At 40.5% G+C, this 230,686-nt stretch carries 206 protein-coding genes and 1 pseudogene (2 of these 207 only partly in view); 67 read left to right on the top strand and 140 right to left on the bottom strand.

The window, feature by feature from the left end:
- On the bottom strand, window positions 1-1,466 hold the 5' portion of the coding sequence (locus tag AAC000_RS01480) for a tryptophan halogenase family protein (RefSeq protein WP_339719455.1). Its footprint begins 85 nt before the window's first position; 1,466 of the gene's 1,551 nt are visible here — the first part of the coding sequence; it begins with the start codon at window positions 1,464-1,466; the stop codon falls past the left edge of the window.
- A 100-nt stretch (window positions 1,467-1,566) separates the two neighbouring features.
- Window positions 1,567-4,227 (bottom strand): TonB-dependent receptor, encoded by a 2,661-nt coding sequence (locus AAC000_RS01475; protein WP_339719454.1) that lies wholly within the window; start codon window positions 4,225-4,227, stop codon window positions 1,567-1,569.
- A gap of 533 nt (window positions 4,228-4,760) precedes the next feature.
- Here AAC000_RS01475 and AAC000_RS01470 point away from each other — a divergent pair.
- On the top strand, window positions 4,761-5,807 hold the full coding sequence (locus AAC000_RS01470; RefSeq protein ID WP_339719452.1) for a LacI family DNA-binding transcriptional regulator: 1,047 nt from the start codon (window positions 4,761-4,763) through the stop codon (window positions 5,805-5,807).
- Between the two features lie 49 nt (window positions 5,808-5,856).
- On the opposite strand, the gene AAC000_RS01465 is transcribed toward AAC000_RS01470, so the two are convergent.
- Window positions 5,857-6,684 carry a helix-turn-helix transcriptional regulator gene (locus tag AAC000_RS01465; protein WP_339719450.1) on the bottom strand — a complete coding sequence of 276 codons (828 nt, stop codon included), beginning with the start codon at window positions 6,682-6,684 and terminating at the stop codon, window positions 5,857-5,859.
- Between the two features lie 127 nt (window positions 6,685-6,811).
- On the opposite strand from AAC000_RS01465, the gene AAC000_RS01460 reads away from it, so the two are divergent.
- On the top strand, window positions 6,812-9,910 hold the full coding sequence (locus tag AAC000_RS01460; RefSeq protein WP_339719449.1) for a beta-galactosidase: 3,099 nt from the start codon (window positions 6,812-6,814) through the stop codon (window positions 9,908-9,910).
- A 145-nt stretch (window positions 9,911-10,055) separates the two neighbouring features.
- On the opposite strand, the gene AAC000_RS01455 is transcribed toward AAC000_RS01460, so the two are convergent.
- Complete coding sequence (locus AAC000_RS01455; RefSeq protein ID WP_339719448.1) at window positions 10,056-10,412, bottom strand: FHA domain-containing protein; 357 nt, start codon at window positions 10,410-10,412, stop codon at window positions 10,056-10,058.
- A gap of 317 nt (window positions 10,413-10,729) precedes the next feature.
- Between AAC000_RS01455 and AAC000_RS01450 the strand changes: the two genes are divergently transcribed.
- Genes AAC000_RS01450 through AAC000_RS01435 form a run of 4 tightly spaced genes read left to right on the top strand, consistent with a single transcriptional unit; the run spans window position 10,730 to window position 16,353 of the window.
- Window positions 10,730-12,979 (top strand): cyclic nucleotide-binding domain-containing protein, encoded by a 2,250-nt coding sequence (locus AAC000_RS01450; RefSeq protein ID WP_339719446.1) that lies wholly within the window; start codon window positions 10,730-10,732, stop codon window positions 12,977-12,979.
- Between the two features lies 1 nt (window position 12,980).
- The gene (locus tag AAC000_RS01445) at window positions 12,981-13,898 is read left to right on the top strand and encodes an efflux RND transporter periplasmic adaptor subunit (RefSeq protein ID WP_339719445.1); all 918 of its coding nucleotides are present in this window, start codon (window positions 12,981-12,983) and stop codon (window positions 13,896-13,898) included.
- A gap of 17 nt (window positions 13,899-13,915) precedes the next feature.
- Entirely contained in the window at window positions 13,916-15,064 is a 1,149-nt protein-coding gene (gene devC / locus AAC000_RS01440) for an ABC transporter permease DevC (RefSeq protein ID WP_339719443.1), read from the top strand.
- The gene (locus AAC000_RS01435) at window positions 15,064-16,353 is read left to right on the top strand and encodes an ATP-binding cassette domain-containing protein (RefSeq protein WP_339719441.1); all 1,290 of its coding nucleotides are present in this window, start codon (window positions 15,064-15,066) and stop codon (window positions 16,351-16,353) included. The genes devC and AAC000_RS01435 overlap by 1 nt, the downstream gene beginning before the upstream one ends.
- 397 nt (window positions 16,354-16,750) lie before the next feature.
- Here AAC000_RS01435 and AAC000_RS01430 read toward each other — a convergent pair whose 3' ends face one another.
- Together AAC000_RS01430 and AAC000_RS01425 are read right to left on the bottom strand one after the other, a co-directional pair.
- Window positions 16,751-19,945, bottom strand: a complete 3,195-nt coding sequence (locus AAC000_RS01430; RefSeq protein WP_339719440.1) for an efflux RND transporter permease subunit — start codon at window positions 19,943-19,945, stop codon at window positions 16,751-16,753.
- A 10-nt stretch (window positions 19,946-19,955) separates the two neighbouring features.
- Entirely contained in the window at window positions 19,956-21,104 is a 1,149-nt protein-coding gene (locus AAC000_RS01425; protein ID WP_339719437.1) for an efflux RND transporter periplasmic adaptor subunit, read from the bottom strand.
- Window positions 21,105-21,309: 205 nt separating this feature from the next.
- Here AAC000_RS01425 and AAC000_RS01420 point away from each other — a divergent pair, with 205 nt between their 5' ends.
- On the top strand, window positions 21,310-22,170 hold the full coding sequence (locus AAC000_RS01420; RefSeq protein ID WP_339719816.1) for a hypothetical protein: 861 nt from the start codon (window positions 21,310-21,312) through the stop codon (window positions 22,168-22,170).
- A gap of 238 nt (window positions 22,171-22,408) precedes the next feature.
- On the opposite strand, the gene AAC000_RS01415 is transcribed toward AAC000_RS01420, so the two are convergent.
- Both AAC000_RS01415 and AAC000_RS01410 read right to left on the bottom strand, forming a co-directional pair.
- Window positions 22,409-24,556, bottom strand: a complete 2,148-nt coding sequence (locus tag AAC000_RS01415; protein ID WP_339719435.1) for a methyl-accepting chemotaxis protein — start codon at window positions 24,554-24,556, stop codon at window positions 22,409-22,411.
- Window positions 24,557-24,824: 268 nt separating this feature from the next.
- A complete protein-coding gene (locus tag AAC000_RS01410) occupies window positions 24,825-26,042 on the bottom strand; it encodes an Nramp family divalent metal transporter (protein ID WP_339719814.1) in 1,218 nt (405 codons plus the stop codon).
- A gap of 213 nt (window positions 26,043-26,255) precedes the next feature.
- On the opposite strand from AAC000_RS01410, the gene AAC000_RS01405 reads away from it, so the two are divergent.
- Together AAC000_RS01405 and AAC000_RS01400 are read left to right on the top strand one after the other, a co-directional pair.
- Window positions 26,256-26,549 carry a putative quinol monooxygenase gene (locus AAC000_RS01405; protein ID WP_339719433.1) on the top strand — a complete coding sequence of 98 codons (294 nt, stop codon included), beginning with the start codon at window positions 26,256-26,258 and terminating at the stop codon, window positions 26,547-26,549.
- A 178-nt stretch (window positions 26,550-26,727) separates the two neighbouring features.
- Window positions 26,728-27,474, top strand: coding sequence for a ferredoxin--NADP reductase (locus tag AAC000_RS01400; protein ID WP_339719431.1), 747 nt, complete (start codon window positions 26,728-26,730; stop codon window positions 27,472-27,474).
- A gap of 81 nt (window positions 27,475-27,555) precedes the next feature.
- Here AAC000_RS01400 and putA read toward each other — a convergent pair whose 3' ends face one another.
- The 3 genes from putA to AAC000_RS01385 form a co-directional block, all read right to left on the bottom strand.
- Window positions 27,556-31,341, bottom strand: coding sequence for a bifunctional proline dehydrogenase/L-glutamate gamma-semialdehyde dehydrogenase PutA (putA, locus tag AAC000_RS01395; protein WP_339719429.1), 3,786 nt, complete (start codon window positions 31,339-31,341; stop codon window positions 27,556-27,558).
- Between the two features lie 315 nt (window positions 31,342-31,656).
- Window positions 31,657-33,048 (bottom strand): siroheme synthase CysG, encoded by a 1,392-nt coding sequence (gene cysG / locus AAC000_RS01390; protein ID WP_339719428.1) that lies wholly within the window; start codon window positions 33,046-33,048, stop codon window positions 31,657-31,659.
- A gap of 171 nt (window positions 33,049-33,219) precedes the next feature.
- A complete protein-coding gene (locus AAC000_RS01385; protein WP_339719426.1) occupies window positions 33,220-34,962 on the bottom strand; it encodes a DEAD/DEAH box helicase in 1,743 nt (580 codons plus the stop codon).
- A 342-nt stretch (window positions 34,963-35,304) separates the two neighbouring features.
- On the opposite strand from AAC000_RS01385, the gene AAC000_RS01380 reads away from it, so the two are divergent.
- On the top strand, window positions 35,305-36,612 hold the full coding sequence (locus AAC000_RS01380; RefSeq protein WP_339719812.1) for a TMEM143 family protein: 1,308 nt from the start codon (window positions 35,305-35,307) through the stop codon (window positions 36,610-36,612).
- 95 nt (window positions 36,613-36,707) lie between these two features.
- Window positions 36,708-39,476, top strand: a complete 2,769-nt coding sequence (prsT, locus tag AAC000_RS01375) for an XrtA/PEP-CTERM system TPR-repeat protein PrsT (protein ID WP_339719424.1) — start codon at window positions 36,708-36,710, stop codon at window positions 39,474-39,476.
- Between the two features lie 216 nt (window positions 39,477-39,692).
- Here the strand turns inward: prsT and AAC000_RS01370 are convergent, their stop codons facing one another.
- The 10 genes from AAC000_RS01370 to AAC000_RS01325 all read right to left on the bottom strand — a co-directional run bounded on the left by AAC000_RS01370 (window position 39,693) and on the right by AAC000_RS01325 (window position 50,164).
- Window positions 39,693-40,079 (bottom strand): DUF1304 domain-containing protein, encoded by a 387-nt coding sequence (locus AAC000_RS01370; protein WP_339719422.1) that lies wholly within the window; start codon window positions 40,077-40,079, stop codon window positions 39,693-39,695.
- Window positions 40,080-40,243: 164 nt separating this feature from the next.
- The gene (hflC, locus tag AAC000_RS01365; protein WP_339719420.1) at window positions 40,244-41,128 is read right to left on the bottom strand and encodes a protease modulator HflC; all 885 of its coding nucleotides are present in this window, start codon (window positions 41,126-41,128) and stop codon (window positions 40,244-40,246) included.
- A gap of 3 nt (window positions 41,129-41,131) precedes the next feature.
- Window positions 41,132-42,289: an FtsH protease activity modulator HflK gene (gene hflK / locus AAC000_RS01360; protein ID WP_339719810.1), complete on the bottom strand. Its 1,158-nt coding sequence runs from the start codon at window positions 42,287-42,289 to the stop codon at window positions 41,132-41,134.
- An 83-nt stretch (window positions 42,290-42,372) separates the two neighbouring features.
- On the bottom strand, window positions 42,373-43,662 hold the full coding sequence (hflX, locus tag AAC000_RS01355) for a ribosome rescue GTPase HflX (RefSeq protein ID WP_339719418.1): 1,290 nt from the start codon (window positions 43,660-43,662) through the stop codon (window positions 42,373-42,375).
- Window positions 43,663-43,681: 19 nt separating this feature from the next.
- Entirely contained in the window at window positions 43,682-43,927 is a 246-nt protein-coding gene (hfq, locus tag AAC000_RS01350; RefSeq protein WP_215930929.1) for an RNA chaperone Hfq, read from the bottom strand.
- Between the two features lie 76 nt (window positions 43,928-44,003).
- Window positions 44,004-44,945 carry a tRNA (adenosine(37)-N6)-dimethylallyltransferase MiaA gene (gene miaA / locus AAC000_RS01345; protein WP_339719412.1) on the bottom strand — a complete coding sequence of 314 codons (942 nt, stop codon included), beginning with the start codon at window positions 44,943-44,945 and terminating at the stop codon, window positions 44,004-44,006.
- Window positions 44,938-46,743 (bottom strand): DNA mismatch repair endonuclease MutL, encoded by a 1,806-nt coding sequence (gene mutL / locus AAC000_RS01340; protein ID WP_339719410.1) that lies wholly within the window; start codon window positions 46,741-46,743, stop codon window positions 44,938-44,940. Before mutL ends, miaA begins: the two co-directional genes overlap by 8 nt.
- A 34-nt stretch (window positions 46,744-46,777) precedes the next feature.
- Window positions 46,778-48,112 carry an N-acetylmuramoyl-L-alanine amidase gene (locus tag AAC000_RS01335; RefSeq protein ID WP_339719408.1) on the bottom strand — a complete coding sequence of 445 codons (1,335 nt, stop codon included), beginning with the start codon at window positions 48,110-48,112 and terminating at the stop codon, window positions 46,778-46,780.
- Window positions 48,113-48,122: 10 nt separating this feature from the next.
- Window positions 48,123-48,614, bottom strand: a complete 492-nt coding sequence (tsaE, locus tag AAC000_RS01330) for a tRNA (adenosine(37)-N6)-threonylcarbamoyltransferase complex ATPase subunit type 1 TsaE (protein WP_339719405.1) — start codon at window positions 48,612-48,614, stop codon at window positions 48,123-48,125.
- The gene (locus AAC000_RS01325) at window positions 48,611-50,164 is read right to left on the bottom strand and encodes an NAD(P)H-hydrate dehydratase (protein ID WP_339719404.1); all 1,554 of its coding nucleotides are present in this window, start codon (window positions 50,162-50,164) and stop codon (window positions 48,611-48,613) included. The genes tsaE and AAC000_RS01325 overlap by 4 nt, the downstream gene beginning before the upstream one ends.
- Here AAC000_RS01325 and queG point away from each other — a divergent pair.
- The gene (gene queG, locus AAC000_RS01320) at window positions 50,158-51,303 is read left to right on the top strand and encodes a tRNA epoxyqueuosine(34) reductase QueG (protein WP_339719403.1); all 1,146 of its coding nucleotides are present in this window, start codon (window positions 50,158-50,160) and stop codon (window positions 51,301-51,303) included. The genes AAC000_RS01325 and queG overlap by 7 nt on opposite strands.
- A 72-nt stretch (window positions 51,304-51,375) precedes the next feature.
- Here the strand turns inward: queG and AAC000_RS01315 are convergent, their stop codons facing one another.
- The 5 genes from AAC000_RS01315 to AAC000_RS01295 all read right to left on the bottom strand — a co-directional run bounded on the left by AAC000_RS01315 (window position 51,376) and on the right by AAC000_RS01295 (window position 55,396).
- Entirely contained in the window at window positions 51,376-51,753 is a 378-nt protein-coding gene (locus AAC000_RS01315) for a hypothetical protein (protein WP_339719401.1), read from the bottom strand.
- A gap of 72 nt (window positions 51,754-51,825) precedes the next feature.
- Window positions 51,826-52,539, bottom strand: a complete 714-nt coding sequence (locus AAC000_RS01310) for a methyltransferase (protein ID WP_339719399.1) — start codon at window positions 52,537-52,539, stop codon at window positions 51,826-51,828.
- Window positions 52,540-52,541: 2 nt separating this feature from the next.
- On the bottom strand, window positions 52,542-53,165 hold the full coding sequence (locus tag AAC000_RS01305; protein WP_339719398.1) for an NAD(P)H-binding protein: 624 nt from the start codon (window positions 53,163-53,165) through the stop codon (window positions 52,542-52,544).
- 366 nt (window positions 53,166-53,531) lie between these two features.
- On the bottom strand, window positions 53,532-54,692 hold the full coding sequence (locus tag AAC000_RS01300) for a serine hydrolase domain-containing protein (protein WP_339719396.1): 1,161 nt from the start codon (window positions 54,690-54,692) through the stop codon (window positions 53,532-53,534).
- A 329-nt stretch (window positions 54,693-55,021) separates the two neighbouring features.
- Complete coding sequence (locus AAC000_RS01295) at window positions 55,022-55,396, bottom strand: PH domain-containing protein (RefSeq protein WP_339719395.1); 375 nt, start codon at window positions 55,394-55,396, stop codon at window positions 55,022-55,024.
- 110 nt (window positions 55,397-55,506) lie between these two features.
- Here AAC000_RS01295 and AAC000_RS01290 point away from each other — a divergent pair, with 110 nt between their 5' ends.
- The 4 genes from AAC000_RS01290 (at window position 55,507) to AAC000_RS01275 (ending at window position 60,440) form a co-directional block, all read left to right on the top strand.
- The gene (locus tag AAC000_RS01290; protein WP_339719394.1) at window positions 55,507-56,502 is read left to right on the top strand and encodes a serine/threonine dehydratase; all 996 of its coding nucleotides are present in this window, start codon (window positions 55,507-55,509) and stop codon (window positions 56,500-56,502) included.
- A gap of 74 nt (window positions 56,503-56,576) precedes the next feature.
- A complete protein-coding gene (locus AAC000_RS01285) occupies window positions 56,577-56,960 on the top strand; it encodes a hypothetical protein (RefSeq protein WP_339719392.1) in 384 nt (127 codons plus the stop codon).
- A gap of 135 nt (window positions 56,961-57,095) precedes the next feature.
- Window positions 57,096-58,475 carry a YHYH protein gene (locus AAC000_RS01280; protein ID WP_339719390.1) on the top strand — a complete coding sequence of 460 codons (1,380 nt, stop codon included), beginning with the start codon at window positions 57,096-57,098 and terminating at the stop codon, window positions 58,473-58,475.
- 315 nt (window positions 58,476-58,790) lie between these two features.
- Window positions 58,791-60,440, top strand: a complete 1,650-nt coding sequence (locus tag AAC000_RS01275; RefSeq protein WP_339719388.1) for an amidohydrolase — start codon at window positions 58,791-58,793, stop codon at window positions 60,438-60,440.
- A 222-nt stretch (window positions 60,441-60,662) separates the two neighbouring features.
- Here AAC000_RS01275 and AAC000_RS01270 read toward each other — a convergent pair whose 3' ends face one another.
- The 3 genes from AAC000_RS01270 to AAC000_RS01260 all read right to left on the bottom strand — a co-directional run bounded on the left by AAC000_RS01270 (window position 60,663) and on the right by AAC000_RS01260 (window position 62,697).
- A complete protein-coding gene (locus tag AAC000_RS01270; RefSeq protein WP_339719386.1) occupies window positions 60,663-61,115 on the bottom strand; it encodes a hypothetical protein in 453 nt (150 codons plus the stop codon).
- A 227-nt stretch (window positions 61,116-61,342) separates the two neighbouring features.
- On the bottom strand, window positions 61,343-61,819 hold the full coding sequence (locus AAC000_RS01265; protein WP_339719384.1) for a GNAT family N-acetyltransferase: 477 nt from the start codon (window positions 61,817-61,819) through the stop codon (window positions 61,343-61,345).
- A gap of 17 nt (window positions 61,820-61,836) precedes the next feature.
- Entirely contained in the window at window positions 61,837-62,697 is an 861-nt protein-coding gene (locus AAC000_RS01260; RefSeq protein WP_339719382.1) for an MBL fold metallo-hydrolase, read from the bottom strand.
- A gap of 97 nt (window positions 62,698-62,794) precedes the next feature.
- Here AAC000_RS01260 and AAC000_RS01255 point away from each other — a divergent pair, with 97 nt between their 5' ends.
- Window positions 62,795-64,522, top strand: a complete 1,728-nt coding sequence (locus AAC000_RS01255; RefSeq protein ID WP_339719380.1) for a Na+/H+ antiporter NhaC family protein — start codon at window positions 62,795-62,797, stop codon at window positions 64,520-64,522.
- A gap of 354 nt (window positions 64,523-64,876) precedes the next feature.
- Here the strand turns inward: AAC000_RS01255 and AAC000_RS01250 are convergent, their stop codons facing one another.
- The 11 genes from AAC000_RS01250 to AAC000_RS01200 all read right to left on the bottom strand — a co-directional run bounded on the left by AAC000_RS01250 (window position 64,877) and on the right by AAC000_RS01200 (window position 74,730).
- Window positions 64,877-65,086: a DUF1653 domain-containing protein gene (locus AAC000_RS01250; RefSeq protein ID WP_339719378.1), complete on the bottom strand. Its 210-nt coding sequence runs from the start codon at window positions 65,084-65,086 to the stop codon at window positions 64,877-64,879.
- An 11-nt stretch (window positions 65,087-65,097) separates the two neighbouring features.
- The gene (locus AAC000_RS01245; RefSeq protein ID WP_339719376.1) at window positions 65,098-66,288 is read right to left on the bottom strand and encodes an MFS transporter; all 1,191 of its coding nucleotides are present in this window, start codon (window positions 66,286-66,288) and stop codon (window positions 65,098-65,100) included.
- 75 nt (window positions 66,289-66,363) lie between these two features.
- On the bottom strand, window positions 66,364-67,425 hold the full coding sequence (gene dinB / locus AAC000_RS01240; protein ID WP_339719374.1) for a DNA polymerase IV: 1,062 nt from the start codon (window positions 67,423-67,425) through the stop codon (window positions 66,364-66,366).
- 122 nt (window positions 67,426-67,547) lie between these two features.
- A complete protein-coding gene (gene nqrM, locus AAC000_RS01235) occupies window positions 67,548-67,781 on the bottom strand; it encodes a (Na+)-NQR maturation NqrM (RefSeq protein ID WP_339719372.1) in 234 nt (77 codons plus the stop codon).
- A 39-nt stretch (window positions 67,782-67,820) separates the two neighbouring features.
- Window positions 67,821-68,834: an FAD:protein FMN transferase gene (locus AAC000_RS01230; protein ID WP_339719370.1), complete on the bottom strand. Its 1,014-nt coding sequence runs from the start codon at window positions 68,832-68,834 to the stop codon at window positions 67,821-67,823.
- 76 nt (window positions 68,835-68,910) lie between these two features.
- On the bottom strand, window positions 68,911-70,143 hold the full coding sequence (gene nqrF / locus AAC000_RS01225) for an NADH:ubiquinone reductase (Na(+)-transporting) subunit F (protein ID WP_339719368.1): 1,233 nt from the start codon (window positions 70,141-70,143) through the stop codon (window positions 68,911-68,913).
- A 21-nt stretch (window positions 70,144-70,164) separates the two neighbouring features.
- Entirely contained in the window at window positions 70,165-70,773 is a 609-nt protein-coding gene (nqrE, locus tag AAC000_RS01220; protein WP_339719366.1) for an NADH:ubiquinone reductase (Na(+)-transporting) subunit E, read from the bottom strand.
- Window positions 70,774-70,776: 3 nt separating this feature from the next.
- Window positions 70,777-71,409: an NADH:ubiquinone reductase (Na(+)-transporting) subunit D gene (locus tag AAC000_RS01215; protein ID WP_339719364.1), complete on the bottom strand. Its 633-nt coding sequence runs from the start codon at window positions 71,407-71,409 to the stop codon at window positions 70,777-70,779.
- Between the two features lie 12 nt (window positions 71,410-71,421).
- Window positions 71,422-72,180, bottom strand: a complete 759-nt coding sequence (locus tag AAC000_RS01210) for a Na(+)-translocating NADH-quinone reductase subunit C (RefSeq protein ID WP_339719362.1) — start codon at window positions 72,178-72,180, stop codon at window positions 71,422-71,424.
- A complete protein-coding gene (locus tag AAC000_RS01205) occupies window positions 72,170-73,387 on the bottom strand; it encodes an NADH:ubiquinone reductase (Na(+)-transporting) subunit B (protein WP_339719361.1) in 1,218 nt (405 codons plus the stop codon). Before AAC000_RS01205 ends, AAC000_RS01210 begins: the two co-directional genes overlap by 11 nt.
- 2 nt (window positions 73,388-73,389) lie before the next feature.
- The gene (locus tag AAC000_RS01200) at window positions 73,390-74,730 is read right to left on the bottom strand and encodes a Na(+)-translocating NADH-quinone reductase subunit A (RefSeq protein ID WP_339719360.1); all 1,341 of its coding nucleotides are present in this window, start codon (window positions 74,728-74,730) and stop codon (window positions 73,390-73,392) included.
- A gap of 495 nt (window positions 74,731-75,225) precedes the next feature.
- Here AAC000_RS01200 and AAC000_RS01195 point away from each other — a divergent pair, with 495 nt between their 5' ends.
- The gene (locus tag AAC000_RS01195; RefSeq protein WP_339719358.1) at window positions 75,226-75,975 is read left to right on the top strand and encodes a hypothetical protein; all 750 of its coding nucleotides are present in this window, start codon (window positions 75,226-75,228) and stop codon (window positions 75,973-75,975) included.
- Between the two features lie 95 nt (window positions 75,976-76,070).
- Here AAC000_RS01195 and fabV read toward each other — a convergent pair whose 3' ends face one another.
- The 6 genes from fabV to AAC000_RS01165 form a co-directional block, all read right to left on the bottom strand.
- Window positions 76,071-77,249, bottom strand: a complete 1,179-nt coding sequence (fabV, locus tag AAC000_RS01190) for an enoyl-ACP reductase FabV (protein ID WP_339719357.1) — start codon at window positions 77,247-77,249, stop codon at window positions 76,071-76,073.
- A 180-nt stretch (window positions 77,250-77,429) separates the two neighbouring features.
- Window positions 77,430-78,530, bottom strand: coding sequence for a TRAP transporter substrate-binding protein DctP (gene dctP / locus AAC000_RS01185; RefSeq protein WP_339719355.1), 1,101 nt, complete (start codon window positions 78,528-78,530; stop codon window positions 77,430-77,432).
- Window positions 78,531-78,540: 10 nt separating this feature from the next.
- Window positions 78,541-79,902: a TRAP transporter large permease subunit gene (locus tag AAC000_RS01180; protein WP_339719353.1), complete on the bottom strand. Its 1,362-nt coding sequence runs from the start codon at window positions 79,900-79,902 to the stop codon at window positions 78,541-78,543.
- Window positions 79,902-80,441: a TRAP transporter small permease subunit gene (locus AAC000_RS01175; RefSeq protein WP_339719351.1), complete on the bottom strand. Its 540-nt coding sequence runs from the start codon at window positions 80,439-80,441 to the stop codon at window positions 79,902-79,904. The genes AAC000_RS01180 and AAC000_RS01175 overlap by 1 nt, the downstream gene beginning before the upstream one ends.
- Window positions 80,442-80,503: 62 nt before the next feature.
- Entirely contained in the window at window positions 80,504-80,818 is a 315-nt protein-coding gene (bolA, locus tag AAC000_RS01170; protein ID WP_339719349.1) for a transcriptional regulator BolA, read from the bottom strand.
- 123 nt (window positions 80,819-80,941) lie between these two features.
- Window positions 80,942-81,562 (bottom strand): alpha-ketoglutarate-dependent dioxygenase AlkB, encoded by a 621-nt coding sequence (locus tag AAC000_RS01165; protein ID WP_339719348.1) that lies wholly within the window; start codon window positions 81,560-81,562, stop codon window positions 80,942-80,944.
- Window positions 81,563-81,584: 22 nt separating this feature from the next.
- Between AAC000_RS01165 and AAC000_RS01160 the strand changes: the two genes are divergently transcribed.
- The 3 genes from AAC000_RS01160 (at window position 81,585) to AAC000_RS01150 (ending at window position 85,860) form a co-directional block, all read left to right on the top strand.
- A complete protein-coding gene (locus AAC000_RS01160) occupies window positions 81,585-82,742 on the top strand; it encodes a methyltransferase (protein ID WP_339719346.1) in 1,158 nt (385 codons plus the stop codon).
- Between the two features lie 17 nt (window positions 82,743-82,759).
- Window positions 82,760-83,359, top strand: a complete 600-nt coding sequence (locus AAC000_RS01155; protein ID WP_339719345.1) for a peptidylprolyl isomerase — start codon at window positions 82,760-82,762, stop codon at window positions 83,357-83,359.
- Between the two features lie 296 nt (window positions 83,360-83,655).
- Window positions 83,656-85,860 carry a TonB-dependent receptor gene (locus tag AAC000_RS01150; protein WP_339719343.1) on the top strand — a complete coding sequence of 735 codons (2,205 nt, stop codon included), beginning with the start codon at window positions 83,656-83,658 and terminating at the stop codon, window positions 85,858-85,860.
- 80 nt (window positions 85,861-85,940) lie between these two features.
- Here the strand turns inward: AAC000_RS01150 and AAC000_RS01145 are convergent, their stop codons facing one another.
- From AAC000_RS01145 to efp, 8 genes are all read right to left on the bottom strand, one after another.
- Window positions 85,941-86,753 (bottom strand): DUF1080 domain-containing protein, encoded by an 813-nt coding sequence (locus tag AAC000_RS01145; RefSeq protein ID WP_339719341.1) that lies wholly within the window; start codon window positions 86,751-86,753, stop codon window positions 85,941-85,943.
- Window positions 86,753-88,456: a GMC family oxidoreductase gene (locus AAC000_RS01140; protein WP_339719340.1), complete on the bottom strand. Its 1,704-nt coding sequence runs from the start codon at window positions 88,454-88,456 to the stop codon at window positions 86,753-86,755. The genes AAC000_RS01145 and AAC000_RS01140 overlap by 1 nt, the downstream gene beginning before the upstream one ends.
- Window positions 88,457-88,503: 47 nt before the next feature.
- Window positions 88,504-89,139: a gluconate 2-dehydrogenase subunit 3 family protein gene (locus tag AAC000_RS01135; protein ID WP_339719339.1), complete on the bottom strand. Its 636-nt coding sequence runs from the start codon at window positions 89,137-89,139 to the stop codon at window positions 88,504-88,506.
- 84 nt (window positions 89,140-89,223) lie between these two features.
- The gene (locus AAC000_RS01130; protein ID WP_339719338.1) at window positions 89,224-89,757 is read right to left on the bottom strand and encodes a GNAT family N-acetyltransferase; all 534 of its coding nucleotides are present in this window, start codon (window positions 89,755-89,757) and stop codon (window positions 89,224-89,226) included.
- On the bottom strand, window positions 89,754-90,398 hold the full coding sequence (locus AAC000_RS01125; RefSeq protein ID WP_339719337.1) for a hypothetical protein: 645 nt from the start codon (window positions 90,396-90,398) through the stop codon (window positions 89,754-89,756). The genes AAC000_RS01130 and AAC000_RS01125 overlap by 4 nt, the downstream gene beginning before the upstream one ends.
- Window positions 90,388-90,828: a hypothetical protein gene (locus tag AAC000_RS01120; protein WP_339719335.1), complete on the bottom strand. Its 441-nt coding sequence runs from the start codon at window positions 90,826-90,828 to the stop codon at window positions 90,388-90,390. Before AAC000_RS01120 ends, AAC000_RS01125 begins: the two co-directional genes overlap by 11 nt.
- A gap of 585 nt (window positions 90,829-91,413) precedes the next feature.
- Window positions 91,414-92,388 carry an elongation factor P--(R)-beta-lysine ligase gene (gene epmA / locus AAC000_RS01115; RefSeq protein ID WP_339719333.1) on the bottom strand — a complete coding sequence of 325 codons (975 nt, stop codon included), beginning with the start codon at window positions 92,386-92,388 and terminating at the stop codon, window positions 91,414-91,416.
- Between the two features lie 86 nt (window positions 92,389-92,474).
- On the bottom strand, window positions 92,475-93,044 hold the full coding sequence (gene efp, locus AAC000_RS01110) for an elongation factor P (RefSeq protein WP_339719331.1): 570 nt from the start codon (window positions 93,042-93,044) through the stop codon (window positions 92,475-92,477).
- A 34-nt stretch (window positions 93,045-93,078) separates the two neighbouring features.
- On the opposite strand from efp, the gene epmB reads away from it, so the two are divergent.
- Window positions 93,079-94,104 carry an EF-P beta-lysylation protein EpmB gene (gene epmB, locus AAC000_RS01105; protein WP_339719329.1) on the top strand — a complete coding sequence of 342 codons (1,026 nt, stop codon included), beginning with the start codon at window positions 93,079-93,081 and terminating at the stop codon, window positions 94,102-94,104.
- Window positions 94,105-94,133: 29 nt separating this feature from the next.
- Here the strand turns inward: epmB and AAC000_RS01100 are convergent, their stop codons facing one another.
- Complete coding sequence (locus AAC000_RS01100) at window positions 94,134-94,319, bottom strand: hypothetical protein (protein ID WP_339719327.1); 186 nt, start codon at window positions 94,317-94,319, stop codon at window positions 94,134-94,136.
- A gap of 92 nt (window positions 94,320-94,411) precedes the next feature.
- On the opposite strand from AAC000_RS01100, the gene AAC000_RS01095 reads away from it, so the two are divergent.
- Complete coding sequence (locus tag AAC000_RS01095; RefSeq protein WP_339719325.1) at window positions 94,412-94,720, top strand: hypothetical protein; 309 nt, start codon at window positions 94,412-94,414, stop codon at window positions 94,718-94,720.
- A gap of 18 nt (window positions 94,721-94,738) precedes the next feature.
- Here AAC000_RS01095 and AAC000_RS01090 read toward each other — a convergent pair whose 3' ends face one another.
- The 6 genes from AAC000_RS01090 to nudF all read right to left on the bottom strand — a co-directional run bounded on the left by AAC000_RS01090 (window position 94,739) and on the right by nudF (window position 100,467).
- Window positions 94,739-96,025, bottom strand: a complete 1,287-nt coding sequence (locus AAC000_RS01090) for a hypothetical protein (protein WP_339719323.1) — start codon at window positions 96,023-96,025, stop codon at window positions 94,739-94,741.
- Window positions 96,026-96,075: 50 nt separating this feature from the next.
- Window positions 96,076-97,965, bottom strand: a complete 1,890-nt coding sequence (parE, locus tag AAC000_RS01085; RefSeq protein WP_339719321.1) for a DNA topoisomerase IV subunit B — start codon at window positions 97,963-97,965, stop codon at window positions 96,076-96,078.
- A gap of 84 nt (window positions 97,966-98,049) precedes the next feature.
- Window positions 98,050-98,628, bottom strand: coding sequence for a YqiA/YcfP family alpha/beta fold hydrolase (locus AAC000_RS01080; protein WP_339719319.1), 579 nt, complete (start codon window positions 98,626-98,628; stop codon window positions 98,050-98,052).
- 8 nt (window positions 98,629-98,636) lie between these two features.
- The gene (locus AAC000_RS01075; RefSeq protein WP_339719317.1) at window positions 98,637-99,383 is read right to left on the bottom strand and encodes a metallophosphoesterase; all 747 of its coding nucleotides are present in this window, start codon (window positions 99,381-99,383) and stop codon (window positions 98,637-98,639) included.
- Window positions 99,384-99,395: 12 nt separating this feature from the next.
- Window positions 99,396-99,839, bottom strand: coding sequence for a DUF1249 domain-containing protein (locus AAC000_RS01070; RefSeq protein ID WP_339719315.1), 444 nt, complete (start codon window positions 99,837-99,839; stop codon window positions 99,396-99,398).
- Entirely contained in the window at window positions 99,832-100,467 is a 636-nt protein-coding gene (nudF, locus tag AAC000_RS01065; protein WP_339719313.1) for an ADP-ribose diphosphatase, read from the bottom strand. Before nudF ends, AAC000_RS01070 begins: the two co-directional genes overlap by 8 nt.
- Window positions 100,468-100,730: 263 nt before the next feature.
- On the opposite strand from nudF, the gene tolC reads away from it, so the two are divergent.
- Both tolC and AAC000_RS01055 read left to right on the top strand, forming a co-directional pair.
- Window positions 100,731-102,086, top strand: a complete 1,356-nt coding sequence (tolC, locus tag AAC000_RS01060; RefSeq protein ID WP_339719310.1) for an outer membrane channel protein TolC — start codon at window positions 100,731-100,733, stop codon at window positions 102,084-102,086.
- 177 nt (window positions 102,087-102,263) lie between these two features.
- A complete protein-coding gene (locus AAC000_RS01055; protein ID WP_339719307.1) occupies window positions 102,264-103,085 on the top strand; it encodes an ion transporter in 822 nt (273 codons plus the stop codon).
- A 6-nt stretch (window positions 103,086-103,091) separates the two neighbouring features.
- On the opposite strand, the gene AAC000_RS01050 is transcribed toward AAC000_RS01055, so the two are convergent.
- The 4 genes from AAC000_RS01050 to AAC000_RS01035 are packed head-to-tail and all read right to left on the bottom strand — an operon-like array spanning window position 103,092 to window position 108,119.
- Entirely contained in the window at window positions 103,092-105,245 is a 2,154-nt protein-coding gene (locus AAC000_RS01050; protein ID WP_339719305.1) for a bifunctional diguanylate cyclase/phosphodiesterase, read from the bottom strand.
- 8 nt (window positions 105,246-105,253) lie between these two features.
- Window positions 105,254-105,745, bottom strand: coding sequence for a Rab family GTPase (locus AAC000_RS01045; RefSeq protein WP_339719304.1), 492 nt, complete (start codon window positions 105,743-105,745; stop codon window positions 105,254-105,256).
- A 47-nt stretch (window positions 105,746-105,792) separates the two neighbouring features.
- Window positions 105,793-107,556: an OmpA family protein gene (locus AAC000_RS01040; RefSeq protein WP_339719303.1), complete on the bottom strand. Its 1,764-nt coding sequence runs from the start codon at window positions 107,554-107,556 to the stop codon at window positions 105,793-105,795.
- A gap of 8 nt (window positions 107,557-107,564) precedes the next feature.
- The gene (locus tag AAC000_RS01035) at window positions 107,565-108,119 is read right to left on the bottom strand and encodes a hypothetical protein (protein ID WP_339719301.1); all 555 of its coding nucleotides are present in this window, start codon (window positions 108,117-108,119) and stop codon (window positions 107,565-107,567) included.
- Between the two features lie 236 nt (window positions 108,120-108,355).
- On the opposite strand from AAC000_RS01035, the gene hemH reads away from it, so the two are divergent.
- The 5 genes from hemH (at window position 108,356) to AAC000_RS01010 (ending at window position 114,046) form a co-directional block, all read left to right on the top strand.
- Window positions 108,356-109,438, top strand: a complete 1,083-nt coding sequence (gene hemH, locus AAC000_RS01030; protein ID WP_339719299.1) for a ferrochelatase — start codon at window positions 108,356-108,358, stop codon at window positions 109,436-109,438.
- 191 nt (window positions 109,439-109,629) lie between these two features.
- Window positions 109,630-110,904, top strand: coding sequence for a DUF819 family protein (locus AAC000_RS01025; RefSeq protein WP_339719297.1), 1,275 nt, complete (start codon window positions 109,630-109,632; stop codon window positions 110,902-110,904).
- 11 nt (window positions 110,905-110,915) lie between these two features.
- Window positions 110,916-111,338, top strand: a complete 423-nt coding sequence (locus AAC000_RS01020; protein WP_339719294.1) for a DUF4112 domain-containing protein — start codon at window positions 110,916-110,918, stop codon at window positions 111,336-111,338.
- A gap of 147 nt (window positions 111,339-111,485) precedes the next feature.
- Entirely contained in the window at window positions 111,486-113,378 is a 1,893-nt protein-coding gene (locus AAC000_RS01015) for an extracellular solute-binding protein (protein WP_339719291.1), read from the top strand.
- A gap of 59 nt (window positions 113,379-113,437) precedes the next feature.
- Entirely contained in the window at window positions 113,438-114,046 is a 609-nt protein-coding gene (locus tag AAC000_RS01010) for a glutathione S-transferase family protein (RefSeq protein ID WP_339719288.1), read from the top strand.
- Window positions 114,047-114,161: 115 nt separating this feature from the next.
- Here AAC000_RS01010 and AAC000_RS01005 read toward each other — a convergent pair whose 3' ends face one another.
- The gene (locus AAC000_RS01005; RefSeq protein WP_339719285.1) at window positions 114,162-115,055 is read right to left on the bottom strand and encodes a carbon-nitrogen hydrolase; all 894 of its coding nucleotides are present in this window, start codon (window positions 115,053-115,055) and stop codon (window positions 114,162-114,164) included.
- On the bottom strand, window positions 115,048-116,103 hold the full coding sequence (locus AAC000_RS01000; RefSeq protein ID WP_339719283.1) for an agmatine deiminase family protein: 1,056 nt from the start codon (window positions 116,101-116,103) through the stop codon (window positions 115,048-115,050). The genes AAC000_RS01005 and AAC000_RS01000 overlap by 8 nt, the downstream gene beginning before the upstream one ends.
- 456 nt (window positions 116,104-116,559) lie before the next feature.
- Between AAC000_RS01000 and AAC000_RS00995 the strand changes: the two genes are divergently transcribed.
- Window positions 116,560-116,874, top strand: coding sequence for a hypothetical protein (locus tag AAC000_RS00995; protein WP_339719282.1), 315 nt, complete (start codon window positions 116,560-116,562; stop codon window positions 116,872-116,874).
- Window positions 116,875-116,948: 74 nt separating this feature from the next.
- Here the strand turns inward: AAC000_RS00995 and AAC000_RS00990 are convergent, their stop codons facing one another.
- The 3 genes from AAC000_RS00990 to AAC000_RS00980 form a co-directional block, all read right to left on the bottom strand.
- Window positions 116,949-117,377, bottom strand: coding sequence for a hypothetical protein (locus AAC000_RS00990; protein ID WP_339719281.1), 429 nt, complete (start codon window positions 117,375-117,377; stop codon window positions 116,949-116,951).
- A complete protein-coding gene (locus AAC000_RS00985) occupies window positions 117,370-120,546 on the bottom strand; it encodes a reprolysin-like metallopeptidase (RefSeq protein WP_339719280.1) in 3,177 nt (1,058 codons plus the stop codon). The genes AAC000_RS00990 and AAC000_RS00985 overlap by 8 nt, the downstream gene beginning before the upstream one ends.
- A gap of 294 nt (window positions 120,547-120,840) precedes the next feature.
- Window positions 120,841-121,473 (bottom strand): TetR/AcrR family transcriptional regulator, encoded by a 633-nt coding sequence (locus AAC000_RS00980; protein ID WP_339719279.1) that lies wholly within the window; start codon window positions 121,471-121,473, stop codon window positions 120,841-120,843.
- 129 nt (window positions 121,474-121,602) lie between these two features.
- On the opposite strand from AAC000_RS00980, the gene AAC000_RS00975 reads away from it, so the two are divergent.
- The 3 genes from AAC000_RS00975 (at window position 121,603) to AAC000_RS00965 (ending at window position 126,867) form a co-directional block, all read left to right on the top strand.
- Entirely contained in the window at window positions 121,603-122,769 is a 1,167-nt protein-coding gene (locus AAC000_RS00975; RefSeq protein ID WP_339719278.1) for an efflux RND transporter periplasmic adaptor subunit, read from the top strand.
- Entirely contained in the window at window positions 122,769-125,894 is a 3,126-nt protein-coding gene (locus AAC000_RS00970) for an efflux RND transporter permease subunit (protein ID WP_339719276.1), read from the top strand. The genes AAC000_RS00975 and AAC000_RS00970 overlap by 1 nt, the downstream gene beginning before the upstream one ends.
- 280 nt (window positions 125,895-126,174) lie before the next feature.
- Window positions 126,175-126,867, top strand: a complete 693-nt coding sequence (locus AAC000_RS00965; RefSeq protein WP_339719275.1) for a DUF2982 domain-containing protein — start codon at window positions 126,175-126,177, stop codon at window positions 126,865-126,867.
- Window positions 126,868-126,880: 13 nt separating this feature from the next.
- On the opposite strand, the gene AAC000_RS00960 is transcribed toward AAC000_RS00965, so the two are convergent.
- Window positions 126,881-129,880, bottom strand: coding sequence for a 7TM diverse intracellular signaling domain-containing protein (locus AAC000_RS00960; RefSeq protein ID WP_339719274.1), 3,000 nt, complete (start codon window positions 129,878-129,880; stop codon window positions 126,881-126,883).
- Window positions 129,881-130,519: 639 nt separating this feature from the next.
- Here AAC000_RS00960 and parC point away from each other — a divergent pair.
- The gene (gene parC, locus AAC000_RS00955) at window positions 130,520-132,844 is read left to right on the top strand and encodes a DNA topoisomerase IV subunit A (RefSeq protein ID WP_339719273.1); all 2,325 of its coding nucleotides are present in this window, start codon (window positions 130,520-130,522) and stop codon (window positions 132,842-132,844) included.
- 104 nt (window positions 132,845-132,948) lie between these two features.
- Window positions 132,949-134,220: pseudogene (locus AAC000_RS00950) on the top strand (ectonucleotide pyrophosphatase/phosphodiesterase).
- A 131-nt stretch (window positions 134,221-134,351) separates the two neighbouring features.
- On the opposite strand, the gene ftsX reads toward AAC000_RS00950, so the two are convergent.
- Genes ftsX through ftsY form a run of 3 tightly spaced genes read right to left on the bottom strand, consistent with a single transcriptional unit; the run spans window position 134,352 to window position 137,484 of the window.
- Complete coding sequence (ftsX, locus tag AAC000_RS00945; protein WP_339719271.1) at window positions 134,352-135,332, bottom strand: permease-like cell division protein FtsX; 981 nt, start codon at window positions 135,330-135,332, stop codon at window positions 134,352-134,354.
- Window positions 135,333-135,380: 48 nt separating this feature from the next.
- Window positions 135,381-136,076, bottom strand: coding sequence for a cell division ATP-binding protein FtsE (ftsE, locus tag AAC000_RS00940; protein WP_339719270.1), 696 nt, complete (start codon window positions 136,074-136,076; stop codon window positions 135,381-135,383).
- A 7-nt stretch (window positions 136,077-136,083) separates the two neighbouring features.
- Window positions 136,084-137,484, bottom strand: a complete 1,401-nt coding sequence (gene ftsY, locus AAC000_RS00935) for a signal recognition particle-docking protein FtsY (RefSeq protein ID WP_339719268.1) — start codon at window positions 137,482-137,484, stop codon at window positions 136,084-136,086.
- Between the two features lie 71 nt (window positions 137,485-137,555).
- Between ftsY and rsmD the strand changes: the two genes are divergently transcribed.
- Entirely contained in the window at window positions 137,556-138,170 is a 615-nt protein-coding gene (rsmD, locus tag AAC000_RS00930; protein ID WP_339719266.1) for a 16S rRNA (guanine(966)-N(2))-methyltransferase RsmD, read from the top strand.
- A 2-nt stretch (window positions 138,171-138,172) separates the two neighbouring features.
- Here rsmD and AAC000_RS00925 read toward each other — a convergent pair whose 3' ends face one another.
- Window positions 138,173-138,757, bottom strand: coding sequence for a YjaG family protein (locus tag AAC000_RS00925; RefSeq protein ID WP_339719809.1), 585 nt, complete (start codon window positions 138,755-138,757; stop codon window positions 138,173-138,175).
- Window positions 138,758-138,868: 111 nt separating this feature from the next.
- Window positions 138,869-139,459, bottom strand: coding sequence for a YhgN family NAAT transporter (locus AAC000_RS00920; RefSeq protein ID WP_339719265.1), 591 nt, complete (start codon window positions 139,457-139,459; stop codon window positions 138,869-138,871).
- A 230-nt stretch (window positions 139,460-139,689) separates the two neighbouring features.
- On the opposite strand from AAC000_RS00920, the gene AAC000_RS00915 reads away from it, so the two are divergent.
- Window positions 139,690-139,872 (top strand): helix-turn-helix domain-containing protein, encoded by a 183-nt coding sequence (locus tag AAC000_RS00915; protein ID WP_339719263.1) that lies wholly within the window; start codon window positions 139,690-139,692, stop codon window positions 139,870-139,872.
- Window positions 139,873-139,931: 59 nt separating this feature from the next.
- On the opposite strand, the gene pepB is transcribed toward AAC000_RS00915, so the two are convergent.
- Window positions 139,932-141,215: an aminopeptidase PepB gene (gene pepB / locus AAC000_RS00910; protein ID WP_339719261.1), complete on the bottom strand. Its 1,284-nt coding sequence runs from the start codon at window positions 141,213-141,215 to the stop codon at window positions 139,932-139,934.
- Window positions 141,216-141,288: 73 nt separating this feature from the next.
- Between pepB and sfsA the strand changes: the two genes are divergently transcribed.
- The 7 genes from sfsA (at window position 141,289) to panC (ending at window position 147,358) form a co-directional block, all read left to right on the top strand.
- Window positions 141,289-141,993: a DNA/RNA nuclease SfsA gene (sfsA, locus tag AAC000_RS00905; protein ID WP_339719259.1), complete on the top strand. Its 705-nt coding sequence runs from the start codon at window positions 141,289-141,291 to the stop codon at window positions 141,991-141,993.
- Between the two features lie 166 nt (window positions 141,994-142,159).
- A complete protein-coding gene (gene dksA, locus AAC000_RS00900; protein WP_339719255.1) occupies window positions 142,160-142,609 on the top strand; it encodes an RNA polymerase-binding protein DksA in 450 nt (149 codons plus the stop codon).
- A gap of 67 nt (window positions 142,610-142,676) precedes the next feature.
- On the top strand, window positions 142,677-143,618 hold the full coding sequence (gene gluQRS / locus AAC000_RS00895) for a tRNA glutamyl-Q(34) synthetase GluQRS (RefSeq protein WP_339719250.1): 942 nt from the start codon (window positions 142,677-142,679) through the stop codon (window positions 143,616-143,618).
- 156 nt (window positions 143,619-143,774) lie between these two features.
- Entirely contained in the window at window positions 143,775-145,070 is a 1,296-nt protein-coding gene (pcnB, locus tag AAC000_RS00890) for a polynucleotide adenylyltransferase PcnB (protein WP_339719807.1), read from the top strand.
- Window positions 145,067-145,552: a 2-amino-4-hydroxy-6-hydroxymethyldihydropteridine diphosphokinase gene (gene folK, locus AAC000_RS00885; RefSeq protein ID WP_339719248.1), complete on the top strand. Its 486-nt coding sequence runs from the start codon at window positions 145,067-145,069 to the stop codon at window positions 145,550-145,552. Before pcnB ends, folK begins: the two co-directional genes overlap by 4 nt.
- Before the next feature lie 110 nt (window positions 145,553-145,662).
- Window positions 145,663-146,457, top strand: coding sequence for a 3-methyl-2-oxobutanoate hydroxymethyltransferase (panB, locus tag AAC000_RS00880; RefSeq protein WP_339719246.1), 795 nt, complete (start codon window positions 145,663-145,665; stop codon window positions 146,455-146,457).
- Window positions 146,458-146,509: 52 nt separating this feature from the next.
- Window positions 146,510-147,358 (top strand): pantoate--beta-alanine ligase, encoded by an 849-nt coding sequence (gene panC / locus AAC000_RS00875; RefSeq protein ID WP_339719244.1) that lies wholly within the window; start codon window positions 146,510-146,512, stop codon window positions 147,356-147,358.
- A gap of 42 nt (window positions 147,359-147,400) precedes the next feature.
- On the opposite strand, the gene panP is transcribed toward panC, so the two are convergent.
- The gene (panP, locus tag AAC000_RS00870; RefSeq protein ID WP_339719241.1) at window positions 147,401-149,020 is read right to left on the bottom strand and encodes a pyridoxal-dependent aspartate 1-decarboxylase PanP; all 1,620 of its coding nucleotides are present in this window, start codon (window positions 149,018-149,020) and stop codon (window positions 147,401-147,403) included.
- A 167-nt stretch (window positions 149,021-149,187) separates the two neighbouring features.
- On the opposite strand from panP, the gene AAC000_RS00865 reads away from it, so the two are divergent.
- Window positions 149,188-149,901 carry an EAL domain-containing protein gene (locus tag AAC000_RS00865; protein WP_339719237.1) on the top strand — a complete coding sequence of 238 codons (714 nt, stop codon included), beginning with the start codon at window positions 149,188-149,190 and terminating at the stop codon, window positions 149,899-149,901.
- Between the two features lie 20 nt (window positions 149,902-149,921).
- Here AAC000_RS00865 and AAC000_RS00860 read toward each other — a convergent pair whose 3' ends face one another.
- From AAC000_RS00860 to pdsO, 7 genes are all read right to left on the bottom strand, one after another.
- Window positions 149,922-150,578 carry an SAM-dependent methyltransferase gene (locus AAC000_RS00860; protein ID WP_339719234.1) on the bottom strand — a complete coding sequence of 219 codons (657 nt, stop codon included), beginning with the start codon at window positions 150,576-150,578 and terminating at the stop codon, window positions 149,922-149,924.
- A gap of 4 nt (window positions 150,579-150,582) precedes the next feature.
- Entirely contained in the window at window positions 150,583-151,353 is a 771-nt protein-coding gene (locus tag AAC000_RS00855; RefSeq protein ID WP_339719231.1) for an ABC transporter permease, read from the bottom strand.
- Window positions 151,346-152,311 (bottom strand): ABC transporter ATP-binding protein, encoded by a 966-nt coding sequence (locus AAC000_RS00850; protein WP_339719229.1) that lies wholly within the window; start codon window positions 152,309-152,311, stop codon window positions 151,346-151,348. The genes AAC000_RS00855 and AAC000_RS00850 overlap by 8 nt, the downstream gene beginning before the upstream one ends.
- A gap of 403 nt (window positions 152,312-152,714) precedes the next feature.
- Window positions 152,715-153,137 (bottom strand): hypothetical protein, encoded by a 423-nt coding sequence (locus AAC000_RS00845; protein ID WP_339719226.1) that lies wholly within the window; start codon window positions 153,135-153,137, stop codon window positions 152,715-152,717.
- 166 nt (window positions 153,138-153,303) lie between these two features.
- Entirely contained in the window at window positions 153,304-153,933 is a 630-nt protein-coding gene (locus AAC000_RS00840) for a class GN sortase (RefSeq protein WP_339719223.1), read from the bottom strand.
- The gene (locus AAC000_RS00835) at window positions 153,879-156,068 is read right to left on the bottom strand and encodes a marine proteobacterial sortase target protein (protein WP_339719221.1); all 2,190 of its coding nucleotides are present in this window, start codon (window positions 156,066-156,068) and stop codon (window positions 153,879-153,881) included. Before AAC000_RS00835 ends, AAC000_RS00840 begins: the two co-directional genes overlap by 55 nt.
- A 35-nt stretch (window positions 156,069-156,103) precedes the next feature.
- Window positions 156,104-156,817 carry a sortase-associated OmpA-like protein PdsO gene (pdsO, locus tag AAC000_RS00830; RefSeq protein ID WP_339719219.1) on the bottom strand — a complete coding sequence of 238 codons (714 nt, stop codon included), beginning with the start codon at window positions 156,815-156,817 and terminating at the stop codon, window positions 156,104-156,106.
- A gap of 201 nt (window positions 156,818-157,018) precedes the next feature.
- Between pdsO and pdsR the strand changes: the two genes are divergently transcribed.
- On the top strand, window positions 157,019-157,711 hold the full coding sequence (gene pdsR / locus AAC000_RS00825; RefSeq protein ID WP_339719214.1) for a proteobacterial dedicated sortase system response regulator: 693 nt from the start codon (window positions 157,019-157,021) through the stop codon (window positions 157,709-157,711).
- A gap of 40 nt (window positions 157,712-157,751) precedes the next feature.
- Complete coding sequence (gene pdsS / locus AAC000_RS00820) at window positions 157,752-159,941, top strand: proteobacterial dedicated sortase system histidine kinase (protein WP_339719211.1); 2,190 nt, start codon at window positions 157,752-157,754, stop codon at window positions 159,939-159,941.
- A 19-nt stretch (window positions 159,942-159,960) separates the two neighbouring features.
- Here the strand turns inward: pdsS and AAC000_RS00815 are convergent, their stop codons facing one another.
- Together AAC000_RS00815 and yjjX are read right to left on the bottom strand one after the other, a co-directional pair.
- The gene (locus AAC000_RS00815) at window positions 159,961-160,173 is read right to left on the bottom strand and encodes a hypothetical protein (RefSeq protein ID WP_339719208.1); all 213 of its coding nucleotides are present in this window, start codon (window positions 160,171-160,173) and stop codon (window positions 159,961-159,963) included.
- A gap of 78 nt (window positions 160,174-160,251) precedes the next feature.
- Entirely contained in the window at window positions 160,252-160,794 is a 543-nt protein-coding gene (gene yjjX, locus AAC000_RS00810; protein ID WP_339719805.1) for an inosine/xanthosine triphosphatase, read from the bottom strand.
- Window positions 160,795-160,955: 161 nt separating this feature from the next.
- Here yjjX and AAC000_RS00805 point away from each other — a divergent pair, with 161 nt between their 5' ends.
- Window positions 160,956-161,129, top strand: a complete 174-nt coding sequence (locus AAC000_RS00805; protein ID WP_339719206.1) for a hypothetical protein — start codon at window positions 160,956-160,958, stop codon at window positions 161,127-161,129.
- Window positions 161,130-161,144: 15 nt separating this feature from the next.
- Complete coding sequence (locus AAC000_RS00800; protein ID WP_339719204.1) at window positions 161,145-161,900, top strand: MBL fold metallo-hydrolase; 756 nt, start codon at window positions 161,145-161,147, stop codon at window positions 161,898-161,900.
- 79 nt (window positions 161,901-161,979) lie between these two features.
- Here AAC000_RS00800 and AAC000_RS00795 read toward each other — a convergent pair whose 3' ends face one another.
- Genes AAC000_RS00795 through AAC000_RS00780 form a run of 4 tightly spaced genes read right to left on the bottom strand, consistent with a single transcriptional unit; the run spans window position 161,980 to window position 166,762 of the window.
- The gene (locus tag AAC000_RS00795; RefSeq protein WP_339719202.1) at window positions 161,980-163,713 is read right to left on the bottom strand and encodes a GMC family oxidoreductase; all 1,734 of its coding nucleotides are present in this window, start codon (window positions 163,711-163,713) and stop codon (window positions 161,980-161,982) included.
- 54 nt (window positions 163,714-163,767) lie between these two features.
- Entirely contained in the window at window positions 163,768-164,406 is a 639-nt protein-coding gene (locus tag AAC000_RS00790; RefSeq protein ID WP_339719200.1) for a gluconate 2-dehydrogenase subunit 3 family protein, read from the bottom strand.
- A gap of 57 nt (window positions 164,407-164,463) precedes the next feature.
- Window positions 164,464-165,696, bottom strand: a complete 1,233-nt coding sequence (locus tag AAC000_RS00785; RefSeq protein WP_339719198.1) for an MFS transporter — start codon at window positions 165,694-165,696, stop codon at window positions 164,464-164,466.
- Window positions 165,697-165,706: 10 nt separating this feature from the next.
- Window positions 165,707-166,762 carry a sugar phosphate isomerase/epimerase gene (locus AAC000_RS00780; protein WP_339719196.1) on the bottom strand — a complete coding sequence of 352 codons (1,056 nt, stop codon included), beginning with the start codon at window positions 166,760-166,762 and terminating at the stop codon, window positions 165,707-165,709.
- A gap of 696 nt (window positions 166,763-167,458) precedes the next feature.
- Here AAC000_RS00780 and AAC000_RS00775 point away from each other — a divergent pair.
- Window positions 167,459-168,445 carry an endonuclease/exonuclease/phosphatase family protein gene (locus tag AAC000_RS00775; protein WP_339719194.1) on the top strand — a complete coding sequence of 329 codons (987 nt, stop codon included), beginning with the start codon at window positions 167,459-167,461 and terminating at the stop codon, window positions 168,443-168,445.
- Between the two features lie 32 nt (window positions 168,446-168,477).
- On the opposite strand, the gene AAC000_RS00770 is transcribed toward AAC000_RS00775, so the two are convergent.
- Window positions 168,478-170,076 carry a diguanylate cyclase gene (locus AAC000_RS00770; RefSeq protein WP_339719192.1) on the bottom strand — a complete coding sequence of 533 codons (1,599 nt, stop codon included), beginning with the start codon at window positions 170,074-170,076 and terminating at the stop codon, window positions 168,478-168,480.
- Between the two features lie 445 nt (window positions 170,077-170,521).
- On the opposite strand from AAC000_RS00770, the gene AAC000_RS00765 reads away from it, so the two are divergent.
- Together AAC000_RS00765 and AAC000_RS00760 are read left to right on the top strand one after the other, a co-directional pair.
- Window positions 170,522-171,367 (top strand): transglutaminase family protein, encoded by an 846-nt coding sequence (locus AAC000_RS00765; protein WP_339719190.1) that lies wholly within the window; start codon window positions 170,522-170,524, stop codon window positions 171,365-171,367.
- A gap of 280 nt (window positions 171,368-171,647) precedes the next feature.
- A complete protein-coding gene (locus AAC000_RS00760) occupies window positions 171,648-172,823 on the top strand; it encodes a Gfo/Idh/MocA family oxidoreductase (protein ID WP_339719188.1) in 1,176 nt (391 codons plus the stop codon).
- 134 nt (window positions 172,824-172,957) lie between these two features.
- Here AAC000_RS00760 and AAC000_RS00755 read toward each other — a convergent pair whose 3' ends face one another.
- From AAC000_RS00755 to AAC000_RS00735, 5 genes are all read right to left on the bottom strand, one after another.
- Window positions 172,958-176,461: a HEAT repeat domain-containing protein gene (locus AAC000_RS00755; protein ID WP_339719186.1), complete on the bottom strand. Its 3,504-nt coding sequence runs from the start codon at window positions 176,459-176,461 to the stop codon at window positions 172,958-172,960.
- A gap of 123 nt (window positions 176,462-176,584) precedes the next feature.
- Window positions 176,585-177,388 (bottom strand): AraC family transcriptional regulator, encoded by an 804-nt coding sequence (locus AAC000_RS00750; RefSeq protein WP_339719184.1) that lies wholly within the window; start codon window positions 177,386-177,388, stop codon window positions 176,585-176,587.
- 816 nt (window positions 177,389-178,204) lie between these two features.
- On the bottom strand, window positions 178,205-180,037 hold the full coding sequence (gene glmS / locus AAC000_RS00745; protein WP_339719182.1) for a glutamine--fructose-6-phosphate transaminase (isomerizing): 1,833 nt from the start codon (window positions 180,035-180,037) through the stop codon (window positions 178,205-178,207).
- Window position 180,038: 1 nt separating this feature from the next.
- Entirely contained in the window at window positions 180,039-180,818 is a 780-nt protein-coding gene (locus AAC000_RS00740) for a DeoR/GlpR family DNA-binding transcription regulator (protein WP_339719180.1), read from the bottom strand.
- A 139-nt stretch (window positions 180,819-180,957) separates the two neighbouring features.
- Window positions 180,958-181,887, bottom strand: coding sequence for a polysaccharide lyase family 7 protein (locus AAC000_RS00735; RefSeq protein WP_339719178.1), 930 nt, complete (start codon window positions 181,885-181,887; stop codon window positions 180,958-180,960).
- A 932-nt stretch (window positions 181,888-182,819) separates the two neighbouring features.
- Here AAC000_RS00735 and AAC000_RS00730 point away from each other — a divergent pair.
- Complete coding sequence (locus tag AAC000_RS00730) at window positions 182,820-186,464, top strand: VCBS domain-containing protein (protein ID WP_339719176.1); 3,645 nt, start codon at window positions 182,820-182,822, stop codon at window positions 186,462-186,464.
- Between the two features lie 406 nt (window positions 186,465-186,870).
- Here AAC000_RS00730 and glmU read toward each other — a convergent pair whose 3' ends face one another.
- Window positions 186,871-188,229 carry a bifunctional UDP-N-acetylglucosamine diphosphorylase/glucosamine-1-phosphate N-acetyltransferase GlmU gene (glmU, locus tag AAC000_RS00725; protein ID WP_339719174.1) on the bottom strand — a complete coding sequence of 453 codons (1,359 nt, stop codon included), beginning with the start codon at window positions 188,227-188,229 and terminating at the stop codon, window positions 186,871-186,873.
- 333 nt (window positions 188,230-188,562) lie between these two features.
- On the opposite strand from glmU, the gene AAC000_RS00720 reads away from it, so the two are divergent.
- Complete coding sequence (locus AAC000_RS00720; RefSeq protein WP_339719172.1) at window positions 188,563-189,987, top strand: sensor domain-containing diguanylate cyclase; 1,425 nt, start codon at window positions 188,563-188,565, stop codon at window positions 189,985-189,987.
- Between the two features lie 15 nt (window positions 189,988-190,002).
- Here AAC000_RS00720 and AAC000_RS00715 read toward each other — a convergent pair whose 3' ends face one another.
- On the bottom strand, window positions 190,003-190,473 hold the full coding sequence (locus AAC000_RS00715; RefSeq protein WP_339719171.1) for a methylated-DNA--[protein]-cysteine S-methyltransferase: 471 nt from the start codon (window positions 190,471-190,473) through the stop codon (window positions 190,003-190,005).
- A complete protein-coding gene (locus AAC000_RS00710; RefSeq protein ID WP_339719169.1) occupies window positions 190,470-191,813 on the bottom strand; it encodes an AlkA N-terminal domain-containing protein in 1,344 nt (447 codons plus the stop codon). The genes AAC000_RS00715 and AAC000_RS00710 overlap by 4 nt, the downstream gene beginning before the upstream one ends.
- 345 nt (window positions 191,814-192,158) lie before the next feature.
- Here AAC000_RS00710 and AAC000_RS00705 point away from each other — a divergent pair, with 345 nt between their 5' ends.
- The gene (locus AAC000_RS00705) at window positions 192,159-193,313 is read left to right on the top strand and encodes a serine hydrolase domain-containing protein (RefSeq protein ID WP_339719168.1); all 1,155 of its coding nucleotides are present in this window, start codon (window positions 192,159-192,161) and stop codon (window positions 193,311-193,313) included.
- Here the strand turns inward: AAC000_RS00705 and speA are convergent.
- On the bottom strand, window positions 193,310-195,229 hold the full coding sequence (gene speA, locus AAC000_RS00700) for a biosynthetic arginine decarboxylase (RefSeq protein ID WP_339719166.1): 1,920 nt from the start codon (window positions 195,227-195,229) through the stop codon (window positions 193,310-193,312). The genes AAC000_RS00705 and speA overlap by 4 nt on opposite strands.
- A 70-nt stretch (window positions 195,230-195,299) precedes the next feature.
- The gene (locus AAC000_RS00695; RefSeq protein ID WP_339719164.1) at window positions 195,300-196,640 is read right to left on the bottom strand and encodes a magnesium transporter; all 1,341 of its coding nucleotides are present in this window, start codon (window positions 196,638-196,640) and stop codon (window positions 195,300-195,302) included.
- A gap of 182 nt (window positions 196,641-196,822) precedes the next feature.
- Here AAC000_RS00695 and AAC000_RS00690 point away from each other — a divergent pair, with 182 nt between their 5' ends.
- On the top strand, window positions 196,823-198,385 hold the full coding sequence (locus tag AAC000_RS00690; RefSeq protein ID WP_339719162.1) for a GNAT family N-acetyltransferase: 1,563 nt from the start codon (window positions 196,823-196,825) through the stop codon (window positions 198,383-198,385).
- 124 nt (window positions 198,386-198,509) lie between these two features.
- Here AAC000_RS00690 and AAC000_RS00685 read toward each other — a convergent pair whose 3' ends face one another.
- From AAC000_RS00685 to AAC000_RS00655, 7 genes are all read right to left on the bottom strand, one after another.
- The gene (locus tag AAC000_RS00685) at window positions 198,510-198,725 is read right to left on the bottom strand and encodes a helix-turn-helix transcriptional regulator (protein ID WP_339719160.1); all 216 of its coding nucleotides are present in this window, start codon (window positions 198,723-198,725) and stop codon (window positions 198,510-198,512) included.
- 1 nt (window position 198,726) lies between these two features.
- Entirely contained in the window at window positions 198,727-199,197 is a 471-nt protein-coding gene (locus AAC000_RS00680; RefSeq protein WP_339719158.1) for a hypothetical protein, read from the bottom strand.
- 110 nt (window positions 199,198-199,307) lie between these two features.
- Window positions 199,308-199,745 (bottom strand): nucleoside deaminase, encoded by a 438-nt coding sequence (locus AAC000_RS00675; RefSeq protein WP_339719156.1) that lies wholly within the window; start codon window positions 199,743-199,745, stop codon window positions 199,308-199,310.
- 21 nt (window positions 199,746-199,766) lie between these two features.
- Window positions 199,767-200,948 carry an extracellular solute-binding protein gene (locus tag AAC000_RS00670; protein ID WP_339719153.1) on the bottom strand — a complete coding sequence of 394 codons (1,182 nt, stop codon included), beginning with the start codon at window positions 200,946-200,948 and terminating at the stop codon, window positions 199,767-199,769.
- A 290-nt stretch (window positions 200,949-201,238) separates the two neighbouring features.
- Window positions 201,239-202,516, bottom strand: coding sequence for a GGDEF domain-containing protein (locus tag AAC000_RS00665; protein ID WP_339719152.1), 1,278 nt, complete (start codon window positions 202,514-202,516; stop codon window positions 201,239-201,241).
- A 97-nt stretch (window positions 202,517-202,613) separates the two neighbouring features.
- Window positions 202,614-202,949, bottom strand: coding sequence for a PBPRA1643 family SWIM/SEC-C metal-binding motif protein (locus AAC000_RS00660; RefSeq protein ID WP_339719151.1), 336 nt, complete (start codon window positions 202,947-202,949; stop codon window positions 202,614-202,616).
- Window positions 202,950-203,267: 318 nt separating this feature from the next.
- Complete coding sequence (locus AAC000_RS00655) at window positions 203,268-204,113, bottom strand: transporter substrate-binding domain-containing protein (RefSeq protein ID WP_339719150.1); 846 nt, start codon at window positions 204,111-204,113, stop codon at window positions 203,268-203,270.
- Window positions 204,114-204,581: 468 nt separating this feature from the next.
- Between AAC000_RS00655 and AAC000_RS00650 the strand changes: the two genes are divergently transcribed.
- The 4 genes from AAC000_RS00650 (at window position 204,582) to AAC000_RS00635 (ending at window position 208,205) form a co-directional block, all read left to right on the top strand.
- The gene (locus tag AAC000_RS00650) at window positions 204,582-204,944 is read left to right on the top strand and encodes a GntR family transcriptional regulator (protein ID WP_339719149.1); all 363 of its coding nucleotides are present in this window, start codon (window positions 204,582-204,584) and stop codon (window positions 204,942-204,944) included.
- A complete protein-coding gene (locus tag AAC000_RS00645; protein ID WP_339719147.1) occupies window positions 204,944-205,804 on the top strand; it encodes an ABC transporter ATP-binding protein in 861 nt (286 codons plus the stop codon). The genes AAC000_RS00650 and AAC000_RS00645 overlap by 1 nt, the downstream gene beginning before the upstream one ends.
- Window positions 205,801-206,709 carry a hypothetical protein gene (locus AAC000_RS00640; RefSeq protein ID WP_339719145.1) on the top strand — a complete coding sequence of 303 codons (909 nt, stop codon included), beginning with the start codon at window positions 205,801-205,803 and terminating at the stop codon, window positions 206,707-206,709. The genes AAC000_RS00645 and AAC000_RS00640 overlap by 4 nt, the downstream gene beginning before the upstream one ends.
- Before the next feature lie 236 nt (window positions 206,710-206,945).
- The gene (locus tag AAC000_RS00635; RefSeq protein ID WP_339719143.1) at window positions 206,946-208,205 is read left to right on the top strand and encodes an outer membrane protein transport protein; all 1,260 of its coding nucleotides are present in this window, start codon (window positions 206,946-206,948) and stop codon (window positions 208,203-208,205) included.
- Between the two features lie 2 nt (window positions 208,206-208,207).
- Here the strand turns inward: AAC000_RS00635 and AAC000_RS00630 are convergent, their stop codons facing one another.
- A complete protein-coding gene (locus AAC000_RS00630; RefSeq protein ID WP_339719141.1) occupies window positions 208,208-208,804 on the bottom strand; it encodes a thioredoxin family protein in 597 nt (198 codons plus the stop codon).
- 101 nt (window positions 208,805-208,905) lie between these two features.
- Between AAC000_RS00630 and AAC000_RS00625 the strand changes: the two genes are divergently transcribed.
- The gene (locus AAC000_RS00625) at window positions 208,906-209,244 is read left to right on the top strand and encodes an FKBP-type peptidyl-prolyl cis-trans isomerase (protein ID WP_339719138.1); all 339 of its coding nucleotides are present in this window, start codon (window positions 208,906-208,908) and stop codon (window positions 209,242-209,244) included.
- 23 nt (window positions 209,245-209,267) lie between these two features.
- On the opposite strand, the gene AAC000_RS00620 is transcribed toward AAC000_RS00625, so the two are convergent.
- The 6 genes from AAC000_RS00620 to AAC000_RS00595 all read right to left on the bottom strand — a co-directional run bounded on the left by AAC000_RS00620 (window position 209,268) and on the right by AAC000_RS00595 (window position 213,583).
- The gene (locus AAC000_RS00620) at window positions 209,268-209,465 is read right to left on the bottom strand and encodes a DUF4177 domain-containing protein (protein ID WP_339719136.1); all 198 of its coding nucleotides are present in this window, start codon (window positions 209,463-209,465) and stop codon (window positions 209,268-209,270) included.
- A gap of 85 nt (window positions 209,466-209,550) precedes the next feature.
- Window positions 209,551-210,204, bottom strand: coding sequence for a hypothetical protein (locus tag AAC000_RS00615; RefSeq protein WP_339719134.1), 654 nt, complete (start codon window positions 210,202-210,204; stop codon window positions 209,551-209,553).
- A gap of 167 nt (window positions 210,205-210,371) precedes the next feature.
- On the bottom strand, window positions 210,372-211,031 hold the full coding sequence (locus AAC000_RS00610) for an NAD(P)H-dependent oxidoreductase (RefSeq protein ID WP_339719132.1): 660 nt from the start codon (window positions 211,029-211,031) through the stop codon (window positions 210,372-210,374).
- A gap of 234 nt (window positions 211,032-211,265) precedes the next feature.
- Window positions 211,266-211,757, bottom strand: a complete 492-nt coding sequence (locus AAC000_RS00605) for a hypothetical protein (RefSeq protein ID WP_339719129.1) — start codon at window positions 211,755-211,757, stop codon at window positions 211,266-211,268.
- A 684-nt stretch (window positions 211,758-212,441) separates the two neighbouring features.
- Entirely contained in the window at window positions 212,442-212,675 is a 234-nt protein-coding gene (locus AAC000_RS00600; RefSeq protein WP_339719127.1) for a hypothetical protein, read from the bottom strand.
- A 122-nt stretch (window positions 212,676-212,797) separates the two neighbouring features.
- On the bottom strand, window positions 212,798-213,583 hold the full coding sequence (locus tag AAC000_RS00595) for a DUF2071 domain-containing protein (RefSeq protein WP_339719125.1): 786 nt from the start codon (window positions 213,581-213,583) through the stop codon (window positions 212,798-212,800).
- 172 nt (window positions 213,584-213,755) lie between these two features.
- Here AAC000_RS00595 and AAC000_RS00590 point away from each other — a divergent pair, with 172 nt between their 5' ends.
- Window positions 213,756-214,007: a type II toxin-antitoxin system prevent-host-death family antitoxin gene (locus tag AAC000_RS00590; RefSeq protein ID WP_339719123.1), complete on the top strand. Its 252-nt coding sequence runs from the start codon at window positions 213,756-213,758 to the stop codon at window positions 214,005-214,007.
- Entirely contained in the window at window positions 214,004-214,264 is a 261-nt protein-coding gene (locus AAC000_RS00585) for a Txe/YoeB family addiction module toxin (RefSeq protein WP_339719121.1), read from the top strand. The genes AAC000_RS00590 and AAC000_RS00585 overlap by 4 nt, the downstream gene beginning before the upstream one ends.
- 57 nt (window positions 214,265-214,321) lie before the next feature.
- Here the strand turns inward: AAC000_RS00585 and AAC000_RS00580 are convergent, their stop codons facing one another.
- From AAC000_RS00580 to AAC000_RS00520, 13 genes are all read right to left on the bottom strand, one after another.
- Window positions 214,322-214,576, bottom strand: a complete 255-nt coding sequence (locus tag AAC000_RS00580; RefSeq protein ID WP_339719119.1) for a hypothetical protein — start codon at window positions 214,574-214,576, stop codon at window positions 214,322-214,324.
- 62 nt (window positions 214,577-214,638) lie between these two features.
- Window positions 214,639-214,992 (bottom strand): hypothetical protein, encoded by a 354-nt coding sequence (locus AAC000_RS00575; protein WP_339719117.1) that lies wholly within the window; start codon window positions 214,990-214,992, stop codon window positions 214,639-214,641.
- An 82-nt stretch (window positions 214,993-215,074) separates the two neighbouring features.
- Window positions 215,075-215,323: a hypothetical protein gene (locus tag AAC000_RS00570; RefSeq protein WP_339719115.1), complete on the bottom strand. Its 249-nt coding sequence runs from the start codon at window positions 215,321-215,323 to the stop codon at window positions 215,075-215,077.
- Window positions 215,324-215,453: 130 nt separating this feature from the next.
- On the bottom strand, window positions 215,454-215,888 hold the full coding sequence (locus tag AAC000_RS00565) for a hypothetical protein (RefSeq protein WP_339719114.1): 435 nt from the start codon (window positions 215,886-215,888) through the stop codon (window positions 215,454-215,456).
- A gap of 82 nt (window positions 215,889-215,970) precedes the next feature.
- A complete protein-coding gene (locus AAC000_RS00560; protein WP_339719113.1) occupies window positions 215,971-216,258 on the bottom strand; it encodes a type II toxin-antitoxin system RelE/ParE family toxin in 288 nt (95 codons plus the stop codon).
- Complete coding sequence (locus tag AAC000_RS00555) at window positions 216,255-216,521, bottom strand: ribbon-helix-helix protein, CopG family (protein ID WP_339719112.1); 267 nt, start codon at window positions 216,519-216,521, stop codon at window positions 216,255-216,257. Before AAC000_RS00555 ends, AAC000_RS00560 begins: the two co-directional genes overlap by 4 nt.
- Window positions 216,522-216,645: 124 nt before the next feature.
- Window positions 216,646-216,942, bottom strand: coding sequence for a type II toxin-antitoxin system RelE/ParE family toxin (locus AAC000_RS00550; RefSeq protein ID WP_339719110.1), 297 nt, complete (start codon window positions 216,940-216,942; stop codon window positions 216,646-216,648).
- Complete coding sequence (locus AAC000_RS00545) at window positions 216,943-217,164, bottom strand: addiction module protein (protein WP_339719108.1); 222 nt, start codon at window positions 217,162-217,164, stop codon at window positions 216,943-216,945. It abuts the gene before it with no gap.
- Between the two features lie 158 nt (window positions 217,165-217,322).
- On the bottom strand, window positions 217,323-217,610 hold the full coding sequence (locus tag AAC000_RS00540; protein WP_215933528.1) for a type II toxin-antitoxin system MqsA family antitoxin: 288 nt from the start codon (window positions 217,608-217,610) through the stop codon (window positions 217,323-217,325).
- Between the two features lie 431 nt (window positions 217,611-218,041).
- Window positions 218,042-218,509 carry a hypothetical protein gene (locus AAC000_RS00535; RefSeq protein ID WP_339719103.1) on the bottom strand — a complete coding sequence of 156 codons (468 nt, stop codon included), beginning with the start codon at window positions 218,507-218,509 and terminating at the stop codon, window positions 218,042-218,044.
- A gap of 86 nt (window positions 218,510-218,595) precedes the next feature.
- On the bottom strand, window positions 218,596-219,021 hold the full coding sequence (locus tag AAC000_RS00530) for a hypothetical protein (RefSeq protein ID WP_215925905.1): 426 nt from the start codon (window positions 219,019-219,021) through the stop codon (window positions 218,596-218,598).
- Between the two features lie 69 nt (window positions 219,022-219,090).
- Entirely contained in the window at window positions 219,091-219,396 is a 306-nt protein-coding gene (locus tag AAC000_RS00525; RefSeq protein WP_339719099.1) for a hypothetical protein, read from the bottom strand.
- A 60-nt stretch (window positions 219,397-219,456) separates the two neighbouring features.
- The gene (locus AAC000_RS00520; protein WP_339719097.1) at window positions 219,457-219,852 is read right to left on the bottom strand and encodes a hypothetical protein; all 396 of its coding nucleotides are present in this window, start codon (window positions 219,850-219,852) and stop codon (window positions 219,457-219,459) included.
- A gap of 165 nt (window positions 219,853-220,017) precedes the next feature.
- Here AAC000_RS00520 and AAC000_RS00515 point away from each other — a divergent pair, with 165 nt between their 5' ends.
- Window positions 220,018-220,290, top strand: coding sequence for a type II toxin-antitoxin system Phd/YefM family antitoxin (locus AAC000_RS00515; RefSeq protein ID WP_339719096.1), 273 nt, complete (start codon window positions 220,018-220,020; stop codon window positions 220,288-220,290).
- Entirely contained in the window at window positions 220,271-220,540 is a 270-nt protein-coding gene (locus AAC000_RS00510) for a Txe/YoeB family addiction module toxin (protein ID WP_339719095.1), read from the top strand. The genes AAC000_RS00515 and AAC000_RS00510 overlap by 20 nt, the downstream gene beginning before the upstream one ends.
- A gap of 98 nt (window positions 220,541-220,638) precedes the next feature.
- Here AAC000_RS00510 and AAC000_RS00505 read toward each other — a convergent pair whose 3' ends face one another.
- The 9 genes from AAC000_RS00505 to AAC000_RS00465 form a co-directional block, all read right to left on the bottom strand.
- On the bottom strand, window positions 220,639-221,136 hold the full coding sequence (locus AAC000_RS00505; protein WP_339719093.1) for a hypothetical protein: 498 nt from the start codon (window positions 221,134-221,136) through the stop codon (window positions 220,639-220,641).
- An 88-nt stretch (window positions 221,137-221,224) separates the two neighbouring features.
- Window positions 221,225-221,497, bottom strand: a complete 273-nt coding sequence (locus AAC000_RS00500; RefSeq protein ID WP_339719091.1) for a hypothetical protein — start codon at window positions 221,495-221,497, stop codon at window positions 221,225-221,227.
- Window positions 221,498-221,567: 70 nt separating this feature from the next.
- Window positions 221,568-221,978, bottom strand: coding sequence for a hypothetical protein (locus tag AAC000_RS00495; protein WP_339719089.1), 411 nt, complete (start codon window positions 221,976-221,978; stop codon window positions 221,568-221,570).
- Between the two features lie 80 nt (window positions 221,979-222,058).
- Entirely contained in the window at window positions 222,059-222,631 is a 573-nt protein-coding gene (locus AAC000_RS00490; RefSeq protein WP_339719087.1) for a hypothetical protein, read from the bottom strand.
- 103 nt (window positions 222,632-222,734) lie between these two features.
- The gene (locus AAC000_RS00485; protein ID WP_339719086.1) at window positions 222,735-223,238 is read right to left on the bottom strand and encodes a hypothetical protein; all 504 of its coding nucleotides are present in this window, start codon (window positions 223,236-223,238) and stop codon (window positions 222,735-222,737) included.
- Window positions 223,239-223,307: 69 nt separating this feature from the next.
- Complete coding sequence (locus AAC000_RS00480; protein ID WP_339719084.1) at window positions 223,308-224,957, bottom strand: AAA family ATPase; 1,650 nt, start codon at window positions 224,955-224,957, stop codon at window positions 223,308-223,310.
- A 95-nt stretch (window positions 224,958-225,052) separates the two neighbouring features.
- The gene (locus AAC000_RS00475; protein WP_339719082.1) at window positions 225,053-225,472 is read right to left on the bottom strand and encodes a hypothetical protein; all 420 of its coding nucleotides are present in this window, start codon (window positions 225,470-225,472) and stop codon (window positions 225,053-225,055) included.
- Complete coding sequence (locus AAC000_RS00470) at window positions 225,453-225,575, bottom strand: hypothetical protein (RefSeq protein ID WP_339719080.1); 123 nt, start codon at window positions 225,573-225,575, stop codon at window positions 225,453-225,455. Before AAC000_RS00470 ends, AAC000_RS00475 begins: the two co-directional genes overlap by 20 nt.
- Window positions 225,568-226,020 (bottom strand): hypothetical protein, encoded by a 453-nt coding sequence (locus AAC000_RS00465; protein WP_339719078.1) that lies wholly within the window; start codon window positions 226,018-226,020, stop codon window positions 225,568-225,570. Before AAC000_RS00465 ends, AAC000_RS00470 begins: the two co-directional genes overlap by 8 nt.
- A gap of 521 nt (window positions 226,021-226,541) precedes the next feature.
- Between AAC000_RS00465 and AAC000_RS00460 the strand changes: the two genes are divergently transcribed.
- Complete coding sequence (locus AAC000_RS00460; RefSeq protein WP_339719076.1) at window positions 226,542-227,507, top strand: integron integrase; 966 nt, start codon at window positions 226,542-226,544, stop codon at window positions 227,505-227,507.
- A 9-nt stretch (window positions 227,508-227,516) separates the two neighbouring features.
- Here the strand turns inward: AAC000_RS00460 and AAC000_RS00455 are convergent, their stop codons facing one another.
- The gene (locus AAC000_RS00455) at window positions 227,517-229,109 is read right to left on the bottom strand and encodes a hypothetical protein (RefSeq protein WP_339719074.1); all 1,593 of its coding nucleotides are present in this window, start codon (window positions 229,107-229,109) and stop codon (window positions 227,517-227,519) included.
- A 155-nt stretch (window positions 229,110-229,264) separates the two neighbouring features.
- Window positions 229,265-230,686, bottom strand: the 3' portion of a protein-coding gene (locus AAC000_RS00450; protein ID WP_339719073.1) for a LamG domain-containing protein. The gene runs 1,065 nt beyond the window's last position; the window shows 1,422 of its 2,487 coding nt (coding positions 1,066-2,487); the start codon falls outside the window, past its right edge; the stop codon is at window positions 229,265-229,267.

The following is a 230,686-nucleotide window of genomic DNA, read 5'->3' as shown; positions in this document are numbered from 1 at the left end:
TTATTAAGTTTTGTTACTTCTTTAGCGGCAATCTCACTAAACGGAAAACGTTGACTTATGTTGTTGAGATCGGTCATAAACTCCATGCCGTAGAGTACATATTGATAATTTTCTAACTGGAAAACTTCATATTTACTCGAAAAGTCTGACTGAGTGGGCAGGTTGAATTGCCAATAATCTAACTTTTCTAACAGGCTTTCTGGTGCGCTATTCGGATTGACATTATCTAGCCAAAACTGACTATCGCTGCGTTTGCTTAAATAATAATGTAATTTAATAAAGTCGATGACTTTATCCCAAGCATAGCGGCTAATATCATTGAAGGTTTTTTCCGCATAACCCATGCCTTTGGTTGTCGTGGGAAGTTTGTCTGCCAGTAATTTTGCCGTCGCTTCAACAATGAGAAGTGCAGTGGCTTCTAACGGTTCTACAAATCCCGCAGCAAGACCAATGGCAACACAGTTTTTGTGCCAAAACTTTTCTCTGTAGCCAACATTCATTGGTATGCGTCTCGCTGTTAAATCAATAGATTCAGCACCGATATATTTTCTTAGAATTTCTTCTGCTCTGTCGTGAGAGGTATGATTAGAGGAGTAAACGTAACCTACGCCTCGTCTTTTGGATAATCCTATATCCCATGTCCAACCGGCTTCATGTGCAGTCGCAATAGTATATGGTGGGATTTCTTTGGACTCATCAGCATAAGGCACTTGCATGGCGACTGCTGTATCTACTAGTAACTGGTGCGCTTTGCTCACAAAGCCAATTTTTAGTGCGTCACCCATTAAGCGACTTGCAAAGCCAGAGCAATCGACAAAAAAGTCAGCTGAGATTAATTGGCCTTCTTTTGAGCGCAATTTTTCTATGCTGCCATCTGCAGATAATATCACGTCTTGAATCGTCAGTACCTGATGATGAATACCCAATTTATCTCTACCATGTGATGCTAGGAATTTTGAAAATTTTCCTGCATCTAAATGATAGGCATACTCCAAATTGCCAGCATACTCTCTGTCGGTTATGCGCTTAGGGCTTAAATTTAAATCACAAATACTTGCCTGAAAGCTAACATGATTAGCATAGGCTTGATCGCCTTTCTTTAATAACCAATAGGGTGTGAGGTCAAAACCTGGAGTGTGTGGATAGTTAAATAAATGATGATAACTGTGGTGATTTCCTGATGTAGGCGCGTGCAGCCAGTCCACAAATTTAATGGACTGTTTAAAGGTGACATCGCACTCCCGAATAAACTCAGCTTCATTGACGCCGATCATTCGCAAAGTTTGGCGCATAGTTGGCACTGTGCCTTCGCCAACTCCCACCGTAGGTATATCGGCTGACTCAATCAGTGTAATAGTAGTAGTGGTATCACTCGCGTTATTTAATTGTTTCGCAAGGATGCAAGCCGTTAACCAACCTGCTGTTCCTCCACCTACGATCGCAATATTTTTTATCGGTGAATTCATTCCACTCTCACACTTCAAATTATGTATCAATAGGTATAGATAAGACAAAAAAGTCGAGCCTAAGCTCGACTTCCTTTTCATTACACTTCTAACTTAGTCGTTAGAAATTGTATCTTACACCGGCTACGAAGCGACGACCGTTTGAATAAAGTGACACTAAACGAGCTTTATCCACATTATATTCAACAATCTCTTCATCACTTAAGTTAACTGCTTCGAAAGTAAACGAGAGGTTTTCACTGAAGTTCCAGTTTGCACTGGCATCCCATTGACCAAACTCTTCGTTATACACTTCAATACCAGAGAAGTTTATACCTTTGTACCAATCACTACGATAGTTGTACATTAGGCGTGCACCAAATGTGTCATTCTCAAAGTACGCAGTCAAGTTCAATGAATTCTCTGAGGTACCTTCAATTAGGCCTGAACCTAAGTTTGCTTCATCTCGCTCTTGGTCAGCGTTAGCATTGGTATAAGTATAGTTAATACTTGCACCGTAGCCGCCAAAATCATGTTGCAGACTAATTTCAACCCCGTCTAACAAGCCACCCATTCCATTACCTGGTTGCGTAAAATCAACATCAACAAACTGGTTTTCTCTTTCGAAAAATCTAGGTTGAGTATCAATAATGCTAGTACGCAATGTATTCAGCTGTTTTACAAAATAGGCGACAGAAAATAGTGACGCATCTGCATAGTAATATTCGTATGAAATATCAAACTGGTTCGCGATAGTTGGTCTTAATTGTGGGTTCCCTCGAGTACCAGTATTTTGTGCGGTAGTTGATAGTGCGCCCATCGATTCATTACCTGAAATATCCTGCCAGTTTTGACGAGACATAACGCGCGCTGCAGCGACACGTAGTATTTGATCGTCAGCAAGATCCATGGAAATGTTAAAGCTAGGTAAGAACTCTGAATAATCATTGTCTTGGCTGACCCATTCAATACTTGAAGGATTTAACCATTCGCCGTTAATAGTGCGAAGACCTGATGAATCGTTTGAGTATTCGTAACCTGAAGATGTTTGGTCGGTAGATACGTAACGAAGACCTAAATTTCCGCGGAATCCATCTCCAGAGAAGTCACCTTGTACATATAGGGCAATAATATCTTCTTCAACAGACCAAATTTCGCCCAAGCCTTCGTGAACTGCGTATCTAGCGTCTGGACCAAATGCTAATTCTTCCATTACTTCGCGGTTTTGGACCACTTGATTTGCAATATTTCCGCCAGCTGCAGTGTCAACGATTACACTACCTAATGCGTCTAGGCCACAATCAGCCATAGTTGGACAGTCAGCAAAAATTGTCCACATGGTGCCATTCCAGTCAGCATTTGGATCCACTTCTTGTGATGCATGCCAGCTGTATACTTCACGACCTTGTGAACGCTCAGCATCTCTGCCTTTTGCGCCTACTTTGATGGCGGTGAATGCACCTACATCGACAGGTATCTCTAAATCTAATTGTACCCATGTCTCTTTGTCTTCAGCAGGTTTAGCCCCACCCCATATCCAACCGGCCGCAAACTCTGAACCGTCAGAAGGGTCGACACCAAAATCAACAGTGGGTGTACCAGTAAGATCGTATTCGTATCCTGCTTCTACAGCACTGTATTCCCATGAAGTCTCGCGTAATGTACCGCCTTCACCTTTAGTTGTACCAATTTCGAAGTTTAAAATGTAGTCATCAGTAGAGTAGTCGATATCTAAATGGAACTGCTCTGTCTCAGTGCTTGAAACACGGTTAATCATGTTGTACGACGCTTGTCCTAACGGATCTGAGGTAGCTAGAATTGCACCGTCAACTATTTTAGTCGCATTGGCTATCGCCGTAGCTCTATTTCTTGCTGGGAAGTTAAGTAAGTTAGCGTTTTGGTTGTCTACGTCCATTTTTGATTGTAGTGCGTTAAAGGTCACTAACATTTCATCACTAGGCGCATATTGTACTGTGGCAAATAATGTTGAACGTTCGCGATCTTGAATAAAACGTGGTGCACCTAAGTTACCTGGGACGATATAGTCATCATCAGGTGATGTTTGCCAACCTAATACTTCAAAACCTTGACGCTCAAGTGAACGGTCTTGTTTGACAGCAGATACCATCACACCAAAGTTCTCGTCTTCGTTTTTCCATGAATACATAGCAGCTGCAAGAGGGTCTGTTTTCTCTGACATATCTGAATATTGCGCTTCTAATGAAATACTACCGCTGTTGGCATCCATATCTAGTGGACGTCGTGTTTGCAGTACAACCGTACCACCAATTGAACCTTCATCCATTGACGCAGTCGCAGACTTGTGAACTTCTAAACCTTTTACGATGACAGATGGCAACATGGTGTAGTTGAAACTTCGGTTTGCTTCATCAAGAATGAACCAATCAGCGCTACCTACAGTTTGACCGTTTAACAAGGTACGGTTGTATTTTGGACCCGCACCACGGATAGAGATTTTTTCACCTTCACCAAATTCACGGCTAACAGCAACACCCGTTATACGTGATAACGATTCAGCAACGTTTTTGTCTGGGAACTTACCGATGTCTTCAGATGTAATAACATCAACGACGCTATCAGCGAAACGCTTAGCATTAATGTTTTCTTTTAAAGAGCCACGAATACCGCTAATTTGAATGACTTCGGTATCATCACTTACTGGTTCTTGTGCAAAAGCTACTTTTGAAGTAGCGCCCCCAAAAGCTGTGCCCACTACGCAGGCAATTTTAATGCCCTTAGTGATCTTATTAAATTTTGTCATGTCTATGTGTTCCCTTAGTTATATTGACAACGCTGTCATTTTATTTTAAAAAAACTCTCAATATTAAAAATGATGAGCAAATCACTATCACTTAATGAAAGTGATGCGTTAAAAAATGATTGCTCTGTTATTCATCTTAAATATAAATGACAGCGTTATTGGTATTCGTTTAAGGTGGTGACAACGCTGTCATTTGTGGTCAATCTAAATGATCTTAAATCACTCTGCAACATCTTTTGCATAAGTAACACACAAAAATACGTATATTTAAACAGCAAAGTGGCGGTTGTTTGTGCAAGAAAGAGTCGACAAAGAGTAATTAAGTAACTGAAATTAAATAGTTTAGTGTTAATGTTTAGGTATGGCGTTTTTTTAACAAGATAACTTAAAAAAGATGTTGGGTATTTTAATTTTGGAAAAACTAACACAAGGTATGATGTGTTTTATCCATTACACTAGATTCACAAAAGTGGCGAATAAGCTTTTAGTTTAGGTGTAACTGACAAAATTTAAAGCTGGTGCTTGAGATAAAAATGAAAACAAAAACTACCATTAAAGAAGTGGCTGAATTAGCGGGTGTATCATTTAAAACCGTTTCTCGTGTTATCAATAATGAAGGCTCGGTGCGCTCAGAAACCCTGCAAAAAGTTAATAATGCGATTAAGGAATTAAACTACCAGCCAAATAATGCGGCGAGAAATTTAGCGGGAAGTAAATCTTATTCCTTAGGGTATGTATACGATAACCCTAATGCCTATTATGTGCTCGACATGCAAAATGGCATCTTGGCCGAATGCCGAGAGCGAGGTTACGAATTGGTGATCCATCCTTGCTCAGCAAACAATAAACATATAGTAGAAGAGTTGGCTACTATGATAAAACGTTCACAATTGGCCGGACTGATTATTTCACCACCGCTGTCGGAAATGCCTGAAGTGCTTAGTGGTTTGGATGAAATGAATATTCCATATATTCGGATTATTTCATCTAGCGAAGTGAGTGAAGAGTCCTCACCATGTGTGTATATTAATGACAGAGATGCTGCTTTTGATATCACTGAACACTTAATCGAACAAGGGCATACTAAAATTGCATTTTTGCGAGGGGACGATAATCACCGTTCGAGTCATGAGCGCAAAATTGGTTATTTAAATGCACTTAAAAAACACAACTTACCTATTATTGACGACTATCAAATTGACGGCTCTTATTCTTTTGAGTTTGGTGTGCAAGGTGCTAAACAATTATTGTCCTTAGAAGAGCCTCCAACGGGCATTTTTTCATGTAACGATGAGATAGCGGCTGGAGCCTTATTTGCAGTGCGCTTGCAAGGTCTGAATGTGCCTGATGATATGGCCATAGCTGGTTTTGAGGATAGCCCGTTTTCCCGTCAAACCTGGCCTATGTTAACTACTGCAGCTCAGCCAACTAATATAATTGCACGTAAGGCTGCAGCGTCTTTGATCCAGTATTTAGTGCATTTACGCTCACCAAAAGCTGGCGCTGATAGTATCCCTCATCTGCATTTTAGGCCGCAATTAGTTAAACGTGAATCTACCCAATCAGTCTCTTCAGACTAGTTTATTGACTATTTCTAGTAGGCGCATTTTTTTTATTAAGCTGGTGAAGCTAGTGTGGGTTGCGCCTAAAATCGCTTGGGGATACACCCACTAGTTTTTTAAAGCTCTTAGAAAAATTAAAAATATTGCTGTAACCCACATAACTTGCAATATGTTGAACCGGCCAGCGTGTATTGACGAGTAGACTCTTAGCGCGCTCTATTCGTAAATGAATGAGTTTTTGTATCGGACTTTTACCAAATTGTGTTTGGCACAAACGGTGTAAATGGGGCGGCGAATAGTGTAATTGTTTACACATTGCTTCTATAGTCCAGTCATATTGGAGTCGTTTTTCGATATCTTGAAATAAGTTTTCTAACCGAGAATTGGTTTGTTTTTGATTGTCGCCAAACAAAACTGCATTGAGATAGTAACTTAATATGGGAAAAACACCTTGGCGTAAAGCTGCGTCGGGTTCGCTGTATAAAATCTCCATTGCGTAATGAAGTGGTTCGAGTTGTTGATCGAAGATGACTTGAGCTTGTTCCAAATTGAGATGCTGCCAACGTTTTGTATTAGCGAGGTTTAGCCAAATGATATCCCATTGTTCTGCAACTATACTTACTTCAAAACTCTGCTTAGTTGGCAAAATAGCTAAGGTATTTGGAAGTAGGGGGAACTCGTTTTCTATGGTGGTTAATTTTCCTTGCCCTTTAAGGGTATAGAATAAAGTATGCTCAAGAGGAACTGTGCGTGCTACACAATAACGTCCAGTTAAGTTAGAGCATCCAGCTAAGGTCATTTCCAGAGGGGCCATTTCAGCTAATATTTTCGAATCTATAAAACGTTCATAACAATCGGGGCCAATATCTAGGATATCTTTGATATGATTTTTCATGAGTAAGAATGATAGTTTTGGATAAAAATAAGATAGTTTTAAGCATAATCTAACTGCAGTGTTTTAGCTATATTAGTGGGATACGCAATACTTAATAAATTCCATTTTATATGCCTAGGGGAAAACTATGACCTCATTAGATCAGATCATTCAGCGCCGTGATTGGGAAACACCATTAATCACCCAAATTAATGCGCTTAGCGCTCATAGCCCACTTAATGGTTTTAGGAGCATTGCAGACGCGCGGCAAAAACAAAATGCTCAAAGGCAATTACTCAATGGCGATTGGCAGTTTAAATTATTTGCTAAACCAGAAGAGGTCGATGAGGCATTTCTTGATGTGCAAACCAATGAGCAATGGCAAAATATTCCAGTGCCTTCAAACTGGCAACTTCAAGGTTTTGATAAACCTATTTATTGTAATGTGAAGTATCCTTTTACAGTCAACCCACCTTTTGTGCCAAGTGACAATCCAACTGGCTGTTATCGAACTGAATTTGAGGTCACGCAAGAGCAACTCACCCAGCGTAACCATATTATTTTTGAAGGCGTAAATTCGGCGTTTCATTTATGGTGTAACGGCCAATGGGTTGGCTATTCCCAAGACAGTCGCCTGCCCAGCGAATTTGATCTCCAGCCATTTTTAGTGGCAGGTAAAAATCGCATTGCCGTTATGGTGATACGTTGGAGTGATGGTAGTTACCTTGAAGATCAAGATATGTGGTGGTTAAGCGGTATATTTCGAGATGTAGTTTTGCTCAGCAAACCTCAAGATCACATTAGCGACGTATTTATTACACCTAACTTAGATGCTTGTTATCGGGACGCTAGTTTGGCCATTAAAACGACGCTTAAAGCCTCCAATACTCACAAGGTGTGCGTCCAAGTATTTGATGGCGAAAGCGCCATTAGTGAACCCCATATTCAAAGTACTAACAATAAAAGGGTTGATGAAAAAGGGGGGTGGCATGATGTGGTTTTCCAGAATATCTGTATTGAAAACCCTCGAAAATGGACAGCAGAAACGCCTAACTTGTATCGTTGTGTGGTTAGCCTGCTAGATGAACTAGGCAAGATAGTTGATGTTGAAGCTTATGATATTGGCTTTAGAAAGGTCGAAATCATTGATGGGCAGTTATGCCTAAACGGCAAACCCTTATTGATTCGCGGCGTTAATCGACACGAGCATCATCCAGAAAACGGCCACGTGATATCAGAATCCGACATGGTGACTGATATTAAGCTAATGAAACAGAATAATTTTAATGCGGTGCGCACCGCACACTATCCGAATCACCCGCGTTGGTATGAGTTATGTGACGAATTCGGCCTTTATGTAGTAGATGAAGCCAACATAGAAACACATGGTATGTTTCCTATGGGGCGATTAGCTGCAGATCCCCAGTGGGCAGGGGCGTTTATGTCTCGCTTTACACAAATGCTTGAGCGCGACAAAAATCACCCTTCTATTATTATTTGGTCACTAGGAAATGAATGTGGCCATGGTGCAAATCATGATGCTATGTACGCTTGGTCAAAAAGTGTTGATCCATCAAGACCGGTACAATATGAGGGGGGCGGCGCAAATACCACAGCCACTGATATTATTTGCCCTATGTATTCAAGAGTGGACTCTGACGTTGAAGACGAAGCTGTGCCTAAATATTCCATTAAAAAATGGCTGAGTTTACCTGGAGAAACCCGGCCGCTGATCTTATGTGAATATGCCCATGCTATGGGTAACAGCCTAGGTAGTTTTAATGATTATTGGCAAGCTTTTAAAGAATTCCCGCGTTTACAAGGTGGCTTCATTTGGGATTGGGTTGATCAGGGATTGTCAAAATTTGATGAAAACGGCTGTCATTATTGGGCATACGGTGGTGACTTTGGCGATACAGTAAACGACCGCCAGTTTTGTATCAATGGGCTATTATTTCCTGATCGTAGTCCTCACCCCAGTTTGTTTGAGGCTAAATATTGCCAACAACATTTGTCTTTTGTCTTAGCGCCAAAGGCAAGTAACAATACATTTAGCCTGAGTATTTTAAGTGACTATGTGTTTCGAACCACAGACAACGAAAAACTCGTTTGGCGGCTGTTACAAAATGGAATTGAGGTAGAAAAAGGCGAATTACCCATTATCCTTGCCCCCCAAAGCGTCTTGGATTTGACCATTAAACCCACGGTGAAATTTGCACAGGGCGCTGACTATCATTTAAACCTAGACATTGAGCTGATTGAAGATTGTAGTTTTGCCCAAGCAGGTCATGTCATGGCAACTGAGCAGTTCCCTTTAGCCAATAAGCACAGTTTAACGCGCCACAATTTTGGACGTTCTAAGGGACAAGCTACCCTAGTTTTAACTGAAAATGACCAAAGCTTGATTATTCAAGGGGCAGGTTTAGAGCTCATCTTTGATCGTAAAACCGGACTAGTGGGCAGGTGGTGGCAACACAACAAAGACGTCATAGCCAGTCCACTTGTTGATAATTTCTATCGCGCCGCGCTGGATAATGATATTGGAGTAAGCGAGGTGGATAACCTTGATCCAAATGCGTGGGAAGCCCGTTGGATAGCCGCAGGGCTTGGTAATTGGCAGCGTAACTGTCGCCACATTGAGACAACAACATCAGAGGTGGACATTCGTATCACTTGTGTATTCGATTATGAATATAACGGCGAGTTATGTTGTCAAACCCAATGGATTTATAACATCAATCATAGCGGTGAAGTGAAGCTTGATATTGCTGTACTGCTAAATGACACCTTACCACCTATACCTAGAGTGGGAGTGAGTTTGAGTTTAGCCAAACAAGATAACCTAGAGGTTAAATGGTTAGGTTTAGGACCATTTGAAAACTACCCAGATCGTAAATCGGCCGCCCGTTTGGGGGAGTACAGTTTGCCTATTAACGATCTACATACAGCTTATATTTTTCCGACAGATAACGGCTTGCGCAGTGATTGTAAATGGCTTGAGTTGGGAGAGTTGCGGGTTGCTGGCGAATTTTCATTTGCAGTGAGCGACTATTCTCAAAGTCAATTAACCGCAGCTAAACACACTAACGAGTTGCTAAAAGATGCTGTGGTGCATGTGCATATTGATCATCAACATATGGGAGTGGGAGGGGACGACTCTTGGAGCCCGAGTACACATAAGGCATTTCTACTAGAGAAAAAACACTACAGTTATTCATTACGTTTTGAAAACGTCCAGCAAAAATAAAGTCAGTGATGGGGGCACTATTAAAGGCAACTTCTTAGGTAAGTAAATTGCGGGCTACCAATGCAGCTGCTGTTGCTCGCAATTTATTGATAACCGCTATACTAGCACTCACCTTATCTTAGTATGTGGGAGTATAATCCAATGATTACAAAACGAGGTTTCTGGGCGGCGCTCGACTAACAATAGTAGTGGAATCGAGATCAGATTTTGTGTTGTCTTCAGGTTGGTAGACTAAAATGTAGCTGGCAATAAAAATGGCGTCTCCAGCTTGTAGCGTATAGTCGTCTTCTAACGCTTTACCATTCACTTTTGTACCATTCACTCCTAGATTTTGAATAACTCTGTTGCCATCAACTGATTTTATAATGGCGTGTTTACGAGACACTTTTGAATCAGGAATACTCACCACACAACGAGCATCACGACCTAAAAGAAAATCACTATCGTCAAGTTTAAATGAGGCTTGTAATTCATAGTTCGCGTACATGTCGAGTCGAGCCATAATTTCCTATTTCCTATTGGAACCAAAGTTAAAATTAACAAATTGGGTGGTGACATCATTAATTTACCGTTAGACGTGTAAACTAAATGTTAACCAGTATCACCATTCCTTGAATTTATGAGTGTACTATTTTGTATGGAATTCGTACAGCGGCTTGTATACACTCTGTCTAGGAAGTTAGAATAAAAAAGACCATAACTGCAAGATTTAAAGTCTATTTTTAAGAATCCTTGATCTTAATCCAACTAGGCTACTCAAATTTCGCTGTATTTTGGGGAAGCCAAAAGTTGGCCTTAAATTGATGGAATAATAGATAATTGGATACATTCTCGTCACAACAAGCCGCTGATCAAGATTATAGCTCAGCGCAAAGCATCACCTTAAGTGAGCACGAACGACACATTTTTACAGAATACGCACAATTAAAAGATATCTGTGCCGATGAATATTTGGTGACCGAAGGGGAGGGTGATACTTGCTTTTACCTTTTGGTCAGAGGGAATCTGGTAAAGGAGCAGTCTGGCAAGGCAAAGATGCTTGGAATGTACGAGCAATTGGCAGAAGGTGAGCTGATTGGTCTACTCAGTTTTTTTACCGAAGAAAAACATCTAAATTCTATTCTTGCAAGGGCAGATAGCCAAGTCGCCATAGTGACCCGAGAAATTTACAATAGTTTGTTGTCAGAGCAGCCATTACTGTGGAAAAAACTTCAAAGCATTGGCCTGCATATGATGCGAAAGCATCGATTATCTATCCACCTCGATAATTTATTTGGACCTTTTGGTGTGATGTTGCCTTTTGTGCTGGCTGATATTGAAAATGAACTCCAGTGGGTGACACTTCCCAGTGGCCAGACGTTATTTCGCCAAGGTGATGTACCAGACGGCGCCTACATTTTAGTCGCGGGTCGCTTGCAAATGACCACAAAATTGCTAGATGGCAGGGAAGTGGTCAATGAAGCTATTCTGGCAGGTGAAACCATTGGCGAAACGGCTCTGTTAACAGCGCAACCGCAAGCGCACACTGTATATGCAGTGAGGGACAGTGAATTAGTTAAACTATCGAATTACAGTTTTGAACTGATGTTACAGCGTAATACCAGAGCAATACATAATATTGCTCATATATTAGGAAAACGCCTGACCAATCTACCTATCGAAAAGGGCACGTCTAAAGCACCTGTTCGCTGTATCAGTTTATTGCCGGCCAATGCCAGTATGGAACTCAACACTTTTGCCCAACAGCTATGCTCAACTTTGTCAGTGCATGGTTCAACACGACACCTTAGTAGCAACATAGTGAATACAGAACTTGCTACTGAGGGCATTGCCCAAAGTCATGAAAACGAGGCCACTAGCTTACGATTGGTGGAGTGGCTGCACTCCCAAGAAGATAACTGCCAATTTTTAGTTTATCAGTCAGATCAGCAATGGTCCCAATGGAGTGCTAGGTGTGTTCGACAAACAGATCAAGTGATAGTCGTGGCCGAAGCCAATTCTACGGCGGATTTGTCAACTCTAGCCCCACACTTATGCGGTGAGCGGCAGCGTTGGAGTTTAGTCTTGTTACATGACTTTGATACTGACCGACCAAGAAATACTTCGGCGTGGCTGTCTTCGGTTTCACCAGACGCTATTTACCATGTGCGTAAACGACATGACGCAGATATGGCAAGGTTGGCTCGGATACTATCAGGTAATGCGATTAGTTTGGTATTGGGTGGCGGTGGCGCACGAGGGTTTGCGCATTTGGGCGTCATTAAAGCCATGGAAGAATTAAACATTCCAATTGATATGGTATGCGGTACCAGTATGGGAGCGCCCATCGCAGGGATTGTTGCTCAAGGCGCAACTGCAGATGAAGTGACTCGCCGCGCGAAAAAGGCCTACCACAAAATTATCGATTTCACTTTACCACTGGTTTCATTGATAGCGGGCAAACGCATCACCGCAACCATTAACGAACAAGCTAAAGGCTGGGACATTGAAGATTTTTGGTTACCATTTTTTTGTGTCTCGACTAATTTGACCACCGCTTTGCCGGTCATTCATCAAAGGGGAGATGCTGGATTAGCTATTCGCAGCAGTGTGTCTATACCAGGAGTGTTGCCACCGGTGCCCCATGGAGACGAACTTTTGGTTGATGGTGGCGTACTCAACAATTTACCCGTAGATATAATGCGCGAAATTAATCCTTTTGGCGTCATTATTGCCGTGGATGTGGCGCCACCCGTGGGGCCAAAAGCAAAGTCGGACTACGGAAGAGAGTTGTCGGGGTGGCATTTATTGGTGCAGCGATTATTACCTTGGCTAAAAGCTCCGTCAGTGCCGAGTCTCGGCTCTACCATTATGCAAGCAATGGTAGCTGGGTCAGCCCTCAAGCGACAGCAGATAATTGAACAACAACAAGCAGATCTGTATCTGAATATCCATGTAAGAGGCGTAGGTATGCTGCAATTTGAAGCACAGGCTAAAGCAACCAAAATTGGCTATGAAGCGAGTTTTGAAAGACTTAAAACTCACTTTAAGGCATCCGTTCAAAAGTCCGAAATTAGTCAGGGGAAATAACATGAAGGATTCATTGATAGGAGCGACTTGTGTCGCTTTTAGTTTATTCAGCCAATTGCTACTTGCAAATGATTTAACCTCAGTTGCAGCTCTCGGTAGAATTGAACCTGAAAACGGCATTATTGTTATCGGAGCACCCTCTACTCCAGAGTCAACTGCAGGTTCATTGATTGCCAAGTTACATGTGGCTGAAGGCGATAGTGTCACTGTTGGTCAGTTGCTCGCTGAAGTCGATTCGGCGGCTGTCGCAAAGGCACTTGTTGTGGAAACTGAAAAGGAATACGAGTTTGCGGTACGACAATTTGATGCTGACAAGAGTGTCGCTGACGCGGCGTGTGTTCAGGCTGATACCGCCAAAAGTGAAGCGGGTAGACGTGAAAAATTACTAAGTCAGGGATTGGCACCAGCCGAAGAAGTTGAACAGGCGCAAGGCGAAGCAAAGTCGCTCAAGGCATCTTGTCAATCGGCTCGGGTGTCGGCCACTGCTGGTGAGATGGCGATTGAAGTGGCAAAAGCTAGGTTAGCCCGTCGTCAAGCCGAATATCAGCGTAAGCTCATTTATTCACCTATAGATGGCATGGTAGTACAAGTTAATGCCTATCCTGGTGAGTTTGTGCATTTGGATGGTGTTCTAGAATTAGCCGCAGTGCAGAATATGTACGCGGTGGCGGAAATATACGAAACAGACATAAAACGTGTGAAATTAGGTCAAAAAGCAAGCATTAATAGTGACGCACTAAATGAAAAACTAACGGGAAAAGTGACCTACATTCAGCCTAAAGTACAAAAGCACGACGCTATTGGTACTGATCCTGCGGCGCGAAAAGATGCACGAATAATTGAAGTCGATGTGTTGTTAGACAATCCGCAAGCTGTGAGGCATTTAATCAACTTGCAAGTTGAAATTGTGCTTGAGTAATAAATAACATGATACCAATGCAAACTAAAGTTGCGTGGTTGCAGCTAAAACATCGGCCAGTACGGCTTACTATTGCGCTCTGTGGGATTGGCTTTGCTGTATTGTTGATACTCATGCAATTAGGATTTCGCTCTGCCTTGTTTGAAAGTGCGGTTCGCTTCCACGAAAAATTGAATTACGACATCGCTTTGTTTAGTCCCGATAGCGTGTTTATTGTGCGTCCGCAGGCTTTTTCGCAGCGCCGTCTTTATCAGGCTATGGCAATGCAAGAAGTAGAACAAGTGATGCCGATTAATATTTTCCCCGGCGTGTGGAAAAATCCTTGGAATAATGGCCGCAGAAGCATCAATGCACTGGGTTTTGACCCAGGGGATGCCATTTTTGATAACCCCGAATTTAATCAACTCCGCCCTAAACTTAAAGCCCGAGACGCGATGATTTTCGATTCTGCATCTCGTCCTGAATTCGGCCCTGTTAGTGAAGCAGTGAGCCGCGACAAGGTGCTGGTGACTGAAATCAACAATCGCGAAATCAGTATAGTTGGCTTGTATAAAATGGGGACTTCTTTTGGTTTAGATGGCAGTGTTTTTATGAGCACAGATAATTGGCACCGATTGTTTCCTGATCGCTCACGTGAAGACATACAACTGGGTTTAATCAAACTCAAAGCAGGTGCCAACGCCAACGATGTCAGAGATAAGCTTAAAGATTATCTTCCAGGTGATGTGTTAGTTTTGACCAAGCAAGATTTTGTAAAACGGGAAACCGCTTATTGGAATTCCGCCACGCCAATTGGTTATATATTTACTTTTGGAGCAATAATGGGCTTTGTTGTTGGGGCCATTATTGTCTATCAGATTTTGTTTGCAGGTGTGTCTGAGCACCTGAGTGAATATGCCACTCTGCGTGCTATGGGATATTCCAGCACATTTGTTTCTGGCATAGTTGTACAACAGGCAGTGTTATTGGGAGCGCTAGGCTACATTCCCGGTGTGGCTGTTGCTATGTGGTTGTATTCAATCGCGGCGGGCGCAACAAACTTACCTCTTTATTTAACCCAAGATCGCGCCATAACCGTGTTTATCTTAACCATGATAATGTGTGCCATTTCCGCTTTACTGAGCGTTCGAAAAGTCGCTCGCCTCGACCCTGCTGAGGTGTTTTAATGTCCTCAGATATTTCAATTAGTGTTAAAAATCTAGATTTCTCTTTTGGCAGTGGTGATCTCAAAAAACAAATATTGTTTGATATCAGTACCGAAATTAAAGCCGGTGAAATTGTCATTGTTACTGGTCCTTCTGGCTCAGGAAAAACCACGCTTTTAACTATTGTTAGTGCATTAAGAGCGGTCAAAACTGGCAGTGTGCAAATTCTTGGTAAAGAACTAAGTGGTGCAAAAAGTAGGGAATTAGAGCAGGTTCGAAAAAACATAGGTTTTATTTTTCAGCAACATAATCTAATTGGCGCGTTAACGGCACTGCAAAATGTTGTGTTAGGTATTCGTATTAGTGGCAAATTTAAAGGTCGCCAAATAGAACAAAGAGCAGTGGAATATTTACATATTGTGGGTTTAGGTGAGCGGATCCATTATTACCCTGAACAATTATCAGGGGGCCAACGACAGCGAGTGGCAATAGCCAGAGCAATGGCAGCTGAGCCAAAAATTTTGATGGCTGATGAACCCACGGCTTCGCTAGATAAACAATCGGGTCGTGACGTAGTAGATCGCATGAAGAGTATGGCCAAGGAACAAGGCTCTACTATTTTGTTGGTCACCCATGACAACCGTATTCTTGATGTAGCTGACCGCATCATCTATTTAGAAGATGGGCATATCGCCAGTTTTAACGAAGCAGTCATTGATAACAGCCAACAATTAATGAAAGTGGTGGCCGATACACCTTCAGAACGGCCGAATAATCAAATTGAAAGTGATTTTGATTTTCAATATTTTATGGTTGACCTTTCATTACAATCACAACGTATTTTGGCACTTAAAAGTAAAATTAATCCTATCGCATTTACAGGGGTACTCACTAATGCATTGGCCGATTTTACGGCACAGGCTGCCGCAAAATTCGATACTGCTGGATTTCCATTATATCTCGCTACTGACCAGGCATGGAATGCTTCACCACTAGGAGATGCCAGTGGCGAACATGTTGCTACTTATCCCAATCAAGGTGGACTGGTCAATACAGTCAGAGACTTGAATAAGTCGCTATTGATAAACAACTCTCTGTTGGACGAACAAATAGATCCAGTCATTGATAAAAGTGACGAGGCGCAAATGATAATGGCAGTACCCATAAAACGGCGAACAGGGGAAGTGTTTGCAGTGCTTCAGTGCCGACGAGTAATGAGCAAGCAGAGTTTTACAGAACGAGATTTAAAATTATTTGAGCTGTTTTGTACCAGTATTACCGGACTTTTGGAGGCCTATGCTAAGTTATGACTTCTCCGTTGTTTCTTGCATTACTCTTTGAATCTGCTGTTCTACATCAGTTTAGTGACCTGTCTTTGTCAAAATTTTAGCACCGGTTGCAGCCGCTTTTATGAATAAAGCATACCCAGTAGGGGCGCGTAATCAGGGGGCTAAGCTTTTACACTGCTTTGTAAAACAAATAACTCAGCGCCACCTTTAGGAAGAATTTCGAAACTAGCCTGAGGCCCAAGATCAATCACAGACACTTGTTCATGCTCATTATTAAATAAGGGAGTAATGGATACCCTTTACACATGAGTGTTAGACAAGTGAGGTAACTCATTTATATTCCTGAGTCTAGCAGCGCCAGTGCAGTCACCTAAACAAAACAAGCGCCAATTAGGCGCTTGTTTTAGTGTTTGAAAGTTTAGGCTTGTGAGGGTGAAGTGTCTATTGATGCTGTTTTTTTACGTTTGAATACTTTTGCAATCAGGCCAAATAACCAAACGAATTTACTTTTAAGGTCTTCTAGTATCATATACAAACAAGGTACCAATACTAATGTAACCAAAGTAGCGTAGAGCACTGCAAACCCTAGGGCCACAGCCATGGGAATAACAAACTTAGCTTGTAAACTGGTTTCAAACATTATGGGTAATACACCGGCGAATGTGGTGATCGAGGTCAGGGTGATGGCTCTAAACCGCGCACATCCCGCTTCAGTTACCGCTGCTTTAATTGCGTGACCTTGTTTACGTCTTTGGTTAACAAAGTCAGTCATTACCAGACTGTCGTTAATAACCACACCAGCGGCAGCAATCAGTCCAAAGGTCGACATCATGCTTAGGTCAATACCAAAGAAGAAGTGTCCCCAAATTGCCCCTGTTAAACTAAAGGGAATGACTGACATAATGATCAAAGGTTGCCCATAACTTTTGAGTGGGACAGCCAATAAGATATACACCATTAACAATCCAGCAATCAAAAATGTAATTTGCTGATCTTGTTGTGCTTGTTGCTCTTCAATGGTGCCGCCTAATTCAGATTTAACGCCCGGAAAGTTAGACTTAAGTTGAGGAAGCAATTTCTCTTCGACTTCACTTATGACCTCGTTAGGTTCTACTAGCTCTTCATCGATAGATCCAAATACATAAACGCTACGGTAACCTTCCTCGCGACGAATATAATTAATACCCGGCTCTTCGGTTAAAGTAACCACATCACCTAACATCACTTCTTGACCCGATGGAGTACTAATAACGGCATATTTTAATTCAGCGAAACGTTCTCGCGTTAATTTAGGATAACGCACCATCACTCTAACTTCTTCGCCATCACGAATGACTCGTTGCGCTTCTCCACCAAAGAAACTCGCACCCACTTGACTGGCAATATTCGACAAGTCTAGGCCTAAGTCGTAAGCCACGGGTAACAAGTCCATTTGAATTTCTTTACTTGCAGGATCAATAGTGGAACTGATATCAAATAAACCTTCTTGTTGCTGCAACATTGAGATAAATTCGCGACCGGCAGCATTAAGCTTATCGATATCTGCACCAAAGAGCATAAAACCAAATTCACCATTACCGTTGCCGCCACCATTGATGTCGTCATATATGGTAAATGATTTCATACCAGGGATAGTGGGAATGGCTTCTCGCCATCTTCTGGCCAATTCAAAGGCGTTAAAATGCCGTTCTTCTTCATCAACCAAAGGAACAAGCACTTGGCCTTGAGTACGCCCTGAATTAAACACCATAATATCTTTCATCATGCTGCTACCATATTCATCGATAATTTTTTGATCAACATCAAGCACCATGGTTTCGATAATTTTTAAGGCTTCAATCGTAGCCATATCGGAAACATTTTCATTCATTTCAATGGATACGCGTGGGAAATCATGGGGCACCTTGGGTGCAGGGATCATCCTTACGTAATTGGCTTGTATAAGACCTATGCTTATCATCAAAATGGCAATAAACACTGTAAAAACCAACCAGCGCCATTCAATGCAGCGAACCACAAAATTTTTGTAAGGGCCATTCACAAAACTAAAAAATTTCCTATTAAACTTTGATCGCCAACTGCTTTCTTTGACTGGTGTAAATTTCATATGTGCTAAGTGAGCCGGTAATATCAGTTTGGATTCGATGAGGCTGAAGACTAAACACAGTATTACCACTACCGAAATATTGTAGAAAAAGGCCCCTTCTGGTCCAGTGGAAAACAGTGAGGGAGCAAAAACAGCAATAGTGGTTAATACCCCAAAAGTTGCAGGTGTAGCTACGCGTTTTGCTCCCCGTACGACACTTTCAACGCCACCGCCTTTTTCTTCTATCTCAGAGTAGGCGCTTTCACCTATCACTATGGCATCGTCTACTACTATTCCCAGTACCATGATAAAGGCGAATAAAGATAAAATATTAATGGTGATACCAAAAACAGGCATCATCATCACCGCTCCTAAGAAACAGATGGGTAGCCCCACCATCACCCAAAATGCTAACCTAAATCTTAAGAAAATAGTTAACATCAGTGCCACTAGTATGGCGCCTTGAAAGAGATTTTTTAACATCATATCTAAACGGGCGTTCAAGTAGAAAGTCATGTCTACTAGTACTTTTATCTGTAAGCCTTGTGGCAACGTTTTGTTGCGGGCCTCTATATATTTCTTAACGCTTTCTGCGACTGGCACAGTGCTTTGATCTTTAGTGGCTTTGACAGAAAGAAATATCGCATTGACGCCTGAGTATTTGAAATAACGTTCGCCCTCTGTAAATCCATCTTTAATTTCAGCCACGTCTTCGAGTAATACTTTGGCACCATTGTCACCCACTTTGACAGGAATACGTCTAAATTCATCACCACTGTACAATTGGTTTTCTACTCGTATGGCGACTATGCCCGAGTCGGTACGTAATTGTCCTGCCGATATATTCGCTGAAAAGCGCCTGATGGCGGCAGTAACATCTGCAATAGTGAGATCGTATTTGCGTAAGGTGTCTGGATTAATTTCTATGGCTATTTCGTCTTCTGGGGCATCTAATTCAACCAAAGATACATTGTTAAGTTGCAGTAATTCATCTTCGATTTGTTTGGCGATAGGTTTCAGTTCGTTGATAGGTAAATCTCCTACCAAAGACATTTCGATCACATCTTGTCTAAATTCAACTTGGGTAACATTGGGTGGTTCCATATCGGCAGGGAAGGTGGCGATACTGTCGACTCTGGCTTTCACCTTGTCTAAAACTTCGGTTAATTCTTGGTCTTTGTGGATCTCTAAGGAAATTCTACCACTGCCACGAAATGCCCGGGATGTGGCCTTTTTGATTTCAGTAATATCTTTAATGGCTTCCTCAATTTTTATGAGGATACTTTCTTCAATTTCTTGAGGAGAGGCACCGCGATAGACCGCACTCACATTGATGTAGTTAATTTCAATGTTGGGAAACATTTGCCGTTGGATAGTGAAGTAGCTAAAAATGCCCATAATGATAATAAAAACCATTATCAAATTTGCAGCAACAGAATTGTTAGCAAAATAGGCAATTAAGCCGGTTTGTTTGGGTTCAGTCGTTTGTGGTTCTGTAGCTGGACTGCCTGTATTTTCAGTAGTCATGATGGTGCCCTTATAATGATTTCTGAACGACTAAGTCTTCTTTAGGCTTGGCAATTTTTACCTTCATGCCTTTCTGCGGATATTCAGGCAGAGTCATCACTAAAGTATCTTGATTTTGTAGGCCTTCGCTGATCAGGAAATAGGCGCCTTCTTCACGCAATATTTCAACCCGTTGTGGTTGCATTTGTTGTTCTTCATCTAATAACCAAATAATCCGGTTGTTGACTAATTCTTGAGGTAAGCGATATACCTGATTGAGGGTTTTTCCAGGGAAACTTATTTCAACATAGTGACCAAATTTAAGGGGCGGTAGCGAAGATTTTAAGCTATAGGGATCTTCTATTCTTACCACTAACTGGCTCATGCGAGTACTTTGGTCAATGACACCTAAGTCACGTGTCACTTTACCTTCACGTACGATAGCGTTGTATCCTTTGGTACTGATGGTGGCTATTTGTTGAGTAATGTCGCTAGGCAAAAATTCCCTGTCAAAACCTGCGATAGGGAAAGATACTTCCGCAGACTCAATATTGTATAATTCACCTACTTGAGCACCTTGATTCACATATTGTCCAACACCTAAATCACGTTTTACTATTAACGCATCGTAGGGGGCTTTGATCGCACAGTTGTCCAAATCTCGTTGTGCGATTTTTATTCTTGCTTGAGCTGATTTTACCGCTGCTTGGGCACTTAGCAGTTGGGGTTTACGCAAATATAAGTCAGAAACGGTATTGCCTTTTGCTTCTTGCTCGGCTACATCTGCTCTGGCTTGTTCTTCAATGAGGTTGGCTTTTGCGAGGCTAAGGTCGGCTTCGGCTTGTAATAGAGCAGCTTCGTAGGTATCCGCTTCTATTGTAAACAGGGTGTCGCCACGTAAAACCAAACCACCGGGAACAAAATTAGGGTGCCATGTGAGTACTTCGCCTGATACTTGAGCAGAAACCAAAGTACTCTCTAATGGTTTAACTTCACCATAGCTAGTAATTCTTACTTGGTAATCTTCAGCTATTGCTGTTTCAATTTTGACAGTAGGACGTGTATCAACAGGTTCGTTTTCTTCATCAACTTCACCTGATGCCTTAATAACCTTCATACCGCCAAAACCAATCACCAAAATTACTACAGGTAATATCCCTCTAAACCATTTCTTTTTCATGTCACTTTGCCCTAACCACAAATTCTAGTTGCTATATAGTAACTTACGATAACAATGATACATAAGTTCATTTGTAAAAATGTGTGACTTTTTCTTGCGGGTTACCTTTCTATTTTTGGAACTGCACGTTTCAAAGAGGCTAGTGCTAAAGTCGAGCGAATTGATTATAGTGATGAGCACTCAAACATCGAATAATCTATACGCTATGAAACGTTGTGCATTTTTATCCATGGACAGTCTTGAAGACTTTTTTTCTTACGACACTATGTTATTTGACCCCCTCAAAAAGGTGGGTTGGTTAGCTGAAGAAGTGTCTTGGCGAAAAAAAGACGTTGATTGGGATCTTTACGATGTGGTGGTAATCCGCACAGCGTGGGATTACCAAGACGATGTAGAAGGCTTTATGGCTTGCTTACAACGTATCGAAGCTTCGTCTGCACGGTTGCAAAATAGCTTAAAAATCGTTCAATGGAATATTAGTAAACGTTATTTAAAGGATTTACAAAACCAAGGTATCAATATTGTGCCCACGCTTTGGTTTGATTCTTTTTTACTCAATGAAGTTCAGAATGGTTTTGTGTATTTTGATTCTCCAGAATTAGTCATTAAACCTTTGGTTAGTGCTAATGCCGATCATACTTATCGATTGACGCCAGCAAAACTTGTGGAACAGGCAGAACAATTAAAAGCCATTTTTGAAAACCGTGAGTTCATGGTACAGCCTTTTTTAAACGGAATTGTTGATGAAGGTGAGTATTCACTATTTTATTTTGCTGGCCATTATAGCCATAGTATTTTGAAGCAGCCTGAATCTGGTGATTTTAGAGTGCAGGAGGAACATGGCGGGCAACTTAAGTCTATTCAACCTTGTGAAGAGATGCTAACCACTGCAAGACACTGCTTAGCCGCATTACCTGAAGATGTGTTGTATGCGCGAATCGATTTAGTACGCCATCAAAACGAATTTGCAGTGATAGAAATAGAGCTAATCGAACCATCGTTATATTTCAATATGGACCCTGAGTCCCCGCAACGCTTTGTTGATGCATTTGTAGAAATGTTATAAATGCTAAATTCATTACAACATAATTTGTAAAAATCCCTTTGGAAAATCAGTAAGGTTGACTCTTTGACATGGCGAGCTGCGAGAATATTTAAGCACAAAGCATCGCTGCTCTGAACTTAAATACTCGAGTTGATATGCAAATGACACGAGTATTCATTCGCTATTGGTTACCTATGAGCTAATTTTCTACTTCAGTTCTAAAGTAAACAACTCACAGATTTGACTACTTATGGTTGTATCAGCGACTACCTACCTGAAATTCACTCACTAGTTGTTGTAGCTTATTGGCAGTCGTATCCACCTGATTAGAGCTGCCAGCTAATTCATGTATTACGTTTGCCATTTTCTCTGTCACTATGGTGACTTCACGGGCGGTCTGACCGTTTTTAGAACTGTTCTGCTCTATCACATTAATAGTATCAAACAGGTTTTGCACTAATTGATGTAATTCGGTGTTTTCGCTGGAGCTGGCTTCGGTCAATTTTAAACTTTGGTCAACATTTTCAACCCCTGTTTCCATAAACCTTACAGCTTGTTTAGTTTCACTTTGTAAACCTTGGATCATGTTTTGAATATCAGTAGCGGCGGCCGCTGTTCTTGCTGCTAAATTCCTAACTTCATCGGCAACAACGGAAAAACCTCTGCCATGTTCTCCAGCTCGTGCAGCCTCAATTGCAGCATTAAGCGCAAGTAAATTGGTTTGATTGGTAATATCCGTTATCACAGAAATAATATTACCTATATCACTCATTTGGTCGTCAATTAAATGAACACTTTTGGCAGTATTATCGACAATATCACGAATAGCTTGGGTACCTGAGCGCACATCGTTATAACTGGCGTTTGCTTTAGCCACCACTTTTGCCATGGTCTCTTTCATGTCTTCAGCACCTGCTGCAGCGTTCAATATTTCATTTCTTTGCACACCAATTAAACCTTGCATGTGCAACATTGATTGATGAACTTGATTTGAACACACAAGTGCATCTTGGTTGTGCTCCAACATGACTTCATTTGTTAGTTTAACATTGTGTGAGGCCTGAATGACTTGGCCAACAATACCATCTAAGTTATCAATAAAGCTGTTAATCCAGCGGCTCATGTCGCCAGTTTCATCATGCTTTATCGTATTAGGATCTAAACGTTGTGTAAGGTTACCGCCACCTTCAGCAATGGTACGAATCACAGAAGTCATTTCGTTCAGTCGAAGAGAGACTTTATTGGTGCCTGAAAACGAAAATACCAAACAACTCAACCCTGCTACTGCAGCAGTAATACCATTAATAACTAGCGTATCTAAGTGAGTGAAGTGAAATAGACTTGAGTTAACGGCTATTACACTTACCAACGAAAACAGGTAAATTTTCATTAAACTGAGATTGATTGAGCGACGGCGGTATACTTCTTCTAAGTCACCTTCACACATCATGCCCCAGGTATCCAAAGAACCAGGCAAACTGAAAGTCACACCTTTACCAATTACCGGTATATGACGGTAATCGGAATATCCGGGATAAGTAACAAACAAGTTCTCGCCATTTTTAATGGTTTCTCTAACGCCTGGATGCAACTCTCCGGTAGCTGGGTCAGTAAAGCGGATTTCAAATTCTGTGTGTTTATCAATTTTGACGACACCAAAGTCTGTATTGACACCTGATTTTAAATTTTCTCCATGACTAAAAGCATTATCTTCAAAGCGAGAACGAGACAGTGCAATTCCGGGCTTAATAGTGGGATCATATTTCGAGTTAACCATAAATAAATAGTTATCTCCGGACTCGGGGAAAATGTGACCGGCTTCTCGTTGAATGATGTCCCCAATTACGTCGTTAGGGACCCGACCACAGAGCAACTGTATTGAATTATCGGCTTGCTTAATGGGGAGATAAAACATCAAGGTTACTTCATCATGAAATTTTGAAGTAGATGCACCAATTTTGAGGGTGACATCATCAACATAAGGACCATGTAAAAAACGTTCTGAATGACTAGCTTGATAGAGTGCTTTTTCCTGAAGATGCTTTTGCCCAATCCTAGACTGATAACTGGATGCGATGACGCTCCCTTCCTCATCCACTAAAAATAACTCAGAGAAGTCAGCGATCGCTTCACATTTTCGTTGCAAACATGTCTGTATATCTCCCGCAACACCATGCTCCACTATAGCGCGCACCGCACCAAGATAATCCCAATGGTTGTTAGTCCACATTGTTAATAGCTGGACTCTGGTCGTTGCGATCCCTTCAAAAGTTTGCTCAACAATTGAATAGGTATTTTTGTTTAAATAACAGGAGCGTCCAAGGGCTAACTTACCGTTGACACCAAACCAGGATAACCAAGATCGTTCTTTAGCAGACAACTGCATAGCAGTACTTTTCAATTGCACCAATGTGAAACCTCTAAAATTCACTAAAACGAATCTAATGAGCAGCAATATTCACACCATAACAAGAATATATTCAGCAGACCCTAATAACGCATTTGCATTGCTTATACAGCTGCAACTTTTAGTGAGAAAGCCCTAAGGTTTTTCTGGTCTTAGGCCAGTTGGTTTAGGTTTTTAAGGTACTTTAGTGATACAGAAAACGCTGTGTCCAGAAGCTGGTACCTAACTTCAAAAGCCTGCTTACAAATAACTTACTTGCTGATTTTTATCAAAGAAAGCCAGTTGCACTCATTATTAAACGAATGCCTAACCCAGCTGTCACAACAACCACTATGACCCCCAAAGTATTGCCTAGCCATTTATTGGTATATCGACCCAATTGGTTTTTTTGGTTCATCACCACAAGCAGAAAAATAGCGATAACGGGTAACAATAAACCATTGGCAAATTGCGCCGCTAAAATAATACTTATTGGTTTAATACCGGTTAAAGCCAAACAAGCACCACTAAGAATGACGCTAAGGGCGATTAACTTAAACACCCGTGAGGAAGTGCCACCTTTGATCCCCAATATTTCTGTCATGGCATAGGCGGTAGCTAAAGGTGCAGCAATTGAACTGCTTAAACCCGCCGCAAAAAATCCCACACCCAACATGACTTTTGAAAAAGAACCAAAAAGAGGTTCAAGTTGTTTCGCCATGTCATTGGCTCCTGAAATATTCAAACCGCTGCCAAAGATACTCGCTGCGGCCGTGGAGGCAATTAATATGGTGATTAAGCCACCTAGACCAATAGCGGTGATTGTGTCTGTTCTAGCGTGATTTAAATTGTTCACCGATGTCCATTTAGTTTTGACTGCAGAGGCATGTAAAAAAAGGTTGTAGGGTACAACCGTCGTCCCTATTAGTGCGATAACGGTTAACAGGCTGCCGTCGGGAATTGAGGGAGTAGTGAGCCCAGTAAACAATGCCCCTAGATCTGGCCCAACTGAGATAAAAGTACTTATAAATGCCAGCGCCATAAGCGCCACTAAGATAAGTAATATTCTTTCAATATGTTTGTAAGAACCACGCCATAATAACATGCCGGCTAACAAGGAAATCACCAAAACCGATGTCAGATAAAGGGTTTGACTCTCATCTGTTAGGGCTTCAATACCTAATGCCGCACCTGATAAGTTGCCCGCTTCATATGCAGCGTTACCTAAGTACAGGGCCACAATAATTAACACAAATAAAGGCCATTTCCAAATGGATTGGTTAAGCATAATTGCTAGGGTTTCTCCTAAGCCTTTTTGGGTCACTAGCCCTAGTCGCGCAGACATCTCTTGCAAAATGATAGTGGCGACAGTGGCAAATAACAGTGCCCAAAGTAGGGTGTATCCGTAATTTGCGCCCGCTAATGTGCAGGCTGTAACCGTTCCTGGGCCAATAAATGCGGCGGCAATTAATGCGCCAGGGCCGATATTTCTAATACGTTCTAGCATTGGTTTTACCTGTTTTAGTCGATTTTGATGCGCTACTTCTAACCTAGCAGTATGCCCGACATGGTGACCGCTGAAAATGTCACGGGCTTCACTCCACATGAGCAAGGTTAATGAAAAATGTGAGTTTATATGCATTTGAGCAGCTGCGTTGTGATTATGCCAGACCCTATGTTTTAATCTATTTACTTGGGTATGACAGAGAATATAAACAACATGATTATTATTACTGGTGATTTACTAATCAAAGAAGGCACTATGCCACAAGCTTTGCAAGCGGCTCAGAAACATGTGGCTCATTCGCGCACTGAGCCAGGCTGTATCAGTCACGCCGTGTATCAAGATCCTGAAAATCCGTTGCGCTTGTTTTTTTATGAACAATGGGAAGACCAAGCCTCCATTGACGCTCATTTTGCGCTAGCCAGTTCCCAAGCATTTGTGACAGAAGTGAGAGCTTTAGTGACTGCGCCTCCTAATCTGCATATTTTTAATGCGCATCAAATTAAATGATACTTAGCCTACTATTAGTCGCTGAGAAAGCCATATGCAAAGTCTCATGGGATGGAAATTAGCATAACGCCAATAACCTAAATTACTCCATAAGCTGCGAAAACGCCTTCTCACTTTTAATAAAACGCCCATATGATATTGTGGCTTACTACATAGATTTCGAATGGGGATAATGACAATGGCACAGTGGTTAGATGCAAAAGTGGTGAGCAGAACCGATTGGAATGATCATTTGTTTAGTTTACGTTTTTCCTGTGCCGATTTCCCTCTGTTTAAGGCAGGGCAGTTCACTAAGGTAGGTGTTGAAAAGGATGGCAAAGTATTATCTCGTCCTTATTCACTGGTGAGTGGCCCTGAAGATAATGAGTTAGAGATTATTGCTGTACCTGTTGCAGAAGGTTTGTTGTCTCCGAAGTTACATACTTTAGCAATTGGTGATGCGTTAAAAATCATGTCGCCTGCAACGGGATTTTTAGTGCTGGATGAAGTGCCCAAAAGCCGCGACTTATGGTTGATGGCAACGGGTACAGGAGTTGGGCCATTTCTGTCGATTTTAGCAACCAAACAAGCATGGGAAAGTTATGAAAATGTCATACTAGTGTATGGTGCCCGTTATCAGCACGACTTAGCTTACCTGCCATTAATTGAAAGTTGGATGCAACAGTATCCTGAAAAGTTTCATTTTGTGCCAATCGTTAGCCGCGAAGAATCAGATGGCGGATTGCGTGGCCGTATCCCAAACTTGCTTAAAACACTCACTATTCAAGAACAGGTTGGCTTAGATCTTCACCCTGAGCATAGCCAAGTAATGTTGTGTGGCAACCCTGCGATGATAGAAGGTGCGATGCAAACATTAGTTGAATTCGGTTTATCTAAACACCTTAGACGTTCTCCTGGACAAATATCCATGGAGCGTTATTGGTAGACGTTAACAACAAGTTTGTAATGAAGAAAAAAACGCGCAATGACCGACTCCTGTCATTGCGCGTTTTTTATTATTGTGACTTTACTCGTCTTCTTCTACCAGCGTCATAAGCGAGGTGTTACCGCCCGATGCTGTGGTATCAATACTGACGGTTTTTTCGGTTATTAATCGCTGTATCAAGTGGTCATAATATTCAGCTGTGATAACGGGAAGTATTGCTCCAGAACGTTTGGCAAGCATTTGCACCATATAGCTAGAGCGATCACTTTCACTGTCAATTACCACACCCGCTAGGGCATCTTCTGCTAATAGCGGTTGTAAGTGGTGTAACTTTGCAACCTGAAATACGTTTTCGGGTGCGCCAGTTGCTAAAAACTGTTCGCGGACTTCTGTTGCTTCTGCGTAAAACAATTCAGAAACCACTGAAATGACTACATTCCCTGTTGCCAAGGCGGTCACAACGGATAAAAGCCAATATTCGAAAGTTACATTTTTATCGGCGAAACACACCAAGATGCCTCTAGGCTCTAAATACAACACATTAGATTCACCCGTTGGTCCAGGTAACACTTTGGGTTTTTTGAGGCGTCTTTCGATACTGGTTAATTGTGAGCGAGCTGCTGCTAAGGTTAAATTTAAATCATCAGCCAGATCCTCAACTATGCCCACTTTGGCAATAGTTGCCAGTAATTGACGTACCGAAGAGATACGGGTATTTAAATCCGTTAATCGCCATTCATGTTCGTTAGCGCGGGCATTTGCCATGAACTGTGTGGCTTGTTGCTTAGCTTCACTGTTACTTTCTAACGCTTTATCTGTGTTAGGCAAGACTTCACTCACGGCTCGTGGCGTTGATTTTTCAAGCATCAAACGTGTTAAGTAATGGGGGCCACCCGCCTTTGGTCCGGTACCAGATAATCCGCGACCACCAAAGGGTTGCACACCGACTATCGCGCCAATCATATTACGGTTTACGTAGACATTACCGGCGCGCGAGAGTTTGATTAAATCCAAGGCTCTGACATCAATACGTGTATGAATACCCATAGTTAAACCAAAGCCAGTGGCATTGATTTTTTCAACCGTTTGTTCGAGTTCATCTGCCTTGAAACGCACTATGTGAACGCAGGGACCGAATACTTCACGTTTGAGTACCGAGATATCGGAAATTTGATACAGTCTTGGCGCAAAAAATGTTCCGTTATTCGCTGGCATCTTGCACTCGTACAATAAGGTGCCATTGTGTTGCATATCTTCAGCATGGGCTTGTAAATTAGCTAAGGCTTTTTGGTCAATGACTGGGCCAATATCAGTGGCTAAATACGCGGGATCACCCACACTTAACTCATGTAATGCGCCGATTAACATTTCGGTGACTGAATCGGCAATTTCTTCTTGCAAAAACAGCACACGCAGTGCCGAACAACGTTGACCTGCACTTTGAAAGCCTGAGGCTATTACGTCATCAACCACTTGTTCAGGCAGGGCAGTAGAGTCAACAATCATACAGTTTTGGCCACCCGTTTCGGCGATCAAAGGGACTTGCTCACCCCCTCGTTGTGCCAACGCGTTAGCTATAACATTACCAGTAACAGTAGAGCCGGTAAACATCACCGCCTTGATGCGCTCATCTGGCAGTAAAACCTCTCCTACATCAGGCCCTGCAGCAACCACAGATTGCACCACACCAGCGGGTAATCCTACATATTCCATCAACTGTAATGCCCGCAGCGCAATTAAACTTGTTTGTTCTGCAGGTTTGGCAATGACTGTATTACCGGTAACAATGGCAGCAGCCACTTGACCTAAAAAGATGGCTAAGGGGAAGTTCCAAGGACTAATACATAACACTACCCCCCTCGGTGCTAAGCGATCATCTTCTGCTAGCTCTTCCGCGCGGGCTGCATAATAGCGACAAAAATCGACTGCTTCACGCACTTCGTCGACGCCGTCAGATGTGACTTTTCCTGCTTCTTTTATACACAGGGCAATGAGCTCATCCATATTGCGCTCTAGGATATCAGCAGTGCGACGCAGCAAGTTTGCGCGTTCAATAATGGGGGTTTCTGACCAAGTGCTAAAGGTGTTGTGGGCAAGCGTTAATTTTTCCGCCATTTGCTGCTGGGTATCGAAACGATGAAAACCGATTATTTCATTCAAATTGGCCGGGTTTCGCACCCCATGGCAACCTTCAGGTACTTGTTCTTCGCTCAACAAATTGGTGTCTAGCCAACGGTCTAGCGCCGCTTTTAAAGGTGTGATTTGATTAATGTCAGTAACATCAAGACCTTTGGAGTTGTCTCTTTCATTACCATACAAGGCTATGGGTTTCTGGATTTGGTCGTTATATTTAAATTTTAACCTTTGGGTTTTTTCAACAGGGTCTTCGAGCAATGATTCAACAGGTCGAGTTTCGTCAACTATGGCGTTCACAAAAGAAGAATTGGCGCCGTTTTCAAGCAGGCGACGAACTAGATATGCTAATAAGTCTTCATGCTCTCCCACAGGTGCATAAATACGACATTGGATACTTTCTAAGGAAACGATCTGATCATATAGACTGTCACCCATACCGTGCAGACACTGGAACTCAAAGCCTTCTTTATCATCTCCTGCCAACTCTACTATGACAGCTGCGGTGTAGGCATTGTGGGTGGCGAATTGTGGATAGATAGTGTCACGGTAATCCAGCAAGCGGTTGGCGCAGGCATGATATGACACATCGGTAGATGACTTACGGGTAAAGACAGGAAAGTGTTCTAAACCATCTTTTTGGGCATTTTTTATTTCAGTATCCCAATAGGCGCCTTTTACTAGCCTAACCATTAACTTACGGCCCACTTTTTGAGTCAGCTCTCGCAACCAATCAATCACATACATGGCGCGTTTTTGATAAGACTGTACCGCTAAGCCAAAACCATCCCAACCGGTTAAGTCAGGATCACTAAATACTTGTTCAATAATATCCAGAGAGATGTCCAAACGCTCTGATTCTTCGGCGTCGACGGTCAAGCCGATGTTATATTCTTTGGCTAGCAGACATAACTGTTTCAATTTGGGGGGAATTTCTGCCATGACTCTTTCTCTATGGGTAAATTCATAGCGAGGGTGAATGGCTGATAACTTCACTGAAATCCCAGGACTTTTTCTAGGGCCTTTACCTTGCGCCGCTTTGCCTATGACCTTAATAGCTTGTGCGTAGGCATCAAAATATTCGTCGGCGTCTTTTTGAGTTCTGGCGCCTTCACCTAACATGTCATAAGAATACACATAGCCTTTACGTTCTTTTTCTTCGGCTCGCTGCACAGCATCTTCAATGGTTTCACCCATAACAAACTGTTGCCCCATTACCTTCATAGCAATATTCATGGCTTTACGAATAACCGGCTCGCCAACTTTTCCTAAGGTCTTCTTCAGAATGCCAAATTGATTGCGTTGATTGGCGTAATTAACTAATCCACCGGTTAATAGCAAACCCCAAGACGAAGCATTAACGAATAGGGATTCGCTGTTACCCAAATGTGAACTCCATTGGCCTTTGGACAGCTTATCGCTGATCAATTTATCTTGTGTCTTTTTGTCTGGCACCCGTAATAAGGCTTCTGCCAAACACATTAATACCACACCTTCGGCAGAGGACAGGGAGTATTCGTTGAGCAGCGCCTCAACTACGCCCGTACCTTCTTGATCGTTACGAATTTGCAAGACCATTTTACGTGCTCGCTCCCAAGCACGGCTGCGAGCACGCATATTCACTTCTGCATCTGGCAGAATATGTTCAACGGCAAGATTTTCGTCGATTCGATAAAAATCGCGAATTTTTTGACGAGTGGGTGATTCAGTGACTAGGTTACCGTCAAACAACATATGCAACTCCAAATAGGTTGGAAAATGAGACTCTAAGCGCGCTCTTTTAGTGCGCCCTTAATTTTCCGTGGAGTATATAGATTGCAGTTAGTGGCGACAACGTTTGTGAAAAAACGAATTGAGCAGTAGTGTAATTGTAAGCTAACAATATGCACTCGAAAGCTTGCCATAGAGTTAGTCAAACCAAGCTGTAACTCATCTATTACCGAATTAACGACCACTTAAAAATCTAAACGAAGGTTGGTGTTAGTGGGAGGTTGCAATGAACTATATAAGTTTGAAATTACCCTTGGGAACTTTTTGTTTGGCCGATCTTTAATGCTTTTGTTGAGCGAACCAATTTAATTTTTTATGCAAACTTACCACTGAACCCACAATAATTAATGCAGGTGGCTTGATTTCAGCCGCCTCTGCTTTTTGTTGAATATCTATTAAGGTGCCAGTAACCACTTTCTGAGCTGACGTAGTCGCCGATTCCACCATAGCGATAGGGGTTGTAGCGGCAAGTCCATGTTTAACGAGTTGCTCACAGATTATAGGTAGCCCGGTTAATCCCATATAAAACACTATAGTTTGATCTACTTGGGCTAATCCTTTCCAATTGAGATTGATGCTATTGTCTTGCAAGTGTCCTGTGGCAAATACCACTGATTTAGCATGATCTCTGTGTGTCAGGGGTATACCTGCGTAACTGGCGGCACCGCTAGCGGCAGTAATGCCGGGAACCACTTGAAAGCTAACACCATGTTCGATAAGTGTTTCGAGCTCTTCACCACCTCGACCAAAAATAAATGGATCACCACCTTTGAGTCGCACCACACGATTACCTGCTAGGGCTTCCTTTGCTAACAACTCATTAATTTGATCTTGAGGAACAGTGTGTTTGCTTTTGGCTTTGCCCACATAGATTTTTTCGGCATCTCTCCTAACTAGCTCTAACACTTCTGGAGAGACTAGGCGGTCATACACCACCACATCAGCCTTTTGCATCAGGCGTAACGCTCTAAAAGTTAATAAATCTGGGTCTCCAGGACCTGCGCCTACTAAGTACACTTCACCAGCCGTTTTACTGGCTTCTGGGGCATTTAATTTGTCCAAAAACTTTTGTTCAGCAATTTGGTCGTTACCTTGTAACACGTTTTCGGCTATGTCGCCGTCTAACACGTCTTCCCAAAAATAACGTCGTTCAGTTACTGATTTGAATCGTTTCTTCACGGATTCCCTGAATTTCTCGGAAAACTGCCCTAATAAACTGATTTTTTGCGGGATCACAGATTCGAGTTTTTGTCGCAAATATCTGAGCAAAACCGGTGCTACGCCACCGCTACTAATTGCAATAATGATAGGTGAACGGTCAATTATAGATGGGGTTATAAATTGACAAAGTGGGGTGTTGTCTACCACGTTAACTAAGATTTTTTGGGCTCGGGCGTGATCGTGAATTTGCGTGTTGAGTACGCTATTGTCTGTGGCCACAAACACCATTTGTTTATTACTTAAATCTGACTCGTTGTAAGGCCTGACAATAAGATTGATTTTTTCTTCATTGGCAAATCGTTGTACGGTATCGCACACCCAAGGTGCAACAACAGTGATATTTGCCGAGGTTTTTAACAGTAATTCCACTTTACGTGCAGCTACTTCTCCGGCGCCCACAACTAAACATGTTAAGTCAGTGGTATCTAAAAAAATTGGGAAATATTGCATGTGTTAATACTCGTAAAAATCAAGGGTTCAGTGTGCCCGTTTAACCTATAAGTGAAAACCAATTAAAATAGAATTTATATTCCAATTAGTTATTAATAGAGTGGGTGGGTTGAAGTTTTTACATAAAAAAAGGGGCTAATCAGCCCCTTAGTTATTTTCAAAAATTAGACATTAGTCACGATTAGCTGGATTACCACGTTTTTTGGGCGGTTGCTCTGACCATTCGCGCATACCTAAACTACGGCCTGCAACACGGGTTTTTTGTAAAGTGTCGTGTGTCGCTTTCGGCATATCTTTGGGTAAATCCACCGTACTGAAATTATCATAAATTTCGATAGAACCAATATTTTTACTGCTGATATTGGCTTCGTTAGCGATGGCGCCCACTATGTTGCCAGGTTTGGCTCCGTGAGTATGACCCACTTCAATACGATAACGTTGCATACCTTCGCTAGGTGGACCAGATTTGCGTTCACGTTTCACGCGTTCACCGCCACGTTCATTGCGACCGCCACGCTCTCTTGGGCCTCGGTCGTTTCTGTCAGTTCGATCGTTTCTTGGTGGTCTAGCATTCAAATCTGGACGATCACTTTCTCTGAGGATAAGTGGCTCATCACCTTGTGCTATTTTAGCTAATGCAGCCATTATCACTTCTGGTGCAGCGTCGGTTTCTTCTTGAATTGACTCAACAATAGGAATCAGTGTCTCAATAGTTGAGTCACCAATCGCTTCAATCACACTATTTTTGAAACGAGATAAACGGGTTTCGTTCAATTCTGAAATTGATGGGATAGTCATAGAATCAATTGACTGCCTAGTGGCGCGCTCAATCGAAAACAGCATGCGTTTTTCACGGTGAGAGATAAATAATATCGCATCACCTTGACGACCTGCACGACCGGTACGACCAATACGGTGAACATAAGATTCTGTATCATAAGGTACGTCAAAGTTAATAACATGACTGACGCGTTCAACATCAAGCCCACGTGCTACTACATCGGTGGCAACTAAAATATCGATTTTGCCTTTCTTCAAACGATCTACAGTACGTTCACGGGAGTTTTGCGGAATATCACCGTTAAGTGGTTCAACAGCATAACCACGTGCAGAGAGTTTTTCTGCCAACTCCATTGTGGCAGTTTTAGTTCGCACAAAGATGATTACCCCATCAAAGGATTCAACTTCCATTATGCGTGTAAGGGCTTCCATTTTATGGTGCCCTGCAACTTGCACATAACGTTGGCGAATAGTGCTTGCAGTGGTGACTTTCGATTCGATTTTGACTGACTTTGGGTCTTTCAAATATCGTTTGGTAATTTTACGAATAGGGTCAGGCATAGTGGCTGAAAACAACGCTGTTTGGCGCTCTTTTGGCGCATGGCCCAATATCCATTCTACATCGTCGATAAAGCCCATACGTAACATTTCATCGGCTTCATCAAGTACTAAGAATTTTAGTTTATCGAGTTTTAGTGTGCCTTTTTTAATATGATCAATAACACGACCAGGTGTACCTACTACGACTTGAGTTCCTCGTCTTAATTGGCGGATTTGGTTATCGTAAGATGAGCCACCATAAATTGGTAGTACATTAATCTTCTTAGAAAAACTCGCGTAAACTTGGAAGGCTTCTGCTACTTGGATTGCCAATTCTCGAGTAGGAGCCAAAACCAATAATTGGGTGTTTTTGTCGTCAGGATCAATGTTAGCTAACATAGGTAACGCAAAAGCAGCGGTTTTGCCGGTACCTGTTTGTGCGGTACCTAATAAATCATGGCCGTCAATAATAAGTGGAATACACTGTGCTTGAATAGGGGTTGGTTTTTCGTAGCCGACTTTTTCTAATGCTTGCAGCAGTTCTTCGGGTAGGTTTAAATCTCTAAATGTTATTTCAGATGTGGTGGTTGTCATCAATTTTCCCAGGGTACAGGCAGGCACAGCGTTATTTGAATCGGTAATACAATTTCTAAAATCAGTAATACAATTATTTAAGGCGAAGCCGGCACGGTTTCAAAGGTCAAATTATATTCGATTTTCGACATTTACTCCACGTAATGCTTTGTTTAATTGCATTATTTTTTGAAAATGTCATTTTGTGGTGCACAACTTTGTGGTTTATTGTCAATGGTGTTGCAAATATGTCAGCTAGTTGCATCATTTGGTTAACAAAAGGCGACTAATTCCTCCATTTGACAAAATTTAAAAATATAAGTCGTTTTAAAGTACAGAATAAAGGCAGCTATGAACCCCAGTATTAATAAAGATCGATTTATCCCTTTGCGAAAAACAGATTTAATTCAATCATGTATAGAAGATCGACAATTGAGTTGTGAACAACAAAACGAATTTAGAACTCTTTGCCACTTAATCGTGAGTACTTTGCATTTTGAATACCACCAAGTTCTTGAAGAGTTAAAAGATAGTTATGCTCCTTTTGACCCAAACGCAGACACTTTAACTGTTACTAAGTTAACGGCTGACGTTTTACAGCGTAAACAAGCCAATTTCACCGCTAGATTTACCCAAGTATTAAATGCTGCCAATTTTGAAAAAGTCACAGATCAAGATCTTCAAGAGGCGTTACAAGAAGAGTCATTGTTTAAAGTCAGATTAGCAGTTGATTTTGACGATTTTGAAGATGTGGTTTTTTATCGGCGTGGGGAATATCAGCAAACAGAAACTATCAGTAAATTTTGGGGATTACATAAGCAAAAGATAACGTTCACTAATTACGATAAGGTTGCAGTATATATAAAGTTTAAAGAGGCCAGTTATTTCAATCAACACAAAAAGGTAACAACAAAATTAGAAGCTCAACCAGGCGGTTCGCAACCCGGCGGTTCGCAACCCGATAGTTCGCAACCAGGATCCACCGTTATTAAGCTTTTTCAGAATGTACCTAAGGCCGATTTGGAAATGTTGTTTCCCAATAGTCAGGTTCGAATGCGGACCATTGATAAAGCAATAATAGGAGGCTCCGCTTTAGTAGGTGGAGCGGTAGTCTTGGTTACTAAACTGGGTGCTTCTTTAATAGTGTTAGCTGGCCTTTTGAGTTATTGGTTTGGATTAAGTCATAAAGAAGTCACTATTACTACTCAAGAATTGCTTGCTTTGGGTGTCGGAACAGGCGTATTAGGTGGTTTTATTTTCAAAGAGTGGAGTAAGTTTAAAAATCGCAAACTGCGTTTTATGAAAGCATTAGCGGATAACCTGTACTTTAAAAATCTCGATAACAACTCTGGCGTTTTTCATCATCTTATTGATTCTGCTGAAGAAGAGGAATGCAAAGAGGCCATCTTGGCGTATTATTTTCTTGTGGTTCAAGGGGCTCCCATGTCTAGCGAAGAGCTCGACAAAAAAATAGAGCAGTGGTTCGAAGATAAATTTGAATTTCAAATTGATTTTGAAATTGCCGACGCTTTGAGTAAATTGGAACGATTTGGTATTGTCACATTAAACGCTGGTCAATACACAGCCTTGCCCATGAGGGCCGCACAAGCACAACTTGATGCCCAGTGGGATGGAATATTTAACGTTGTTAATACCCCAATTCAAGCGTGAGTTGGGGTTATCAATAAAACTGCTAGCGCTAGTCGCATAACGTAAAGACACATGTCATTATATGACCATACAAAGTGATACAAGGAATAATCTACATGAAAGGTTTTAGTTCAACGCAGTTAAAATATGCATTGGCCGTTGTTGCATTAGGTGCGTTATCAAGTTGCGGTAAACAAAGCAGTGACGAATATCTAAAGGAAGCGCAACAATATATTGCTGAAAATAATCCTGCTGCAGCCATTGTTGCCCTGAAAAATGCGGTGCAATTGGAGCCGAAGTCGGCTCAAGCTAGATTTGAACTTGGTCAACTGTATATACAACAGAAACAGTTTGAAAGTGCTGAAAAAGAGCTTAACCGTGCCTTAGAATATGGTTTTGAAGCATCCCAAGTATTGCCACTATTAACTCAAGCGTATCAACGTACAGGTGCCTATTCGGCGATCAGTAAATTAGAACACTCTGAAACAGGCTTAACATCGGTCGAGCGAGCTGAAATTGGCTATTTCAAAGTGGTGTCTTTGGCTAGATTAAATAAGCTAGACGATGCGCGTATTTTGATTGAAGAATTATCTGAATTAGAAACTGATTCTGTTTTTAAGGGATTAACATCATCATATTCGTTGGTGTTAGACCAAAAGTATGACGCAGCCGCTGTTGCAGTAGCAAAGCTACGTGAACAAGCTCCCCAAAATGCGGAAGTGTTGAAGTTGTTAGCGCAACTAAAATTGTCTCTTAATGCGCCTCAAGAAGCTGCCGAGATTTATAAAGACTATGTGCAGTATTATCCTGAGGACATACAAACAACCTTTGTTTTGGCGAAGTTATTGGTCGATATAGGTGATTTAACCGCAGCTGATCCATACTTAGATGAACTACTTCTAATAAATGATCAAAATCCTTTATTGAATCAATTAAAGGCCGCGACCTATGCTAATAAAGGTGACTACGCTAACGCCCTTAAGCGAGCGGAAATTGCCATAACTGCAAATGTTGAAGCGCCGTCTATTCGTTTGATTGCCGGTTATTCAGCTTACCAACTGCAAGATTTTGAAAGTGCCAACCGACATTTAACCTATATCGCGGCCTTGTTGCCAGATAATCATCCTGGACTAAGATTACTTGCCGCTAGCCAATTGCAATTAGGGCTAACTTCAGAAGTAGGAGATGTTTTAAATAGACTGGATACACTTTCTGACGAAGACGCGGCTTTGTTTTCCAAAGCCAGTTACGAACTGTTACGTGATGGTTTTGAGAAAGAAGCCAAAGTATTTATTGATAAGTCTTCAGATATTAGTCGGACCGCAGAAGACTTAACTCGTTTAGGGTTGTTACAACTTTCACTGAACAATCTTGATGGCATAGTCAACTTAGAAGAAGCCGTCAGTAAATCCCCAGAATTGGTCAGTGCCCAAACCACGCTAGCAAAAGCCTACATTGTGACTAAGCAATATGATAAAGCCTTGGAATTGGCAAATACTTGGAAAACCAACAGCCCAGAAGATGCAAAACCCTATTTGTTGTCGGGTGATGTGTATACTAGGCAACAGAAATTTGATGAAGCAAAAGTAGAGTTCGAAAAAGCCTTAACCCTCGATAAAACCAGTCCTTCACCTAAGTTAGCTATGGTTAATTTGGCTTTAGCTCAAAAAGATACCCAGCAGGTTAACTTGTTATTAGAGCAGTTGCTGATTGAGTTTCCGAATAACATCTCCGCTTTGGCAACGCATTATTTGGTCAGTAAGCAAGCTAATAATCAGTCCTTGGGAATACAAAAAATTCAAGCCGCTTTCAACCGTGATCCAGCCAATCTTGCTATACGATTATTGTTAGCTCGGGTCCAAGTTGTTGAGTCTAATTTCCAAAACGCGATTGATCTTTTGATTGAAGTAAAAAACCAAAAAGACTTACCTAAGGCTTATTGGAAAACATTAGGCCAAAGTTATATTAAAACCAATCAACTGCGCCCAGCGACTCAGCATTATGATGCCTGGTTGAAAAAAGAACCCAATGATAAAGACGCGATGGTTGGGAAATTATTGTTACTCGACAGCCAGAATGAGTTTGAAGAAGGCTCAAAATTAACTCAAGGGTTCCTTAACAATCGTGACGATGTACAAATGCAGTTATTGAATACTCATTTCTTGATTATGCAAGGGGAGTTTGCCGCGGCCCAAAAGGCCTATGATGGATTACCTGAAAACGTCCTAGCGCTGCCTATCGCTAAAGGTTTCTTAGCGCGTTTTCAATTAAATAATAAACAACCTGAGTTAGCCTTAGAGAACGCATTAATCGCTTATAATGCACTGCCTAATGTTAAAAATCTTATGTTGCTAGTCTTTACCTACGAAACCTTGCAGCAACCCAATAAAAGTATAGATTTACTTACTCAACATGTAGAAAAGCAACCTAAGGATTTAGCCGCAAAAATGTTGTTGGCAGAAAGGCAGATAGGCGGCGACTTATCCGGCGCTATGCAAACCTATGAAGTGGCATTGCAACAAAATCCAAATAATTATATTGCGAACAATAACTTAGCCTATTTACACTTACAAAACGACGACATCCAAAAAGCCAAGGGATTTGGGGAAAAGGCAGTTGAACTCAAACCCGATAATCCAGCTGCTTTGGATACTTTAGCGCAAATTTTGGTAGCGGAAAAAAATTATACAGAAGCCTTAAAGCTATATGACCGAGCAATAACCGATGAAATGCAAAATGAGGAAATTTATCTTAATTACGTTGAAGTCTTGTTATTAGCAGAAGAATCATTTTTAGCTAAGCGTAAACTGGGCCAAAGGGAAATGAAACAAGAAAAATCTATAATGAGAATCGCTAAACTAAAAGTGGATTATGGTTTAGAGTAACCTTCGAAAAATCGTAACGTTTTGTTTTGTTTGGTTCTTGGTTACTTAATTCAATCCTAAACTGAGCGAGTCATTGACTTATTTAAAGGCTACTTATGTAGCCTTTTTTATTTACTCACAAACAATCTTTATTATCTTGAGTGCCTGTATGAGGTGCCGTTATTTTAAGGCTCTATTTCTAAAGCATGCAAGCTAGTTGCTTATATTGCCTAAACTTTAAGAGAATAGACGTGCTTCACCTGCTTGGCGTCTTTTTGATTTTATGACTAACAATAATGTAATGAATCCAGGCAATGCTTGTACATATAGAATACTGATTTTAGCCGTAAGACCACCAAAAATACCGGCAATGGTAATACATATAAGTAGAAACATCTTGAGGCTCTGATTGCCGCTTATTAGAGCCCAAAGTAGCCCAAAGCCCAAAAAACCATTATATAAACCTTGGTTCATAGCCAGAACTTCAGAAGATTTTGCTACTTCTGCTGACATTGCAAATATTTTTTGACCAATAGGATGGTTCCAAAAAAACATCTCCAATACCATTATACCCATATGTAATAGGGCGACTAAAAAGGTCATAAACCCAGCTAAAAACTTCATTAATATTACCTTGGCTACTTTGTGACAGATGAATATTTCATAGTGTGGGAAATCGACTTCAGTTGCAAGGGTTGCAATTGATACACCAGTGTTAAATGACAGACAAGATAAAAACAAAAAAGCGCCAAAAAGGCGCTTTTAAAATTTTAACTTTAATAGTGGATTTATTTATTGCCTTTTTGACCCTTCATATAACGGAAGAAGTCACTGTCTGGCTCTACTACCAAAATATCTTGCTTGCTGCTAAAGCTTTTCTTATAAGCGTCCATACTACGTAAAAAACTATAAAACTCAGGATCTTTTGTGTAAGTCTCAGCATATATTTGTGCCGCTTGAGCATCACCCTCACCTTTAAGTTTCCGTAGGTTTCGTTCTGCATCGGCTAACATAACCGTTATTTTGGCATCGATATCCGCTTTAATAAACTCGGCTTTCTCTTTACCTTCAGAACGATGTTCTCTCGCTACCGCTTCACGCTCTGTGCGCATCCGCTGGAAAATGAAATTACGAACTTCTAGCGGTAAATTGATTTGTTTAACACGTACATCAACAATTTTTATACCTAATTCATCTGAACTTGTAGACGCTTGTTCCATTGCTTCGTCCATTAGTTCTGAACGTTCCCCAGAAACAATCTGCTGAATAGTACGAGTACCAAACTCAGAACGTAGTCCATTATTCACTTTTTGTTGTAAGAGTATTTCAGCGCTGGTTTTGATACCACCGGTCGCCAGATAGTACTTAGCAAAATCTTCGATTCTCCACTTAACATATAAGTCGACGATCAAATCTTTTTTCTCAGAAGTAACAAAACGATCAGGTACTTCATCTAAGGTTTGAATTCGGGCATCTAGGCTTACGACGCGGTCAAAAAACGGTAGTTTTAAGTGTAAACCTGGTTCGAAAACTTTGGTGTCACCTGTGTCGCTATCCCTTTGAACTTTACCAAACTGGATAACTATGGCTTTGTTGCCTTCTTCTACAACAAACAAAGAACCAAATACGAGTAGGCCTAAGGCCACAATAATTAGAGCAATAAAGTTTTTCATCGCTTAGTTTCTCCCACTACGAACGCCGCTACTGCGACTGCTTCTGGAATTGGTGTCAACCGCTTGGGTGTCGTTGTCTTGATTCCTCAATCCTTCTAAAGTACTTCTAATATTGGCGGGAATAGACGGACCTGATTGATTACTCAATATTTTTTCCAAAGGTAAATACATCATGTTGCCAGTGCCTTTTGTATCAACCAAAATTTTACTGGTATTACCATAAACCTCTTCCATAGATTCAATATATATTCTGCTTCGTGTCACTTCTGGTGCAGCTTTATATTGAGGCAACAATTCTTCAAAACGTGCTATTTCACCTTGCGCTTCTAATGTCACACGTTCTTTATATGCTTGTGCTTCTTGTGCCATGCGGTTAACTTGTCCACGGGCACGTGGCTCGATTTCACGAGAATACGCTTCAGCTTCGTTGATAAAACGTTGCTCATCTTCTTGTGCTGCAATGGCATCATCGAAAGCTTCTTTTACTTCCTCTGGTGGTCTTGCATCCTTGAAGTTCATATCCACAACAGATATACCCATATCGTATGACTCAATAATGCCAGTTAATTCATCACGCACCGCTTGCCTTGCCGCTTCACGACCACTGGTTAATACGTCATCCATTTTTGAATGACCTACAACATAACGAATCGCACTATCGAAAGCCTGACTTAAACTCTCTTCAGGGCTAGTCACAGCAAAACTGTATTTATAAGGTTCGAGGATACGGTACTGCACTTCCATCTCAACTCGTACAACGTTTTCATCTTCAGTTAACATTGAACCAGAGGACGGCATAGAACGGATCGTTTGTACATCTACAGGTTTGACAGTGTCTACGAAAGTAGGCTTCCAACGTAAACCAGGGTCAACAAAGTGGCTAAATTCGCCAAAACGTAACACTACGCCTCGCTCGGCTTCACGAATAGTGTAAAAACCACTAAACACCCAACCTATGACTAATATGCCAAAAATAACAGCCATGCCAATGCCACCAAGGCTTTTACCGCCTGATGAACCGCCACTGCTGCCACCACCAAACTTGCCAAATTTATTCATCAAGTTTTTGAATACCTCGTCTAAATCAGGTGGGCCTTGATCTCGGCCGCCCTTGTTTTTCCAAGGATCATTATTGTTTCCACCGGGCTCATTCCAAGCCATCATTTCTCTCCAACTAGTTAATTCAATAAATTAGGTCTAAGACCAATACGCGTTTTTTAAAGATTTTGATCTGTTATATTTTGCTAATGTTTCACTATATAGGACTCTAAATCAACGTCGATCCGTTTTATGAGTCTGTTCCAATCGCTTTGCTCCATTCGCACATCGACTAACCAATTACCATTTTCCGCATAATCTTGTGAAGCAATACAATTCATCTCAAAAAAAACGCCTCGCAAACTACTTTTCTGCGGCGGTATCGATAAGCTATGTTGTACCATGTTTTTTGATAAACACTCAGTAATTGCGTCGAGCAATAACTCAATTCCTTCACCTTGCTGGGCAGAGATCCAAACGCGAATTGGCATACCTGATTCATCACGATCTATTTTTGCACCTACACCTTCCATGCGGTCAATTTTGTTACATACTATTAATTGTTGAATATCGTCAGCTTCTATTTCTTCCAATACTTCATCTACTTGTCCAATATTCTCTCGAAACTGCTCGTCCGAATAATCAACTACGTGTAATAACAAGTTAGCTTGTTGGGTTTCCTGTAGAGTTGCTTTAAAAGCCGCTATAAGATCATGGGGGAGATGTCTGATAAAACCAACCGTATCAGCAAGAATTGCTGAGCCCACATCTTGTAACTGAATTTTTCGGAGCGTTGGATCTAAGGTCGCAAATAGCTGATCTGCTGCATACACCGCAGATTGTGTCATGGTATTAAACAGCGTTGATTTACCGGCGTTGGTATATCCAACTAATGAAACAGTTGGGATTTCGGCTCTGACCCTAGAGCGACGCCCTTGCTCTCGTTGTTTTTGTACTTTAGCAAGACGACGTAAAATCGCTTTGATTCTTTCTCTCAATAGCCGTCTGTCAGTTTCAAGCTGACTTTCACCTGGCCCACGTAGACCAATACCACCTTTTTGTTTATCTAGGTGAGTCCAGCCGCGAATTAATCGAGTACTGATATGACGAAGTTGCGCTAACTCTACTTGTAACTTTCCTTCGTGGGTACGAGCACGCTGAGCAAAGATGTCCAAAATTAAACCTGTGCGGTCGAGGACTCTACATTTACAGAGTTGTTCTAAATTTCGCTCTTGGGAAGGGGATAAACTATGGTTAAAAATAACCACATCAGCTTGTTGTGCTCTGACTACATTGGCAATTTCTTCAGCTTTGCCACTCCCGACAAAATAACGCGCCTGTGGTGCCTGTCGAGATCCTGTGACTACGTCTACAGCGTTTACGCCAGCAGACGACACCAGTAATTGTAATTCTAATAAATCTTCTTTGCTATTTTCATCAGCAAAATCAACATGTACTAAAACAGCTTGCTCACCTGCTGCATAACGGTCAAACAAGCCAATCTCCTAAAACCATCTAGTTTTCGTCTGCTTCCGTCTGACCAGCAGTAGGCATTGGAATAGCACGTGATGGAACAACGGTCGAGATTGCATGTTTATAAACCATTTGGCTTACAGTATTTTTGAGTAAAATAACAAATTGATCGAACGACTCTACTTGTCCTTGTAATTTAATACCGTTGACAAGGTAAATGGACACAGGAATACGCTCTTTTCGCAGCGCATTGAGGAACGGGTCTTGTAATGATTGCCCTTTTGCCATGATTTATCCTTTTTATTATTATAAATTTACCTTAGAGCAGGATTATACAGTAAAACAAATAGCTGTATAGACCGCCTTAGGATTGAAGTTGACTCAGTTTAATGACTTTCGACAGATTGTTAGTCGAAAACGTGTCTAAAGGGTTAATATTTTCCCATCCTCTTAACCAAGTCAACTGTCTTTTGGCCAACTGCCTAGTTGCTGCGATAGATTTTTCACGCATTTCGTTAAAATCGAAGTCTCCGTCTAAGTATTGCCACATTTGACGATAACCCACACACCTTATAGAGGGTAGGTTTAAATGTAGATCACTTCTACACTTTAATTTTTCTACTTCCGCCTGAAACCCTTTATCTACCATGGTTTCGAATCGCTGAGCAATACGTTGATGTAACACTTTACGATCCTCTGGGGCGATACAAAACTGCTTGATATTATAAGGTATGGGGTCGGACTTAGTCGCCATCAAGTCTGTCATTGAGCGATTTGTTAGAAGATAAACTTCTAAGGCTCTTATTAAACGCTGGGGATCATTAGGGTGAATACGTTTCGCTGAGGCTGGGTCGAATTGTGCCAATTGTTGATGTAATACATCCCAACCAGACGCTTCGGCTTGGGCTTCAATGGCTCGCCTTACATCTTGATCTGACTCAGGAAGAGGTGAAAGCCCATCAATCAGGGCTTTGTAATACATCATGGTGCCGCCTACCAATAATGGGATATTTCCTCTGGCGGTGATGTCTTGCATAGCTAAAAGTGCATCTTTTCTGAATTCTGACACTGAATAGCTCTGAGCGGGATCTAAAATATCAATTAACTTGTGGGGCGCCTTTTTTAACTCTTCCGCGCTGGGTTTAGCCGTGCCTATGTCCATGCCACGGTAGATTAATGCCGAATCGACGCTGATTATTTCACAGGGTAGGTTTTCGCAAAGTTCTATCGCGAGATCTGTTTTTCCAGACGCAGTAGGCCCCATCAAAAAAAGAGCCGGCGGTAAGGGTTGGGTGCAGTCACTCATAGGCATTTAGCCACTTATCTAATTCCACGGATTTGCCTATTTGAGCAACATCTCGTTTTAGGTTAGTTGTTGAACTAGCAAATTGTTGCCACAACTCCTGAATCTGACTAGGAGTGCGTTCTTCATTTGCAGTTATGCAAGTTAGCAAGTGCTTACGTACTTGCATGCTATCTGTATCTGAACATGCCAAAATTTGTTCTAAACATTCTATCCAACGAAATTGCCTTAATCCTGCGGGCACTTTTCGCAAAATAATTCTATTGGGCGTCCAACCTATCTCGACACTATTGTCTAGAAGTGGTTGGTAAAGGTTTTTAGCTTGTGTCAGTAATTCTGTTGTAGAGGTAATTGAAATTGGCATTAACAGTGGTTGACTAACGGGCATCGCTTCTGAGTAGAGGGAAGACATCACCCTAAGGTGTAATGTGTTTAGTTCAACTACATAAAATGTTAGCTCAACCTTAACTAAGATGTGGTTATCTGAAACGTGCAGCCACTGTCCGAGTTGGCCCAAAACGGGAGCAGAATGACTCGATTGAGTCGGAGTCATGAGTTGTTGGTAGTTTTTTGACGTTTGCTTAATGACTTGAGAAGCGTTTACTAAGTGCTCAGCTTTCCTTTTATCTACCAATGTATTTGTATAGTTAGAAGCTAGACCAGCAGATCCGCGATAGCCCGACCCCCCTTCATCCACTTTTGATTCAGAAGACTGCCTTTGCAAAGGTTGAATATAATCGTGTTTGGGTTCGGCTTGGTCCAATATATTGACCTCAGCATCCACCTGTTGCTGACCTTGTTGAAAATATTGATTCAAGGAGTCCGTTAATGCTCTGTAAATAAAATCATGCACTAACCTAGCTTGATGGAATCTAACTTCGTGTTTGGCTGGATGGACATTCACATCAACCTGATTTGGCTCAAGGGTCAAATACAATACATAGGCGGGATGTAAATCGGTACCTACAAGTCCTTCAAATGCTTGGCGAACTGCGTGATTAATCAACTTATCGCGCATCATTCGCCCATTGACGTAAAAATATTGGAATTCGCTTTGGGCCTTAGCTTGTTCTGGTTGCGCTAACCAGCCTTTCAACTCAAAATCTTGGTATTGACTGTTTAACGCTATGCTTTGCTCTGAAAATTCCTTACCACATATGGCTCCAAGTCGCTTTACTTCTGATCCTTGGGCCTTCACCGCCGGGTACTTTCGCAGTAATTTACCATTATGTTTTAGGCTAAAACTCACATCAAAACGGCTTAAGGCAATACGTCTAACTACTTCATCGATATGAGCAAACTCAGTTTTTTCGGTGCGTAAAAATTTGCGCCTTGCGGGCGTATTAAAAAACAAATCGACCACATCAACGCTAGTGCCATCTGGATGTGCCACCGGATTGAGTTGCACGTGCATATCCCGCCCTTCGCAATGGGCTTGCCACCCTTGGCTTTGGTCTTTGGGTTTAGAACTTAAGATTAAACGCGCCACTGAACTAATACTGGCTAAGGCTTCACCGCGAAAACCTAAACTACAAATGGCTTCTAAATCATCTAGCTTGGCTATTTTACTTGTGGCATGGCGACTTAATGCTAAGGCAAGTTCGTCGTGCACGATACCGCTACCATTGTCTCGGATCAAAATGCGTTTATGGCCACCTTTTTCTATATCTATTTCAATTGCAGTCGCCCCTGAATCCAAGCTGTTCTCTACTAACTCTTTGACAACAGAAGCGGGACGTTCAACCACTTCTCCAGCGGCAATTTGGTTGGCTAATCTAGCGGGAAGAATTTGAATCGGCAAAAGTTGACCTTGGAATAATTGTGTATAGTGTAGATTAGGTGCTAGGGATTGTCAGAACTTGACCGATACGCACCACATCAGTATTGAGATTATTGGCTTTTTTTAATGTACTGATACGCACATTGTAACGTTGCGCAAGCAAAGATAAAGATTCACCGCTGCGCACTCTATGGGTGCGTTTTTCTTGTTTCCATTTAGCCCACAACGAGCCATCAGGAGGTGACCCTTTGAAATGTTGTTTAAGCCCGTTAAATACTGACTGTGCCAACCTCTGTCTATAATCAGACCAATTTAGATTTTTCTCTTCTTGAGGGTTAGAGATAAATCCAGTCTCGACCAAAATTGACGGAATATCTGGAGACGTTAATACCGCAAGACTAGCTGCTTGGGGGATTTTTTTATGTAATTTTGTGACTTTGCTTAAATGTTTAATCATGTCACGACTTACATCGTAACTAGTGGTTAAGGAATAATCCATAGACATATCAAGAAAGGCCTCGGCTAAATAACGTTCGTTTGCCGTATCTTGAATAATCTCAGCGGCTCCGCCTAATAACTCTGAATGTCGTTCGGTGCGTTCCATCCAACGGCCTAGTTCAGTATTGGCTCTTTTCATAGACAAAACCCACACTGACGCGCCACTAGGTTGTGGTGTGGTAAATGCATCGGCGTGAATTGATACAAACATATCCGCTTTATGCTTTCTGGCAATTTGTGGGCGTTTGTTAGGTGAAATATAATAATCACCGGTACGTGTCATTATAGGTTTCATGCCTTTTTCTTTGGCAATCAATAATTCTAAACGTTTCGCTATTCCCAAAGTTACATTTTTTTCATAACTACCCGCTCGACCAATGGAACCTGGATCCTCACCGCCGTGCCCGGCGTCAATAACAATGATGATGTCTCTATCTGTAGTGGATTTCGAATTTAAAACAATTTGTGGTGCTGCAGAATCGGGATCATTTAGATCAATTACCAACCTGTCGCCATAGGGAGCGGTAGGGGGTAAAGCAAAGATATTTTTTTCGAGTGGTTTGGACAACTCAATCACAACTCGCACAGATTGTGGGTCCTTGGCTGTGCTGTAACGTACTTTTTTGACTAACTTACTGTCATTGAGCACTTTAGAAAAATCGAAGGTTTTGGGTGTGTTTTCTATGTCGATAACTAATCGTTGCGGATTTTTTAAGGTGAAATAGGTGTAGTTAGGTGTTTTTTCTAAATCGAAAACTAAACGTGTGGTATTTGGCGAAGGCCAAATACGTAACCCTTCAATGGTATTTTTAGCAAAACTTGCCGTGCTAAAAGCCATCAGTATAAAACTGATTAACAGTAGGTTAAGTTTTTTAAAGCAACACGTTTGCATTATTATTTTTCTAGTTTAATAGTCTAAGCAAATCCGAGCCTTTTGCAGATTTGGCCTGCATCGATAACGCGCGTCCTGTTTGCGTGTATTCAATACTAATGTGTAAATCCGCAGATGCCAAGAGGCCAGCGCCTTTGTCTGGCCATTCAATCAAACAAATACAGTCTGAATCAAAATAATCTCGAATGCCCATAAATTCTAATTCTTCAGGATCAGACAAACGGTATAAGTCAAAGTGAAACACCCGCCAGTCGCCTATTTCATAGGGTTCAACTAATGTATAAGTAGGGCTCTTGACCTTACCTTTATGTCCTAAACCTTGAATAAAACCTCGGCTAAAAGTGGTTTTACCTGCACCTAGATCACCTTCAAGATAGATCACCATACCTTGATTACAGTGCTCTGCTAATTTTCCTGCTAAAGCAACAGTGGCTTCTTCATCCATTAAGTCAAAATGTGTTGAAGGTAAATCCGCAAGGGGAGAAATCATTGAAATACTCATAATCCGTTAACAATGGCTCGTAAAGGTTGCAATAAATCTGAGGCAATCATACCACGTTGACCATATTGTATGGCAACTCTGTCTCCGGCTTCTGCATGAGCGCATACACCATAAACAGCAGCTTGTTGTGAGGTTAATCCTTGGGCTAAAAATGCGCCAATTACACCGGTTAATAAATCACCCATCCCCGCCGTTGCCATACCTGGGTTTCCCCCTTTACAAACCCAGCATTGTGCCTGTTGCTGTGCTTCATCTGTTTGAATGATAGAGCCAGCCCCTTTTAAAACACAAATTGCTTGATATTTTTGCGCGAGATGTTTGCTCGCCGAATATCTATCATTTTCAATTTGAGCAATGTTGCATGCCAATAAACGACTCGCCTCTCCCGGGTGTGGTGTGAGTACAAAGGCCGGTAATTGTGCCAAAGTATCCAGGAGTTCGGCATCATCCGACATCACTGCTAACAAATTTAGAGCGTCAGCATCAAAGACCATTGGCTTGGGGTGACGTTTAAGATGAGCCATTAATCGGGAAAATTGCTGATGCGCCCAATCATCTTGTCCTAACCCTGGCCCTATTACAATATGAGTACACCAACTCAATGCTGCTTCTAGGTCTTTGTTTACAATCATGATTTCAGGACGGTCAGAGGATATAGCTAAACAGCTTGATTCATGGCAAAAAACTTTGACTAATCCTACACCACAACGCAGAGCTGATTCGGCACTGAGGCGAATTGCACCAGCCATTCCTTGGTTACCACCAATACATAACAGTTTTCCGAAAGACCCTTTATTAGCATGTACTGATCTGGATTTTAAAGGTTGTAACATCTGCCAGTCGACCATTTGTGCTTTAACATTGGCAATACTAAAAAACTCCGTAGCAACCGCCAGGTCAGCAAAGTTAAGGGAACCACAATAGTCTTTACCCACACCGCTAACCAATCCAGGTTTGATTGCAACAAAAGTAATAGTCTCATCAGCTTTTACACATATAGGCAGTGCTTGCCCTGTATTAGCATGCATCCCAGAAGGTAAATCTATGCTCAATACAGGCACCAAAGCTTGATTGATTTTTTTGATAACAGCTTGAAAGATGGGGTTAACTTCGCCATTTACACCTGTGCCCAATAATGCATCTACAATCACGTCAAATTGTGTGTAATTTTGTTCAGAAAATTCTCGTGTTAGCCCCCCTATATTTTGCCATTCTGATTGCGCTTGTTTGGCATCACCCTGAAGTACTCGGTTAGGATCTTGGCATACAACCACAACCCCCATGTCCGCCTTTAAAGCCAATTTAGCTAACACGTAACCATCACCTGCATTATTGCCATTACCGGCAACCACTAAAATACGCTGTGCCTTAGGCCATTGCTTTGTTAACCTTTTAAACGCGGCATCGCCTGCTCGTTGCATTAATTCGAACATACTACATCCAGCCATCTGTGCAGCCCGAGGTTCCAACGCTTTGACTTGTTCTGAACTCACAATTTTATGTGCTAGAATCGCAGCTGCTTGCTCGGTTAACAGGTTTGTCAATGTCATCTCCTAACACTTCTGAATTATTGTCTCTGGCTGAAAATATCAAGGCTTGGGGCAAAGCGCTAGGTTTTCAGCAAGTAGGTATTTGTGATGTTGATTTAAAACAACATGAATCTCACCTGCAATCATGGCTGGAAAAAGGCTTTGGGGGAGAAATGCACTACATGTCGGAACACGGTATGAAAAGAGCTAGGCCAGCAGAGCTATTGCCCGGAACTATGCGGGTTATCAGTGTCAGAATGGATTATCTGCCTCCTGATGCAAAATTTGCTGAGACCTTAAAAAACAAACAGCAAGCCTATATTAGTCGTTATGCCCTTGGCCGCGATTATCACAAGTTGTTGCGAGCTCGTTTAAAAAAATTAGGCGAAAAAATAAAGACAGAATGCGCCGAACTAAATTTTCGTCCTTTTGTTGATTCAGCGCCAGTGCTCGAGCACGCTATTGCTGAAAAAGCCGGAATAGGATGGACAGGTAAGCACTCACTTACAATTAACAAAGAGGCGGGATCTTGGTTCTTTTTAGGTGAGTTATTTGTCGATATTCCTTTGCCTGTAGATAAGTCTTTGGCTGAAAATTGTGGTAGTTGCACGGCTTGTCTGACAATTTGTCCTACTCAAGCAATAGTAGAACCTTATGTGGTGGACGCTAGACGTTGTATTTCTTACCTGACCATAGAGCAAAAAGGCGCTATTCCAGAACAATACCGAGCTTTAATTGGTAATAGGGTTTACGGCTGTGATGATTGCCAACTGATTTGTCCTTGGAATCGCTACGCTAATATTACCGATGAGGCAGATTTTCACCCTAGACAAAAGTTGATGAGCCAAGAACTTATTGAGTTATTCACTTGGGATGAAGCAACATTTCTGAAAAATACTGAAGGTTCACCCATTAGGCGTATTGGGTTTGAACGCTGGCAACGCAATTTAGCCGTGGGTTTAGGTAACGCTGAGTATTCAGAAAGCATTGTCAATATTTTGCAGGCCGCCTTGTCCGAGGCATCAGACTTGGTTAAAGAACATATTCACTGGGCATTACAACAGCATCAAAACAAAACCATTCAAAAACCAACCAACCCTAGTCGCTTAACTCAAAGATTAGTCCGCAGTATCGAAAAGGGGTTAGTTCGGGACGCGTAGTTCGGGACTCGTAGTTCGGGACGCGTAGTCAGGAGTGCTTAGCTCGAAAAGTTTAGGTTTATCATGGCTTAATTACACATAATCTCGCACAATTCTGCGTACATCACCATGTGAACAAGCAATTCCTATATTTGTCTCTATATGGTCAGCGGGGTAACCATATAGACCAAAGCGATTGCCTTGACTATGGCTGATTATCACAGCAAAGTTTGGATGAAAATCAATGTCTGCGCGGAAAGGATCAATAACAGGTACTTTGTATCGACCAAAATGTAACAAACCTATTTGTCTACCATTTCGAAATATAATCTGATCAAATAATGGATTTTCAATGAGCGAATACACTGCAAATTTGGGGATTTGCACTGTGACACCTTGCCAGTCCATCTGAACTATTTGCAGCTCCTCGGCCAGTGACGATATTGATTTGGGTAATTCAAATGTTTTCATCATTTCCCCCAGAGATCTGCAATTACTGATTAAGGCCTATAAAACAAAGATAGAAGAAAACGACAAAAACCGTTAAAAATTAAGATAGTAATCCTTGCAAAGTACCCTATATTCTTTGGAATACTGGCTTAATTCATTGTAAATAATAAGTTTTTCAGAGGTTTTATTAGTTTGGATTCGACTAAATTCTAATAAGAGTCGAGTGACAGCAGAGGAGGGTTGAGGTTGTACTTGAAGTTCCCTGTTACAAAACAACCCAACTGACTCCGCATAGTTTGTAAATAGCTGCGCTATTTCCATCGGCAGCACACAACAAAATTTGCCGTCGGTCGTAAGAAGCGTGTTGACTGCTCGCAAAAGTGTAGGGTGATCTAACTCAATGGTTTGTCGAGCACTTACTCGATTTCTAGTCGAAAGAGTTTTATTGGCGCTAATATTAATCGGAAAATATGGCGGGTTACTGATAATTAAGTCATAAGCCATAGTACTAGAAAAACTATGTAAATCAATATTATGGAAGGCTAGTCGTTGCTCCCAGGGGGCATTTTTAGCATTGTTTTTCGCTTGTGAAATAGCCGCTGCATCTATATCTATACCGGCAATTAAACAAGTCTGCAGTGTTTTTTGCGCTAGCATAATTGCTAATAAACCGCTTCCTGTTCCAATATCCAATACACTTTGGGCATGCTTGCTTTGAATCCAACTGCCTAACATAATGCTGTCAGTACCCACTTTCATTGCACAAGCATCATCTTCGATAGAGAATTGTTTAAACTTAAAGCCCATTTTTAGAAAACCTGCAAACGGATCATCTGTGCCGCTACGTCTATAGCGTGAACAGGTTTGTATTTTCTTAGGTTACCAAATAGCAGCGGAGCCAAAAGCGGAGACAATATACTGGCAAGTTTTTCGGCGCGTCTCATTTCTTCACGTTCACCTAATAACAAGGACGGCCTAACTGCAGCAGCGTTATCTAAGCCTGACATACCCAAAATAGCGTTCTCTAATTCTCCTTTTACCCGCAAGTAAAAATTAGTACTTTTAGCGTTAGCCCCAACTGAAGAGATCCATACAAAACTCCCAGCGCGTTGCCCTCTCGAAAGTTGAGCCGCAATATGCACATACTCAAAATCCACTTTTCGAAATGCACTTTTATTGCCCGCTTTTTTAATGGTTGTACCTAAACACACAAAAATATGATCGCAACCAAAATAGCCTTGATAATCCTGTAAGTGTTCAAAATCAACCACAATAGGCTGTACCTTAGTTGCTTCTGCGGTGAAAAAATCTTTTGAAAGTGGTTTACGCAGCAAACAGGTGATTGTTTGGTAACGAGGATCTAGGCAAAGTTGCTCCACCAATGTTTTGCCCACTAACCCAGTAGCACCTAGGACCAAAGCCGTTTTTAACATCAAATACCTGCAATTATATCTGTTGGTAAGAAACCCGTACAATTCGGCTAAATGGACTTACCCTTAAAAAAATAATGCATCATATCCTAATTATTAATGATGAGAGTAAAGATATTAAATAGTTACAAGTAACAAATGAAAACAAGTTGAACCACAGAGGACACCGGGTGCCGCGCACCGAGCTCACAGAGTGTTTTATTGAGTGCATCTAACTTGATTGCTGTCATTGTTGTCTGAGTCAGATTTAGTATGTAATTAAAGCTGATTGTTCTCTCAGTGGCATTTACAGTGGTTGAAGACAAGAATGTCGAACGGCCATTTAAAAATTCTAGGTGTCAATTAAAGGCTAATGCCATTTTTAGGTATCTATTCGCTGAAGTACCACTTGTCTATTTCATCGGCAATATTCTTAGTATCAATAGATGTATTACTACACATAACTAAGTTCATAAATTGACTCTTTGGGTAGCGACGATACATGATTCGCGCCCCTAACCAACCTCCAGAGTGAGATACCAATGGTCCATTTTCATTCTTGGAAATAAACTGTCCATTTGCGTAAAAGGTATCAGCCTCACTTTCAGGGTTAACCGGAAGAGAACTGTTTGCTTGCATAAACTCTTGTATAAATGCTGTTGGATTTTCACCTAATTTTGGTGAATAAAACTGTGCATCCCACTTTTGCATATCCTTAATGTTGGTGTGTAATCCTCCATCTCCCACAACGAACAAATTTGTCATATCATTTATATAATTACCGTCTTCATCCTTTACATACCCGTAAGCTCTATTTTTAACTAGCTCTACAGCATTATCTGCAAAAAAAGTGTTATTCATATCAAGTGGTTTAAATATATATTTATCGGTATATTCTCGAAGTGTTAATCCGCTCACTTCTTCCACTAGAATGGCTAACATTACATAGCCCATATTGCTGTAACGCCATTCAGTGTCAGGTTTTATTACTAATGGTAGCTTTTTAACGACCTCATGAAATTCTGATACGCTTAAATAATCTTCATTGCCGACTCGAAATGGATGACCTGAAACCGCTTTTAAATTAAGTGCGCCTGCTTCTGCTTGAAAATCTTCGGGGTATCCGTATGTCGAGATCAAATCGTAATCCCCCATGCCAGCTGTATGCCCAATAATGCTATTTATCGAGACCTTAACGCCATAATCAGGTAAATTAGCAACGTAGGTTGAGATGTCTTTTTTTAGGTCTATCTTACCCTGATCAGCCAATAGACGAACTGCCATTGCAACAAATTGTTTAGAAACAGATGCCATTCGATGCACATTATTATTAGACATAGCGATATTTAATTCAGCGTTCGCCAATCCGTAACCTTTTTTGATCAAAGTATTTCCATTTTCAAAAACACCAACCGAACAACCCGGTTCATTAGCCGGTATTAGTGACTTAAGTTTACTGTCTAAGGTAATAATTTTAGGTGAATCAGCAAAGACATTCATGTGTTGTATTAAAAGAGGTAGAACAAAAACTAATCGAATGAAATTTTTCATGGGAGTGGTTTTCCTTAGTTTTTCGCTGAAGATAAATTCTACATTTATAATTTGCAAGTCTATATATCCAGTGTAAACCGCTTAAAATCAAAGTGGAGGGTTCAAATTTGATGGAATGTGAATAGAGTTAAGTAGGGGCATTGAATTGAATGCCCCTACTTACAGGTTTGAATTAATTCAGCAAATAACAATTGAATATCTGCAATTGGCTCTAAACAGTCTTTTCAAATCAACAAAGCTACTAAAACTAATTTTTCACTCTGTGATTAAGATTCTTTTGGGTATGTAGCTTTTGCTAGCCACTATTCACTCCCATCTAATTACTGCTATTAAGCAAACATGTGTGTCGCTAAGGTTTTTTGAATGCCTACAACCGTGTCTTTTTTGAGCTCTTTTTCGATTGGGTTATCTTGCCCAGAGATCCAGATTTTGAGTTCTGCGTCTAAATCAAAGTGCCCAGCCGTTTCAATTTTAAATTGCGTAATGGCGCGGTAAGGAATTGAATGATAATCGACTTTACGACCGGTTAAACCTTGTTTATCAATTAAAATAAGGCGTTTGTTAGTGAATACATACATATCTCTAACAACCTTAAAAACCTGCTGAATACTTTCGGTATCACCAATTATTGGTGCTAATTCCTCTGCGACTTCGTTAATATCAATTTCAGACGCGTTGCCGAGTAATGCATCAAGTAATCCCATTTTTACTTCCTTTTACTATTTAATCAGCAGTCAGCATAATTGTTGATGCGAAAATAGCAACTACAAGCTACCATCTGGCATCTATATTAAGCAGTAATGATTATTAATTTATGTCTAATGTGATCTTTTCCGATGTGCAAGCCGCCAAAAAACGTATCAGACCCTTTATCAACAACACGCCAGTGCTTGAATCTCAGTTATTAAATCGTTGGCTAGGTCATAAGATAATGTTCAAAGCGGAGTGTTTTCAAACAACAGGCGCGTTTAAACTTCGTGGTGCCTTAAACATGATGTTAAAGGCAAAAGAAGAAGGGCGACTTGGTAATCAAGTGGTTGCTAGTAGTTCGGGTAATCACGCCCAGGCGGTGGCCTACGCAGCAAACATTTTGGGTGTCAAAGCAACAATTTATAGTGGCCAAAATATTTCTAAAGTAAAAGCCGCCGCCACACAATATTACGGTGCGACGTTAGATTTAAGTGCAACTCGAAAGGAAGCGGACGAAAAGGTCGCTGAGGCGGCGAAAAAGGTTGGTGTGTTATGGATGCCACCATTTAACCACAGAGATATCATTGCCGGACAAGGCACTGCTGCTCTGGAAGCCCTTGAGAAAACGGGGGAGGTGAATGGTGTCTTTGCTCCTGTAGGTGGGGGCGGGTTGATCTCAGGCTCATTGATTAGCACGAGATATATGTATCCCAAGGCAAGTGTAATAGGAGTTGAACCGCTAGTTGCAAATGATGCTGCAGAATCGATACGTAGCGGTGTGATCCAGTCTTTGACAACACAACCTAATACTTTGGCTGATGGCGCTGCAACTTTACAAGTGGGCGAGGAAACTTTTGCGCATTTACAAGTTTTAGATGGTTTTTATGAAGTAGCTGAAACAAAAATTGCTTACTGGACTCAGTGGTTACAACATTTACTAAAGATCCATGTTGAACCAACTTGTGCTATGACCATGGCAGCAGTAGTCGAGTGGCTTAAGTTGCAGAACAGTGAACAGAAAGTGCTAGTAATTTTGTCTGGTGGCAATATCGACCAACAAAAAATGCTTAAAATATGGCAAGATGACCATTTGCAGCAAATACCTAGTTTGTTGATTTAACGCTCAAAACCTGATTTAGTGTGAGCGTAGGGATAATATGTATTTGGCAACGTGTTTTAAAAGGAACCTATTCATTGCGGATTTTTTCAGCATGTATCATTTTGAGCGTTTTGGCGATGCAAGCGCACTCCAGTTTTGCTCAAAAAAAGCTCTTAACTCAGGCTTCTTGTACCATTGTTTATTCTTTACAGCGTTCAGCCAATGAGTATTTAAATGATGAAATTAGCCAGCTTAAAGGACAAATAGAAAAACAAAACATCCACTTTATTGATCTAAATAACTGGGGCAAAACCCCGCCTCATTTAGATCTAAGTGGTCGGCTTCGCAATCAATTACGCCAGCAATATGATCTCCCTAGTAACATAAACCAAGCCATAGTTTTAAACAAAAATGGTAAGCTAATTAGTCGTTTTACTGGCTCTGTCACTTTAGTCAATGCCATGCTTGATTGCCCTTAGACATTATAAAAATTGACTGATAACTCAATGGAATGGTTAGTCCATTTACGAACAATTTACACTGCTCGTTTAGACGTTTTTAGGTTTAAATGTTTTACTTGCGGTACTCAAATTTAAAACCTAATAGAATTCACAATGTTATCAAAATACCAGCGTTTAGGTGCACTTAACCTCAGCTATTTGCTTATCCCACTTGCACTTACACTATCTGCATGTGGTGATACAGATTCAGTTAATACACCAACAGAGATTACACCAACAAATACGACTCCTGTCGCAAATGCAGGTATAGATCAGAATGTAACTGTGAATACCACAGTTACGCTTGATGGCTCATCAAGTACTGATGCCGATGGCGACACTTTAACTTTTACATGGGTGTTGACCGACTTGCCAACCGACAGCAATGCGAGCCTGCAAAATCAAACAGACGTAGAACCAAGTTTTACCGCCGATCTTGCTGGCAATTACACTCTATCCCTTACTGTCAATGATGGGACTATCACCAGTGCAGCTGACCAAGTAACAATTGTTGCAAGTAATAATAGTATCGATATTACTAACGTTTATTTTTCTAGCTTACAAGCCTCATGCACAGAATATACAGGCAGCTATTCCTCTAATGTTACAGATGTACTGCGCAATGTGGATTTTAAAGGGGATGTTGAAATCAGCCAGTCTGGGGGAACTTGTGTGATTTCATCAAATGACATACCTAATCACGATTTTAACGACCAGGGCACGTCCTTTGCCAATGATGTGAGTGAACAGAACAATACTTATATCATTGCTTCATCGCCACAGGTTGAAGCGCAAGTTACCCCTATTAGTTTAAATCTAGCCAACGCTGTATTTCTAAATGGTGCAACAGTCGATTTGCTTGCTGCCGCCTGTTATGACGTGGGTAATGAAGCACTTGGCAACGAAAAAATAGGCTGTGGCCAAGATCAAATCGATAATCCTTGGCGTTATGATCCTATGTCTTCACTTAATACTTTTGGAACCGATAGCCACAATGCCCATGCGCAACCTGATGGCACCTATCATTATCACGGTAACCCGCTTGCAATGTTTGAGCAAGATTGTGATCTTCAAGCAGCCGCTTCACCTGTGATTGGTTTTGCGGCAGACGGTTTTCCTATATATGGCAGTTGTTTCACCGATCCTATTTCTAACTCTGTAAAAAAAGCCGAGTCAAGTTTTGTGTTGCGAAACAATGGTGGAGTGCGAGTAGACGTTAGTGGTTACACAACACCAGTAGCAGGGCAAGGCGTAGTTGCCAGTAACAATTATGATGGTCAATTTATCGGTGATTTTGAATATGTTGCGGGCAGTGGAGATTTAGATGAATGTAACGGTATGACAGTAAATGGACAATATGGTTATTACGTTACAGATAGTTACCCTTGGATATTGGCTTGTTATAAAGGTCAAGTGAATGATTCCTTCACTAAAACGGGTGCTGCATTAAAGAATCGTATGCACGGTCATGGAGATTTAGTGCATTCACATTAAAAATACGGTTCAAAAAGTTTAACAACCTCCGGCACAGTCGGAGGTTTATTTGATAAGAAGCTTAATACTCCAAACATCAACTCTCGGTTAAGTTTATCCAATATTTATTGATGACAAGTATGCTCTTTCACCATGTCCTCACCCAGTAATGCTGTTTAAACTGAATTTCCTCCGGTCCATAAAATTTTCTTATTGTATATTTTTATTGCCAATCTATTAATTTCTTGTGACTGGTATTAATTAGGTTAACCAAGCTTTTGTTGCATCAATGGAAAATCTAAGGCAAGTTAAATTAAATAACATAAGGATCTGCTCATGCAACATTTATTAGCTTTTGCACTACTTTTTTTCAGTGCCTTTATTTTGGCTGCTCCAAGCCATATCAGTAACGTCAAAGGTTATACACTGGATAATTCAGGCGAACTCATTCGTTTCTCAAATATAGTGTTTGATGGCGGAAAAGTACTTGCTATAGGCGGCGAAGAACTCAGTCAACGCTTTGCCAGCGCAACTCAAATTGATGGTCAAAACAAAGTGATGTTACCCGGTCTCATCGACGCACACGGTCATGTTATGGGACTTGGTGAAGGTTTATTACAAGTAGATTTACGAGAAAGCAAATCGGCGCTAGATGCTGCAAAAATGGTGCAGACCTATGCCAAAAACCAACAAGATTTACCTTGGATAACTGGCCGGGGTTGGAATCAGGTACTTTGGCCGGGTAAAGCGTTTCCCACTGCTAATTTGTTAGATGAATATGTTAAAAACAAACCCGTGATGTTGTCACGAGTGGATGGCCATGCAAGTTGGGTTAACACTAAAGCCCTTGAAATAGCGGGTATAACCAAAGACACACTTGATCCCCCAGGTGGAAAAATTGTGCGTGACAAACAAGGTAACCCTACTGGTATCCTGATTGATAACGCCGAAAGTCTTTTATATAAGCATTTGCCTAAAACCTCTGATGCGACCTTAACTGCACAGTTAAATGCTGCTGGCGAGCAACTGTTATCTGAAGGCATAACCAGTGTCCATGATGCTGGTATCGGTAAATTGGTATATGACTATTATAAAAAACGCGTAGCACAGCACTCAATGCCGGTGCGCATTTACCCTATGATTGCTGCAACCTCACCTGTCTTGAGGCAATTGCTTGAAACTGGCCATGTGCAAGACCAATACGATTGGTTATCCATCAGAAGTGTTAAAGCCTACGGAGATGGGGCTTTGGGCAGCCGCGGTGCGGCGTTATTAAAACCCTACTCTGACGCCCCAGATAACAGTGGTTTGTTGGTGACACGAGAAAATGACTTAAAACCACTATTCGACTTGGTTTTAGGCCAAGGATTCCAATTAAACTTTCACGCTATAGGTGACAGAGCGAACCGCTTGGCATTAGACCAATTTTCTGAAAGTTTTAAGCAAGTGGGGGGGATGTCACTGCGCAATCGTGTTGAACATGCACAAGTCATCAATGTTGACGATATTCCGCGCTTCAAAACGTTGAACATCATTCCCGCCATGCAGCCAACTCATGCTACTAGTGATATGAATATGGCTGAAGATAGGGTAGGTGCAGATAGGTTAAAAGGGGCCTATGCTTGGCAAACGTTTTTAAAACAAGGCTCGCCTGTGGCTTTTGGTTCTGACTTTCCGGTCGAGTTGTCTAACCCATTTTTTGGTTTGCACGCTGCTGTTACCAGGCAAGATCGTAACAACTCACCTGACAAAGGTTGGATACCTAGCGAAGCAGTCACAGTGAAACAAGCTTTTCGCGGTTTTACTTTGGATGCCGCCTACGCAGCTCATCAAGAGAAAATATTGGGTGGATTAACTGCAGGCAAGTGGGCAGATTTTATTTTGATAGATCAAGATATTTTCGCCATTTCACCGCAAGATATATGGAAAACCCAAGTGCTGGAAACTTGGATTGCTGGTGAAAAACGTTTTACTAAAGCACCCTAATTCGAATCAGTAATACTTTCCCATTTTAAAGTGTTATCAATTGCGTCCTAAGTCAATATTCTTAGAACAAGATTTAGATAATCACTAGGTTTTGCTTTGCTCTGTGCAACCTTTGTGTTGCACTATATTTTCTTTGGCTTTTCAGCTTAAAAGATTTTGACCACAAAGAACACTGGGCGCTGTGCTACACAGAGGGGAAAAATTAAGATGATTGGATATAAACTAAGCGGTCAGATTTAACATTTTAAATTGAATTTTGGCCTCCGCTGCATAACAGATAACCTTCATCAATAGAGCGTAGAAAAGCGTTAACATACACACCGCAAAAGCAGGGCCAAAACCTTGACTAAATGTCTCTAGTTCGATGTTTGCGGCCATTGCAATTGCTCCAATTACAACACCAATCCATCCCATTAATAAATTCAAGTTTCCAAAGTTCTTGAATACTAGTTTGGCTGCGCTTAACTCACCATAGTTTAAACCTAAACCTTTAGAGAACAATAGTGCCAAAGCATGGCTACGAGATTGTTTTGAAGTACTCGCAAAAGTGAGAAATAATGCAGGGGGAAATACAATTATGAGTGAAGGCACATTTACAAACATCATTATTTCGCCACTCATCATCATGGCCATAGCTGTTGTAAAAACAAATACAATCATTCCAAGTAAAAACATAATCAACGCTCTCTTTACTAGGGTGAATATTAGGGTGTTTGAAAGTTTAAACTGACTAAATTTGAAGAAATTTCTGTGTCAGTCAAAAGATTTTTTATATATTAACGTCTAACTTAAATAGAGTTAGTCCAAAGTGATAAGTGACTTTATTACTATTACGCGTGCCGTTTGCCCAGATAATTAGAGTTAAGACTGTATGGCCAGTATTGACTTGGCTGGTTTTAATATTAGTTTTTCGTAGGCAAAACCATATAGGCACAATTTTGCATATTGCCGGGGAAAGGTTGTTCTGGATAGTCTGTTTCAATAAAACCCAGTGATTGATAACACTGATATGCCACAATATTGTCTTTGAAAACAAATAATGAAGCACCTTTGGCTGTTTGTGTTAAATAGGCTTGCTCAAGTAAGAGTTTAATTAAAGTTTTCGCCAATCCTTGACCGCGGTATTTAGGATTGACCGCGAGCCTTCCAAGATGATGATGCTCTAATCGTCTGTAATATTGCCCAAATGCAACAAGCTGCTGTTCATCGTTTAGCAAACAAAACGAATTGAAATGCTCAGCGGTCAAACATTTAAGAAAGTTGTCGTCAGACATGGGATAGGCCATGTTTGGCCCACCCCAAGTGTAGATTGCTTGATGATTGCTAAACCAATTTTTTAGCTGTAAATAATGTTGCTCTGTAGGGGCAGTTAATGTCATTGGTCTAGCCTTTGGGATTACTGCCCATTATACAAAGTAGTGATCCACTTCTCTTCAGTAATAAAGTTCCATGCCCAGGCCTGGTATTTCTCACCTAAACCTTGTTTTACTGCTGCTTCAACATTTAGCCCTTTGGCTTTCATACTTTTTACCATGGCGGCAGTGTTTACTATCATATCTAAGGCTTTTTGATAATCGACTTTTGTAGCCAAGTTACCGTGTCCAGGGATAATTTTTGTATCTTCTTTAAGCATACCGATAAGTTTGCTGGCGTTGTTAATATAGCCGGCCACTGTGCCACCCCCGTCCAAGTCGATATACGGAAAACGACCTTCAAAGAACAGGTCTCCGGGGTGTAAAACATTGGCTTCTTCAAACCAAATAACGCTATCGCTGTCGGTATGTCCAGCTGGCATATGCATTACTTTGATGGTGTCGCCGTTAAAATGGAAGGTCACACCTTGTTGATAAGTGACTACAGGTAACTCGCCATGGGTATGGTCTTCTTTACTGGCTAATCGTTTGCGTACGTTGTCATGGGCAAAGATAGTGCTGCCCTTAATTTCTTTGAAGTAGGCATTAGAACCAGTGTGATCACCATGGTAGTGGGTGTTTACAACGTACTTCATAGGTGTTTTTGCAATTTCACCAATTGCGGTGGCTATTTTTTCGGCAAGTGGCGCAAATTGGTCGTCAATAATTAAGATCCCCTCGGCACCAGCAGACACACCTATGTTGCCACCGGCTCCCATTAACATATGTACAGACCCACTTACTGGTTGGCTGGTGATTTTCACATCGTCCATCGCCCCTTGAGCAAAGGTTGAGGTAGCTAATAAACCGCTTGTTACCACGACAAATAACATTTTTAAACGCATATTCTTGACCCTTTATTTAATAATTAGTAAAGCCTGAATCTTTAGTATATTGTCAGAATATAGACTCAGTAAATACAAGACCTTAAAGATACCCTGCATGTTTCAATTTACAAAACGTATTAGCTTTATATTCTTCGTTATCAGTTTAGTCACTGCCTTTTATATCAATTTTAAAGTCAGCCCAACTTGGGTTGAAACTCAGCTGCAATACCAAACCTATACTAATGGGGTAGGACAACTAGCTTATCGTGCTAGCGGTCAAGAGGTATTGATTAATAACCCAGTGCCTTATGGAGAGTCTCCCCTTAGACAATCAGCATTAGATACCCAAAAATCCCGCCCTCCTATAGGTGAGCAGTGGGTATATAAAAATAGTACGGATAACTTAATGCTAATCAAAGCAGATTTTCATTTTAGTTTTTGGTCATTATTACCTGCTTTTGTTGCCGTTGTATTGTGCTTAATGACCCGTGAGCCTCTAGTTGCGCTGTTTGGTGGCATAGTGATTGGCGCTGTGATGTTAGGGCGATTTGATATCACTCATGAAGTATTTATTCCAAACATGGCAACATCGAGTGCGGCGTCCATTTTAATTTTATACCTATGGTTACTTGGTGGGCTGATGGGGATGTGGGCGAAAACGGGGGCAGCTAAGGCATTCGCCAACCATATGAGTCAACACTATGTAAAAGGGCCTCGTTCAGCCAAGCTTGTGACTTGGTTTTTAGGCTTAGTGTTCTTTCAAGGTGGCACTATGAGCACAGTATTGGTGGGGACAACAGTTAAGCCCATTGCCGACAAGGCTGGAGTGAGCCACGAAGAGCTCAGCTATGTGGTAGATTCTACCGCCTCTCCTATAGCTTCGATCATTGCTTTTAATGCTTGGCCTGCCTATATACAAGCCTTTTTGTTTATACCTGGTGTAGCATTTTTAGCTACGGAGAATGACAGGATAGCGTTCTTTTTTTCCAGTATTCCTTTTAGTTTTTACGCCATTTTTGCGGTTATAGGAACCTTATTATTGAGTCTGAATATTACCACATTTAGTGGCTCACCCCTCAAGAAAGCAATCAAACGTGTTACTGAAACAGGTCAATTAGACTCACCTAACGCCTCTCCTATTAGTGCCAAAGAGTTACATCAAAGCCAAGTTCCAGAGGGGTATACCGCCCATAGGTTGGAATTTATTTTACCCTTAGTCAGCTTAATCATCATCGCTATTGGTTCCTTCTTTGCGACGGGTACACCACAAATTCATTGGGCATTTTCAGGGGCATTGTTTCTGTCGATTTTTGTCGCATTAGCTAAAGGTATGGCACTCAAACAGGTTTTAGAAGGATTTGGAAATGGTTTGAAAGGTGTGGTGGTAGCCTCGGTTATTTTGATGTTTGCATTAACCATAGGTGTGCTTAGTAAACAATTAGGAGGGGGGATCTATTTAGTTGAATCTTTAGGCGAACATATCCCTTTTTGGTGTTTACCAATAATTTTGCAACTAATGACCATGGTTATCGCTTTTTCAACAGGTACCAGTTGGGGAACCTATGCCATTGCTTTCCCCTTAGGCTTGCCTTTGGCTTGGACTATTGCTCAAACCCAAGGTTTACATAGCCCTGAACTGTTTATGATGGTGTGTTTTGCTACTATTTTGAACGGTAGTGTCTATGGTGATCAATGTTCACCTATTTCGGACACCACTATTTTGAGTTCAATGACCACGGGCTGCGATTTGATGGATCATGTGAAATCACAAATTGTGCCTGCTACTTATGCTGCGATGTTAGCGGCTGTATTGTGGACTGCCACAGTGTGGTTTTTTGTTTAGATGCAAGTTTAGGTTGTTATTAATAGGCGGCTAGGGTGCAAAAGTTAAAGGGTTTAAAAGATACCTTGCACACTTGTCCGTTTTCATCTGTTTCTGAAAATGACTAAAAGCAGTGATATAAATAGTACTTACGTCATCAGGCACTTATTTAGCTACTTCTATACCATTAATAATTGGCATTTCGATTTCTTACATGACTATTTTGCGACCATATTGATGTGCTAACTGTAATGCTGATGCGCCATTATTGGCTTTAATAAATGATGCCCCTTTGCACGAAACCTAAATTATGATTCTCTCAACATACTGTTATAAGTCTAAAAGTGGCATATAAAGCCCAATAAAAACCCCAAATTAGTCAATAAACTCAAATCTGGGTACATATTTTTCTCCTAATTTTACTTTTTCAATAAACATGTCTAATGGCCTTACCCATAAACCCCTTTCACCATAAAGGGGGCGGTAAACTACCAACTCTGATTCATCTTCAGAGTGTTTAGCCACACCAATTACCTCGTATTCGTTTCCTTTATAATGGCGATAACGGCCTGTTGTTAATGACATAATTGCGCTCCCTATATTTGCTTGAGTGGTGCAGTGGCTTTTATTTTCGAACTTCTATATTGCTGCCAAACTATCACCAACAGTTGAATGAGAATAATGACAAAGCTTGCTAGAAGTAACCCTTGCCATTCAATTAAATTTAGAAATATACCTGCACTTAAGGCTGCAGATGCTTGACAGCCAAACACTAAAAACTCGTTTAACCCTTGAACTTTAAACCTCTCACTAGGTTGATAACTTTGTGCCAGTAAAACCGTACCGCCTACAAACAGAAAGTTCCAGCCAATGCCTAATAGCACTAAGGCACCCCAATAACTCACCCATGCATTGCCATTTAAGGCGATAAGTATGGTGGCAACATAAGCGAATAAACCTAAATATATGATTTTTAAGGTACCTAATTTACTGATTAACCAACCACTAAATAAAGAAGGGAAAAACATCGCGAATATATGGCTTTGGATCACCCACTTTGTTTCCTGTAGAGAGTACGCTTGATGAACGTGCATATGCACGGGCGTGGCTGTCATAATAAAGCTCATGAGTGCATAACCTACCACTGCGGCTGATACCGCTAAAATAAAAACCGGTTGTCGCGCAATGACACGTAAATCTCGTCCGCTATTTTCATGTGCCGTGGCGGCAACATGAGTATTCTCAATACGGGTAAATAGCACACTAGATAACGCCAGTATGGCGGTCATTAAATAAAAACCACCAACAAAGGCATGTTCTGAAAATAAGTCACCAAAAGTAATGAGCTCAGGGCCGAGTATGGCGGCTACTAAGCCACCCAACAACACTGTGGATGCGGCTTTGGGCATCATTTCAGTACTCACGGATTCCATAGCTGCAAATCTAATTTGTTGGATAGCAGAGGCCATTAGCCCTAATAAAAATGCTGCCAATGTTAATCCCACAAAACTGTGATTGGCGATGCTCGCTGCTGCTAGAAGTGTTACTAGGGCCCCGAAAAAAGTAGCGGCAATAAAAATAGGTTTTCGACCGAAGTGTTGCATCAATCTGGTAATAGGAAATACCCCACAAGCGGTGCCGACAATAGTCATTGCTAAAGGTAAAGTCGACAATGAGGGATCTGGAGTAAGCTGCGCCCCTAATACACCACCCGCCAATACCAGCATAGTACCAGTGCTCATGGCGAGGGCTTGGATCAAAGTTAATAGCCAAACATTAGCAGGCATTTTGGGCACTTCAATCATTCCTTAATGTATGTTGTTGGCGGATTTAACAGACATAGTGTAACGATTTGCTGATTGTTAGTCTTCAGTAGAGGGAAATGAAAAAACTAATTGTTGACTCTCATTTGAATCCGCCAAACCCACATGTAGTCCCACTAAGCGAATTCCTCTATTAGCTTGTCGAGAAAGTCCCTCTGTTAATAACTCCAAAAAGTAGTCTTGGTTGAGCTGTTGGCATTTATGTTCAACAGTAGTTTGTTGAAAATCACTAAACTTTAACTTAATGCCCTGACTTTGAATAGGTGTCTTAGTTTTGTTAAGACGCTTTTCTAAAAGAGGAAAAAGGTTGTTGAGCATTTTGATGCAATCAGCCTCAGTATGGATGTCTTCCGCTAAGGTTCGCTCGACCCCTACCGATTTCCGTTGCCGTGAAAGACTTAAGTTACGGTCGTCTAAACCATGGCTACGATCCCATATAATTGCCCCAAACTTACCAAATCTTTTGATTAAATCTTCGAAAGGGAATTGGCGTACGTCAGCGCAGGTATATAGGCCGATGTTATTTAATTTAGATAAAGTCACTTTGCCAACACCGGGTATTTTACCTAGTGGTAATCCAATCACAAATTGGTCTAATTTATCTGGGGTAATAACACAGATCCCATTGGGTTTATTTTCGTCGCTGGCAATTTTGGCAACAAACTTACAGGGCGCTACGCCAGCAGATGCGGTGAGTTGAGTTTCTTCAAAAATTGATTTTCGGATATCTTCTGCGATTAACGTGGCGCTGCCAGAGAACAATTTACAATCAGATACATCAAGATAAGCTTCGTCTAACGACAGTGGTTCAATTTTGTGAGTATAACGGCTGAATATGTCACGTATTTGTTGAGATATTTCACTATATAAGGCCATTCTACCCGGGGCCAATACTAAGTTAGGACAGAGTTTTAAGGCGTGGGCGGTGGCCATGGCAGAACGTACACCAAAAGCTCGCGCTTGGTAGTTACAAGTAGAAATTACGCCACGTCTATCGGAACTGCCACCTATTGCTAAAGGTACATTTCGATATTCTGGATTATCGCGCATCTCAACAGCTGCATAATAACAGTCCATATCAATGTGAATGATCTTACGCAAATTTGACCTAACAAATATAACTGTATATAAAATCAGTATTTTGCAGCAATATATTGGCAATTACCACATAAAAAACGCCAGACTAGCTGGCGTTTTTTAAAGACGTAAGGTTTTGAAATTAATTAAAGGATTTGGTCCTTTTTCCATTCATTTAATTTAGCTTGCCTCGCTTGATCTTTTTCCAAGCGCATTTTTTTACGGTCGCAAGGCTCAGGGCAATCGCAGGCTTTGGCAATGCCTAGTGCACCTAGTCCTCCGCAGCTACCGGCAATAGACTTCTGTTGAAATATGTAGCCAACTGACATCGCTACTACCACCACCAAAAAAAATACAAATGCGAGAAGGAATGTACTCAAAACTTGACTCCAAAAAACTGATTATGTGACTAAAACTGGCTAATGAACTGTTATAAGCTGTTCAAATTTGGCACTAGTATACTCTGAATAGCGGTCTTTTTCCTTAGTTATCATTAAGACAGCAATATCGTATTTTTCGGCCAGTGCTAAGGCTTTTTCCTTTCCCATGACAATAAGGGCAGTGGCTAAGCCATCGGCTGTCATGGAAGAAGGGTGGATGACTGTCACAGAGACCATATTATGGGAAATGGGATAGCCAGTTATAGGGTTAATGAGGTGTGAATACCGCACGCCGTCCTGTTCGTAATAAATACGATAGTCTCCAGAAGTCGCCACGGCATTATCGCCAATGCTTATAATTTCTTGAATGGCGCGCTGTTCAGCTTCGGGTTTTTCTATGGCAATTCTCCAAGCAATGCCAGAGGCCTTTACACCTGAAACTCGCATTTCGCCACCAATTTCCACTAGGAAATTCTGGATATTATGAGTTATCAAAAGTTCTGCAACTTGGTCTACGGCATAACCTTTTGCAATGGTTGACAAGTCTAGGTATAAATTTGGAATCGCTTTGCTGGCCCAAGTAGGACCAATAGTGAGTTTATCCAAACCAATTTTCTTTTGGGTTGCCCGAATAAGTGCATCTGATGGGATTTTTTCTGGTCGACTTTGAGGACCAAATCCCCAGAGATTGACCAGTGGGCCAACGGTCACGTCTAACAAGCCTGAACTCATCTTACCTAAACGTTTGGCCTCCCTTAGTACTTCTATTGTTTGTTTTGACATCGGAAAAGGTTCAAGACTGTTCCATTGGTTAAATTGACTTAATTCTGAGTCATCTATGTAGGTCGACATTAACTGGTTTATATTAACCAAGAGTTCATCAATCTGTTGTTTTAATTGTTTTTCGTCTAATTCTTTGTTTGGCACAAACTTAACATTGTAAGTGGTGCCCATTGTTGGACCAGTGAGATGGGTTTCTTGCACCATGGCTGGGGAGCAGCTTGTCAATACTAAGGCAAGAATCACCAAGCTGACTTTAAAAAATTGTTGCATAGTATATTTGCAGCCTATAAGAAAAGGGGCATAAAGCCCCTTAAAAATTCGTTATTAGATTAACACTTAGAGGTCATTAACCGCCGAAGTCATCCAACATAATATTTTCGTCTTCTACACCTAACTCTTTAAGCATATTGATCACGGCTGCGTTCATCATAGGCGGACCACACATGTAGAACTCACAATCTTCAGGTGCTGGGTGATCTTTCAGATAATTTTCCAACAATACGTTGTGGATAAATCCTGTGTCACCTTCCCAGTTATCTTCAGGTTGTGGATCGGACAAAGCAACATGCCATTTAAAGTTATCATTTTCTTTTTGTAGCATATCGAAATCTTCAACATAGAACATTTCACGTAAAGAACGCGCGCCATACCAAAAGGTCATTTTACGCTTGGACTTTAATCGACGAAGTTGATCAAATATGTGTGAACGCATAGGGGCCATACCGGCACCACCGCCAACAAAGACCATTTCTGCATCAGTATCTTTAGCGAAGAACTCACCAAATGGACCTGAAATAGTGGCTTTGTCGCCTTTTTTCAAACTCCAAATATAAGATGACATTTTTCCTGCAGGTAAAGACAAGTTATTAGGTGGCGGCGAAGCAACACGCACGTTCAACATAATTATGCCTTCTTCTTCTGGATAATTGGCCATTGAATAAGCACGAATTGTTTCTTCATCTACTTTGGATTCGATATTAAAGAAACCAAAACGCTCCCAATCACCACGATATTCTTCAGGTACATCGAAGTCTTTGTATTTAACATGGTGAGGTGGCGCTTCAATTTGAATATAACCACCGGCACGGAAAGGGACACTTTCGCCGTTTGGAATTTTCAGCACAAGCTCTTTGATGAAAGTGGCTTTGTTATCGTTAGAAATAACTTCACAATCCCACTTTTTAATACCAAAAATTTCTTCTTCTAGCTCAATGTCCATGTCTTGTTTAATCGACACCTGACAAGATAAACGACAGCCATGTTTGGCTTCTTTTTTGCTGATATGGTCTAGTTCAGTGGGTAATATTTCACCGCCACCGGCTTTAATATCAACACGACATTGACCACATGAGCCGCCACCGCCACAAGCTGAAGAGACAAAAATTCCAGCGTTAGCTAAGGCGCCTAATAACTTGTCCCCTGGTTGTGCAGTAATTGACTCTTCTTTACCACCGTTGATGGTAATAGTGACTTCGCCTTCTGGTACTAGCTTAGATTTTGCAAACATGATGATAAACACTAACGCTAAAACAATAACGATAAACATGCCTACACCAAGATAAACTTCATTAAAATTCATATATATTCCTCAGAAGATCGCTTAAAGCGAAACGCCAGTAAATGATTGGAAACCAAGTGCCATCAGTCCAGCGATCATAAATACTGAACCTAAGCCTCGTATACCTTCTGGCATATCTGCGTATTTTAGTTTTTCCCTTACAGCGGCAAGTAGAGTGATCGCAATCGCCCAACCTAAACCACTGCCTACACCATAAACAATACTTTCACTGAAGTTATATTCACGTTGTACTGCAAAGGCTACACCACCAAAAATGGCACAGTTTACTGTGATAAGTGGCAAGAAAATCCCTAGTGCGTTGTATAACGCTGGGAAAAACTTATCCAGACTCATTTCTAATATTTGTACCAAGGCAGCAATAACACCGATAAAGGTCAAAAAGCTCAGAAAGCTTAGATCGGCTTCTGGGAAACCAGCCCAGCCTAACGCACCTGGTGCCAAAATATTCACATAAATCACTTGGTTAACAGGTACCGAGATCCCTAAAACCACAATAACCGCAACACCTAGACCCATAGCAGTTTTTACTTTTTTGGATACCGCTAAAAAAGTACACATACCTAGGAATAAAGACAAAGCCATGTTTTCGATGAAAACAGATTTAACAAAAATACTGATGTAATGTTCCATGAGTTACTCCTTCGGCTCGACTTGGGCTGGGCGAATTGTACGTATTGCCCAAATTAGGCCACCAATCAAAAAGAATGAACTGAAAGGTAAGATCAATAAACCATTACCTTGATACCAGCCACCGTTTTGAATCAAAGGTAAGATTTCAAAACCTAATAGGGTACCAAAACCAAATAACTCTTTAACTGTACCAACGATGATTAATACCAGTGAGTACCCTAAGCCGTTGCCAATACCGTCTAGGAACGACATAAAGGGTGGACTCTTCATGGCGTAAGCTTCTGCCCGCCCCATTACGATACAGTTGGTAATAATTAAGCCTACAAACACCGATAACTGTTTAGATATCTCGTAAGAATAGGCTTTTAATATTTGGTCAACTACTATTACCAAAGAAGCAATAATTGTCATTTGAATAATAATCCGCACACTCGAAGGTATTTGTTTGCGGATCAGAGAGATAAATAAATTAGAAAATGCCGTTACCGTGGTCAAGGCTAATGCCATAACCAAGGCAGTTTCTAATTTAGTGGTGATTGCTAGTGCTGAGCATACGCCCAAAACCTGCAATGCAATTGGGTTATTGTCCAGAATGGGTCCGAGCAATACCTTTTTCATTTCTTTAGTTTCAGCCATTGTGCGAACCCCTTACGATTTCCAAGTCTGATTTTTAAGGTATGGCCCATAGCCATTCTCACCTACCCAGTAAGTTAAGGTGTTTTGTACACCGTTACTGGTAAGGGTAGCCCCAGAAAGTGCATCAACCGCAAACTGGTTGTTAGCGTTATCACCTTTCTTAACCTGGATTGCTACTGCGCCATCATTAAACAGTTTTTTACCGTCCCATTTGGCTTTCCAGCTTGGATTAAGTACTTCACCACCTAACCCAGGGGTTTCTTTCTGTTGGTAATACACTAACTCACGTATGGTATTGCCATCAGCATCTATGGCCAAAAAGCCGTACATTAAATCCCACAAACCGCTGCCATGAACCGGCAACACTAAACGTGTGACTTCGCCTGCATCATTTTTGACTATGTAGACGCTGGCAATGCTAGCGCGTTGTTGAAAACCAACATTACTGCCAGTGACTTTCACTGCGTATTCAGGGTTTTTAGCTGCTTTATACATGTCGTAGCCTTCTTTAGGCTCTTCGACATATTGACCCGTTTCAAGGTCGATAAAACGTTCTTCAACATATTTGTTAAAGGTTTCAGCTATGTTATTTCCTGCTAATTCACTTAACCCAGCCGCTTCAACAATGTTTGATTGTTTATCTATGGCTGCGTTAGTTTGTTGTAAATCGCGTAAGCCAACGGCTGCGCCAGATACAATAATTGAGCAAACTAAACATACTGCAACCACAACACCTACGGTTTTACCTAGCGTTTCTTTTTTAGCCGACACGTGCGATCCTCCGTTTTATATTGCTTTGGGCGACAAAATAATCGAACAAGGGTGCCCATAAATTAGCGAATAAGATTGCCAACATCATACCTTCTGGGAAAGCTGGGTTAATTACTCGGACCATGACACACATAGCGCCAATTAATATCCCGTAAGCCCACTTACCTTGATTGGTAAATGATGCCGATACTGGGTCGGTAGCCATAAAAAACATACCAAATGCAAATCCCCCAGTCACTACATGCCAATACCAAGGCATAGCAAACATGGCATTAGTGTCACTGCCGACTAGATTCAATAAGGTACTAAATGCCGCACCACCTAACAGTACACCTAACACTATGCGCCATGACGCAATACGCATATAAATAATAAATAAACCACCCAGCATGATAGCCAAGGTAGATACTTCACCTACTGAACCTTGCAGGTTACCAAAGAAGGCATCCCACCAGTCAGCATTAAGACTCCAGTCTGTGACACTACCAGAAGCTGCTTGGCTCAACCAAGTTGCGCCCGAGTAGCCATCAGCAGCAGTCCAAATTGAATCACCTGATATTTGTGCTGGGTATGCAAAATATAAAAAAGCACGTCCAGACAAGGCAGGGTTTAAGAAGTTACGTCCGGTGCCACCAAATATCTCTTTGGCAATAACAATACCAAAAGTGATACCTAAGGCTGCTTGCCATAAAGGAATAGTGGCCGGTAAGGTAAGTGCGAACAACACAGAAGTAACAAAGAAACCTTCGTTAATTTCATGCTTACGTACCGACGCAAACAACACTTCCCAAAAACCACCCACTGCAAACACAGTTGCATAAATTGGTAAGAAGAAACATGCACCGTAAAACATCATGCCAAGCCAAGTACTGTCGGCATTCAACTCACCGCCTAACATTTCGAACAGACCTGCTTGCCAAAATGCTGTAGCGGTATCAGCCCAGCTAACACCTTCCAAAATCGCCATATGAGCTTGCTGACCAATATTAAACATGCCATAAAACATAGCTGGGAATGTTGCCATCCAAACCATGATCATGATGCGTTTTAAGTCAATGCTGTCTTTTACATGGGTAGTCGATTTTGTGACTGAACCCGGCGTGTAGAAAATGGTCGCTGCCGCTTCATATAGGGCATACCATTTTTCGTATTTTCCACCTGCTTCGAAATTAGGTTCGATTTTCTCTAAAAATGCTTTTAAACCCATAATTAACCCTCTTTCTCAATCTGCTCTAAACAATCGCGCAGAATTGGCCCATAGTTATATTTGCCGGGGCACACATAAGTACATAATGCCAAGTCTTCTTCGTCTAGCTCCAAGCATCCCAAACTCTGTGCGCCGTCAGTATCGCCAGAGATCATATCTCTTAACAATAAAGTGGGCAGAATGTCTAAAGGCATAATACGCTCGTAGTTACCAATAGGCACCATAGAGCGATCTGAACCATTAGTGGTTGTTGTCATGCCGAAAAGCTTTTTAGGACTCAAATGTCCAAGATATGCACGAGTTATTGAGTGTTGGTTCACACCAGGTTTAATCCAACCAAACAATTCTTTTTCGCGACCTTCTCGCAAAATAGTCACTTGATTATGGAATCGACCTAAATAACCGTGAACACCATGGGCGTGATTCCCCTGTAATACTGAACCAGATAACATACGCATTTCGCCTTCATTGGCTTCATTTGCGGTTAGCTCGGTAATATCAGCACCCAATAAAGTACGCACTAAACGAGGATTTTTGGCTTCGGGACCGGCTAAAGACACAACTTTGCGATTATCTAACTCGCCCGTTGTAAACAGACTCCCAATGGCTAATACGTCTTGATAGCCTACATGCCACACTTTTTTGCTTTGGCCTACAGCGTCTAAGTGATGTATGTGCGTGCCAACTAGGCCTGCAGGGTGAACACCCGCAAATTCATTCACTTCAACGCTGGCACTGCCAGTTGCAATATCAGCGTCAGGCGCTTTGTTAACAAACACTTTGCCATCAGTTAAGTGACTAATTATCTGTAGCCCGTTAACAAAATCTTTGCTACGTTCGGCAATGATGACCTGAGGATCAGCAGCCAGTGGATTTGTATCCATCACACTAACAAAAATTGAATGTGGCTTTGAATCAAGTGCTGGTGATTTGCTATATGGACGCGTTCTAAACGCTGTCCACATACCAGAATTGACCAAGTTTTCCTGAACTTTAGCGGCATCCAGTGAGGCGAGTTCGGCACTGCTGTATTTAGCAAATACTTCACTTTCATCACCTTCAAGTTGAATCACAACCGATTGCAAAACACGTTTTGCACCACGATTGATTTCAACAACTTTACCGGCAGCTGGAGCAGTGAACTTCACGCCAGGATTCTTTTTATCTTCAAAAAGAATCTGACCCTTCTTCACTTTGTCTCCTTCCTGGATATGCATCGTAGGACGCATTCCAATATATTCTTCACCCAAAATAGCCACTCTAGTAACCGAGTTTCCATCTTGAATTGTTTGTTGTGGCGCTCCCTGAATAGGAAGATCTAACCCTTTCGTGATTTTTATCATACGCAATAGCACTACTCTAATTAATACACAGCACCATTAGGCTCTTAATACAGCCTTCCATGCACTGTATGCAAGTTTCAAAAACCTAGTGGTGGTGAGTATCGTCAATCAAGACTGTTTAATAAGCTACAAGCTAATTTTGCAGCGTCCGATTTTATTTAAAAATTACTGCCCTGAGTAAAACTTATACACAATTCTACAAGACACCTACGCTTAGCCTCGGAATTTTAGCATTAACCAGTGTATTTCTTCCACGCAAATTGTTGTTTAAACACATTTATTTTGTGGTTTTTAGGGTTTTTTTTGCATAAACCCCTTTGAAAGCTAGACTAATTTTCTAAAATAAAAAAAACGTGATTTCAGGCGGTCTGTTTTTAATCAGTATTTCAACTAAGTAATTTTCAAAAAAATAGTCGCGTTTTACGAGCGTTATTGTGTGACCCAATATTTAAGTCTGTTAACCTTTGAGAATAAAATTACTCAAGGACTATTCGAATGGCTAAACTAATAATTGCTGTTAGCTTTATTTTTTCAATCGCTTTTTCATATTGGATGGGAACAAAAAGTACAACCAAAACGGACTCACCTAAGGCAAGTCAAGACGCCAAAAAAAACAACTCTTTCGAAGGCATTAATTCCCCTGTAGCTGCAATTAACCCAAGTATCCCCGTGGACAATACTATTCACAATGGTAAACCCGAGGTTAAGGCGAGTGAAAGTGTTAACCCAGCTAACCTTATTAAAAGTGAAGAGCTGCAGAAGCTAAAAGACACTTTAAGTAAAGTTAAAAAAGAACGCTCTATAGCCAATAGACGATATGACGATATACGTAGTAAATTGATAGAGGCAGGGTTAGTAGAGCCAGAGTATCTGTCTTTAGAAGAAGTCGAAAAAACATTGCCGGCTCCTTTCTCAAGCATTGTAGCTGAAGGTGGAGAATACATGGTAAATCTATTCAAAACCTTAGAAGAGGAAGACATTGACTATGACTGGGGCGCAGATATGCAAACCAAACTCAGTGACTTTATTATCACACACCAATTTAGTGATGGGATTAGCCATTTATCGGTTCGATGTAAAACGACTATGTGTGAAATCCGCGGTTTCGATACTATAGAGGGTAGCTGGAACAAAATTCAAAAAGAGTTAGTAAGTGAAGATTGGTGGCAATTCGAATCATCGAGTTCAGTGCATTCAAACGATGATAAAGGAAACGGTTTCTTTTATTTACTCCTTCAAAAATAGGTATAACCCATTATAAAACTAAAAACCGCCAAATCTTAAGTGACCCCCGAAAGTTAGACAAAACCTTCGGGGGTTTTTTAGTTTAGGGAATCTCTTTACCAGTCGGCTAAGGTATCCACTTCAGCATCGTAATCAACCCCCGCCACGTCAAAACCAAATAGTCTCAAAAACTCATGGTGATAACCGGCGTAATCGCTCAGGTCGTGAAAATTATCCTGAGTGACTTGATCCCATAACGCTTTTATTTTGGCTTGAGTGGCGTCGTTGGTTTCTTTGCCATTCATGTATAAACGACCTAATTCATCGACTTCAGGAGTAGATTGAGTCAATTTATCGGTAAATAAATCGTAAATTTGTTCAATACAACCTTGATGTGTGCCTTCTTCTTTCATCACTTTGTAGATAAGTGATATATACAATGGCATAACCGGAATCGCCGAACTCGCTTGTGTCACTAGTGCCTTTAAAGAAGATACATAGGCTTGCACTTTTTTGTCTGCTTTGGATTTAACTATTGCAGCAGCAGCTCTATCTAAATCTTCTTTGGCTTTACCTATAGTGGCTTGCCCATAAATTGGCCATGTTAATTCTTTACCTACGTAGGTGTAGGCCGTGGTTTTACAATTATCTGCCAATAAGTCTGCTTCATCTAAGGCATCTAACCATAATTCCCAGTCTTCGCCGCCCATTACCTTAATAGTTTGTTGAATTTCATCTTCGTTGGCAGGCTCAAGTTCAATTTCATGAACCAGATTTTTGTCAGTATCGTAGGTTTTAGTTTTATAAGCTTGGCCAACAGGTTTAAGGGTCGACTTATACACTTCTCCAGTTTCTGGATCCGTTCTTCTTGGCGACGCTAGGCTGTATATGACCAAATCAACTTTGCCCATATCGGCTTTTAACGTATCGATAACCTGTTGTTTTAACTCTTTTGAAAATGCGTCGCCGTTGAGGGTTTTAGCGTATAAACCCGCTGCCGATGCTTTAGCGTGAAACCCTGCTGTATTGTACCAACCCGCGGTGCCTGTTTTGCGTTCAGTAGGTGGTTTTTCAAAACATACCCCTAAGGTATTCGCACCACCTGCAAAGGCAGCTGTGATCCTAGAAGCCAGGCCGTAACCTGTAGAACTGCCAATCACTAATACATTTTTAGGAGCATTATTGAGGGCTCCCTGAGCTTTAACATAATCAATTTGTTGTTGAACACTAGCTGCGCATCCAACTGGATGAGCATTAGTACAGATAAAGCCACGAATTTTGGGCTTAACAATCATAGTTACGTCCTATTTATAAATTTCAGCGCATTGTAATGCTAGTCAACGGATAAACACATCTGAACAGCTGATAAAGATGCAATGGATTAGTCTTGTTGAGTGAGTATTGCTAAGCAAAATGTAGATATTCAGCTAGGCAACACACCCAACAAGTCAATTTTGGGTTTTCTTAACTTTGCCCTATTGGGCCTTTATAGCGCGATTTTTATAATATTCAAACTCTGAAATTTGGTGATATTTCATGACATTAGTTTGAAAGTCAGAGTAAGATTTATACACTTTTTTAAACATAGGGTCAGCGTCTGATTGTTCTTGCATCACAGTAACCGAAGCGTCTTTTAATGCCACCATAACATCAGTAGGTAGCGGACGCATATCTACGTTATGTGTCTCAATTAAAGCCTGCATAGATGCATTATTTGCCGCTGTATATTCATCCCACATATCTTGATTAACGGCGCGAGTCGCCACTTCAATGATGGCTTGTAAGTCTTTTGGCAATGCTTCGTATGCTTGCTTATTAACCATAAATTCTAAGGTGGCACTTGGCTCATGCCAACCTGAGTAATAATAATATTTCGCCGCTTTGTATAAACCAAAGGCTAAGTCGTTATAAGGACCCACCCATTCGGTAGCGTCAATAGCGCCAGATTGCAATGAAGTAAAAAGCTCGCCACCAGTAAGTGCAACGGGAATACCACCTAGCTTCTTGAGCACTTCGCCACCTAGCCCAGGAATACGCATTTTCAGACCTTTAAGGTCCTCAACACTATTAATTTCTTTTTTAAACCAGCCCGCCATTTGTACACCAGAGTTACCACCGGCAAAGGGGATCAAATTAAAGGGGGCATAGACTTCACGCCAGAGTTCCATGCCACCACCGTAATGTAGCCATGCGTTCATTTCGGTCGCGTTCATGCCAAAAGGTATGGCAGTGAATATCTGTGATGCCGGCGCTTTTCCCTTCCAATAATAGGAACCTGAGTGGCCCATCTCCGCTGCGCCGCTTGAAACTGTATCAAACACTTCAAACCCCGGCACCATTTGACCGGCACCAAACACTTTGATTTTAAGCCTACCATTAGACATTTGTTCTACATATTTGGCAAAGACTTCTGGACCCTTACCTAATCCGGGAAAGTTCTTTGGCCAAGATGTCACCAGTTTCCATTCATAATGTTGTTGTTCGATTTGGGTAGCAGGAGTATCGGATGATTGCTCACCACAGGACCAAAGGAACACACTAAACACAGTCAAAACTAACATCTGAAGTACTTTCATATATAGACTCTCAAAGCAAAGAAGGTAACCAAGTTACCAGATTTGGCCACAGGGCTAAACAAGCTAACAAGATTAATTGAATGACAATAAAAGGAGTCACCCCTCGGTAAATATCTGATGTTTTTACTTCTGGTGGCGCAACACCACGCAAATAGAACAAAGCAAAGCCAAAGGGAGGGGTTAAAAATGAAGTCTGCAAATTGACGGCTATCATTATCCCCAGCCAAATAGGGTCAATTCCCATGGCCAATAATACTGGTGCCACTAAGGGCACAACCACAAAGGTAATTTCGATAAAATCCAAAATAAAGCCAAGTAGAAATATCACCACCATAACCAATAACACGGCAGCAAAAACGCCACCGGGTAAGTTGGCAAATAACTCTTCAATTAATTCTTCACCACCAAAACCTCGAAACACCAGAGAAAAAATTGAAGCACCAATCAAAATCAAAAACACCATAGAAGTGACTTTAGTGGTGGACATCATGACGTCTTTTAACTTTTGTATATCTATCTTTTTGTTAATCAATGCCAAAACTAAAGAGCCCGAAGCCCCCACTCCTGCTGCTTCTGTTGGGGTCGCAAAACCACCCAAAATTGAACCCAGTACCGTAATAATAAGCACTAAAGGAGGAAACAGCGCGGAAAATAGTCCAATGCTAGAGATAGGCTCATTATTGATATTTTTATTCAGAGATGAATCGATTTGTTTACTGGCAAAAATTAATACATATAACAAATACATTGCGACTAACAGCATACCAGGTACTAATGCGCCCACAAATAAGTCACCAACAGATACAGACTCAGGTGAAAATATTCCCATATTTAATTGTGCTTGTTGGAACGAACTGGATAACACGTCACCCAACAAAACTAAGGCAATAGAGGGGGGGATAATTTGACCAAGTGTACCAGTAGCACAAATTGCTCCGCTTGCAAAAGACGGGGAGTAACCTTGTTTTAGCATAGTAGGGAGGGAAAGTAGCCCCATAGTGACCACAGTTGCACCCACAATTCCGGTACTTGCCGCTAGCAACATACCTACCAACACTACAGAAATAGCTAAACCGGATTTTAATCGCCCAAATACTTGACCCATGGCGATCAATAAATTCTCTGCTACTTGCGATTTTTCTAACATCACCCCCATAAATACAAATAAAGGCACCGCAATCAGCGTTTGGTTAGAAATTATTCCGAATAAACGACTGGGTACTGCTTGCAGATATGAGGTATCGAATACCCCAAAAAGCGCGCCAACACCGGCAAAAATTAATGCGGTACCGGCTAATGAATATGCAACTGGATAGCCTAATAATAATACTAAGCAGACCGCTAAAAACATCACTAGAGCGAGGTATTCCATTATTTAGCTACCTCTTTGTTTAATTGCTTTTGTTGGGAAATTTTTAGAAAGTTAGCAATGACTTCGGCTACGCCTTGCAAAACCATAGTAAATGAAAACGCGAGGATTAAACTTTTCAGCAAAAATACCCCTGGGATCCCTCCTGCTTCTTGAGAGTCTTCCAAAATTTTCCAGGCTGAGACAACGTAATCAAAGCTAATGAAAAAAATAAACAAATTCACTGGCATCAATAATACTAAACTGCCAAAAATATCTACCTTAGCTTGTTTTTCAGGGGAGAAGGTTCTGTAAAATATGTCGACTCTGACATGTTCATTGACTCGTAATGTGTGGGCTGCACCTAACAAAAAAACCATGCCATGTAGATACATTACCGACTCTTGCATGGCGACCCAGCCCATATTAAATCCGTATCTGAGTACCACTATTAGTAGGGTCAACAGCACCATAAAAAGGGTAAACCAACTGATCAATTGACATAAAAGGAGATGAATTGTATCGATTTTTTTCTGCCATTTAGCAGCGTGGTTTAACAGCATGGTTATTTCTTATTGTTATTAGAGCCGATTAAGTAAAGTTACAAGTGGAAAACCTATCAGGCTTATTGTTTCGAGCCACCCAAACAATTCGGAGATTGTGGAAATTCACCAAATAGATCTTTCCACTCCTCCTGAGTATAGGTATGTAATGCTAGCGCATGGATGTCGTTTGCTAGTTCATCCTTTAATACTGAGTTTACTGCTCTATGTCTTTTAATCAAACGTTCACCACTGAAAGCGGGTGTCACAATCACAACTTTAAAATGACTTTCAGACCCTTCAGGCACGTTGTGTTTAAAACTTTCATTAATCACCTGCAAATGTTCTGGGTTAAAGTGATTCATTAGCTTTTTTTCAATGTTATTTTGAATGTTCATATGTGTCCAAGATCAATATTCAGTGATTTCTAAGAGGTTAATTTTAGCGATTAAAACCAATAAAAAATATAAAAATTTGCTTATTGTATAGGCTAGATCATAACCCATAGGCCATGAGATATATTATTTGTTATGAATATATCTAAATGTCAGATTGATCCTAGGTGCCAATATTTTTTTGCTTTTAGCAATACCATGCTGCCAACACATTTGCGTTCTCCCTTGCATGATCAATAAACTGCCGTCTGCCAGAGGTAGTCTAGACTTACTCTTATTTTGATTGTGATAAAAATCCAAGTTACGGGTCGCGCCAAAACTTAGAGAAGCAATCACAGGTTGTCGACCTAATTCAGGCTCATTGTCGGCATGGCGGCCCATCCCATCTTGACCATGACGATAAAAGTTGGCTAAAACAGAATTAAAACGACTGTTGCAAGCTTCTTCACATTTATGTTTGAGGGCAAGTAAAATAGGATTCCAGGGCAGGGGCTGCATAGTCAAGTTAGAATACTGATAACTTGCTTGGGCGTCGCCATACCATGCTTGTAATCTAGGCACGTCAAAGGTTTTGCCGTATAGCCTAATTTGTTCTTGTCGCCAGGTTATAGACTCTTGTAATGATTGCATTATTGCCTTTGTCTGTTCTGGCGGCATAAAATTCGGATAATATTTTAGGTCAGCATCAGGCATATCCAGCTGAATTGGCGTGTTATCATATTGTGATTCAAACAGTGACTGCTGCATAACCCATTAAATTTGGACAAAAATGAACACCAGTTTAACCCTTCTAGACAGAAATTTGCAGTTAGTTAGATACCCGCAAAATTTGCAACATAAAAGTTGGCAGGCATGGGATGCTGCGGATGAATATTTAATTGATTATGTTGAACAAAATTTTTCAAATCTCGCAAATGTAGCAATCAGTATTTACAACGATGATTTTGGCGCACTTGCGTGTTGGTTTGCCGCTTCACACCCTGTATGGGTGAGTGATTCCTATGTGGCTAAACAATCTTGTTTGATTAATCTGCAGCAAAACTCTATCCCAGTAGAATCTGTGAAATTTTACGATTCGGTGACCCCCGTTGCGGTTAAGGTCGACCTTGTTTTACTGAAAGTGCCTAAAACCACGGCTTTACTTGAGCAACAGCTCATTGACCTACAAAGTAGAGTGTCATCCTCTACTATCGTTATCGCAGCAGGAAAAGCGACACTTATTCACAACTCTACTTTGGCGTTATTCGAAAAATATTTAGGTGTTACTACCACTTCATTGGCTAAGAAAAAGGCGCGCTTAATATTTTGCCAACCTTCAGGTGATAAATTCCACTGCAGTCCCTATCCAAGCATTTGGTTTACTGAAAGGCCAAGGTTTGAAATGAGTAATTTGGCCAATGTTTTTGCTCGTCAGCAATTGGATATTGGCGCCAGGTTTATGCTTGAACACTTGAGTAAATTACCCAATCTTGAAAATAGAACGGTTATAGATTTAGGCTGTGGAAATGGCGTTTTAGGCCTACATATTCTGCATCAAAAACAACAAACTAAAGTGATTTTTGTTGATGAGTCGTATATGGCGGTGGCTTCTGCAAAGCAAAATATCTTGGCAAACTTGCCTGAACAACTGAGCCAGTCAGAGTTTCTTGTGAACAATTGTTTAGATGACTTCAGCAACAAATCTAGCGCAACTGAAGTCGACTTAGTGATATGTAATCCTCCTTTTCATCAACAAAATACCATCACTGATCATATCGCTTGGCAAATGTTTAAAGACGCTAAGTCACTATTAAAAAATGGTGGACAATTGTTTGTAGTAGGAAACCGACACTTGGACTATCCAAATAAATTAAAAAGACTATTTGGTAACGCAACAACGGTTGCAACCAACCAAAAATTCAGTATTTTATCCGCTAGTAAACGTTAGACTCTAGGAATATCACCATGTTAAAAACACTTTTTGTTGCCTATTTAATTGTAGCTTCAACTTTGGCCATCGGGAAAGGCAAAGATGATGGCTCTCAAATTCAACCAGACAATTTTTACCCGCGCGTGAAAATGGTGACCAGTATGGGAGATATCATTGTTGAATTAGACCGTTCTAGAGCTCCCATCACAGTAAATAACTTCCTGAGATATGTCGATAAACGTAGTTACGAAGACACTATTTTTCACCGTATAGTGCCTGAATTTGTGGTGCAAGGTGGTGGCTACGATACCGATTTTATAGAAAAGCCTTCATTTGGAAAAATATTTAATGAGTCTGGAAATGGTTTAAAAAACAAAATGTACAACCTCACCATGGCAAGGCAGGATGATCCTCATTCCGCCACCCGTCAGTTTTTCTTCAATATGAGCAATAACGACAGTTTAGATCCCGGTAGGCATTGGGGTTATACCGTGTTTGGTTCGGTTGTTGAAGGTTATGAGGTGTTAGATAAAATGGCAGAAGTGAAAACAGATTTTGACCCAAAATATGGTTGGTCAGATGTACCAGTAGAGCAAGTTATTTTACTCAAAGTCTTAGTATTGCCACCTGTTTAATAGGCAACACCTTTTTAGCATTGTTTTAAACCAAGTCGCAGCGCAGTTTGAGTTTAGTGATTGTCACTTATACTGCGACTGGCATCATCACCTTTCAATGTTCCGCTACAGTAGATTTAAACAAAACGATTGTTTAGTCATTACTTATCTAAAGATTACATTTATTGAATTGAATATAATTTCCACATCTCGCATGGTTTATCCTGAGAACTCCTGTGAGTTTTAGCCCTTACGCAGAAATAAGACACAATAAAATTATAAAAACAGAACACACATAATAATAATGGAGAATAAAATTGAGCAATACATCTAATAACTTGGCTAGTAAGCCGTGCTTTCGGTTGGCTTTATTGGCAAGCGCCGTTTCAGTTGCGTTTTGTGGGTCACTTTATGCCCAAGAACAAACATCTGAAGATGAAGACAATGCCAGAATTGAATCTATCACTGTTACAGCAACTAAACGTTCTCAAGTTATTTATGAAGTACCTCTTTCTATCAGTGCTTTTAGTGGAGAAGCACTTGCATCACAAGGTATCAGTGATTTAACTGATGTGGGAAAATTTGTTCCAAATCTTAATGTCACTGGTTTTTCAGCTGGGCATACTTCTTCAGCCAATCCTTTTATTCGTGGAATTGGTTTACAGGATCATCTAATCACCACTGATCCTGGGGTCAGTGTTTATGTAGATGGTGTTTATTTGGGCCGCCAAGTTGGCCAAAATTGGAACCTAAATAATATAGAACGTATCGAAGTGTTACGTGGCCCACAAGGGACACTTTATGGAAGAAATTCAATCGGTGGTGCTATTAATATCATCACCAAACAACCCGATGATGAAGCGGTAACCAAAGTCGGTGTAGAAGCTGGGACTCGTGGCCGAATTAAAGGCGATGTTTTTGTAAACCGAGCCTTAAGTGATTCACTCTCGTTTAACTTTAACGCCGGTTATAACGCTCGTGATGGTTTAGGCGAGTTTATTAATGTGCCAGACGCTGAATACGATGTGGGCGAAACCAAAGAGTTATACACACGACTCTCAGTTAAGTATGCCCCAAATAGTGATTTTAGTTTGGTACTCACTGCCGATGCCAATGATGGTGAAGGTGGCTTACGCCCTTATACAACTTTAATCGATGAAGTGCCAACAGGAGCCTACTACACAGGTATGCGTTTTGGTTCACCCACTCCGTCGGGACCACTACGTAATTCTGATTTAGCCCCTGATCCCTACGACAACGCTACAGGTACTAAAGAAGTTACCACTGTCAGCAATGAAGCCAGTGGTTTATCAATTACCGCTGATTGGAGTTTAACAGACACCTTAACGACTAAAGCTGTGGTTAGCCATCGTACTTCAGAGTACAAAGCAGGGTTAGATGATGATGCAACTATCTATGCATTAGATCACTATCCAGAAAGAGGGGATGCCGATCAAACATCAATAGAGTTGCAGTTAAATGGTTATTACGATGAATTTGATTTTGTCTCTGGTATTTATTGGTTCAATGAAGAAGGTAGCAACCGTCAAGGTGAGGACTCTAGCTTTAATGGTGGAGGTAATTTATTAGAGCTTGATCAAGAAACCACTAGCCGAGCTGTGTTTGTTAATGTGGGGTATGGCGTCACTGATGACCTGCGTATCTCAGGTGGGTTGCGGTACACTAAAGATGAAAAGCAAGCTACAGCCAACGTAGGGATTGGCCCTTTTACTTCAGAAGATGATTGGGGCCAACTTAGCTATGAGTTGTCGGCAAGTTATACCTTAGAAAACGGTTTGAATTTTTACGGTACAGTACAAAGCGGTTACCAATCGGGTCAATTCCCCGCACGGCCTTATTGTCTATTTGGCGACCCTGAATGTTTTGTCGCTTCAGATAACATTACTGCTGTTAACTACGAAGTCGGCCTAAAGGGCCAAGTGACCGATAACTTTAGTATGAGTGTGGCAGTGTTTAATACTGAGTTTGAAGACTTGCCTTATCAAGTTAGCACTACTTCTGAAGGTGGGTTTGATACCAGTAACCTGGTGGTTGAACAAACCTCTAGAGGTATCGAGTGGGAAAGTACCCTCTACTTTAGTGATAATTTTAAATTGCATACTAGCTTAGGTTATATGGATGTAGATGTATCTGAGCAAGATGGGGTTAAACCAGTTGCGCCTTTGACGCCCGATCTGACGGCATCAATTAGCCCTTCATATGAGTTTGAATTAGCGGGTGGCGCTACAATTAGTACTAGAATAGATTATTCGTACCGCAGTGAGATGTATGGAGAGCCAAGTTCTGATCCCGGTAGGATGACCGAAATAGACAGCCGTGAATTGGTTAATTTTAATATTGCCTACACGCCGGCTCAAGGTGATTGGACGGTAGCCCTATACGGTAGAAATATTTTTGACGAGCGTTATGACAATGCTCGGCTAAATACCGGTGATTATATTCTGCAAGTTTTAAATAATGATGCCAGCGAATTTGGTGTGAGATTTAACACCACATTTTAGTTAGATACCCAGTTGGAACATAAATAAAAAGCGACCTTAATTGGTCGCTTTTTATATCATCTGTGTAATTTTAGTGTGAGCTAATCCAAAGATTGAATTTGAATATTTCTAAACTGAATTGGATGTGTCTCTGCTTGCAGTGAAATGTGCCCTTTAGTGATTTTTAGCGGGTTGCCTTCATCCAGCCATTTTTTCCCAAAAGGATCAGTGGGATCAGCCTGCATTTCTGAGTATTCGAATACCAATTCACCATTGATAAAGTGTTTTACGTGACCATCCCCTCTAACTTCAGCTTCAAATAGTACCCATTGGTCACCATGAAAGGTTTTAGAATTTGAATTGACACAATGTTCGGTAATCAATTTGCCATCTTTTACAATATTGGTGCTTGGTGAGCAAAAATTACCTGTTGTTCGTTCATCCACTCCGTTACCGCCTAAGAGTTGGGATTCAGCCGACATGGGAAACTCTTGATCTATGTCCATATATTCAGCCGGTGGTGAGTGCAACATAACCCCATTATTACGATAAGCCCATGCATATTTAGGCTCTTGAGTGATTTGATTGCCAACGAAACGATATTCCAAACGTATCCGGTAATTTGAGTAAGATTGATTAGTAAAAATGTGTCCAAAGGTTTTATCTTCAAAATGATCCCATTGATCATAAGAAACAGTGAATAGGCCATCTATTACCCTGAATGTATCTTTGTAATTAACCCCTGCTGGATGACCTCTAAATTTAGGCGTCCAGCCATCAAGGTTTTTGCCATTAAAAAGATTTATCCAAGGATTTTCATCTGACTTTTGAGCAAGGCTTGGTTGGTTTTGACAGGCAGATATAGTCACCACTATTAAGCAGCAAAACAGTATCCTCAACAAATGTTTATTCATTAGATTATACCTTCCTTAAACAATTTAACTGCGTGGTTAGCCGCTCTGGCTGATAAGGCCATATAGGTTAGCGACGGATTTTGACAGCCCCCCGATGGCATACATGCACCGTCGGTAATAAAAAGGTTTGGCACATCATGAGCCTGACACCACTTATTCAAAACTGACGTTTTAGGATCACGGCCCATTCTCGCGGTACCCATTTCGTGAATGCGGTTGCCAGGTAATGACAAATCCAATTCAGCATCTGGACCTGGGCTAATGTCTACTGCCCCTGCTTTTTCTAACATCGCATAAGCATCTTTTTGTGCCTCTCGCATCATGATCTTTTCATTTTCACCCATTTCGCAATCAATGTAGGCTAGCGGCAAGCCCCACTTATCAGTTTTATCTTGGGATAGAGTCACGCGATTATCTGGGTTAGGTAAAATTTCACCAAAACTATATATGCTGACCCGCCAGTTACCTGGCTTGCGATTGGCTTCTTTAAAGTCAGCGCCAATACCGGCCCTGTTTCCCGTCCAGCCATCGCGCGAGCCTCTACCCTGAAAACCAAATCCGCGTAAATAGGGTTTGTCACCTTCTGTGATATTGGCATATCTGGGAATATAAATACCACCTGGTCTACGACCATAATAGTATTTGTCTGCAAAGCCAGAAATCACGCCACTTGCACGAGCAGCGCTCACATGGTCCATCAAATTTCGCCCCACTTGATCTGAATGATTAGCTAAACCATTTGGAAATGTAGCGGACTTTGACTGTAATAAAATCATGGCGCTTGCTATCGCTGAAGCGTTCAGAAACACCATCCGAGACGTGTAAGTTGTGAGCTTTCTGCTATTTGCATCAATAACCTTTACGCCTGTTACCCGTTTGGTCTTGGCATCGTAGTCTAATGAGTGCACTATGGCATGGTGCACTATAGTGCAATTACCGGTGCGCATCGCTGCTGGCAAAGTGGCAGTGTTGGCTGAAAAATATGCGCCAAAACTACAGCCCCTGTTACAATGATTTCTTGCTTGGCAAGGTCCACGACCTAATGCCATCTGCTCTTCTGTTGGTTTAGTGAGGTGGGCTACCCGAGCTGGTATGACTTTTCTGCCAGAAAAAGCGTTTTCTAAGTTTTTCTTGAAAACTTTTTCAGCACAATTCAATTCAAATGCTGGTTGAAAAACACCATCGGGTAGTTGCGGCAATCCTTCTTGACTGCCTGAGATACCCGCAAACTTTTCAACATAATCGTACCATGGGGCTAAATCGTCGTATCTTATAGGCCAGTCAGTGCCATGGCCATCTTCTTTATTAGCCTCGAAATCTTGTGGGCCCAATCGATAAGACTGACGTCCCCAGGTTAATGAGCGACCACCAGTATGATGACCTCTTAGCCAATCATAGGGTTTATCGTTAGGGGTTTCGAATGGATGTTCACTGTCTTTTACCCAAAAATGTTTGGTGCTTTCTTTTACAGCGTATCCCACACCACGATGCTGAATAGGGTAGTGTTGTTTGATTTCGTCTTCGGAAATTTTATCGAAATTGGGTTTGTCCCAGGGATTGAGGAAATCGGTATAGTCTTTTGCGGGCTCAATTTCTTTACCTCTTTCCAGAACTAATACCTTTAGCCCTTGCTCTGCTAATTCCTTGGCGTTCCAGCCACCGCTCATGCCTGAACCAATCACAATCGCATCATAATGGGTCATACTTATAGGTCTCCTAATTATTTGTCTATTACATTATCTGATTGGCTTTAAACAGCCCAAGTTCGGCCAACTTTTTCAAAGGGAATACAGGCCTCCCAGCGACCAGGAACCAATTCGTAACGTAACTCTTGGCTCGCTCCTACTTCAGATAGATAATAAAAGCGGGCGATTAATTCTTTTACCGAACGATAGGTATACAAACGCTTGTACTCTGCTGAGAACGCTAATTCATCTAGACGACTTAGTGCCTGTAGTTGCAATTCGGTATTTAGCTTTAAAAAAGGTTTGCCGGCAATTTTATCTAGTTCTTGATTAACGTGGTTTATTGCTTCACGGTGTGTTGTTTGTGATTCTGCCGATGCCCAATCAGAATGTAATTTGTCCATTAACAGTGGAACACCCACTGCCAATGCACCCAAGGTTTGGGTATCGGGAATAATAAGATCAGCTAAACGACTGGTCAGTAAAAATTCATTTTCTGTATAAAATTCTAGATCAGCATTGCCTTGAGCGGCATTTATATCTAGATCTACAATAGTATTATTGAGGCTTTTCGCACATCCGCTGGTACTTGCGGCACCTACCGAGGCTAATATACCTAATAAAACATCACGCCTTGTTATTCCTTGTTTACTGGATCCAGATGATTTGTGCTCATATGCATCATTTGATTTGCTGCCCATATTTTCTCCATACACATTGTTAATCTTTATCTGCTAAGTAGCATCGACTCAATTGCTAAAACCAGCCATTGTGGACGTTAAGAGCTACTTGTGCAGGGGAGTTTTAATCTCATTGCTCAGTTCATATAGTCGTATTTCATCAAGGTTATCTTTTAACCGTATCAATCCCTTGTCAGTAAACCCCAATTTTTTCAGTAAGTTAATGGATTGATGATTATCTATTGACGTTATCCCGAGTACTTTTTGAATGACCTTTCGCTGATAAGCGTCAGCTAAAACTAATTTGGCTGCATCTAAAGCCAATCCTTTCTGGCGATATTGTGGTAAAAAGGCAAATCCAAGGTCTGGATGAGGGAGTTCTTCTCGTTTCAATAGCCCGCATAAACCTATAGGTGTTTTTAACGAAACAGATTCAACGAGTAATAAACCAAATCCATGTTGTTGATACATGGTTTGTGGTCCCTGTTGTATGTAATGAATGGCGTCTTGTTCATTTTTTACACCACGATCGCCTATATACTTTAAAAAATCGGGGTCGTTCAACAGTTCAACAATAAATTCTGCATCTTTTATTGTTAACTTCCTTAGTTTTAAATTTTTAGACAAAAGGGTTTTCATTGACTCGTTTCTTTTCGATATTTCAAAACTTGCAGTGAGGCTAAGAGTTGATCAATTTGTTGTTGTTGCTCTTGGTTGACCAACGCAGCCCTAATGTAACGAGAGTTGCTTCGGTCGTTTATCCAGCCATGCTCCCAAAAGTGGGTGTTTTGGATAAATTCTGAAGCGAAATTGTCGATGCCAATTTCAAAACAGCCTACAAGGCAGGTATCTAAATAGGTTTGGTAAATTGGGTAGTGGATATTGGCTGGTTCTTTATGTTGGTTGGCACATATCCATATTTTGTGGCTATCTGGATTAGCAAAAATTTTGTCCAGCTCAGCCTGTACCAAGGGAGACGCTTCCACAGCCTCTATATTGTTGGGATCAACTTCAATAAATTGATAGTCCTGTTCTCGGTTGCGTAGTTCAGGTGATATTTGTTCTATTGGTAACAGCACGCCATTCAAATGAGCTGATGTATCTTGACTCACTCCCAAACAGGTTTGTAAGTCTTCTAAACCTCTTGCTAACCATTCCCGTCGCCATCCATGGGCAATAATGGGTAAATTCGGGCAAAATATATTTGAATAACGTGAACGACTATCATGGCTAAGTAAACTGCCATATCCCACTAAATAGTGTTGTTGGCTAGCGGACATATAACTGCACTATAACTAAAGCGATTAAAACCACATAAGGGTAAGCAACAGTAGGTTTAATTGATTGTTTGATATATTCGCAAACTAAACCAATGGCGCTGGGCCTATTTTGGCTCCATGCAAGATTAAATTGCATGCCCAGTTGTGAAGTTTGCTCTTGAGTCGAATCTAAGTGGTGCTGAATAGCGTGTTCGACAACTTCAAGGCGTTGCCCGATCCTGTTTTGAAAGGTTTTCCAAATCCCGTCTTGAAGCCACAAAATAGCCACTATCAATAATGACCATATACCTGCTTGTAAAGCAAAAGCCAGAATGCAGCAGACTAAGATACTAAAAAGTTTGATAACTAAAGAACACTTTTCATAGCTGTCAAATTGGGTTTGTAGGGTTACCCATTCTGTTTGCAATATTGATATTTGTACATCAGACATAGTGTGTTCATTGACCTTTATGGTGTTAAGTTGAAAATCAGGAAATAGGTGTTTTTATACGTGAATTCTTTTACCGATTTACTGGTGACACGGTTTTTACCTAAACCTTTTGACTCTAATCATATTTTGTCTGCACTTTTGATTCATTTATTTGCTGGTTGTTTCCGATATTGGGTATGCCTAATACTAACAGTGACACTTTTGCCAACATAAAAAATCATGTAACCAATAATTGTACGTATACGCTTAGCAACTTCAATCGATTGGGCTGTGTCAGTTTTCACTAACAATACACTGAGCTCGCCATTATTATAGCGACCGACCACATCTTTTTCTCTTTGATCTGATTTAAATAGATTGGCTAGATCAACGAATACCTAGTCGCTCACATCATACCTAAAGTTCCAATAAGTCTAGTTATAACAGCACTCGCTAATATAACCGTAAAATAAATCATAATAGTGGAGGTGACATTCTCTAAAAGTACATTGTAGAAAACTAAATAAAGTCCAACCCGAGCTAAATCAGTCAAAACACTATAGCCAAAAAAAAAGTTATACCGCGCGTAATCTATAAATTTACAATCTAAGCGCGACTATTTTCAAAAGCGATTACTTGTTCAATCCTAGAGCAGTCTAAAGCAAGCATTAAAAGTCGATCAATGCCTAGTGCGACACCTGCACAGTTTGGTAGGCCAGCGTTTATGGCTGCAATAAAATTTTCATCAATGGGCATAATGTCCTGTCCATTGTTTTGGCGTTTAGTGTTATCTCCTTCAAAACGTCTGCGTTGTTCAGCCCCATCTGTCAGTTCATGAAAGCCATTAGCCAATTCTACCCCTCTAAAATACAACTCAAACCGTTCGGCCACTAAAGGGTTTGTGGGACTTATTTTTGCTAAAGCCGCTTGGCTAGCTGGAAAATCCATAACAAAACACGGCCGGTCTCTGCCAATTTGAGGCTCTACGTGTTGGCTAAATAACAGCATTAGCAAGGTGTCTTTGTTGCTTTCATTGGCTGCTAATTCCCCATAGCCATATTGATTAGCTAGGGTTTTGATTTCCGTTAGCGTCGCCGTTAAAGGGTCGCAATTAAGATGTTGTTTGAAACTGTCTTGGTAGGTGACTCGTTCTGCCGTTTCACAACCTAATACTGTTTGTATGAGTTCATCAATTTCACTCATTAATTGCAGATGGTTAAAGCCCGGTCTGTACCATTCGAGCATAGTGAATTCAGGATTATGAAAACGCCCTGTTTCTTCGTTTCTAAAAGATTTACAAATTTGATAAATCGCTCCACTCCCAGCACTTAATAATCTTTTCATGGCAAATTCAGGGGAGGTTTGTAAATATAAAGTCGCTGCCTTAGGTGCAAAAGGATGAATAAATTGAGTCGAAAAAGAATGTAAATGTTCATCTGTCACTGTGGCATGACTCAAAGCAGGAGTATCGACTTCAAGTACATCCCGTAACGCAAAAAACGCTCTGATTTTTTGTAACACTAAGGCGCGCTGTTTTAATACGTCAATAGACGCACTGGGTTGCCACTTTTCTGTTTGCATTGTTTTCTCATTATCACACAATAAAAAGCCCACTAAAGTGGGCTTTTTAGATAGAGTAAATATTTACTAACCAGATTGTAGGTTAATTATTTTTGAGCCCTAGAGACGTATTCGCCACTACGGGTATCTACTCTCACTACTTCACCTGTTTGCACAAATAAGGGCACTCTGACCACAGCACCTGAAGATAAAGTGGCGGGTTTGCCGCCTGTACCTGCGGTGTCGCCTTTAAGGCCTGGATCTGTTTCTGTTATTTCAAGCTCAACAAAATTAGCAGGTTGCACGGCAATAGGCGCACCATTCCATAAGGTAATTGTGCATGTGTCGTTTTCTACTAACCATTTAACATTTTCACCAACCGCGGCCTCATCTGCAGCAATTTGTTCAAATGTTTCATTATTCATAAAGTGCCAGAATTCACCATCGGCATATAAATAGGCAAGATCAGTATCAATTACATCCGCCCCTTCTACTGAATCCCCTGATTTAAAGGTTTTTTCTATTACTTTTCCTGAGATAAGTTTACGAATTTTCACTCGACTAAAGGCTTGGCCTTTACCAGGTTTAACAAATTCATTTTCAAGAATGTTGCAAGGTTCGCCGTCGAGCATTATCTTTAAGCCCGCTTTAAACTCATTTGTGCTGAAATTAGCCATATGTCCCCGTAATGTAACTATGCTGAGTCTGTAATTGTCACAAATAATACCTAAAAAACTGCTGGCTGTAGAGAACAACTGGCAAAAAGAACTCGCTATGTCATTTTCTGATCCTATTTCATTGCTTAATTATCTGGAATTACCCTTAGAAAACTATGTAGATGACATCAAAGCAAGACAACTTTTTCCAATGCGCGTACCTCGTCCCTTTGCTGAAAAAATGAATAAAGGTGATCCTTTTGACCCTTTGTTTAGACAAGTGTTTACGAGTCGCAATGAATTTAATACCCCAGCGGGTTTTTCAAAAGATCCCTTGCTAGAACAAAACAATCAACAGCCTGGGATTTTGCATAAATATCAAAATAGGCTGTTGCTGTTGGTGCGTGGCGGCTGTGCAGTGAATTGCCGTTATTGTTTTAGAAGGCATTTTCCTTATACTGATAACCACCTAAATAAGCAACAATGGCAACAAGCCTTAGATTATATTGCTGCTAACCCTCAAGTCGACGAAGTAATTTATTCTGGTGGCGACCCATTGATGGCCAAAGATGACTTTTTAGCATGGTTAACCAAACAAATAGAAGCCATTGGACACATCAAACGATTGCGGATCCACACACGTCTGCCAGTGGTTATCCCTGCTAGAATAACCAAAGAGTTAATAAGGTGGTTTTCCCAAACTCGGTTAAAACCTGTGATGGTCTTGCACGTTAATCATGCTAATGAGATAGACAGTGCACTGGCAGACTCAATGCAAAAACTAAGAGGGGCAGGGGTAACATTACTCAATCAAGCGGTGTTGCTCAAAGGTATAAACGACACTGTTGAGCAACAAATTGCGTTAAATGAAGCTTTGTTTGAGATTGGAGTGATGCCGTATTACTTACATGTTTTAGACAAAGTACAAGGAGCGGAACATTTTGATTTGCCTGACAGCCAAGCGAAAGCGTTAATGAGAGAGTTAATAAAACGTCAGCCGGGTTATCTGATCCCTAAACTGGTTAGAGAAATAGGTGGTCAGCCCGGCAAAACGCCACTTGATTTGCAGCTTCATCCATAGTGGTTCCCAAAATGGAAACACTATTGCCATTAAGCAAAGGTATCGATATTTGACCCAATTGCTGGATTGGCAGATGAAACTTTAGGGGCTGCAGCTGCTTCGATTAGCTCTAGTGTCGCTTGACCCTCTATTTTTTGCTGTGATTTAGCAAGTTGTAGAGACTTTATTTCAAGCGTCGAACTAACAGACGACTGACTTGCTCCTGAAATATCCATACAGTGCTCCTTATTACTTGTAGCAGAGTACAAAAACGGGCAAAATCGCCCGCATCAAATTTGTATCGACAACCTTAAGTAAAACTTTAGTTATGCAAACCATTATTCAAAGCCTCAGCGAAAACGTACAACTTATTTATCGAAAGTCCATTGATGCCGATCAAGTCATTGGTCGTTTGCAACATGACGGAAAAGGTAAATTTAGCGCGATTTTTGCCAAAGACGCAGGTTTCACCACCAGTAGTCGACTATTCAAACCTTATGTGGAAGAAATAGCGAATGAAGTGTTAGCTTTGGAAAAACAAGACCAAGTTGCCATCAAAAAGCAATTACCCAGTTTAGTAAAAAAAATTGAGTTGATTTTAAAAACGCTTGATCAATTCCAAAAAACTGCGCGCTAGTTCAAAGTTGCGCAATAATTAACGTGCCTGATGTATGGGTAGGTTAGCAATTCTTTGGTTAATACTTTGCACCATTTTAAGGTATTCAGGGCTGTCCACTTCGGTAAACTTGCGGTTAAATTCATTTTTGCTTAAGCCTTCAGGTAAGTCCTGAATGTTAGGAAAAAATAAGCCCTCGTCGGCGCTTTCGGCTAATATATTCTGCAATGAAATGGCGCTAGCAGAACTAGTGGCAGCAATTGCAAATTCTACTCCAGCAAAATCAGCGGCTAAGTCGACAAAACTATAGCCACTGCCATCGTCACTTCTATCCATCAACTCTTTAAACTCGCCAATCGCTATACTCAGACCTTGTTCTGATAATATTTTGATGGCGGCAGAAAAAATAAAATGCTGATTGAGATCTTTACGGTAAGCCAAGGTAGGCTTTGCGTTAGGCATGGCGACTTTGGCTTTTTTAGGTTGCACGTCACCCACTAAATTAGCAAACCTGTGATGCCCAGCATATATTGCCAGCGCCATGATTGCTGCTTCGTTTTCTTTGGGCGCAGTTTCATAGTTAGAGCGGTTTTTGGCCAAACGAAATACCACTGCAATATACTCTGATAAGGACTGTGGTGATAAACGTTTACCCACATCTAACAAAGACAATTGTTTCAAATAATAGGCTGTTCTGAGTCGCATTTCCTCATCATTGCTGCCACCTACACCTTGCTTCACATCATTGAGTTCTTTAAGAAATTGAGCAAGAGGAAGAACCGACAATTGTATTTGGCGTTCCGACATAGCCAGCGACTCTACTTGGCGCACAAACTGACTGGCAATATCACTGCTGGTATACCAATTTGCGAGGTAAACTAGGGTGCTCAAAGCTAAGTTGCCAGGTACTTTAACAGAGCCGAGCTTCACGTGACTGACTTTAATACCTGGGCCAGGTAACAATAAAATATCAATGTTCAGATATTGGCCAATAGGATTGTTAGGTAACAGGTAGCTTGCCAAAATGCTGGTGGAGTGTGAGGTAATGCTTACCTGAGCATTCAGTTGCCCGTGGGCGCGTTGCGCAAACCCCACTAAGCTGTTTAATTGGTCTTGGCTGATATTGATTGTCTGTTTGTGAGTTCTATTTTTTACACTGTCACTGAGTTGTTTCATCAGTTTCTTAACTGATTCTGCTTCATTGACTTGTTCACCACTATGGGTGATGACTGTAGGGTAGGACTCAATTGCGGTGACAACAAGTCCCAACACCACAATAACGAACACCAGAAATAAAATACAAATATATTTAAATAGCTTTGCCAAGTTAGCTTCCCTTTAAGCTTGGTAAGTCAATTTGTAGAAACGGCATTTTACTAAACAATCGCCATATTTCCTTTTGATTCTAGCCATTCTTTGCGGTCTGGTGCGCGCTTCTTGGCGAGTAACATATCCATCATTTCTAACATTTGTTCTGAATCGTCTACCATCAATTGCACTAGCCTACGGGTATTAGGATCCATGGTGGTTTCGCGCAATTGCAGAGGGTTCATTTCACCCAAACCTTTGAAACGTTGCACATTCACTTTGCCACGTTTTTTCTCAGCGACTATACGGTCTAAAATACCGTCTTTTTCACCTTCGTCTAAGGCGTAATAAACATCTTTACCTATATCGATTCTAAATAACGGAGGCATTGCCACATATACATGTCCGGTGTTGACTAGGGTTCTAAAATGTTTAACAAATAGGGCACACAACAAGGTGGCAATATGCAGACCATCGGAGTCAGCATCGGCCAAAATACAGATTTTGTCGTAGCGTAAGCCACTTAAATCATCAGAGTCAGGATCGATACCTAAAGCTACTGAAATATCGTGAATTTCCTGGGAAGCTAAAACCTGAGATGAGTCCACTTCCCAGCTATTTAGGATTTTGCCACGGAGCGGCATGATGGCCTGAAATTCACGGTCTCTGGCCTGTTTTGCCGAACCACCCGCTGAATCACCTTCTACCAAAAATAGTTCCGAACGGCTAGAGTCCTGAGTAGAGCAGTCTGTCAATTTACCGGGTAAAGCGGGGCCTTGAGTGACTTTTTTACGGGCCACTTTTTTACTTTGGCGCAAACGGGTTTGTGCATTGTTAATACACATTTCGGCCAATAACTCAGCCACATCGGTATGCTGATTCAGCCACAAACTAAAGGCATCTTTGACCACGCCTGATACAAAAGCTGCGGCTTGACGTGATGATAATCGTTCTTTTATTTGCCCTGCAAATTGTGGATCTTGCATTTTAGTAGACAACACATAACTACAACGATCCCAAATATCTTCAGGGGTTAGTTTCACCCCACGAGGTAAGAGATTTCTAAATTCACAAAACTCCCGCATCGACTCTAACAAGCCTTGGCGTAGCCCATTGACATGTGTGCCACCTTGCGCGGTTGGAATAAGGTTAACGTAACTTTCGGTGATCATCTCGCCACCTTCAGGTAGCCACATCACCGCCCAATCTGCTGCTTCGGTATTACCTGAAATTGAGCCTACAAATGGCGCATCCTCAGGCAAAGTGACATATTCTTTTACCGATTGATATAAATAGTCCCTAAGCCCATCTTCGAAGTACCACTCTGTGGTTTCATTGCTAATTTTATTATCAAATCGAATCCGCAAACCTGGACATAACACTGCTTTGGCACGTAAAACGTGTAACAGCTTGGAGACCGAAAATTTAGCCGAATCAAAATATTTGGGGTCAGGCCAAAAATGCACTTTGGTGCCAGTGTTGCGTTTACCACAAGTATCAACAATTTCTAATTCTTGGACTTTGTCGCCGTTTTCAAAAGCAATTTGATGCACATTACCATCACGGCGGATGTTCACTTCCACTCTTTTTGATAAGGCATTGACTACAGAAATACCCACGCCATGTAAACCACCAGAAAACTGGTAATTTTTATTTGAGAACTTACCGCCAGCATGGAGCTTGGTCATGATTAATTCTACCCCTGAAATACCTTCTTCGGGATGTATATCCACTGGCATGCCACGACCGTCATCTGTGACTTCAAGTGATTGATCTGGGTGTAACACGACTCGAATTGAGGTGGCAAACCCACCAAGGGCTTCATCCACACTGTTATCAATGACTTCCTGACTCAAGTGGTTTGGACGAGTGGTATCGGTATACATACCGGGGCGGCGTTGCACCGGCTCTAGGCCGTTTAATACTTCAATGGCGTCAGCGTTATATTGGTTTGACATAGTTCTTAATCAGCGCTCTTATTATTCTATTGTTGGTGGTGAGGGAAAACCCTTAACTGGCATACATGTTATACCAAGCTTCAATTAGTCTTGCAGTAGAAACCTAAAAATTTCTGGTAAGAATCGTTGAAAACCCTGAAAACTATGGTCCCCACCTTGTTCTATGCTGAGTTTATAATCTTGATATTTTATTTCTGCTTGGCGATAGTCTAGGGTTTCGTCTGCAGTTTGTAATAATACCCAATAGTCAGATGTTGGCTTTAAAGTCGCGGTATCTAATTGGCGAAGTTCATCAATATGTTTGTTTTCTAGCAAAAAAGCCTGTTGCGTATAGGGGTTAACATGCTCTCCCAAAAAATCACCTAACAATTCAAAAGGGCGCACCGCAGGGTTAATCAAAACCGCTTTCCCTGTATACTTCTCTATCATATATGTGGATAAAAAACCTCCCAGTGAACTACCGATAAAACGAAACTTTTTACCTTTGTGTTTAGCAATGCATAGCTCAATATTTTTTATGGCCTCTTTAGGGTAATTAGCAAGTTCTGGTATTTCTATGGTTAAATCAGGATAGTTAGTCCTTACAAACTCAAGAGTTTGTGTGGCTTTTTGTGACTGAGGTGAACTTAAAAATCCATGTAAATAAATAACAACGTATTGCACTTTAAGGCTTACTCTTTGAGACGATGAATAGATGTGCTTATTTGACCATTTTCTAACAGATTAATCACTCTATACCCAGGCTTTAAATCACTTGTAGCAAAAGATGCTTGGGTCGCAAACTGCCAACACGTAGAGGGGCAAGCTAAATACACACACTGATTTACTTGCTGTTCAATGGCAGTATGAATGTGTCCGTATACTACCCCTTTAATTGCCTGATTTTTTGCAACAACAGCGTTAAATTCTTGTCGATTGAGCCACTGATGTTTATCCATCCATCCACCACAAGAAATTGGATGATGGTGGGCTGCTAATAAGTGATACTCGTTGCTGTGTTGATTGACATAGTCCGTTAAGGAATGGAGCTTATCTTGGGACAATTGCCCAAGGGTCGCGTGAGATTGGGTGTCCAATAAATGAATATGCCAGTGGTTAGGCAAAACCAGTTGTGGATGCTGCAACCATAGATATTCTTGGTGGACATTGGTTGCTAAATGTTCTTGGTTGTCATGGTTTCCAGGAATAATAGCAATTCGGCAATCTATTTTTGCGTCTTGAAGTAAACCTGAAAAGTGCTGATAACTTTGCCTAGTGGCGTCACCACTTATATCCCCAGTCACTAATAACACATCTGGTTTATGTTGTTTAACGCTAGCCAATATCTTTTGTAAGCTGTGAAACGGGTTGATCTCCTGGTACCCGAATTTCTTAGTATCGGCAAGCAAATGACAATCAGAGATTTGTATTATTTTCATCGATAGAGGGAGTTATGCTTCAGACGAATGTAACTGGTCACTGTGAGCTAAACAAAATTGCAACCATTCAGCTAAAAACACATTAACCATTTCTTTTTCGTTTTTCTGATACATTTTAATATTTGGGTAGCGGTAGCTAGGCTGTAATGAGCCTATATTTTGGGCACTGATGACCTCAGCCATTTTTGCATCATGGTATAATCTTACTTGTACAACAGGGCGTAAAAAATCATATTCCATCTGGCTTTTTTGTGACATTTCTAAGGTGCTAGTGTAACGACTACATTCCATAATCTTGATGGTATAAAGCAAACTAGTATTTACTTCAAATTGGTACTGCAAATCTGCTGTATCGCAATCTGGAAGAAGCCTTAACAAACGCCCATAGTTAATCTCACAGACCTTGTGCATATTGGCAACCTTAGGCACATATTTACGACCTATCTCTCTAGACATCTGACCAACTATCCAAAACCAGTTGTTTATTCATGGCAAACCATTGTAATGCAATGAGGGTGGCGGCATTATCAATTTTACCTTGGTTGATCCAATTGAGCGCAACAGCAGAGGGGACTCTGTGCACCAGAATATCTTCACTTTCATAATCCAAACCATGTACACCTTTGGCATCGCTGGCATCCACTAAACCGACATAGATGTGTATACGTTCGGTTGTACCACCAGGGCTAGACAAGTAACTTAAGGCTTTGTGTAATTTTTGAATCTCGATTCCCGCTTCTTCTTGTGCTTCTCGGCAGCACACATCTTCAGGTGTTTCACCTTCATCAATAATGCCTGCTACTACTTCTATTAACCACGGCGAAGTGGATGTTGGTAATGCTCCAATTCGAACTTGTTCAATCATCACAAATTCATCCAAAACAGGATCGTATGGCAAAACGGCAATGGCATGGCCCCGCTCAAAAATCTCCCTTTCCACCACATCGCTCCAACCACCTGCAAATAATTTGTGTTTAAACGCGTACTTCACCATTTTAAAGAAACCTTGATATAAGGTTTCTTTGCTTAATATTTGTACATCGCTATCCGAAAACTGTTGGATTGGTTGTTGATTTTGTTTCAAATTGCCACCGTCACTTTATAATTTCTAGGAACTGATAGTATAAAACCTAAGATTAACATATCGAAGTTATAGATGCTGGCACGCCTAGGCTCTATTAATGTATAATATTCTGTTACACTTGAGACCTTGGTGTTACCACAAAGCATTGTTACTTAACGCTTGTTTTGCTTAGACTTTAACTATCATATAAAAAAGTATTCGACTAGACGTAGCCTTGTGGCATACAAAACTAGGGCCGGATTAGGAACCACATAGGACTACCAATGAAAAAAACATTTTTGTCGCTATTGATCAGCATGGGGATATCTTCGTCTGTATTGGCAGACGATCTTTACCAAGTTTATCAAATGGCTGTTGAGAAAGACCCAACCATCAACCGCGCTAAAGCTGACAGAGATGCTGCTTTTGAAGGTATATCTATTAGCAGAGCAAACTTATTGCCTTCAGTATCTGGCTCATTGAGCTATTCAGATAGCACATCGGAGTCATTTAATTTTGATACTGATGCTAATGGTCAACCTTTTGTTGGCATCGTTGAAAGTGATTCTAAAAATCTAGGATTAGATCTAAATTTGAGCCTGTCGATTTATGACAGACAAAATTGGGTTGCCTTATCTCGTGCAGAGAAAGTAGCACATCAGAGTGATACTAGTTATGCGTTATCTAAACAAGATTTGATCGTGAGAACAACTGATGCCTATTTAGCGATTTTACGTGCTAAAGATAGCCTGATTTTTGTTCAAGCTGAAAAACGTGCAATTGAGCGTCAATTAGAGCAAACCAAACAACGTTTTAATGTTGGGTTAACTGCTATTACAGATGTTCATGAAGCCCAGGCCAACTTCGACAATACCGTTGCTCAAGAAATAATAGCCGAAAATGTAGTTGAATTGCGTTTAGAAGAAATGCGTGAAATTACTGGCAAGTATCATGATAATTTGGCTGTTTTAAATACCGAAAATTTTAGTGCTTCTCGTCCTTCACCAGAAGGCGTAGACAGTTGGTTAAAAATAGCTGAAGAAAAAAATCTAGATCTTATGGTCAGAAATTTTTCTAAAGACATCGCCAAAGACGACATTGCTTCAGCGAAAGCTGGACATTATCCAACACTTTCATTGAGTGGTAGCTACGGGCGAGACGATACCGAAATTAATGGTAATAGCGGCTTTCCTGCCAGAGACAGTAACTCACTAAGCTTGACTTTAAGTGTGCCCATTTACTCGGGTGGTTCAGTTTCGGCTCAGACCGCACAAGCCAGATATCGTTTTGTTGCCGCGAGTGAAGATTTAGAATTAACGTATCGTTCAACCGTACGTTCAGTGCGCTCTGCATATAATGATGTCATTGCGGCTACATCTACTATTCGAGCATTGCAACAAGCCGTTGTTTCTGCCGATAGTGCCTTAAAAGCAACAGAGGCAGGTTTTGATGTAGGTACTAGGACCATAGTTGATGTACTTAATAGTACTAGAAACCTGTTTGACGCAAGACGTAATTTAGCAAGTGCACGTTATGACTTTATTAGCGCAATATTAGATCTTAAACGTGCATCAGGTAATTTAACAGAACAAGATTTGGTCGACATCAATAGAGGTCTTGAGCCTTCGAAAGTCAGCTAAACAGTCAATATATGAGGGCGGCGTTTGCTGCCCTTTTTAAATTCTCACTGTCATAATTGTGACTTTTAAAAGCAACTGAGTTAAATTTTTTATTGTTATAGATAATTGATTGACAGCCCAGCCTAATTGAATACCCTATCGCTGATTTTTATTATTTTCTGAGATCTACTTCCTAACATGCAAGCTTCGACCCTAAAAGCCAAGTTTATTCAAATTCGTGCCAACAAATTATTCGAAATTTTTGTCGTCACAGTCATCATCTTTTCAGCGCTACTGGTAGGTGCAAAAACCTATGACATGTCGGAAAATGTTTACACCATAGCAAAATTTATGGATTGGTTTATCAGTGCTTTTTTCCTGACTGAAATCAGTATTCGGTTTATGGCTGAACATCGTAAACGAGATTTCTTCAAAAGTTTCTGGAACATATTTGATACCTTGATTGTTATTATAAGTTTGATCCCCGCCGATGATACCGAGTTAGCATTGGTAGCTAGACTGGTCAGGGTATTTAGAGTACTGAGAATGATCTCAATTATTCCTGAACTTAGAATTTTATTAGTTTCTTTAATCAAAGCAATGCCACAACTTGGCTATGTGATGTTATTGATGTTTATCATCTTTTATATATACGCAGCCATAGGCAGTACCTTATTCGAAACCATTAATCCGGTTTTATGGGGTGACATCACAATTTCACTGCTTACCCTATTTAGGGTCATGACATTTGAAGATTGGACAGATGTTATGTATGAAACCATGGAAGTGTATCCGATGAGTTGGCTGTTTTATTTAACTTTTATTTTCTTCACAGCATTTGCGTTTTTAAATATGGTGATTGGTATAGTTGTCAATGTTATGGAGCAAGAAAATGCCAACGCCCGCGCTGAAGCAATTGAAGAAAGTGGGGATCCAAGCCTTAGAGAAATTTCTGAACAAATATCAAAGTTACAGGGGCAAATAATGTCCATGCAAGGCAGTAAAGAGCCTTCGAGTTAAATTAGGTTATTGTTTGTTTTGTGCGCTAAGTAATTCACAAAATTCGGCATAGGGAACAGGGCGGCTAAACAAGTAACCTTGCGCAATATCGCAGTTATGTTCTGTGAGAAAATCTTTTTGTAATATCGTTTCTACACCTTCGGCAATGACTTCTAATTTTAGATTATGGGCCATGGCGATGACTGCAAGTATGATGGCACCATCACTATCTTGGCTATTTTCGTTAATTTCATTGATAAATGACCTGTCTATTTTTAGTTGATCGATAGGTAATCTTTGTAAATAAGCAAGAGAACTATAGCCGGTGCCAAAATCATCAATTGAGACACTTATACCTAATTTACGAACTTCATCGAGCAAAAAATGGACTTTGTCGTAGTTGTCTATTAACACCCCTTCAGTGAGCTCTATTTCCAATTGCTGTGGATTTATTTTTGCGTTAGTGACACTTTGATTAATAAACTCGAACAATTGACGATCGCTGACTTGGCGCGGCGATAAATTAATCGACAGTTTAATTTCTTCACCTATGTTGGCCAATCGTTTCAATATTGCACAGGCCTCTTTTATCACCCATTTACCTATTGGAATGATCAGTCCTGTTTGTTCTGCCAGAGGAATAAACTCGTCTGGGGGGACGATATAGCCGTCGGGATGGTGCCACCTTATCAAGGCTTCGGCTTTAATAATTTTGCCATTGGCCAAGTTCAGCATGGGTTGCAGATATAGTTCAAACTCTTGATTTTCCACTGCATTGCGTAGCGAATCTTCCATTTCAATGCGTTTTCGTGATGCCTCGATAAGCTCTTTTGAATAAAAGGAGATACTACTGACGGCTTTTTTCTTGGCTGCATAGACTGCTAAATCTGCATATTTCATTAACTCTTCAGCGTTATTAGTGTCTCTAGGAAAGGCTGCTGCACCAACATTTAAGCCTATTTCACACTTTACCCCAGTGCTTAGGTAAAAAGGCAAACAACTGGTGCTAATTAACCTTTCTGCAAATTTGATAGCAAGATTTTGGTCTTCAGGGGAAATCTGAGTGTGTAAGTGATTCAGTTCTAGTATCACCGCAAACTCAGTGCCTCCAATCTTGGCAATCATGTCATCTACATGAGTGATCGCATTGAGTCGTATCGACAATTCTCTTATGACTTCATCTCCAACTACATGACCGTGAATTTCGTTGATACGTTTAAACTGCTTAATATCAAGATACAATAAATAAAACGGTCGATTTTGCTGGATTTTCCTTTCAAGATTTTGCCAAAAATACTGACGATTGGGTAAGTTGGTAAGGGCATCAAAGTGGGTTAGTTTCTCGTTACGTTTAAGTAAATATTTAACCTGGGTTACATCACTTACACTGAATAACCAATTCTGTACTCTTTGTGCATCATTTTTAATAGGTTGAATGGATAATTTAAGCCATTTGCCTTGCAAAGGTGGATTTAACCAATAAATTTCGCCACTCCATGAACTTGCGGTGGAAAAGATGCGTTCACACTCTGGGTATTGGTTTCTAAACAGTTCCAAGAGTAATTTGTCTGGAGGTAGACTAATTTTGATATTGGTATCATTAAATATTGAGCGTAACGCAGGATTACTATTTATTAAGACTAAATCAGAATCAAAGAGCGCTACACCTAAATCCGTTTGCGCTAACGCCTGACTAACGGGCTGTTTGGTCGTTAGGGTACGATTGGGTTCGCTAAGCAATTCTTCTAAACGAGAGTGAAGGTAATCGTGTTGGGCAGATATTTTGTCAGCGGTTAACAACGACTCGCGGGCAATTTGCAGGGTTTCTTGTTTTTGCCTATATTTTGCGTTGAGTTTGTTGACGATTAAATAATTTTGGTTATCAGCGACAACCGCCGATGCTTCTAAGCGAATCACTTGGGTCGTTAATTGTTCTGACCACATACCAGACTCAATACGCCCATTTTTATGGACATTCCAAAGGTTTTCCGCGTCAATTAAAAAGTCTTCCAGGTAGGCAGAGTTATGCTCAAAACTAAAGACTTTGGTATCCACTGTTTCTGGCAGTAACTCGTCTAGCCAATTCCCAGCTTTATATACCACTTCAAACTCAGAAGCTGATAGCCGCTTAAAAACAATGCAGTCTAAAAAACCTAGAGCGGAGAGAAGTGAAGTATCCAAGGGATTAATTACACAGTTAATTCGTTGGCAATATGGGTGAACATGGCATCGACTCCATCTCCCGTTTTTGCACTAGTATTAAAAAATTGACTGAAGCCTTGTTTGACTTCTTCAAGTTCAGTCTCGCTCCAATGCCAGCTGGCTGGCAAGTCTGACTTATTAACAGCTAAAATTCCGGGTATGTCAGCCACTTCCTTAACCATTTTTAGTATGTCTAATCCCTCAACCAAAGATTGTGAACGTGTGTGATCGGTCACTATTATAAAGGCCGACGCACCTCGTAAATACTTAGCTTGAAAACCACAGTAGCGATCAATGCCTTCAATATCCCATATCATTAGCTGTACTGTTTCACTGGCAGTATCAACTTGTTTTTTGTCAATCTTTACACCAATAGTAGTCAGGTATTTTTCTGAGAAAATACCTTCTACGTATTGTTTAACCAAACTAGTTTTACCGACGCCAGTCGCGCCTAGCAGGCATATCTTCTTTTGGATCATGATTGTCCCAATTGTTTTATTATTATTCCCACTTTTTGATCCTAGTCCTAACCGCCTTCAAAATATACCACGTTAAACATCACTTTCCGTGCCCCTTCTTTGGCCGTTTCTAATTCTATTACGCCCAATCCAATCGCATTTAAGCGACTGGCTGCTATGCCTAGCTCTTGCAATTTTAACTTTACATTATCTGCACGTTTTTGACTCAATATTTTATTGAAAGAAACTGTGCCAACAGTGTCACTAGCGCCCATAATAATTAAACCTAATGACAACTCCTGCTGTTGAGCCACTTCAATTAAATTATTAAACTGTTGTTTAACCTCAAATAATTTTTCTATTGCTTGCTCGGATAAATCACTTTGTCCGGCTTCAAATGCAATCGAAACCCTATCTATTTTTGCAATGTTCAAATCTAAAATAGCTCTAATTAACTCGGGATCATCGGCCGCTGTATTCGCTGTTCCTTCGATAATTATCTTGTCTAACCAAGTAGTTTGGAAATTTAAACCAATCAGTTTGGTCAATTCGCCTTGTAAAAGTAACTTATTTAAATTCGTTAATTTCCCACTAATGTTCGGAATATTATCCATCCAGTCGACTGTAACACTGGGGTAACGAGCAATAATACTCTCAGTTTTATTCTTTATTAGTGGAGGATCAAGGGATAAATAAGCTCTTTCTTTGTAAATCACTCGACTACTTTCAATCCCATGTTGCTCAAGCCACTCTTGAATTGTTAGCGAGGCGGGATCTCGCAATACCTCGAGCTGAATATCTTCTAGACCTAAAGTGTCTATGCTGGTAAGTATAATGCCCGGAACACTATCAATTAACTTCACTTGGTTCATCAATTCATGGGTGTTCCAACGTTTTACAAATAAAAATCCGCTACCGATTAGAAGCAAGAGAACAACTGTCCAAGCCATCCATGGTTTCTTATTATTGCTGTGTTCTGGTTTTAAGACAGTCATCAGACAGTCTCTTAACTGATGTTCACTATTGTTAAAAGGTACTGAATCGCCGTTAAAGTTATCTAACTCTTTGTCGTAAAGTTTATGAATTTCCTCTAGTGTTGTTTGTAGTTGGTTTGCTACGCCCTGCGGCATATTGCCGGTAATTGCTGCTACTACTGATGCCTTAGGTCCTTTTTTTAGTAATAAGGTGAAGTCGTCGGTACGTACGACATCAAGATTCTGCTCGACCTTACCGGTATTAGTGCTAAAGGAATCAGATACAAAATCGTTTATTGCCGTCAACATTGATGAGACCATGTCTGCATCTGCTTCAAGTTCTAAACCTAAGGAAACTGAATTTAACAAAAGTCCTGTTTCTCGATGGATTAAAAATACTTGCTCAACTCGAAATGCAAAAGTTTGGCTAGCGGCATATTGGGAAAAGGTGACCCCAGATTGCCATGCTTTAAAACGCCAAGTGAGGCCTTTAATGGTTAAACTGTTTTCTATTAAGGTGTTGGTTTTTTCTAATAGTTCTGTAATAAATGCCGTTACTGATTTTCTAACGAGGCTACCTATTAGAGGGTATAAATAACCTACAAACCTTTCACTATTTGCCGCAACGGATTTTTCAACGGATTTTTCTACTAGTGGTAACAGTACTTTGTTCACCGAGCCATCTTGGGCTTCTCGATCGTGTAAGGCCTCCGAAAAAACGTCCCCTACTAATTCGCGGGCATTGTCTTTTAGAGTTTGTTTGACATACAGACCATCGTCACCTAATACCAGTTTACGAATCTGGCGCATTTGGTCGGTATCAGATTGGCTGCTTGGTTGCTCGTTTAAATGTGCCATATTTCAGGCTACTCACCTTCATCTGTTTCAAGATTACTTGCCACAGTGGCCAGCAATTTCGCGAGGGTTTTGCGATCTGTCTTAGTTGAATTGAGTTCGCTCGACACTTGGGTAAGTTTTTCTAAAGCTTGGTTAAGTTGCTCAGTGAATTTCACTGTTAATGCACTAATTTCTTTATCTAAGCGATTGTGTAATTCGTCATTTTCTTGTTTATTATTGGCCTCTGCCATTTCAAGTTCTGATGAAATTTTGTCGGCGTAGGTATGCAACTCGGTAGCCTTTGCCTCTTGCCCTTGATCGGCAATTGCGAGTTTGTCTTCTAGTTGATTGAAACCATCGCGCATAGAAGCTTGAAGATTCTGGGTATTTTGTTCAATTGTTTGCTGTATTTTTTTGAAGCTATCTTCAGTGTGTTGCTCTAACGCTGTAATACGCGCTTCGATATCACTTTTGGCCGCACCAAAGACTAGATGCCTTAAACTTTCAAGTTCTGTTATTGCCACTGAATCTGCTGACGAAGTGGGTTGGTCATTGGTGTTATCGGTATTTTTTTTACTAGCCATTTTGCAAATCCTCTGCTCGAATAATACTTTCAAAAAATGAAAACGATTTATAATGCACAGGTTCGCATGATAATTAAACTGTTTTCAATAGTTTAGCTAAAAAACGTGGGAAGATTTGTTGACTCATAGACTAAAATATTGATTTTTGGCATTACTAGTCCAAAATAGCGTTGGCAGCGTAATCCATTCATACGTAGTAAATATTCATTTCGAATTAACATCACCAAGAGTTTTTCATGAAATATCAAGGTAGTCCTGCTTTTACCCATAGCCAAGATGACAAAGTGGGTGTTTTAGTCACCAATTTAGGTACACCCGAAGCGCCTAAGAAGGCCGAGTTAAAGCGATACTTAAAGGAGTTTTTATCTGACCCTAGGGTGGTGGAGATACCAAGACTGTTATGGTGGATGATTTTAAATTTGGTGATTTTGAATATTCGCCCTAAGCGGTCTGCTAAAGCATATGCAACGGTATGGACTGAACGTGGCTCACCGTTAATGTTCCATACCCAAGACCAAACCAATGCATTACAAGACAGTTTGCAGCAATTATATGGCGATAATGTAGTGGTAGACTTTGCCATGCGTTATGGCTCACCTTCAGTGGACTCAGTAATTGACAAAATGTTACGTCAGGGCGTGCGTAAATTAGTGGTATTACCGCTATATCCGCAATACTGCGCTTCAACTACTGGCTCTACATTTGATGCCGTTGCTGAGAGTTTCAGTAAAAGAAGGTGGATCCCTGAGCTGCGTTTTATTACTCACTATCATGACAATCCTGAGTATATAAAGGCGATAGCAAGTAAAATTCAAAGCCATTGGCAGCAACATGGACGAGCAGATAAGTTAGTCTTTAGCTATCACGGTATACCACAACGTTATTTATTAAATGGTGACCCTTATCATTGTGAATGCCATAAAACATCACGGTTGATTGCCGCTGAATTGGGTTTAAAGGAAGGCGAACATTTTACTAGCTTTCAGTCACGTTTTGGTCGTGAAGAATGGCTAAAACCTTATACTGACCATTCACTTAAGGCTTTTCCAGAACAAGGAGTTAAATCTGTGCAAATTGTTTGCCCAGGGTTTTCTGCGGATTGTTTGGAAACGATTGAAGAAATTGGTGAAGAGAACCGCGATTATTTTCTAGCAGCGGGCGGGGAACGATATGAATATATAGCGGCCCTAAATGCCGACACAGCACATATTAAGGCGCTTACAACGTTGCTTGAAACCCATCTACAAGGCTGGTCAATCGCCCCAGAAAATACTGAATTGCGCAGTGAGCTGGCAAAAGCTATAGGTGCCGAAAAATAGAAAAGTAAGGTATATTAGGGCAGTAGCAAATAAGACCGCTTGGTCAGTTTGTGTTAACCTAAATTTACATTGTGATGCTACTCACAGTAGCAGCAATACAAAATTAGTTGAGTAATTTATTAAATAATAATCAAAAAAGCCGCGCAGACTCTTTAACGGGTGGATAAGTCGGATGCAGAACAGGAACTTCCATGTCTACACAAAATCTTGCTGACCAAGCCTTGGTCCATACTCCATTTTTTACCAACGATGCCAGTGTTATGGGCATTTTGGCTATTTTGTTGGGTTTAGTGTTTTATACTGCCAACAGCAAAGCTCCTTTTTGGAGCAAGTTTTATATGTTTGTGCCATCAGTTTTACTTTGTTATTTCCTACCTTCGTTATTAAATACCTTTGGTTTAATTGATGGAGAGAATTCGCAACTTTATTTTGTTGCTTCCCGTTATTTATTGCCCGCATGTTTAGTACTTTTGACTATTAGTGTTGACTTAAAGTCAATTGCGAAGTTAGGCAGTAAAGCCATCATTTTATTTTTTACTGGTACCTTGGGCATTGTAATTGGCGGACCAGTTGCGCTGCTGATTGTGTCGATGTTTAATCCAGAGCTCTTAGGTGTTGATGGCCCTAACGCAGTTTGGCGAGGTATGACAACCGTCGCGGGAAGCTGGATTGGTGGTAGTGCTAATCAGGCAGCAATGAAAGAAATTTACGGAGCGGGTGACCAAATGTTTTCTGCAATGGTCACTGTGGATATTATTGTCGCGAACTTATGGATGGCTGTGTTGTTAATCATGGCGGCAAATGCAAAAACCATTGATGCCAAAACAGGTGCTGACACTTCTGCCATTGATGAACTTAAGGACAAAGTTAAGAGTTTCGAGGCTAAACATTCACGAATTCCAAGCCTTACCGATATTATGTTGATTGTTGCTGTAGGGCTGGGCGTAACCGGATTTGCGCACATGTTTGCCGATACTATTACTCCTTATTTTGTGGAAAACTTCCCAGAACTGGCTAAATTCAGTTTTCACAGCAAGTTTTTTTGGATGATTATTTTTGCCAGCACAGTTGGTATTACCTTGTCTTTTACCAAAGTACGGCAGTTAGAAGGCGCAGGTGCTTCAAAGATTGGTTCGGCTTTTTTGTATATTTTGATTGCAACAATTGGTATGAAAATGGATATCACGATGATCGCCGATGAGCCATTATTTTTTGTGATTGGTGCAATTTGGATGTTAATCCATGCGTTACTTATGTTGATAGTCGCTAAATTAATTAAAGCCCCGTTATTTTATATGGCAGTGGGTAGTCAAGCCAACGTAGGCGGAGCAGCCTCAGCACCAGTAGTGGCTTCTGCTTTTCATCCCTCATTGGCCCCAGTTGCGGTAATGTTAGCAGTATTGGGTTATACAGTGGGCACCTATATGGCTTGGTTTTGTGGGCAAATTTTACAGAGCATCAATTAAGTGAATAAATTATGAGTCAGACTCATCCAGCACCTAATGCCTTACTCAGAGCGCAGAAATTGGCGAACTTGACCGATACCCAAATACGGATACCTATTATAGGTGTTCGTGTGGGATTGGACTTTTTAGTGGGGCTTATCCCCGTTGTGGGTGATTTAATCATGGTAGGCGTATCTTTGAGTATTGTGGCTATGGCAAAAAGTATTCAGGTGCCCCGAGCTTTAAGAATTGCAATGTTACGCAATATCGGCATTGATTTTTTACTTGGTTTACTCCCCTTGGTAGGTGATTTAGTGGATATATTTTATAAATCTAACCAAAAAAATGTGCGCATTATGGAAAAGTGGTGGGTCAGCCAAAATCACCAGAAAATTCAAGCCAAAAGTCAGCAAGCCTTTGAAGAATGGGAAAAGTCTCAAGATAACTCAGAGTAGTTTTTGTTGTGTGATTCGGTTGCAGTTTACAGTATTCAATTGCCCCCTAAAACATGCCTTTCATGTCCCCTGAATATCGCTTTAATTGGCCGGTAGGCACTGAATTTTTTAGGTTGTTTTATCATTAAATGCGCTATATTGTGAGTTATGAAAATAAGCACATTTTTCGTTTATGCATTAATTTTAAGTCTAGCCCCACTGGTGCTAAAGCATTCAATTATTCATGCTAAACCAACTCCAATTTCAGTTGCTGTGTTAACGGTAAATAAACAACAAATTGCTCTTTTCGCTGAACAATTTAGCCGTTTTAATCATTTACAATCTGAGATTGTGGTCGATGTGGATTTTTACAGTGATCAGGGGCTCAAAAGTAAACTTTCAGGCTGGTTGGAAAGCGGAAAATACGACTTAATTCATTGGCAAGCTGGAAAGCGCTTAAATGATATTGTGTTACAGGAGTTATTGCTACCTATCGATTTACTGATAGATAAAACAATGCTCGAAAACAATATCAGCACCCAATTGTTAGATGCTGTCAATTTAAATGGATCCTATCAGGCATTGCCTTTTGCCTATTATCCCTGGGGATTTTATTACAGTAAAACTCTCTTTGCCCAACATGACATTTCACCTCCAAAGTCCTGGGCTGAGTTCTTAGCCATATGTAGTAAACTGAAGAAGTTAGGTATTGCTCCTCTAGTGCAAGCAAGTCAAGAAAGTTGGCCTCTGCTCGCCTGGATAGATTTTTTAGCGTTAGATAATGGTGGCATAAAGACACGCAAAGAAATGACTGAATTTGCGAGTGTAGATCGTGACAGTATTGCTAAAGTGGTTGAGCAGTTTTCAATCTTATTAGACTATGGTTATTTTTTTGCACCTGACCATAATTGGCGTTGGGAGCAAGCCGTAACATTATTGGTGCGACAACAAGCAGCAATGACCTTAATAGGGCAATTTGCTGAGAGTGAAATTAAAGCCGAGCATAATTCTCAAATCGGGTACTTTCCATTCCCCCATTCTCGAACTGACATTGCGTATCCTGAAGTGGCCCCTATTGATTTGTTTGTTGTGCCTTTAGCTTCAAAGAATCATGCCTATTTACCCGCTGTTTTAGATTTCTTAGTGCAAACAGAAACAAACAAGGCTTTGGCTACGGGTTTAGGTTTTTTAGCCGCGTCTACAAAGTTTGATGGGCAGGGATTAAGTGAGCGGGCCTTAATTGGTTTACAAAGCTTGCAAAAAAGTACGGGGCTGGTGCAGTTTTTTGATCGTGATACTGAGGCTAAATACGCTACCAATCTAGCCAATAGTATCGCTCACTCGATTTTAAATGGAGAGTCATCAGCCTTTAAAGGCGCGTTGTCAGGACAAGACTTTGTGAATTCGACTCATCAAGTATTAGACGTTGGCTTGCCAGAAAAGTTACTTAATTTTTCGTCATTTACTGGCTCTCGAGGCACTTTTTTTGCGTCAAATACCCTCAGTGCAGTGTATCAAAAATTGGGTTACAACATCTCGATCACCCGTTATCAAAATTTATCAGAATCTTTAAACTCCTATAAATACGGTGCTGATGGCGAACTTGTCAGAGCTAAGGTTTTTGCTAATCAGTCAGAGGATTTAATTCAGGTTCCAGAACCTATCGCTGAGTCAACTATTTATTTGGTATGTCGTACCAGTGAAGCCTGTAGTAGAAAATTGCAGTCCAAGGTCGAGGTTGGCACTAGCATAGATATTCTGGCTATCAGAGACTGGTGGATAAAAGAAAAAGTCACAAAGCAGAACTATGAAACGACTCCATTGATGTTGCAAGCGTTTGAGTCGGGTCAATTAAACTACATGATATTACCAGCAGTAGATGTGGCAGCTTATAACGAACAATTGCGCAATAGTGGTTACAGGGCTATTTTGAGTATCCCTTTTTATCATTTTATTCATAAGAAGCATCAAAATATGTTACAAGAGATTAATCAGGGGTTAAAAGAATTTAAGAAAACCTCTGCCTACCAAGATTTTAAAACGCGTTACTGGCTAAATTAGATAATGACCTCATTGTGATTTGATTTTGCAGCACGACTTAACCTCAAAGAAGAATACCTATGAAAATATACGATACTAAAACCGCACCCTCGCCAAGACGAGTACGCATTTTTTTGGCTGAAAAAAACATCCCAATGGAATACGTACAGGTAGATCTGCAGAAGGGAGAAAATATTTCTCCACAAATGCGCGCCAAAAATCCAGTTGGGAAAATACCTGTTCTTGAACTAGACGATGGTACATGTATTAGTGAAGGTGCGTCGATTTGTTTATATTTTGAAGAATTGTATCCAGAAATTAACTTATTGGGTAAAGACCCCTTAGAAAAAGCCACGATTGACATGTGGCACAGACAGGTTGAACTGTACTTTTTTGGTCAGGTTGGCATGTGTTTTCAACATAGCACCGGTTATTTTAAAGATCGCATGACTCCCGTTAAAGAATACGGTGAAGTTGCTGGTAAAAACGCTGCTAGTTTTCTCAATGTATTAGAAAAACGTTTGGGGAGTTCTGAATATATTGGCGCTAACCGATTCACTATTGCCGATATTACAGCTTTGTGTGCGGTGGACTTTGCTCGTGTAGTGAATATTAAAATTACTGATGAACAACCAAACCTGCAACGTTGGTATGCAGCCGTGAGCAGTCGCCCTAGTGCCAAGGCTTAAGTTTAATGTTTTGGGCTTCGCATCACACCTCATGAGATGTCACTGCACTCAGTTTGATATTGTCTACTATCGCTACATAGTAAAACGCCACTAGAAAGTGGCGTTGTGACAGGCTCTAATCTCTCCATCTCTTTGTCATGTCATAGTAGGCATCGATTCTACGGTCTCTAAAATAAGGCCAGATTCGTTTGATTTGTTCTGTGCGATTGAGGTCAATTTCGACTATCAAGTTTTCTTCTTTATCACTACTCGCTTGCGCCAATATTTCGCCCTGAGGGCCCGCAATAAAACTCTGTCCCCAAAACTGAATGCCGGGATCGCCAGCTGCGGGGGACGCTTCAAATCCAGTGCGGTTGGCGACCACTACGGGTAATGAATTAGCCACCGCATGAGAGCGTTGTATGGTCTGCCATGCATCATGCTGGCGAGTTTGTTCTGCTGATGTGTCATTTGTGTCCCAGCCAATAGCAGTGGGGTAAAACAACATTTCAGCACCTGCCATTGCCATCAACCTTGCTGCTTCTGGATACCATTGATCCCAACAGACCAAAACTCCTAGTTTGCCTACGCTGGTTTGAATTGGCTCAAAGCCCATATCGCCAGGGGTAAAATAAAACTTCTCGTAAAATCCAGGATCATCTGGGATATGCATTTTTCGATATTTACCGATCAAACCCTGCTGGCGATCAAAAACTACAGCGGTATTGTGATATAAACCAGAGCCACGTTTTTCAAATAGCGAGGTGATAAGAACAATGTCTAATTTGGCTGCAAGGGCCGCAAAATAATCTGTAGCAGCACCAGGTATGGGCTCTGCTAAGTCGAAATTATCAGTGTCTTCTTGCTGGCAAAAATACAAGGTACTATGTAACTCTTGTAACATCACCAGTTCGCAACCCTCTGTCGCTAGGGCGCTGATTTGTTCGGCACTACGCGCCCAGTTCACATCTTTGTTATTGCCGGCAACGGCTTGTTGTACTACGCCGATTTTTAAATTTCTTCTATTCATAGACACTGACTCCAGTTACGAAGGATTGCAAAATCTCTGGTTTAAGTATGCCACAAGGTATTTGCATACTTATACAATGCAAACTTCCAAATTGTTGCACTAGGGGCAGGCAATTTATCGGCACAATAGTAAAATCTGGATAAGCTTTTTGTATAACCTGCATGGCTAATTTATCTTCTGTTTGTTGATAAATAGGGCACAAAATATGTTGGTTAGAAATCAAAAAATTGGCATAAGACGCGGGAAGTCTATCACCCTGTTGATTTACTATGTGGGGTAGTGGTAATTCAAATATTTTATGAGTGGGTAAAACTTGACGACATTCGTTAACTAAGTCGCTCAACCCTTGAAAATGAGTGTCGTCCGGGCGATTAAATGCCGACTGAATAACTAGGCCATTATCTGGGGTAAAACGTACTAATGTATCAATATGCCCGTCTGTATCATCGCCCTCTAAATGCCCATTTCCTAAAATAAAACTTTGTTTAGCTCCTAAAAACTGCTGAAAATCATCTTGGTAGGAGGCTATAGTCTTAGCACCATTACGCTTAGGGTTCGTTAAGCAAAGTTCGGTAGATAACAAGGTGCCATGTTGATCAATTTCTAAGGCACCACCTTCAATGACTAAATCAACGGATTGAATACCTTGCTGGCACAGTTGACTTAAAACCTGCTGATTTATTTTGTTGTCTTTAGCAGCATCAAATTTTTGTCCCCAACCATTAAATACAAACTCTATTGGTTGTAAACCCGATGCATTTACACAACTTAAAAATCCGTAATCCCTTATCCATGTATCGTTATAATCAGCTTTGACTATTAACACTTGACTGGAATTTTCTAATTTTGATAAACAATTTTTAATTTCACCATCACGTACTAACAACACCACATTAGTATTAGCTTGGTTAAGTGATTGAATGATTTTTAGATAAACGCTTTGCACATCAATTAGCCAGGGCTGCCAATCCGTATGTTGATCAGGCCATACCAGCATTACGGCTTCTTGTTGAGCCCATTCGGGTATTAGTTGGTAGTTTTCAGTCATGCCATTATTCGTTTAAAAATTTTGGGGATTATAATACCTAGATCCCTTGCCGTCTTGTTTTGCAGCATTTAGATAATAAAAATTTAATCAGACTTGAATTAACCCTAGATAAAGAGGGAGCTATTTCCTAGTTGGGCGTGCTCTCAATGCAATTTAGTGGCTTGGAAACTGTTAACAAGGCTTAACAAACAACGATTACCAAGGTCATTTTGTGTCTTGTTGAGTCGCTTTTTAGACTGATTGTTATTAATTTCTTTGTTTTAATTCTTTTATGGAATAAGTGGTTTTGAAAAAACTACTATTTTCAATTAGTTACCTCAGTTACATAAAATTAACTCTTTGTTTTACATGAGTTTTACTACTTCTATACAATAAAAATACAGAAATCTATTTGCCGATCAGTCATAACTACCCTGCGGTTTGTGGCCGTATTTTTGAACTAATTGGAGAATACTAATGAAAAAACTAATCGCGTTATCTATGGCTTTGTGTGCACTGAATGCGAGTGCAAAATTGGGTTCACCGGATAAGGTGAAATATGCAGGGGATTTATCTTACGCTAATTTTTGCGAAGCAGTCGTTAAAGACGATGTCAAAATGCTTAAACAAAGCGTCAGAAATAAAGTAGGAGTTGTAGCGGGTAGCAACCAATCTGTTTTGAAAAAATTAACCGCAGCAAATGGCATGTCATGTAATGGGGTTGATCTTGTATCTTTCTCAGAGCAGCGCAACGCATCCAAGGTATTTAATTACCTTTCTAATGCAAAGTGAGTGGTATACAGAAAATAAAATTGCCAGTCCATAACATCGATAGTGGGTTATGGGCTGATTCTAATTAGCTCACTTTAATGATTTTTTTGACAAGCTGTAGAAACGATTTGATTGAACGTTGCTGCGTATTGGTACAATTTTTTACGTAAACTTAACTCGCTTTCTGACCTTAATTCATCACTACTATTAGCCAATAGTCGAAAACCACATTGTTGTTGGAGGCTCGATGACTCATTGTCGAGACCCGGAAACGTTGTGACTCTTCCTGCAAACGCCAACAAGGTAAAGTCTTGCTTATCAATGGCTAAATTGGCGTCGGCCTTGGGGTCGGCATAGAGTAACCAATTAAGGTCATTCGATTGGCGCATATCGTTTTCCTTTCTTTGATTCTCGAGTGTTGCTTCAGATTTTTGAGATAAAGAAGTCGTAGTAATTTGACTACAGCCAAGGGATAAACAAGTTATCGCAGCGGCAAACATTATAGAAACTATTCTATTATTCATAATTGCCCTTAGTGGGTGATTGATATAGTTTTATGGAATAACAAAGCAAAGCCAGTAGGCTGAGTAGTAACATACTTCCTCCTCCAGAACCGCCGGAATCGCCAGACACCACCGGAACCGAATTAACTTGCACATTTAGGCTAGCTTCGTCTGTTAGTGACCCGTCTGATACAACATAGACTATTGATTCGCTGCCGCTAAACCCTACTGCTGGGGTATAAGTTAATTGTTGATTCTCAATGGTAATTTGCCCTGAACCTGAATAAGTAAATGAGGTGATGCTGAGCGCATCTAGGTCCACGTCAACATCATTACTTAATACGTCAATAGTTGTAGTCTCACTATTTTGTTGAATCGACACTGTATCATCATTGGCAACAGGTGCGTCGTTGACCGCCATGACTTGCACTTCAAACGCCAGTACGTTGCTATCTGCATTGCCATCGTTAACCAGCACTAATGCGGTTAAGGTACCATTAAAGTTAGTATCTGGCGTCAGGATTTGTTGCTCAGCACTATAATTATTACCCTCTTGGATTATCAGGGTAAAGTCTTCAGGGTAGGCCGAATCAGGGTCGATGACGCTTAAATCAGTAAAATCAAATTGAGTTTGAGTGTCTTCGTTAATGATCAGGACATCCTGATTATTGGCGCTAGCTATGGGCGCGTCATTCACTGCTAGTACTTGAATTTGAAATATCAATACATTGCTGTCCAATTCGCCATCATTAACATATACGGGCACAGTTAATACACCATTAAAGTGAGCATCAGGTGTCAAGGTTTGTTGCTCGATGCTGTAGTTTTCACCGTCTTGAATTGTCAAAGTGAAGTCATCTGGATAGCTCGAATCAGGGTCAATGACGCTTAAATCGGAAAAATCAATATTCAACTGTGTGTCTTCGTTAAGGCTCAATAAGTTCTGACTATCAGAGGAAACAATAGGCGCGTCATTAACCGCCACTACTTGTACTTGCAGTGTGTACACATTGCTGTCTAACTCACCATCATTTATCACTACTGGAACGGCTAAGGTGCCGACAAACTCAGCATCAGGAGTCAAAATTTGTTGGTTAACACTATAGTTGTTGCCATCTTGGATCGTCAGAGTGAAGTCATCCGGATACACAGAATCGGGATCAGTGACATTCAAATCCGCAAGAACTATTTGCCGCTGCGAGTCTTCGCTGAGGGTAATGGTATTCTGGCTGTCGATTGTAGGGGCAACTGGGTCAACGCCAATTATAGAAAATACCCCGTCGCTAACAGTGTAAAAAACGTTGTCGCTGCATTTTAGAAGCAATTTTGCTGCTGCACTCGTAATATTAGGTGCTCTCACATTTTGCTGGCCATCATTGGGTGTCTGCAATTGCACTATGGTTTCTGTAGGGTTATTGGAATCAGCGATGAGTACAATATCCACATTGGCACAATTGATGGGGGAGGTGAGTGTATCCCCCATATTCCACGTGACGGTCTGCTCAAACAGTGCTTGCCATTCACCTGGTGTATCTATACTGAATGATTCGCTGCTGCTAGCCACAGATATGACTAGGTCTTGCTGGTTTACGCCGCCTTTATTATCTCTTGCCGTCAACCTAAAGCGCATATCTCTGTCGGTGGTGGCATAAGTTTCGCCGAGTGTTGTTTGCCCTGAAAGTACGTCACTTAGGTTAGGGAAATAACGCTGCGAATCACTGGTTGGGTTATAAGAACGAAATAGTGGATTGTTGCCGTTGTCACTATTTAGTTCACTTAGACTTGAAGTGGCCCCTTGAGTGCCCCCATTGTCATATTGTTCCCAGTTGTAAGTTAGCAAATCATTGTTTGCGTCACTAGCCGTTCCATCTAGCACAAAAGGAGTTGCTGCCGGTATGGTATAAGCATTTTGTGATAATTGAACTTGTGGAATGGCGTTATCAATTTGGGTCTCAACTCCACAGCGACTTCCAGAAAAACTGTCAACATAGCTACGAATATCTTGAATTGATTTTGAATGAAAATAAGGATCGCTGTTGTTTTGTAAACTTTGCGACCCACAAATACCAGCATAAGACATAATAGTTGAGCCGCTACCCGGTTCGTACGCCGAGTCAACAGACCGCGAACTTTGCTCACAACTGGAAGAGTTAGTTGCGTTAAAAGTGTGAGCTGCTCCCAATTGATGCCCCAATTCATGGGCGACTAAATCGATATAAAAGCGTTCACCCTGAGGGTTGTTTAAGCCAGTATAGCCTTGGGCTTTATATTGACTGTTACATACCACTCCTACGTAGGCCAACCCTCCACCATTTGTGCCGAGTACGTGACCTATATCATAGTTTTGATTGCCAATAGCGTCATCAACCACGCCCTGATTGGCCTCAATATCAGACGCCGCATCGGCATTGGTAAAGGGGTCACTAGCGGCATCAAAAAAGATAATATTTTGGTTATCAACTAATTCAAATTGTAAGGCCAGATCGACCAAAACAACCTGGTTGATGCGGTTTACCAAATTCATCAATTCCGCCACTACATTTCCGGTGGTGCCCCCTAATTTTTGGCTATATTCCCCTGTGGTGCTAATAGCCAGTGAATAGGTACGCACTGAATCGCCTGTGGTGATAACCTTCTGCGCTAATTCAGGAGCTTGGAAAGTTTGTTCCGCCAGCAAAAAATCAGCTGTGGGTGCGGCTTCTGAATTTGCGGGGGCATCTTTATACCAATAACTCGCATATTCTAACGTTTCATTTTGGTATCTTGGCGACAATAACATCCATTGATTGTTGTACCGAAAAAAGCCAAACAAGCCGAGATGGGAAATACTAAACCGGCCGATATTTTCGGGGTGATCCACTTGCTGTGCTTGGTATGTCATAAAGTCTGCGTATTGTTTACCCAGCTCTTCACTTAAAATAGGTGAGGGGCTAAGTGTAACTGAAATGTTCACTCCGTTAGGAAGAGGCACACTGATCTCAGTTGTTAAACTAACTTGTGAAAAGGTGTCAGATAACTGCGACTTATTTATTTGCATGAACCTTGCGCTGTCGGCCATAACGCGCAAGGGTTTAAGATTGTCTGATTTTGCTAGAGTGGATTTATCTTGCCATAGGGTGTCAGCGTAAATGGCAAAATGAATAAAGCTGAGTGTTAATAATATAAAAAACTGACGAATAATTATACCCATGATGACTTCACTGAACTTTGCATACATACCTCTACGACTAATCTAAAACTTATCAAGTGCCAAAGTGCAATAGCTATTATACCTATACTACTTCAAAATGCGCGTTTCAGAACAATTAGGGTATCCATTTCAATACGCAACAATGCCTTAATTTAGATCACTTTTTGAATTGGCATAATGAATAGCTAGCGTGTTGTTATTGTTTCTTTTAGGGCGGCAGTATAATTTATGCTGAGCAGACTATGTTTGATTGAGCGGCTTTTGTTTTGAAAGTAAGGAGTCGAAAATAGCCGCCTAGTCTGTTTTGGGTGTAAGTAAATGTTCAATCTGTTGAATGGCAAATTCTACCTGAGCAATTTGCTCTGAATCAGATAAAGTAAAGTTTAACCCCAAAATACTTTTAATATGAAATTCGCCTTTCAACAGACTAAAAAACGTCACCGCGTACTTATAGGCGAGTTCCTCAGTCATTGAGTGTTCAGCAAACTTCAAAAAACATTTTGCCAAATATTCCAAGTTATGTTTTGGACCCGCTTGGTAGAATAACTCCGCCACTCTAGGATTGCCGTTAACTTCGCCTATTATGACCCTATAAATGGCAATCACCTTGTGGTCATGTAGTAACTTAACTATCTGTAGACCTCGTTCTCGCAATACCTGAATTAAATCGTAATTTTCACCTGATAAATGTCTGTCATCTAGTTGGTATTCTGCACACTTGTCCTCTATTACAGCTAAGAATAATGCTTCTTTATTATTAAAATGAGAATAAACCGTTTGCTTTGAAACACCTGATTGTTTGGCCACCATCTCCATAGAGCAGCCACTAAAACCAAACTCCAAAAAAAGGTCGCTAGCTGCTTCAAGTATTTGTTTACGTTTTTCAGCGCTTTTGGGCCTACCAGCCTTATTTGTTTCTTTATTCAACAATGATAAACCTCTTTTGGCCTTATAAAAGTATTGGCAACCTGAATATTAAATACTATTATATATCAAACTAGACAGTCCAGTATTTATTTAAGTGGATTTCAATTAATCAAATCCAGCAGGAATTTTATGACAAGTACCCCTCAGTTGCCACAACAGCCAAGTTATAAAAAATACTTGGTTTGGTTGCTGCCTTTCATTGCACTGGTGGCTCTAATTTTACTCATGAAAGCTTCCGGTAGTGGCCAGACTCAGCAAGCACCAACGGAGGTTAAAAAGCATTTAGTGAATGTTATGCCTATCCAATGGCATCAACAATATGTGCAAAAATATTTGATAGCTGGCCGAGCAGAAGCGCCACAGATGGCGGCTATAGGTTTTGATTTATCGGGCTCTGTAGTGAATTTATTGGTAGATGAAGGACAACAAGTCATCCAAGGGCAAATTTTAGCTGAATTGGACACACAAAGGCTTATGGCGCAAATGACTGAGTTATCTGCCATCTTTAATCGCGCAAATTCGGATGCTAACTTGGCCAAGTTGTCCCTTAAACGCGTGATTGAACTGGTTGATAAAAATCTTGAGTCAGCGCAACGTTTAGATGAAACAACAGAGTCAGTTAATGCCGCGAATGCTTTTTCGGATGAAATTTTAGCCCGTAAACAAAGTCTGCAGGTTGAAATAAGTAAAACTAAGTTGCGGGCGCCTTTTGATGGCAGTGTTGTTAACCGATTAGTGGATAAAGGGGCTGCAGTAACTGCAGGGCAAACCATATTTACGCTTCAACAAAACGGGCAATTAGAAGTTAGGTTTGCTTTGTCAGCTGATTACGCCAATCAACTTGCCATAGACCAAGTTGTCACTGTGTTGTCTCAATCCTCTCCCTTGTTAGGTAAAATTAAATCTATTGCGCAGCAACGCAGATTAGATACACGCACAGTGGATGTCATCGTCAGTTTGACAGAGCCAAATCGGTCTATTTTGCCCGGAGATTTATTAAATTTTGCTATCAATAGTGAAGTAAATTCGACGGGGTTTTGGGTGCCACGAAAAGCCTTAGTGAGTAGTGTTAGAGGGCTGTGGAGTCTGTTTGTCGTTGAAGCTATAGATGGCGAATTGCAATTAGTGGCTAAGCTCGTTGAATTGTTACACGCAGATGACAAAAAAGCTTTTGTAAGAGGGGCTTTACAAGATGCTGAACTGGTAGTGATAGAAGGTGTTCAGCGTTTAGTGCCGGGACAAAAAGTGCTAGTGGCTGAGGGCATTACAACTAACTCAGTTGCAGGTTTATTATAATGCCACAGTCAACGCATTCAAATAATCAGTCGTTTCCTTGGTATAGCCTGTTTTTCCGCAATGGGCATTTGTTAGTGCTAAGTATTATGGTGTTAGTGGTCGCTGGTTTGTCTGCTATTAACAATATCCCACGTTTAGAAGATCCGAGAATTGATACCCGTAATGTGTTGGTGATTACGCCGTATCCAGGGGCATCATCAGAAAGAGTAGAAGCACTTGTCACCGATGTGATTGAAGATGAACTGAGGCAACTACATGAAATTAAAGAAATAAAGTCAACCTCCCGCTCTGGCACCTCTGTTGTGTCTCTTGAATTACAGGCATGGGTAGACAACAGCACTAACGAACAAATTTTTTCTAAAATTCGTGATGGGATAGGCAACGCAAAACTCAAATTTCCTCAAGGAGCAGGGGACCCTTTACTGGATGAACGCAGAGGAGCAACTGCCTTTACAATGCTGGTTGGCCTTCAACCAGCAAAAGGTTATGACACCCCTTTGTCTATTATTAGTCGAATGGCAGACCATTTATCCGACCAACTACGCAATGTACCCGGTACTGAGTTGGTGCGAGTTTATGGCGAGTTAGACGAAGAAATTCGCGTCACTATTGACCCACAGCAACTGACAAGTTCGGGTTTAAGTATCAGCCAAGCGAGTGATTTAATTGCTAGTGCCGATCCTAAGGTTCCGGCTGGCATGATGTATTCGCCAGAACAAAATATGCGTATGCAAGTTGCTCAGGAGCTTGATAGTGTTTCTGCCATAAGAGATTTACCGCTGCGAGCAAATGAACAAGCTGGCTATTTACGCTTAGGGGACATAGCCAAAGTAGAAAGAGGGGCTCGCTCACCTGTTAATGATATAGGATTGGTCGATGGGCAACAGGTCGTATTTGTTGCATCACGCATGCAAACCACCTTAAGGGTAGATACATGGACAGCCAACGCTAAGGAAATTGTTAGACAATTTAATAGTCAATATGGAGGTACAGTAGAGGCAAATATTGTGTTTGAACAGAATATTTATACACAAACGCGTTTGTCTGAATTGACTACAAATCTGCTACTCGGAAGCTTAGTGGTAATGGCCGTGGTGTTTGTTTTTATGGGCATAAAGGCATCATGGATTGTTGGTTTGTCATTGCCTCTATGCGCGGCCTTTGCCATTTTTTCATTGAGTTTTTTTGATGAGCAAATTCACCAAATGTCAATTTTTGGCATCATCATCGCTATTGGTTTGCTTATTGATAATGCGATTGTGATTACAGATGAAATTCGCAGTAAACTCGTCAACTCTGATATCAGTCGTATTGATGCATTAACGCAAAGTATCGAGCATTTATTTGTGCCTTTATTAGCGTCAACTTTGACCACTATTTTAGGCTTTATGCCCATTTTTTTACTGCCTGGCAATATTGGTGATTTTATTGGGTCAATCGCTATTAGTGTGGTGATGGCATTGATCGGCTCGCTATTTATTTCTCTGACTATTATCGCAGCGCTAGCCGCTCGGTTTTTATCTAGAAAATCAGAAGTATCATCTGCGTGGTATTCCATTGGTATTCAAGCACCCGCTATTAGTCTTGGGTACAGAAGCTTTCTTGAAAAATCCCTTAAAAGACCTTTGTTTGCGATAGTGGCTTGTATTGCGATTTCTGCTTCTGGATTTATGTTAGCAGGGCAACTGGGTAATGTGTTTTTCCCAAGCGCGGACAGAGATCAATTTGAAATTTACTTATGGATGCCAGAGGGAACCGCAATTGAGGAAACTCAAAATGTGGTTATAAGTGTGGAACAACTGATCCGCAAAAAACCACAGGTGGTGCAATTAAGTTGGTTAGTGGGTGGCTCATTTCCATCTGTGTATTACAACCAAGTCATGAATAAAGATAACTCATCGCATTATGCAAACGCGGTAGTAAAAGCAAAAAGTGTTTCCGATGCGAAAATCCTTATAGGTCAATTGCAATCTGAGTTAGACCAAGTCTACCCCGAAACTAAAGTTGTGGTGCGGGCTTTTGGTCAAGGTCCCCCAGTACCTGCACCCGTTGGGCTTAAAATATTCGGGCCAGATATCAATATTTTAAATACCTTAGGTGAGCAAGTTAGGTTGGCAATGTCGCAAACACCGGGCATATCCCATTCTATTGCCTCTGTTACTTTTGGTGAGCCCGAGTGGGTGCTTGAAGCAACACAAGACGCAAGTCAAATGGCGGGTATGTCCTTAGTCGATATTTCTCAGCAACTACAGTATGCATTAGACGGAAAAGTAGGTGGTTCGATATTAGAAGGTACCGAAGAAATACCTATCAGAATTCGAGTTGGAAAGGAATTAGGGGGGGAGTTGCCACAAATCCAAGCTTTGCCTCTGTTGAGTGAAAAACTCGCTAGTCAAGGTATATGGATGCCAGTATCCGCCTTGGGTCAATTTGTATTAAAACCTACAGTGGCAGGTATTACCCGACAAAACGGCGAGCGCGTCAATAATGTAGAGGCGTATTTATTGCCAGGCGCCACCGCTATAGATGTCAGTCAACAAGTATTAAAAACCTTAGAAGAAAGCAATTTTAGTATGCCAAAGGGGTATCGTTTCAAAATGGCTGGTGATGCGGATAAACAACAAGAGGCACTGGGTCAACTCGCTACTTATGCCCCTGTGTTGTTAATGTTGATGATCACCACACTCATTTTATCATTTCGTAGTTTGCGGTTGGCCTTAGTGATAGGGTCTGTGGCGATTTTATCCGTGGGATTAGGTATGTTCAGTCTTTGGCTTTCTGGGCTACCTATTGGTTTTAACCCTTTACTGGGGTGCGCTGGACTCATAGGTGTCGCTATTAATGGTTCAATTGTAGTGATTGCTGCAATAAATGCTAATCCACAGGCAAAAGCAGGGGATATTCAACAAATTGTTAAAGAAACAATGGGTTGTAGTCGGCATATATTATCAACAACTTTCACAACTGTGGGTGGGTTTATTCCTATGTTGTTGTTTAGTGAAGGAACGTTTTGGCCGCCTCTTGCTGTTGTTTTGGCTGGCGGAGTGGGCTTTTCGGTTATTTTATCTTTAGTGTTTACCCCTTTAGTTGTGTCTAAGTTAAATAGAGCTGCACCGAGCATTTAACTCAAGTGTCACAGGTAAATAGCAACACTTATGGTTGCTTGATATCTATACTGCGAGTTAGGATAAAACTTCACATGTAGTTTATGAGCAATGACTTTAGGTAATTGGCAAAAGTTAGAATGAAAACCGCTAAAAAAAACCTGTTAAGCTGGTGGCATACTGATTGTGTGAAGTGCAAGCGGATCAGGGCCATAGTTATTTGGGCAGTTCTCAGCTGTCTTATTTACCTTTGGTTTTTGGGATGAATAAAAGTGAATTCAACTGGTAAGTATGGTCATCTATGCAAGATCTTATTGAAATCAGGAGCCAAGCAAAACGCAATATAATTGTCAGTGCTATGCTTGGGCTAGTTGGCCTGTTTTTGGCGAGCATTAGTTTTTCCATTCTGCCGAAATCATTATTCCTAATTGGTATCTTTTTGACTTGTGGGTCACTTGTGACATTGCTAATCGCTTGGCTCAAATATAGAGAGCCACAGTTCAGCTTTCTTATATCTAGAACATCTATTCTTTACAAGCATAGGCATGGCCAATGGCAGCTTGATTGGAATAATATTCAGCGCATTGATGTACCTAAAGTCACCCAAGGATTACAGCGTATTCCCTTGGATATGGTCGCGATTAAAATTAAAGACTACTCAGTCTTTTTGAACAATGTGTCGCCACGATTAATGACTAATATTTTAATGGAGCAGCGTTCTTTACTATTCCACGAAATGCCCGCTTCGAAAGATTGTGCCAGTGGCACCTGTCATAGTGATGACATGTTAGAACATGATTATTTTAAGGATACCAAGGGGATAGAGTACAAAGGGATTCAAGCCATGTTTGCTAATCGTATGCTTAAGTTAAGGGCGCGTTTAGGATATGATCTTTATGTCTCAGGTTCCGAGTTAGATCGACCTGAGCAGGAATTTGTTGATTTGTTGCGACAATGCCACCTTCGAGTATTATCGGCTCCTATGAGTAGCTAAAGCAGTAAACTGCCTAAACAATATTCGCTTTTTTTACTGCTAATAAAAGGTTAACGGATTCACTCTTTAGTTTGCTCATCCTTAAATTGGCGAGCTCAAATTGTTTTCGTTTTAACGCACCCTCCATATCACTACACAGTGTAAGCATCGCGGGAACACCTGTATAACAACATACGCCGTGTAATTGATGCACTTTGGCCTGCATCTCGTCATAGTTTTCGACTTGATTCGCTTTTTCAATAGACGCTACCAGCTCAGGTAATTGTTGTACAAATTGCTGCAAGATATCTTTAGCTGCATCCTCATTTTGATTCGCGCGTTTAAGTGCGAGTAACCAGTCAAAACTGGGGCGTTCTTCGTTTATTGGGTCAGCTACTTGACACCAGCGTTTTATCAGGTCTATTAAATCTGACAAGTTGATGGGTTTGGGCAAGTAATCATCCATTCCGGAAGCCAGCAGTCTATCTTGCTCTTCTTTAAACGCATGAGCTGTAACAGCAATAATAGGGGTGCCTAAATTTAAATCTGTTTGCCTGATCTGTTTGGTCGCTTCTAATCCATCCATGTTTGGCATTTGTACGTCCATCAGGATCACATCAAATTCATGTTCCTTACATTGGGCAACGGCATCGGCACCACTATAAGCCAAGGTAAGCTGCAAATTGGTGTTTTTTAGCCAAGTAGTGAGTAACCGTAAGTTTATTTCCATATCATCAACAGCCAATACCCTTGCAGTGGGCAAATCGACTAAACGTTGTTGTAATTTATCAGTGGGGTTTTCTATTGGTTCATGTAATAAATCGTTGAGTTTACCTAAGGTTAATGGCAAGCGTATTTTATGAGAAAAATACTGTGCGAGGTCGCTACGATTTGACAACGATTCTATGCCAGAATATAACAATACCGAATCATCTGTATTTAGGTGTCGTGTGGCTTCTAAAATACTCGGTAAAATATTCTCTTTGTTATTTGGCACACATATAAGCACTAAATCATAATACTCTTTTAGCTCTCTTAGATAAGCCAAAGATTCCACACCAGTCACGTTTGCGCCTAGATATGTCAGCATCTTTACACCACAATGGCGAGATTGCGGGAAAGGGTCAAAATATATAATTTTCTTGTTTTGCCATTCACTGTCTGGGCTGAGGGAAAGGTTGGTGTTCAGTAAGTTACATCTGATTGTTACAGTGAAGGTACTCCCAGAGTTTGGCATGCTTTGCAAGGTTAGTTCACCTCGCATAAGTTTGACTAATTCTTGGCAAATCACTAAGCCCAAACCTGTTCCTTGATATGATCGACTCAGCGCGTCATCAACTTGAGAGAAAGCGGAAAACAGTTTTCTTTGGTCTTCGCGACTTATGCCTATACCAGAATCTTCAATTTTAAGAACTAGTTCGTATATGCCATGATTTCGTTCTTTACCGCTGGCTGAAAGACTAACAAAACCTTGATCTGTAAATTTAAGTGCATTTCCCAGTAAGTTATTCAAAACTTGCTTAATACGATAACTATCGCCAATCAGTTTTTCTGGTAAAGGCTCTAAGTTGTAAACAAACTCTAGATTTTTTAAATGAGCAGACTTGGCCATCACACTGACCATATCTTCTAGCATATCGTTAGGTGAAAATGGATGATTGTTAATTTTTAACTTACCGGCTTCAATTTTGGAAAAGTCCAAAACATCGTTCACAATACTTAATAAATTGTCTGCCGCAGCATTGATAATACTCACCTGTTCTTGTTTTTCTGGTGGCAGTGAATTTGAATGCAACTCTTGACTAAAGCCTAATATAGCGTTCAAAGGAGTGCGTATCTCATGACTCATGTTGGCTAAAAATTGTGACTTTACATTACTTGCTGCAATCGCATCTTTGCGAGCAATATCTAAACGCACATTTTGTTCTTCGACTAGTTCAATATTATTTCTGAGATCTTCAGTCGTTTGTTCTACCTCTAGTTCTAATTGATGACGGCTTTTTTCCACCAAAGCCAGTGAAAACAACACCGCCTGAATAAAAATGCCTAGCTGAAAACAATAAGCGGTGAAAAAATTTGAAGGTAAAATACTCGCCAGGCCCAACATATTAATAAGGGTCAAACCTGAAAATATACTCCAGCCAAAAATAAAGTATCGGGCGACATAAAATTGATTATTAAAGCTCTCAAAGCCTGAGTAAGTGAAGCAAGCTATGGCGACAATAATTGTCAAATAAATCAAACCGCTTTGCCAAACTGGAGGCAAGGTGTTTAATATCGATAACACTCCCAAAATAGCTAAAGCAGCTATTATTAATTTAATATAAAACAATGAGTTAGGGTGGGAATTTTTCATTTCTAGAAAAGAAATAGTAAATAATCCCGAAAGAATACCGATAAGCACATAGATCAAGTCAGTATGAGCACTTACCCATAGTGTGATTGCACTGGACAAAAGTAAATGTGAATGGCCACCCCAAACAAACTGCCAGATTAGAATAGAAAAAATATAGCCAACATATGCCAGTAAACTATTTTGCCTTAATCCTATGTACAGAATAAGGTTGTAAAGGGCCAACATAAAAAGCCCACCGTAAAACAAACCCCATATTAGATTGTCATAAAAATTAGCTTGTTGATGAAGTATTTGTGTTTGTATATCAACGGGCGCAATTAGAGTAGAACGTTGGCTCTCTATGCGCACAAATAAGTCAATTGTTTGTGCATAAGGCATATCAAGTTTCAAGGTTGGAAAACGATACTCGGGGTGAGGACGGCTAGTACCGTGACTAACTTGACTCCAAACTTCGTTATCTAGTAATACGTAAATGTCTACTTTTTCCAGTTGCGTAAATGCAACATCTATTACCCATTTTTTGTTGTCGGTAACATTACTAATGGTGGTATGTAACCACACCCCCTTGTCGGAAAATCCATAGTTGGGGTTGTCTCCAGGTTGCCAAACAAATTCATCAAGTTTTTGTTTGACTTCAAAAACGTCTAATCGCTTGTCTGTTTCTCTATATACCTTCAATTGTGATGAAAGCCTAAGCGCCTCATAGGTAGAAATTAACTGCACATTACCTTGCGCATTTACCAACATAGGCAGTGACAACAAAATTAAAAGTAAAAATCTGCAAACAAAAAGCAACATCTAATTCAGTCAGTATGGTGGTGAGTAACAACATTAAACCATCCGACTAATACTTATGGCAAACGTTAGGGCCCATTGACCTTTAATATATTGCTGATAAGTACCTTAAAAAGAGCTCAATATAGAAAGAAACAATGAAAATTGGTTATTCAAACAAACTGTTTTTAAAGCCTAACTTGCTTACCAGTGAAAGCATTTTGTGTAAAACTCTATAGGATCAGCTGCCGGTCATAAGCTATTTAATCGCCTAACTTGGTGACTCATCTCAGTCATAGAATAATTAAGTGACGAGACAGTTACGGCGCTATACACACCTAGTTATGAAAATAAATGACTTCAGTCTCGATGACATATGAAAGAACAACTGGTCTTCACTTTATTTTGATGGGGAAAGATAAACTTAGTTGATGTAATCAGCGTCATTTATAGGGTAATCTATTCATTAGAATAATGAAGTCTTAGGTATTATTCACTTGCAACCAACAATTTAAAACAAGAAGAACTGGTAAAAAGTCAAACATGAGTCAAGAAACCATTATCAATAAAGACGGCATCGAACAATTGACGATGCAAAGGTTCACTGAAGAATCTTACTTAAATTACTCTATGTACGTCATTATGGACAGAGCATTGCCACATATTGGTGATGGCTTGAAGCCAGTGCAAAGACGAATAGTGTATGCAATGTCTGAACTGGGTTTAAATAACGCAGCAAAATATAAAAAGTCAGCAAGAACTGTGGGTGATGTCCTAGGTAAATTTCATCCACATGGCGATTCAGCATGTTATGAAGCCATGGTGCTGATGGCACAGCCGTTTTCTTATCGATATCCATTAGTTGATGGGCAAGGAAACTGGGGCGCACCCGATGATCCTAAGTCTTTTGCCGCGATGCGTTATACCGAGTCGCGTTTGTCTAAGTTTAGTGAGGTGCTGCTCACGGAGTTAGGTCAAGGCACTGTTGATTGGCAGCCAAATTTTGATGGTACTTTAGACGAACCAAAAGTATTACCAGCCCGTTTACCGCATATTTTATTAAATGGCATTACTGGTATTGCAGTGGGTATGGCGACAGATATTCCTCCCCACAATGTGCGTGAAGTCGCCAATGCTTGTGCCCATTTGTTAGACAATAGTAAAGCCGAATTACATGAACTATTAGACTTTGTTCAAGGGCCTGATTACCCAACAGATGCAGAAATAATTACGCCAAAAGCTGATATAAGCAAAATTTACGAAACTGGCCGTGGTTCAATCAAGATGCGCGCAGTGTATGCTGAGGACAATGGTGACATTATTATCACAGCTTTGCCTCATCAGGCATCGGGCGGTAAAATTCTTGAACAAATTGCTGCACAAATGCAGGCTAAAAAGTTACCTATGGTGAGTGATTTGCGAGACGAGTCAGATCACGAAAACCCAACTCGTTTATTAATTACGCCGCGCTCTAATCGTGTTGACGTAGAACAACTGATGCAACATTTGTTTGCCACAACAGATTTAGAAAAAAGTTATCGAGTCAATATCAATATGATTGGCTTAGATGGCCGACCTCAAGTTAAAGACTTACGAAAGATATTAACTGAGTGGTTAAGCTTTAGAAAAGATACAGTTATACGCAGGTTGCAATTTAGATTAGATAAAGTACTTGCCAGACTGCATATTCTTGAAGCATTAATGATCGCTTTTTTGAATATTGATGAAGTGATTCGAATTATCCGTTACGAAGAAAAGCCTAAACAGCAATTGATGGAGCAGTTTAAATTAACGGATATTCAAGCAGAAGCCATTCTTGATTTAAAACTACGTCATCTTGCTAAATTGGAAGAAGTCAAAATCCAAGGAGAACAACAAGAGTTAGCCAAAGAACGAGACGCACTGCAATTATTATTGGGTTCTGATAAACGTTTAAAGACACTGATCAAAAAAGAAATATTAGAAGCCGCAGAGATATACGGTGATGATAGGCGTTCACCAATAGTTGCGAGAGGTGAATCTAAGGCTTTGTCTGAAAAAGAGTTGATTCCTTCAGAAGCTGTGACTGTTGTGCTATCTGAAAAAGGCTGGGCCAGATGTGCCAAGGGCCACGATGTAGATGTTGAAGGACTAAGTTACAAAGCCGGTGATAGTTATCAAGCCAGTGCTAAAGGGCGAAGCAATCAACAAGTTGTATTTCTCGATTCTTCGGGTAGAGCATTTTCTTGTGATGCTCATGGTTTGCCTTCCGCTCGCAGCCAAGGAGAACCATTAACTGGACGGTTTAATATTGTCAGCGGTGAAAAGGTTGAACATCTAGTGATGGGCAATGATGAACAACAGTATTTAATGGCATCGGATGCTGGTTACGGCTTTGTCGGTAAATTTAGCGATATGGTAAGTAAAAACAAAGCAGGCAAAGCCTATTTGTCATTGTCTACAGCGTCTAAGATCATTGGCCCTCAGCCAGTGTACGATCTAAAAACAGATTGGTGTTTGGCGATTTCCAATGAGGGCAGAATGTTAATGTTTCCGCTACGTGACTTACCAAGCTTAGGTAAAGGTAAAGGCAACAAATTACTGAGTATTCCTTCAGCAAAAGTCCAAACTAGAGAAGAGTTTGTCAGTGTGTTGGCTGTAGTGCCTCAAGGCGCTAACGTTAAGATTTTAGCGGGAAAACGAGGTATGACGTTAACTGCAGCGGATCTTGCTCATTATCAGGGAGAACGAGGTAGACGAGGCAATAAATTACCTAGAGGCTTGCAACGGGTTGATGGTGTTGAAGTTGAAAAATCCGGGGTAGCTCTTAACCCAACTGATGAATCAGGTTCGACTGATGTCAATGATATAGACATGCCTGTTCAGTAATATCCTCGCAGTTGAGTGGGCGCAATGATTTCGTCCACTTTTCTTCTTTGCTATACAGCTTTATATGCAGCACATTTTGGAATATCTATTGAGGATCAAAATAGATGTCGAAGGTTTATTTTAGATATTTGCTAACATTTTGTTTATTGGGGCTTATTGATAGCGCATCTGGAGCTGAAGACCCAATAGTGATTATGATTGGAGTGGATGGCTTGCGAGCAGATACCTTAGAACGTATGCATGCGCCTAATCTACAGTTATTGGCAGACGTGGGTGTAAGGGCCAATATGATCCCCGCCATGCCCACTAAAACCTTTGTGAATTTCTATTCTTTAGCTACTGGTTTACATCCAAAACATCATGGAATGATTTCTAATTATCCTTTTGACCGAGAATTAGGCCGTAAATTTAATCGTCAAACTGACGTAACAGACCCTAAGTGGTGGGGCGGTGAACCTATTTGGATCACAGCTGAAAAGCAAGGAATAAAAGCAGCCACTTATTTTTGGGTCGGTTCAGAAGTGGAGATTGATGGTGAGCGCCCCTCTTTTTGGAAACCCTATCAAAAAAATAAAGACTAAGGTGAACGTGTTGAAGAAATACTAGGGTGGCTTGCTCTTCCTGACTCAGAGCGTCCAAGTCTAATAACCTTATACTTCTCAGCAGTCGACACCGCGGCCCATGATTTTGGTGTAGATTCGCCGCAAGAACGTGAAGCCGTTGTTATGGTTGATAAACACATAGGCCATTTATTAATAGGACTCAACCGGTTAGGACTTAAAGAGCACGCAAATATAGTGGTTGTTGCGGATCATGGAATGGTCAATCTGTCTGACGAAAGGGTGATCAATCTTGATCCACTGATAGATTTATCGGCTTTTAGAGTCCCTGACTGGTCAACTAACAAAACCTCGGTACGTGCCCCATTCTTGAATTTGTATACAGAGCCTATGTTAGTGGATGCAGCATTCAAAATCTTACACAAAGCTCACCCTAAAATGCGGGTTTTACGCCGAGGCTCTTTTCCCGCTGAATACCATTTTGACCACCCTCAAAGGGAGCCGGATCTAATGTTACTCGCTGATTCAGGCTGGAGTATTTATGCTAGTAGCGACAAAAGTCAGCCACAATCGATGCTTAAATTAGGTCGTACCTTTGCGACTCATGGATATGACAATCAAGATCCTTTGATGCAGGCTACCTTTATTGCTAGCGGCCCGGCTTTTAAGAAAAAAATGACTGCTAAGCCTTTTGATAACATAGAAGTCTACGGTTTATTGGCCTGTGCCTTAAATATTAAACCTGCCAAGACCGATGGAAATATTAAGAATGTGGAATATTTAATGGAAAAAGAATGTCTGCCAGCCGTTGAATAAGTGACACTAGTGAAACAAAATTTAGATTAAGATTATTTTTTAAGAATGGCAAATACGACTATTGTAAGGGGTTGAGCTTAAGATGATTTTCGCCCCTTATTTGAAGTTTTGGCGATGTTCTTGAATTAAAGTTACTTAGGTTCTATTTCCCGTACATGTCGTCTGACCGATAGTAACGAGCCTGCCAGGCCGAGGAACACCGACAAGCCTAACATCCACAAGAAAGTAGAGAAGTCAGCACCGGTTAAATTAAAATTCTTTTGATATAATTCGCTAACCACACTAATACTGCTGCTCATCCACCATAAAAGTAAAATAACCGCGACCCAAGCCAACAAGCCCCCTAAAAATCCATACCAAAATCCAGTATACATAAAAGGCCGTTGAATAAAGGCATCAGTAGCGCCGACCAGTTTCATCACTAAAATTTCATCCTTTTTACTAAGAATGTTTAGTCTTATCGTATTGCCAATAATAAGTACAACAGCTAAAAATAACAAAAGAGCAATGACTGTGACTAAGTCTTTGACGACATCTAACAACGCATGTAGACGTTCTAGCCATTCAACATCCAGTTTACCAATATCCACTTCTCTTTCATTTTTTAACTTGTCTAACAATAATCGAGCGGCTACAGGGCTTGCATGGCGACTTGTTGGAGTAACTAAAATCACATTGGGTAAAGGGTTTTTATCTAAGTAGGCAATGGCATCACCAAAGCCTGATAATTGCTTAAATTCGTCAAGTGCTTGGTCTGCTGAAATATAATTTATTGAATCAATTTCTGGCCAAAGTTGGATACGTTTTAGCAGTTGATCTATATCACCTTGACTGGACGTGTCTTTCAAAAACAAAGAAATTTGTGAGGCTTGTTCCCAACCGGAACTCATATTCTCGGCATTTTTTACCATCACATATAGGGTACTAGGCAGGGTAATACTTAAACCTAATACACCAATTGTCATAAGTGATGCAGCCTTTGAACGCCATAACTCGCCTAAGCTACCTAGTGCTTGTCGGAAGTGACTGACAAAAAACATGATAAAACGTTGGTAAGTCGATATTTGCGAGATTTGTGCGCCTTGCACTCTACCTTGAAACAAAATACTCATTTGTTTGACCTTAGAGGTGAGGGGGCAACATTTATGTTAATCAATAACTTACACATAGAGGTCGTCACTCTGATATTCGTCGGTTAAACCATCGGTTATCATCTGGCCTTTTTTAAGTGTCAGTGTCCGATATTTCATGCGTGCGATTAATCCAAGATCATGGGTTGCGATAAACACCGACACACCTGCCTGATTAAAATCTTCAAATAATCGAATAATTTCCATTGATAACTTGGGATCCAAGTTTCCAGTTGGCTCATCAGCTAATAATAAAGGGGGTTTGTTGACCACGGCTCTGGCAATACCCACTCTTTGCTGTTCACCACCTGACAACATAATGGGTAAATTTTTGACTTTGTCACTTAGGCCAACCATTTCTAATGCCGCATGAACACGTTTAGCTGTTTCTTTATGGGAGTAACCTTCAATAATTAATGGTAACGCCACATTGTCAAATACACTTTTGTCCATTAATAACTGATGGCTTTGAAAAATCATACCTATATCACGGCGGATATAGGCAATTTGTTTTCTTTGGATGTTACTTAAGTCATGCCCATTGATAAGTACTTTACCTACTGTAGGGCGCTCCATAATCGATATCAGTTTCAGCAAGGTACTTTTTCCGGCGCCTGAGTGTCCGGTTAAAAATGCCATCTCCCCTGGTTCAATATGGAAATCGACCTTTCTTAAGGCTTGTTGTCCGCCGGGGTAGGTTTTACTGACTTGTTCAAACTTAATCATAGATGGCTTAGTTTGCTAATTCTTGCTGATTATCAGACTCGATAAATAACGCATTTACAAAATCTTGGCTATTAAATGGTCTTAGGTCATCAATGCCTTCGCCAATTCCAACATAACGAATAGGAATATTAAATTGGTCGGCAATTGCAAAAATTACCCCTCCTTTTGCAGTTCCGTCCAATTTGGTTAAGCTTATTCCGGTTAAGCCAACTGCTTCATTGAATAATTGGGTTTGGCTCACTGCATTTTGTCCGGTACCAGCATCTAGGGTAAGCATAATTTCATGAGGTGCTTCAGGCGCAATTTTCTTCATTACTCGCACTACTTTTTTAAGCTCTTCCATCAAGTGATCTTTGTTTTGCAATCGACCAGCGGTATCTGCAATCAATACATCAATGTTTTTAGCTTTGGCTGACTGAAATGCATCAAAAATAACCGATGCACTGTCTGACCCGGTTTGTTGTGCTACCACTGGAATATTGTTTCGCTCACCCCAAACTTGCAGTTGTTCAACTGCTGCAGCTCTAAAGGTATCACCTGCGGCTAACATGACTTTTTTGCCTTGCTGCTGAAATTGTTTTGCCATTTTCCCAATAGTGGTGGTTTTACCAACACCATTGACTCCCACCATTAAAATAACGAATGGGCCCGATTCGGCTTTTAGCGTTAAAGGGGACTCTACTTTCTTCAGAATGTCAGCCATTTGTTCTTTGAGTAACTGATATAAGGCATCTCCGTCCTTCAACTGTTTGCGGTCTGAACTTTCAGTTAAATGTTTGATTATTTTGACTGTGGTGTCCATTCCCACATCGGCAACTAATAACTGGGTTTCTAATTCTTCAAATAAATCATCATCAATGGATTTACCGCGAAATAAACTAACAAATCCACTACCAATACTTTCTTTAGTACGGGACAGACCGCGTTTTAATTTACTGAAGAAACCAGTTTGTTCTGCATCTTGTTGTTCGATTGATGGTTTATCTAGTGGGTCTTGTGTCGTTTCATTATTGGTTACTAAGGTGTTTTCTACTGATGGCACATTTTCGATGGCGGATTCTGTAGTAACATTTTCAGATTCAGCTTTAGTCGATTCTTTTTCCTTTTTTGAGGATTCCACAGCCATAGTTTCGTTATAAGAACGAATGTTTTCGAAACTAGCGAGATCTTCTTTTAGGGCTTTTGGTATCGGGGATGGCGCGTCTAAATCGTCCCGCGACTCAACTGTTTCTTGCTGTGTAATTTCATCTATGGGTAAAGTGCTAGTGTCGTTTTCAGAACTATTATTCTTTAATAATTCTGGTTGTGAATTTACTTGTTCATCCGTCTTTTGAAGAGGGGTGTCATTAACAACAGGAGACTCTTCAGGTTGTTTATCTTTTTTGAGCCATTTGAAAAACTTTGACATTCCGGTGAGAAATCCTAGGTAATTGGGTAAACTATTTACATCATTTCATAATAATAGCATTTCTATACCAAATGAAGCGAGGCGAAAAACAATCGTTAAACAGCCGTAAGCTAGGTAGCTCAAAACCTAGTGGTATGGTTCGAATTATCAGTGGCCGTTTTCGGGGGCGTAAATTACCTGTTCTAGATGTGCAGGGGTTACGTCCAACTACAGATAAAAATAGGGAAATGTTATTTAGCTGGTTAATGGCCTATACCTCTGGTGCAAGTTGCTTAGATGCATTTGCGGGGAGCGGCGGATTGGGATTTGAAGCTTTGTCACGCTATGGGGATAATTGCACTTTTATCGAATTAGATAAAATGGTGGCTAAGAAAGTAGCAGATAATATTCAATTATTGGGTTTATCTTCACAGCAGGCAAAAATAATTCAGGGGAATACCTTAGATGTACTCAATAGCTTGAATCAGACCTATGAGTTAATTTTTTTAGATCCACCTTTTAATCAAAATCTACTGCCTGCAACAATCGAACGTATTGTTGACAAATCTTTGCTGGCTATTGATGGTGTTATTTACATCGAATGTGAAGCATCAGGCAAAGGTTATTCAGTGCCTGAAAACTGGCAAATGATTAAAGAAAAACGCAGTGCCCAGATTTTGGCTAGAGTGTATCAACGTATCGATTAACCCTATATTTCTAACCCTATGTTGGTCATGCCTTCTGCGGTGGCCAACTGCTTTAACTGTTTACAGCTTTCCGAATTTTTAGGGCATTTTGATAACAAGATTAGCAATTCTTGCTGAGTTTCAATTTCCCATTGCATCAACGGATGTTGTTTAATTTCCATGTCAGTGATGTCTCCCTCAGAGCTTGCTTCGATAAAGGCTTCCACTCCACCTTGGGATAACTTGCTAACCACCACCGCGCCTTGAGGATCTTCCCCTTGAATCAATAAAATGCACGCAGACATAGACATGGCGACGTCAATTGCGGGAAATACACCGTAATTGTCGAAGTCGCTAGCATCTGGCACCAGCTCTTCAATTTTTTCTAATTGCGCTGTGAAGTTTATTTTAGCTTTTGGTACAGCTAACCATTCCCAAATAGCATTTAAACTGTTGCGATATTGCGCTGGGTCGGCAAATTCAGTGGCTTCACAAAAAAGCACATAATTAGGTAACATTCGTTCTAATAATGTGGCTGAAAATGCTACTGCGTGCCAACCTTCTAGTTCTCTAACTTGCTGGAATATGTTTAGTTTTTTATTCAAGATCATTCTCATTAAAATTTTTACGAGCTACGAGTGCAAAAGCTATTTGCTATAAAGAGCATAAAACTCACTTTGTGTTTTAAGGCTTTAGGGGCACTTGCCCCAGTTACTAACTTACCCTAGTGAATAATATTTTCCTATTCCATCCAGTAACATTTGGATAGAAATCATTATCAAGATCATGCCCATCAGCCTTTCGATGGCCGTTAGTCCTCTTTCACCTAATAGTCTATGAAAGGTGCTAGAAAGCATCAATATGGTTGCTGAGGCTAACCATGCGGCTCCTAGCGCCATGGACCAATCTAACATGCGGCTATGATCTTGATTGGCTAATAATATAAGAGCTGCAAGTACCGAAGGACCCGCCACCATAGGTATGGCTAGTGGTACGATAAATGGTTCTTCACCTGGGGTTAAACCTGTTACGCCACCTGGTTGCGGGAAAATCATTTTTAAACCAATCAGGAATAAAATAATCCCTCCAGCTATGCTGACGCTTTCTTGACGAACATTTAAAAAGTCTAATACCACTTGGCCGCTAAATAAAAAGGTGAACATGATTATTAGTGAGAATAATAGTTCTCTTGCTAATACTCGTCGTCTTCGTTTAGGTTCTATTGTTTTTAAAACAGACATAAACACAGGCAAATTACCCAGAGGATCCATAATCAAAAATAAGGTAATAGCAGCTGACCAAGTATCCATAGGTTTTCTCTAAAATTTCGTGGCTTTTTTCTTAGTTTATAACATCTCTGACCTATGGCCTAAAAATAGTTTTAATTTCAATAACTTGATGATTTAATAGCGCTGTGTAAAAAATTTTCAGTTAATGTGTAGTTAGTTAAATAGATGGCGATTGGTACTAGCAAAACTCAGTCTTTGCGCTTTACTAATACTTCATCAAAATGAAAAATAAAAGTTAAGAGGTATATCCAATGAGTCTGATGACAGTAGAGCAAGTAGCCGAATTTCTTGGCGTGCAGAGTGTAAGAGTAGAGAGACTGGAAAGAGAAAGTTTACTACCGGCCGCAGATAAAGATGCTGATGGAACCCCACTGTTTGAAAAAGAAGCGGTAGAGAAATATAAGATTCTGGCGGAGCGTTTAGGAGGCTTGTAACCTGACCTAAAAATTGAAAAGGCGATCCTGGCAATAAAAATCGCCCTTTCAAGATTATTTTATTCTTCTAACAACGCACGGGCTATGGTTCTAATTCCTTGCGCTGTTGCGCCAACTGGCATATGCACTGTGCCGCTAGCGTTGTAGGCTGCTGCTAAGTCAATGTGCACCCAACCTGTTCCTTGTTCGTTTACGAACCTAGATAAGAATCCTGCCGCATTGGATGCGCCGCCTCCGCCCCCACCTTTTTGAGCTTTACTATTTGCAGTATCAGCAAATGCTGATGGGCATTTATTTTGATGCCATTTTTCTAAAGGTAAACACCATGAAGGCTCAAATTCTTGAACTGAATAATCTAAAACTCTTTGTTGTAGCGCTTTGTCCAATGCGAACAATGCATTGTAATCTTCGCCCAAGGCAACACATGCTGCTCCTGTAAGTGTCGCTGCATCTATGATGAGTTGAGCGCCCGTTTCAGTGGCAGCCATTAAGCCATCAGCTAATACTAATCTGCCTTCTGCGTCAGTATTAACTACCTCCACAGTTGTGCCATTTTTGTAGGTGATGACATCACCTAATTTATAAGCGTGACCACTAATAAGGTTTTCAGCACAACACAAAAATAACTTCACTCTCTTATTGAGTCCTCGCATCATGGCCAAGCCAAGCGCGCCAGTCACAGTGGCTGCTCCGCCCATATCACACTTCATAGTCAGCATGCCTTCACTGCTTTTGATGCTATATCCGCCGCTATCAAAGGTAATGCCTTTTCCTACTAAACAGGCTGAAACCGGGGCATTATTGTCTTCGGTAGGGTTATAGTCGATTTCAATTAATACGGGAGGGCGAGTGCTGCCGCGGCCCACATGATAAATACCCATCCAGTTTTGAGCTTTAAGTTCTTCACCCACCCATCTTTTACTGCTGATGTGGTTTTCATTTATTGATGCTAGCCATTGTTCACATTTATCTGCCAGTATTACAGGTGATAACTCTTCTGGTGTGGCATTGGTGATATTACGAGTAAAGATCATCGCTTGATAGCGGTGGGATAATTCATTGGCGTTATTATCGTCACACCACTTGATATGGTGCTGTTTTGTTGTAGTGGTAAAGCTTTGGGCAAAAGCCCATTGTTGCTCAATTTGCCAGTCTCCTATCAGCTCAACTTGCACTACACCTAGGTTATCTAAACTACGGGCCGCTTTTTGGATATGACTTAAATTGTTCTCAGGCTCCACTAAGTGAATTTGCGCTGTTTGGCCATTAACAGATAATAAAGTTCCAGCTGAATAATAATCGGCTGGCGCCTGGGTGGTAATTGAAACAGATAAACGAGACATAACTACTCCATCTAAAGAAAGGTGGTTAGAATAACATGACGACATTAACCGAACATCTTTTTAAGTGGTAAGTATGCAGTTCTCTTCAACTTTAATCCAAGGCACATTAGTCAAACGTTATAAACGATTTTTAGCCGACGTACAGTTGCCTGACGGCTCAATTGTCATAGCACACTGCCCCAATACAGGTGCAATGACAGGCTGTGCAGAACCTGGCTGGAAGGTTTGGTTGTCTGAGAGTAATAATCCGAAACGAAAGTTGTTATATACCTGGGAAGTAGTGTTAACTGAACAGCAGCATTGGATTGGCATAAATACCCACAGAGCCAATGTATTAGTTAAAGAAGCGATACTTGAGAATCAGATAACCGAGTTAGTTGGATACGAAAATTTACAAGCTGAAGTTAAGTTCGGTGAAGAAAATAGCCGAATTGATTTTTTATTGACTGATCCTCAAAAAGTCGACTGTTATGTCGAAGTTAAATCGGTCACGCTCTTAGATGATGGTACGGGGTATTTTCCTGATGCAAAAACTCTGCGTGGACAAAAGCATCTGCGTGAATTAAGCCTAATTGCAAGTCAGGGAAAGCGTGCTGTACTGTTTTTTTGCGTACAACATTCAGGTATTCAATCGGTGCAAGTGGCAAGGCATATTGATCCTGACTACGCTAAGGAGCTTAAACAGGCTATGCTAAACGGTGTACAAGTTTTATGTTACGGTTGCGAAATTAGTTCAGAAAAAATCCATATAAATCAGTCTTTGCGGTTTTTTTCATAAAATAGACATTGATTTTTTCTAGAAGACCTCCATATTGCGTTGCTACAAAATTGTTTTTCACTGTAACGGAAGATGTTAAGAGCAAGACATTGCCTGTGTTACGGCTTTCTGATATACATAGCCGCCGGCACAAACAGCTCATGCCGTAGTTTAGGAGAATTGGCATATGCCAACAGCAAAAACGAATAAAACACTTGGATTATTAGCACTAGCCGGTTTGACTCCTTACGAGGAGAAAAAAACCGAAGAGTACATGAACGAAAAGCAAATGGAGCACTTTCGTTTGTTATTGAAAGCTTGGCGTGATCAACTTCGTCAAGAAGTAGACCGTACTGTGCACCATATGCAAGATGAAGCGGCTAATTTTCCGGACCCTGTCGACCGTGCAGCTCAAGAAGAAGAATTTAGTCTTGAGTTACGTACTCGCGATAGAGAACGTAAATTAATCAAAAAAATCGAAAAAACCTTAAAACGTATTGATGAGGATGATTTTGGTTTTTGCGACGCATGTGGAATTGAAATTGGTGTACGCCGCTTAGAAGCTAGGCCTACTGCCGACATGTGTATTGATTGCAAAACCATGGCAGAAATTAAAGAAAAACAACTTCAGGGTTAAATTTACCTGCTATCCCAAGTGGCGATTAATTCTTTAATTCGCTACTTGGGGTGATATCTTTGGTTTTATGACCATTGCATTTAACTATCCTCCTATGAAGAATTTTACCCCTCACTCTGGGTACGTTGGCCGATTTGCGCCTTCCCCATCTGGTCATTTACATTTTGGTTCTTTGGTCACCGCCTTAGGTAGCTTTTTAAGAGCAAAAAATAGTGGTGGGCAATGGTTACTGAGAATTGAAGATATTGACCCGCCAAGAGAAATGGTGGGTGCCAGTGATTCGATAATGCGTTGTCTTGAGAATCACCATTTATTTTGGGATGGCGAAGTGGTGTTTCAAAGTGGCAGAAGTGAATTATACAATGAAAAAATTCAGTACTTAGCTGAGCAAGGTTTTACATTTTATTGCCAGTGTACTCGAGCTCAGTTAGCACATTTAGAGCCTGGCCAAACATGTGGGTGTGCCAATCAAAATCTCAGCCCAGAAAATAAAGCGATAAGATTTAATCATCACTTTATCCATCAATATTTCTATGATGAGTTATTAGGCCATGTTGAATTTCCCAAGCAAAGTATACCTCCACAATTTACTATAAAGCGCAAAGATGCATTGTTCGCCTATCAATTGGCTGTGGTGGTTGACGATATACAACAAGGGATTACTGAAGTGGCCAGAGGGGCAGATTTAGTCGCAGCCACATTATTGCAGCTTGCCCTATATCAAGCGTTTAAAAGCCCAGCTCCAAAGTTTTTACATTTTCCTGTAGTGGTAACTGAGCCAGGTAAAAAATTGAGTAAACAAAATCATGCTTGTGAACTCGATCCGAATAAGGTCGGCACTAATTTGATAAATGCACTTAGGTTTCTTGGCTTACCTGTAACTAAAGAGTTACAACGTGAATCTGTCGCAAATATAATGAATTGGGCCATCAGCGAGTGGGATTTGAATAAAATACCCGCAAAAACAGAGTGTATTGACAATAGAATTGGGCAAGCAGACAGTATATGATTAGCGCCGAATTTTTCCGCCCTAATCGGCGAGGTATAAAAGTACCCCAGGCCCAAACAAGGAGCAAAGCATATTATTTCTCGCGTAATTGACAAAGTCAGGAGCGCTCTGCGCACTAAAACCCCAGACAAGCCCGCTACACTTGTTGCGACTGTCATTCCCCGTGCAGAGCATTCGGTCTCTCGTAATTCAATGAGTGAAAACGCACTGAAAGTACTTTATCGCCTGCACAATAGTGGTTATCAAGCTTATTTAGTGGGTGGCTGTGTCCGTGATGCATTGTTGGGAAAAGAGCCTAAAGATTTTGATGTAACAACTGACGCAACACCTGAACAAATTAAAGGGCTGTTTCGAAATTGCCGATTGATTGGGCGCAGATTTAGACTGGCGCATATTGTGTTTGGTCGAGAAATAATTGAAGTCGCTACTTTTCGCGGTCACCATGAGAACAATGATGATAGTGAGTCTAAAATTAGTAAGCAAAGTGATCATGGTCAATTATTGCGCGATAACGTCTTTGGCACGATAGAAGAAGACGCACAGCGCCGAGATTTTACTATTAACGCCATGTATTACAATATTGCTGATTATTCGATCAGTGATTTTGCTGGTGGTATGCAGGCGATTAAAGACAAAAGTATTACTCTGATAGGCGATCCTGAAACCCGCTATCGCGAAGATCCTGTGAGAATGCTAAGAGCGGTAAGATTTGCAGCTAAGCTTGATATGCATATCAGCGAAGAAAGTGCTGAACCCATAAAACGTTTAGCACCATTAATGGCGAATATTCCGCCCGCCAGATTATTTGAAGAAATACTCAAGCTACTTTTGTCTGGGCAAGGTTTAGTGACCTATAAATTGCTCCAAGAATACCACCTATTTGAACCTCTTTTTCCGCAACTAGCCCCGCTATTGTTGCAACCAGGAAGTCGTGAAAATCAATTTGTTGAGCAAGTGCTTACCAACACGGATAATCGTATTAACACCGGGCAACGAGTGACGCCTGCCTTTATTTTTGCTGCCTTTATGTGGTATCCACTAGAAGAACGTTGCCAGCAATTAATGGTGGAAGGTGGGCTGAACCATTTTGATGCTTTTAATCTTGCAATAAATGATGTGATGCATCGTCAAATTCAACGCATTATGATCCCTAAACGATTTAGTGGGCCTATTCGGGAAATTTGGCAGCTACAGAACCGTTTACCTAAACGTTATGGCCGCAGAGCTTATCAAATGCTTGAACATCCTAAATTTAGAGCTGCATACGACTTTTTGTTGCTGCGAGGCCAGATTGAAGGTGGCGACTTATTAGAGTTAGCCGAGTGGTGGACAGTTTTCCAAGAAGCAGATGAAGCTCAACGTAAAACAATGTTAGAAGCACTCCGTGAAAAATCAGGCGCTCCACCTCGACGTCCTAGACGTAATCGTAAGAAACCTAAACCCAAAGTATGAACCAAGTTTATATTGGCTTAGGCAGTAATTTGGGGCAGTCTGCAAAACAAATACAGGCCGCCTGTCATAGCTTAGCGTCGTTATCAGAAACTAAATTAATTAGATGTTCAAGTCTATATCAGAGCCTGCCAATGGGCCCACAAGATCAGCCTAACTATGTCAATGCGGTTGTTTTAATAGAAACCGAGCTTTCACCGGAAAACTTGTTGCAACAAACTCAGCAAATAGAAAGTCAGCACGGTCGTGTACGAAAATCCAATAGATGGGGACCCAGAACCTTAGATTTGGATATTCTGTTGTATGGCCAACAGCAGCTTGATAAAGAACAGCTAACCATTCCCCACATTGGAATGAAACAAAGAGAGTTTGTTCTTTACCCGCTTTTTGAAATCGCCCCAGAATTAATTTTACCCTGCGGCGAAAAATTATCCGATCTTGTGCTGACATGCCCAATAAATGGGTTACAAATAATGTCAGACTAGCTACTCATCTAGAAATTAACAAAAAATCCAGTATAGTGCGCCTACCATAGGCACTGCGCCTAAGCAGTAAATAGTATTTTTGTTGGCAACAAAAATGTGGAGTATATCTAATGAAAAAAGTAACGACTTCAACCTTGCTAAAGATGAAGCAAGAAAATACTAAAATCACTGCTTTAACTGCTTACGATGCTAGTTTCGCAAAATTGTTTGATGAACAAGGTATCGAAGTTTTATTGATTGGTGATTCACTTGGAATGGTACTGAAAGGCGATGACGATACACTGAGCGTTACGGTCGAAGAAGTAGCCTACCACACTCGTTCTGTGAAAAAAGGGGTCGAAAGAGCCTTTGTTGTAGCGGATATGCCTTTTATGTCTTATTCAACTGCTGAACAAACCTATTTGAATGCTGCCGAGCTAATGCGAGCAGGAGCAAGTATGGTGAAGTTAGAAGGGGGTAGTTGGCTATTAGATACTATTAAAGGGTTAACCGAGCGAAGTGTGCCTGTTTGTGGACATTTAGGCCTAACGCCTCAGTCAGTGCATGTTTTTGGTGGGTTTAAAGTGCAGGGGCGTGATGACTTACAAGCAGAAAATATTCTTGAACAAGCCAAACAGCTCGAACAGGCCGGCATACAGCTATTGGTACTAGAGTGTATTCCCTCTGATTTAGCCTGCAAGATATCCCAAAGCCTGAATATTCCAGTTATTGGTATCGGAGCTGGGGCGCAAACAGATGGGCAAATATTAGTGATGCACGATATGTTTGGAATAAGCGCGAACTACATGCCAAAGTTTTCCAAAAACTATTTGCAGCAAAGTAATAACATGCGCGAAGCCGTGAGTCAGTATATCCAAGAAGTGCAAGAGGGGAGTTTCCCTTCTGATGAGCACAGTTTCAATTAGCGCCCTATTAAGGTTGACGCTAGCAATTAAATATCAACAGTAAACGAATATTATGCAACTAATTAAAGACATTTCGGAATTGCGTGAAATCAGACGGACTTGGCAAAATAGTGCCAAAGTCATTGCTTTTGTCCCTACCATGGGAAATTTACATCAAGGGCATTTAAACCTTGTACGAGAAGCCAAAAAACAAGCAGATATTGTGGTGGTCTCTATCTTTGTCAATCCTCTGCAGTTTGGTCCAGATGAAGATTTAGATGCGTATCCAAGAACCCTAGAAAATGATCGGTACTTATTAGAAGAATTAGGGGTCGATGCGCTTTTTATGCCCACCACCAACGACATTTATGCCAGAGGGCTAGAGCAACAGACTTTTGTAGAAGTACCCGGACTGTCGTATATGATTTGTGGTGCTAGTCGACCAGGACATTTTCGTGGTGTGGCCACCATAGTTTGTAAGTTATTTAATATGGTGCAACCCAACTTGGCATTTTTTGGTGAAAAGGACTTTCAGCAATTACAAGTGATCAAAGCCATGGTGACTGATTTATCTATGAACCTAAAAGTATTTGGCGTGTCCACCACTCGAGAAGACGATGGTTTAGCCATGAGTTCTAGAAATCATTATTTAACGGCTAAAGAACGTAAGTTAGCGCCTACTCTCTTTGAGAAGATGAATGAACTTGTAGATGAAATTCAAGCAGGGCGTAGAGATTTTACGAAATTAACTCATGATTATAAAATGCAATTGGCTACTCTTGGATTTAATCCTGACTATTTGGAAATCCGCAACACTGAAAACTTGTTACAACCAGGCCATGAAGACCAACATTTGGTGTTATTGGCAGCGGCCTTTTTAGGAAAAACTCGATTAATTGATAACTTGCAGATTAGGTTATAAAACCTAATTGTATAGCTCGTTATTTTAGTACAACAAGCCAACTTAGTTGGCTTTTTTATGCTCCGCACAAAGCGTTTTCCAAGTATCGGAGTTGTTGGCTATGGCTAGCTGTTCGTCTAATATATTCTGTAAATCCATTTCGGTTGTTAGGGGGTTAGCTAATACCACCCTAAAAACTGTAATCGCTTGTTCAGGGTATTTTTCAGTTTGTAATCGCGTCCGCGAGACAAACGATTTTCCTGCTTCTCTTTGTTGTTTTTGCACAGTAACAGTTAATTTATCGAGCTCGATATTTAACGCCTCAGAAATTTGCGGCTGTGACTTTATTTGGGTTTGCACTTCTTGAGGATTTAACCTGTAAGTCAACAGTGACAAAGTGGGAGAGGTAACAAGTTCAAAGTCGGGATGAGATTGGATCATGCGGGCATAGGTTTTGGCTTTTTCTATACTTTGGTTAATCAGCAATTCATAACCTTGGCGGCCAAATATATGCAAAGAGGCATATACCATCATCGCCATGCCATTTCGTGAACCTTCTAAGGTAGTGGCACCTAAGTCTTTAGAACCAGCACGTAAAATGTATTGGGCATGATGACGCACTGCATTACTGTCATTCGGATCCTTAAATAACACCATACCAGCCCCCATAGGAACATACATTTGTTTATGAGCATCCAAGGTCACTGAGTCTGCTTTCTCAATGCCTTTAAGTAATTGGCTATGCTCACGTGAAAACAGTGTTGCTCCCCCCCAGGCTGCATCTACATGAAAATGGCAACCAAGTTCTTTTGCAACATCTGCTAATTCATCTAGAGGATCAATATGCCCTGTTTCTGTTGTCCCAGCGATACCTACAATACACAAAACCTTGTTACCGTCTTGTTGATATTGTTTTCCTACGGCTAACGCTTTTTCTGCTGATAAACGCTGTGAAGGACAGTCGATAGTAAGCATTTGTTGTCTACCTAAGCCTAATAAATCAACGGCTTTAGATAACGAATAATGACCACGTTTCGATGAAATAATCCCCATCTTTTTATAGCCATAATGCATCATTCCTGCTGCCATGCCTTCTTGCGCCACGCCCCTAAATTCAGAAGAGGCGGGTAACGCTTTATTTCTTGCTACCCACAACGCTGTAATATTCGCAATAGTCCCACCTGAGCAAAATGCGCCCAAGGCATGGTTCGCGCTGTGTAAATAGCTTTGGTAAAAATCAGCGGGTTGTTTATACACTAACTCGTGCATCATCCCCAAAATCTGACGTTCAAGGGGAGTGAAGGCCTTAGAGGTTTCGATTTTTACTAAATTCTGATTTAAACCCACCAATAGTTTCGCTAAAGGCAGGTGGAAGTAGGGCAGTGCAGAGGTCATATGACCGATAAAGCTGGGAGAATAAGTATTAACAGAATTTGCGACGAGTTTTTCTAAAAGGTCTTCTGCATGTTTTGATACAAACTCGGGTGATTCAGGTACTGAATATTCAGCAAAGCTCTTTTCTATTTGTTCTAAAGAATTCACCTTGGCGACAACATGCTGAGACAGAAAGTCTGATAGGTTATCCGACAGGTGTTGTTCAATCTGTGCAAGTTTAGAATCTTTGCCTTCAGGCATAGTAAATACCTTATACAAATGCTCTAAACTGACCTCAGCTCCACTCACTATTGTAACCTTATCTGAATACTTGGAAGTCGCGCACTTTACCTTAATTCAAGCTAGAGACCAATAGGCTAACCGTCCAAAATTAAAATGCTAAATTGGTATTATCTGGCAATTGTTAATATGTTGTTATATTGTCAAGAGTACCAGACATAAAGGTATACCTTTGTATGCAAGTGACTGAAGTAACGGATAGTTTTAATCTAGACAATGTTGTGCCATTTTTTCAGCCAATTATGGATTTGAATAATAACGCTGTCTGGAGTTATGAGTGTTTAGCTCGCCTTTTAACTATTGATCAAAATACCTTTTTACCCACAGAATTTTTATTTTTGGTTGAAAGGCGGCAGTCAGTAGCCCAATTGACTCAAACTGTGTTTAGTCGTAGCGCCAGTTATTTTAGAGATATCAACATGGCGTGGAATATTAATCTGAGTTTGTCAGATATGACTGACACAGATACCCTCAAATTTCTTCAATCGCAACTAGCAGATTACCCAAATCCAAAGCGGATTTCCATAGAGATAACCGCACAAAACGCCTTAGTAGACAGTGTCAGTTTTAGTCAGTTTTGCGAGATTTGTAATGCATTGGGTGTCAACATTGTGATTGATAACTTTGAGCAGCAAAGTTGCGATTTACAGACAATTTTAACTTTGCCTATATCAGCCATAAAAGTATCTGCAGCTCTCTTCGATAAGGTGAAAAGTGATGCAGCGATAGCGGTGTTTGTAAAAGGTTTGATTAGCGCTGCGGCAACCAACAATATAGTGGTAATAGCTGAGCGAATTGAGCAGAAAACGACACTCGAAATAGTCAAAGAATTAGGGATTAAATACGCCCAAGGATTCTATTTTAGCCAACCCAAGGCAAATACAAATTAGTCATTCTAAGCTTTATTGTCTTATAAATCTGCCAATAACTGCCAGCTACTTTGGCCACTTTGCCAATATTTACGCTCGAAAGGGGTAATAGCCTTATCGCTTGCAAATTCACTAAATTGATTGCTGATATTAGCAATACATAACGCGGCAGAAAATTCTTGGATATACAGCTGCCAATTGCTTCTTACTTCTAGCGTGCCACCTAAGCTCAAGATGTCTTTTAACGCTGAGCAGGCATACCAACGACGCTGTAAATGTGCCGATTTTGGGTAGGGATTTGGGTATAACAAATAATGTTTACTGAGCTTTTTCTGGTGGATAACAAGTAATCTTAAAAAATCTTTTAGATCAGCCCGTAATACTAGGTAGTTTTCTAATGTGTTGGCATAAGCTTGGTGTTTGTCGGTGCGTAAAGCAGACTTGTCTATACCTATGACCCTAGCATTGGGGTGAGCTTGTGCAATATTGACAGTACTTTCGCCCACGCCACAACAAGAGTCTAATATCAGTTCGCCTTGCCAATCTCCAAGCCAATTGATTGCTTGTTGAAAGGCTTGTTGAGTATGCTCAGATAGTGGTTTTTGACTTACACTGGCAAGTTGGCGCGACACGACTTTGTGTAAGTTTTGGTGAACACCAACTTGATTAGTACTGATTGAGCGAGACTTTTGTTGCATGATTTTAACTTCGAATACCTACGCCACGATTAATAAGCGAATAAGCCCAAGCGAGTAAAACCCCATTAAACCCAACTAAAATACTCAAAGACAGATAAAAACTGATATCTGAAACGCCAAGAAAACCATACCTAAAACCACTAACCATATAAATAATAGGATTAACTTTACTCACCCACTGCCAAAATTCAGGCAATAAACTTAATGAATAAAAAACGCCACCTAAGTAGGTCAAAGGCGTCAAAATGAAGGTAGGTACTATGCTGACGTCGTCAAAAGAGTTAGCAAGAATCCCGTTAATCAGACCTGCGGTAGAAAATAATACTGCAGTTAAAAACAAAGTGACCAGAATGATCAGTAAATTATGTATATGTATATCTACAAAAAACAGCGAGACAATAGTCACAATAATGCCAACTAACATGCCTCTGGCTACCCCGCCACCCACGTAACCGGCAATAATGATCCAATTCGATACAGGGGCCACTAATAACTCTTCAATATTGCGTTGGTATTTAGCGCTATAGAAAGAGGATGACACATTAGCGTAAGCATTGGTGATCACTGCCATCATGATTAAGCCTGGGACAATAAACTCCATATAACTGAAGCCACCCATATTACCTATTCTACTGCCGATCAAATTACCAAAAATCACAAAATACAATGACATAGTAATGGCTGGTGGTAGCAAGGTTTGGATCCAGATTCTAAGAAAACGTAGGCACTCTTTGCGCCACATAGTGATAAGGGCCACCATACTGAGACTATTCATTAGTGTCTCCTGTCACTTGTTTGGTTGTTGGGTTATCGCTTACTGAGGATCTTCCAGACTCGACCATTCTAACGAATAGCTCTTCTAATCGATTAGATTTATTGCGCATACTTAACACTTGTATCTCTTTTTCAGTTAACTGTTGAAACACTGAATTGAGACCCGCTTCCTTGGGTACATCAACTTCTAAGGTATGCTCGTCCACTAAACGACTTTCAAAGCCATCTAATGTAATCGAACTTAAATTTTTAGATAAATCCAATACAAAGGTTTCAATATTTAATGTGGCAAGTAATGCTTTCATGCTGGTATTTCTGACTATCACACCTTTATCAATAATGGCGATATTACGGCATAACATTTCAGCTTCTTCGAGATAATGAGTGGTCAAAATAATGGTCACACCTTGCTGATTTATCTCTTGTAAAAACGACCACATTGAGCGGCGTATCTCAATATCTACACCGGCAGTTGGCTCGTCGAGAATAAGCATTCTAGGCTCATGCATTAGAGCTCTTGCTATCATCAATCGTCTTTTCATACCTCCAGAAAGCTGTCTGGCGGGTGCATCACGCTTCTCCCAAAGGTCGAGTTGCTTAAGGTATTTTTCGGCTCTAGGCTTTGCTACATTTTTAGGGACGCCATAATAGCCAGCTTGATTTAGCATGATCTGAATCAGAGGCTCGAACTGATTAAAATTAAATTCTTGTGGTACAAGTCCAATGCAAGATTTTGCCTCGACTGGCTGAGTCGCTAAGGAATACTCAAATATATCTACGTCGCCTTGGGTTTTATTTACTAGGGAGCTAATAATTCCAATAGTGGTAGATTTGCCAGCACCATTGGGTCCTAGTAAAGCAAAAAAATCGCCTTGTTTTACTTCTAAATCAATCCCTTTTAAGGCTTGGGTGCCACCTTTATAGGTTTTGGTTAATCCTTTGATACTCAATGCGTTCATATTGACTGCCAGCTTATGTGTGAATAGTATTTTATGAATTTTCGATATATTTATGCTTGTCAGTTAACAGCTGTTTTTATATCGAATACTAGCGACTATAGTTTTTAAACGTTTATTTTTTAGAAGAGAAAAAGAATCACTAGGGAAGCATAATATTGTGACTACTGTTGTTAATTCAAGCCTATGTAAGAATTGTTTTGGCTTTGTTTACTTAACAGATAATCTGAAACTGCCAATGATTTCATTGTTTGCAGTGACATATAGAGCATTTGCTATGTGGATTATTTATTTTTGAATTGTGTATCTGTTGCAGAGGTGAGGCTGCAGAGGTTAGGGCATTATTTTTAGTAAATTTAACGGACAAAAGGGCAGAACGCCCTTTTGTCGCTAATTGAAGACTATCCTATTCGCAATCGCTAGGATCTTGGTCTAATTTTTTCTTACTCGCTATGCAGGCTTCTTTTAATTTTTTAGCTGCATCAGTTTTTAACTCAGCGGCTTTTTCTTTTGTAGTGTCCATAGCGTCAGACGCTTTTTCGGCAGTGGCGTCATAGGCGTCACCCGCCTTTTCTTTGGCTTCATCATAAGCCTCAATTGTGCTTTCTTTTACATCTTCAGCCATATCCGCTGCGCTATCAGCAAGGTCAGAGGCTCCTTCTTTGGTTTTTTCGTATAACTCAGCTGATTTTTCTTTGGCTTGAGTGACCATTTCTTTGGCTTCAGATTCCGCTTCTTCAGCAGATTCTTTTTGAGTATCAGTGCAAGCTATTAATCCCATACTTAATACCGCAAAAGTCATTATTAGGGTAGTTTTTGATATATTCATTGTTATTCCTTGTTGTGTTTTGAATGGTTAATTTTTCACTTAATGCACGCCTAGCGAATTCCGTTCCACTTTCTCAATTCATTGATAATTAGGGTGTTTAAATAGGTTACTCCATTTAGGTTACAAATAGTTGTTAATTATGTCTTTTATTTACGACAACTTGGCACTAAATCGCCATAGCTCGCACTATATACCTATGAGTTGGATTAGGTAACACACTATCAAAGGGGTAACAGGTGATCAGTGTTAGGCTGGATTGTTCTTCATCAAATGTGTCGTGGGTAGTGTTATCTTGTAAGTATTCTAAATCTGTATACACCGCAATTCGTAACATAGTCACTTTAAATTGTTGATGTTTGTGTTTGGTTTTTATCTCGATAATATCCCCTTTTTGTAGCCTTTTTAAACTATTAAATTGGGTGTCGCGATGGCCAACAATTACACTGTTTCCCATTTTTCCCGGCTCGGGTGTTGAACTTAGGTGAGTTGGCGCAAAGGCCAAGTTTCTGCCACTTGCTCCTGCTAACACATACCAATTTTTGTCCTTAATGATGAGTTCGGCAACAGGGTGTGTGTCTGCCCAAGGCCAAGGTTTGTGCTGCTGCGCTGATGTTAGGTTTTTATGCCAAGCGTTAGCAATCAAATATTGCGCTAACTCTGCTTTAGCAAAAATATATAACCCATCTGAAAACTGGTATAGGCCCAACATCATGCTCAATACTAGCCATTTATGCTTGGCTACTAAGAATAATAACTTTGAGATATTGCTTTTCTTTTTATAAGTAAGTGCATACATATCGTTAGTCCTATTAAAATTAAGCCAAAAATTATTTTAAGTTGTGCGAGGGTTGCTGTTTGAGGAAGGGTACCTTGTGCCTGAATCCGCTGGTTTGAAGTGCCACTAGGTACAGAATTGGCTACCTTTTGACTTTTAGATTGCACTTCAGTTGGGCGAGTGGGTGTCACATCTACAGCAACTAAACTCGTGTACTGACTAACTAGGTGGTGACTAAGGGCGGTGTCTGTAATTTGAGATTTGTATTCGTCTTGTTCGGCGCCAGAGCTATAAGCACGCATACTTGCTTGGCGCTTATCCCTAGTCAGTTGGCTAATTTTTTCTCTTGCCCACAAAACATTGAGTCCTGATTGCCTAGTTTGAGCATTAAGCACTAGGGGATTTTCCCAGGCTTTCCCTTGATATCGCGCAGATAGGTTTACCTTAGATAAAATACTAGTCCCTTTGTCCGATTCTATTTTACTGTTGGTTAACCTGTAGCTCAGCACTAAAGGTTCATCTCGATATAAGTCGCTTATAACATTGGGGTAAAACTCTAGTTGCTGATTGGATCCTAATGTTCTGGCATTTAACTGTAATTCAATGTCAGTAATGGCAGGGTGTTGTAGTTTAGTTAAAAGGCTCTGCATTTTTTCTTGCACCTGATTGACGGCACCAATATAGGTAAAAGTGCCTCTGCCCATCTTGGCTGCTTCACTCATAAAATAACTGTTAGGTGCGCTGCCTATGCCAACGGTAAACAAACGTGAATTTTCTAACCTACTATGGATTAATTGCATTAAGGATTCTTCATTACCCACACTGCCATCTGTAATAAAAATAATTTGCCGTAAAATGTTTGGTTCATTAACTTTAGGCTGAGAGAAAGCCAGCTTTAATGCACTTTGCATCTCTGTGCCACCATTTGCAGATAAGCTATTAACAAAGCGTATCGCCTCCTGCTTATTATTTGAGTGGGCTGGTTTTGGTATTTTCCATAAGTTTTGGGCGTAACTATTAAATTCGATAATATTAAAGGTATCAGTTACCTTGAGCTGATCTATGGCTAACAATAATGCTGTTTTTGCTTGTTGAATAGAATCACCTTCCATAGAGCCTGACGTATCCAGTACAAAAATCACGTCACGCAATTGTGATGCTTTAACAGGATCATTTTTGACGGGCGGAAGCAGCATTACCAAACCATATTCATCACCATTGACCAGTTGCGTAAAGTGCCCTGACTGAGGTGCAGCACCAAACTCTGGTCGCCAGTTCAGGACAAAGTCTTGATTAGCCACGGTGTCTTTTTGTATCCGAATATTCTGACTGCCGTCTGATAATTGCGTCACAGTGATAGGATGAAATTCACTCTTAATATCTTGGACCTCAAAACCCGCATGTAAATTAACTTGCAATTCAATACTGTTTTGCGGATGACTTGGCGAGAGTTTTACTGGTATTTTGGGGTCTTCACTGGTGTTGTTTGGCATGTATCTTGGTGTGATAGTCATGGGAAAGCGCAGACTATATTGTTGCTGCTCAAAGTTTAGCTTTTGCTGATATTCAATGTTTACTGTAATCATTTCGCCAGGACCGATATTGGCGATAGAATTGGAAAACATATTCGGTCGTTGTTGCGCTACTAAGCTGGCTTTTTTTCCCTGTGCTTTGGCTTGTAAATATATCTTTTTTGCTTCTGCTTTTTCTTTAATTACTCCCTCTATTTTGCGTTCACCCACTGTCATTAATAAATGGTCGACTGCAGCATTTTCGGGTAAGGGGAATACATATAGGGCATCAACCCAATCTTTACCTGCATTTTTAAAGGTTTGGGTGACTGTAGTGCGAGCGATTATGCCTGTTACTTTGATATCAACCTTGGTTTTGAGTACAGGGCTTTGTAAGTGTTGATAGCTGGTTTCATCTGCAACATTGTGCTCTTTAATAAAGTACAAAGTGCCACTGAGGGTATTTTGATTTTCACCTACAGGTTGATTGCTTAAGGTACTATTTTGTTGTGTGTTTGGTGTCCCTATTGCATTTGAAGTGGGAGCAATATTTTGTTTATTGGTAAAAGCGGGCACTGCAAACTGCAGTGCCCCTATCGCAATAACCACCAAACTAACAACGGCAAATTTAGGTAATGATGACATGGAAAATTTCCTTGTTAGTGAACAATCAGTGGCATTTACGGGTTAGCGGCTGTCATTTCTGTTTGATCATCAGATACCCTTAACATGACTCTGCGGTCAAAAAAGTCATCTTCAAAATGTTCGCCAGCACTGACGAGTGAAGATTCACCAAATGAGTTAGTGATTACTTGCTCTTCGTTAACCTCTTTATTGACGAGGTATTGTTTTACAGATAATGCGCGTTGCTCAGAGAGTGCCTGATTAGACGTACTGTCACCACGTTTATCAGCGAAACCTGATAAAGTGATTTTTAACTTTGGGTTTTTTCGAAGAGTTTGGGCAATCAAGTCGAGCTGTGTTTTGTAATGATTCTCCAAATCGTAAGACGCCGTTTTAAATTGAATATTACTTTCAATGTTTGGAATACTTTGTTCTAGGGCCGAATCCATGGAAGCAATTTGTAGCATTGCCCGTTCTTTTGCTTGTTCGAAGTTTTGTTGCATCACAAACAGTTCTTGATCTTTTTGTTGCAACAAATTGTTAGCTGTTTCGAGCTTTTTATCAGAGTTGACATCTTCAGCTATCATCACACCAAAAATACCTGCAATAACGCCACCTAATGGTCCAGCTATTGCGCTACCCACTATTACCCCAGAACTAAAGCCAATGACTTCATTGGTTTTTTCTTGTGAACTTCGTTGTTCAGCAATAGCGCTGGAAGATAATAGGCAAGTGAACGCGACGGCTGTGGTGATTTTAGTTTTATTCATTATCATTGTTTTCTCCAAGAGTGTGGTTGGTTAATTCCTCTCTAGTAAACAAAGAATGTGTGGCTAGTTCAGGGAGACAAAATGGCAATCTTGAGGTCAATTGTGGCGGAAAAATGGAAATTGCAGATTAGTGCTACTTATGGAATAAACCGACTGAAGTTTTGCGATATAGTGCAGACATAAAGAAATAAGGCGCCTGTTATGTCAAAACGAATCGCTTTGGTTGAAGATGATCAAGCACTTAGAGAAAACTATATTGCTGCCCTCAGTAAACAAGGGTACGAGGTACAACCTTATGCTAATCGAGGTAGTGCTGAGCAAGCTTTTTATGAGAGGCTGCCAGATTTGGCTATTATTGATATTGGCCTTGAGGATGAAATTGATGGAGGCTTTGCAGTTTGTCAGCAACTAAGAAGTTTATCTAAGACCCTGCCAATTATCTTTTTTACTGCACGGGATAACGATTACGACACTATTTGTGGCTTGCGCATGGGTGCTGACGATTACCTAACTAAAGATATCAGTTTGCCGCATTTATTAGCCAGAATAGCGGCGTTGTTTAGACGTACCGAACTATTAGAAAGACCACAAATACAAACGGACCTTATTCAGACCGGTGATTTGTTGATGGATAGCAAAAGAATGACTGTTAGTTGGAAAGGCCAGAGTATCGAACTCACTGTCACTGAATTTTGGATGTTACACGCGATTGCTAAATTTTCAGGGCATGTCAAAAGTCGTCAACAACTGATGGATGAATCTAAAATGGTGGTGGATGACACAACCATTACTTCTCATATCAAGCGTATTCGTAAAAAATTTATGCAGCTAGATGAGCATTTTGACTGTGTGGAGACAGTTTACGGAATGGGGTATCGATGGAAAAGTACCTAAAATCTAAAGCAATAATTTTTACATTCTGGGTAACAACTGGATGAGCCGATTACGTTTTGGTTTACGCCTAAAGTTACTTTTTTTCTCGTCGTTTTTATTAGCTATCCCTTGGCTGGGTTACCAATACGTATGGGAAATGGAAACGTATCTGCGTGTTGGGCAAGAACAAACCATGGTAGGTACCGCACGGGCGGTGGCGACTGCATTACATGAACGTCCTGCTTTATTTGATAGCCAATCAGCCTATTTAACTGACGTTAAACCGGGTACCGATTTATACGCCCATAAAATTGCTTATCCAATTCAATTAGATGGCAAGTTAGACGACTGGCAAGATTACCAACATTTGACTATTGCCTACGGACAACAGAACTTAATTGATCCCATCCAAGACTATGAACTAGATAGTTTACATTTTAAACATATGGTCGGGCAGTACGATAGGTACTTGTATGCCATGTTTGATGTGACAGATAACAGGGTGTTACTCAGGCCAAAAAATAGTTTACGTATTGATAAGAATGATCACTTACAAATTGCGATGACAAACCAAAGTGGGCTGTTTCAACGCTATATCATTGCCCCCTCACAACCAGGTTGGGTGAATGCCTATTTGTTAAAAGATAATTTGCAATCATTACAACCCGAACGACTAGAAACGAAAATTCAAGGGCAATGGAGAAATACCTCCAAAGGTTATCAGCTAGAGTTACGTTTTCCCTTGGCTATGATGTCGAGCAAAATTGCTTTTGCCATTGTTGATGTTGACGATCCACAAACGAGAGCTATTGAACACACTATGGGAACGGCCAATCCTTCGCAATTGGATTCATTGGGCACGGTATTAGTGCCCTCCCCAGAAATAGAAAAAATCCTTAAAGGACTTAAATACTCCAATGCTAGAGTGTGGGTAGTGGATAAACATAGGCGCGTATTGGCGCGTTCTGGCAATATTCAAAGAGCTTCGGGTGTGCAAAGTGATTCACAGAATAGTGCTCATCTAAGTTTGGGTAGCGATGCTAAGCCGAAGAGCCAAAATAGCTGGTGGAAATATATCGAAAACAATTGGTTGTTACCGTTGTATTATCAAATTTTGACTAAACCACCAGCAGATTTTGTAGATGATCTGCGTGATGCTTTTGCATTACAAGGTCAAGATATAAGCCAAGCCTTAAAAGGCACACCAAGTTCTCTATGGCGCCTAAGTTCTGATAATAAAGCGGTGATAATGTCAGCAGCACACCCTATATATATCGACGAAACGGTAATGGGCGCTGTTGTGGTTGAACAAACCACTAATGGTATTCGCACCCTCAGAAATAAGGCCCTTGAACGGCAATTCCATTATATTTTGCTGGTAATTTTAATCAGCACTTTAGCACTCTTTTTAATTGCCTCGCGTATTTCGTGGCGAATTCGTAAACTTAGAAATGAAACCGAAGAGGCCATAGATCAGCAGGGAAAAATTATTGGAAATATTGTTCCTTCGAAGACTCGTGACGAGATAGGTGATTTATCTCGCACTTTTACCCATGTATTGAGCAGACTCAGCCAATACAACACCTATTTAGAGAATATGGCATCGCGTTTATCTCATGAATTACGTACACCTGTAGCTATTGTTAATTCCTCTTTAGACAACTTATTACTAGAAGAGCAAAGTCCAGAAAGTAAACAATATGTGGATCGTGCTAAACAAGGCATAACAAGATTGAGTAAAATACTCTCAAACATGAGCGAAGCAACACGCTTAGAGCAAGCCATTCAAAGTAACGATCGTGAAACCTTTGATTTAGAGGAGTTACTAAAAGGTTGTGTGGCAGGGTATCGTTTAGCTTACGCAACAAGAAAGTTTGATGTGCAGGTAGCGGTATCAAACGCGACTTTTCAAGGATCTCCTGAATTATTCGCGCAGATGTTAGATAAAATCATTGCCAATGGTGTTGAATTTAGCGATGAAAACTCTAGGATAGAATTGCAAATGGTCAACAGCGACCAAGGGTATGTGTTGACGATTACCAACCAAGGTACTTTGCTACCAGAGAATATGCAGCATCAATTGCTTGATTCAATGGTGTCGGTGCGTAAACAACAAAACACAGTGCAACCTCACTTAGGCTTGGGATTGTATATTGCTAAGATCATTGCCCAATATCATCAAGGAATTATCAGAATTGACAACCTTAAAGATAAAACCGGAGTGGTAGTGACCTTAGAGTTTAAGGTGTAAAGCGTTGGCTTGGCCTAAACTAACCTCGTTTATGTTTTCGTGCCATTCCCCAACCTATCATACCGGCACCAATTATGGCGCCTATCCATGCATAGGCTTCTGTTTCCGGTGAAAGTTGTTTGGCAAAGATAATGGTCAGCATTGAAAAAATACAGAGTCCCCAACCAATGATTTCAACTTTGTTTAAATATTTAAACAGAAAAAAATTCGATTCTTTTTCGGGAGGTTGCATATTTATACTCTAACGTCTTTTGAATCAAGGTGTAAAGATAGGCGCAGATTAACAATTCACTAAATAATAAGCGAGGGTTTATCTACTATATAAATCCGAGTTAACAAAGGGGGCTAAAGCGAGCAAGGTAGCTTGGCGATATACACTTTCTCTAGTGGCTAATCCTTTAGTCAACAGGCCTATAGCGCCACCTTTTTGCTTGACGTTTTCAGTACTAAACAGTCTGTCCATCACATGGCCCAGTTCTTCGCCTTGTTTGAGAGCTTGATAAACTAAAGGTGGTAAAGGCAAGTTACAGCTACGTCCTATAGACAATTGTTGTTGGTCAGCGATAGCCACAAAAGCAAAGGTGGCTGGACCGTATTCGAATTGGTCGACGCCGCCTTCAAATGCAACATAATAATCTGCTTGGGTATGCAGTTGACAATATTTAACTCTATTTATGGCACCAAGCTGTGTTTCTGCTGTAGTCATGGGTTGTTCCGGTACGCTAGATGGTGCATTGATACCAATACACTGTACATCCACTTCAGAAAACATTTCACATATTGCTGTTTTTGCGGCGCTAATTTTGACTGGATTTTTTGATCCGACTACAATTTTTAACATTCTGATCCTTATTTAACCAAGACTGGTCTTTTCGGTAAATTATCTAAGCCATTGGCCGGAAAAGGGTAACATTAACGACGTCATTAATATAAACACTACTCGATTACCTTGATTTTGCACGATATAATGCCCCTTGATTTTCAACTATAATAATAAGAGATACGCAGATTATTATGCAGAATATTCCTCCAGAATCTTTGATCCGCACTTGGGTGTGGATGATGTCAGAAAACAATGATCCTGAACTAATGAATAAAGGTCGAAAAAATTTGATCAATGCTTTTGGCAGTTTACAAAAAGCGATTGAATACATTGAAGCACAAGTTGATTTAGACGAAAAAAAATAGCATTGATTATTTTTCTTGAAAATTCATAGGTTCCAAGGGTATATCCAATCGATTTATTTGGTGGAATATCCCGATAAATTATTATTATTGGATGGGTGTTGCCGGGCGGACCTCAGTCTTATTGAAAATATTATTAGCGTTCAGCTTAAGCGGCCATTGACAGACCTAAAGTTAATAGTTGTTACTCATATGCATCCCGATCATGCCGGCGCTGCTCATAAACTGAAAAAGTTGACGGGTTGTAAGATTGCATCCGCTAAAATGTCAACCCAGTGGTACCAAGGCCTCAAAGGAAGGTTAATGCATTTAGTGGACATTGGCCTAGCTGCATGGGTAGCCTATCGAATGAAACGCCCCAGAAAAAACTTATGGTATTCGCCTCATCTAAAGGTTGATTATCAGTTGGTGGATCAGGACAAGTTGCAGGGCTTTGAAGATTGGTGTGTACTCACTACAACAGGGCATACTGATCGCGACTTATCAGTTTGGCATCAGTCATCAAAACGAATTTACGTTGCGGATTTAATGGTTAAAGTGAAAAATCGCTTTATCCCACCTATCCCAGTCAATTACCCAGATCAATATCGCGCCTCCTTAATAAAGCTACATAAATTACAACCAAACTCGATTATGTTGGCCCACGGCGCAGAAGTAGAGTTAACGGCTAAAGACTATGATCATCTTCTTACCGTTGCTCCCACTAAACCGTTTACGATTTGGACGCCTGCAAAAAATAAATTTAAGAGACTGTTGATGAGAAAGTCAGGGTAATTTAAACCTGTCTTTCGTGGCATATTAATTGTCGCCACTAGAGGACTGATAGCCTAGTATCTAGTAGCGACATATAAGACTAAATTCTTCTCGATTTCATCTCTTTCACACAATAATCCACTGCTCTCACTGTTATTGCCATAAAGGTGAGTGAGGGGTTTTGTACTGCGCTTGAACAAAAGCTAGCGCCATCTGTTACAAACAAATTGTCCACGTCGTGGCATTGATTAAAGCCATTTAGCACCGAATCTTTTGGATCGCGTCCCATCCGTGCGGTGCCTAATTCATGTATAGCAAGACCCGGGTTGTTTTTAGCTATAGAGTTATAACTAGTCACGTCTGTTAACCCTGCTTTGGTCAACATGTCAAATGCAGTTTGCTCGGCATCTGCCATCATTAATTTTTCGTTTTCTGACCAAGTACAATCAATATCAAGAAGAGGAATGCCCCATTTATCTGTTTTGGTAGGGTGAAGCGCCATATAATTTTCAAAGCGAGGTAACATTTCTCCTTGGGCATGAAGACCCATACTCCACTTTCCGGGTTTGTTCAGCTGATTTTTGTAGTCGACTCCTATGCCATTTTGATGGGCATTGCCCTGCCAGTTATTTCTATGACTACCACCTGCCAATCCATATCCACGCACATAATCTTTCTTGTACAAGGATGGCTTATACTGAAAATTAGGGACTAAGATGCCTGAAGGTCGTCTTCCCGAGAAATATTTATCATCAAAACCTTCCACTGTGCCAGTGGCACCGGCATTGTAGTTATGATCCATCAAATAATGGCCAAGCACTCCAGAGCTATTCGCAATACCGTTAGGAAATGACTTAGTCTTGGTGTTCAACATGATTTGTGCAGAGCCTAAGGTAGAGGCACATAAAAACACCACTTTAGCAAAATACTCGCGCGTGCTTAGGTTGTCGTTATCTACTACTCTGACACCTTTTACGCGTTGGGTTTTTTCATCATAAATTAAGCTATGCACCACACTATTAGGGGCAATAGACAAGTTACCTGTTTTCGCTGCTGCGGGAAGAGTAGAACTTTGGGTTGAGAAATAGGCCCCAAAAGAACAGCCCTTTTGACATTCGTTTCTAGCCTGACAAGTAACACGCCCTTGTTCCATATGTAGTTGTGTAGGTTGTGTTAAATGAGCGGTACGCCCCATGATTAATTGTCTGTCAGGAAACTGTTCTTCGATTTTCTGTTTAACGTGTAATTCAGGAGCCGTCATGTCAAATGGTGGTAAAAATTCGCTGTCAGGCAATTGCTCAAGACCTTCTGTGCTGCCACTGATGCCTGCAAATTTTTCTACATAGCTGTACCAAGACTCTAGGTCCTTGTAACGAATAGGCCAATCATTGCCGTGGCCATCTGCTTTATTAGCAGAAAAATCAAAATCACTTAAACGATAAGACTGCCTATGCCAGATAAGGGATTTTCCCCCTAACTGATTGCCTCTAATCCAGTCAAACCCTGTTCCTTTTTTAGTTGTGTAAGGTAGGTCTTTGTCGTTACCAAAAAAATGCTTAGTGGCGTCGTTGAAGGCATAACACTTTTTCTGAACGTTGTATTTTTCTTCAACTAGTAAGTTATCAACCTTGGTTCTATTTGCAAATTCCCAAGGGCCTTTACCTTCGCCAATATAGTCTTTTCGATGTTCGACTACTCGGCCACGCTCGATCATTAATGTCTGCATGCCGCGTTCACAAAACTCTTTTGCAGCCCAACCTCCTGTGATACCTGAGCCTACCACTATGGCATCGTATTCTTGGTCGCTTTCGTGAATATATAGATCTGTCGTCATGTCATTTACTCGTAATTCTGTTTGCTTAAGTCTGTATGCCGCAATTATCAAAAACTAATAATAGGCCTGCGGACTCCAAGATTTTGTTTCTGAATTGGCAGGGATAGAGCCAACAAAACCACCTGGAACAGGTTGGTAATTAAGGGCTTTTGTCACCCCTATTTCTGAAGTGAAATAGCCAAATACTATGAGGGCTTTTAGAAACCTAAATTGCCCTTTTTCGCTTTCTGTCGACATACTATTGGTTTCAAAATCTACCAAAAGCTGTTGCTGATGAGGTGCTTGCAATAACACAAATGATTGACCAAATTCTCTGTTCGCTACTAGCTCGACTGCATTAATGATATGAATACAGTCATCTTGCTGCTGCTTGGAGTGGCAGTGTTGTAGCTGATGAGGGACAAATTCATGGCATCCTGCCTCTACTGCACTAGGGGTGTCGGTTTTAGGCAATATGGTTTCACATAGGCTGTAAAGAACGGTTAACTCGTGCTCTGAAAACAACTTACCATTTTTGGGTAGGTTAGGCCTTTGCATTGCAAATTGTTTGGCAACGGGGGCACTGCAACCCGACAACACAGCCGTCGCGGTTGTGGCACCAAATAAGGCGACCATTTTTTTCATAAACAAACGACGGTTATCTTCGTCCAATGTTCTGTACGCTAATTCGGATTTATTAGAATTAGTAGACATGTTCATCTCCTCAATATTGGCTCAATATAGGTGTTTATATTGAGCCATAACTCACTATTAATGTGCGGTCGACTTTGAATTTTTATTGCGCATAATCCAATAAAACCCACCAAAAGTGACTATTAAAACAAGTGGGAATACGATTAGGTTATTTAATGCCGCATGTCCTGAAGCTAACAATAAATCGTTGCCAGTGAGACCTGCAGCCTCTGCCTTTGTTGTTGCCGAGTCTATCCAACCACCAATAATAGGGTTCCATATACCCATAGCAAACATGCCGGCGCCGCCCATTAAAGACATGCCTAGTGCACCGGTTTTAGGGGTATATTCACTCGTACATCCAATCATAGTTGGCCAGAAGTAGGTGATACCAAAGGCGAATACCACAGCGGCAAAATAAACGGCACTGCCTTGTAACTGTGTCATGAGGAATAATCCCAAGCTCGCAAGAATTGCTGAGAAAAACAATACGCCTGGAGGGCTTAATTTATGTACTAGAGGACCTGCATAAAAACGACCAAGGGCCATAATGCCGGTAATCAAAGCTAGAATCAGCATAGGGTGTGCACCAGACGCACTCAATATTTGGTTAATCCATTGACCAGGGCCAAACTCACTTACGGCTGTCATCGTCATACAAACGATTAAAAACAAATAGATAGGATTAAACAAAGCTTTAATGTTGGTGCTGGTGGAATTCACTTCATGGTCAAATTTAGGGAATTCAAACCCTAACATCATTACGCCGTAAATAGCGGTGGGTATCAACATAGTGGCGACTTGTGCTTCCCAGCCTAACCCAATTTGATTCATACCAGCAGAGACCAGTGAGCCAATCACAATACCGCCGGGAAACCAAACGTGAAACCTATTTAACATAGTGGTTTTATTGTCGGGAAACAGTTGCGCAATAATAGGATTACACCCTGCTTCTACTAACCCATTAGCAAAGCCTACTAAGAAGGTTGAAATCATTAGACCCCAAAAACCATCAGCAATTATGGTCAATATAAGACCTAATGCATGGCCTATAAAAGCCAACCAAACAATCAATTTAGCGCCTATAGCGTTGTATAACACTCCGCCAAACATCATGGCTAGAGGGAAACCTAAAAAGGCCATACTGGCTATCCAGCCTAGTTCTTTTCCGCTTAAACCGTATTGCTGACCTAAATCACCTAATATCCCTGCTCGAATAGCAAAGGTCATAGCCGTGACTATTAGGGCTATACAACTAATACGAAAAATTCGTTTGGCGTCTTTATCTGAGATGCTGGTTGTGGCATTCATATGTTTTACCTTATTTAATACCCAAGATTTTATTATTCATTTCAACGTCTTGCTCTACACCAGCAAAATCATCGAAGGCTTTTTCAGTTGGTCTAATTAAATGTTCGCTAATAAATTTAGCGCCTTCTGCCGCACCATCCAGAGGATGTTTAATACAGCACTCCCATTCCATCACAGCCCAACCGTCAAAGTTGTGTTGGGTCATTTTGCTAAAAATAGCTTTGAAGTCGATTTGCCCATCACCTAATGAACGAAAACGCCCAGGTCTGTCAATCCAAGCTTGGTAACCTCCATACACGCCACAGCGTCCATTGGGAGTAAACTCTGCATCTTTAACGTGAAAGGCTTTAATGCGCTCATGGTATATGTCGATAAATGCAAGATAGTCGAGTTGTTGCAATACAAAATGACTCGGGTCATACAGTATGTTGGCTCGAGGGTGATTGCCGACAGCCTCTAAAAAACGTTCAAAAGTCACGCCGTCATGTAAATCTTCACCTGGATGTAGCTCATAACACACGTCTACGCCGGCTTCATCAAAGGCGTTTAAAATAGGTAACCAACGTTTGGCTAATTCGGTAAATCCTTGTTCAACTAAACCTGCTGGACGCTGCGGCCATGGATACATGGTTTGCCACAACAAAGCGCCAGAAAAGCTAGCGTGCCCGGTTAACCCTAAACGTTGGCTGGCTTTTGCGGCATACATCATTTGTTGAATGGCCCAATCAGTGCGGGCTTTAGGATTATTATGTACTTGGCTAGGTGCAAATCCATCAAACATTTGATCATAAGCGGGATTTACCGCCACTAACTGGCCTTGCAAATGGGTAGACAATTCGGTGATTTCTAGCCCTGCTTGATTGGCAATGCCTTTTATTTCATCGCAGTAAGTTTGGCTGTTTGCCGCCCTTTCTAAGTCAAACAGCCGTCCATCCCATGAGGGGATTTGAATGCCTTTGAACCCTAAACTGGCAGCCCAATTGCAAATTTCTGGAAAAGAATTAAATGGGCTGGCATCGTCAGCAAATTGTGCCAAAAATATCCCGGGACCTTTGATTTGTTTCATTGAGCTACTCCTGAATTTGTTAAGATGGATAAGTCGAAGTCAAGCCAGTTAAATGTTGGCTAGCGACACCTCTCTAGGGTTTTTATCAACACCAATTTTTCTATATTGGTTAGGTCAAATACTTTTAGTTATACATATTCGGCCGCGCAGTACCCAGCAGAAAAATACGACTTTTCCCACAAGATATAGGTTTGTAGGACCTAAACTAAAAGTCGCACATAATAATTTACTATTGATATTTAGCCGGCAATCATAAAATCCACAGCCACAATTAACGTGCAATGGCAGCCAATAAAGATGCTTATTGATACTTTATTGAATAGTTTCATAATGTAACCGATTTTCGTTTTTTTGAGTATAAAATAAGCTAAAAGTTAACAGTATGTTAATCATGTTAGCGCATTTTATAGGGGCTAAGCTAAGATAAATTCGGCAATTGAATGCAATAAATTCGGCGTTTTGAATTTTAATGGTTTTTTCTAGATACTTTTATTGAAGAAATATTTGTCTATCACTATCGACTTAGTAAGCAGAATATTTGGGCGTTTGATAGACGAAGACTGTCCGTAATATCTGTGACTTTATACGCCTTACAACCAACTTACAGAACACTAAAATTGCATTAGTTTGCACTTTGTAATCCATCGTTTGATTTTTGTTCTATTGTTAGAGTTCCGCTAATAATAAGGACTGCTCATGTTTAAAATTGCGACTTTTAATATTGAAAACTTAGATATAACAAGTAGTGATTACTCACCAACACTAGAGAAAAGGATCCCTACATTAAGGGGGATGTTAAACAGATTAGATGCTGATATTTTGTGTTTACAAGAAGTGCACGGCCAAGAATTATCAGCACATACTGCCAATAACCCAAAAAGAGAATTATCTGCGTTACATAGCGTAATTTCGGAGACACAGTATGCAAACTATTTTGTAGTACATACAGTTACCTCTGATGAAGAAGCCTACGATAAACGAAATTTAGTTATCCTATCTCGATGGCCAATCAACCTGTCGCAGCAATATAAACATCATCATTTAGATAAATTGGAATATCGAAAGGCTACAGCGTTACCGGTTGAGACTGCCAAAGAAATCAGTTGGGAAAGGCCCATTTTATATGCTCAGGTTCAGGTGCCAGATATCGGGTTAGTACATGTTGTAAATTTGCATTTAAAGTCTCGTATTTCCTCAAGTGTGAAAGGACAAAAGGTCAATAATTACACTTGGAAAAGTGCTGCAGGTTGGGCGGAAGGTTATTTTTTGTCGTCCATTAAACGTGTAGGGCAAGCCCTTGAAACAAGAATATTAGTCGATGAAATATTTCGCCAAGAGTCAAATGCAAAGATTATAGTTTGTGGCGATTTTAATGCACAGCCCGGTGAAGTGCCGGTAGAAGCGATTTGCGGTCGAGTTGAAAATACTGGCAATCCAGATTTACGAGACACTGTTTTGCTTCCATGTAGTTCTGCCATTGCCGAGTCCATTAAATTTAGTCATTTACATCATGGTAAAGGTAACTTGTTAGACCATATGTTGATCTCGCAGTCTATGTACCACTTGTTTGTTAAGGCCGACATTTTTAACGAGAATCTACACGATGAAAGTTTGCCTTTTGCTAGTGACAGTAAATTTCCTGAGTCAGATCACGCGCCTTTTTTGGCAACATTTACACCCTAAACCCCGCTAGGAGTGTCAGTTATAAAAGGAATTTAGTGTGTAGGTGAATAAAACTCGAGGTGACCACGACCTTGATCTTTTACTTTGTACATAGTGTTGTCGGCATTGACCAATAATTCATGGAGAACTCTGCCATGCTCAGGCGCAAGCACTAAGCCAATACTCGCCCCTACTGCGCAGCTCAAGTCGGGCTGAATTTGAATCGGTTGTTGTAGCCGCGCCAATAATTTTTCAGCCTTTTCTTTGATGTCTTCGGAGTTGGCTTGATGTACATGAAAAGCAACAACAAATTCATCGCCACCCCATCGAATGCAGATATCGTCCTCGTCACTAAACATTTTAACAATGCGTTTCGCTAATTTTTTTAAAACGATATCGCCTGCTTCATGGCCATAGGTATCGTTGATGGGTTTAAATTTATCCAAATCAATCATCATTAACACGAAAGGTTGTTGATTTTTGATGCTATAAAATAACATTTTATTGAGCTTTTTCTCACCAGCGCGCCTATTTAATAGATGCGTTAATAAATCGTGATCCGCTTCGAAACGGGTTTGTAGTTCTCTTTCGGCTCTTTCTGTTACGTCGTAAAGAATGACCTCAATAATAGGGCTAAGTGTGTCGCGCTGCTGAGCTCGTTGGTCGGTGACTTTGGCAAACAAACAATGCATCCATTTTTGCTTACGGCCCACTTTACATTCCACATCCAAGGCAACCTGTGCGACTTTGGGTTTGTTACGTATTTCTCGCAACAGTTGTTGTAACTTGTCTGTATTTGCCAGCAGAGTAGGGAAATGTAATGTACTCAGTTCATTGCTATCTTGTGTCATAAAATAAGAAGCAAAAGCGGGGTTAAAAGTGGTGATGTTATCTTTATCGTCAAGCAAACATATTCCGGCACTTGCTTGTTCAAATATCAATCTGAATTGTTGCTCTAGCGTTTGTGTTTGCATCCGCAAATCTCGTTCGATATTGAATGAGTGATGCAATTCATGCATCAAAGCGTTAATACCTATGACCAACTTTGAAATCTCATCTTTACCTTTATAGGGCAACATTCGCATAGTGGTTGGACTGTGTGGATCAATTAGATCGAAGTTGTCGATGAGTTTCTGAATAGGTTTTGTGAGCCTGCGGTGAACTAAAACGGACACAGAAAATGCTAAAAGTAACGAAAGAGATAACCAAATAAAAATTTCTTTTCGAGTCGCATTCTTTGTTTGTTGTTGAATAAACTTACCGTCTAAGTAAATTTGCAATACACCTACTTGCTCATTCGCTATTCTAGGGTGATATAATTTTTTAGAAATTTCTTCTGAGTGGCCAGGTGAATCACCTGAAATAACTTCTAAACCTTGGTTATTACTGAGTCTGACACTTTTTATAGATGGGTTTATGGCAAGGCCGTTAACTATTTCTGTAGCGAGTTCACGGTCATTTTTTTGTGCAGCAGTGGTGGCGATTTTTTCTACCGTGTTTGAAAGTTGTTCTGCAAGTAAATAACTATTTTTCTGCCGAGTTTCTAGACCAAAATAGTAAGATAAACCTGAAGCGAAGAGCGATACTATTATTGCCACTAATGCAATGGCAAGGGCTACTCTCACATAAAGTTTTTGACTAATATGGATCAAATTTAAACACCACTTTCTGGGAATATGTAACTATACATGGGTGAATATAGGCCATTTTTGATTTAGGTTCTGCAATTAGTTTTTCAATCATAGATAAACATTTTAATTGCTCTATGGTTACACATATTAAAGCTAGGTGCCCGAGCTATATGCGTCATGTCCTAGTATTCTTAAAAATCTATCAACATGAGAAGATTTGCAACAGGTGATTTTTAGGCCGCCATTATTTATAGAGGCATGACTTAAATACTCTTTTCATAAGGTGCGACTTTAAAATCACTTGGCTTGTCAGTTGTTGCCTAGCTAAATGAGTTCCTTTCTCAAATACATGTTATTGTTTATTACCTGGGTGCAGAGTCAAAAAGTTCATTTAGGCTATTTAATTGGAGCTTAGGGTTTATTGCTTCGTCATTACGCAGGTATGCACTTAACTATGGAGAGCCACATGAATTTTAAGATAATCCATGAGACAACTTATTCATTTAGTGATGAGGTATTTCTAGAACCACACTATTTACGGTTTCGTCCTAAACAAACGCCATTTATTGACGTCATAAGTTTTTCTATTGCCCTAAAGTCAGAGCCAGAGGGGCATAGAGTCATCGAAGATGAAGAGCATAATGTAATAGATTTTTGTTGGTTCCAGGCATTAACTAAGGGTTTTACGATTCATGTAGAAAGTAATTTACAGACCAAAGCATTTAATCCCTTTGATTTTATTGTTCATCCAGACTCTTTTAATACTTTGCCTTTTAGTTACTCAGAACACCAGTCACAAGTGCTGCATGCTTATTTACAAAAAAGCGAGTCGGATCGAGATCTTCTCGAATATGCAAATGTGATACTTGAATCATCACATTTTAATACTGTGACATTCATGACCAATCTTACCATTCAAATACACCAAGATTTTTCTGTGGAATATCGAGAGGTAGGACCGCCACTTTCACCCAAACATACATTTGAAATTAAGAAAGGATCTTGCCGAGATTTATCTTGGATGCAAATCAATCTGTTGCGTCATCTTGGTATTGCTGCGCGATTTGTAAGTGGTTACTTCTATTTTGATATGGAAAAACCAAGTTATGAATTACATGCTTGGATAGAAGCGTTTATACCGGGTACAGGTTGGTTAGGCTTTGATCCTAGCCACGGAATATTAACAGGCAATACTCATTTCCCAGTGGCTTCTAGTGCTATTCCCGAAAATACCATGCCTGTTTCTGGTGGCATAAGGGGCAGCGCTACATCGCAACTGAGTACCTATTTAACTATCGAAAAACAAAACTAAAAGAGTTAGTGGTAGTCATCAATACTTAAGGGCAAACTCAATGATAAAGGCCGATTCTAGTATTCAAAGGGCTGGGCGGGCGCTCATCCAATAAGCCAGTGAAGGTCTTTTAAATTTTCTAAGGGCTCCAGGGGGCAGTACCAGCATGATTTACTGGCGGTTATTTTTAGTCCACCAATATCAACGCTGAATTGTTTGCAGTACTGTCCGAATAATTCATATTTATCAAGTTACCGCGCTACTATACTAAGCAACATAATGTTAACAATTAGGTGAGTAAATGAGTGAATTTAATAATAAAGTGCGCATGGGAATGGTTGGTGGCGGACAAGGCGCATTTATTGGCGCAGTACATAGAGCTGCGGCCTCCATTGATGGTGAAATAGAATTAGTGTGCGGCGCCTTTAGTTCATCTCATGAAAACTGTTTGGCGACAGGTAAAGCGCTGAATTTAAATCCAAATCGCTGTTACGCCGATTTTAATGAAATGTTTGCAAAAGAAGCGGCACTGCCTGAAAGTGAGCGAATGCAATTTGTGGCGATAGTGACGCCGAATCATTTGCATTTTCCCGTTGCCAAAGCGGCAATCGAGTCAGGCTTTCATGTGATGTCTGACAAACCTGCCACTTTTACCCTAGACGAAGCCATCGCACTTAAAGCTGTGCTAGGTAATCATGATGTGCTTTATGGGCTGACCCATACCTATACTGGCTACCCACTTGTTAGAGAAGCGCGGCAACGTATTGAAGCGGGTGAATTAGGTGAGATTACTAAGGTAGTGGCCGAGTATTCACAAGGCTGGTTAGCGGAAGCGCCTGGCCCTGACAACAAACAAGCAAGCTGGCGCCTCGACCCAAAAAGAGCGGGTGTAAGTTGTTGCATGGGCGACATTGGTGTACATGCAGCTAATCTTGCTGAATTTATCAGTGGCCTTGCTATTACCAAACTTTGTGCAGATTTGGCCCCAGTGGTGGCGGGTCGTGAGCTTGATGATGACGGCAATGTATTGTTGCGGTTTGAAAATGGCGCAAAAGGGGTATTAATCGCCAGTCAAATCAGTGTGGGTGAAGAGAATAATCTTAATATTCGTGTATACGGAACCAAGGCTAGCTTAGAGTGGCACCAGATGGAGCCAAATACGCTGATCATTAAATATAGTGACAAACCCTCGCAATTAGTGAGAACTGGAGTCGGTAACTTTTATCCATCTGCCGCTAGTTCAGTGCGCACCCCAGCTGGGCATCCCGAAGGATATCTAGAGGCCTTTGCCAATTTATATATGGATTTTGCAAAACAGATTCGAGCATTTAAAAATGTTGAAGCTACAGCCAAACTTGTTAGTCAAGCGCCTGGGATCGATGAAGCAATTCGCGGTATGGCGTTTATTGAAAATTGTGTAGCGGCGACTCGTTCTGAACAAAAATGGGTAGATTTCAAACTTGAAAATGTGCTTTAGAGCAATTAGCTTCCGCTCTCATTTGTGTTAGAAAATGACGGTTTGAAACGTCTAAACAAAAAGCCGAATTCCACTTTAGAATTCGGCTTTTTTAGTTTAAATAAGAGGCAATTAACAATTGCTTAGATGTAGTATTAGTGGACGTCTTCTACTTTCTCATATTCGAGTTTTAAGCTAGCTAAATATGCGACTAAATCCCTTATTTGATACGCATCTAAAAACTGTGTCATCGGAGGCATCCCAGACATTGGACGTTGCATAGTGTTGATATCCGAAAGGTTAATCTCTTCGATTAGGTTTTCTTCACGCTCAAGCTTAATGACATTTTTGGTTTCTCCTTGATATATGCCACTAATGGTCTCGCCATTTTTAAGTGTTAATACAATGGTGCCGTACCCTGGCGAAATGGCTGCGCCTACATCAACTATTGATTCCAGAAGATAAGCATTGTCATGTATACGCCCTATATCGCTTAAATCAGGGCCCACATCACCACCGCGCCAGTTGACCTTATGGCAGCGCATACATTCCATTGCCCCACCGCCCGCAAAGATATCTCGCCCAGCCTGAGCATTGCCACCATACATGCTGCTGGCGTATTGAGTCTTGATGTCTGCTTGGGCTAAATAGCGGGTGTACTTTGTTAACTCAGCGACAATTTCAGTTGCATTTCTGGAGTGTAAAAAATCGACTAGTTCTAAGGTTGCGCCATCTGTTTGTTTAGTTGCATTCAGTTGTTTTATGGCATTAAGGGCAATGGCGTCGATTTCGGCGCTATTACCTTTTGCTAATACCTTATATGCCATTTGGCGATCCGCTGTGATTTGACTTTGTAAAAGACGTTTAGCTGCTACTAGTCCCGCTTCAGGGTTGTGGCTGAAGAGTTTATCTAACGCATCGGCGCGGACTCGTTCATCATTGTCCTGTGTTAGTGACAATAAAACCGCCTGGATGTTATTAATGTTCCTATTATTTAAGTATGTAAGTGCTTGCATACGAATTTCAGCTGTATTGCTGGTGTTTTTTACAGCGCCCATAAGTACATCATTAGGGATGCTGATAGCGTTTGTTTCAGCCAGCCTAATGGTTTGTACAAGTGCTGTGCCTTGCACTTGGACTAGTACTTTAGGTAACAGCTTGGCAATAACGTTGTGAATATCAACACGATTTTTGTTGGCATGAGTCGGTAAACCTGTAGTGGTGTCGATGGGGTTAATGTCATTCCAAGCTTCAATTGCTGAGAGGGCCTCGCTGGCGAGTCGTGTAGGTAAGCCGGGAGAGGCAGCATAATTTAGCAGTCTTTCGGCATCCTGCTGAGTGCCTTCGCCGTAGTTAGCATTGATGAGTCGATGATGTTGCCACTGGGTTAATTTGTCTTGTGGATACAATTCAGGCGACAACGCGATATATTTGTCTAAATAGGCCGCAAGGCCTGCTCGGGCTTCGATTATGGCTAAATCGTTAATGGCGGTAATGGCCTCGTCTACTATTTGCTGCTTACTGTCAGTTAAAAATATTCCAATATCAGTGTCTTTTAAGCGCCTTGTGGCTAACAACAGCCCCATACGTACGTGTTCAGATTGATGCCCATGATATGGCCACCAGTTTTCTTTTTTTATGCCTGAAAGTGCCATGGTTAAACCATGACGCACGAATAAATCTTCATCTTTGTATTTAGCCAAAGCAGCAATCACTTGTGGCACTGCTGGTGCGTAAGATAGGCGGCCTAGTCCAATACCTGCATACATGACCACACGTAAATTGGGATCCTTGAGTAAGTCTGTCAGTTTTTCAGCGCTTGGTTGGTACTGATGATCGCCCATGGCACGAGTGGCCTGAATTCTGACTTGTGTATTGTTATCATCGAGCAATGTCAAAATAGTATCGAGCAAAGGTGCAGGGGCCGCGACGTAATAAGACATTTGGCTTAGCCCCCAAATACCGTGAATTCTAGTGATTTCGTCTTTGGTGGTATCCAATGCCAGTTGAGTGAAGATGTTTTTACCAGCATCGCCCCGTTTGGCGAGTTCAAATTGAGCCTTTTGACGAATGCGCTGGTGTTTATTTTGAATAAGCGCAAGGAGCTTGTCGTTACTGAATTGAGTGAAGTCGCTGGTGAGTATGACCTCATTGTCTTTTATTGTGTTGCTGGTGCCATACTGCGGGTGCATTAACCGATAAACCGCACCTTGGGCTTCTGGCTCCCAACCACCGTAGTTATATTCAGATACATACATGGCACCGTCGGGCCCAAAATCTAAATCAACGGCATTGAAGCCTTGAATAAACATGTCGTTGTTGAGCATTTTAAAACTCGCGCCAACGTCTTCTAGTTTAAAGCTAGTGATATTTGATTTGGCAGGGGAGCCCAAATAATGAATGACAAAAAAAGTGTCTTCTAACTCTGGACCAAAACTACCGCCAGGGTTATAGACAAAACCAGATGGACCGCCATTAAGTGGGCCAACTGCCGGAAGAATAAAAGCGGGTTGTTTATCGTTACGGGGTTTATATATTTCTTGCGTCATCCAGGCATTGGGAATTTTAGGATCACCTGTGTAATAAGACGAGCGCAGTTTTAGACGTTCAGTAAAACTCATGATGCTTTGATGACCCGCATGCCAACCGGAATCTCCCCCTTCAACTAAATAATTCACTCGTTCTAAATCACCGCCGTCACCATCGTTATCAGCGGTAAATAGGTTACCGAATTCGTCAAACGCTAATTCTTGGGGGTTGCGCAATCCAGTATAAAATAATTCGATGTTTGACCCATCTGGATCCGATCTAAAAACCCCTCCTAGATTGGGGCCGTATATATGTTTACCTTCTTTGGTTGTTAAGTTATAACCTCTATCGCCTATACTCCAATATAATTTTCCGTCTGGCCCCCAAATTAAGCCATGCAGGTCATGGCCATAAAAACTGATGCGAATACCAAATCCATCTTGCAATGACACTTTTTCATCGGCAACACCGTCACCATTAGTATCCTCTAACATCCATAAATTAGGAATGTTGGTGTAGTAAACTTTACCATCACGTTCAATCACACCAGCACCAATACCGTCTAGAATGCCATTATAACCGTCAGAAAAAACGTTACTGTGGTCTGCTCGGCCGTCTTTATTGGTGTCTTTTATCAAGCGAATAATATCATCGCCAGTTTGATAATATGACATGGGGCGCTCATCTACGTATTTTTCATACATAGCTAAGCGATCTTCAATGGAGGTAATATAAATGTCTTCAACTGTTTTATTTTCGTGGCCGCGAATATCATCTACGCCAGCCGTATAGCGAGAGATTTCGACCATTAACATGTCGCCCTTTGCGTCGAACGTAAAATAGGCGGGATTTTGGGTTTGAGTTTCGTCTGCCCAAAGGCTAATTTCAAATCCTTCTGCAAGCTTGAAGTTGTTTATTCTAAGCTGTGCTTCCTGTTCTATCTTTGCAACTGACTTTTGCTCACTTGCACTGATATTTGCCTCAGGTACATTAAGTTGTTGATTATTTTTAACCTCAGATTTCGAAGCAGGTGAACATCCTGTAAGACCAAATAAACTCGCTATGACTAAGCACCCGCAGCAAATCGAGTCTATTGAAAACCTAAGGCTGCACTTTTTATCCAGGCGCATAATTTACCCTTATTCTACTTAACAAAAAATTTACGTTAGGATAACTATAAGAGAACATTATGGGGTATGTGTAAATCGGTTAAAAATGCTAGATTTTAGGCGTTGAATTTTGCCGTTTGGTGGCTAAATGGTGCCGCCACTTAGGTTAGACTGGAGTGATTTTTTTCTCAATTGTGAAGGTAATTCCCCAAAAAAAGCCTTGAACTGTTTACTAAAATAACTGTGTTCAGAAAACCCGCATTGGTAGGCTATTTCCATTATTGGTTGTTGTGTTTCAATTAATAAACGTCTGGCATTTTCGAGGCGGATTTCATTTAAGAAGCGTTTAGGCGTTTTTGATAAGTATTTTTTAAAACGTCTTTCTAGGGCGCTAATGGATAAAAAGGCAAGCTTGGCTAACTCCTCAATACTGATGTCTTGATGATAGTTTTTTCTTATAAATTCTACAGGCGCTTTGATGGCACTGATGGATGAAATTTCATGAGATGATCTTTCAAGATGATTAGTAAAGCCGTATGAACCAACAATTTCGTTGCGCCTATTTAGAAGTGGGCGCTTAGTAGTTGAGAACCAGGAAAATTCCCCGTTTGGTCTTAAATTTAATTCCACTCTGTTGGTCACAAGCTCGCCAGACATAACTTTTTTATCGTCCATCATAAATTGTTTGGCAATATGAGGTGGCGACAATGAATCATCATTTTTGCCAACTACTCTGGCTAAATTTTTAAAACCATAGGTATCCAGAAAAGCTTGATTGGCGTATATAATTTGACTGTTTTGATTTTTAATCCAGAACAAAGTATTCGGCAACAGATCAAACATATGCACAATTTGTGGTATACCAATTTCTTCCAAAAAATCGCTGTCTATCATTTCTTGTATCGTATTCATGCTGACCTTATGGATTTCCACTGAATGCCTAAACATGATAACGCCGAATATGTTGCATGCATAACTGAATTTATTAACAATATAATCTAAGGAGTAAAATTATGCTCTCGCCTACTTACTCCAACATTATTTAAATAACAGAATAAATGTTTGAAACTGAAAATGCCCAAACTTGCTAACTTCATACCAGCAAAATTTTCCAGATTACGTAAAGTTTGAAATTGAGGTAATCTAGGATTGAACAAAGTAAAGATAGCTGAGTTAGTGATTGAAAGTCATTTGTCGCTTACTCAACTGGAGAGAGGTTTTGTTAGTCAAAAAGTTTTGGTTGAATGGTTCAAAGCGTGAAGAAGACTGTCGATGAAACCCTTTGTATAGCAGGTCTGAGCCATCAGAAGGCAGTCGACGACGTTCAGCCCTATTGCTAGTTTACTTAGATTGCAGTCAGTGACATCCTCTAGTATATCTACCGTCATTCCCGCGAAGGCGGGAACCTCCAACAACATCTGATAAATTGCACAAAAACGTTGTTTTCTTCATCTAAAAAATGAGTAAGCATATAACTTGTTATTGTGTTTTTATACTATTTCAATTGAGGGTACGGAAACTATTAATAGGTTCCCGCCTTCGCGGGAATGACGTGTAATAGCTTGTAAATCCTTACCGTCTGCAATCTGTTATAAACGCTAACTCGGCAAGCGAGCCATGACTGTCGGGAAATGGCACAAAGTTTTCTTTAAGGGGGAACGCTCGACTGACCGCTTAGGCTCAAACATGTCTGCCAGTTTGTTAGGCAAGTCTGAGTGTCAAACTTTACTATCTTCACAACAAAAGGGCCTTGCGGCCCCGAGATTATTCTACAGTCACAGATTTGGCTAAATTTCGGGGTTGGTCAACATCGGTACCTTTTATAATTGCCACGTAATATGACAATAATTGTAGGGGTAGGGTATAGATGATTGGTGCGATGGCAGCTTCACAATGAGGGACATTGATCACTCGCATGGTGTCGTCGCTTTGGAAGTTGGCTTGTTTGTCGGCGAAAACGTACATGATCCCGCCTCTAGCTCTGACTTCTTCTACATTGGATTTTAATTTTTCCAATAATTCATTATTAGGTGCTACGACTATTACCGGCATTTCGTCGTCAATGAGTGCCAATGGACCATGTTTCAGTTCACCAGACGCATAGGCTTCAGCATGGATATAGGAAATTTCTTTGAGCTTTAACGCTCCTTCCATGGCGATTGGGTACTGGTCGCCTCTGCCTAGAAACAAACTGTGTTGTTTATCGGCAAATTCTTTGGCGAGCTCTTTGATGCTAGCGGTTAAGGTCAGGGTTTCTTCTAACTTAGCCGGCAGACTATGTAGTGCTTTTACTATGTGGTCATGGTCTGTTTGACACATGTTGTTATATTGCCCAAGCGCTAGGGTCAACATCAAAAATCCGCTGAGTTGTGTAGTGAATGCTTTAGTGGACGCTACGCCTATTTCTGCACCAGCAAGGGTCATGAATGCCAAGTCAGATTCTCTTACTAATGACGAGCCTGGTACGTTACAGATAGTTAAACTGGCTGAGTAACCTTGTTCTTTGGCAAGCCTAAGGGCGGCTAAGGTGTCGGCTGTTTCACCTGATTGTGAAATAGTGACAATTAAGCTATTGGGGTGTACAAAGGATTTTCGGTAGCGAAATTCTGAGGCAATTTCTACATTGCAGGATACATTGGCATATTGCTCTAGCCAGTAACGGGCCGTCATACCTGAATGATAGCTGGTGCCACATGCGATAATTTGCACATGTTTAATACCTGCTAATATTTTATCAGCATCTTGGCCAAATATATTCGGGCTGATGCCACTGGCACTTAATCGACCTTGTAAGGTATTACGAATTACGCTGGGTTGCTCGTGAATTTCTTTTAACATGTAATGGCGATAACCGCCTTTATCACCGGCATCGTGCTCTACGTCTGACTCAATAATTTCTCGTTCTACTGTTGCGCCACTTTGGTCGTATACTGTAATGCTTGTTCGGGATATTTCAGCTACATCCCCTTCTTCTAAAAACATAAAGCGCCGTGTTACCGGTAATAATGCCATTTGATCTGAGGCAATAAAGTTTTCACCTATGCCTAAACCTATGACTAATGGGCTACCAGAGCGAGCAACAATAATGCGTTCAGGATCTTCTTTATCCATGATTACTGTGCCATAAGCGCCGTGAAACTTAGTCACTGAGTTTTGTACTGCTTTAAGTAAATCGCCGCATTTGTCTAGTTCTAAATGCACCTGATGGGCAATGGTTTCTGTGTCTGTGTCTGAGCTAAAACCGTACCCTGCTAGGGTGAGTTCTTGGCGTAATCTTTGGTAGTTCTCAATGATTCCGTTATGAACAACTGCAATACGTTCAGATGAAAAGTGCGGATGGGCGTTAGCTTCGGTCACACCGCCATGTGTAGCCCAGCGTGTATGGGCAATACCTGTAGATCCTTTAACTGGTGTGATGTGTAATGCATCTGCCAACTCTTTGACTTTGCCAATACGTCTGGTGCGCGTGAGATTACCTTGGGTATCCAAAAGCGCTACTCCGGCTGAATCGTATCCGCGATATTCTAAGCGTCGCAGACCTTCTAACAATATTTCAACTACGTTACGTTCGGCAATGGCCCCTACAATCCCACACATATTAAGCTCCAATCTTTGTTGTGTTAGCGCACATCACTATTACGCCGTGCTGTTCAATTTGTTGTTTTACATCTGCTGGTATCTGATCGTCGGTAACTAGAACCGAAATTGCACTCCATGGCAACTCTACATTGGGTATTTTTCGATGTAATTTTTCGGACTCAGCCATCACCACGACTTGATTAGATACCTTTGCCATCGCTTGGCTCAATTGGGTCAATTCGTTAAAAGTGGTGGTGCCTTTTTGAGGATCTAAACCCGCTGCGCCTATAAACGCTTGATCAAAGTTATATTCTTGGAGTACCAGTTCAGCCATTTTTCCTTGGAAAGAATAGGATTGTGTATCCCAAGTACCACCAGTCATCAATACTTTAGGTTCATTTTCTCGCTCCAATAAATAATTGGCGACCTGTAAGGAGTTGGTCATCACCAACAATCCAGTATTGTGCTTAAGTTCAGGCAATAACGCTGCAGTGGTGCTGCCACTGTCTATGATAATTCGGTTATGATCTTTGATTAAAGAAGCCGCGGTCTTGGCTATGGCCTTTTTACGGGGTGATACTTTTTCATCGCTAAGTTCAGAGGAGCTTGCAGGTAACAAAATAGCCCCACCGAATTTTCTGAGCAGTAAGCCATTGCTTTCTAGTTCGATTAAATCTTTACGAATAGTCACTTCTGAAGTAGAAAACAGCTTTGCTAATTCATCCACAGCTACCTCGCCACAGAGATTAAGTTGCTCGACTATGGCGCGTCTTCTTTGTTGAGTGTTTCGTTTTTGCATGAATTACAATAAGTTTCGATTTGAAACTTATTGTAATCAAAAAGTTTTGAAATGCAAGTTAGTTTGTTTCTGTGAAAACACTGATCACTTATTTCTTTGGCTAGGCATTTAATAAAGCAACACCTAGTCACTATCTAGTCTAGTGTTCGTAACCTTTGTGGGTATTGACCAAGCGGTAAAACGTAGCCTGAGCATAGTCCTCAGGGACGCCAGTACTGTTTTGATTGTACACACCGGCTTTAAAATACATGTATTGGTCTCTTTTATGATAACCACTGTCTTGCATATCCACTACGTGAGTAATGTCAGCTTTGCCTTCTCTACTTAAAGTGACCGTTAAAATATCGCCTTGTACATCAATGATGTAACTGAATTTTTCATCAAGCGCTATGCCATCTTCCGGATCTTTTGCGTTACTGGAGCGAGAGCCTACAAATTCGTAATATTGGTCATCTCCGCCTCGAGGCTCATGGGCTAAGTAGATTGAGCCTTTAGTATTATTAGGTAACTTGCGGTAGTAAATTCTTGCTGGCTCATCATCTTTGGCATGTATTTGCCCCACAATCACTCTACCAAGTTGTTTAGGATCACCAGTTACTGTGACATTGTTGACAGCTAATGTCGCCTCTAAGCGCCCATCAACTCCTCCCGCTTTTCTTTGTTCTTTACCCCTCACAGTACTAAACACCCAGTTGTTTTCGTTTACACCTTGGGGCTTTATTCGGGTGTTACCTCGGCGTAACATTTCGCGTAATTCAGAACGGGTATATTTAGTGTTTTTGGACGTTTTTGGACCTTTAACAAAGGCTGTGAATACCATGCCACCGTCTTCTGCAGTATAAAAATAGGGTTTCAGTTGAAATCCTTTTGCTAGAAATGCTTCCGGGATTATATCTACTTTTTTATCTTCGTTGGTGTCTAAGGGCAGACTCAAATTCCAGTCCAATAAATCAAAGTTTAATCCAGGTGGTGCCTGTGGATTAAGTGTCGCAAGGTCCTTAGCAAAAGCTTGTGAGGAACAAAGTGTCGCAAAGAGTACTAAGGAAATCTTGTAGTAAAACGAGAGCATAAGTTTGGCACCCTATTAATGGAGAATTAATACAACTGTAAATATCGCTTGTTTTGTGAGTATACCTGCATTTTTTGGTGATCAAAAGCTGTGGTAATAGCATTGTTAATAAAATTATTTTTAATTGGTAATGATTGTTAAGCTAATTGGTAATAACTGTTTTGGTATTGATTTTATTGGTTTTTTTCTAATTATTTTGTTGCGTTATGTTGTGTGCTTGACTTGTTTATGTAAAATAATTGTAATTTTACGTTAAAACTGGCTAGCAAGATCTGTCACTTTATGGTCTCATGTCATACTAACAAAACAGTAGTTTTTATTTTGGTTATGTATCTTGGTTGTATTGGTTATATTTTATTTGAGTATTGGTAATAACTGGATTGGGTGGAAAGTCACTCAAAAATAATGCGGCTTAATTCAAGACAGATGAGAAATGACGACCTTGGAAGCATTGCTCCCATTGGGACTTGCTAAACCCTAAATTGGAAATCTCAGGTGAAGCATAAGTACTCTTTGACTACCTTGCTGCTGTGAGCATTGTAAATTTTGTAGTCCTAATTGGGGGCGGTATACATAGGTAAAACCTACCACTGCTGCAATTATTAAACTGGCCTTTTATCAATAGATAGCTTGGGTTTGCAGGGTATTGAACTTGTGTTTGTTTTGGTGACTGTAAACTACAGAGTTTCGAGTGTTGTTAGTTTAATAATGCCGTTTTTTGAAATTTGATTTAAGGCCTTTTTATTCAGTTCTTTGATACTGATAACCAATTATTTATAAAATTTAATATGTTAATAAAATATATTGGTAATACCAAAAAGTTAACAAACTACTTTTATGCCATACCAATTTGGTTTACATTATAAATACATTTACCAGTTGGTTTGCTATTTGGCACCATTTAATAAGTAAAACTTTCAGGAGTAGAAAGCATGTTTAAGAAATTACTAATACCCATGGTCGTTACGACAGTCTTGGTCGGATGTGGAAGCGACGATTCGAGTATGTTGGAAGGTAATAGTAACGGCGCCTTTGAAATCGTAGGTAGCGATTTTCTAGCTGGTACCACACTTACTACAACGTTAAGCGATCCAGATGGTATTTTAGCTGACTCTGTTACTTATTTATGGTCAACAGGTGCAACTGGCAGTTCTTATACCATTACCGAAGCAGACGAAGGTACAATTATTACGGCTTCTGCTTTATATACTGATGAAGCTGGCTTCATGCAAGGGCTTGGTGCATCAACAACCATTATTCTCCCAACATTAGACGTAACCGCAAATGTAGTGAAAGGACCTGTTAACGGCGCAAGCTGTGAGCTTTTTGCTGTGGATGATAGCGGATCTGTAGTCTCGCCAGCCTATGCAAGTGCGATGTCAGACGCAACAGGCGCAATGGTATTTAGTGATATTCATTTTGAGGGCGCTGCATTTATTTCTTGTACTGGCGGAACTTATAGTGATGAGTCAACTGGCGATACCCTAGATGCACCTGAGTTACGAGCTGTATTAAATGTAGTGGAAGGTGATTCTGAAACTCCGGCTCCATCTTATGTTGTTTCGCCATTGACTGAAATGGCAGTGCAAGCAGCTGGTGAAAATTTAAATAATTTCGAAACCGCGGCGCAAGCAATCAATCTTAGATTTGGGATACGCTTTGATACAACAGAAGTGCTTCCTACTGTAGTAGGTGTTGCTGCCCTTGGAGCCGATGGCGCTGAAAATGCAGATAGATATGGTTCTGTGCTTGCTCTTATTTCACAACTAGATAATGACGATACAGCTAAAGATATGGCTGCAGTGATTACCGATATTGCTGCAGACTTAGCAGATGGTTCATTTTCAGATACTGCATTAGATGCCTTTGAGTTGGCACAAACCAATCTACAAACTATTTCAAAAGTAGCCAATGATGTTAATGCTTCTTTACTTGATGCCATTGGTTCGGCCGTAGGTTATAACGATGCGCCAGTTGTTGCCATTATCGAAGGCGAATTCAGCGGAACTGTGCAAAACACAGTATCCGAGCCACTAACCGGTGCAGTAACGGTTACCGATCCGAACTTTGAAGAAGACGCAATTGTTATTCAAACTGATGTAGCCCTTAACTATGGTACTTTTAGTATCACTTCTGAAGGAAATTGGTCGTATACAGTAGACGTAGCAAACGAGACTGTTGCTAGCCTTGAGTTAGGAGAGTCGGTAAACGATACAGTGACTATTACATCAATCGACGGCACAACAGCCGACATTGATATTCGTATTGCAGCACTGACACAACTCGTTAAAATTTCAGACCTAGGTGGTGATACCGGTGAGATTCGATTTGCAGTAGGTGACCAACGTCAAGGTAAGTTAACTGCGTCTTTCGTTAAAGAAAATGCCCTAGGTAGTGATGGAAGCGTTAAAGATGCTTACATTACTCTTTACGGTAGCTCAGGTAGCTCTGCTGAATCGTTAGTCGACTTGCGTATTCAAGGCAATCAAACTGAAGATGATGGGACTCCAATTGAACCAAGATTCTTTGTTCGAAACACTGATAGTTCTTCTTACCCGGGTGACATGATCACTGCACCTTTTGTCGAAGGTCAATTCTTTGAGGTCGACATTACTTGGGATTTAGATGCCGTTGAGCAAATAACTATTACTATTGACGGTGAAGTGATCGGTGGTGGTGCTTTTTCAACTGCGGCAGTGGTTGACTCTGACTTTGTTAACTTAGACCAGTGGTTTGTTGAAGGTATTCAGTACATTCAATTCAGGTTTGGTGATAATGATAGAACCATCCCTTTTGGTTCGTTTTATGTTGATAATATCGCACTTTATTCAGATACCGATGGTACCGTTAAAGTGTTTGAAGATGACTTTGAAAGTTATGAAATAGGCGAAACCTTAGACGGTAGTAACAGCCTATACAGTCCAGCAGTTTACTCTGAAGTGATTGTGTTTGATGTGGGTGGCACCGATGAACCGACGCCAGCAGTATTCTTTGATTTAACAGGGGCTATTGCCAGTGATGAAACTACGTCAACAGGTGCAGTAAGTGTACTTGACCCGGATGACGGTGAAGCTTTCGTTATTCAATCAACACTAACGGGCACATACGGTACGCTAGCAATTTTAGAAGATGGTTCATGGACCTATACCCTAGATACCACCAACGCAACTATTGCTGCGCTTGTTGTTGGTGAACGTGAAACAGATACATTTATGATTGAATCGCTTGATGGTTCTACCGCTGAATTGTCAATAACAATTACAGGCACCATAGTGGTCGATACGGGGGCGAACAATGTTGCAGTTATTGTTGATACACTTGATAGCGATACCGGAGAGTTGCGTTATGCACTTGGTGACAACGGTCCCCTTGCTGCAGGTAGAATCGAAGTAAAGGTCAAGCGTCTTGACGATGATCTTGGTAATGGTGATGCATTCATTACGCTATTTAACTCTGCGACAAATAATGATGGTGCTATTTTAGACCTTCGTATCAAAGATGACAGTTTTAGTGTGCGCAGTCCAAGTGATGTAGATGCGTCTGCCGCCACTGTATCACTTGATCAATTCATGAGCGTAGTCATTACCTGGGCATACCCAGAGGGTAATTTAGAAGTGAATCCATTGGTAACAGTTGAAGTGGATGGTGTCAGCTTTGTCGCTGAAGGGTTTACGCCGGATAACAGCTCAACTGGTGGTGTTACCCATGTTGCCTTTAGATTTGGCGATAATAGTGGGGTGAGAGAGGCTACCGGTAAGTTTACCGTTGATGACTTGACCATCTACTCTGATACTAGTGGGACAACAGAGGTGTTCTCTGATGACTTTGAATTATATGCTGATGGCGACTCGCTGGATACTGACAATGCCGCATCTCCTTATAATAGCAGTACCTCTGAAGCAACTGTAGAAACCCTTGGTGCAGTTGGTGGACCTGGAACAGAAGGTAATCAATTTGCCGCGATTACTGATACGCTAGATTCTGATACAGGGGAATTACGTTATGCCCTTGGTGATAATGGCCCATTAGCGGCAGGCCGATTCGAAGTTGCGATAAAACGTTTGGATGATGATCTTGGCAATGGTGACGCCTTCATAACACTGTTTAACTCAGCTACGAATAATGATGGTGCGATATTAGACCTTCGAATCAAAGATGACAGTTTTGGTGTTCGTAGCCCGAGTGACTTGGATACTTCTGCCGCTACGGTTGTGCTTGACCAATTTATGAATGTAGTGGTGACCTGGGAATATCCGGAAGGTAACTTAGAAGTGAATCCACTGGTTACCGTTGAGATTGACGGGGTACCCATGACGGCCGACGGTTTTACGCCAGATAATAACTCTATTGGTGGTCTGACTCATGTTGCGGTTAGGTTTGGTGATAATAGTGGCACCAGAGCTGCTACGGGTATTGTATCTGTAGATAACTTTGCCATTTATTCGGATACTGCGGGTACTACTGAAGTGTTCTCTGATAACTTCGAGTCATATGTTGATGGTGATTCTCTTGATGATGACAATGCGGCTTCACCCTATAACTCGTCAACGTCTGAGGCAGTGGTTGCGGTTGAATAATCGAACTAAGCACTCTGTGTAAGTATTGCTTCGCATACAGAGTTTGCTCTTCAACCTGAGGTGCAGTGCACTATAGGTTTCACATAATAACCCCGTGAATTGAACTCATGGGGTTTTTTATTTTAAGGTTATTTTTTTTAAGCAATTTATATCGCTATGTACACAAATTAATTAGCTAAACAGGCTAAGTTTGTTAAGGAGCATCAATAGATTTGTCTTTGATTTGCGTTTTAATGGGGGGACAGTTTGGGGATTTGCTTGCATCCCTGTCTGCCTTGCCTCTTGGTTGATTATGACCTTTGCCGTTATCAACTTGCAGATACCCTGCGTAGCACTTGAATAGAATTTAAGAACAAACAAGCGCAGCCAATCACTATGGCTGCATTTTCAATACTAATTTTTTACGTTACTTTTTAACTGGGCGATCCCAACTCGCTATATTTCGCTGTTTTGCTCTTGCAATCGCCAATTCGTTTTCTCCTACTTCTTTGGTCACAACAGAGCCGGCACCTACTGTGGCATTTACACCTATATTTGCTGGTGCTACTAGCGCACTATTTGAACCAATAAAGGCACCATCCCCAATAATGGTTTTGAATTTATTCACCCCATCATAATTGCAGGTAATAGTGCCAGCTCCTATATTGGCACCTGCTCCGACTTCTGTATCTCCAAGGTAGCTCAGATGATTGGCTTTAGAGCCCTTTCCTAAGGTGGTTTTTTTCATTTCAACAAAGTTACCAACCCTTGATTGTTCCTTCATAATTGTGCCTGGGCGTAAGCGAGCGTAGGGACCAACACTGCAATATTCACCCACTACAGCTTGTTCAATTATGGAATTGGCATGGATAACTGCGTTTTCTGCAATCTCGCAATCAATCAATATACAATTTGCGCCAATTGTGGCATTTGAGCCAATTTTAACCTTACCCGAAACTATGACGTTGACATCTATAGTAATATCTTGCCCAACCTCTAGATCACCTCTTAAATCGAAGCGTGATGGGTCTAGTAATGAAACACCTTGCATCATTAATATTTTTGCTTGTTCTGTTTGGTAGGCGCGTTCAATTGCAGCTAGTTGGACTCTATTATTTATCCCTTCTACTTCAATTGCCGACGCAGGTTGTGAAGCTTGAATTGATTTGCCTTCTTTGGCGGCCATTTCGATTACATCGGTTAAATAAAACTCACCTTGAGCATTGTTATTGTTGAGGTTAGACAGCCAACGTTTTAGATCTTTTCCTCCCATAATCATCATGCCAGTGTTGGTTTCTTTAATTTGAAGCTGTTGTTGTGAGGCATCCTTGTGCTCAACAATAGCTGTGACTTGATCACCTTGCCTAATTATTCGACCCATGCCAGTTGGATCATCTAATTCTACTGTGAGTAATGCAAGATCGGCATTTTGTTTCACTGCTATTAATTGTTGCAAGGTTGATTCTTTTATCAGCGGTGCATCTCCTACCAATATCAGTACGTCTTCATCATCCTTAATTTGAGGGGCAGCTTGTTGCACAGCATGGCCAGTACCTAATTGTTTATCTTGTAGACACCAAGATAATACATTGTGGCTGAGGCTATCCTGCAGTTGCTCTCGTCCGTGGCCGAACACTAAGTGGATATTTGTGGCGCCCAACTTATTGACTGTATCAATAATATGCTGAACCATGGGTTTGCCGCCAATAGAGTGCAATACCTTAGGCAAAGAAGATTTCATTCTAGTCCCTTTGCCTGCTGCTAAAACTACTACAGAAAAAGCCATTTAATTTCCTTTAAAATTGAAGTGTTGCCGCCGGTGCGTGCATCATTTTGGAGATTTTTATATATTCTACTTATTTGCTAATCTACTGTCAGTAGTTCTATGCCAGATATAGAGATTGGGTTAACCCGATCCGAAAAATACTGGGGAAAACCAATTAAAAGTATCTGAATAGCTATTCTTTTTAAAGATTATGATCGATTTTTAGCTGTGATTAGTAAAAATAGGCTATAAGCTGATGACTCTATGGACAATTCTCCGTTATGATGGTGTTGTTACCTTAAAGGTATTGGTTGTCACTAATCAGTTTAAGAGAAATTTACAGCAAGGTTGCCAGTGAACATTTTCCGTACATTACATCGAAGTATCTTAATACTGTTTGTCGTAGTTGTAGTATCTATAGTCACCTTAATTCATATTAGTGTGTCTAAAATTGTGGCCGAGCAAAGTCGAGCCCAACAGCAGTCTCATTCTCCCGCCTTACAATTGATTGTTGAACAACTTATGCAGCCCTTGCATATCTCACAGACATTGGCGAAAGCAAAAGAGCTCAAGGATTTAATGTTGGATCCAGAGGTTAATGAAGAACAAGTATTCGCAACCTTAAAACGATTGAATCGCGAGTTTTCTTTAAACTTTTTTATCGCCAGCGAAATCAGTCGCACTCAATATGATTCAGAAGGGAAAAAAATTGAATTGACTGAAGGTAAAGTCGATTGGTATTTCAGATATAAAGCTCAACCTGAAAATGCAATGGCGGATATAGGCCAATGGCAAAACCCGCAATTTTACATAGACTTGAAAATTTATGATGATGAACAAAATTTTCTAGGGGTATTTGGTGTAGGTAAAAGCCTTAATGAGTTTACCCAAGTATTCAGCGAGTATAAAAAGTCTTACGGATATGATTTTATCTTTGTTGACCAAAACAAAGATATCACACTGACATCTGATCCTGATTTATTGATAAAAGGTGTCACTTTTAAAAATCTAGCGGACTTGCCATGGTTTCAAAGCTTACAACCCGAACAACAACAGGGCTCTTTGAATAACCTGCTGTTGCAAATAAATGGTCAAGAATCACTGATTGCTGAGCTTAATATTCAGCCATTTGATTGGACTTTGTATATTATTACTCCACTTCAATCTCGACAAACTGAAATTAGTCGTGGTTTTATCTTTAGCGTAGTGACCTTACTCGCACTGATATTTGGATTGTTTTTATTGATTTACAATTTGTTGTATTACTTCAAAAAAGACATACAAAAAATTAAACAAATTGACATCCTTACAGAATTAGCAAATCGAAGTAACATCAGCTTAAAATTTGAAGAGTTAATGTATGAGAAACAATCGGTTAGTTTAGTTTTAATTGATTTAGATAACTTTAAGCCTATTAATGACACCCACGGCAGAAAAGCGGGGGATATAGTGTTGCGTCAAGTCGCGCAAATGTTACAAAGCAATATTCGTACAACAGATATTTTAGGTCGTTGGGGTGGTGAAGAGTTTATATTGTTGATGCCAGATACGGGTCCCCACGAAGCCGTAGAATTATGTCAGGAGTTATGTAAGAAGTTAGGGGCAATGACTATCACCACTGGTACTACGTCAATTCAACTTACTGCTAGTTTTGGGGTTTCTTTTACCGCCACGTCACGGACTATGTCAGAAGTCATTTCAGCGGCGGATGATGCGCTATTTTCAGCAAAACGTGATGGTAGAAATATGGTCAAAATGCAATTAATTGATTCTGATTAGTCTCAGCGTGTTCACTTAGACACTGCTACGTTCCAGTTCTAACAGACCTGCTTTGATTGTGGTACCCCAGGCATAACCCGTTAACTTGCCATTACTGCCGATAACGCGGTGGCAGGGCACTACAATAGTCAGTGGGTTGCGACCATTAGCCGCACCTACTGCCCGAACAGCCTTCGGATTATTGATGCCTTTTGCAATGTCGGCATAACTGCAAGTTTTTCCATACTCAATAGTGCCTAGTTGTTGCCATACTTGATGCTGAAACTCGGTTCCTCTAGGGTTTAAGTTCAAGTCAAATTGAGTGCGTTTTCCAGCAAAATATTCTTCTAACTGTGTCACTGCTTGTTGCGTCAATTTAGAGCTATTAGTGGCTTTGACGTTATCTTTTACAAAACCTATAGAGGTAATACCCTCTTGGTCTGCACACACTTCTAAAGTCCCAAATTTTGAGTCCAAATATTCAACAAAATGGTGAGTTTTTTTCATGACATACTCCAAAGTTGCAAGGTTAAGTAGCTTCGCCATGGACGTGCTAATTCTGCGTTTATATTTCTTTGTGTTAGTTGCTTTTTGATGATTAGGTCGGTGTTAAGCCAGATGTCGGGGCAAGATTGGCCACGCATTTTTGCATAGGCCACTGTCCAAGGACCTATGCCTTTGATAGTTAACCAATCATCTACAGATGTCTCTGAGCTATGTAGACTATGCTGGGCAAACAATCGCAACGTTTGTTTGCGGCTGTTAGGCATTTTTAGGAAAGCAAGATCACTCTCAACTATAGCTTTAGCCGTCGGGAAATAGCGCATATCTCCTTGTGTTTCTCCTAATTCATTGGTGAGTTGAGTCAATAGGGTAATAGCGGCTTTGACTGATATTTGTTGCCCAAGAATAGCTCGGCATCCCGCTTCAAACGTATCCCATACACCTGGTATTCTGAGTCCAGTGACCATAGTTTCTGAGGGCAGACCGCACCCTATTAATTGTGTTTGAATCGTCTGGGTATCTGCATTGAGATCAAATATTCTTTCAATATTACTCAAAGCCGCGGTGAGTTTTTCAATTTTTGGGAGACTTATTTCAAGCTGTAAATAATGTTGCTCTTGAATTGCCGTGACCCTAAACCATCCTTTGTCTGAGCCAATGACTATGGTTCTAGAATAAGAGTTCTCAGTCACACTTTCGACACCTTGAATGGCTCTGAGTGCTAGAAAAGAGCGCATATGTGACCAATTAAAAGGCGGCCTAAATGCGAGCTTAAGACGAATAAGTTGCTCTTGTTTGTGTTTGCCCTGTTTTAGTTGTTGGGGGGTTAAGCCTGTCACTTTTTTGAAATTTTGTTGCAAACGTCTGGCGCTAGCAAAGCCGCTGGCGTGGGCGATATGCTCAATAGGCAAACTAGTTTGGTGCAGTAATTGTTTCGCAAATAAAACCTTATCAAATAATTGATATTGTTTTGGACTTAAGCCTATATGTTGCTGAAAAAGCTGCCGAAAATAACGCGTGGTTATACCTAACTTTATGGCAATTTCTTGAATGTTTAACTCTTTATGTTGTCTGAGTAACCCCATTGCTCTATGTACTGTGGTGTTGACTCCTTGCCATGCAAAAGAATGTGGCGCACTGTCGGGGCGACAGCGCAAGCAAGGGCGGTATCCGGCGCTCATAGCTTGTTGTGCCAACTGAAAGTATTCGACATTTTTTTCTAGTGGTGCATTGGCTGGGCATATTGAGCGGCAAAAAATATTGGTTGTTTTTACTGCAACAAAAAATGTGCCGTCAAACCTAGGATCTCTAGTTAATCGAGCTTGTTGATAATCTGTGTTCATTATTTTGTGCTTTAATGCCTTGGTTATTGTTATTCTAACGACTTCTAGCAAATTAGTGCGACAAAAGCGGTAGTCTATAGTTGTTATCAGCTACCAATACTTTTCAATCTCTAGTTTGGCTTGTTGTGAGTAGGGGCCCTAATGAATTGAGGTCATATTTGCTCGACGCTTATGGATTGGTGAGAAGGGTTTAACATAAAGGCAATTTCAAGGATAATAGTCTGTATTAGGCCATAGGTAGTTTGCTTGATTTCTTCTAAAGTAGGAATAATGTGATTGCTTGTTTTTATATAAATATGGGGTTATTGGACGTGTTATCTAAACCACTACAACGTCAAGTTGTGTATGTTTAAGTTTTTTATATGGGCGTTACTGTTATTAAGTGTATACAGTGGGCAGAGTGTTGCTGCTGATAAATGGCTTACTGAATTTGCCAAAGATATTCAAATAAAGGCGCAAAAAAAGAACTTACCAGGCTATACCTTTGCTTATATCGAAAAAGGTAAGCCTGCTTCGGTAGTGGTTTATGGAAAAGAAAGCAAATCGGGTCAACCCATAGCTTTGGATACAGTATTTAGGCTGGCTTCGGTCTCCAAAACCTTTACCTCTATGCTGATGGCCAAATATGTGGAACAAAAGCAGTTGGATTGGCAAATTCCTGTGGCGCAATTAATTCCTGAATTTAGTACTGCAAAAAGTAAAAGTGGTGATCTGGTATTACAGCATGTTATTGGTCAATCTAGCGGATATACCCCTAATGCCTATGATAATTTAATTGAGGCAAATTATGCCGTTGACCGCGTGTTAACTATGCTTTCTGAGCTTAAACCACTTTGTCAACCAGGCCAGTGTTACACCTATCAAAATACCCTATTTGCAGTAGTCGACAGTTACTTTCAACAACACCATTCATCTTATTCACAAGCATTAACTCAAACCTTGATTCAGCCTCTTCATATGCCTCATGCTAGTGTGGGTAAAGCTGCTTTGAAGTCATCAGAAAATTGGGCCAAGCCCCACGTGGCAATTTCAAAAAATCGTTGGCGTTTAGCAACAGTCAGAGATGACTATTATCGGTATTCACCGGCTGCAGGTGTCAATGCCAGTATGCGCGATATGGTTATCTGGATGCGGGCGCTACTCGGTGAATCACCGCAGGTGGTTTCACCCGAGTTGATTACTCAAGTGACAACTCCTCTGACTAAAAGTAAAAAAGAAACCTACAGACGTCAATGGCGAGAGTTTTTATCTGATGCGCATTATGGATTGGGGTGGCGTATTTACGATTTTGCAGGGCACACTCTTAATTATCATGGTGGCTGGGTACAAGGATATCGTGCCGATATCGCATTTTCACCTGAATATGGTGTGGGTTATGTAATGTTGATGAATGCGGAGTCAAACTTGATCAATGAATTTACTCCCGATTTTTGGGCGAGATGTTTCAAGCATTTAGAACAAGCCAGCATGGTTGCTGGCTCATTAAAAACAGCACCTTAGGTTTTTAGGTAGGTATAGCCTTTTAGACAATCTTCATAAAAGTCAGTCCATTTAACCCCTTCTCTGGGGTTCATTTGCCCTAAGGCAACATGTCCGTCGATCATTTTTTTGACACTCTTGGCCATAGAGCTAGGGTGGTATTGCATGATCGAGAGCACATCTTCTACTGAAGAGCCGTTGACGACTTCTTCAATATAAAAGTCTTGTGGATCATCGTCGTGACTGAATATATGGACTTCGTTCAAGCGCCCAAATAAGTTATGCATGTCACCCATAACATCTTGGTAAGCCCCTGTTAAAAACAAACCTAGATAATAGTCTTCATCTGGATTGAGTTTGTGCATGGGTACAATGTCAGAAATACCAGACTCACTTATGAACTGATCTAATTTGCCATCACTGTCACAAGTGATATCTACCAAAGAGCAATTAATGGTGGGTTTTTCATTCATTCTGGTCAGTGGTACAACAGGCAATATTTGATCTATGGCCCAAGTATCGGCGGCGGATTGAAATACTGAGAAGTTACATAGGTACTGGGAAGATAACGCAAAGTCTAGTTCTTGCATTTCTTCAGGTACAAACTCTGCATCTTTGAGGCGCAGTTGTACTTTCTCCATAATTTGCCAGTACAAAGTTTCAATTTTGGCTAACTCTTCTAAGGATATTACCCTTAATTTAAAGGCATTTAACGCTTGCTCTTTGAATTGTGAAGCATCGTTAAATATTTCTTGTAAATTGTTTTGCTGATCAATGATTTCAGTCAGTTCTCGCATATCGCTAACTAACACATGTTCATTATCGACACGTTCGGTTTCTATACCTGCTCCGTGAGCCTTAATTTCACCTACAACTTGGGTTACTACACAACTATGGTGTGCCGTAATAGCTCGGCCACTTTCGCTAACTAAGGTAGGGTGGGGCACATTCTCTAAATCACATACTTGTTTCATGCCATATACAATATCGGCCACATACTCTTTCATACTGTAATTTCGAGAAGAATCATTTGTCGACTGACTGCCGTCATAATCAATGCCTAACCCACCACCTACGTCAACGTACTCAAGTTTAAATCCCATACGGTGTAATTCAGAGTAAATCATCGCTCCTTCCGCGATGGACTCTTTTACTGCGCGAATATCGGTTAATTGGCTACCAATGTGAAAATGTAAAAGTTTCAAACAATCGGCCATACCGTGTTTTTCAAGATAACGTGCCGCATTGATCATTTCACTTATGGTTAAACCGAACTTTGCTCTGTCACCACCGGAACTTGCCCATTTTCCACGACCTTTTACTGTCATCTTTGAGCGAATGCCCACTAAGGGCGCTATTCCTAGCTCTTTGGATGTTTTCACCAAAAGAACTAACTCAGAAAATTTCTCAATAACGACTATGGTCTTGCGACCCAATTTACGACTCAGCAACGCTAATCGCATAAATTCTTCGTCTTTGTAGCCGTTTAATACAGTCAGTGAGTCTGTATTGGTATTGAGTGCCATCACAGTCAATAGTTCTGCTTTAGAACCTGCTTCTAAGCCATAATTAAAGGGCGCACCAGCGTCAACAATCTCTTCAACCACTTCCCGCATCTGATTGACTTTTACTGGGTACACACCCATATATCCACCAGTATATTCAGCTTCTTTTAGAAGAGTTTGAAAGGTTTGATTTAATAAGGCCACCTGAGAACGCAGGATATCGTGAAACCTTACAACCAAAGGAAATTGAATGCCTTCTTGTTTGATTTCATCTATCACTGCTTTGAAATCAATACGCATACTGGTATTTGAAGGATCGGGAGTAATTTGTAAATTACCATTTTGGCCAATTTCAAAATAGCCATCTCCCCAACGTTTTACACGGTAGATGTTTTCCGAGTCGTCAATGGTCCACTTTTTAGTTCTTGGCATAGTATTTTCTGTCTAACAAAAGGACGTGGATTATAAAGAACAACAATTGTGCTGGCTAGCAAGTTTACTCTTAAACCAACAATAATGATGCAGATCCTAAAAACACAAAAAAGCCGACTACATCTGTCACTGTTGTTAATATCACCGAGCCAGCCAATGCGGGGTCAATTCCCATTTTATCAAGTAGGACGGGAATGATTATTCCTGAGATGGCGGCGATAAGCATGTTAATCACTAAGGCAACACCGATAATGGCTGATAGCCATGGATTATCAAACCACAAAGAGGTAATGGCCGAGACAACAAATGCCCAGAGTAGGCCATTAAAAAAAGCAACCAACACTTCCTTGTTCCCAAGGGCCCGTAGATTAGATGTGGCCAATTGTCCCGTTGCTAAGCCTCTAATGGTTAAGGTCAGTGTTTGACTACCGGTAATGCCTCCCATGCTGGCCACTATGGGCATCAGTACAGCTAAAGCCACTACTTGGGCAACCACTTCATCAAAAATACCTATTACAATTGAAGCTGCAAACGCGGTTAATAAATTGATCCCTAACCATACTGCTCTGCGCCTTGAGCTAGTAAATACTGGGGCAAATAAGTCTTCGTCGCTAACGCGGCCCATATGCGACAACTGGGCTTCATAATATTCTTGGTAAACGTCTATGGCATCTTTTACTGAGAAGCGTCCTAATAGTCGCCCTTCTTTGGTGATGACAGGTAACATTGAACGTCCGCTGCTTTTTACCGCTTCAGAAGCGTCATACAAGTCCAAGTCTGCCGCCAACACACGATCGGAAAATTCAGCCACCTGAATAAGTAGCGTGTCAGCATCACTATTAAACAATTGATTAATGTCCACCTGGCCTAGATAGTGCTCGGTATCATCTACCACCAAAATACTATCGGTATAAGCGGGTAAAGCTTCCATTTTTAAGGCTGCTAATAATTCGCCTACAGAAACACTTTTATTAACAGTGTACACATCATGATTAACATAACGACCTAGTTGGTCATCAGAATAATTGAGCGCTTCTTCGATTAAGTCAGACTCTAAAGCATTGAGCTTTTTAATTAATCCTTTTGCTACTCGGTTGGGCAATGCATCCAGTATTTCGACTAAGTGCTCTGTGGTACTAGCAAGAGCAAGATCTTCTATATTTTGATTCGATAGTAACGACATAAGCTGTTCGCGGGAGTCATCACGCATCGCAGCTAATATGGGGGACTTTTTATCTTCACTGAGTGTTTGCCACAATTCAAAACGTAGGTCTTTAGGAAGTCCTTCAAATACAAAAGCCCAATCTTCGGCACTAAAATCTCTAGCGATAATAGGCACCACGATTTGGTCTTCTTTAAGGCGGTCAAGTAGCCATAAAAATGCACTTTCCCGTTGTTCTTGACTGACCATTTTAATCTCCTTACTGACTAACCCATATGGTATCGATAAAAGATAAGTACGCCATAGTCATTTATTTAGATTTTTTGGTGTATCTTATATTCTGCAATTAATGCTAAAGCAAATATCCATTCCTTGTAGTCTTATTTCCACTCAAGAAAATGCTTTTACAACTAATAACTAGAGATTTTGATATGCAAGACAGAGAAACCAATCCACCACCAAGCACTGACGACCCTGAACATATTCTAGAGCTGAGATACCTGACCCTCGAAGATTATGCAGATGTTAAAGAATTGATGGACATAGTCTATGTTCAAGTAGGGGGAGCATGGCCACTTAAAAATTACCAAGCTCAGCTTAATACTTTTCCAGAAGGGCAGATTTGTATTGAAGACAAAGGCAAGGTCATCGCTGCTGCAATTTCGGTTATAGTAGACTATGAAAAGTTTGGTGACAAACACACTTATGATGAAATTACTGGGGATGCTTATCTAGGTACTCATGATCCAAAAGGTGATGTGTTATATGGCGTAGATGTGTTTGTCTCGCCAGAATATCGGGGCCTTAGATTGGGGCGTCGTTTGTATGAAGCAAGAAAAGAATTGTGCAAAAACCTCAACTTAAAATCGATTATGGCGGGTGGGCGGATCCCCAATTATGCAAAACATGCCGATACAATGACGCCCTATGAATATATCGAGGCAGTGAAGTCTAAAGATTTATACGATCCTATCTTAACCTTTCAGATTTCAAACGGCTTTGAAGTGAAACAAATACTCAAGGCCTATCTACCAGAAGATGAAGCTTCAAAAGGTTATGCGACTTTACTACAGTGGCACAATATTTATTACAATGCCGAATCTCCTAAGCTGTTTGGTGGCCATAGAAATACTGCACGTATCGGTTGTATTCAATGGCAAATGCGTTATTTCCATGATGTTGCTGAGTTACTGCAACAAGCTGAATATTTTATTGACGCGTTATCTGATTACAAATGTGATGTGGCGCTTTTCCCGGAGTTTTTTAATGCCCCGCTTATGGGTATAAAACCTGCTGAAACATCAATTGATGCAATATGGAACTTAGCCACCTACAGTGAAGAAATCCTAACTGAAATGTCACGGTTAGCGGTGTCATATAATATCAATGTTATTGTGGGTTCAATGCCAGTTGTAAAAGAGGATGAGTTATACAACGTCAGTTACTTATGCCATCGAGATGGACAAGTTGATAGTCAATATAAATTACATCCAACACCTCACGAGAAGAAGGATTGGATCATGCAAGGGGGCGACAAACTTCAAGCCTTTGATACAGACTTTGGTAAAATTGGCATACTGATTTGTTACGATGTTGAGTTTCCTGAGTTGGGTAGAATTTTAGCCGATCAAGAAATTCAGATTCTATTTATTCCCTTTTGGACAGACACTAAAAATGGCTACCTTAGAGTGCGCATATGTGCTCAGGCAAGAGCAATAGAAAACGAATGTTATGTGGCTATTGCCGGCAGTGTGGGTAACCTTCCCAAGGTAGATAATGTCGATATTCAATATGGGCAATCAGCTGTTTTCTCTCCTTCAGATTTTGCTTTTCCACATGATGCAATAGTGTCAGAAACCACACCAAACACCGAAATGACGCTAATTGTTGACTTGGATTTGGATCGCTTAACCCAACTTAGAAATGAAGGCTCTGTTAGAAATTATCTCGACAGAAGGCGTGATTTGTACAAGGTTGACTGGACTGGAAACTAAGTAAGCACTCACATTTAAGTAATAACAAACTAAAATGCCGTATCAAATACGGCATTTTTTCATCAAAATATTGACATTTTTATGGCGCCAATAAATTTACTAAACTAAGTCCTCAATCTAACGATTAAGCCGATTGGTATTGAAACACTTCATCGATAGATTGGCCAAATACCTCAGCAATTTTGAAGGCTACTTCAAGTGTTGGTGAATACTTACTTTTTTCAATTGCCATTATTGTTTGTCGTGTAACTCCGACTAATTCAGCAAGCTCTTGTTGAGTCATTTCATCAGCAAAAAAACGTAACTCACGGATTTTGTTTTTGATAGGAAGAGTAGCCAAGTTAGTGACTACTTCTGTAATAATAAAGCTGAGCTGAAAATCTAACTACTTCAGAAAATATAAAACTGAATAGTAAAATATGCGCAGTCAAAAGTGGGATATTAATAAGCGTAGATTGTTGAATAACCTCTGTATTGAATTCTAGAAAAACGATCCTTCCTAATGTAATAAACACACCTATAACTAACACCGCATAACCAAAATTATTGGCTTTGTATTCGAACAATTTATCCCTTTCATCAGACCCTTGTGCCGCTTCTTTACGATTGCTTATGGCTAGTAATCCTTGCAACAATATTTCAACAACAATGATGAGTAGCAGCGCTCGCAGAGACAAACCTAGTGCGGCGGCTTTTGACACCTCTGCAGGCATGCTGCTTAAAGACACTATATTTAAAAAATAGTCACCAAAAATAAGCAAAGTACTGATTAATGAAATCCAAATACTTTTTTCTCTAAAAGACATATCCATAAAATTCCCCTTTCATTAGTAATAAGGAGAGTAGTATAAAATTAACTCCATGTAAAATATTTTTAACTTAGAGTTAATTTTGATTTCCTTTAAGTTCGTTTTAGTAACCTTTATTCGCCTATGTCTTCATTCCAAAGCTGGGGTTTTGAACTAATAAAGTTTTGCATTAAGTCTATACATTGTTGGTTTTGTAGAACTTTGACAGTAATACCTTTGGATTTAAGCAATCCTTCTTCCCCCATAAAAGTGTGATTTTCACCAATCACTACATTGTTTATGCCGTATAAGATTATTGCTCCTGTACACATTGCACAGGGTGATAATGTTGTGTAAATGATTGACTCTCTGTAAGTCTGTGCAGATTGACGCCCAGCATTTTCAAAGGCGTCCATTTCACCATGTAAAATTGGGCTGCTGTTTTGTACTCTGCGATTATGACCTCGCCCAATTATTTTATTGTTATGCACAATGACTGATCCGATAGGAATACCACCTTCGGCTAAACTTTGCTGCGCTTCTTCAATTGCAGCTTGCATAAATTTGTCCATTTGAATGCCTTAAATGTTGCTTTAGTTTTGGTTAATTAATTCAGAGGTAAATAACGTGAGTCTTTCTTTTTCTAGCGCCTTTTGGGTATCTTCGATATTTAGATTAATCATAAATTCATCGATAAGTGGCATAATTTGATCACCGTATGCTTTCTTGCTATCACGGTCAAAAAACTGAGTTATACCCTTTGCCCCGGCAATAGTCTCATAGGCTTCTTGTACAAGACTAGAGTTGTTTTGTTGGGCACCTTTGTGCGGTGACAATATCCCTAGACTATTATTGAATTTTTCTTGGCTATCACTTTGTGCTGCAAATTTAATGAATAACTTTGCCAAATTATTTTGTTCAGTTTTTGCAGGTAAAACCAATACATCAAGAGGCACTTCTTCGTAATAGGTGGTTGCATCATTGAATACTGGAAATTTGAAAAAACCAATATTGTCTTTAATTTTTTCAGGAAACACTTGAACCGCATAGTTGCCTATCATGGACATACCGATAAGCCCTCTAAATAATAATGGCAGTCCCTGTTTCCATTCCAAATACTGGTGGTCCTCAATAAAGTAGCCAGCAACACTAAGTTCTTGGATTTTTTTAAGGACGTTGTAGATCCTTTGGTCTAAATAAGAGACTTGTCCCTTCATTAGCGCCTTGTGAAACGTTATTCCGTTTAGACGCAGGTTCAAATAATCGAACCATGCAGTGGCCGGCCAATTACTTTTACTGCCAATGTAAATAGGTGGCACATTATTTTGTTTTAGTACTTCACAAACGGCAACAAAGGTCTCCCAGTTCTGTGGTTCAGATAGCTCCAGTTTCGAGAACAAAGGCTTAGGGTAATAGAAACCAATTTGATAATAAGACATCGGTAATGCATAACTTTGTTCTGCAAATGAAACTGCATCAATAACAGCTTTGTCATACAGTTCAACCATTTCTTCTGAAGTCACTATATCGCCTATCGAAGCAATCTTGCCTTGTACAATATACTCAAATAAACGTTCACCAGCGTGCCAATATAAAATGTCGTATTGATTTGACACTAACATCTGTGGAAATTTAGTTTTGTATACCTCACTGGTATAGGAAGTGATCTTGATTTGAGTGTTTGGATATTTGCTTTCGAAGGCTCGCGCTAAATTATAATAGGCGGCGCGCTGGGAACTGTTTGATATAGACGCGGCAATTTTGAGCTCTTGCATGGCGAACCCTGGAAAGGTAACAACAGCAATAAGTGCAACTACTAGACTGCGGATATTATGCTCCTCTTCTTTCAATAGCATAGTCGCTTTAGTTTAATAAAGCCGATTATTAAGACTAGAAAAGCTAGTCGCGAAATAGCGCTACCTTTTTACCGTGCAATTCAATAATCTGGATACTATTTTAGGCTATTATTTCTTTATCTGTTGGCGCAAAAAAAATCGCCTGTAAATTAACCATTATAGTTGCCAAGCTGCAGAATGAACACAGAGCAAATCCACTACGAAACTTTCTATAGAATGACTACTGTGTTATTTCTACCTTTTGCTTTTGCCGCATATAGCGCTTTATCTGCTCGAATAAAAGCCTGCTCAAAAAGCTCTTCCGCAGCTAAGTTTGTTGCTCCTACACTAATGGTCATTTTATCAAGTTTGCCGTCAACAAAAGACGTTGACTCGATTTTTTTACGAACTTTTTCGGCAAAAGGAAAAATACTGTCTGTGTCCATGCAGTAGAATAAAATGACGAATTCCTCGCCACCCCATCGAGAAACAATATCGTAAGAACGAATGCAGCTTTTCAGTGTAGTGGCGACTTCCTGTAATACTTGATCACCAATTATATGACCGTATTGGTCGTTAACCTGCTTAAAATAGTCCAAGTCAAGTACCAGTAGGGTGTATTGTTCTAGTAGTTGTGTTGAGTAAAACTCACTCACTATCCTGTTTAACCCTTCTCGATTTAAAACACCTGTTAATTTATCGTATTCTGCTTTTTCTTGATAAAGCGCACTTTTTTCCTTTAGTTTTTGCAGTTTTTGTCCATCTAATTGCACCTTGTTTCGTAATTTCAAATGGCTAATTAACATCTCAATCAAGAGTAAAACCGTCCAAAATATGATGATGCCTAGATAGAGCGTTTCCTTAGAAATGTACTCTCCAACCACTCTCAACCTATTTAATTTGAATTCATGGCGACCCAATTTGTTGGGGTACGGAATATCTAAACCTACTGAAATGACTTTACTTACATCAGGTTTGATATCTTCAGGTGAAATTTGATTGTCATCTATCCACCAGTCAGCTACCCGAAGTTGATCAAAAGGAATGTTGGTTGGTTGTTTAAAATCTTCGGTCAATTTAAAAATATTATTAAATTTTGCTTTTCCAATTGTGTCTGACATATTTGGTAGGGGGTAATAATTACGTAGAAATACGCGAATATATCGAGCTTGACCTGTGTACTCTAAGTCTACTTCAAGGGCATCGTAACTTGAGAAATCTAGTTGCAGAAACGGTTCCTTAGACCACGCGATGGAAATGCCGCAATATGGGTATGGCGCACCCTCCCTTAAAACGCAGACCCAGTGTAAGTTTTCTTTATCTAACCAAATTAATTCAGACTTTCCACCAACCGAAGAATCGAGAGACTCATCAATATATCTAGTTAAATTGGGATGTAATTCTATGGCGCGCTTGGGAAAATAATCATGGAATATAAACAATATTAAGGTGACAAAAAACGCCGTAGCTTTAAATCTGAATATTATCTCTTTACTCAAGATACTCATTACTGACCTTACTAAATGTTAAACAATCAACTAATTCAGGAGTACGTAGTCTGACAAATATTTCCACCTCGATGGTAACGGTCATTATATAGCGAACTTAAACACTACAGCACTTTTTGAATTTTTTTCCACTGCCACAATTACATGGATCATTGCGATTTTGAGTGTAGGTAGCGATTTGTGTAACTGGCTTGTTTAAAATAGCCTGTAACTCAGTGATATCTTCTTGCTCGTTTGCGTTAATTTCAATATCTGCACAAAGTGAATGTGCTAGTAATTTTTGCTCAATTTCTACTTTGCGAGGTTCTGAATTAACGATTAGCGTCAGTGGAAAATTAGCGCTGCCTAATTTCATTTGCCTGTTGGTGTTATAACCAAAGTGTTGATATTTTTCTCTTACTTCAATACGACCTTTGAAAAAAAGTTTAGACATAATTTAACTCTATAGTGTTTGGACTAAAGCATAGCAGGATTAGATTACGATACCGAAAAGGTTGAATTTGTAATTTTGCATTTCTAGATGCAGAGTTAAATGCAATTTTATCTGTGATATCAAAATCAAAGGGCTCGCTAAATTGAAAGCAAGAACGAGGAGACTAATAAATATTCTATGGATTGCCGTTTTCGCTATTTTATAATCCAAAGAAAATACAATCCTTACCCTTCTTGCTAACAACCTTTTCTGGTTCATTGATATTATAACGGGGATATTTATATAGTTGAGTAATATAAACTCCCCGAAAAACAGCGTTTAATAAGAGTATTTATCTACAATATCTTGATAGACCTGACTCTTTTTCACCTTTTCTAATTGTGCATTAAACTCACTAAGTTGCTCTAAAGAAACACTTTTTTGACTGAACATCACATAGGCTTCACCTGTATGTATGGTGAGACCATGAGCAACAATATAATCATGTAATGCTTTGCGCCTAAGCAGCGTCGCCCCTACAAAACTATCTTCAAGAAAACCGTCTATGTCACCATCCAATAACCTAGCTACATTGAGCTCTCCCATAATTGCGTTAACGAAATACTTGGAGGTATCAGGGCCATCTAACAAGGTAGAAACATCTACTCCGTAAACATAGTCACCAACAATGCCAATGTGACTGGCATTGTTTATGAAGTCAGATAGTGTTTCATATTCAGCTCGCTTCTGATCATCTTTACGAATATATAAAGAAAACTCCTCCATTCGATAGGCATCACTGAAAAACGCAAATTGCTCTCTGGCCTCGGTTTTCGAAGCGCCCAGCAGAATGTCTACTTCGCCCTCCTTTAAAGCCATCAATAAATCAACCCAGGTGCCTTGTTTGTAGGTAAGTTTACACCCCATGTTTTTAACCACCGCTTCTACCAATTCAATGTCTAGACCTGCGACACGATCACCCACATCAACATATTGGTAGGGTTCCCATGCATCAAATCCAAGTACAAATTGGCATTGGTTAATGGCGTCGCCTTTATTCATTTGAGTTGTTGCTAGTTCGGCAATCACTGGAGGGGGGGTTATTTGGTCATTAGTTGGTTCAGGTTTACATGCACTTACAATACAAAATAAAAGTATCATTAAAAATATATGGCTAATTTTCATATTATGCTGCCTCTTAGAATTCTTAATAAGTGTAATTTACAATTGATATTTTGCGAGTCGGTTAACAATTTTTTAACAGTTTGTTTGTTTAAAATCATAGTAGACAGTTTTTAACTCACTAGTAAAAGTCATAGATATTTATAAAAAAATACAGTTGGTTAAGGGGAGGCGTAGTATTTTTTTACTAGATGTTACTTTAAGGATTGCCATTAAATCGCTAATAGTGGGAGTATTTTATCAAGACATAGCCTTAACTATTTGCCACTGCGATTTTTTCAATCACAAAAAATTTAAGTCCCTAAGTTTTTTAAAACCAGTTCAGCATAAAGCCTAGCCTTTAAATCCACTGCCCTTGGGCTAGTCTCCAATAAAAGTAATGCTTACTTACAAATTTCCCTCAGAGAATAATTGCTCTAGGTGTGTTGGTGATGTATAACACCACTAACAAGTTGGTCTTAGGGGTAATAAATGACAATTCATTGGAATGGGGATGCGCCCATTTATATTCAGCTCTATCAGCAAGTCATAAAGCGCATTCTAGATGGCAACATTAAAGAAGGTGAAGCACTGCCTTCAGTGAGAAAAGTGGCCGCGGAATATCAACTCAACCCGGTTACGATCTCTAAGGCCTACCAAATGTTACAAGATGAAAAATATGTTGAAAAACAACGAGGTAAAGGTTTGTTTGTTAAAGCCGGTGCCGCACACAATATCTTAGAGAAGGAGCGCGCCGTTTTTTTAAGCACTGAGTGGCCACAGATATTGCAGCAAATTTCACGGCTTAAACTTTCAGTTGAAGAGTTGCCACGTATTTCTAAGGAGAGTCAATAATGTCAGCGATGATCTCGATTTCTGGATTGCATAAATCTTATAAAAATAAACAGGTATTAAATGATGTTAATTTAAGCTTAGGTGCAGGACAAATTCTAGGTTTAGTAGGGCCGAATGGTGCCGGCAAAACGACTTGTTTACAGGCCTTATTAGGGCTAACCCGGTATACTGGTGAGATTGATGTTTTAGGGTATGACCCCAGCAAAAACAGAGAAAAAATGCTCGCTGATGTGGCCTATATTGCCGATGTGGCTGTTCTGCCTAAGTGGATAAGGGTCGATCAAGTTCTGATTTATATGCAGGGAGTTCACCCTAATTTTAATCGACAAAAGGCCGAAGAGTTTTTGGCTAAAACCAATATTGCTGCAAAGGCTAAAGTAAAAACCTTGTCTAAAGGAATGGTCACTCAATTACATCTCGCTTTGATTTTAGCCGTTGATGCAAAGATACTGATTTTAGATGAACCGACACTTGGATTGGACATTCTGACCCGCCGGCAATTCTACTCACATTTGTTGGAAGACTTTTACGATGAAAATAAATGCATCATAGTGACCACACATCAAATTGAAGAAATAGAACATATCCTCACCGATGCAGCATTTATTCGTGATGGCAAGATTGTATTAGCCGAGAGTGTTGATGCTATTCGTAGCAGGTTTAAATTGCTAGCCGTTGACAACGAACATCTTGAACAAGCTAAAACCCACGATCCACTGTTTACTAATAGCATGATGGGTATCACCAGCATGTTATTTGATAATGTCGATCCTGTAATATTGGCAACGTTAGGCAAGGTAAGTGCTCCTACACTGGCAGATATTTTTGTGGGAGTGATGACACAGGAGAGCAACTCATGAACAGTTCACAAATCATCACAAGTTTTAGAAAAGAAATCTGGGAGTTTAAAAAAACCTTATTTTGGGTACCTCTCATTATTGCTATTTTTATTATAGTGGCACCTTTACTTAGGTTGATGTTGTTGGAGGATTATCAATCGGCGAGGTTGTTCGATAACATTACCAATGTCGATAACTTGGCAAATATTGAGGGCTTTACGCGTTTTTTCCTCGCCACTATCATGGGCATGTTTGGCCCGTTTATTATGGTCTCTTTGATCATGCAGCTTTATTACTTTACTACCTGTTTATTTGATGAAAGACGCGATTTATCTGTTTATTTCTGGCGTTCCTTGCCTGTATCAGATGCCTTAACTATTGGGGTTAAACTGATAACAGGTGCGTTAGTTGTACCTGCAATATTTATGTTAGCGGCGACTTTTGTAGTGGCTATTTTCCTACTCTTAGCGTTCATTGTTTGTATTGTTCTGTCTTTGGGGTACGACGTGTCACTGTGGGGATTATGGGGAAGTGCAGATATTCTTGGCAACCTAATGGCTATTTGGTTAAATTTACTGCCTTATGCGATGTGGATGTTTCCCGTCTTTGCTTGGTTAATGTTGGCTTCGATGTTTGCCAATAAAGCGCCTTTCTTATGGGCAATTTTACCTGTAGCAGCGATACTGTTGATTGAGTCTTTTGTCGTAGAGTATTTGCAATTAGATGGGCGTTTTTTCTTAAATACATTACGTGAATATTTTACATTTGGGCAAGGTATGTTTTCTAATGACGTGTCAGATGTAACGTCACCTAAGTTCATCTTGTTTTCAATCTTAGCATCGAAAATCAGTGTAGTAGCGACATTGTTAGGAGTTGGGTTTATATACCTCACTTATTGGTTAAGAGTAAATAGAAGTGATGTGTAAACAAGCCAAACAACACTAATTTAGAGTGCTTCTTAATCACTCGTTTCACCATTAATAAATCTTAATAAATTGTTGGTGGTGAGGCGTGTTTAAGTAAAAATTGTAAATAAAATCCCTTATTCCCCATATTTAACTGAGTTGTGCTTCTATAATTTTTATAATCCTATACTATGCGCGTCAAAATTTTTTGCAGGGTAGAGAAACGTTACCCTATGTATACGAGTGAGATAGTAATTATGAAATTAACCCCGTCCATTTTGACTCTTTTTGTTGGCGTATTGCCCTTGAATGCTTTTGCCGCCGCTTTTCAGCTTGCTGAGCATAGTGCAACTGGTCTAGGTCGGGCCTTCGCTGGAGAAGCTGCCATTGCAGATAGTGCCGCTGTAGTGGCCCGTAACCCCGCGCTCATGTCGTCCTTTAAAAATGCTCAAATATCAATTTCAGGTACATTCATTTCACCCGACGTAAGTGTGTCAGGAGACAGTGCTCCAGTTTATTCAAATGCTGCTGCGTTAGACCAAGACAGTATTGCACCTGACGCTTTTGTGCCTGCAATCTATTATGTTGCCCCAATAAATAAAAAGGTAGCTGTGGGATTTGGAGTTTTCTCAAATTTTGGATTAGCTACAGAATTTCCTGAGGATTATGCAGCAGGTCAGCTCGCTGGTACTTCTGAGATCACCACAGTAAACTTTAATGCCAGTGTGTCTTATAAAATTAATGCTCATTGGTCGGCAGGTTTAGGTCTTAATTACATTTATGCAGATGCAAAACTAGTTCGTCACTTTGGTGATAATCCTGTAGGCCTGCCAGCGCAAACAGTAGCGGCAAGTTTAGAAGGTGACGACAGCGGTTACGGTTGGAATGCTGGTCTGGCATATGAAATTGATAAAGGCTCTCGCATAGGTTTGCATTATCGAAGTAAAACCACAGTAAACTTTGAAGGTGATTATAGTAATCAATTGCCTGCCGCATTAGGTGGTTTAGGGGGGACTGTTTTACCTGGTTCGCTTGAGCTTGAACTACCCGCAACTGCAGAGTTTTCTGGAGTGCATCTTATTGATAAAAAATGGGCTTTTAATTACAGCGTTGTGTGGACTCAGTGGAGCAGCTTTGAATCATTAGAAGCATTTGTGCCATCAAGTGATACACCGGTGTTCTCTAAAGAAGAAAACTTCTCTAATAGTTTTCGTTATGCCATTGGTGGCAGTTATCAACTCGATAAGAACATAAAATTGCGTGCTGGTATTGCTTACGATACAACGCCGACGGACGATAATCATTTATCCATTTCGATCCCCGATTCTAACCGTAAATGGCTAAGTGTTGGCGCTAGTTATATGCTTGATAAAATATCATCAGTCGACATGGGAGCAAGTGTCATTAAAGGCGCTGAACGCACCTTTAGTGAAACGGACAACCTAGGTAGTCAATGGGCGTTTAAAAGTAATGGTGATGCGTTAATATTTTCAGCGCAGTACAACTATAAATTTTAAACCTAATAGGGTTGGTTATCATCCCGCCATTTAATATTACAGCCCATTGAGGGCGTCTGGTTTGCGTCAATTTGACCTTCGTCAAGGAGTGTATCCATAGCCAAGATCAAGTCACTACCAGTGGCTTGATGTTTGGATGAATCATAATTTCCAGACGATATTCGAGTAGGGCGAGAGTCGTCGAATTGACCGCGATAAACCAGTTTTTGTTGCCCATCAAACAAATACAGGTCGGGTGTGCAAGCCGCAGCATAAGACTTTGCGACTTCTTGGCTTTCATCAAGTAAATAAGGGAAGGGATATCGACGTTTGAGTTTTTCCTCAATCATATGTGCCATATTATCTTCGGGGTATTGTTCTGTGTCGTTACTATTAATAGCTACAAAAGCAATGCCTTTCATTTGGTATTCTTGGGCAAGTTTAGCCAGCTGTGGTGCAATATGAATAACGTAAGGGCAATGGTTACAAATAAAGGCTACCACTAGCCCTTTACTGCCCTCGAAGTCGGCCAAGCTAACAATATTACCTTGGGTGTCAGGCAAACTAAAATTTGCTGCTTTGTGGCCTAATGCCAACATATTTGAGGTGATCGTCGCCATGTTTTTAACCTTATGTTAGGGTTCTATTGTTCTGGCCGGCTAGTTTACCTGCTCTAGTCCGTAAGTATACTTTGAATCAAATAGGAATTTGAAAAGTTAATATGCAACAAGAATTACACATTGAAGATCTAGTGCAAGGCACAGGCAAAACAGCCGAACGTGGCGCATTGATTACCGCGCACTATATAGGTTGGCTTGAAGATGGGACAGAGTTTGATTCGTCTTATAAAAAGGATGCGCCTTTTCAAACAGTGCTTAGCAATAAACGTGTTATCCAAGGCTGGATATTAGGCTTAAAAGATATGCAAGTGGGCGGTAAACGCCGTATACGTGTACCGGCACATTTGGCTTATGGCGAGCGCCAAATTGGCACTATGATCCCTGCAAACTCTAACCTCATATTCGAAATTGAATTGTTAGAAGTGCTGACTCGAGATTAAAATGGCAGTTGCAATTGTTTAGCTTAAGTCACTTCTTGTTTCATTACACCGGCAAACTCCAATCCACCCTCAAGTTCACGAAAATCCACATTAACTAGGTCCCATCCTTGTGCCCCAAGTGAATTCAGATAGGCTTCAACATCTTCACGTTTTCTGCCTTTAAAGAGCCCCGCAGATTCTACGTCTCTGGTATCTACAATTTTATAGTGATATTTTTTCATATAGGCTCCATTATTCGTTACTTGCAAATCAAAAGCAGAATCACAACCAAAAAGCGGTATTTTACCCAGTGATTAATAATGCTGGTTAATCGCCACCACCGCAACCACTCCCACAACTGCTCCCACAGTTACTTGATGAATCTCCCGACGAACCGCCACACCCAGAAGAGCATCCTATATGGGCAGCACAATAATCATTGCCATAATTCGCAGAGCTCTTATCCTTACAGTTTTTCGAATAAAAAAAGCCATCTTCGATTTTTAACTTTGCATCAATTGCGAATAGCATGGGTAAGTGAGCTGGGGATTTAGGATTAATACTGTCAAGGTGGCATGCTAGCCGCCATGCTCTTTTAATCCCTTCTTGGGCGGTTGTTCGAGTTTTCATCGCCTCTGTAGGTGTATGATGTAAAAATCTACCGAATCCTTTTTTACAAAAAAACTCATAGTTTTTTGTAAATAAAATAAACTGATGCCAAGCTAGATCAACGACTTGGGATGGCATAGCAACAGGTTTTAATTTTGCGTTAAAGGAAATAACAAAAAATGACTTTAAGGTATCTAAAACTAACTCAAGCTGATCGTTATTTAAATGAGGGTAAGTCGTGTTTACTTTTTGTTTGATAGAAGCAGGAAATGTATATGATGTGATGAACTGAATTCTTTTTTTCCTTTTATTGTAAAAAAAGACCAGCAAAAGCACTATTAGGATTACCGCAAAGATAATATTCATACCCATATAAAATCATACTCCAATAACAGAATTCAACATAATAAAGGGTTCTTAAACCTCTTCAATTTAAAATCTAATGTGCAAATTGCTAAGCTTATTTTTACATTGAAAAACAGCAATGAAATTTTCTAAGCCATTACTATTTTTAAGGGTATCTTATTTACGCTATCACATCAGGGGGCGTTTCGCTCTGATGGAGTTGCCTTGAAATCACTGATTAACTGATGAGGATCAGCCTGTGCACGATGCGCTTTTGTGGCTTGTGCCCACCAAGCCAGTTGGTTGATTGTTCGAGCAAAGTAGTTGAACCAGGAGTCTTGATCCTCGCCAGTTTGCAGTGTGCCATTTGCTGTAAATATGTCTTGTGCCCTTGGCACATGTATCATTGCTGAAACTGGCAAACAGCCGAGTTCTGATAAATAGGTACGCATCCCAACGGCTGCGCGCATACCGCCCCATTGTCCTGCTGAATAGGTCACAATTGCACTAGGCTTGTAGGAAAACAAAGAACTACCAAAGTGATTCAAAAGGTTTGCAAGGGCGGGGCTCATTGAATGGTTATATTCTGGACTCACCATAATATATCCATCGGCACTTTCTATCTTTTGCGCTAACTCATTGAGTTCAGACGGTGCCTTGTTTTTTGGATAGGCAAAGTGAGGTTTAAAGATAGGCTCTAGGGAATAATCCAAAGCGTCAACCACCTCTATTTCATGGTCTTGATAGCGCATTTTAAGGCAAGCAAGAATCGCCTCTACTACTCTAACCCCCAAGCGAGCTGGCTTAGGCGGAGTGCTATCACGTACACTGCCTAAAAAAACTAAAAATTTCATATCTACCTCAATCTCAATTTGATGCGAAAGCCGGCAACGGAATCCAACCAGAGTTTTAAAAGCACGGCTTATTAGATGATTGCTCTCGTCTAATTAAAAATGAATTTTGTATACTATCAGCCAAATGATATCAATTTTAGTTACTCAACTTGGCTACCACTAGAGAGCTTAAGGTTCCGAAAAGGCAACGGGAGACTATTAGCGAGTCGACCACTCATTTTGGGTTATGTATCATTACTCATATGCTTTTAGGGTGGCAAAAATTGCCTTTTTCAATACCTCAAATGCACAGTGAATAGATTCTGATAGTTTTGTGGGATTGTCAAAATCTGGATTGGCAAGCATAACAATCTCAAAAATTGAATACTCTGGCATAACATCTTCCTTGACCCACTTTTCACCTTTTAACTTTTCCCAGTAATCAACTTGCACATCTTTTGTTTGTCCAAGCAACCAAATTTCAAAGTGCGCTTGTTGATGATTAAGTACCACTGCCAACTTGAGTTTATGCTTTTTAAGGTAGTCGGTTTGCAAATAGAAATACGTGAAATCGATGTATCCGTGCTGTACATTTGCTACCGAAAATTCGCCTTTGTATAGTTTATGAAATTCCGTTCGCAGGTTTTGAACAACTCCCACAAGGCTCTGGTAAGTCTTCTGGATTTCCCCACTGGCGAATATCTTTTTATAGGCATGTACCTGAGCATTTAGACTTCGAACTGACATTTTCCTTGCCCTATGAATTTTAGTGGTACAAAACACCGCACTTAACGGCATAAAAATAGCAGGCTAAACTAAGGTGCGATGTGAATAAAGCCAGCTATTTTGTGTCTAATTAATTTCGCTTACATGCAGGTGACATGAGATTATAAAATAACCATAACACTAGGTGGCCCGGTGTATGCGACCACCAGAGCGAAGGAAGTGCCCACAGTGTTTTGATATGGCTAACGCTAAAATTGATTAGACACATATAAACATGCAACACCCATTAACCCTAACGATATTGGCGCCAATATTAAGTACAAGCAACTTTTTATCAGTACTCTGTTTCCTGTTACAGCAACTTCAAGGCTATCGTTTATTTTATAAAATGGAGTGAGAATACTGGTGTCGCATACCTATCCCCTCGAACCAGAGTCAGGATTATAAAATTGAAGTTTCAAAACCTTTACTCTACTAGTCCGAGTTTCGGTCGTGGCATTGCGGAATACCTTTGCGACCACTTTAGCAGTCACTGTTTGCGCCTTGGCAATAAATAATAGCCGATTAGCCAACAAAAAAATGCCGCTGAAGATAAGTAATATTCCAATTATTTGACAATAAATCTGCATAGTTCAATTTAGGGCTTACAAAGGCTCAGTTAACACTCTGGCGTTTTCGTTAAACGGCTTGTTGTACATGGCACAACTACTTCCTAGTACGTAAAAACCACTGTGGCGCAGTTCCAGTACAAGCCACATAACCGAAAGCAACAATGAACAGTAGAACCCCCAGTGCAGCTAAAATATTATTGAGAGTTAACTGCGATTCCGTTAACAAGGGAATAGATAAAACTCCTGTAATGATGCCCAAGGCAGTAAACAAAAAAGCAAGAATTCTGAAAGGCCATCTAGCTTTTGCGTGACGTTTATCAAAACTCATGGTTACAACCTCCTTTTGAATGTATACCGCCCCAATAAGGGGCTGACAATGCTTGGCTAAATTGTGTAGCGAAGCGGAACTGAGCCAAACTTTAACAGTCCCGCATGAACAGCTGTATATTTCTATTTCACCACTTTGGGAGGCAAATAAATAGTAAACTCATTAATTGGTTCAATAAGTACACTATGCGCAACTTGTTGTTCTTTTAGCGTTACTAACCCTAATCTAGATAATAAACCAAAGCTAGCCGATTTTAGTTTTGCAGAAGATACTTCTAATTGCTTATGCCAAACCCGATAAGTACCTAATTCACCGTCTCTACGATGGTAAAAGCCAGCTAATGGATGAGTTAAATACACGAGTCCAGTTTCAGTATCAGGAAACCCTGCGAGCTCAATTGACTCATCTTTTGTTTGAGAGAGCTCAACACTAGCTGGAGCCCAAGTAGCATCTGTAGTCATTTTATATTTACGATATATCTTTTGTGATTCATCGTAGTCACAGTCGAATTTAACCTCGCCTGAATACCAAGGTAAGTTCCATAAAAGTCTTGGTACTGCAAGCGTCCATGAATCCAATGTAGTTCCTAGAAACCAGACACAGCGTTCGTTGGTTTTTTTATCGATTATATATATACGATAATTGGTTTGACCCATAGTAAATTTAGGAAATGGATAAACAGCGGAAGTAAAATCGACATCTATAAATGGGACTACTGAAATTAGAGCTTTTTTTACCCCGTTGATTTCAACGGTGTCCAATTTAAAACGTTCAGGGAAAAGTCCATCAAATCTTGAAGGATCTACAGCGTAAGTAATTATGGCAAAGTGCTGTAGTTTACATAGGACATCAATCCCTTTTGGCGGAGGTCTTGAATGGAGATAATCTTTTAACTTTAGTGAATCCAATGCCTATCCATCCTTGAAATATAACACCCACATTAAGGGGCAAAAAATTGTTGGTTGAAATAGTGAACTAAGTGAACAAAAGCCCACTGTTTTTTGTCACTGTATAATTGCTTGTTATGTGCCACTACGCTACCCTGTACAAGTAAACGTACATGAACACTTTGGAGTTACCATGGATGCAATAAGCTATACCGCAGCTAGAGCAAATTTAGCAAATACAATGGCGAATGTTTGTAATGACCATGCACCCATTATTATTACCCGTAAAAGTGAAGCTCCCGTTGTTATGATGTCATTAGAAGACTATAACGCAATGCAGGAAACTACATATTTACTTAGATCCCCAGCAAATGCTAGAAACCTTTTAGAATCAATTGCCGAGCTTGAAGCTGGCAACGGAACTGAGCGAGATCTTAGTGAATGAAACTAACGTTCTCAACCAAGGCTTGGGAAGAATACCTTTATTGGCAAACAACAGATAAAAAAATACTAATGCGAATAAACTTGCTAATCAAAGATATTCAAAGAACGCCTAATGAAGGGATTGGAAAACCTGAGCCTTTAAAACATGGTTTGTCGGGATATTGGTCTCGTCGTATAAATGATGAACATCGAATCGTTTATAAACAACAAGATGGCTCTATTCTAATCGCACAACTCCGGTATCAATACGGCACATAACGCCCCAATAAACCGACACAAAGACAGCAGCGAGTTGAGGTCGGATTAATTGGTTTGTTAGCCGTCATTTTCAATGTGAGCTATTACTCTTTGAATATCACCTTCAACAGAAATTTCAGAAAAAATGGGATCAAATAAACACATTATCGCTACAGTAATTGATGCAATCACTAAGTAGAAAAAAGTGGCGTAAAAAAATGACTCACTGACTCCAAAGTAATTAAAAAGCCCGAGCGATAAAGCGAGTGCAATAAGCGGTAATAGTCTGTAATAAGTTACCAAGTGCAACTTTGGTCTAATCTTAAAGTTCATAGTTGTGACGGCTAACGCCTACAATAATGGGAAAAGCTAAGGGAATGTTGTTTATTGTTTTGTTAGGCATTTTGCATTACAGGCCAATAAATTGAAGCTCCAGAAAATATAATAAATAGGATCGAAGTACAAAAGCCAATAATTGATGAGCGGTAGAATAACTTATTGAATGCTGGTGATTTATTTAGTTTAGGTTTGAGTGAAAAAATAAACATAACTAGCAAAATCAAAGCGGCAAGCCACCAAAAACGGTAAGAAGGGAAAACCCAAGAAAGTATAAACGGTAACTGGGTATTAAACTCTCGAAAAATTTCTTCAAATGATCCCAAGATAAAGTAAGCACCGCCACTGACAATTCCGACTGCTAAAGCAGAAGAAATCAAAAGTGTACTTACATGATTATTTAAACGTTCCATGTACTCTCCAAATGCCTAACTCCCCAAGCAGGGAGGTTATGAGCGTTGCGCAGCGAGTAAAGTTCCCACCATAGTGCACTTGTTATGTTTTCCTGCCACCAGAATCTTGATTGTTATTTGGTAAGTCATTGCAAACAGCACAGTTAATATTTTTGCGATAATTGTAGAAACGTCTAATCGCAAAAATGGTTACCGATACCAGTGCCCACAATATACCGAATTCAATAGAATATTCTAGGCTTCTGCCTTTCAGGTATTGAACACTCGCTAGTAGAGCAAAGATAATTGGTAGAGCAATAACGTATTGAACAATCCATTTTTTAATTGGCATAAATTTCCATTAACACTTTAAGTTAGAAGTAAACATAACACCTAGGCTAAAATCGGAGCGAAGCGACAAAGCCTACATGTTATTGTCCCAGCCGCGCTTTTTGCGGCGAACTTAGGCAATTTGTTATATTTCATACCAGCCATAATAAAATAACCCCAAGCAATAAAATAAAAACCACAGAAAAAAAAGGCATATTATGCCGTTGAAAGTTTTTAGCATCAGACGTTGGAGTAAGCCAATAGAGAATTTTGGAGGCCCAAGTAATGCTTTTATTTTTAACCTTTCCATCGACACCAACTAAGTGATATTTCCAATTTTGAAACTTTGCACCGAATCCATTAAGATCTTCTATTAGATCGTCTCTATTTTTTTTTATAGCGATTTCAGAATTTTGCATTTGTCTAGTAATTCGAACAACTACACTTCCATCATTTAAGCGATTTATTGAGTATTCGGAAGGAATTAGTCTTCTTTGAATTTTTTCAAATATGCCTTTTGTAGCAGCATCTGATTGAATTAAAAAAGAGAATGCTACTGATACTCTTTTGTTTTTTCTCCAGACCAAAATATAACCCTGTAAGTTTGAAAGAAATATAACGCCCCGCTAAATTTCGCCGCCTTTGTTTGGCGTCAATTTGAGTGGTTTGTCATACATTTTTTTCATTCTCATTTCCGTGCCAAATTCTTAAAATATAAATGACCTCATCGGTAATGAGGTAGCGAACTGTATATTGACCTACATAGAGATCACGAATTTTTTCTGGATCAGAAGCTTTTAAAACGGGTAAGCCAATCTGAGAGAATTGTTTAAGTTTCTGAACGCCCTCTTGAAGATCTATGGCGATTCTGCGAGCAGCAAATGGATTCTTTTTTTCTAAAAATTCAACAACTCGCTGAAGGTCTTCAATCGATTTTGGTGAATATTTGACATTCATGGTTTAGGAGAAGAGGTTCTCGCGCCAGTACCCCAGCTATTAAGCCAAGCATTAACGTCTGCTTCGTCTATAGACTGCCCTGATTTTATAGATTCTAGGGCCTCAAGCGTATCTTGCCATCTAGTATCTTCAAGTGATTGTTTTGCCAAAAACTCCTTTATAGCCTGATTTATAAGGTAATTTTTGCTTCTATCAAGCTTTTTTGCGAGAAATTCTAGAGGTTTATCCACATCGTCATTAAGGCGAACACTTGTAATACTCATATTCTCATCCAACTGTAACTATTTGTATTACATGTTAGTACAAAGGTAAATGATGGGCTAGATAAATTTATAACGCTTCAAAGCAACGGCGCGTGCTTTTTGCGCGTCTGTGTGGCTTTGATTGTTAGCTGCGTTCATTCCAATAGCCTGGTTTACGATGATTATGCATCACAGCAACTACATAAACTTCAGAGTTACCCCGAACTTTATAGATAATTGAAAAAGGAAAACGACCAAGAACATATCGTCGATGACTTTGACCAAATTTAGGCCAAGTTGAAGGTAGAGATTGGATAGAATTGAAAGCCTCTTCTAATTCTTGCACAAACTCATGTCCCAAACCTTTAGATTGTAATTGATACCATTTAAATGATTCTTTAACTTCAACCTTAGTATCTGGGTGGAAAAATATTGGTAGCATCTAGCTGATGATATTTTTTTTAATTTCATCCCAAGAAATGGCCTGCACCGCACCAGACTCTAATTCAGCACTGCGTGATTCAGCCAACAATAGCCAATCTTTATCAACATCTAGTGTATTTTCAGGATCCATCGATGATAATAAGCAATGAGCAGCCAATGCTTTTTCTTTTGTGCTCAATTGCTCGATGTTTTCCAAAAACATTTTGAATGCTTCTGACATTTTAGATTACCTCGAAATTAAACTTTTAATATATTAACACTTTACTAATTCAACCCAAATCAAATTATATCGCTAGCCGCTAACGCTTAATATAACTGGAAAATACGAGCGCTTTTCAGCGAGTAGTTTTCCAGTTTATGTTTTTGTTATATGCCGATTTAATGAAGGTCTGCAAACACTTCTGGATGTTGTTCAGCAATACGTAATAATGCAATAGCAGGACCTTGAGGATGTCTTCGACCTTGCTCCCAATCTTGAAGAGTACGCATACTGACTCCCAGTAAACCAGCAAAAGCTGATTGGGATAAATTTAGTTTTGAACGGATTACCTGTGGCTCCGATGGTTCCGATAACTCAGTAGTTTTTAATGAAAACTTACCGCGTTTAAAACTCTTAATTTCATTTAAGCCCTCTAAAATTTCTAGACCTATATCTCGATTACTCATGATCTATTGCCTCCGCTATTTGTTTAAGAATATGAGATGCAATTGTTGAACGCTCAGATTTACAATACATAGTAAGCATCCAAATCTCATGTTCTGACTTTTTCCAGTAATATATTGCACGTACACCACCACTTTTTCCTTTTCCGGAAGGGGCCCATCTAACTTTCCGTACTCCTCCAGATCCTCGAACAATATCCCCTGCATCAGGTTTTTGTAGCAAGTAAGATTGTAAACCTCGATAGTCATCGTCCGATAAGTAATTTGGTAAAACTTCCGTGAATATACTTGTTTCAATAAATATCATAACAGAATCATACGGCAATGCCGGACTTTGTCAACAAGCTACAACAGGCATATAACGCTTTGCATATGGGGATTTTAATAGCGCTTTTTCAGCGAGTAAAATTCCCACCATGATGTTTTTGTTAGGGTTACGAAGGCCAAATCTCCGTTTCACCATCTTGTTCAAAAAGGTAGCTACACTCTATTTCTGTTAACTTACCTGATGTGAACCAAAGCATAATACCTAAAGTATCATAATCTACACACTCTCTACTTCTTGTATCATCGTTTGTGAAGTCTTCATGCTTTGGTATTTCACTTGATTCGAGACTTAGGAACTTTTTAACAGAAGCAATAGGCTGATTAAACAAATCTTTACCTAAAAGTTTGTATCCATAGTCTGAAACACTAATTGTCCCCAAACGATAGTTATCTTCTTTATCGAATGTAAACTCAAGACCAAGATCTGAATAGAAGTACATCCTATACCAATACCCTGAGTCTATTACATACTCTTCCTCTTCGATTTTATCTGGTTCACCTAGCTGTGCAATTATCTCTGACTCAGGAATCCCAAACTTAATTTTACCTATGCCAATACCAGGATTTATTTCCATACTATAGGTAACCCTAACACCCCAAGCAGCGGAAAACACGAACGCTTTGGCGCAGCCAGTGAGTGGTTTTCCGATGACTTGGCTTGTTATACGGCACGTTTAAAGTAGCCAATGCTAAAATACAAACTTACAATAAATAAGCTAGTTAGATAGCTAAACGCTAGCCAAGGATAAGCAACATCCTCGAAACAATAACTGTATTGAATTGTTCTAGTTGCTTCGCCGCACTCAATGTTTGTAAAGACTGCTTTAGCTAAAAAAACACACGCTGAAGTAAATGCAACTAAACAAAAAAGATAAATTAAAAAATTTATCTGAGTTGCAAACCAGTAGATACCAAAAGCTATTCCAATAACTGGAACAGTATCAGCAAAAGCACCTTTGGCGTAGGCATAAACAGTTACGGCAGCAATAACTAAAATCAAACCAGCAAAGCCGATCCAAGTCCCTAAAAATTCAAACTTGGAATCCCCGTGGTCAGCTAACTTAATTTTTACTTTATAGCGCTGCATGTTTGTCTCGCCGTATAACGGCTCAAATATGAGGCGCGCGCTGTTTGCGCGTCGGCCCTAATTTGTTTGTTATAAGGCAATTGGTACAAAGCTAAAGCCTTTTGATTTTAGAGCGATAACATCACTACTTTGCATTTCTATTTTGTACAACTCATTGTCCATTAAATGTGTATTAACTGAGCTTGATTCACCCCATTCACTTAAATGTGGAATATGTAAATCCGAGCAACCTTCAAATATTAACTGGTAAGAGATAGTGCTTTTTAATTCGAGCGTATAAACAGAAAACGTTAAGCTGACCGTACTATCATCCCAGTTGTAGTGAACACTTTTCAGTGTTGCATCGTGTAACGGTAAACCTTCGAATCCTTTCACGATACTTTCATGCCTTATAACAGTTAAATGATGCGGACCCAAAGAACCGCATATTAATTTTTATATTTTCTTTAAACTAAATACCACAGTGTTAATGACACACGACACAAAAAAATAAAGAAATACTGTACCTACTATTTCAATATTTTCCATCAAAGCTACTGCATAGTAAGTAGATAAACCAAGTAAAAGTGCAAAGACTTTAACAATAATATTATTTGTTTTAGATAGCTTCACATTAGGTTTTGAAATTAACAAATAGTGAGTAATTAATGCTGCAATTGAAGCAATAAACGCGCAACAACTAACAATAAAAGTTAATAGTTGAAACGTACCTAAGCAACCAAACTTAGGGTCACAAGAATTAGTAAAAAATATATATGCTGCATTAATTAACGTAATTGGAAGAAAGACCCAAAAGAAAAATAATAATGTAAATATAATGGAATTTTTCACCGAACTTCCCTGAAAATATAACGCCGCAATAAGCGGTGAGTAACAGTTTGCTAAAGTATGGAGTGAAATGGAACCGAGCAAACTGTTGCGAATCCGATTTTATTGCTTTGTTATATTTTTAACACTACAATGTACGACATTACCGTACATAAGTTTGAGTATAATATGAATAGCATAAGCGTAAATCAATTTAGGGACAATTTAAAAACCTATGTGGAGCAGACTGTTAGTGATCATGAACCTATAAAAGTTACTAGGCGCGCGGGTGAGGCTTTTATTGTTATGAGTGCTGATGACTGGGAAAGGGAACAGGAAACATTGCACGTGTTACAAAACAGTAGCTTAATGAATCAAATTTCAGAGTCACTGGGCACACATGAAAGCAATAAAGGTTATAAGCCTACAAAAGAGCAATTAGATGAGATCACTAGTCTTTGAAGGAAAAACTTGGCTGACTTACGAGCAACTAAGAGAAAAAGACAATAAGCTTCATAAGGCACTGTGCAAAATTTTGAAGGAAATGTTGCGCTCAGATCCCTCTAGTGGTCTTGGAAAGCCTGAACCTTTAAAGCACAACTTGTCTGGATTCTGGTCTAAGCGAATTTCCCAAAAAGACAGGCTGATTTATAAGTTTGATGATGACTGTGTATACATTTTCGCTATAGGTGGGCATTACGACCAACACTAGAAAATATAACGCCGCAAGCAGGGGATTTTATGAGCGTTTTGCAGCGAGTAAAATTCCCACCATGATGCACTTGTTAGGTTTCGACTTTAAATAATCCATTATTTTACCATAAACCAATTATCGGATACCTCGATATAGCATTTAGACGCTGATAATTGGGGCGAACAAAATTTATCATTGTTTGGGTTACCAAAAACAAATATTCCATCCATATAATCACCTCCTTCTTGATATCTAAATGCTTTCATGACTATCCAGTTATCTTCAAATTTTCTAATCCATATTTGTGTAAGATCTTTATCACGAGAATATTTAATTATGTTTTCAAGATCAGGATTATCGACTTTTACATGTTTTGGTGTACCTCTCATCCAAGCTAATTTAACTGTTGAAGGTGATACTATTTTCTCTTCGTCTCTCCATTGAATTGAAACGTACCCTTTTTCCTCTGTAAGTTTAAAAATCTGCTCATAATGATTTTTATGTAGCTTTAAGAAATCCTTGGCTACCTGCTCATTACTTGGTTTATATGTAAAAATAAAGTATGCGAGTATTAAAACAACTAATACGAAGACTCCAATTAAAATTCTACGCATAGAAACCTAACGCCTACAATAACGGGAAAAGCAGAGCGGCAGCGAGGCTTTTTCCCAGTGAGTGAAACGAATGTTGTTTATTGTTTTGTTAGGTGCTTGGTACATGCTTAAAAGATATCTCGTCGCCAGCCATTTCAAATGCACCCAATATTTCATCCCAAAGTTGATCAAATACAAACTCCTCTGAAGCCATTTCTTCTGACTTCGATTTAAGCTCTATTTTTAAAACTTTTTCAATAACATTCCAATTGACGGTAACAGGAAGTTGAAACCGTATTTGCATACCATTAGTGATTTCATCCATACACGCATCGAGATCATCCAAAGCACATCCAGACACCAAGTAGGTTTGAGAATTCAATATAGCCACCTAACGCCCCAATAAGCCGACGAAAAGAGCGCAGCGAGTTGAGGTCGGATTAATTGGTTTGTTAAATGGCACTATTGATAGCCCACTCACGATACTTAATAACAAAATCCTTTGCTTCAGATAGAGTCTCAGGATATGGAACACTTTCATAGCCATTTGGATCCAATCTTATTTTTTGAAATAAGAACCCGTGATCTACTAAAAACTTAATTTTCTTCCATTGAGCTGTGTCAGACTTTTTAGGAGCCTTAAAATGTCGCCCTAAATTAAAGGTAACACTTTTGCAAACTGGGCATTCTGAATTTTTAGGATATTGGTTTGGCGGCATATCAAAATGACGCATGTTGGAAGTTCTACACGTCAAACACGCGAACGACATAGAATACTCAGGACCAAAGTATTTACTTTTTGGTTCAGGTAATGCTCTTGTCCCTGTTTGTCTGCGTATTTCCATTCGCGCTTGTTTATCCATAAGTCCTCATGCCATTTAACGCTTCGAATAGGCGGCGCGCGTTGTTTGCGCGTCGGCCCTAATTTGTTTGTTATATCGCTTTACAGTGTAGATTGAGCAAACTCCAATGCTTTCTGAATTTCTTTAGCCGAAAGTTTAAGTTTGAGACTTTTAGCACCATCTACTGCATCTTGAAATACATTTTGATCTGACTTATCCAAAGCTTCAAAATCCGGTTGGATGATGAATATAGATTCATACCAACCCAAGGCTTGAATCAAATCTACTTTCCGATAGTTGTGGTCAGAGAAAGCCATACCTAAATGTCTCCTAGCTTCAAAGTCACCTTTTGACACTGCATCTTTCCAGTTTTTAACTGCGAGGTTTCTATCTTGTTTTACCCCTAGGCCTTGGTAAGTTAAAAAGGTAACTGTACTAAGCGCCATGGCTTGAAATTGCTCTTCACCTTCAAATTTTAACGGCGCTTCGATAACGTAATTCCAATGAGCGGCAGCAACTTCATAAACCATATTTCTATACGCGGTTGTTCCCATATAGAATTGACACTCAATGTCTGTATATTCAAGCTCATCTAAGTACTCAATTTTGCATTTATCTGCCAATACAGTGGAACTTAAAAAGAGAAAGGGAATAGTTAGCAATCTAAGATTCAACGCAATGCTCCTTGTGCGATATAACGGCTCAAATATGAGGCGCGCGCTGTTTTGCGCGTCCCTGACATTATTTGTTTGTTATACATCATTTGCTAACCTGAAGTTAAGTGGAGCAGTGATCAAACAATTTATTGGTAACTTGGAAGTCGTTGCCTTCGGCTACCATTGTGACTGAACTATTGTTACTGAATTCGAAAACATATTTTATTGGAGAATGAGCTTTTAGTGAGCTAAGCAATTTCATAGATGATTTAGTATCCAAAAAATAATGATAAACACTTTCTGTAGAATCATCTCTTTTTGTTAGTTCCATGTCGATTGAGTCTGATATAACCGTTAGCTTAATAAGTGCAACTTGCGCTGTTTTTGTCGCTAGTGAAGGAATAACTCTAACCAGGTGCCGATGATTAGTACCATCTAAGTTTTTATTAAAAAAGAACAGAACAATAGCCGAGGCGCTAGTATCAACGATGCTACTTTCTGAGTATTCACTCTTAAGAAGAAGGCTACAGTATGAATTTCCATATTCAAAAAACCACTGTCCCAGTTTATCTTCGGCCTGAGCATAGCTAAAAACAAATAAAATTAAAAAGGTTAAGTATTTCATGATGTATAACGCCTTGCTCACCGGAAAATTGGGAGCGCAGCGAGTAATTTTTCCGCGTGCAGCAACTTGTTAGGAATTGACAGCTGCATTGAGTTTTACTTTAAAAGTATTAATTTCTGGAAAATCTTCAGGACTATAATTTCTCCGTAATGACCGCATTAGGTCATCACCATTTCTGCACCCCGCTTTTGGGGCGAGCTTATTTAATAACTCCTTCCCAGGAAGAAAATATAGGGCTGTATTTATGTCTTTAGATTCAATAACTTCAGTAATACTACTCAACTCTGCCTGTAATGATGACTCTAGAGAATCAATTCCACATTTTTCTATGGCTTTCTGTATCTCTTCTTCAGAAGCTTCCTTTAGGTTATTTAGCAGCTGTTCTTGGTCTTCAGAGTTCTTTAGTACTCTTTTAGTCAGACTAACCCCCAGGGTTATCTTTGCGTTAGCAAATACTCTTTTAGCTGCAATAGCTAACTTGTTCTCATCTAAGCTATCCAATATGAAATTTGCCACATCATCTGGATTTATATCTTTTTCTTGGGAACCAATCCTAGCGCCAATTTGAGCAATTACCTCAGGGATACATAGAAATGACTCCGCCTCATGATATGGAAGCGGTAATACAGCGTCTGTTTGTAAGTTCGACAAATATTCATGCGACCTAAAATCACAATCAACCACACCAATAAGAGATATTTTCGTAGATATTTTTCCCCACAACCCCGACTTACCTACAATGTCCGCAACATCAGAACATCCTCCGCCGGGGTAGATTTCAATAGTATTTTCACTCAAAAGCCAACGGTAAAAAATAGAATCGAATGACTTCTCATGCCCCTCAGTAACAACAACTTTATTAGTTGACAATATTCCTGGCAGCCCACCTAGAAAGGCGGTCAATTCAGTTCTTTCTATATCTTCAAAACTGTCAATCAATGTGATTTTTTCTGAGTCGTTACTCAATACGTATATGCTGTCGACATTATCGCGAAGAGAGAAATTTATGCTATGAGTAGCATATATAAATGATTTTTCTGGAAATTCATTTTCTATTAAAGTCCACAACCTTTCGGCAAGCTCAGGATGCAGATTTAATTCAGGCTCATCAGCTATTACAACTTTATGGTTCTCATCAAGCTCAATAAGATCCGCGAGAATTGAAAAAACTTGCTTCTCACCATCAGATAATTTAGATGGGCCGTATTCACTATCATTCTTTTTGGCAATTAATCTACGTGCTTCGCCATTAAAAAATAACGTTATTTGAGGGAATATCTCATTAAAGAGTTCAAACAACTTGTCAAGAGGAGGCTGTTTACGTTTTGGATAGTCACCATTCTGTCCTCCTTCAACCCACTTCTCTACATCGTCAGAGTGTTTTGACTTTAACTGGAGTCCTTTCTTTTCTAATACAACTAAAGCATCAAATACTCTATCAGCTAGAGAATTTGCTCTTTTGCCTTCGTAAGCCTGAAGAGCTGACTCCAGTCTGTCATATTGCTGTACGTTTCTGTGATCAAGCTGCAAAACGTCAGTGATCGTTATTGTTCGACCACCTTCAATATATACAGCTTTTGCTCCTGGACATATACTCGCTATTTGTCCTTTCAACTCCTGCAAAAATGTGGATTTGCCAGCTCCATTGGCACCCAGGATTACACTTACTCTACCAAAGTTGAATTCGAAGTTATTGTATCTACTTGAAACGTGCTTCATTTCTATTCTTGATTCCTAACGCTTTGCATATGGGGATTTTAGGAGCGCTTTTCCAGCGAGTAAAATTCCCATCATGATGCACTTGTTATGTGTGTTTACGAAAAATGGCATAGATTGGCCGCTTTTATGTAAGGCGCTAATTTGGTTATTGCCTGCTCATCTTTATACCAAATGATATAGGTATAATCCCATTCTTCTGTAATAACACAATCGAGATCTGGGATTACAAACTTTGAGAATTTCGATGAGTCTTTGTTCATTGCCTCGTCGTAGCTAGAGAGCGCTGAACTTATATTTCCAATAGGCGCTAATTTTTCTTTAGCACAGAAGGCTTCCTGAAGCGGATAATCCTGACTGAGTAAAAATAAGAGCCGGTTAAACCTTTGCCATTCAGTTTCAGTAACTTCGTCCAACTTGTGTAAGTTCTCCTCACCTAACCAACCACACCAAAGAGATATGAATTCCTTTTTGAAATCAGGCTTCACTTCCCAGTCTTCAAAATACTGGTGATACATCACATTCCTTGAGCACATAACGCTCCGTTAACGGGCGAGCGTAGTTTGCGAGTCCGTGCCAGCGTTGTTTGCTGGCGTATTCGTTAAACGGTTTGTTAGGCATTTATTGCTCTGACTTGACTAATGTGATGACTAACACGCCAGTAATAGACAATTGAAACTGCGGCCACTAAACCCACATCCATAAGCGAAGTCTCATCTGGTACTACTACCCCTAGAATTTCGAGTACGATATACAGGGCGACAATAGTTGGAATGAGAAATACGATCAGCTTTACTGACATAATCCAAGCTATAGACAAATATCGTTGTAAAAAGTATTTCCCATCATTTGCTCCATTTGCCTTAAAACAAATGAAAGTACCTAGCGCCACAATAAACAACTCAATTAACCAGGAATAGGTGTCAAAAGTGTTAGATGTTTCAAATGGATAGCCCCCTACTGTAAGCAAGATTACCATTGCTATTAAGTACCTAAAATCCTCAAGTTCATTTAGTTTGTTGTTATTAAGATCTTCTTTGAGAGCTGATATATTCCAAAAATACATAAATCTTCCTTAATGTTTGGTCAATGCCTAACGCCCCAAGCAGGGGATTTTATGAGCGTTGTTCAGCGAGTAAAATTCCCGTTGACTTGGCTTGTTAGCAGCCGCATAGCGTGCTGCTATTTGATTTGATTGACGACCTAACAAACTGTGATGTTTTAATTGCACAATATTTACTACTTTTTCTTTCCACTGTTTTTGCTCATTATTACTGCACCAACAAAGACGAAAAAAATAATTAAACCTGCCATAAGTGCTATATCAATTAACGTATCCATTCTCTTTCCTTACTTGGCTTGCTAACAATATTAATAGCCGGAAAAGTTCCGTGTTTAAACACGGCTTTTTTCCAGCTTTCCACATTGCTTAGTTTTATCACAGTCTCCAACTCATTGTACAGGTTAACTTTATTACCCCTTTCTAAATTGGCTACAGGGGAAACACGGAAGTTTTCCAATATCTTGCTGTTTACCGGAAGTTTTACTATAACTGTATATAAATACAGTTATAGTAAGGAAGCTTTTATGCCTAAATCAATGTTTTTGGATATGATAAAAGATGAGATGTTCAAGTTGCGTTATGCGAAACGTACTATTGAAGCTTATTTAAAATGGATAAGTAGTTATATCCATTTCCATCAGAAAAAACACCCCAATCTTATGCATAACAGTGAGGTGGAAGCCTTTCTTTCACACTTAGTGTTAGAGCTTGATGTCGCGGCAGCGACACAAAAGTCGGCATTGAATGCACTCGTTTTTCTGTATCGAGATATCATCCATCAACCTCTAAATTTTAAACTTAACTTTGTTAAAAGTACGCGCCAACAAAAACTGCCCGTTGTCTTAACAACAGATGAAATGCGTAGATTATTGGCAGTGATAAATGTTCAACAGAAACTAGCCGTTTCCATTTTATATGCGAGCGGATTGCGTTTAATGGAATGTATCAGATTGAGAGTCCAAGATATCGATTTTGACTTTAAATCTATTCGAATTTGGGATGGTAAAGGAGGTAAACATCGGGTGGTCACACTGGCTGATGAGCTTGTCCCTTCTCTTCGCCAACAGATTGTTGTAGTAAAACAATATTTGGATGCAGATTTGTCAAACCCCGAATACAGCGGTGTTTATTTGCCTCATCGTCTCAGGCTAAAATATAAAAAGGCCAATCGATCACTACAATGGCAATACCTGTTTGCTTCTCGGCAATTGTCGAAAGATCCTGAGGACCAATCTTTAAGACGTCATCATATTGATGAATCGACTGTGCAAAAAGCGATACGTTTAGCAGCGAAAAAGGCTCTTATAGAAAAACACGTCACCCCACACACCCTACGACACTCATTCGCCACCCACTTACTGCAATCAGGCGCCGACATCCGAACAGTACAAGACCAACTAGGCCATGCCGATTTACGCACTACACAAATCTACACCCACATTTTACAGCGTGGTGGAAACTCAGTAGTGAGTCCTCTTTCTAGGTTGTGAGCTCGGCTTCTAACCTATCACTCCATCCACAATAGGTTCAAAGGCAGTCAGACTATCCATCAATGTTGCATTACCCAAACCGTTTTGTGGGAACAAACTGCTAAAGTTGCCTTGCTCTCCATGTAGCGCCATATAATTTAGAATCACGGTTTCTACTAGTAAGTTAACGTTGTTTGCGGCAGGCGTGGCAGCGGTTTCCACTGAGGCGTCGCTGCGCATGTAGCCAATTTGTTGGTGTTGGGCTTGCGCATCGGCTGTTGCTCCGATTAATTGTGGTGTGCCGCCAGGGTTGTAGACTAAAAAGAAAGATGCGGCGGTAGAGGAATTATCACCTGTCCAGACACCTTTGCCGCGGCCATTGACCGAATCGTCTATCATGCCATTACTGGCTACCGAGCCGTCACTGCACACATACATCATCAGCGGCACGCCTACTCGGGCTGCATATTCCAAGCAGGCTCCCATACAGCGGCCTGCTCGTAAATCTCTTACTTCGCCTGTTGACCTGTCTCCGGTATGGTAATCAAAGCCCCCCATAGTGATAGTGCCAGCCCCGGCAAAACCGTTGATGACTAGTTTCATGGTAGAGGCGGTTTTTCTAAATTCGCCGTCGCTGTCGAATTCTTCTTGAGTAAAAATGCCGTTTTCGCCCACTATGTTTGAATCAAGTTCAGGGTTTAAAGAAGATGGATCGCCAAACCTGTCGGTGATATCGGCACTTTTAACGTATCCACAATTGACTAGATCTTTTAGCACTTCGTCTGTAGTGATTTGGGTATTCACCTTACCCAATTTCATGGCACTAATTCGTTGAATCGATTCCATTACCGCGACTGAGTCTTGCTGGCTTAATAAACCCACTAAATCACCAGTGTCTACCAAACCTGTTACATCAGAGGGTCTGTCGATTTTGGTGGGGCGCTTGGATGCGTCAATCATGGCTGCAGGTGACATTGAGTTACCACCTGAGTCTGAATTGCGGGATCCTATTAGGGTTAATAAGGAGCCATCCGAGCCTACTTTGTTGATGCCATACATAGGGTTATGAGGGTTATTGCCGGTATCATTTTCCGAGCGAGCGGGGATAACCGCACCGTTAACATTGGCACGATTGGTCACACTTAATTTGTCTTGAATGCCACGTAAAAAAGCACTATCTGAGTGAAACGCTAACCCTAATTCGTTATTGATAAAATCACTCAGACCAGTATCGGGATTAGCAATAGAGGGTACAGTATCACCAGGTAAACCCAGTTTGCTGTAACCCGCCGTACTCAGAAAATCTAATTGTCCTCCACGGCCACCTACTAATACATTGGAGCCAGAAATATTGGCACCGCCGGCTAAATCAAACACAATAAATGGGATTTTTCCGGCGCCTTGGGTGGCAATGCCGCAACTACTTTTTAACGCTTCTAAATCCGCTGACAAGGTGGCATGAGCCTTCCCCGGATTGGCAAATAAACTGAATACTGAGCCGCTGAGTGCTGTGCCCATACCCGCCATAAAACCCTGTGCGATAAAATCCCGGCGAGTCACTGGTTTGGCATGGCAGGCATGATAAAGAGGGTCGTTCAAGCCAATTGGATTTTTGTTTTTCATTTGTTACCTCTTTCACTGCAAAAATTTTTCACCACAGAGATCACTGAGAACACCGGGTGCCGCGCACAGAGCTAAAGAAGGTAATAACCGAATCTTTTCTCTGTGCACGAAGCACTCTATGTTCTCTGTGGTTTAGCATATCTTTTACTCAATACTTATTGCATGGTTATCGCAGCGCTGCCTAGGGCGCCTGCGCATACCGCTTTGACGACCGTTTTTGTATAATTCGCATCACATACTTTGCCGCCACTGCAATCCGTTAGGCGCGTAATTAAGTTGTTTAATTCATTGGTAACATCATTGTTATTGGGCTGGTCGCTAAGATCATTTCCTAACATTTTGCTCGCTAACGGCGTTAATACTAGGCTTCTGCCTTGTGTCGAAAACGCCGTTGAGGCATTTTGATTAAAATTAAAGCCACTAAAATAATTGTCTCTAAGGCTTGGCGTTTCCACTAACTGATCGCAATATTTTATGGCCAATTGGGTGACGGCCATTTGATTAGAAGCTAAAAAGCTGTCCATATTAGTGACCGATGGCAGTTGTTGTTTTAGCTGTTCAAAAGAGGCTTTTACAGCGGTATTACTCATAGGAACACTTGTTACTGCCGACATGCTGGCATTGATTTCGGCAAAGTTACGAATACCGATTTGGGCTTGCGCCGCTAAATCTATGCCGGTTGCAGGGGCTGGGGGATCGGCTTCAATAACCACATTGGTTTGTTCGGCCAATACTTCAAAAGTAAGGAAAAATTCATCTGACCCCGCTCCTTTCTCAATAGGTATAATAGTGCCTAACCTCGATAAAACTTGCCCTTGATTTGCAACATAATCGTTTTGGGTCAGCATAATATCGAGGTTTTGAAACACTTGACCCACATTCGCTTCACGACCATTAATACCAATCCGCATACCTTGTAGTGGTATCTCTGGAATACTGGGATTGGCCTCTAAGCTGTAAAAAAATGGTTCGCTAAATAAGTAACTGTAGCTATCAAATTGACTGACTTCGAACACTACGTAACTTTGGGTGATTTTGGTGATTTCACTCACGTCGAACAACAACAAGAACTTTTGGCCAATGCCCACATCAAAGTTTTGCGCCACTTGCTCAGCACTTAATATACGGTTGTGGATAGCGACCATTCTAATAGAGCCTGCCCAAGGGATGTCTCCTGATACTTCATTGCCTAAAACAAAGGCGTAACTGTCGTTCCAGTCGGCAAAATTACCTACTTCTGTGGAATCAGCATCGCCGGTAAATCGGCCATTTACAAATATTTGTCTGCCATTTACCGAGTCATAATTGACCACTACATGTTGTAAACTGGCTTGCAATACTTCTGCAGCATCGGCAGTAGAAAGCGCTGGTTGCCCATTTAAATTGGTTTTGTCGGTACGTAGTAGAAAGTCATAGTTATAGAGAGTTTGGCCTAAGGTAAAATTACGAGTGTCCGCTCCGCCCGAATAACTGATGATTCTGGCGGGACCCTCTTGAGTAACATTAGCGGGCACTACCCATGCTTCAATGGCAAATTCGCCTGTTGCGGTGATCAACTTGTGTAACTTTTTGCTGCT

It is taken from the genome of uncultured Paraglaciecola sp. (assembly GCF_963977085.1).
In the GTDB taxonomy this organism is placed as follows: Bacteria; Pseudomonadota; Gammaproteobacteria; order Enterobacterales; family Alteromonadaceae; genus Paraglaciecola.
Note: the sequence above shows the minus strand (reverse complement) of the source record. Positions and strands in the feature narration are given on the sequence as shown.

What these genes read in the sequence shown, in the direction of transcription:
- AAC000_RS01475 (WP_339719454.1), bottom strand. Translation starts at nt 4,227, where the DNA reads ATGACAAAATTTAATAAGATCACTAAGGGCATTAAAATTGCCTGCGTA.
- AAC000_RS01470 (WP_339719452.1), top strand. Translation starts at nt 4,761, where the DNA reads ATGAAAACAAAAACTACCATTAAAGAAGTGGCTGAATTAGCGGGTGTA.
- AAC000_RS01465 (WP_339719450.1), bottom strand. Translation starts at nt 6,684, where the DNA reads ATGAAAAATCATATCAAAGATATCCTAGATATTGGCCCCGATTGTTAT.
- AAC000_RS01460 (WP_339719449.1), top strand. Translation starts at nt 6,812, where the DNA reads ATGACCTCATTAGATCAGATCATTCAGCGCCGTGATTGGGAAACACCA.
- AAC000_RS01455 (WP_339719448.1), bottom strand. Translation starts at nt 10,412, where the DNA reads ATGGCTCGACTCGACATGTACGCGAACTATGAATTACAAGCCTCATTT.
- AAC000_RS01445 (WP_339719445.1), top strand. Translation starts at nt 12,981, where the DNA reads ATGAAGGATTCATTGATAGGAGCGACTTGTGTCGCTTTTAGTTTATTC.
- devC (WP_339719443.1), top strand. Translation starts at nt 13,916, where the DNA reads ATGCAAACTAAAGTTGCGTGGTTGCAGCTAAAACATCGGCCAGTACGG.
- AAC000_RS01435 (WP_339719441.1), top strand. Translation starts at nt 15,064, where the DNA reads ATGTCCTCAGATATTTCAATTAGTGTTAAAAATCTAGATTTCTCTTTT.
- AAC000_RS01430 (WP_339719440.1), bottom strand. Translation starts at nt 19,945, where the DNA reads ATGACTACTGAAAATACAGGCAGTCCAGCTACAGAACCACAAACGACT.
- AAC000_RS01425 (WP_339719437.1), bottom strand. Translation starts at nt 21,104, where the DNA reads ATGAAAAAGAAATGGTTTAGAGGGATATTACCTGTAGTAATTTTGGTG.
- AAC000_RS01420 (WP_339719816.1), top strand. Translation starts at nt 21,310, where the DNA reads ATGAAACGTTGTGCATTTTTATCCATGGACAGTCTTGAAGACTTTTTT.
- AAC000_RS01410 (WP_339719814.1), bottom strand. Translation starts at nt 26,042, where the DNA reads ATGCTAGAACGTATTAGAAATATCGGCCCTGGCGCATTAATTGCCGCC.
- AAC000_RS01405 (WP_339719433.1), top strand. Translation starts at nt 26,256, where the DNA reads ATGATTATTATTACTGGTGATTTACTAATCAAAGAAGGCACTATGCCA.
- AAC000_RS01400 (WP_339719431.1), top strand. Translation starts at nt 26,728, where the DNA reads ATGGCACAGTGGTTAGATGCAAAAGTGGTGAGCAGAACCGATTGGAAT.
- putA (WP_339719429.1), bottom strand. Translation starts at nt 31,341, where the DNA reads ATGTTGTTTGACGGTAACCTAGTCACTGAATCACCCACTCGTCAAAAA.
- cysG (WP_339719428.1), bottom strand. Translation starts at nt 33,048, where the DNA reads ATGCAATATTTCCCAATTTTTTTAGATACCACTGACTTAACATGTTTA.
- AAC000_RS01385 (WP_339719426.1), bottom strand. Translation starts at nt 34,962, where the DNA reads ATGACAACCACCACATCTGAAATAACATTTAGAGATTTAAACCTACCC.
- prsT (WP_339719424.1), top strand. Translation starts at nt 36,708, where the DNA reads ATGAAAGGTTTTAGTTCAACGCAGTTAAAATATGCATTGGCCGTTGTT.
- AAC000_RS01370 (WP_339719422.1), bottom strand. Translation starts at nt 40,079, where the DNA reads ATGAAGTTTTTAGCTGGGTTTATGACCTTTTTAGTCGCCCTATTACAT.
- hflC (WP_339719420.1), bottom strand. Translation starts at nt 41,128, where the DNA reads ATGAAAAACTTTATTGCTCTAATTATTGTGGCCTTAGGCCTACTCGTA.
- hflK (WP_339719810.1), bottom strand. Translation starts at nt 42,289, where the DNA reads ATGGCTTGGAATGAGCCCGGTGGAAACAATAATGATCCTTGGAAAAAC.
- hfq (WP_215930929.1), bottom strand. Translation starts at nt 43,927, where the DNA reads ATGGCAAAAGGGCAATCATTACAAGACCCGTTCCTCAATGCGCTGCGA.
- miaA (WP_339719412.1), bottom strand. Translation starts at nt 44,945, where the DNA reads ATGAGTGACTGCACCCAACCCTTACCGCCGGCTCTTTTTTTGATGGGG.
- AAC000_RS01335 (WP_339719408.1), bottom strand. Translation starts at nt 48,112, where the DNA reads ATGCAAACGTGTTGCTTTAAAAAACTTAACCTACTGTTAATCAGTTTT.
- tsaE (WP_339719405.1), bottom strand. Translation starts at nt 48,614, where the DNA reads ATGAGTATTTCAATGATTTCTCCCCTTGCGGATTTACCTTCAACACAT.
- queG (WP_339719403.1), top strand. Translation starts at nt 50,158, where the DNA reads ATGTCATCTCCTAACACTTCTGAATTATTGTCTCTGGCTGAAAATATC.
- AAC000_RS01325 (WP_339719404.1), bottom strand. Translation starts at nt 50,164, where the DNA reads ATGACATTGACAAACCTGTTAACCGAGCAAGCAGCTGCGATTCTAGCA.
- AAC000_RS01315 (WP_339719401.1), bottom strand. Translation starts at nt 51,753, where the DNA reads ATGAAAACATTTGAATTACCCAAATCAATATCGTCACTGGCCGAGGAG.
- AAC000_RS01310 (WP_339719399.1), bottom strand. Translation starts at nt 52,539, where the DNA reads ATGGGCTTTAAGTTTAAACAATTCTCTATCGAAGATGATGCTTGTGCA.
- AAC000_RS01305 (WP_339719398.1), bottom strand. Translation starts at nt 53,165, where the DNA reads ATGTTAAAAACGGCTTTGGTCCTAGGTGCTACTGGGTTAGTGGGCAAA.
- AAC000_RS01300 (WP_339719396.1), bottom strand. Translation starts at nt 54,692, where the DNA reads ATGAAAAATTTCATTCGATTAGTTTTTGTTCTACCTCTTTTAATACAA.
- AAC000_RS01295 (WP_339719395.1), bottom strand. Translation starts at nt 55,396, where the DNA reads ATGGGATTACTTGATGCATTACTCGGCAACGCGTCTGAAATTGATATT.
- AAC000_RS01290 (WP_339719394.1), top strand. Translation starts at nt 55,507, where the DNA reads ATGTCTAATGTGATCTTTTCCGATGTGCAAGCCGCCAAAAAACGTATC.
- AAC000_RS01280 (WP_339719390.1), top strand. Translation starts at nt 57,096, where the DNA reads ATGTTATCAAAATACCAGCGTTTAGGTGCACTTAACCTCAGCTATTTG.
- AAC000_RS01275 (WP_339719388.1), top strand. Translation starts at nt 58,791, where the DNA reads ATGCAACATTTATTAGCTTTTGCACTACTTTTTTTCAGTGCCTTTATT.
- AAC000_RS01270 (WP_339719386.1), bottom strand. Translation starts at nt 61,115, where the DNA reads ATGTTTTTACTTGGAATGATTGTATTTGTTTTTACAACAGCTATGGCC.
- AAC000_RS01265 (WP_339719384.1), bottom strand. Translation starts at nt 61,819, where the DNA reads ATGACATTAACTGCCCCTACAGAGCAACATTATTTACAGCTAAAAAAT.
- AAC000_RS01260 (WP_339719382.1), bottom strand. Translation starts at nt 62,697, where the DNA reads ATGCGTTTAAAAATGTTATTTGTCGTGGTAACAAGCGGTTTATTAGCT.
- AAC000_RS01255 (WP_339719380.1), top strand. Translation starts at nt 62,795, where the DNA reads ATGTTTCAATTTACAAAACGTATTAGCTTTATATTCTTCGTTATCAGT.
- AAC000_RS01250 (WP_339719378.1), bottom strand. Translation starts at nt 65,086, where the DNA reads ATGTCATTAACAACAGGCCGTTATCGCCATTATAAAGGAAACGAATAC.
- AAC000_RS01245 (WP_339719376.1), bottom strand. Translation starts at nt 66,288, where the DNA reads ATGCCTGCTAATGTTTGGCTATTAACTTTGATCCAAGCCCTCGCCATG.
- AAC000_RS01230 (WP_339719370.1), bottom strand. Translation starts at nt 68,834, where the DNA reads ATGCAACAATTTTTTAAAGTCAGCTTGGTGATTCTTGCCTTAGTATTG.
- nqrF (WP_339719368.1), bottom strand. Translation starts at nt 70,143, where the DNA reads ATGAATTTTAATGAAGTTTATCTTGGTGTAGGCATGTTTATCGTTATT.
- nqrE (WP_339719366.1), bottom strand. Translation starts at nt 70,773, where the DNA reads ATGGAACATTACATCAGTATTTTTGTTAAATCTGTTTTCATCGAAAAC.
- AAC000_RS01215 (WP_339719364.1), bottom strand. Translation starts at nt 71,409, where the DNA reads ATGGCTGAAACTAAAGAAATGAAAAAGGTATTGCTCGGACCCATTCTG.
- AAC000_RS01205 (WP_339719361.1), bottom strand. Translation starts at nt 73,387, where the DNA reads ATGGGTTTAAAAGCATTTTTAGAGAAAATCGAACCTAATTTCGAAGCA.
- AAC000_RS01200 (WP_339719360.1), bottom strand. Translation starts at nt 74,730, where the DNA reads ATGATAAAAATCACGAAAGGGTTAGATCTTCCTATTCAGGGAGCGCCA.
- AAC000_RS01195 (WP_339719358.1), top strand. Translation starts at nt 75,226, where the DNA reads ATGGCTAAACTAATAATTGCTGTTAGCTTTATTTTTTCAATCGCTTTT.
- fabV (WP_339719357.1), bottom strand. Translation starts at nt 77,249, where the DNA reads ATGATTGTTAAGCCCAAAATTCGTGGCTTTATCTGTACTAATGCTCAT.
- dctP (WP_339719355.1), bottom strand. Translation starts at nt 78,530, where the DNA reads ATGAAAGTACTTCAGATGTTAGTTTTGACTGTGTTTAGTGTGTTCCTT.
- AAC000_RS01180 (WP_339719353.1), bottom strand. Translation starts at nt 79,902, where the DNA reads ATGGAATACCTCGCTCTAGTGATGTTTTTAGCGGTCTGCTTAGTATTA.
- AAC000_RS01175 (WP_339719351.1), bottom strand. Translation starts at nt 80,441, where the DNA reads ATGCTGTTAAACCACGCTGCTAAATGGCAGAAAAAAATCGATACAATT.
- bolA (WP_339719349.1), bottom strand. Translation starts at nt 80,818, where the DNA reads ATGAACATTCAAAATAACATTGAAAAAAAGCTAATGAATCACTTTAAC.
- AAC000_RS01165 (WP_339719348.1), bottom strand. Translation starts at nt 81,562, where the DNA reads ATGCAGCAGTCACTGTTTGAATCACAATATGATAACACGCCAATTCAG.
- AAC000_RS01160 (WP_339719346.1), top strand. Translation starts at nt 81,585, where the DNA reads ATGAACACCAGTTTAACCCTTCTAGACAGAAATTTGCAGTTAGTTAGA.
- AAC000_RS01155 (WP_339719345.1), top strand. Translation starts at nt 82,760, where the DNA reads ATGTTAAAAACACTTTTTGTTGCCTATTTAATTGTAGCTTCAACTTTG.
- AAC000_RS01145 (WP_339719341.1), bottom strand. Translation starts at nt 86,753, where the DNA reads ATGAATAAACATTTGTTGAGGATACTGTTTTGCTGCTTAATAGTGGTG.
- AAC000_RS01140 (WP_339719340.1), bottom strand. Translation starts at nt 88,456, where the DNA reads ATGACCCATTATGATGCGATTGTGATTGGTTCAGGCATGAGCGGTGGC.
- AAC000_RS01135 (WP_339719339.1), bottom strand. Translation starts at nt 89,139, where the DNA reads ATGGGCAGCAAATCAAATGATGCATATGAGCACAAATCATCTGGATCC.
- AAC000_RS01130 (WP_339719338.1), bottom strand. Translation starts at nt 89,757, where the DNA reads ATGAAAACCCTTTTGTCTAAAAATTTAAAACTAAGGAAGTTAACAATA.
- AAC000_RS01125 (WP_339719337.1), bottom strand. Translation starts at nt 90,398, where the DNA reads ATGTCCGCTAGCCAACAACACTATTTAGTGGGATATGGCAGTTTACTT.
- AAC000_RS01120 (WP_339719335.1), bottom strand. Translation starts at nt 90,828, where the DNA reads ATGTCTGATGTACAAATATCAATATTGCAAACAGAATGGGTAACCCTA.
- epmA (WP_339719333.1), bottom strand. Translation starts at nt 92,388, where the DNA reads ATGCAAACAGAAAAGTGGCAACCCAGTGCGTCTATTGACGTATTAAAA.
- efp (WP_339719331.1), bottom strand. Translation starts at nt 93,044, where the DNA reads ATGGCTAATTTCAGCACAAATGAGTTTAAAGCGGGCTTAAAGATAATG.
- AAC000_RS01100 (WP_339719327.1), bottom strand. Translation starts at nt 94,319, where the DNA reads ATGGATATTTCAGGAGCAAGTCAGTCGTCTGTTAGTTCGACGCTTGAA.
- AAC000_RS01095 (WP_339719325.1), top strand. Translation starts at nt 94,412, where the DNA reads ATGCAAACCATTATTCAAAGCCTCAGCGAAAACGTACAACTTATTTAT.
- parE (WP_339719321.1), bottom strand. Translation starts at nt 97,965, where the DNA reads ATGTCAAACCAATATAACGCTGACGCCATTGAAGTATTAAACGGCCTA.
- AAC000_RS01075 (WP_339719317.1), bottom strand. Translation starts at nt 99,383, where the DNA reads ATGAAAATAATACAAATCTCTGATTGTCATTTGCTTGCCGATACTAAG.
- AAC000_RS01070 (WP_339719315.1), bottom strand. Translation starts at nt 99,839, where the DNA reads ATGTCTAGAGAGATAGGTCGTAAATATGTGCCTAAGGTTGCCAATATG.
- tolC (WP_339719310.1), top strand. Translation starts at nt 100,731, where the DNA reads ATGAAAAAAACATTTTTGTCGCTATTGATCAGCATGGGGATATCTTCG.
- AAC000_RS01055 (WP_339719307.1), top strand. Translation starts at nt 102,264, where the DNA reads ATGCAAGCTTCGACCCTAAAAGCCAAGTTTATTCAAATTCGTGCCAAC.
- AAC000_RS01045 (WP_339719304.1), bottom strand. Translation starts at nt 105,745, where the DNA reads ATGATCCAAAAGAAGATATGCCTGCTAGGCGCGACTGGCGTCGGTAAA.
- AAC000_RS01040 (WP_339719303.1), bottom strand. Translation starts at nt 107,556, where the DNA reads ATGGCACATTTAAACGAGCAACCAAGCAGCCAATCTGATACCGACCAA.
- AAC000_RS01035 (WP_339719301.1), bottom strand. Translation starts at nt 108,119, where the DNA reads ATGGCTAGTAAAAAAAATACCGATAACACCAATGACCAACCCACTTCG.
- hemH (WP_339719299.1), top strand. Translation starts at nt 108,356, where the DNA reads ATGAAATATCAAGGTAGTCCTGCTTTTACCCATAGCCAAGATGACAAA.
- AAC000_RS01025 (WP_339719297.1), top strand. Translation starts at nt 109,630, where the DNA reads ATGTCTACACAAAATCTTGCTGACCAAGCCTTGGTCCATACTCCATTT.
- AAC000_RS01020 (WP_339719294.1), top strand. Translation starts at nt 110,916, where the DNA reads ATGAGTCAGACTCATCCAGCACCTAATGCCTTACTCAGAGCGCAGAAA.
- AAC000_RS01015 (WP_339719291.1), top strand. Translation starts at nt 111,486, where the DNA reads ATGAAAATAAGCACATTTTTCGTTTATGCATTAATTTTAAGTCTAGCC.
- AAC000_RS01010 (WP_339719288.1), top strand. Translation starts at nt 113,438, where the DNA reads ATGAAAATATACGATACTAAAACCGCACCCTCGCCAAGACGAGTACGC.
- AAC000_RS01005 (WP_339719285.1), bottom strand. Translation starts at nt 115,055, where the DNA reads ATGAATAGAAGAAATTTAAAAATCGGCGTAGTACAACAAGCCGTTGCC.
- AAC000_RS01000 (WP_339719283.1), bottom strand. Translation starts at nt 116,103, where the DNA reads ATGACTGAAAACTACCAACTAATACCCGAATGGGCTCAACAAGAAGCC.
- AAC000_RS00995 (WP_339719282.1), top strand. Translation starts at nt 116,560, where the DNA reads ATGAAAAAACTAATCGCGTTATCTATGGCTTTGTGTGCACTGAATGCG.
- AAC000_RS00990 (WP_339719281.1), bottom strand. Translation starts at nt 117,377, where the DNA reads ATGAATAATAGAATAGTTTCTATAATGTTTGCCGCTGCGATAACTTGT.
- AAC000_RS00985 (WP_339719280.1), bottom strand. Translation starts at nt 120,546, where the DNA reads ATGGGTATAATTATTCGTCAGTTTTTTATATTATTAACACTCAGCTTT.
- AAC000_RS00975 (WP_339719278.1), top strand. Translation starts at nt 121,603, where the DNA reads ATGACAAGTACCCCTCAGTTGCCACAACAGCCAAGTTATAAAAAATAC.
- AAC000_RS00970 (WP_339719276.1), top strand. Translation starts at nt 122,769, where the DNA reads ATGCCACAGTCAACGCATTCAAATAATCAGTCGTTTCCTTGGTATAGC.
- AAC000_RS00965 (WP_339719275.1), top strand. Translation starts at nt 126,175, where the DNA reads ATGCAAGATCTTATTGAAATCAGGAGCCAAGCAAAACGCAATATAATT.
- parC (WP_339719273.1), top strand. Translation starts at nt 130,520, where the DNA reads ATGAGTCAAGAAACCATTATCAATAAAGACGGCATCGAACAATTGACG.
- ftsX (WP_339719271.1), bottom strand. Translation starts at nt 135,332, where the DNA reads ATGAGTATTTTGTTTCAAGGTAGAGTGCAAGGCGCACAAATCTCGCAA.
- ftsE (WP_339719270.1), bottom strand. Translation starts at nt 136,076, where the DNA reads ATGATTAAGTTTGAACAAGTCAGTAAAACCTACCCCGGCGGACAACAA.
- ftsY (WP_339719268.1), bottom strand. Translation starts at nt 137,484, where the DNA reads ATGTCAAAGTTTTTCAAATGGCTCAAAAAAGATAAACAACCTGAAGAG.
- rsmD (WP_339719266.1), top strand. Translation starts at nt 137,556, where the DNA reads ATGAAGCGAGGCGAAAAACAATCGTTAAACAGCCGTAAGCTAGGTAGC.
- AAC000_RS00920 (WP_339719265.1), bottom strand. Translation starts at nt 139,459, where the DNA reads ATGGATACTTGGTCAGCTGCTATTACCTTATTTTTGATTATGGATCCT.
- AAC000_RS00915 (WP_339719263.1), top strand. Translation starts at nt 139,690, where the DNA reads ATGAGTCTGATGACAGTAGAGCAAGTAGCCGAATTTCTTGGCGTGCAG.
- pepB (WP_339719261.1), bottom strand. Translation starts at nt 141,215, where the DNA reads ATGTCTCGTTTATCTGTTTCAATTACCACCCAGGCGCCAGCCGATTAT.
- sfsA (WP_339719259.1), top strand. Translation starts at nt 141,289, where the DNA reads ATGCAGTTCTCTTCAACTTTAATCCAAGGCACATTAGTCAAACGTTAT.
- dksA (WP_339719255.1), top strand. Translation starts at nt 142,160, where the DNA reads ATGCCAACAGCAAAAACGAATAAAACACTTGGATTATTAGCACTAGCC.
- gluQRS (WP_339719250.1), top strand. Translation starts at nt 142,677, where the DNA reads ATGACCATTGCATTTAACTATCCTCCTATGAAGAATTTTACCCCTCAC.
- folK (WP_339719248.1), top strand. Translation starts at nt 145,067, where the DNA reads ATGAACCAAGTTTATATTGGCTTAGGCAGTAATTTGGGGCAGTCTGCA.
- panB (WP_339719246.1), top strand. Translation starts at nt 145,663, where the DNA reads ATGAAAAAAGTAACGACTTCAACCTTGCTAAAGATGAAGCAAGAAAAT.
- panC (WP_339719244.1), top strand. Translation starts at nt 146,510, where the DNA reads ATGCAACTAATTAAAGACATTTCGGAATTGCGTGAAATCAGACGGACT.
- AAC000_RS00865 (WP_339719237.1), top strand. Translation starts at nt 149,188, where the DNA reads ATGCAAGTGACTGAAGTAACGGATAGTTTTAATCTAGACAATGTTGTG.
- AAC000_RS00860 (WP_339719234.1), bottom strand. Translation starts at nt 150,578, where the DNA reads ATGCAACAAAAGTCTCGCTCAATCAGTACTAATCAAGTTGGTGTTCAC.
- AAC000_RS00855 (WP_339719231.1), bottom strand. Translation starts at nt 151,353, where the DNA reads ATGAATAGTCTCAGTATGGTGGCCCTTATCACTATGTGGCGCAAAGAG.
- AAC000_RS00850 (WP_339719229.1), bottom strand. Translation starts at nt 152,311, where the DNA reads ATGAACGCATTGAGTATCAAAGGATTAACCAAAACCTATAAAGGTGGC.
- AAC000_RS00845 (WP_339719226.1), bottom strand. Translation starts at nt 153,137, where the DNA reads ATGAATATATCAAAAACTACCCTAATAATGACTTTTGCGGTATTAAGT.
- AAC000_RS00840 (WP_339719223.1), bottom strand. Translation starts at nt 153,933, where the DNA reads ATGTATGCACTTACTTATAAAAAGAAAAGCAATATCTCAAAGTTATTA.
- AAC000_RS00835 (WP_339719221.1), bottom strand. Translation starts at nt 156,068, where the DNA reads ATGTCATCATTACCTAAATTTGCCGTTGTTAGTTTGGTGGTTATTGCG.
- pdsO (WP_339719219.1), bottom strand. Translation starts at nt 156,817, where the DNA reads ATGAATAAAACTAAAATCACCACAGCCGTCGCGTTCACTTGCCTATTA.
- pdsR (WP_339719214.1), top strand. Translation starts at nt 157,019, where the DNA reads ATGTCAAAACGAATCGCTTTGGTTGAAGATGATCAAGCACTTAGAGAA.
- pdsS (WP_339719211.1), top strand. Translation starts at nt 157,752, where the DNA reads ATGAGCCGATTACGTTTTGGTTTACGCCTAAAGTTACTTTTTTTCTCG.
- AAC000_RS00815 (WP_339719208.1), bottom strand. Translation starts at nt 160,173, where the DNA reads ATGCAACCTCCCGAAAAAGAATCGAATTTTTTTCTGTTTAAATATTTA.
- AAC000_RS00805 (WP_339719206.1), top strand. Translation starts at nt 160,956, where the DNA reads ATGCAGAATATTCCTCCAGAATCTTTGATCCGCACTTGGGTGTGGATG.
- AAC000_RS00795 (WP_339719202.1), bottom strand. Translation starts at nt 163,713, where the DNA reads ATGACGACAGATCTATATATTCACGAAAGCGACCAAGAATACGATGCC.
- AAC000_RS00790 (WP_339719200.1), bottom strand. Translation starts at nt 164,406, where the DNA reads ATGTCTACTAATTCTAATAAATCCGAATTAGCGTACAGAACATTGGAC.
- AAC000_RS00785 (WP_339719198.1), bottom strand. Translation starts at nt 165,696, where the DNA reads ATGAATGCCACAACCAGCATCTCAGATAAAGACGCCAAACGAATTTTT.
- AAC000_RS00780 (WP_339719196.1), bottom strand. Translation starts at nt 166,762, where the DNA reads ATGAAACAAATCAAAGGTCCCGGGATATTTTTGGCACAATTTGCTGAC.
- AAC000_RS00775 (WP_339719194.1), top strand. Translation starts at nt 167,459, where the DNA reads ATGTTTAAAATTGCGACTTTTAATATTGAAAACTTAGATATAACAAGT.
- AAC000_RS00765 (WP_339719190.1), top strand. Translation starts at nt 170,522, where the DNA reads ATGAATTTTAAGATAATCCATGAGACAACTTATTCATTTAGTGATGAG.
- AAC000_RS00760 (WP_339719188.1), top strand. Translation starts at nt 171,648, where the DNA reads ATGAGTGAATTTAATAATAAAGTGCGCATGGGAATGGTTGGTGGCGGA.
- AAC000_RS00755 (WP_339719186.1), bottom strand. Translation starts at nt 176,461, where the DNA reads ATGCGCCTGGATAAAAAGTGCAGCCTTAGGTTTTCAATAGACTCGATT.
- AAC000_RS00750 (WP_339719184.1), bottom strand. Translation starts at nt 177,388, where the DNA reads ATGTTTAGGCATTCAGTGGAAATCCATAAGGTCAGCATGAATACGATA.
- glmS (WP_339719182.1), bottom strand. Translation starts at nt 180,037, where the DNA reads ATGTGTGGGATTGTAGGGGCCATTGCCGAACGTAACGTAGTTGAAATA.
- AAC000_RS00740 (WP_339719180.1), bottom strand. Translation starts at nt 180,818, where the DNA reads ATGCAAAAACGAAACACTCAACAAAGAAGACGCGCCATAGTCGAGCAA.
- AAC000_RS00735 (WP_339719178.1), bottom strand. Translation starts at nt 181,887, where the DNA reads ATGCTCTCGTTTTACTACAAGATTTCCTTAGTACTCTTTGCGACACTT.
- AAC000_RS00730 (WP_339719176.1), top strand. Translation starts at nt 182,820, where the DNA reads ATGTTTAAGAAATTACTAATACCCATGGTCGTTACGACAGTCTTGGTC.
- glmU (WP_339719174.1), bottom strand. Translation starts at nt 188,229, where the DNA reads ATGGCTTTTTCTGTAGTAGTTTTAGCAGCAGGCAAAGGGACTAGAATG.
- AAC000_RS00715 (WP_339719171.1), bottom strand. Translation starts at nt 190,473, where the DNA reads ATGAAAAAAACTCACCATTTTGTTGAATATTTGGACTCAAAATTTGGG.
- AAC000_RS00710 (WP_339719169.1), bottom strand. Translation starts at nt 191,813, where the DNA reads ATGAACACAGATTATCAACAAGCTCGATTAACTAGAGATCCTAGGTTT.
- AAC000_RS00705 (WP_339719168.1), top strand. Translation starts at nt 192,159, where the DNA reads ATGTTTAAGTTTTTTATATGGGCGTTACTGTTATTAAGTGTATACAGT.
- speA (WP_339719166.1), bottom strand. Translation starts at nt 195,229, where the DNA reads ATGCCAAGAACTAAAAAGTGGACCATTGACGACTCGGAAAACATCTAC.
- AAC000_RS00695 (WP_339719164.1), bottom strand. Translation starts at nt 196,640, where the DNA reads ATGGTCAGTCAAGAACAACGGGAAAGTGCATTTTTATGGCTACTTGAC.
- AAC000_RS00690 (WP_339719162.1), top strand. Translation starts at nt 196,823, where the DNA reads ATGCAAGACAGAGAAACCAATCCACCACCAAGCACTGACGACCCTGAA.
- AAC000_RS00680 (WP_339719158.1), bottom strand. Translation starts at nt 199,197, where the DNA reads ATGGATATGTCTTTTAGAGAAAAAAGTATTTGGATTTCATTAATCAGT.
- AAC000_RS00675 (WP_339719156.1), bottom strand. Translation starts at nt 199,745, where the DNA reads ATGGACAAATTTATGCAAGCTGCAATTGAAGAAGCGCAGCAAAGTTTA.
- AAC000_RS00670 (WP_339719153.1), bottom strand. Translation starts at nt 200,948, where the DNA reads ATGCAAGAGCTCAAAATTGCCGCGTCTATATCAAACAGTTCCCAGCGC.
- AAC000_RS00665 (WP_339719152.1), bottom strand. Translation starts at nt 202,516, where the DNA reads ATGAGTATCTTGAGTAAAGAGATAATATTCAGATTTAAAGCTACGGCG.
- AAC000_RS00660 (WP_339719151.1), bottom strand. Translation starts at nt 202,949, where the DNA reads ATGTCTAAACTTTTTTTCAAAGGTCGTATTGAAGTAAGAGAAAAATAT.
- AAC000_RS00655 (WP_339719150.1), bottom strand. Translation starts at nt 204,113, where the DNA reads ATGAAAATTAGCCATATATTTTTAATGATACTTTTATTTTGTATTGTA.
- AAC000_RS00650 (WP_339719149.1), top strand. Translation starts at nt 204,582, where the DNA reads ATGACAATTCATTGGAATGGGGATGCGCCCATTTATATTCAGCTCTAT.
- AAC000_RS00645 (WP_339719147.1), top strand. Translation starts at nt 204,944, where the DNA reads ATGTCAGCGATGATCTCGATTTCTGGATTGCATAAATCTTATAAAAAT.
- AAC000_RS00640 (WP_339719145.1), top strand. Translation starts at nt 205,801, where the DNA reads ATGAACAGTTCACAAATCATCACAAGTTTTAGAAAAGAAATCTGGGAG.
- AAC000_RS00635 (WP_339719143.1), top strand. Translation starts at nt 206,946, where the DNA reads ATGAAATTAACCCCGTCCATTTTGACTCTTTTTGTTGGCGTATTGCCC.
- AAC000_RS00630 (WP_339719141.1), bottom strand. Translation starts at nt 208,804, where the DNA reads ATGGCGACGATCACCTCAAATATGTTGGCATTAGGCCACAAAGCAGCA.
- AAC000_RS00625 (WP_339719138.1), top strand. Translation starts at nt 208,906, where the DNA reads ATGCAACAAGAATTACACATTGAAGATCTAGTGCAAGGCACAGGCAAA.
- AAC000_RS00620 (WP_339719136.1), bottom strand. Translation starts at nt 209,465, where the DNA reads ATGAAAAAATATCACTATAAAATTGTAGATACCAGAGACGTAGAATCT.
- AAC000_RS00615 (WP_339719134.1), bottom strand. Translation starts at nt 210,204, where the DNA reads ATGGGTATGAATATTATCTTTGCGGTAATCCTAATAGTGCTTTTGCTG.
- AAC000_RS00610 (WP_339719132.1), bottom strand. Translation starts at nt 211,031, where the DNA reads ATGAAATTTTTAGTTTTTTTAGGCAGTGTACGTGATAGCACTCCGCCT.
- AAC000_RS00605 (WP_339719129.1), bottom strand. Translation starts at nt 211,757, where the DNA reads ATGTCAGTTCGAAGTCTAAATGCTCAGGTACATGCCTATAAAAAGATA.
- AAC000_RS00600 (WP_339719127.1), bottom strand. Translation starts at nt 212,675, where the DNA reads ATGAGTTTTGATAAACGTCACGCAAAAGCTAGATGGCCTTTCAGAATT.
- AAC000_RS00590 (WP_339719123.1), top strand. Translation starts at nt 213,756, where the DNA reads ATGGATGCAATAAGCTATACCGCAGCTAGAGCAAATTTAGCAAATACA.
- AAC000_RS00585 (WP_339719121.1), top strand. Translation starts at nt 214,004, where the DNA reads ATGAAACTAACGTTCTCAACCAAGGCTTGGGAAGAATACCTTTATTGG.
- AAC000_RS00580 (WP_339719119.1), bottom strand. Translation starts at nt 214,576, where the DNA reads ATGAACTTTAAGATTAGACCAAAGTTGCACTTGGTAACTTATTACAGA.
- AAC000_RS00575 (WP_339719117.1), bottom strand. Translation starts at nt 214,992, where the DNA reads ATGGAACGTTTAAATAATCATGTAAGTACACTTTTGATTTCTTCTGCT.
- AAC000_RS00570 (WP_339719115.1), bottom strand. Translation starts at nt 215,323, where the DNA reads ATGCCAATTAAAAAATGGATTGTTCAATACGTTATTGCTCTACCAATT.
- AAC000_RS00560 (WP_339719113.1), bottom strand. Translation starts at nt 216,258, where the DNA reads ATGAATGTCAAATATTCACCAAAATCGATTGAAGACCTTCAGCGAGTT.
- AAC000_RS00555 (WP_339719112.1), bottom strand. Translation starts at nt 216,521, where the DNA reads ATGAGTATTACAAGTGTTCGCCTTAATGACGATGTGGATAAACCTCTA.
- AAC000_RS00550 (WP_339719110.1), bottom strand. Translation starts at nt 216,942, where the DNA reads ATGCTACCAATATTTTTCCACCCAGATACTAAGGTTGAAGTTAAAGAA.
- AAC000_RS00545 (WP_339719108.1), bottom strand. Translation starts at nt 217,164, where the DNA reads ATGTCAGAAGCATTCAAAATGTTTTTGGAAAACATCGAGCAATTGAGC.
- AAC000_RS00540 (WP_215933528.1), bottom strand. Translation starts at nt 217,610, where the DNA reads ATGAGTAATCGAGATATAGGTCTAGAAATTTTAGAGGGCTTAAATGAA.
- AAC000_RS00535 (WP_339719103.1), bottom strand. Translation starts at nt 218,509, where the DNA reads ATGGAAATAAATCCTGGTATTGGCATAGGTAAAATTAAGTTTGGGATT.
- AAC000_RS00530 (WP_215925905.1), bottom strand. Translation starts at nt 219,021, where the DNA reads ATGCAGCGCTATAAAGTAAAAATTAAGTTAGCTGACCACGGGGATTCC.
- AAC000_RS00515 (WP_339719096.1), top strand. Translation starts at nt 220,018, where the DNA reads ATGAATAGCATAAGCGTAAATCAATTTAGGGACAATTTAAAAACCTAT.
- AAC000_RS00510 (WP_339719095.1), top strand. Translation starts at nt 220,271, where the DNA reads ATGAGATCACTAGTCTTTGAAGGAAAAACTTGGCTGACTTACGAGCAA.
- AAC000_RS00505 (WP_339719093.1), bottom strand. Translation starts at nt 221,136, where the DNA reads ATGCGTAGAATTTTAATTGGAGTCTTCGTATTAGTTGTTTTAATACTC.
- AAC000_RS00495 (WP_339719089.1), bottom strand. Translation starts at nt 221,978, where the DNA reads ATGGATAAACAAGCGCGAATGGAAATACGCAGACAAACAGGGACAAGA.
- AAC000_RS00485 (WP_339719086.1), bottom strand. Translation starts at nt 223,238, where the DNA reads ATGAAATACTTAACCTTTTTAATTTTATTTGTTTTTAGCTATGCTCAG.
- AAC000_RS00480 (WP_339719084.1), bottom strand. Translation starts at nt 224,957, where the DNA reads ATGAAGCACGTTTCAAGTAGATACAATAACTTCGAATTCAACTTTGGT.
- AAC000_RS00475 (WP_339719082.1), bottom strand. Translation starts at nt 225,472, where the DNA reads ATGTATCACCAGTATTTTGAAGACTGGGAAGTGAAGCCTGATTTCAAA.
- AAC000_RS00470 (WP_339719080.1), bottom strand. Translation starts at nt 225,575, where the DNA reads ATGCCTAACAAACCGTTTAACGAATACGCCAGCAAACAACGCTGGCAC.
- AAC000_RS00465 (WP_339719078.1), bottom strand. Translation starts at nt 226,020, where the DNA reads ATGTATTTTTGGAATATATCAGCTCTCAAAGAAGATCTTAATAACAAC.
- AAC000_RS00460 (WP_339719076.1), top strand. Translation starts at nt 226,542, where the DNA reads ATGCCTAAATCAATGTTTTTGGATATGATAAAAGATGAGATGTTCAAG.
- AAC000_RS00455 (WP_339719074.1), bottom strand. Translation starts at nt 229,109, where the DNA reads ATGAAAAACAAAAATCCAATTGGCTTGAACGACCCTCTTTATCATGCC.